The sequence below is a fragment of the Sorangiineae bacterium MSr11954 genome (assembly GCA_037157815.1).
Taxonomy (GTDB): domain Bacteria; phylum Myxococcota_A; class Polyangia; order Polyangiales; family Polyangiaceae; genus Pendulispora; species Pendulispora albinea.
The window spans coordinates 6,991,754-7,190,000 of record CP089984.1; the positions used below are offsets into that span (position 1 = coordinate 6,991,754).

At 65.8% G+C, this 198,247-nt stretch carries 155 protein-coding genes, 2 tRNA genes, 2 rRNA genes and 1 pseudogene (2 of these 160 cut by a window edge); 70 read left to right on the forward strand and 90 right to left on the reverse strand.

Annotated features, from left to right (window positions below):
- Together LZC94_27055 and LZC94_27060 are read left to right on the forward strand one after the other, a co-directional pair.
- Positions 1-780: the 3' portion of an MATE family efflux transporter gene (locus LZC94_27055; protein ID WXB11512.1), read on the forward strand. The gene continues 711 nt to the left of window position 1, outside the view; 780 of the gene's 1,491 nt are visible here — the last part of the coding sequence; its start codon lies beyond the left edge, outside the window; it ends in the stop codon at positions 778-780.
- A gap of 108 nt (positions 781-888) precedes the next feature.
- Positions 889-965: transfer RNA gene (locus tag LZC94_27060), tRNA-Pro, on the forward strand.
- A 203-nt stretch (positions 966-1,168) separates the two neighbouring features.
- On the opposite strand, the gene LZC94_27065 is transcribed toward LZC94_27060, so the two are convergent.
- Complete coding sequence (locus LZC94_27065; protein WXB11513.1) at positions 1,169-2,068, reverse strand: LysR family transcriptional regulator; 900 nt, start codon at positions 2,066-2,068, stop codon at positions 1,169-1,171.
- Between the two features lie 184 nt (positions 2,069-2,252).
- On the opposite strand from LZC94_27065, the gene LZC94_27070 reads away from it, so the two are divergent.
- From LZC94_27070 to LZC94_27110, 9 genes are all read left to right on the forward strand, one after another.
- Complete coding sequence (locus LZC94_27070) at positions 2,253-2,903, forward strand: NAD(P)H-dependent oxidoreductase (GenBank protein ID WXB11514.1); 651 nt, start codon at positions 2,253-2,255, stop codon at positions 2,901-2,903.
- Positions 2,904-3,388: 485 nt separating this feature from the next.
- Complete coding sequence (locus LZC94_27075) at positions 3,389-4,603, forward strand: ATP-binding protein (GenBank protein WXB11515.1); 1,215 nt, start codon at positions 3,389-3,391, stop codon at positions 4,601-4,603.
- Complete coding sequence (locus LZC94_27080) at positions 4,604-5,422, forward strand: RloB family protein (protein WXB11516.1); 819 nt, start codon at positions 4,604-4,606, stop codon at positions 5,420-5,422. It abuts the gene before it with no gap.
- Positions 5,423-5,591: 169 nt separating this feature from the next.
- Complete coding sequence (locus LZC94_27085) at positions 5,592-6,230, forward strand: urease accessory protein UreD (GenBank protein ID WXB11517.1); 639 nt, start codon at positions 5,592-5,594, stop codon at positions 6,228-6,230.
- A gap of 21 nt (positions 6,231-6,251) precedes the next feature.
- Positions 6,252-7,964, forward strand: coding sequence for an urease subunit alpha (gene ureC, locus LZC94_27090; protein ID WXB11518.1), 1,713 nt, complete (start codon positions 6,252-6,254; stop codon positions 7,962-7,964).
- Positions 7,965-8,021: 57 nt separating this feature from the next.
- Positions 8,022-8,678: an urease accessory protein UreF gene (locus tag LZC94_27095; protein WXB11519.1), complete on the forward strand. Its 657-nt coding sequence runs from the start codon at positions 8,022-8,024 to the stop codon at positions 8,676-8,678.
- 282 nt (positions 8,679-8,960) lie between these two features.
- A complete protein-coding gene (ureG, locus tag LZC94_27100) occupies positions 8,961-9,575 on the forward strand; it encodes an urease accessory protein UreG (GenBank protein WXB20254.1) in 615 nt (204 codons plus the stop codon).
- Between the two features lie 93 nt (positions 9,576-9,668).
- Positions 9,669-10,280, forward strand: a complete 612-nt coding sequence (locus LZC94_27105) for a response regulator (GenBank protein ID WXB11520.1) — start codon at positions 9,669-9,671, stop codon at positions 10,278-10,280.
- 45 nt (positions 10,281-10,325) lie between these two features.
- Positions 10,326-10,399 (forward strand) — tRNA-Met (locus tag LZC94_27110).
- On the opposite strand, the gene LZC94_27115 is transcribed toward LZC94_27110, so the two are convergent.
- A complete protein-coding gene (locus LZC94_27115; GenBank protein ID WXB11521.1) occupies positions 10,368-11,423 on the reverse strand; it encodes a hypothetical protein in 1,056 nt (351 codons plus the stop codon). The two genes, LZC94_27110 and LZC94_27115, sit on opposite strands and share 32 nt — an antisense overlap.
- Before the next feature lie 187 nt (positions 11,424-11,610).
- Complete coding sequence (locus LZC94_27120; protein WXB11522.1) at positions 11,611-12,582, reverse strand: LysR family transcriptional regulator; 972 nt, start codon at positions 12,580-12,582, stop codon at positions 11,611-11,613.
- A gap of 101 nt (positions 12,583-12,683) precedes the next feature.
- On the opposite strand from LZC94_27120, the gene LZC94_27125 reads away from it, so the two are divergent.
- Complete coding sequence (locus LZC94_27125) at positions 12,684-13,526, forward strand: oxidoreductase (protein ID WXB11523.1); 843 nt, start codon at positions 12,684-12,686, stop codon at positions 13,524-13,526.
- Here the strand turns inward: LZC94_27125 and LZC94_27130 are convergent.
- A complete protein-coding gene (locus LZC94_27130) occupies positions 13,523-13,798 on the reverse strand; it encodes a hypothetical protein (protein WXB11524.1) in 276 nt (91 codons plus the stop codon). The genes LZC94_27125 and LZC94_27130 overlap by 4 nt on opposite strands.
- Before the next feature lie 4 nt (positions 13,799-13,802).
- Here LZC94_27130 and LZC94_27135 point away from each other — a divergent pair, with 4 nt between their 5' ends.
- Positions 13,803-14,231: a hypothetical protein gene (locus tag LZC94_27135; protein ID WXB11525.1), complete on the forward strand. Its 429-nt coding sequence runs from the start codon at positions 13,803-13,805 to the stop codon at positions 14,229-14,231.
- Positions 14,232-14,335: 104 nt separating this feature from the next.
- On the opposite strand, the gene LZC94_27140 is transcribed toward LZC94_27135, so the two are convergent.
- Positions 14,336-14,803: a peroxiredoxin gene (locus LZC94_27140; GenBank protein WXB11526.1), complete on the reverse strand. Its 468-nt coding sequence runs from the start codon at positions 14,801-14,803 to the stop codon at positions 14,336-14,338.
- Positions 14,804-15,158: 355 nt separating this feature from the next.
- Here LZC94_27140 and LZC94_27145 point away from each other — a divergent pair.
- The 3 genes and pseudogenes from LZC94_27145 to LZC94_27155 all read left to right on the forward strand — a co-directional run bounded on the left by LZC94_27145 (position 15,159) and on the right by LZC94_27155 (position 16,196).
- Positions 15,159-15,194: pseudogene (locus tag LZC94_27145) on the forward strand (hypothetical protein).
- Positions 15,195-15,267: 73 nt separating this feature from the next.
- Positions 15,268-15,660 carry a cupin domain-containing protein gene (locus LZC94_27150; GenBank protein ID WXB11527.1) on the forward strand — a complete coding sequence of 131 codons (393 nt, stop codon included), beginning with the start codon at positions 15,268-15,270 and terminating at the stop codon, positions 15,658-15,660.
- Positions 15,661-15,821: 161 nt separating this feature from the next.
- On the forward strand, positions 15,822-16,196 hold the full coding sequence (locus tag LZC94_27155; protein WXB11528.1) for a hypothetical protein: 375 nt from the start codon (positions 15,822-15,824) through the stop codon (positions 16,194-16,196).
- Positions 16,197-16,290: 94 nt separating this feature from the next.
- On the opposite strand, the gene LZC94_27160 is transcribed toward LZC94_27155, so the two are convergent.
- The 15 genes from LZC94_27160 to LZC94_27230 all read right to left on the reverse strand — a co-directional run bounded on the left by LZC94_27160 (position 16,291) and on the right by LZC94_27230 (position 33,745).
- Positions 16,291-17,382: an AraC family transcriptional regulator gene (locus LZC94_27160; protein WXB11529.1), complete on the reverse strand. Its 1,092-nt coding sequence runs from the start codon at positions 17,380-17,382 to the stop codon at positions 16,291-16,293.
- Positions 17,383-17,462: 80 nt separating this feature from the next.
- A complete protein-coding gene (locus LZC94_27165; GenBank protein ID WXB11530.1) occupies positions 17,463-18,365 on the reverse strand; it encodes a sterol desaturase family protein in 903 nt (300 codons plus the stop codon).
- A 15-nt stretch (positions 18,366-18,380) separates the two neighbouring features.
- Positions 18,381-19,457, reverse strand: a complete 1,077-nt coding sequence (locus LZC94_27170; protein WXB11531.1) for an LLM class flavin-dependent oxidoreductase — start codon at positions 19,455-19,457, stop codon at positions 18,381-18,383.
- Between the two features lie 58 nt (positions 19,458-19,515).
- Positions 19,516-20,964, reverse strand: a complete 1,449-nt coding sequence (locus tag LZC94_27175; protein WXB11532.1) for a hypothetical protein — start codon at positions 20,962-20,964, stop codon at positions 19,516-19,518.
- Positions 20,965-20,967: 3 nt separating this feature from the next.
- Complete coding sequence (locus LZC94_27180; GenBank protein ID WXB11533.1) at positions 20,968-21,801, reverse strand: sterol desaturase family protein; 834 nt, start codon at positions 21,799-21,801, stop codon at positions 20,968-20,970.
- 15 nt (positions 21,802-21,816) lie between these two features.
- On the reverse strand, positions 21,817-23,442 hold the full coding sequence (locus LZC94_27185; GenBank protein ID WXB11534.1) for a B12-binding domain-containing radical SAM protein: 1,626 nt from the start codon (positions 23,440-23,442) through the stop codon (positions 21,817-21,819).
- A gap of 25 nt (positions 23,443-23,467) precedes the next feature.
- Positions 23,468-24,667, reverse strand: coding sequence for an aminotransferase class V-fold PLP-dependent enzyme (locus LZC94_27190; protein ID WXB11535.1), 1,200 nt, complete (start codon positions 24,665-24,667; stop codon positions 23,468-23,470).
- Positions 24,668-25,924, reverse strand: coding sequence for a hypothetical protein (locus LZC94_27195; GenBank protein WXB11536.1), 1,257 nt, complete (start codon positions 25,922-25,924; stop codon positions 24,668-24,670).
- A gap of 47 nt (positions 25,925-25,971) precedes the next feature.
- On the reverse strand, positions 25,972-26,919 hold the full coding sequence (locus LZC94_27200) for a radical SAM protein (GenBank protein WXB11537.1): 948 nt from the start codon (positions 26,917-26,919) through the stop codon (positions 25,972-25,974).
- Positions 26,904-27,899 (reverse strand): ATP-grasp domain-containing protein, encoded by a 996-nt coding sequence (locus LZC94_27205; protein WXB11538.1) that lies wholly within the window; start codon positions 27,897-27,899, stop codon positions 26,904-26,906. The genes LZC94_27200 and LZC94_27205 overlap by 16 nt, the downstream gene beginning before the upstream one ends.
- Entirely contained in the window at positions 27,896-28,336 is a 441-nt protein-coding gene (locus LZC94_27210; protein ID WXB11539.1) for a VOC family protein, read from the reverse strand. The genes LZC94_27205 and LZC94_27210 overlap by 4 nt, the downstream gene beginning before the upstream one ends.
- A 2-nt stretch (positions 28,337-28,338) precedes the next feature.
- Entirely contained in the window at positions 28,339-29,832 is a 1,494-nt protein-coding gene (locus LZC94_27215; GenBank protein WXB11540.1) for a coproporphyrinogen III oxidase family protein, read from the reverse strand.
- 211 nt (positions 29,833-30,043) lie between these two features.
- Positions 30,044-31,456 carry a hypothetical protein gene (locus LZC94_27220; protein ID WXB11541.1) on the reverse strand — a complete coding sequence of 471 codons (1,413 nt, stop codon included), beginning with the start codon at positions 31,454-31,456 and terminating at the stop codon, positions 30,044-30,046.
- A 41-nt stretch (positions 31,457-31,497) separates the two neighbouring features.
- Positions 31,498-32,445, reverse strand: coding sequence for a hypothetical protein (locus LZC94_27225; GenBank protein ID WXB11542.1), 948 nt, complete (start codon positions 32,443-32,445; stop codon positions 31,498-31,500).
- Positions 32,446-32,458: 13 nt separating this feature from the next.
- Positions 32,459-33,745 carry a hypothetical protein gene (locus tag LZC94_27230; protein ID WXB11543.1) on the reverse strand — a complete coding sequence of 429 codons (1,287 nt, stop codon included), beginning with the start codon at positions 33,743-33,745 and terminating at the stop codon, positions 32,459-32,461.
- A gap of 484 nt (positions 33,746-34,229) precedes the next feature.
- Here LZC94_27230 and LZC94_27235 point away from each other — a divergent pair, with 484 nt between their 5' ends.
- From LZC94_27235 to LZC94_27255, 5 genes are all read left to right on the forward strand, one after another.
- Positions 34,230-35,699: a DHA2 family efflux MFS transporter permease subunit gene (locus LZC94_27235; GenBank protein ID WXB11544.1), complete on the forward strand. Its 1,470-nt coding sequence runs from the start codon at positions 34,230-34,232 to the stop codon at positions 35,697-35,699.
- Between the two features lie 899 nt (positions 35,700-36,598).
- Positions 36,599-36,814, forward strand: coding sequence for a DUF2247 family protein (locus LZC94_27240; protein WXB20255.1), 216 nt, complete (start codon positions 36,599-36,601; stop codon positions 36,812-36,814).
- 447 nt (positions 36,815-37,261) lie between these two features.
- Complete coding sequence (locus tag LZC94_27245) at positions 37,262-39,292, forward strand: YgiQ family radical SAM protein (protein WXB11545.1); 2,031 nt, start codon at positions 37,262-37,264, stop codon at positions 39,290-39,292.
- Between the two features lie 200 nt (positions 39,293-39,492).
- The gene (locus tag LZC94_27250) at positions 39,493-43,593 is read left to right on the forward strand and encodes a PAS domain-containing protein (protein WXB11546.1); all 4,101 of its coding nucleotides are present in this window, start codon (positions 39,493-39,495) and stop codon (positions 43,591-43,593) included.
- A 74-nt stretch (positions 43,594-43,667) separates the two neighbouring features.
- A complete protein-coding gene (locus tag LZC94_27255; GenBank protein ID WXB11547.1) occupies positions 43,668-44,540 on the forward strand; it encodes a class I SAM-dependent methyltransferase in 873 nt (290 codons plus the stop codon).
- A gap of 10 nt (positions 44,541-44,550) precedes the next feature.
- Here the strand turns inward: LZC94_27255 and LZC94_27260 are convergent, their stop codons facing one another.
- The 5 genes from LZC94_27260 to LZC94_27280 all read right to left on the reverse strand — a co-directional run bounded on the left by LZC94_27260 (position 44,551) and on the right by LZC94_27280 (position 51,819).
- Positions 44,551-45,831: an energy transducer TonB gene (locus LZC94_27260; protein WXB11548.1), complete on the reverse strand. Its 1,281-nt coding sequence runs from the start codon at positions 45,829-45,831 to the stop codon at positions 44,551-44,553.
- A 69-nt stretch (positions 45,832-45,900) separates the two neighbouring features.
- Positions 45,901-46,719: a TatD family hydrolase gene (locus tag LZC94_27265; GenBank protein ID WXB11549.1), complete on the reverse strand. Its 819-nt coding sequence runs from the start codon at positions 46,717-46,719 to the stop codon at positions 45,901-45,903.
- A 4-nt stretch (positions 46,720-46,723) separates the two neighbouring features.
- Positions 46,724-48,085 (reverse strand): MATE family efflux transporter, encoded by a 1,362-nt coding sequence (locus LZC94_27270; GenBank protein ID WXB11550.1) that lies wholly within the window; start codon positions 48,083-48,085, stop codon positions 46,724-46,726.
- A gap of 72 nt (positions 48,086-48,157) precedes the next feature.
- Complete coding sequence (locus LZC94_27275; protein WXB11551.1) at positions 48,158-50,476, reverse strand: serine protein kinase PrkA; 2,319 nt, start codon at positions 50,474-50,476, stop codon at positions 48,158-48,160.
- 170 nt (positions 50,477-50,646) lie between these two features.
- Positions 50,647-51,819, reverse strand: a complete 1,173-nt coding sequence (locus LZC94_27280) for a pectinacetylesterase family protein (GenBank protein WXB11552.1) — start codon at positions 51,817-51,819, stop codon at positions 50,647-50,649.
- Positions 51,820-52,127: 308 nt separating this feature from the next.
- On the opposite strand from LZC94_27280, the gene LZC94_27285 reads away from it, so the two are divergent.
- Positions 52,128-52,295 carry a hypothetical protein gene (locus tag LZC94_27285; protein WXB11553.1) on the forward strand — a complete coding sequence of 56 codons (168 nt, stop codon included), beginning with the start codon at positions 52,128-52,130 and terminating at the stop codon, positions 52,293-52,295.
- A gap of 54 nt (positions 52,296-52,349) precedes the next feature.
- Here LZC94_27285 and LZC94_27290 read toward each other — a convergent pair whose 3' ends face one another.
- On the reverse strand, positions 52,350-53,603 hold the full coding sequence (locus LZC94_27290) for an MFS transporter (GenBank protein ID WXB11554.1): 1,254 nt from the start codon (positions 53,601-53,603) through the stop codon (positions 52,350-52,352).
- A gap of 169 nt (positions 53,604-53,772) precedes the next feature.
- Between LZC94_27290 and LZC94_27295 the strand changes: the two genes are divergently transcribed.
- From LZC94_27295 to LZC94_27305, 3 genes are read left to right on the forward strand one after another with little or no spacing between them, the layout of a single operon-like run.
- Complete coding sequence (locus LZC94_27295) at positions 53,773-54,582, forward strand: helix-turn-helix transcriptional regulator (protein ID WXB11555.1); 810 nt, start codon at positions 53,773-53,775, stop codon at positions 54,580-54,582.
- Positions 54,583-54,618: 36 nt separating this feature from the next.
- The gene (locus tag LZC94_27300) at positions 54,619-55,587 is read left to right on the forward strand and encodes a formylglycine-generating enzyme family protein (protein ID WXB11556.1); all 969 of its coding nucleotides are present in this window, start codon (positions 54,619-54,621) and stop codon (positions 55,585-55,587) included.
- A 26-nt stretch (positions 55,588-55,613) separates the two neighbouring features.
- Positions 55,614-56,828, forward strand: a complete 1,215-nt coding sequence (locus tag LZC94_27305) for an aminotransferase class V-fold PLP-dependent enzyme (protein ID WXB11557.1) — start codon at positions 55,614-55,616, stop codon at positions 56,826-56,828.
- A 179-nt stretch (positions 56,829-57,007) separates the two neighbouring features.
- On the opposite strand, the gene LZC94_27310 is transcribed toward LZC94_27305, so the two are convergent.
- The 3 genes from LZC94_27310 to LZC94_27320 form a co-directional block, all read right to left on the reverse strand.
- The gene (locus tag LZC94_27310) at positions 57,008-57,373 is read right to left on the reverse strand and encodes a hypothetical protein (protein WXB11558.1); all 366 of its coding nucleotides are present in this window, start codon (positions 57,371-57,373) and stop codon (positions 57,008-57,010) included.
- Between the two features lie 1,389 nt (positions 57,374-58,762).
- On the reverse strand, positions 58,763-59,347 hold the full coding sequence (locus LZC94_27315) for a hypothetical protein (GenBank protein ID WXB11559.1): 585 nt from the start codon (positions 59,345-59,347) through the stop codon (positions 58,763-58,765).
- Positions 59,348-59,479: 132 nt separating this feature from the next.
- Positions 59,480-60,151, reverse strand: coding sequence for a DNRLRE domain-containing protein (locus tag LZC94_27320; protein ID WXB11560.1), 672 nt, complete (start codon positions 60,149-60,151; stop codon positions 59,480-59,482).
- Between the two features lie 188 nt (positions 60,152-60,339).
- Here LZC94_27320 and LZC94_27325 point away from each other — a divergent pair, with 188 nt between their 5' ends.
- The 8 genes from LZC94_27325 to LZC94_27360 all read left to right on the forward strand — a co-directional run bounded on the left by LZC94_27325 (position 60,340) and on the right by LZC94_27360 (position 69,346).
- Positions 60,340-61,401: an ABC transporter ATP-binding protein gene (locus tag LZC94_27325; protein WXB11561.1), complete on the forward strand. Its 1,062-nt coding sequence runs from the start codon at positions 60,340-60,342 to the stop codon at positions 61,399-61,401.
- Between the two features lie 116 nt (positions 61,402-61,517).
- Positions 61,518-62,591, forward strand: a complete 1,074-nt coding sequence (locus LZC94_27330) for an ATP-binding cassette domain-containing protein (protein WXB20256.1) — start codon at positions 61,518-61,520, stop codon at positions 62,589-62,591.
- A 422-nt stretch (positions 62,592-63,013) separates the two neighbouring features.
- Entirely contained in the window at positions 63,014-63,739 is a 726-nt protein-coding gene (locus LZC94_27335) for a hypothetical protein (GenBank protein ID WXB11562.1), read from the forward strand.
- Between the two features lie 29 nt (positions 63,740-63,768).
- Positions 63,769-64,812 (forward strand): pyruvate dehydrogenase (acetyl-transferring) E1 component subunit alpha, encoded by a 1,044-nt coding sequence (gene pdhA, locus LZC94_27340; GenBank protein WXB11563.1) that lies wholly within the window; start codon positions 63,769-63,771, stop codon positions 64,810-64,812.
- A 56-nt stretch (positions 64,813-64,868) separates the two neighbouring features.
- A complete protein-coding gene (locus LZC94_27345; GenBank protein WXB11564.1) occupies positions 64,869-65,858 on the forward strand; it encodes a pyruvate dehydrogenase complex E1 component subunit beta in 990 nt (329 codons plus the stop codon).
- Positions 65,859-65,888: 30 nt separating this feature from the next.
- On the forward strand, positions 65,889-67,451 hold the full coding sequence (locus LZC94_27350) for a 2-oxo acid dehydrogenase subunit E2 (protein WXB11565.1): 1,563 nt from the start codon (positions 65,889-65,891) through the stop codon (positions 67,449-67,451).
- Between the two features lie 15 nt (positions 67,452-67,466).
- Positions 67,467-68,423, forward strand: coding sequence for a formylglycine-generating enzyme family protein (locus LZC94_27355; protein ID WXB11566.1), 957 nt, complete (start codon positions 67,467-67,469; stop codon positions 68,421-68,423).
- Positions 68,423-69,346: a metallophosphoesterase gene (locus tag LZC94_27360; GenBank protein WXB11567.1), complete on the forward strand. Its 924-nt coding sequence runs from the start codon at positions 68,423-68,425 to the stop codon at positions 69,344-69,346. The genes LZC94_27355 and LZC94_27360 overlap by 1 nt, the downstream gene beginning before the upstream one ends.
- Before the next feature lie 144 nt (positions 69,347-69,490).
- Here LZC94_27360 and LZC94_27365 read toward each other — a convergent pair whose 3' ends face one another.
- The 12 genes from LZC94_27365 to LZC94_27420 all read right to left on the reverse strand — a co-directional run bounded on the left by LZC94_27365 (position 69,491) and on the right by LZC94_27420 (position 84,134).
- Entirely contained in the window at positions 69,491-69,718 is a 228-nt protein-coding gene (locus LZC94_27365) for a cold shock domain-containing protein (GenBank protein ID WXB11568.1), read from the reverse strand.
- 70 nt (positions 69,719-69,788) lie between these two features.
- On the reverse strand, positions 69,789-71,051 hold the full coding sequence (locus tag LZC94_27370) for a tetratricopeptide repeat protein (protein WXB11569.1): 1,263 nt from the start codon (positions 71,049-71,051) through the stop codon (positions 69,789-69,791).
- A gap of 16 nt (positions 71,052-71,067) precedes the next feature.
- Positions 71,068-71,514: a hypothetical protein gene (locus LZC94_27375; protein WXB11570.1), complete on the reverse strand. Its 447-nt coding sequence runs from the start codon at positions 71,512-71,514 to the stop codon at positions 71,068-71,070.
- Between the two features lie 125 nt (positions 71,515-71,639).
- The gene (locus LZC94_27380) at positions 71,640-73,202 is read right to left on the reverse strand and encodes a SpoVR family protein (protein WXB11571.1); all 1,563 of its coding nucleotides are present in this window, start codon (positions 73,200-73,202) and stop codon (positions 71,640-71,642) included.
- Positions 73,203-73,236: 34 nt separating this feature from the next.
- On the reverse strand, positions 73,237-74,352 hold the full coding sequence (locus tag LZC94_27385; protein WXB11572.1) for a DUF444 family protein: 1,116 nt from the start codon (positions 74,350-74,352) through the stop codon (positions 73,237-73,239).
- A gap of 95 nt (positions 74,353-74,447) precedes the next feature.
- A complete protein-coding gene (locus tag LZC94_27390; protein ID WXB11573.1) occupies positions 74,448-76,181 on the reverse strand; it encodes a S8 family peptidase in 1,734 nt (577 codons plus the stop codon).
- Positions 76,182-76,289: 108 nt separating this feature from the next.
- Entirely contained in the window at positions 76,290-77,144 is an 855-nt protein-coding gene (locus LZC94_27395) for a hypothetical protein (GenBank protein WXB11574.1), read from the reverse strand.
- 10 nt (positions 77,145-77,154) lie between these two features.
- Positions 77,155-78,237 carry a lipoyl synthase gene (lipA, locus tag LZC94_27400; GenBank protein WXB11575.1) on the reverse strand — a complete coding sequence of 361 codons (1,083 nt, stop codon included), beginning with the start codon at positions 78,235-78,237 and terminating at the stop codon, positions 77,155-77,157.
- A gap of 131 nt (positions 78,238-78,368) precedes the next feature.
- Positions 78,369-78,674: a hypothetical protein gene (locus tag LZC94_27405; protein WXB11576.1), complete on the reverse strand. Its 306-nt coding sequence runs from the start codon at positions 78,672-78,674 to the stop codon at positions 78,369-78,371.
- Between the two features lie 20 nt (positions 78,675-78,694).
- Positions 78,695-79,600 (reverse strand): hypothetical protein, encoded by a 906-nt coding sequence (locus tag LZC94_27410; protein WXB11577.1) that lies wholly within the window; start codon positions 79,598-79,600, stop codon positions 78,695-78,697.
- Between the two features lie 110 nt (positions 79,601-79,710).
- On the reverse strand, positions 79,711-80,865 hold the full coding sequence (locus tag LZC94_27415; GenBank protein WXB11578.1) for an efflux RND transporter periplasmic adaptor subunit: 1,155 nt from the start codon (positions 80,863-80,865) through the stop codon (positions 79,711-79,713).
- On the reverse strand, positions 80,865-84,134 hold the full coding sequence (locus LZC94_27420; protein ID WXB11579.1) for an efflux RND transporter permease subunit: 3,270 nt from the start codon (positions 84,132-84,134) through the stop codon (positions 80,865-80,867). The genes LZC94_27415 and LZC94_27420 overlap by 1 nt, the downstream gene beginning before the upstream one ends.
- Positions 84,135-84,362: 228 nt before the next feature.
- Between LZC94_27420 and LZC94_27425 the strand changes: the two genes are divergently transcribed.
- Positions 84,363-84,830 (forward strand): MarR family transcriptional regulator, encoded by a 468-nt coding sequence (locus LZC94_27425; GenBank protein ID WXB11580.1) that lies wholly within the window; start codon positions 84,363-84,365, stop codon positions 84,828-84,830.
- A gap of 25 nt (positions 84,831-84,855) precedes the next feature.
- Here the strand turns inward: LZC94_27425 and mtnA are convergent, their stop codons facing one another.
- Positions 84,856-85,998 (reverse strand): S-methyl-5-thioribose-1-phosphate isomerase, encoded by a 1,143-nt coding sequence (gene mtnA / locus LZC94_27430; protein WXB11581.1) that lies wholly within the window; start codon positions 85,996-85,998, stop codon positions 84,856-84,858.
- Between the two features lie 78 nt (positions 85,999-86,076).
- On the opposite strand from mtnA, the gene LZC94_27435 reads away from it, so the two are divergent.
- Entirely contained in the window at positions 86,077-87,717 is a 1,641-nt protein-coding gene (locus LZC94_27435) for an ATP-binding protein (GenBank protein WXB11582.1), read from the forward strand.
- A 10-nt stretch (positions 87,718-87,727) separates the two neighbouring features.
- On the opposite strand, the gene LZC94_27440 is transcribed toward LZC94_27435, so the two are convergent.
- Complete coding sequence (locus tag LZC94_27440) at positions 87,728-88,675, reverse strand: tetratricopeptide repeat protein (GenBank protein ID WXB11583.1); 948 nt, start codon at positions 88,673-88,675, stop codon at positions 87,728-87,730.
- Here LZC94_27440 and LZC94_27445 point away from each other — a divergent pair.
- Positions 88,656-89,570, forward strand: a complete 915-nt coding sequence (locus LZC94_27445; protein ID WXB11584.1) for a 3-hydroxyacyl-CoA dehydrogenase NAD-binding domain-containing protein — start codon at positions 88,656-88,658, stop codon at positions 89,568-89,570. The genes LZC94_27440 and LZC94_27445 overlap by 20 nt on opposite strands.
- Positions 89,567-90,346 (forward strand): enoyl-CoA hydratase-related protein, encoded by a 780-nt coding sequence (locus tag LZC94_27450; protein ID WXB11585.1) that lies wholly within the window; start codon positions 89,567-89,569, stop codon positions 90,344-90,346. Before LZC94_27445 ends, LZC94_27450 begins: the two co-directional genes overlap by 4 nt.
- On the opposite strand, the gene LZC94_27455 is transcribed toward LZC94_27450, so the two are convergent.
- From LZC94_27455 to LZC94_27470, 4 genes are all read right to left on the reverse strand, one after another.
- Positions 90,333-91,358, reverse strand: coding sequence for an isocyanide synthase family protein (locus LZC94_27455; GenBank protein WXB11586.1), 1,026 nt, complete (start codon positions 91,356-91,358; stop codon positions 90,333-90,335). The genes LZC94_27450 and LZC94_27455 overlap by 14 nt on opposite strands.
- Before the next feature lie 159 nt (positions 91,359-91,517).
- Positions 91,518-92,411, reverse strand: a complete 894-nt coding sequence (locus LZC94_27460; GenBank protein WXB11587.1) for a LysR substrate-binding domain-containing protein — start codon at positions 92,409-92,411, stop codon at positions 91,518-91,520.
- 145 nt (positions 92,412-92,556) lie between these two features.
- A complete protein-coding gene (locus LZC94_27465) occupies positions 92,557-93,822 on the reverse strand; it encodes an MBL fold metallo-hydrolase (protein WXB11588.1) in 1,266 nt (421 codons plus the stop codon).
- 15 nt (positions 93,823-93,837) lie between these two features.
- Complete coding sequence (locus tag LZC94_27470; GenBank protein WXB11589.1) at positions 93,838-94,710, reverse strand: GAF domain-containing protein; 873 nt, start codon at positions 94,708-94,710, stop codon at positions 93,838-93,840.
- A 147-nt stretch (positions 94,711-94,857) separates the two neighbouring features.
- On the opposite strand from LZC94_27470, the gene LZC94_27475 reads away from it, so the two are divergent.
- Entirely contained in the window at positions 94,858-95,922 is a 1,065-nt protein-coding gene (locus LZC94_27475; GenBank protein WXB11590.1) for a DNA polymerase III subunit delta', read from the forward strand.
- A 61-nt stretch (positions 95,923-95,983) separates the two neighbouring features.
- Here the strand turns inward: LZC94_27475 and LZC94_27480 are convergent, their stop codons facing one another.
- Genes LZC94_27480 through LZC94_27495 form a run of 4 tightly spaced genes read right to left on the reverse strand, consistent with a single transcriptional unit; the run spans position 95,984 to position 99,339 of the window.
- Positions 95,984-96,745: an SDR family oxidoreductase gene (locus LZC94_27480; GenBank protein ID WXB11591.1), complete on the reverse strand. Its 762-nt coding sequence runs from the start codon at positions 96,743-96,745 to the stop codon at positions 95,984-95,986.
- 50 nt (positions 96,746-96,795) lie between these two features.
- A complete protein-coding gene (locus LZC94_27485; protein WXB11592.1) occupies positions 96,796-97,533 on the reverse strand; it encodes a hypothetical protein in 738 nt (245 codons plus the stop codon).
- Between the two features lie 7 nt (positions 97,534-97,540).
- Positions 97,541-98,176, reverse strand: a complete 636-nt coding sequence (locus LZC94_27490; protein ID WXB11593.1) for a thiamine phosphate synthase — start codon at positions 98,174-98,176, stop codon at positions 97,541-97,543.
- Entirely contained in the window at positions 98,173-99,339 is a 1,167-nt protein-coding gene (locus LZC94_27495; GenBank protein WXB11594.1) for a small ribosomal subunit Rsm22 family protein, read from the reverse strand. The genes LZC94_27490 and LZC94_27495 overlap by 4 nt, the downstream gene beginning before the upstream one ends.
- Positions 99,340-99,408: 69 nt before the next feature.
- Between LZC94_27495 and LZC94_27500 the strand changes: the two genes are divergently transcribed.
- Positions 99,409-100,338, forward strand: a complete 930-nt coding sequence (locus LZC94_27500; GenBank protein WXB11595.1) for a hypothetical protein — start codon at positions 99,409-99,411, stop codon at positions 100,336-100,338.
- Positions 100,339-100,408: 70 nt separating this feature from the next.
- Here LZC94_27500 and LZC94_27505 read toward each other — a convergent pair whose 3' ends face one another.
- The 5 genes from LZC94_27505 to efp all read right to left on the reverse strand — a co-directional run bounded on the left by LZC94_27505 (position 100,409) and on the right by efp (position 107,166).
- Positions 100,409-101,419 (reverse strand): hypothetical protein, encoded by a 1,011-nt coding sequence (locus LZC94_27505; GenBank protein WXB11596.1) that lies wholly within the window; start codon positions 101,417-101,419, stop codon positions 100,409-100,411.
- 60 nt (positions 101,420-101,479) lie between these two features.
- A complete protein-coding gene (gene hutU / locus LZC94_27510) occupies positions 101,480-103,144 on the reverse strand; it encodes a urocanate hydratase (protein WXB11597.1) in 1,665 nt (554 codons plus the stop codon).
- Between the two features lie 100 nt (positions 103,145-103,244).
- Positions 103,245-105,164 (reverse strand): GTPase HflX, encoded by a 1,920-nt coding sequence (gene hflX, locus LZC94_27515; GenBank protein ID WXB11598.1) that lies wholly within the window; start codon positions 105,162-105,164, stop codon positions 103,245-103,247.
- On the reverse strand, positions 105,161-106,525 hold the full coding sequence (locus LZC94_27520; protein ID WXB11599.1) for a peptidylglycine alpha-amidating monooxygenase: 1,365 nt from the start codon (positions 106,523-106,525) through the stop codon (positions 105,161-105,163). The genes hflX and LZC94_27520 overlap by 4 nt, the downstream gene beginning before the upstream one ends.
- Positions 106,526-106,602: 77 nt before the next feature.
- Positions 106,603-107,166 carry an elongation factor P gene (gene efp / locus LZC94_27525; protein WXB11600.1) on the reverse strand — a complete coding sequence of 188 codons (564 nt, stop codon included), beginning with the start codon at positions 107,164-107,166 and terminating at the stop codon, positions 106,603-106,605.
- Between the two features lie 158 nt (positions 107,167-107,324).
- Between efp and LZC94_27530 the strand changes: the two genes are divergently transcribed.
- Positions 107,325-108,185 carry a tetratricopeptide repeat protein gene (locus LZC94_27530; protein WXB11601.1) on the forward strand — a complete coding sequence of 287 codons (861 nt, stop codon included), beginning with the start codon at positions 107,325-107,327 and terminating at the stop codon, positions 108,183-108,185.
- A 112-nt stretch (positions 108,186-108,297) separates the two neighbouring features.
- Here LZC94_27530 and LZC94_27535 read toward each other — a convergent pair whose 3' ends face one another.
- A complete protein-coding gene (locus LZC94_27535) occupies positions 108,298-109,005 on the reverse strand; it encodes a DnaJ domain-containing protein (protein ID WXB11602.1) in 708 nt (235 codons plus the stop codon).
- Positions 109,006-109,025: 20 nt separating this feature from the next.
- On the opposite strand from LZC94_27535, the gene LZC94_27540 reads away from it, so the two are divergent.
- Complete coding sequence (locus tag LZC94_27540; GenBank protein ID WXB11603.1) at positions 109,026-109,472, forward strand: plastocyanin/azurin family copper-binding protein; 447 nt, start codon at positions 109,026-109,028, stop codon at positions 109,470-109,472.
- A 104-nt stretch (positions 109,473-109,576) separates the two neighbouring features.
- On the opposite strand, the gene LZC94_27545 is transcribed toward LZC94_27540, so the two are convergent.
- Positions 109,577-111,442 (reverse strand): hypothetical protein, encoded by a 1,866-nt coding sequence (locus LZC94_27545; protein WXB11604.1) that lies wholly within the window; start codon positions 111,440-111,442, stop codon positions 109,577-109,579.
- Between the two features lie 43 nt (positions 111,443-111,485).
- On the reverse strand, positions 111,486-112,574 hold the full coding sequence (locus tag LZC94_27550) for a UDP-N-acetylmuramate dehydrogenase (GenBank protein WXB11605.1): 1,089 nt from the start codon (positions 112,572-112,574) through the stop codon (positions 111,486-111,488).
- 35 nt (positions 112,575-112,609) lie between these two features.
- Here LZC94_27550 and hrpB point away from each other — a divergent pair, with 35 nt between their 5' ends.
- From hrpB to LZC94_27570, 4 genes are all read left to right on the forward strand, one after another.
- Complete coding sequence (gene hrpB, locus LZC94_27555) at positions 112,610-115,159, forward strand: ATP-dependent helicase HrpB (protein ID WXB11606.1); 2,550 nt, start codon at positions 112,610-112,612, stop codon at positions 115,157-115,159.
- Positions 115,160-115,239: 80 nt separating this feature from the next.
- Positions 115,240-117,261, forward strand: coding sequence for a protein kinase (locus LZC94_27560; protein ID WXB11607.1), 2,022 nt, complete (start codon positions 115,240-115,242; stop codon positions 117,259-117,261).
- Positions 117,262-117,271: 10 nt separating this feature from the next.
- Positions 117,272-118,129, forward strand: a complete 858-nt coding sequence (locus tag LZC94_27565) for an AraC family transcriptional regulator (protein ID WXB11608.1) — start codon at positions 117,272-117,274, stop codon at positions 118,127-118,129.
- A gap of 126 nt (positions 118,130-118,255) precedes the next feature.
- Positions 118,256-119,185 carry an NAD(P)H-binding protein gene (locus tag LZC94_27570; GenBank protein WXB11609.1) on the forward strand — a complete coding sequence of 310 codons (930 nt, stop codon included), beginning with the start codon at positions 118,256-118,258 and terminating at the stop codon, positions 119,183-119,185.
- 6 nt (positions 119,186-119,191) lie between these two features.
- On the opposite strand, the gene LZC94_27575 is transcribed toward LZC94_27570, so the two are convergent.
- Both LZC94_27575 and LZC94_27580 read right to left on the reverse strand, forming a co-directional pair.
- Positions 119,192-119,533, reverse strand: coding sequence for a hypothetical protein (locus LZC94_27575; protein WXB11610.1), 342 nt, complete (start codon positions 119,531-119,533; stop codon positions 119,192-119,194).
- 163 nt (positions 119,534-119,696) lie between these two features.
- A complete protein-coding gene (locus LZC94_27580) occupies positions 119,697-121,154 on the reverse strand; it encodes an amidohydrolase family protein (GenBank protein WXB11611.1) in 1,458 nt (485 codons plus the stop codon).
- A gap of 61 nt (positions 121,155-121,215) precedes the next feature.
- Between LZC94_27580 and hisN the strand changes: the two genes are divergently transcribed.
- Positions 121,216-122,016 (forward strand): histidinol-phosphatase, encoded by an 801-nt coding sequence (hisN, locus tag LZC94_27585; GenBank protein ID WXB11612.1) that lies wholly within the window; start codon positions 121,216-121,218, stop codon positions 122,014-122,016.
- A gap of 113 nt (positions 122,017-122,129) precedes the next feature.
- Here the strand turns inward: hisN and LZC94_27590 are convergent, their stop codons facing one another.
- Entirely contained in the window at positions 122,130-124,931 is a 2,802-nt protein-coding gene (locus tag LZC94_27590; protein WXB11613.1) for an insulinase family protein, read from the reverse strand.
- A 238-nt stretch (positions 124,932-125,169) separates the two neighbouring features.
- Between LZC94_27590 and LZC94_27595 the strand changes: the two genes are divergently transcribed.
- The 6 genes from LZC94_27595 to LZC94_27620 all read left to right on the forward strand — a co-directional run bounded on the left by LZC94_27595 (position 125,170) and on the right by LZC94_27620 (position 132,323).
- The gene (locus tag LZC94_27595) at positions 125,170-126,099 is read left to right on the forward strand and encodes a serine protease (GenBank protein ID WXB11614.1); all 930 of its coding nucleotides are present in this window, start codon (positions 125,170-125,172) and stop codon (positions 126,097-126,099) included.
- Between the two features lie 198 nt (positions 126,100-126,297).
- On the forward strand, positions 126,298-126,966 hold the full coding sequence (locus LZC94_27600; GenBank protein WXB11615.1) for a nitroreductase family protein: 669 nt from the start codon (positions 126,298-126,300) through the stop codon (positions 126,964-126,966).
- Positions 126,967-128,040: 1,074 nt separating this feature from the next.
- Entirely contained in the window at positions 128,041-129,435 is a 1,395-nt protein-coding gene (locus LZC94_27605; protein WXB11616.1) for an MFS transporter, read from the forward strand.
- 40 nt (positions 129,436-129,475) lie between these two features.
- On the forward strand, positions 129,476-131,482 hold the full coding sequence (locus LZC94_27610; protein WXB11617.1) for a hypothetical protein: 2,007 nt from the start codon (positions 129,476-129,478) through the stop codon (positions 131,480-131,482).
- Positions 131,483-131,726: 244 nt separating this feature from the next.
- Positions 131,727-131,921: a hypothetical protein gene (locus LZC94_27615; GenBank protein ID WXB11618.1), complete on the forward strand. Its 195-nt coding sequence runs from the start codon at positions 131,727-131,729 to the stop codon at positions 131,919-131,921.
- Between the two features lie 210 nt (positions 131,922-132,131).
- Positions 132,132-132,323, forward strand: a complete 192-nt coding sequence (locus LZC94_27620) for a hypothetical protein (GenBank protein ID WXB11619.1) — start codon at positions 132,132-132,134, stop codon at positions 132,321-132,323.
- Here LZC94_27620 and LZC94_27625 read toward each other — a convergent pair whose 3' ends face one another.
- Entirely contained in the window at positions 132,324-133,277 is a 954-nt protein-coding gene (locus LZC94_27625; GenBank protein ID WXB11620.1) for an alpha/beta fold hydrolase, read from the reverse strand.
- 155 nt (positions 133,278-133,432) lie between these two features.
- On the opposite strand from LZC94_27625, the gene LZC94_27630 reads away from it, so the two are divergent.
- Positions 133,433-134,077 (forward strand): glutathione S-transferase family protein, encoded by a 645-nt coding sequence (locus tag LZC94_27630; GenBank protein ID WXB11621.1) that lies wholly within the window; start codon positions 133,433-133,435, stop codon positions 134,075-134,077.
- A 15-nt stretch (positions 134,078-134,092) separates the two neighbouring features.
- Here LZC94_27630 and LZC94_27635 read toward each other — a convergent pair whose 3' ends face one another.
- The 4 genes from LZC94_27635 to LZC94_27650 form a co-directional block, all read right to left on the reverse strand.
- Complete coding sequence (locus tag LZC94_27635; GenBank protein WXB11622.1) at positions 134,093-135,334, reverse strand: NADH:flavin oxidoreductase/NADH oxidase family protein; 1,242 nt, start codon at positions 135,332-135,334, stop codon at positions 134,093-134,095.
- On the reverse strand, positions 135,315-135,698 hold the full coding sequence (locus LZC94_27640; GenBank protein WXB11623.1) for a hypothetical protein: 384 nt from the start codon (positions 135,696-135,698) through the stop codon (positions 135,315-135,317). The genes LZC94_27635 and LZC94_27640 overlap by 20 nt, the downstream gene beginning before the upstream one ends.
- A 165-nt stretch (positions 135,699-135,863) precedes the next feature.
- Positions 135,864-136,844, reverse strand: a complete 981-nt coding sequence (locus tag LZC94_27645; protein ID WXB11624.1) for an alpha/beta hydrolase — start codon at positions 136,842-136,844, stop codon at positions 135,864-135,866.
- A 183-nt stretch (positions 136,845-137,027) separates the two neighbouring features.
- Positions 137,028-137,897, reverse strand: coding sequence for an alpha/beta hydrolase (locus tag LZC94_27650; protein ID WXB11625.1), 870 nt, complete (start codon positions 137,895-137,897; stop codon positions 137,028-137,030).
- Positions 137,898-137,928: 31 nt separating this feature from the next.
- Between LZC94_27650 and LZC94_27655 the strand changes: the two genes are divergently transcribed.
- Both LZC94_27655 and LZC94_27660 read left to right on the forward strand, forming a co-directional pair.
- Entirely contained in the window at positions 137,929-138,135 is a 207-nt protein-coding gene (locus tag LZC94_27655) for a hypothetical protein (protein ID WXB11626.1), read from the forward strand.
- Between the two features lie 122 nt (positions 138,136-138,257).
- The gene (locus tag LZC94_27660) at positions 138,258-139,433 is read left to right on the forward strand and encodes an SGNH/GDSL hydrolase family protein (protein WXB11627.1); all 1,176 of its coding nucleotides are present in this window, start codon (positions 138,258-138,260) and stop codon (positions 139,431-139,433) included.
- A gap of 13 nt (positions 139,434-139,446) precedes the next feature.
- Here LZC94_27660 and LZC94_27665 read toward each other — a convergent pair whose 3' ends face one another.
- Complete coding sequence (locus LZC94_27665) at positions 139,447-140,472, reverse strand: AraC family transcriptional regulator (GenBank protein WXB11628.1); 1,026 nt, start codon at positions 140,470-140,472, stop codon at positions 139,447-139,449.
- A gap of 920 nt (positions 140,473-141,392) precedes the next feature.
- On the opposite strand from LZC94_27665, the gene LZC94_27670 reads away from it, so the two are divergent.
- Complete coding sequence (locus tag LZC94_27670) at positions 141,393-143,573, forward strand: hypothetical protein (GenBank protein ID WXB11629.1); 2,181 nt, start codon at positions 141,393-141,395, stop codon at positions 143,571-143,573.
- Positions 143,574-143,603: 30 nt separating this feature from the next.
- On the opposite strand, the gene LZC94_27675 is transcribed toward LZC94_27670, so the two are convergent.
- From LZC94_27675 to LZC94_27695, 5 genes are all read right to left on the reverse strand, one after another.
- Positions 143,604-144,131, reverse strand: coding sequence for an SRPBCC family protein (locus LZC94_27675; GenBank protein WXB11630.1), 528 nt, complete (start codon positions 144,129-144,131; stop codon positions 143,604-143,606).
- Between the two features lie 91 nt (positions 144,132-144,222).
- A complete protein-coding gene (locus tag LZC94_27680) occupies positions 144,223-144,702 on the reverse strand; it encodes a CHRD domain-containing protein (protein ID WXB11631.1) in 480 nt (159 codons plus the stop codon).
- 442 nt (positions 144,703-145,144) lie between these two features.
- A complete protein-coding gene (locus tag LZC94_27685) occupies positions 145,145-147,436 on the reverse strand; it encodes a glycosyl hydrolase family 18 protein (protein ID WXB11632.1) in 2,292 nt (763 codons plus the stop codon).
- A gap of 211 nt (positions 147,437-147,647) precedes the next feature.
- On the reverse strand, positions 147,648-148,025 hold the full coding sequence (locus LZC94_27690) for a DUF427 domain-containing protein (GenBank protein ID WXB11633.1): 378 nt from the start codon (positions 148,023-148,025) through the stop codon (positions 147,648-147,650).
- A 177-nt stretch (positions 148,026-148,202) separates the two neighbouring features.
- Entirely contained in the window at positions 148,203-149,024 is an 822-nt protein-coding gene (locus LZC94_27695) for a serine protease (GenBank protein ID WXB11634.1), read from the reverse strand.
- A 509-nt stretch (positions 149,025-149,533) separates the two neighbouring features.
- Here LZC94_27695 and LZC94_27700 point away from each other — a divergent pair.
- Positions 149,534-151,663 carry a glycoside hydrolase family 31 protein gene (locus LZC94_27700; GenBank protein ID WXB11635.1) on the forward strand — a complete coding sequence of 710 codons (2,130 nt, stop codon included), beginning with the start codon at positions 149,534-149,536 and terminating at the stop codon, positions 151,661-151,663.
- On the opposite strand, the gene LZC94_27705 is transcribed toward LZC94_27700, so the two are convergent.
- Both LZC94_27705 and LZC94_27710 read right to left on the reverse strand, forming a co-directional pair.
- Complete coding sequence (locus LZC94_27705) at positions 151,653-152,048, reverse strand: barstar family protein (GenBank protein ID WXB11636.1); 396 nt, start codon at positions 152,046-152,048, stop codon at positions 151,653-151,655. The genes LZC94_27700 and LZC94_27705 overlap by 11 nt on opposite strands.
- A gap of 9 nt (positions 152,049-152,057) precedes the next feature.
- The gene (locus tag LZC94_27710; protein ID WXB11637.1) at positions 152,058-153,533 is read right to left on the reverse strand and encodes a Hint domain-containing protein; all 1,476 of its coding nucleotides are present in this window, start codon (positions 153,531-153,533) and stop codon (positions 152,058-152,060) included.
- 327 nt (positions 153,534-153,860) lie between these two features.
- On the opposite strand from LZC94_27710, the gene LZC94_27715 reads away from it, so the two are divergent.
- From LZC94_27715 to meaB, 5 genes are all read left to right on the forward strand, one after another.
- Positions 153,861-154,286, forward strand: a complete 426-nt coding sequence (locus LZC94_27715) for a hypothetical protein (protein ID WXB11638.1) — start codon at positions 153,861-153,863, stop codon at positions 154,284-154,286.
- A 228-nt stretch (positions 154,287-154,514) separates the two neighbouring features.
- Complete coding sequence (locus tag LZC94_27720) at positions 154,515-158,123, forward strand: methylmalonyl-CoA mutase family protein (GenBank protein WXB11639.1); 3,609 nt, start codon at positions 154,515-154,517, stop codon at positions 158,121-158,123.
- A 12-nt stretch (positions 158,124-158,135) separates the two neighbouring features.
- Entirely contained in the window at positions 158,136-159,860 is a 1,725-nt protein-coding gene (locus tag LZC94_27725) for a methylmalonyl-CoA mutase family protein (protein ID WXB11640.1), read from the forward strand.
- Positions 159,857-162,025 (forward strand): methylmalonyl-CoA mutase, encoded by a 2,169-nt coding sequence (scpA, locus tag LZC94_27730; GenBank protein ID WXB11641.1) that lies wholly within the window; start codon positions 159,857-159,859, stop codon positions 162,023-162,025. The genes LZC94_27725 and scpA overlap by 4 nt, the downstream gene beginning before the upstream one ends.
- Positions 162,022-163,020 carry a methylmalonyl Co-A mutase-associated GTPase MeaB gene (gene meaB / locus LZC94_27735; GenBank protein ID WXB11642.1) on the forward strand — a complete coding sequence of 333 codons (999 nt, stop codon included), beginning with the start codon at positions 162,022-162,024 and terminating at the stop codon, positions 163,018-163,020. The genes scpA and meaB overlap by 4 nt, the downstream gene beginning before the upstream one ends.
- Here the strand turns inward: meaB and LZC94_27740 are convergent.
- The 6 genes from LZC94_27740 to LZC94_27765 all read right to left on the reverse strand — a co-directional run bounded on the left by LZC94_27740 (position 163,013) and on the right by LZC94_27765 (position 170,798).
- Positions 163,013-163,486: a hypothetical protein gene (locus LZC94_27740; GenBank protein ID WXB11643.1), complete on the reverse strand. Its 474-nt coding sequence runs from the start codon at positions 163,484-163,486 to the stop codon at positions 163,013-163,015. The two genes, meaB and LZC94_27740, sit on opposite strands and share 8 nt — an antisense overlap.
- A 195-nt stretch (positions 163,487-163,681) precedes the next feature.
- Positions 163,682-164,881: an FAD-dependent monooxygenase gene (locus tag LZC94_27745; GenBank protein ID WXB11644.1), complete on the reverse strand. Its 1,200-nt coding sequence runs from the start codon at positions 164,879-164,881 to the stop codon at positions 163,682-163,684.
- Positions 164,878-166,374, reverse strand: coding sequence for an FAD-dependent oxidoreductase (locus tag LZC94_27750; protein ID WXB11645.1), 1,497 nt, complete (start codon positions 166,372-166,374; stop codon positions 164,878-164,880). The genes LZC94_27745 and LZC94_27750 overlap by 4 nt, the downstream gene beginning before the upstream one ends.
- Positions 166,320-167,255 carry a hypothetical protein gene (locus LZC94_27755; protein ID WXB11646.1) on the reverse strand — a complete coding sequence of 312 codons (936 nt, stop codon included), beginning with the start codon at positions 167,253-167,255 and terminating at the stop codon, positions 166,320-166,322. The genes LZC94_27750 and LZC94_27755 overlap by 55 nt, the downstream gene beginning before the upstream one ends.
- A 104-nt stretch (positions 167,256-167,359) precedes the next feature.
- On the reverse strand, positions 167,360-168,784 hold the full coding sequence (locus tag LZC94_27760; protein WXB11647.1) for a cytochrome P450: 1,425 nt from the start codon (positions 168,782-168,784) through the stop codon (positions 167,360-167,362).
- 268 nt (positions 168,785-169,052) lie between these two features.
- Positions 169,053-170,798 carry a protein kinase gene (locus LZC94_27765; protein WXB11648.1) on the reverse strand — a complete coding sequence of 582 codons (1,746 nt, stop codon included), beginning with the start codon at positions 170,796-170,798 and terminating at the stop codon, positions 169,053-169,055.
- A 247-nt stretch (positions 170,799-171,045) separates the two neighbouring features.
- Between LZC94_27765 and LZC94_27770 the strand changes: the two genes are divergently transcribed.
- The 4 genes from LZC94_27770 (at position 171,046) to LZC94_27785 (ending at position 175,471) form a co-directional block, all read left to right on the forward strand.
- Positions 171,046-172,629 (forward strand): family 10 glycosylhydrolase, encoded by a 1,584-nt coding sequence (locus LZC94_27770; protein ID WXB11649.1) that lies wholly within the window; start codon positions 171,046-171,048, stop codon positions 172,627-172,629.
- A 10-nt stretch (positions 172,630-172,639) separates the two neighbouring features.
- Complete coding sequence (locus LZC94_27775; GenBank protein WXB11650.1) at positions 172,640-173,014, forward strand: DUF488 family protein; 375 nt, start codon at positions 172,640-172,642, stop codon at positions 173,012-173,014.
- Between the two features lie 164 nt (positions 173,015-173,178).
- Positions 173,179-174,735, forward strand: coding sequence for a cellulose binding domain-containing protein (locus LZC94_27780; protein ID WXB11651.1), 1,557 nt, complete (start codon positions 173,179-173,181; stop codon positions 174,733-174,735).
- Between the two features lie 31 nt (positions 174,736-174,766).
- Positions 174,767-175,471 (forward strand): hypothetical protein, encoded by a 705-nt coding sequence (locus LZC94_27785; GenBank protein WXB11652.1) that lies wholly within the window; start codon positions 174,767-174,769, stop codon positions 175,469-175,471.
- Here the strand turns inward: LZC94_27785 and LZC94_27790 are convergent.
- From LZC94_27790 to LZC94_27800, 3 genes are all read right to left on the reverse strand, one after another.
- Positions 175,459-178,695: a type 2 lantipeptide synthetase LanM family protein gene (locus LZC94_27790; protein ID WXB11653.1), complete on the reverse strand. Its 3,237-nt coding sequence runs from the start codon at positions 178,693-178,695 to the stop codon at positions 175,459-175,461. The two genes, LZC94_27785 and LZC94_27790, sit on opposite strands and share 13 nt — an antisense overlap.
- 170 nt (positions 178,696-178,865) lie before the next feature.
- A complete protein-coding gene (locus tag LZC94_27795) occupies positions 178,866-179,063 on the reverse strand; it encodes a hypothetical protein (GenBank protein ID WXB11654.1) in 198 nt (65 codons plus the stop codon).
- A gap of 342 nt (positions 179,064-179,405) precedes the next feature.
- Positions 179,406-181,652: a discoidin domain-containing protein gene (locus LZC94_27800; GenBank protein ID WXB11655.1), complete on the reverse strand. Its 2,247-nt coding sequence runs from the start codon at positions 181,650-181,652 to the stop codon at positions 179,406-179,408.
- 423 nt (positions 181,653-182,075) lie between these two features.
- On the opposite strand from LZC94_27800, the gene LZC94_27805 reads away from it, so the two are divergent.
- Positions 182,076-183,092, forward strand: coding sequence for a ParB/RepB/Spo0J family partition protein (locus LZC94_27805; GenBank protein ID WXB11656.1), 1,017 nt, complete (start codon positions 182,076-182,078; stop codon positions 183,090-183,092).
- A gap of 37 nt (positions 183,093-183,129) precedes the next feature.
- On the opposite strand, the gene LZC94_27810 is transcribed toward LZC94_27805, so the two are convergent.
- Complete coding sequence (locus LZC94_27810; GenBank protein ID WXB11657.1) at positions 183,130-186,096, reverse strand: carboxypeptidase-like regulatory domain-containing protein; 2,967 nt, start codon at positions 186,094-186,096, stop codon at positions 183,130-183,132.
- Positions 186,097-186,390: 294 nt separating this feature from the next.
- On the opposite strand from LZC94_27810, the gene LZC94_27815 reads away from it, so the two are divergent.
- The gene (locus LZC94_27815; protein ID WXB11658.1) at positions 186,391-188,007 is read left to right on the forward strand and encodes an FMN-binding glutamate synthase family protein; all 1,617 of its coding nucleotides are present in this window, start codon (positions 186,391-186,393) and stop codon (positions 188,005-188,007) included.
- A gap of 6 nt (positions 188,008-188,013) precedes the next feature.
- Here LZC94_27815 and LZC94_27820 read toward each other — a convergent pair whose 3' ends face one another.
- The 3 genes from LZC94_27820 to LZC94_27830 form a co-directional block, all read right to left on the reverse strand.
- Positions 188,014-190,521 (reverse strand): TonB-dependent receptor plug domain-containing protein, encoded by a 2,508-nt coding sequence (locus LZC94_27820; GenBank protein ID WXB11659.1) that lies wholly within the window; start codon positions 190,519-190,521, stop codon positions 188,014-188,016.
- Between the two features lie 107 nt (positions 190,522-190,628).
- Positions 190,629-191,171 carry a hypothetical protein gene (locus LZC94_27825; protein WXB11660.1) on the reverse strand — a complete coding sequence of 181 codons (543 nt, stop codon included), beginning with the start codon at positions 191,169-191,171 and terminating at the stop codon, positions 190,629-190,631.
- A gap of 1,389 nt (positions 191,172-192,560) precedes the next feature.
- On the reverse strand, positions 192,561-192,713 hold the full coding sequence (locus LZC94_27830; GenBank protein ID WXB11661.1) for a hypothetical protein: 153 nt from the start codon (positions 192,711-192,713) through the stop codon (positions 192,561-192,563).
- Between the two features lie 549 nt (positions 192,714-193,262).
- Between LZC94_27830 and LZC94_27835 the strand changes: the two genes are divergently transcribed.
- Together LZC94_27835 and LZC94_27840 are read left to right on the forward strand one after the other, a co-directional pair.
- The gene (locus tag LZC94_27835) at positions 193,263-194,219 is read left to right on the forward strand and encodes an NAD-dependent epimerase/dehydratase family protein (protein ID WXB11662.1); all 957 of its coding nucleotides are present in this window, start codon (positions 193,263-193,265) and stop codon (positions 194,217-194,219) included.
- A gap of 935 nt (positions 194,220-195,154) precedes the next feature.
- A complete protein-coding gene (locus LZC94_27840) occupies positions 195,155-196,588 on the forward strand; it encodes a right-handed parallel beta-helix repeat-containing protein (protein WXB11663.1) in 1,434 nt (477 codons plus the stop codon).
- A 545-nt stretch (positions 196,589-197,133) separates the two neighbouring features.
- On the opposite strand, the gene rrf is transcribed toward LZC94_27840, so the two are convergent.
- Both rrf and LZC94_27850 read right to left on the reverse strand, forming a co-directional pair.
- Positions 197,134-197,250 (reverse strand): 5S ribosomal RNA (gene rrf / locus LZC94_27845).
- A 170-nt stretch (positions 197,251-197,420) separates the two neighbouring features.
- Positions 197,421-198,247 (reverse strand): 23S ribosomal RNA (locus tag LZC94_27850) (it continues 2,134 nt past the right edge of the window).

Genomic DNA, 198,247 nt, shown 5'->3' on the forward strand with positions numbered 1-198,247 from the left:
CTGGGCGCGCTGCTCCTGCGCGACATGAAGCGCGGGCCCAAGAGCGCGCTCGGCCTGCGCCAAGCCTGTCGCGGGATCTGGGAGCTCGGGATGCCGACCGCCTTTCAATTCGGCGCCGAGACGCTCGCCTTCACGACATTCACCGCCGTGCTCGGCACCCTGGCGAGCCAAGAAATCGCGTCGCACCAGATCGCGATGGCCACCATCCGGACCTCGTTTCTACCGGGCATCGCCATCGCCGAGGCGGGGAGCATCCTGGTGGGCCGCGCCCTGGGCGAGCGCCGCCTCGACGAGGCGGACCGGGTGACCCGCGCGGCGTTGCAGCTTGGAATGGGCTTCATGGCCATCTGCGGGATCGTCTTCGCCGTCTTCGGCAGCAGCATCGCCCGGAGCTTCTCGGCCGATCCCGAGGTGCTGCGCATCACGCGAAACCTGCTCCTGGTGGCCGCCGTCTTCCAGCTGCTCGACGCCGTGAACATCGTCCTGCGCGGCGCCTTGCGCGGCGCGAAGGACGTGCGCGCCGCCGCGCTCATCGGCACCACGGTCGTTTGGACCTGCGTACCGACCGCGGCCTACCTGCTCGGCAAGTTGGCTGGTTTGGGCGCGCTGGGTGGCTGGCTCGGCTTCGTCGCCGAGACCACCTTCTCGGCGAGCTTCTACTGGCTCCGGTACTGGCGCGGCGCCTGGCGCCGTCCCTACCTACCGCGGCGCGACGACCCCAAGCCGTCGAACGAGGCGCCGAGCGAGGGCGCCCAGGCCCCAAATCTTCGGACGGCCTGATTCGAAAAAGCCGCGGGCTTTCGGGTCCGCGGCACTTTCCTGACCGTACGATGGATTTATCCCATTGACCTTTGGACGGCTCCCCGTCATAAGGCAAAGCGCTTCACACGGGGCGTAGCGCAGTCTGGTAGCGCACTCGGTTCGGGACCGAGGAGTCGGAGGTTCAAATCCTCTCGCCCCGACCATTATTCAGCCGGGCGTCAGCCGGTGGCTGAATGTTGGCTCGTTTCTTTGCCGTCCCTGTACTCGCGGCGTGCGTACAGGGGCGGTCAAATCCCGCCTTGCCGATGAGGGGCAGCGTCCGCTGCGGGATCCGGCGGCGACGATTCGCACGGGCCGCAGGTGCGGGCGGGCTCTGCATAGCGCTCGGCGCGAGGCGGTGAGCGCGTCACTTTGCGAGCCGTTTGCGCAGATCGTCCAGAAGCCAGCGGCCTCCCCGGCCGAGGTGCCGATCGCGAACGTGGGCCGCATAGACCGGCAGCGGCCGGGTGAGCGCCCTACTCTCGTCGGACACATCCAGCTCCACCAAGCGGCCATCCGCAAGGTACGGCGCGAGGATGTACGACGGCATCGTGCACCAGCCGAAGCCCGCGAGCAGAAAATCGAGCCGCCGTCCCAGATCGACGAAGCGCCAGACGCGCGTGCTGACGACGCCGTAGCTGGCGCCCTCCGCTCCCGCGCTGCTCGACAGCACCAACTGCACGTGGGCTTGGAGGTCCGCTCGATTCACCTTGCGCCCGAGACGCGCGAGCGTGTGGTCCGCGGCCGCGACGGGGGTGAGCCTCAGGTCCATGATGGGGTAAACGGTCAGGTCGTCCGGAACGGACGGCAGCAACAGGCAGAAGGCCAACGACGCGGAGCCATCGCGCAAGCGTCGTTCGGCCCCGCTCACGCCTTCGGTCGAGAAGGAGACGGGCAGATCCGGGAAGGTGGCTTGCAGCGCGCGCAAGCTATCGATCAGCGGCGCGGTTGGAACGAGCGGATCGATCGCCAAGGCCAGAGCCGGTTCGAGGCCCATCCGAGTTCCCGCCGCGATGGCCGCGAACCGATCCGCGCTCGCGAGGACCGTCCGTGCCTGTTCCACGAGCACCGCCCCCACGGCGGTCAGGGTCGGCTTGTGTTTTCGGCGATCGAAGAGCTCGACCCCCTGCGCCTCCTCCAGCGCTTTCACGGTTTGACTGATCGCCGATTGCACCCGGCCCAGCGCTCTCCCGGCAGCCGAGAAGCTCCCCGTGTCGCAAATCGTCACCAAAACGCGCAGTTGATCGAGGGTGAGGCTCGCCCCCACGGTGAAATCCATCTCCGATACTGATGGATTCTATCACAAATGCATCTCTTTTCGAGAAGGGTTGGCCTGCCTATATCGAGCGTGCCGTTGGGACTTTCCTCTCCATCACGGCGGCGGCGCGCGGTCGAAGCCCACGGCGATCCCCGCACCACGTCGAAGCCGCCGCTCATTCAGGAGCATTTCCATGCGTACGTTATTGGTCGTCGAAGCCAGCCCCCGGGGCGAGCACTCCATCTCGCGCGGTCTCACCCGGCGGTTCGTCGAGGAGTGGACGCGCAACCATCCTGGTGGCCGGGTTGTCGAGCGGGATCTCACGAAGACGGATCTCCCGTACGTAACGTTCCCGTGGCTGCGCGCCTACTTCACCCCCTCGGACCAACACACGCCGGAGATGAAGGACCTTCTACGTATGTCCGACGAGCTCGTGGCCGAAATACTGGCCGCGGACGACATCGCGATTGGCACCCCCGTCTACAACTACAACGTGCCGGCGATCCTCAAGGCGTACATCGATCACATCGTTCGCAAAGGCAAGACGCTCGGCTTCGCCGGAGAGGGCCTGGTCCACGGGAAAAAATGCACGATCCTGATGGCATCGGGCGGCGTCTACAAGGAGGGCTCCCCCATTCGCGATCGCGACATCGCGACCCTTTACCTGCGCATGATCCTCAAGATAATCGGCATCGACGACGTCACGGTCGTGGCGGGCGGAAACGCAAAATCCGTCGATCTGAGCGAGACGACGCGGCAAGAGTTCCTCCGAAAGCTCGATTCGGAGGTCGCGCAAGCGGCGAAAGCGTCCCATCTTCGGGTTGGTCACGACCAAGCTGTTTGAGCGAAGAAAGATGGTGCGAGCTCTCGAGTAAGACGGGCGCAGGTATGCAGCTCGTTGCGGGGAACACCGCGGAAACCCCTCCTGCGGCGGAGAGCCGGAGTGGAGGAGTCCACGGAGGAGCAAGGAGCCCGAACGGGCGGAGCGCGGCCGACGCTTGGGAGGGGTCGGCCGCACTCCGGCGCAGCTGGCGCCGAGCACGAGTCGGGGGTGGGAGCCGTTCTCGAAGAAAGCTCGTGCTCGCCGAGTCCCAGAAAAGGCCGCACGACCCCGACCGTCACTGGCGCGGATGCGGCACGGATGTAGGCGGTGCGCTCGCCCTTGGGACGAAATTGGATATAAAGGTGCTTTTGGGGGTGGCTGCGCAGGATTTATGCGAAAGTTAGGATCTAAATGGCCGGCGGGGTGATTTTAAGGAAAGTTGCCCGATGTTGATTGAGTTCCGAGTCAAGAACCATCGTTCTATGAGGGACGAGCAGGTCTTGAGCATGGAGGCGTCCGGTTCGGATGCGGAGCAGCGGGCCGGTCGGGTTCTTGCTGTAGCTGCGATTTATGGGGCGAATGCGAGCGGCAAGAGCAACGTGCTTGCGGCGCTTCGGTTCATGCGGGATGCGGTGCTGCAGTCGTATCGAATCTGGTCGCCGGACGGTGGCGTTCCGCGCGATCCGTTTGCGTGGGGAGCGCACGCGGGGGAGTCCTCGCTTTACGAGGTGTCGTTTCTCGCCGAGGGTGTTCGCTACGATTATGGGTTCGTCGTCGATGACGAACGCGTGCTCGAAGAGTGGCTCCATGCGTCACCCATGGGGCGCAAACAGACTTGGTTCGAGCGCGAAGGTAATGACTTTAAATTCGGGGAACACCTCAGAGGGGAGAACCGTGCGGTCGAGAGGCTGACCCGAACGAATGCGCTGTTTCTTTCGACGGCGGTTCAGGCGGGGCACGAGCAGCTCGAACGGATTTTTCGGTGGTTTCGGACGATGCACACGCACGCCGTTTTGGCCGCGCCGGGCACGTATTCGTTTCGCTTGGCGATGGACGAGGACGTGCCGTCTCTGACCATCGGTCAGCAGCGCCATCTGTTCGACACGCTGAACGACGCAGCGAGCTCCGAGCACATGGCTCGCTTTCGTGAGCTCTTACGCGCAGCGGATGTGGGCATCCTCGATTTCAAGCTGCAAAAGCCTGAGGACGAAGAGTTGGGTGCGCGAGGCCGCCGTCGAGCGCGATTCCGAATCCTCCTCCAACATCGCAGCAACGATCGCGATCGGTGGCTGTCCTTGGACGAGGAGTCCCACGGGACGCAGCAACTGTTTCGGCTTGCTCCGCTCATTCTACATGTCCTCCGCAAAGGTGGTGTTCTCGTCATCGACGAACTGGAGGCCAGTTTTCATCCCTTGTTGGCGCTCCACATCGTGCGGACGTTCAACGATCCCGCGAAGAATCCGAAGAACGCTCAGCTCATCTTCTCGACGCACGATACGAACCTTCTCGGCACCACCTTGGGCGAGCCGTCGCTGCGGCGCGAGCAGGTTTGGCTTACCGAGAGAGACGACGAAGGGGTGACGAAGTTGTATCCGCTCACGGACTTCAAGCCTCGCAAGGCCGAGAATCTGGAGCGGGGTTATCTCCAAGGGCGCTACGGTGCGATCCCCTTCCTCGGCGAGCTTGCGGACGTTGCCACCGCCGCGAAGAAGGAACCGTAGGTGTCCAAGCAACGCGACCGCGAGCGGCGCCCGGCGAGGAGCACGACGCCCGTCGAACCTCGCCGGCGGCTGCTCGTCGTTTGCGAAGGCAAAGTGACGGAGCCCGAGTACCTCGAGGGATTTCGTCGCTATTGCCGAAATCCGCGAATCGACATTCGTATCGTGGGCCCGGCGGGCGATCCGTTCACACTCGTCCGCAAAGCGAAAGCGCTCCAGCAGAATGCCGAAGCGGCCGCCCGAGGCGAGAACGACCACAATTTGCTTTACGACGAGGTCTGGTGCGTCTTTGACGTGGATGAGCACCTTCGGTTGCCTGACGCCGTGAAATTTGCTCGGGACAACGGCTTCCGTCTGGCCGTCTCCAACCCCTGTTTCGAGCTCTGGTTGCTGCTTCATTTGCGCGACCACCCGGGGCCGCAGCATCGTGATGATGTTCAGAAAATGCTGCGGGAGCTCATGCCCACCGCAGCCCCCAAGCACGTCGACTTCAACCATGTCGTTCTCGGGTACGAAGACGCCTTCCGGCGCGCCGAGCGCTTGGAGAAGGAAGCCACCCAGTGTGGCGATGCCGGGCGAAACCCCTCCACGGGAGTCTTTCGTCTCACAGATTCCATCGACGACGTAGGCCGAGAGAAGCGCGCGGCCGAGCGCCAAAAGCGGCGCGATCAAAGCAAGGAAAAGGCGATGGCAGCCGCAAACGCGGCGCTGGAGCAAGCCGCGCGTGAAGAGCGTGAGGAGCGCGAAGGACGCGAGCTCTCCGGCGAGGCCGTCGCTCTCGATGCAAAGGACAGCACGTCCTCGACCGACAGTGTCGAATGAGCCTCCGTCCAGGTCAAGGAGCCGTCGTGGCCGCGCTGCATGCGGGCCGGAGTGTCATCGAGGAGGCGCGCGCGGAGAGTCCGTTGCGGATGTTGTTGCCGAAGGTGGTGGGGGCGCGGGCGGCTTGGGTTTGTGTGACGAGCTTGGGTGGGGGGCTCGTAAGGGGGATGTGCTGGACCTCGATGTGGAGGTGAAGCAAGGGGCGACCTTGTTGATGACGACGCAGTCGGCGACGAAGGCGTTTCGGGGGGAGACGAGGCAGGTGGTGCGCGCGCGGGTGGAGGGGACCCTCGTGGCTTGGCCCGATCCGGTGGCGTGCTTCGGGGGGGCGACGTATGGGTCGGAGGTTCGGGTGACGCTCGGGGGTTCGGGGGCGCTGGTGCTCGTGGATGCGTTTACGTCGGGGAGGCCGGCGTATGGGGAGCGGTGGGCGTTCGAGAGGTTCTCCACGCGGGTGCGGGTGGAGCGGGTGCAGAAAGATGAACGGTGCGAGCCGGTCGCGATCGACGCGGCGTTGCTCGATGCGCAGCATGGGGCGATTGGGGAGAGGTTCGGTCGGGTGAATGCGTTTGCGACTGTGTTCGCGGTGGGCGCGGGGGTGCGGCCGGTGATCGAGGCGCTGCTCGAGGTGGGCCGGGAGGAGCGGGAGCAAGGTGTGCTCTATGCGCCTTCGCGGCTCGCGCGGGATGAGGGCGCGGTGGCACGGGTGGCGGGCGAGCGCACGGAGGATGTGCTTCGCACGGTGCATCGGCGGCTTCGAAACGTTGCGGAAATGTGTGGTGTGGATCCCTATCGCGCGAAGCCGTAGGCTCTCTTCCACGAGGGGTTCATGAGCCGGATCGATCGACGGGCGTATGCCGCGATGTATGGGCCAACCACCGGGGACAAGGTGGCGCTGGGGGACACGGGGTTGGTGGTCCAGGTCGAACGCGACTTTGCGACGTACGGGGATGAGTGCAAGTTCGGCGGCGGGAAGGTGCTGCGCGACGAGATGGGGCAGATGGCCGGCATCGGCGACGCGGAGGCGCTCGACGTGGTCATCACCAACGCGCTGGTGCTCGATGCGTCGGGGATCTTCAAGGCCGATATCGGGATCAAGCACGGGCGCATCGTGGGCATCGGCAAGGCGGGGAACCCCAGGGTGATGGCCGGGGTCACCCCGAACATGTTGGTGGGGGTGACGACCGAGGCCATCGCAGGCGAAGGGCTGGTGCTCACCGCCGGCGGCATCGATACGCACATTCATTTCATCTGCCCGCAGCAGGCCGATGAGGCGATCGCCAGCGGGGTCACCACCTTGGTGGGCGGCGGCACCGGTCCCACGACGGGGACCAAGGCGACCACGTGCTCGCCGGGGGTGCGCAACATCGAGATGATGCTGCGCGCGTGCGATGCGCTGCCCGTGAACATCGGGCTCACGGGAAAGGGAAACACCTCGCGGCCGGAAGGGCTGGTGGAGCAGGTGCGGGCGGGCGCGCTCGGGCTCAAGCTGCACGAGGACTGGGGAACGACGCCGGCGGCCATCGACTGTTGCCTGGAGGTGGCCGAGGACGAGGACGTGCAGGTCACGATCCACACCGACACGCTCAACGAGTCGGGCTACGTGGACGACTCGATCGCCGCCTTTCGCGGGCGGACGATCCACACGTACCACACGGAGGGCGCGGGGGGCGGTCACGCGCCCGACATTCTGCGCGTGGCCGGCGAGGCCAACGTCCTCCCGAGCTCCACGAACCCCACGCGCCCCTTCACCGTCAATACCTTGGATGAGCACCTCGATATGCTCATGGTCTGCCATCACCTCGATCGGCGCATCCCGGAGGACGTAGCCTTCGCCGAGAGCCGCATCCGCGGTGAGACCATCGCCGCCGAGGACGTGCTCCACGATCTGGGCGCGCTCAGCATGATGGCCAGCGACAGCCAGGCGATGGGGCGGGTCGGCGAGGTGATCTGCCGCACCTGGCAGACGGCGGCCAAGATGAAGGGCGAGCGGGGACGGCTCGACGGCGAGTCGGGGGAGAACGACAACCTGCGCGTGCGGCGCTACCTCGCGAAGTACACGATCAACCCGGCGATCGCGCATGGAATGGCGCGCGAGGTGGGGTCGGTCGACGTCGGCAAGTGGGCGGATCTGGTGCTGTGGCGGCCGGCGTTCTTCGGCATCCGGCCGGAGCTGGTGCTCAAGGGCGGGTTCGTCGCGTGGTCGCAGATGGGGGATCCCAACGCGTCGATCCCAACGCCCCAGCCGGCGTACATGCGCCCGATGTTCGGGGCGCTCGGGCGCGCGGTCGGGGCGTCGAGCTTGACCTTCGTGTCCAAGCGGGCGCTCGCGGAGGGCAGCGTGGCCAAGCTGGGCCTGACGAAGCGCACGGTGGCCGTGGAGCGATGCCGGGGGCTCGGCAAAAGGGACATGGTCCTGAACGACGCGCTGCCGGTGCTGCGCATCGATCCGGAGACGTATGAGGTCTTCGCCGATGGGGTGCGCCTCACGGCGAGCCCCGCGAAGAGCGTTCCCCTCGCCCGGCTTTACTCTTTGTTCTGACGTTCCGGGCGCGCCGCCGTTTGCCGCGCACGACGACGCTATCGAGGCCTGCACACCGTGACAACGCCCGACAAAACATGGCTCGTGTGGCAGCTGGCCGATAGCGCGTTCCCCGCGGGGGGATTTGCGCACTCGGGCGGGTTGGAGGCGAGCTTTCAGCTCGGCTTGGTGGAACGTTTCGAGGCGTACCTCGATCCGAGCCTCTGGCAAGTGGGGCATGTGGCCCTCCCCTTCGTGCGCGCAGCGGCGCGGCGCCCGAACCGGCTCGGGGAGCTCGACGCCCTCGCCGATGCGACCCTCACGAACCATATCGCCAACCGCGCCAGCCGAGCACAAGGTCGCGCGTTCTGGTCCACCGCGCGGCGCGTCTTCGATGCGGAGGCGCTCCGGCAGCTCGGCGCGCGGGCATCGGCGACCATGCACGTCGCGCCGATCTTCGGCGCCGCGCTGGCCGCGCTGGGCATGAACGAGGACGACGCCGTTTCCTTGTACATGCACACATCGATTCGGACCGTGCTGTCGGCCGCGGTGCGCCTTGGCATCGTGGGGCCGCTGGAGGCGCAGCGCCTGCAATCGAGCCGTGGCCCGCTGCTGGGACGCATCGTCGCGTCGTGCGCCGCCATCGCGCCAGACGAGATCGCCCAAACCTTTCCCCTATCCGACGCGTGCGCCGCGCTTCACGACGGCCTCTACGCGCGTCTTTTTCAGTCCTGAGAGGCCCCCATGCACGATTCCGCGCACCCGCATCGTCCGCACGACCCTTCGCATCCTCACGGGCACGAGCACCCGCACGGGCACGAGCCTCACGAGCACGAGCCTCACGAGCACGAGCCTCACGAGCACGGGCATGAGCACCCGCACGGACACGAACCACACGAGCCACACGAGCACGGCCATACGCACGAGCGCTGGGCGGGGCCCGGCTTCTTCCACGACCGGACGCATCACGCCACGGGGAGCGCGCACCGCCATTCGTTCGAGGAGCGCGCGTTTACGGTGGGCATCGGGGGTCCGGTCGGAAGTGGGAAGACGGCGCTGGTGCTTCAACTCTGCCGAAGGTTGCGGGAGCGGATGCGACTGGGCGTGGTGACCAACGATATTTTCACGCGCGAGGACGCGGAGTTTCTGGAGCGCAACCAAGCGCTACCACCGGGCCAGATTCGGGCGGTTGAAACCGGCGGTTGCCCGCATGCGGCGATCCGGGAGGATATCAGCCCCAACCTGGACGCCCTCGCACAGTTGATGCAGGAAATGGCGCCCGATGCGCCGGAGCTGCTCATCGTCGAGAGCGGCGGCGACAACCTGGCGGCGCAATACAGCCGGGAGCTGGTGGACTTCACGGTTTACGTGATCGACGTGGCCGGGGGCGACAAAGTCCCGCGCAAAGGTGGGCCGGGCATTACGCAAAGCGATCTCTTGATCATCAATAAGATCGATCTCGCGCCCCACGTGGGCGCCAGCCTCGAGGTGATGGCGCGCGACGCCAACCGCATGCGCCAAGGAGGGCCCGTGGTCTTCACGCGCTGCAACGAGGGCGAGGGCGTGGATTCGGTCATCGGCCATATCCTGACCGCCCGAACCGAGGCGCTTCGAAGGTGTGCGTCAAGATAGGTTGTATTGTTGCAATGTGGGGATACGGATTTGCGTTGGGAGCCAAATTTACGGCCTTCACATCGGCTTGTGTTTAGCCATACTGTAATGCCTATGGCACCCCCCGAGCTCCCCGCGGTACGTATCCTCATCGTCGATGACGACAAGGCCATCTGCGAGTACATGCAGACGCTCCTCGAGCGCGATGGTTTCCAAGTCAAAACCCTGAGCGACCCCTCCAGCGTCGAGGAAGAAGTTCGCCAGGGTGGTTACCACCTCATCGTGCTCGACCTCATGATGCCGAAGCTCGATGGCATCGAGGTCCTGCGTCGGATTCGCAAACTGGATAGCGACATTGCGGTCGTCATCTTCACGGGCTTCCCCAACCTCGAGACGGCGGTCGCCTCGATGAAGCTCGATGCGGTCGACTACCTGAAGAAGCCCTTCAACGTCGACGAATTCCGCGAGGTCCTCGCCCGCGTGATGCGCAAGAAGGGGCTTGCGCGCACCCCCGAGGAGCAGCTCCATCGGGTCATCGGTGACACCATCCGCAACCTGCGCAAGGAGAAGGACCTGACCTTGAAGCAGATGTCGCGCCGCACCGGGCTCAGCGTCTCGTTGCTCTCGCAAATCGAGCGCGCCGAGTCCTCCGCCTCCATCTCGTCGCTCTACAAAATCGCAATCGCCCTCGAATCCCGCATCCAAGATCTCTTCGGCGAATTCTGATCTTTACAGACGACTCGGCGGCGACGATACTTCGCCGCCACGTCGGCCGGAGTAGCTCAGTTGGTTAGAGCGGGCGTTTCATACGCGCTAGGTCAGGGGTTCGACTCCCTTCTCCGGCACTTGTTTTTCTCGGTAATTTTCAGTGGTTTGTAGATGCGCGCTAAGGTTCGCGCTAAGATATTTGCAGTCTGCACGCAAATCGGGCCCTGTTTGGGCCCATGATTTGGGCTCCCCGAGGGCCGGAGTTCCGCCGGGCCCTTGAAGGCCTCCAAGGGCCTGAAGGACGACATCGAGCTTCGCATGGAGGGCACGCTGCTGCGGGTCCTCCAGTTGCTCTAGAGCTGGCTTCCCGTTGCGCATCGGAAAGGCCATGACCGCCTTACACAGGGGCTCCCACTTCCAGAGCGTGTAGGCGTCGACGATGGTCCCCTTCTTGTTGTGGGTGACCTGCTCCAGCACGTCCTCCGGCGCGCCATTGTTTCGGCACTCGGAGATCATGGTGTGCCGGGCGGCATGCTCGGTGTGAGGGGTGACGTCGACGAGGAGACAGGTCGCGTTGAACGACTTGCCCGCCGTCGAGTTCGTGTGATTCGTGTAGGTGTCCTTCGTGCGCCGCCTGAGTCGGCGCGGGACGATGAAATTCTCACGCTTCGGCTTCCGACCGTAGATCGTCTCGAAGTGCTCGTTCCACCATGCATCGAGAATGCGCTCGAGCTCGGGATGCACGGGAACGTTGCGCACACGATCTTTCTGGTGGTTCGACGTCTTGAGCGGCCGATCGTCGAATTGGGTGTTGACGAGCAGGCTGCCAAGCGGCTTCGGCTTCCGATCCCAATGCAGGAAGCGTCGGCCGCATGCCTCGCCCTCCCGCAGGCCAGCGTAGAACCGGAGGGCGTTGAGCACCAATTGGTCCCACGGAACGGGCTCGCTCGTCAGCCGATGGACTTCCTCCAAGCTGTACGGGTAGCGCGGCGTCGTCACCTTCGTCGAGATCGTCCCCGGCGGCAGTACGCAAGGATTCGCGGAAAGGATGGCCTCGTAGACAGCCTGCTGAAAACAACCGTGCACGATCCCGAACAGGTTTGCGACGCTCTTCGGAGCATGCGCGCATGCACCTGGACATGGCGGGCGAAGCGATTGCAAGCTCCAGTCCTCGGGCCATCGCCATGCGCAGGACGTCGGTTCGCTTGAACTGCCAACCGGGACGCGACGTCTTCGCGGCCGCCTCTTCGGCGCGCCCCAACCATTCAGCCACCTTGTGACAAACGCTCTTGGGGCGCCGTGCGCTCGGCCAATCGTGGCGAGCTGCAAGGTCGCACTCCATCCAACGTCAGGCGCCTCGACGAGGGCCTTTCCCCGAAGTGTCGGTGCGAGTCGCTCGCCCCTTGCCGTTCGGGCCCCGTGTCGGGCTCCACGCCTCGCGGAGGAAGTCCACGAATGCCTTGACCGCCGGGGCGCCGCTGTTCTGTCTCGGATAATAGAGAAACCAACCCGGATGAGGGGCGCACCACCGCTCCAGCAAGGCCATGAGCCGCCCCTGTTCGATGAAGGGCTGCACGCGATAGTCGGCCCAAAAGGCGATCCCGACCCCTTGAAGTGCCGCTGTCAGAGCCAAATCCTTGTGTGATGTGATGAGTGGCCCCTCCACCGCCACCGAAAACCACTGCCCATTTTTGAAGAACTCCCACTTGTAGAGGCCTTCGGTCCCGGGCTGGCGCCAATTGATGCATCGATGGTCGCGGAGGTCGGCGGGAGACTTCGGCGCACCGTGGCGCTGGACGTACTCTGGAGAAGCGACGACCAACGTGCGAAATGGCTTCCCGAGACGGACAGCCACCATGTCGCGATCAATCGATTCGCCGAGGCGCATCCCGACGTCGAGTCCCTCTCTCACGATATCGAGCGACACCTCGCTCACCGAGATGTCGAGCACGACGTCGGGATGGCGTGCGTTGAACTCGCCCAACAGCGGCTCGACGAAGGTCTGGACTGCAAGCCTAGGCGCATGCAAGCGCACAGTCCCGGCCGCCTCCTGACGCCGGTCGAGAACATCCAAGACGGCAGCGTCCATCTCGATCATGGCAGCGCGAAAGCGCGCATGGAGGCGAGCACCGGCCTCTGTCGGCGCGACACTGCGCGTGGTGCGAGCGAGGAGCCGCACACCGAGGCGCGTCTCCAGCGAGCGAATCGTCTGGCTCAGGCTGGAGGGCGCGATGCCGAGAGATTCAGCCGCGCGCACGAAGCTTTGACGATCGACCACGGCGACGAACGCGCGCAATTCTGCAAATTCGGACCCACGCATTATATCCTCTCAGGCTCACAGCTCGTTCGGATTATACACGATAGTATAAACAGTTCTTCGAACCTAACGTTGCCAGCACCAACAACGAGAAAGGTAAGACGATGGCGATTTCCTCCCCGAAGAACTTCTTGATCACCGGTGCTAGCTCGGGTCTCGGACAAGCCCTGAGTCGGGCCACGCTCGCGAGCGGACATCGCGTCTTCGGAACCGTCCGCGATAGCGCGGCGCGATGCGCGTTCGAGGCGCTCGCGCCAGGGCGAGCGGTGGCCCCGATAGTCGACATCACACACGCGCACGACATCGACCAGGTTGTAGCCGAGCTCGAAAAAGACTTCGGTTCGATCGACGTGCTCGTGAACAACGCCGGCTATGGTCATGAGGGCATCATCGAAGAGTCGGACCTCGACGAGCTGCGACGCCAATTCGAGGTGAACGTCTTCGGCACGATTGCCGTCACCAAGAGCGTGCTGCCCTTCATGCGGCGCCGCCGGAGAGGACGGATCATCACGATCACATCGATGGGCGGCCTCGTTGCCTTTCCTGGCGTTGGCTACTACTGCGCGAGCAAGTTCGCGCTCGAAGGGTTCTCCGAAACACTGCGGCACGAGGTCGCCTCGTTCGGCATCGCCGTTACGGCAGTCGAGCCGGGCTCGTTCCGCACGGATTGGGCGGGCCGCTCGATGCGGCGCTCGCCTCGGAGCATCCCGGACTACGACACACTCTTCGAGCCCTTACGACACCGCAGGCAGGAGCACAGCGGTCGACAGCTCGGTGATCCCGCGAAAGCTGCCGACGCGATCCTAAAGCTCGTCGATAGCGCGGCGCCACCAGCGCACCTGATCTTGGGCCCCGACGCGCTCTCGTTCGTACAGAAGAAGCTCGACGAGCTACGCCGGGAAATGGCGGATTGGGAATCGACCACGACATCGACGAACGTCGACTAAAGCACGTCGCTCGAATCGTCGGGCCACCAGATTCGGAATTTGTCGGCGTCGATGAAACTCCGGACCCCAATCGAGCGCCAGTCTCCGCTGTCTGGCTTATCGGGTGACCATCCTAGTGGAAGATCGATGAACGCGGAATGAACAGCAATGCTGTTGGTGTGAAGATTGTGAACCGTGATGTCCCCGACCTTTCGGCGGCCGCCCTCGGACGGCATGGGGCCATCATCGAAGTCGCCCGTCCACCAATACGGGTGAACGTATTGGCACATCACGACGATGTCCCGTCCTGGAGCAAAGGCCGGCGGGCGAATCGTAGGCTCCCTCCAAAAAAAGGAATGGCGGCAGCTGCGTCATCGATCTCGGGTCAAAGATCACATAGCCCGACTCGGATTGGTCGAGAAAGGTTATCAGGCACTTCCCGCTGAGCGGATCAGCGATGATGCGCTCCGCCGATCCAGCCGGTACGCAGATGTCCGCCCGGCCCGTGATCTCGAGTCCGGGCAGGGAGCGCTTCGTGACGGCGTGCGGTACGCCGCGCCGATTACCGGGGAATCGATGTTGGAACGCATGCGCGCACGTCTGCTCCGTGCCCTCGACGCACAACAACGCATCACCGTGAAGGATGGCGTCGTGAACGCTGGGCGACGAGCAGAGAATCTTGCCATCGAGATTCCAAATCGCCGTGACTCCGGCGCGGCCCGCTAACTTCGCAATTTGTATTCCTTGTTCCGCGGCTCAAAGACGCGACCGTGCCCCGCGAGCCGGAGCCCACATCGACCATGGGCACCGACCCGCGCACGGGTTCGTTATCAGCCCAGGTCCTTGGCGACCTCGGTTGCGTGCTTGGATACGTCGACGGTGCGGTAGATTTTTTTGACGTTTCCATCCGCGCCGATGATGACGGTCTGCCGGTCGGCCATCCCGCCTTCGAAGGACACGCCAAATGACTTGGCGATGGCACCCTCGGGATCGCTCACCAGGAGGAAGGGCAACTTGTAGTGTTTTGCGAAGTCTTGGTGGGACTTTTCGCTATCGGCCGAGACGCCAATGAGGACCGTGTCTTTCTTCCGGAGCTCGTTCCAAGAGTCGCGGAACGAGCAAGCCTCCTTGGTGCAAGCGGGGCTCTCGTCCTTGGGGTAGAAGTAGATGACCACGGGCTTTCCCTTGAGGGACGCCAGGCTGAGGGTGCTGCCGTCGTGCGCTCTCGTCGTGAAGTCCGGCGGCGGGCTGCCGACAGAGATGGGGCGGGGCGCGTTGGGATTGACGCCTGGGGTCAAGCCGGGCGTTTTTTCTGCTGGCGGCGCGGTGGAGGCGACGTGCACATCCCCTGTGGTGGGAGCGGGAGAAGCGGGCGGGGGCGCTTCCTCATTGTGGCAACCAACGAGCATTGCGGAAACCAGCACGGCGGAAACGAGGACACGTGCAGTACGGAACGGCATGAGAGCCTCCTTGAGATAGGCTTTCTTACGCGAAAGAGCGGGCAAGAAAGCGGGAGGCAGATTAGCATCCGTGACAGTAACGCGATCGGAATACTCGAGGTGCCAATGTCCGTGACGAGCCGTGGTTCCGACCTTTCGTTCCGTTTGCAAGCTCGACCGCCTCCTGATCGAGGGCAATGCGACGCACGCGGCCGTGAAGCTCGGGCTCACCCAACCCGCGGTGTCGAATGCGCTGGCGCGACGGCGAAAGGTGTTCGAAGATCCGCTCGTCGTAAGAGCCGTCGGGGGCTGCTGCCGACACCGTGATTCAGCTCGATCGCATTCTCTCCGAAGACGCGCTCGCGAGCGGCGGCGTCGACCTGTACATCGGGATCCCCGGGGTGCCCATCCCCCCGATCGCCCATATCGGGCGCGATTCCACACATGCCACGATGCGCTGGTGCGTCGAGCGCATGATGACGGAGCTGCGCGATCCGCAACCGGGAGCCCTCCTCGTTGCGCAGCAAGTTGCATATACGATGCTCGTCCAAGTGCTCCGTCTTTATCTCGCGAATCACAGCGGAGGGGTCGGCTGGCTGGCGGGCCGGACGATTCGGGAACTCGCCGCGCAGGCAGGCATGTCGCGCTCACGCGGGCCTCGTCGAAGACGTCGAGTATCCTCCGGGCCATCGATCGCCTCGCCGCGCGCGCAGTAAAAGGCCGCGCGGCTCGTAACGTACCGGCCATCCAGCTCGAAGTCGGCTCCCGGAGTTGCATTCGATGGCCGAGGTGATGCGTTCCAACAAGCCCTCAGCCTCACGACGTCGAGCGAGCCCCGCGGGCACGGACCCAAGAGATTCTTGCTCGTCGGTCGTCCATGAAACCAAACACGCCAGGCCGCCTCTTCGCCGAGCTCACGTCGGTAGCAATGGCCGCCGAAAATCAAGGCGAGCCGTTCGCCGAATACCGCGCCGAGATTTACAAAGCCATCTCCGAATACACGACACAGACGGCCACGCCGTTTCTCGTGAATGCGCTGGAGCGCGAGCTCGAGGGCGGGCGAATTGCACTTTACGAGCTCCTCTCCCGCCGTGCCGACGAAGACGCGTACAAAGCGTCGGGCGATGACCGAGAACTCGTTGCACGCACCGTGCGGATGCTGCGCGAAGAGTGCATCAAGGTGGACCGCACATGGCTTCGAGGTGCATCGCCCGCGTTTTCGAAGTCGCTCGAAGCGCTCATCGCACGATGAAGAAGGTCACCCGCGCACGTTGATGGCGTGCTCGAGGAGCGCGATGACGCGGCGGCGTATCGCGTCATCGCGCCGGTGGAAATGGAACACCGCGCTAACCTCGCGACCGGCGAGCGACCCTGCCGTTCGTGGGGCGCTGTCCAGTATTTGCGAGCGCCCGGCGAAAGCTCTTCGGAGTAGCCCCATTCCACTTGACGAAGGCACGGTGAAAACTGCTCAAATCCGAATATCCGAGCGCCAGCGCAATCTCGTAGATGCTTCGTTCGGGGTCGCGCAAATAGTCGATGGCGAGCTCGCGCCGCACTTCATCGAGCACACATTGAAACGATGTTCCAGCCTCCGCGAGCTGACGCTGAAGTGTTCGTGCACTACATTGCAATCGGCGCGCCACTCGCTCGAGACGCGCCGATTGTTCGGCGCGCAACGAGTCTTCGATTTGCTGGTGGAGCCGCGACATCGTCTGCACCGTCTTCGTGCCCAATGGCTGGCGCGGCAGGATCCTCTCCGCACATTCATCGAGCCAAGGTAAGAGCGATGCGTCGCTCGATACGACGGGGAGTGACAGCACACCTTCTTGGAAGGCGATCACGTTTTGTCTCGACTCGAAATGGAGATCCGTCGTTCCGAAGTATCCTTGCAGGGGCGAAATGTCTTTCGGGGCGGTATGGGCGAATTTCACGTACATCGCGCGGATCGGTTCTCCCACCAGCTCTCGAATGACACGCAAGATCGAACCAAGTGCGAACTCGTTTCCTTGCCGGCCGACGCAGCGTTCGTCACCGGGAATGAAGTGGGCTACGAAAATTTCCCCGTCGGCTCTCTGCACGTCGAGATCCACCGGCCTGGCGACGATCAGACGCCGATACCGTTTGACGCGCTCGAGCGCGTCCGCCGCGTTGGGGGAGCTGCGCGCCGCGAGCTCCGCGATCCCGAAACAGCCGCGCCTACCTTCTCGGGCCACGCGGAGCCCGAGAAAGTCGTCGCCCATCTCCTTGGCCGCGACGTCGACTGCGGATCGATACGTTTCGAGCGGGACGGCGTCCTCCTGGAAGAGCCCCGTGCTCGGCGACGGAATCTCGAACTCTCGTTGAACGCGATCGATGAGCGCGCTCGCACCATTCGCGTGCATCCACGCCATGAGCAACGGAAGACAAGGCGTGGGCTGATGGGATACGCGATGCGACATGAGCTTCTCCATGAATGAGCAAGCAAACAACAATGCCAACGACACTATCGATGAAGAATGATATCGCCACTTCCATCACGTCAATCAGGGAGGCGGGCCGTAGTTCGACCGTTCTCGGCTTCGAACGGCTTCGTAGGTCGGTCCTCCTCGCGAACGCTCGCTTGCTCGTCGAAGGCGTCCTGTGCGTAGAATGCGCTCCCCAAGAGGCCGAGGAAGCTCTCGTTGATCGGATGAATCAGACCATAGACGCGCGGTGCGCGGTCCGGCATGTAGAACGTGCCGAAGAGGATATCCCAGATCGGAAACACCGAACATAGATTCTTGTCGAGCCCCTCCCTCTCGGCCGTATGGTGCCAGTGATGAAACATCGGGCTCGCGAGGATGTACTTCCACGGCGCCCGATTCCATGCACGCACATTGATGTTTGCATGCGTCAAGATGCCGACCAGCCCGAAGAAGGTGGCGTCGTAAACCGCCACGATCTCGAACGGAAATCCGAGCAGCACCAATATGCTGCCGCGAAATACGTGGTGCATGAGGCCCTCGATCGGATGGTTGCGGCAGAACACCAGCCAATCCATTTCGCGCGCACTGTGGTGGGCCACGTGAAATCGCCAGAACCATCGCGTATGGAGCGCGCGGTGAAGCCAATATTCGAGGAAGTCGTGGACCACGGTGAGCAGCGGCAGCAGGGCCCAGAGCGGCAGCGCGGCGACGATCCCGTAGCCGCGCATGATCTGCCCCGTATCCCAGCCCGGTATCAGAGGTCCGAGCACGAACGCCACGAACGCCGTTCGAATGGGCGGCGCCAGCGGGACCACGATAACCAGGCCCGCGAAAAAGAACAGGTAGTCGATGATCGCATCACGCCGGAGTATTCGCTTCCTCTCCTGAATGGGAAAGGCGCGCTCCAGAGGCACGAAGACGAGCGCGCAGAGCGGGATGACGACGAGAAAGCCGACCAATCTGGCGACCGGGCTCATGGTATGCCTGCGCGCTCAGCGCTTTCCTGGCTTGATACGTGGAATTACCTCTTCACGGAACCGCTGCATCGAGTCGCATATGGCGCTCATGTCCGGGCCCGCCGTCTCGAAGGCGCAGACGATGTGGCCAATTCCGGTCAACTCGACCGTTCGCTGGAGACGTTCGATGCAGTGGTCGACGGTGCCGATGGGGTTCAGTCGAAACACCCGCTCGACCCGCTGTTCGGGCTTCCAGTCGCCGCTCATCATGCCCTCTTCGTACCGGCGGTGCCAGACTTCGTAGTTTGGCAAACTCGACTTCATGGCCGAACCGAACAACATGCTCGCGCGGAGAAATTCTTCGCCATACCAAACGAGGTTGTCCCGCTGCCGCCGCATGTCCCCGTCCTCCGCCACGCCGCACAGCAACGACAAGACGTGATCGATCTTTGCCGTGTCGTGTCCCGCGCTCGAGGCCACGTCGTCGTAGAGCTCCAATTGGGACAGCTTCTTCTCGTCCTCCAGCGAGTACTCGAGCATCATGGGAAGGCCGAGCTTCGCCGCCCACTCGATGGTCGACGGCGAGCTACAAGCCACGTAGAGCGGGGGGTGCGGCTTGGTGAAAGGCTCGGGGTAGACGGGGACCTCTTCGAACCGAAGAAGATCGCTCGACGCGGAGCAGCGGCCTCGCGTCCACGCCGACATCATGACGTCCGTCCACTGGTACAACATTTCGTGATTTCGGGACATGTCGGTGTTGAAGACATGAAAGTCCTTCACGAAGGAGCCGCGCCCGATTCCAAAATAGAAACGGCCGTCGCTGAGCTGATCGAGGACCGCGACCTTCTCCGCGAGCCGCACCGGATGGTCTACCGGAATGATGCTGATCGCCGAGCCTACCTTCAACCGTTTGGTGCGACCCAGGATGTACCCCGCCATCGTAATGGCCGAGGGGCAGAGCCCGAACTTGGTAAAGTGATGCTCCAAGAGCCAGACAGCATCGAAGCCGAGCTGCTCGGCGCGCTCCGAGAAGGTGATCGCGTTTTTCATCACCTCGCGCTGTGCCAGCGCCCCGTATTGCGCCGTGGTCAATAGTGTTCCCCACTTCAGCATTTGTTTCTCCTGCGCCTATGCGCGCTGTCGCTCCAAGGATGCCTCGCTCGAACCGCTCTCACGGAATGAGGTCCGAGAACTTGTTCTGCTCCAATAATTCGGTTTGATCGACCCGCATGGTGACGCTCTTCGGGTGAACGGATCCGGGCAGCTCCACCGATCCAAAACGCACGAGGCGCTGCAGAGGATAGAAACCATCGTGTGCGCCCCCCTGCCGGAATAGATTGTTCATGCCGACGTCGACGATCCGGCTCGCGCCTGCCCCGATGTACGCGTCGCGAACCTCGGCGGCGCGCGCCCATGGGGCGAGCGCGACGGTTTGGACGGCCCCGTCGATGAATGGGGTCACGTCCTCGATCGAGGCAATCGGGTGAACGAACAGGGTCCTTCCCAGGGGATGGCCGGAGATCTTCGCCGGAGGGCATACGACGATGGACCAATCGTGGTCGTCCGCGGTGTAGACCTCGGCCCCGGAGAAATCCGCTTCCAGAACCGAAAGTGACGCGTGCGCGCGTTCGTCGAAGTCGTGATAGCCCCGGGGGAGCATACGCTGATACGTCCCGAAGGCCGCGCGCAAATGAGGAATGATGGCCGCCGTAGGTTCTTCGGTGAAAACCTGCTGCACGGAGAAACACGCGCGCTGATCGTACATACAGACGTCGTGCGCGAGCGCTCGGGCGGTCGCTTCGAGGTTCGTGCCGGCGCCGACGACGGCCACGCTCCGCCGCGGACCAAATCGCAAGATCTCCGCTTCCGGGCCGACATGGCGCAGCGCCCATTTCATCGTCTCGGGACCTCCCCACGCGCAAAGCGCGTCCGCGTCTGCCACGAGCGCGCGCTCGAGGGCGCCGTCGTGCCCACCCGGCCAGTGCACGACGCTCATGGCGCGCGCGACGGGATGAGCGGGGTCGACGTCGAGAAAGCTCAACGCGAGCGCGACGGGCGTAAACGGATCGGTGGACGACGACTTCACGACGCACACGTTCTTGGTAATCAGCGCCCGCAGGATCGATCCGATCCCCGCGAGCGGGACATTGCCCGCGAGCACGTGAAGGGTCCTGCCGCGTGGGAACGCGCGGACGTCGGCCTCCTCGCCGGCGACCCATCGATCGAGGATGTGGCGATCACCGAGCTCGGCTCGAATGAGGTCGTATAAATAGACATGAGACGACAACCACATCGCGATCCAGTCGGCTTCGTGGTTCGCCATTTCGTCGGAATAGCCGAGCCCCGCCACGAGCTGCCGGACGTAGACTCGGCGCCGCGCGTACTCGCGCGATTTCCAGTTGCGGCCCACGTTCTTCAGGAACGCGAAGATCTCGTACGAAGGGACGTCGCGCAGCAACATGCGATCTTGGGCGAGGATGGCCGCAGTGACGTCTTCCGTGATGATCGGCACGAGGACGGATTGGCCGGTGACCAGGCGGATCTCCTGCGACGCCTCCTCCGTCGGCGCGCGTCTCCGCCCGCACACGATGAAAGGCATACTCTGGCTTGCCTTGCTCATTCTCTACCTCGACATCGGCGGCGGCGGCGGAAGACGCGCTCGGACGAACGGGCTCGCCAGCAGTCCAAAGAACGTGCGATCCATCGGCTCTCGAACGCCATATTCGACGGGAGCGCGGTCCGGCAGGTAAAAGGTCCCGAAGAGAAGATCCCAAAATGGAAATACCAGCGCCATGTTCTTGTTCAGCCCCTGCTCCTCGCACGCGTGATGCCAGTGGTGATACATCGGGCCCACCAAGAGGTACTTGAGCGGGGCGCGGTTCCATATGCGGATGTTCACGTTCGCGTGGGCCAGGAGACCGACGAGAAAGAAAAAGCTCGCGTCGTAGATTACGATCTGCGGTGCCGAGAACCCCACGAGCAGCAGAGCGCCGCCGCGCATCGTGTGCATCACCACCGTTTCCATGGGATGCACGCGAAACAAAACGGCCCAATCGATCGCGTCCGCGCTGTGGTGCGGGCGGTGGAATCGCCAAAGCCACTTCGAGTGAAGGAGCCTGTGAATCCAATAGCTCATGAAATCTTGGCACAACGCGAGAAGCGGAATGACGGCCCATAGCGGCATCATCGCGATGGGGCCGTACCCTGTCATGATTTGGTCGGCGCTCCACCATGGCACGATCATTCCGAGCGCGAACCCCACCACCGCGGTGCGCAGCCCCATCACCAGGGGCCCCACGACCCCCGCGCAGCAAAAGAACAGATAGTCGAGCAATAGACTGCGAACCGGTCGCGTCGCGCGTCGATGAATGGGGAACGCGAGCTCGAGCGGCACGAAGACGAGCGCGCAGACCGGAATGATCGCGAGGAATACGAGGACTTTCAGCGCGAGGCTCATGGGACCCGACCAGCTTTACGCGACGCGCGCTTCGACGGCGCGCGACTCCGGAGCGAGGAACACACCCAGCCGATCGAGCTCCTCCACCGCGCGGAGGCTCCTCGAACGCACCTGCGAAGGCGATCCTGCGAAGTCTTTCGGAGCAAACGCGAGGCGCTCGAGCGACTTTTGGATTCGGTAATTTTCCAGCAGACCGACGTGAGGATTCAGTGTGGACTGAAACGGCATTTGCCATAGCACGGCCACGGCCCGATCGTTCTTCCATCGAACTTCCCGCAAGGTGCGCCGGTGGAGGTCACGCGCCGTCGCGATGTCCATTCCGTGATGCTTCCACGCCGAGTCGGGATCATCGATGTTCTCCACGACCAGCCCGAACCGGGCCGCATCGTTCCACACCGGCATGGTCTCGTCGATGAGATTGAAGGGATTCAACATGAAGTGCCGCGCGAACTCGTCCACGAGGAACCGGTGTGTCTCTTCGTATTCCTCCGGCGTCTCCCCGGGATAGCCGATCATGAACGAGCCCCGGTAGTCGACGGTGTCGCCCTCGGCGAGGAGGGCGTTCGCCCTTCGATTCTGCGCCGCGCTCACCTGCTTGTGCATTCGGTCGAGGGATGCGTCGCTCATCGACTCGAAGCCGATGGACAGCGACGCGCAATGGGCCTCACCCAACGCCGAGACCACCTCGCGATCTTTGATGACGTTCGCGCGCGTATACGCGTCCCATGCGACGCCGACGGCGGGCAGCTTCTCCAGCAGCTCGCGAAAGCGCGCCGGCGGGATCGTGAACGTCGAATCGAGCGACTTGATCAGGGATGCCCCGTTCTCCCGCGCGTATGCGGCCCAATCCGAGCAGATCTTGTCCGCCGATTTGTATCGCCACTTCGGCGACGCGGCGGGGAACGAGCAGAACTTGCAGGTGAAGGGGCAGCCGCGCATCGATTCGTAAGGGACGATCGTCCGGCTACCGGAAAAACGGGGCGATGGGTGCTTCTCCACGTCGATGTATGCGAACTCGTTGACGTGAATGGGTCGCATCAGGCGCCCGGGCTCGGACATGACGAGGTTCGGCACTTGGCCGAGGGCTGCCTTCCCCTCGAGCGCGTCGAGCAGCATGGGAAACGCCAGCTCGCCATCCCCCCGAACGATGTAATCGATCCGCGGCAGATCGCGCATCAAGCGCATGTATTTGAGGTTGCTGTATTGGCCGCCCACGACGAGCTTCGCCATCGGAAATCGCCGTTCGACCCACGCGACGGCCATGTTCATGGCGCGCCAATTGCAAATGAACGTGGTCGACAGGGCGACGACGTCGGGCGCCGTGGTCTCCGGCTCGCGCGCTTCGGACCAGACGTCCTCGAGGCGAAAGAGCTCGTGCTCCCGGCCCGCGCCATCGAGGATCGATGCCAAGGTTTGCGAGGTCAGATGCGGCTCGCTCTGAAAGCGAGGGCGGAGCAGCGGCTGGTCCGAAGACCCTTCGCGGTAGCGGAAATCGCTCGTCGTCACCACCCGGCCGAGGCCATCGTGCACCGCCGCCGTCGTCTGCTTGCGGTCGAAGAAGGTACCACCGAGGATGTCGCTATCCCAGAACGACGCCGCCGGCCAAATCGGCCCCAGACCCGACAATAAAATGATTTTCAATTTCTTCTCCACGTAGGTCCGACCATCACGCTCCTGCGAGGAGCGGGCGCATGTTTTCGAGTGCATCGAGGAGCCGATCGACGTCGTCCTCGTCGTTGTAACATTGCAAAGACACACGCAGCGCGTCACGCACTTTCGTGTACGTGAAAAGCGGTTGACAACAATGTACGCCGTCTCGAACGAAGACGCCATAGGTGTCCGAGAGGATGGACGCCAGCCGCGCGGCGCTCATATCGGGGTTCCTCGCCTTGAACGACAGAATGGGAATGGATGGCGCGTCGTAGTGGAATGGGAGTTCGATCACGTCCGAGAGCCGTTCCAGGCCGCTCCGGCATCGCGCGGCCAACCGCGCGACATGAGCGTTCATTTGCCCCTCCTCCGCGCGCTCCGCGTAGTCCAGAGCTGCTGCGAACCCGATGACGCCTTCGATGTTGGCGGTGCCGGCCTCGAACCGCCGCCCGTCCGGGAGATACGAGATCTCCTGGCCGACACGATCGACCATCCCGCCGCCCGTCGAATAGACAGCGAGTCGCTTCGAGGAGTCCTCTCGCCCCCACAGGACGCCCACGCCAGCGGGGCCGAACATCTTGTGGCTCGAGAGCGCCATGAAGTCGCATCCGAGCGCCTCCACGTCGATGCGCAGGTGCGACGCAGCTTGTGCACCGTCGACGACGGTGATGAGGCCATGCTTTTTTGCTAGCGCTACGACTTGCTCGATGGGCTGAATGACGCCGGTGACATTCGAAGCGTAGGTCAGCGCGATCACGGCGGTCTTGCGCGAGATCGCGTCCTCCATTCGATCGAGGTCCACCCTGCCATCCCGAGTCATGCCGATCTCGCGAACGCGCGCCACCCTGCGCCACGGAAGGTAGTTGGAATGATGCTCGAATACGGGGACCAGAACTTCGTCGTCCCGAGAGAGGGATAGACCGTGCGCGACGATATTGATGGCCTCCGTGCAGTTTTTGGTGAAGACGATCTCCTGTTTGAGCGCGTTCAGGCGCCGCGCCGTTCGCTCACGCGCGTGCTCGAACGCCGCCGTCGTCGACTCGGCCCACGCGTATTGACCACGGTGAACGCTGGCGGGGAAGCTGCGATAGGTGTTTGCTACCGCGTCGATCACGCAGTTTGGACGGAGCGTCATGGCGGCGCTGTCGAGGTACGCGCAGGTGCCGGTGGCCTGCGCGAGCGCTGGAAAGTCGGCTCTCCATGGTGACGTAGACATTTATTCGCACCTCAGGAGGGAGAACTTCCCGGACCGGCCGGGGCTTATTTGACGCGACCGTGCGAGCTCGATGCGCACATTGCCGAATAACCCGGTGAGCGCGCAGCGTAGGTCCTTCTCCTGGAGAGGCGAGAGCGGCCCGTGATCGCTGCCCACGTAATGAAACGTCAATCGACGGTCGCGGGTCATGGTCACTTGGTAGAGGAGAATGTCATTGGACAGCGCCGCGAGCGCTTCATCCAATTCACCGGGGGTTACGGGGTCGCCCGCGTCGTTCGCGACCGCTTCGCGAACGCGCCCGCAAAAGTAGCGCACCTCTTGGCCCCCGTCTTCGAGCTTGACCACGTCGCCCAGACGAAATCGGACGAACGGCATGAACGCGTTCTTCACGGACGACGCGAGAATTTCGTAGGTATTGCGCCGCTTGCAAAATGGCACCAGCTCGATCGCCGATCGCTCCGAGATGCGCGTGAACGGCTCGTCCGACTCTCGGTGATAGAGCCAGCCGAGCTCGGTGGTGCCGTGGAGCTCGGTGACCGGGGTGTGAATGAACTGCCCGATGTAGCGCTTCACGTAACCCGTAATCATCTCGTACGAGAGCTTCAAAATCTCCGGCTGGAATATGGGCGTCGAAATGCCCAGCAGCGCCGCCTTCTGCAGCAGCAGCGCGAGGAACGTGGGATCCGCGACCAGCATTTTGGGCTGGAACTCGGAGAGCTCGATCAAAATGCGCGTGACGTCATCGCGTGTCCAATGATTCGGATCGTGAGCGCTGTTCAGGTACAGCGTGGTCCCGATGACCCGATCCGCGAATCGTGGATTTTCCGCGAAGCACACGGCGGCCGAGCAATCCATGGTCGTGAGCACCGCGCTTCGATCCACGCCCACACGGAAGCCGCGCAGGCGCGGTACGGCGCGACAGGCGCGCTGGTGCTCACCGACCCACCAGTTGCTCGGCCTCACGATTTGCACGCGCTCGCCGGTGGTCCCCGAGGACGTTGCATATTCCACCTCCCCTCGCTGGCTGGCGGTCGACAATCGCTCCGTCATCCAGCCGCCGGGGAACTGCCCGATCAGCGAGGCCCGCTCGAGGATCGGAAAAGAATGTGCGTCCTCGAATCGAAACTCCGGGGCGCGAGCTCCGTAGAGTCCCCGGTACAGCGGCAGCCTCCGTACGAGGTCCGCGGCCTCTTCCCAGGGATCGCCTGTGTTCGAGCTGCTCGGATCGAGCGTGGTTTCGCGAAGGTCACTCAGCATCGGATGTTCCAGTGGTGTCGGGCGTCGGGTCGAGAGCAGCGATGGAGTCACTCGTCAATCATGGGGAGCCGGGAGCGCTCGGGGGGGTTCGGTTTCGACAATTGAAACAGCGTGACCTTGTGGGCGTCGCATCCTTGGCATATCGGCATGTTGCCGAGCTCTTTCGCGCGATTCTGGATATGTGTTTTGATGTCGTGCGTATCGACGTGCCCTACGACGGACGTGAGCCCGAAATCTTGAAAGCAGCCGCCGATGTCACCTTTGTAACTGATGGTGACGCTGCTCGCGCCGATCGGACAATAGCGCGGGTTCTTGAGCTTGTTGTAGGCGATCTCGCCGAGAAATCGGGCGCGCCCGTACTCCGACCACACTTCGTCCTCCGAAGCATCCAAGGCGAGCTCCGTGAGGAGCTCTTGCCGGCGCTCCCTCGATTGGTTGGTCTCGAAGTACCCTCCCCGGTTCCACAAGGTCAGCAACTTGAATCGACGAAACCCGAGCTTGCGAAGGTGCTCCACCGTTTGCGGTAAATGCTCGTAAATGGTCGGCCCGCCGGTCAGATGAATGACGGTCTTGTGCGCCGCGACCTCCGCGAGCGCCGCGATGTTTTTCCAAATTTGAGCGTGCTTGAGCCCGATGTGAATCTTGTCGAACGTCTCGCGGACGATCGAGCTCACGGACACGCGAATGATGTCCAGATGTTTTTCGAACGCGAGGATGTTCGCCGGGGTCATGGTCACGCCCGTGGTCACGATGCCCGTAGTAATCTTGGGACGGGCCATGATTTCGCACAATTCGACGAACTGCGGATGAATCGTGGGTTCTCCCCGCCCGGCCATGTCCACCTCCCAAACGAAAGAGGGATCCAACATCGAGACCACCTTTTCCATGGTCGCGAGGCTCATATTCCCCTCCGTCCCGATGAGGGAGCGCGGGCACATCGCACAAGAAGCCGGACACGAAGGCGTCGCCTCGATGTTGATTAGAACTTTTCGCATGAGGGTCGATCCCAGTTTCTATTGCCGCGCGGAGCCGTGACCGGCCCGGCGGCGCGGAGGTGAATGAAATTCGTGAGCATTTCCAGCTTGCGGTCGTCGTACGCAAATACAGGATGAATGTCGTCCATGGTTTGGATGGTGTTGACCCCCTTCTTCAAGCCGACACCCGTGAAGACGCCCAAAAAAGGGTTCACCTCGATGACGTAGAGCCTCCCCGTCTCGGCGTGAACGACCATATCGACGATCGTGCAGTCGATGCCGAGCGCGCGGGCGGCGCGCTTCGCGAGGGCGATGGCCTCTTCGGTCGGGGGCAGCGGGATCATCTCCGCGCCCGCGTGGACGTTGGTCTTGAAGCGATGATTCTTTCTGCGGCTGTAGCCTCCGACGACGACTCCGTCGAGCAGGTCGACCCGCGTATCGTGTTCGTGAAACGGTATGAATTCTTCCAGATAGAAATTGGAATAGACGTCGGCGACGCTCCCGATGAAGTCGGCCAGCGGCTCCGCCGCGTCGAACTTTTGAACGCCATGTCCACCGTGTCCGCGCCGTCTCTTTACGACGACCGAGCCCCACAGCGCGAACAGCTCGTCCAAGGCGCGACGGGACACGGCGGCGGGCACCAGCGCGGACCGCGGCACCGACAGCCCTGCACGGCGGAGGGTGCAGTTGGCGACGAACTTGTCCTGTGCCCGATTGAAAGCATCGAAGCCGTTGATCACGTGCACGCCAGAGGCTTCGAGCGCGCCGAGCACCTCCCTTTGATGGTCGCTCTGTTGATCGGCGTTCATGTGATAGAGCATGTCCAACCGAGAGAGATTGCGCCCGTCCGCCGTGAGGACCTCACCGTCGACGACGCGACACTGGCGCATGTCGAAATCACTGGTGACGGCGTGCCCGAAGGCCGCCAATCGTGCTTCGAGCTCGGCCAATATTTCGTCGCCGCCTTCGTTGCGGTAGAACCAAAGTCCGATGTGGCTCATCTCGTACGCTCGCCGGGCGAGGTGCGGCGGGGCGCGTCCTCGGCGTGGCAACAGATCTGGATCTTGTTGCCGTCCATATCGCGAAAATACGCACCGTAATAATGCTCGTGGTACTGCGGCCGGAGGCCGGGCCGGCCCTCGTCCCGGGCGCCGCTCTCCAGCGCAATCGAATATACCGCGTCGACGAGCGCGCGAGCCTCCGTGAGGAACGCGACGTGGGTGCCATTTCCAACCGTCGCCGCACGTCCATCGTACGGGAGGCATACCCAGAACATCGGCCGTCGCGGCCGCCCGTCGGGGGTCAGCCCACCCGTACAATACCCCACGTAACGCTCGTCCCGATGCACGAGCACGGCTCCAAGCGGCGACAAGACATGCGAGTAAAAAGCTTCTGCGCGCGCGAGATCGTTGGTGCCGATGGTGATGTGACTGAACATCTTCAGACCTTGCTGGTGACGAGGGGCGGCGCGACGGGCAAGTGTTTGCGGCTCTGCGCCTTCTCCCGAAGGTCTTTGGTGAAGTCGAGGACCCTGCGCCGGAGAGGGCTATAATCGTATCTCTCCATGAGGTCTTTGCGCGCGTGGCTCCCTTCGAGCAGAAGCTCGGCGTTCTTTTGCTCGAAGAGCTCGAGCACGTTCTTCCCCACGAAGCGCGTCCCGACACCGTCGGCGTGGAGCGCGCCGAGCCGCGTGAGCACGAGCGCGTCGCCCTGCTCCTCGACGAGCGCGAGCTCTTTCAGGATGGCGATGTCGTCGGCGAAGTACTCGAATGGATCGATGCCGAACCGCTCTTTCATCACCGGGCGGGAGATGCCGCTGGCCCGAATCGACATGATGGCGTTGCGCCGGATCTTGTCTTCCTCGGACAGAGCCCAGCCGACCCAGACCGGCGACTCTCTCGCCTCGCATTTTCTCACGTAATCCTCGATCTCACATACATTGTAATAGTGAGTCCCGCCGAGGTAGCCAAAAGCGCTCACGCCGATGCCGAGCAGGTTCAGGTTGTCGATGTTTTCGAACTTTCCTGCCTGCTGCTGGGAGGCTATTCCGTTCTTCTTCGAATAGTAAAATACTGGACCATACCGGTATCCCGCCTCGTCGAGGAGCACGTGATCGCAAATGAAGTGCATCAGGATACGATCCGACGCATCGGGGAAGATCTCTGGCTCCTTGAGATAGTGGTAGGTGATGGGGTCGCCCGACTTGAACATGAGCGGGAAAATGTTGAACTTCGGCGTGCCCGCGGCCACCAGCTTCGTGAGCGTCTGGTGCCACGATTCGAGCGTTTGATACGGGATCCCGAAGATCAGGTCGAGCGAGACGTTCTCCTGCCCGCGCTCTCTCAAGGCCGCCAGGAGATCGAGGACGTCTTGGTCCGTGTGTCCCCGGTTCAATTTCGCGAGCTCCCGATTGTCCATCGATTGAACGCCGAAGACCCACCGGTTCACGCCGTTGGCGAGCATGCTCTCGAGGCGCTCGTCGCAGTCCGGGCGGCGGACCAGGTTCGGGTGGAGCTCGTACGTTATCTCCGCGTCGGGCGCCACGTCGAAATGGCGGTGTATCCGTGCGAAGAGCTCTCGAACTTGAGCGGCCGTCAGGTAGGATGCGGTCCCTCCGCCGAAATAAATGGTTCGGACGCGCCTCGCGCCGCCGAGGCGCTGCGAGAGCATCTCGAGCTCGAGGTACATCGCGCGCAGGTAGCGCTCGACCCGATCCTCGGAAGGGTTGATCACCTTCGCGAAGTGGCAGAAGCTGCAATATTGATCGCAGAATGGGATGTGTACGTACAGGCTGAGATCGTCGGACGCGCCGGCATACATCTCGTCGGGCGCTATCGGTTGCATCGCCTTGAGCGGCGGATAGACGCTGCCCAATACGTAGTAGTCGAGAGGTTTGATGTAAACGTGAGCTTTCTCGATTTGCTCGAGATCCATCGACTCTGCTTGCCGCCTCGCATATGCGATTGCGTCATCGAACGCATGGGTGTTGGACATAAAATCTCCGCTCGTCCCCGCGACGCGAGTCGAGATCGGGAACGGTATTTTGATGGCGTATCGCGACGTTGCCTATTTAGTGATATATAATCGCGCGGTCGGGCTTGGCCAGTTAATTTCGATTCGAGCTACGCAATGAAGGTGGGGGCGTCTAAATTTTCAATAGCTTCGGCAGATCTTCGAGGAGCGCGGCGTCGGACGCCGCGCGGTCGCGTCCGAAAGCGATGACGTCCATTTTGCCCCAGCGGGCGAGCGGCTCGACGTTGTAGAAGACATAGCGGCCGCTCCGCGTGACAGGGTCGAACAGCTGACCGCCGATGGCCTCGAGGATCTCCGTGAACGGGACCCCGGTGAGTCGGGTGGCGGTGAAGTCTTGCGCGCGATAGGTAGCGCGGCGCGGTGCATGGGCGAAGAGCCGGTCGACGAGGTTCATGGGGGTCGACGTGCCGCCCCATCGACCATTGCAGTCGACGAAGAGGACGCGAGGCGAAGTCTCGAGATCCCCTACGACGACGTGATCGAACGAACAGCGGCCGACGTAACCTAGGTACTGGAGCGATCGGGCCACGGAGATGGCGGCATCGCGGATCATTCGATGGACACAGTGAGGCAGAGTCGATGGGCGGCTTCCGATGAAGACGCCATCATCGAGAATTTGTTCGAAGATACCATCCAATCGAGGGGCTCCGCTGCCGAGCGGGGGGATCCAGAGTTGGCTCGACGGGGAGACGCTGCTGGTCTCCCATGCCACGGCCAGTACGGGTTCGTCCTCGTGTTCCCCCGTGCGTCGAAGGAATGCTTCGACCCGCTCCAGGACCTCGAGGTGCGAAGCGAGGAGGAGCTCCGCCCCGTCGAACACCTCGTTTCCCATTCCGGAGACGCTGCGGCTTCGTTTGAGGCCGACCCGCGGGTGTCGCTTCGCCAATTCGACCAGCGCGGCGGCCAGGGCAGACGCCGATCGCGCGACGCGTGTCTCTGCGAGCGCCTCCGCACCGAGGGTACGCGAGACGATCTCCGAAAAGAGTCGTTTATCGTTCGCGAGCCACGTGATCGGCGGCGGCGGGCCGAGCACGGTCGTGGGGCGCGAGGCAGCGTCGCGCAAGCGGCCCGCGAGCTCCCACACCGCCTCGTGAGCCATGTAGGGGTGAACGACGACATGGCTCGCTCGCCGCGCCCGTTCGACGATACGCGACCACGCGCGGCTCGCGGTCGCCGCGCGTGCAACATGGATCGGATTGGCCGGTGCTTCCACGACGACGAGCTCGGGCCTCCCCAGACGCAGCTTCGTTCGACAATACTCCTCGTATCCTTCGCAGGCATCGGTGACGGTTACGAAGAGGTCACCGTCGCCGGACCGAACGCGGGCGCGATGCTGATAGAACTCGATCCCCGTGATGCCATCCAAGAGGGGCAGCGCCGAGAGATCGTCGATGTGGAGCGCGAGGCCCCCGCCCTTCGCGTCGTGAAGACCTCGATAGCGTAACGCGCCGAACGGCGTGAGCCGTGGTTCCAGGTCGAGCTCGCGCGAGAGCTCATCGAGGGCAATGCGAGTTTCGGGGCTCATATCGTCAGCGTGATTCATGGCGTCTGAGCACGCGCGTCCGGTCAGGTCGTCGAGGTGTGGTGTGTGCGGCGAACCATCTTCAGGGAGTCGAACGAGTCCGCAGGGACGTGCCGAATTGCGGTCGTTCGTTCGAGCCGTCGCTCCACGAGAGCCTGCTCGACGATCTGCTCGAAGGCGGGCTCGCGGATCGAGCCGGCGGCGAGCCCGGACAGCTCGAGAGCGGTCGCCGTGGTCCGCTGGAAGAATACCCGGGCGACGGCCGCGTTGCGCCCGAGATCGTGGCTGCTTCGTTCGAGGTGGATCAGCCGGCGCGAACCCGCGCGGGCGGAGGAGAAGACCCTCTCGAGCTCCGACGCGTCGACCCACTCGTCCTCGGGGCTGGCGAAGCAGGCCAGCGGCCGGTCGACGGCCTGGAGCGCGCGGACGGTTCCTTCGACCGACCACCAATCCTTCTCCTGCGCGTCGGTCCAGAATCCTCGACTGCGTATGTAATGGCCCTCGAACTCGACATACGTCGGAAGTGCCTCGACGGGCGTACCTGCGATATCGTGATTCCAGACCGCGTGCAATGTTCTTCGTACATTGACGACGCCGACCGCGAGCAACAAAAACGCAATACCGGGGTGACGCGACGCCAATTGATAAGCCACACGCGCCATCAGGCTCATGGCGATGACGCCCACCTCCGGCACCGCGTGTCGCGCGCGCACCCAGTCGACCACGGCGTCCATGCTCTCGAGACCTGCCGACATCGAGAAATCCAACATGGTTCCATCGCTCAGGCCGACGTGGTCGAGCGAGTCGTAGCGGTAGACGGTGAAGCCATTGTGCGCGAGATACACGGCGAGCGGCCCCAAATGGTCCATCCTCCGCGCGAACCCCGGAGCGAGCACGATGGGGCGAGGGGGAGTCGGTTGGGAGGTCGACTCCAGCGCCCAGACGGCGATATTTCTCCCGCGCGCGCTGCGGACGGTATGCTCAGTGAGCACGAGGGAAACCGCGTCACCGTGCATGAGAAACCTCCTGCAAGGTGCGGTCGATCGATAGAGCACAGCCCCGTTGCGCGGACGTACGGGTACGGCGGACGATCCTCACGGTGACGCCCTCTCGACCGCACTCGCACATGCCCTCGCGCGTCACACCTACATCGTCGGAGACGATGAAACATGGATAGCTCGTCGCGGACGCGTCCAAATACGACATCAGGCCCATCTCGCCTCGCGGTTGAACGTGCAATCGATGCGGGTCGCGGGTGGTTGCGTGCACCCAGGGAGGAACATGCTTCCACCCGGCGCGGCACTCCATCAATACGGCGTTGAGCTCCACTTGATTGAAGGCATCCCGCATACGCGTTCGGTCGGACATGCCGAACGCGGTGGCGAGGCGTTCTTCGAGCTGCGCGCGGTCGATGGCGGTCCCGGAGAAGCGCTTCCAACCCCCCGCGGTAATAGTCGTCAATCGATCTTTCGAGTCGATGCGAACGTTCTTCGAGGTCACCGCGTCGGCGAGCTCGAGCAGCAGGAAGGGCGGGCCGACGAGGATGACGTCCTGCCCTCGCTCCACCGACGAACGAAGTCGTTCGATGGCCTCGTCGACCAGGAGCGTCGCTTCACGGACCATGCAGGTCGTTGGATAGAGGAGCTCGATCAGGCTCATGACGTATCCAAACCAAATATCGCCCGCCTCGGCGCGGCTGGGCCCCAGGTTGATCACCGTAGCTTCGTGCTCGTACCAATCGTGAACGAGCGGCATGGCTGCTTTGACGGATCCCAGCAGCCTCTCGAGCGTGACACGGTCGCGCGGCACCTCGCTCCGAGTGCCGCGCGTACCGCTGCTGAGACACCACTTCTCGACGGCGCCATCCTCGACAGCAAAATTCCGCCAGCGCTTGAATGCGGCAGTCGGGTAGACCGGCACTGCATCGATATCGAGGTACACTCGCTCGAGTATGTCGGGTCCGCCGCGCCGCTCCGCAAATGCGCGATATGCGGTGCACCTCTCGAGATGGAACGCGAACGTCTCTGCGACGAACGCGCTGCGCAATTGGCGTTGAGCCCTCAGCGAAAGATCGAAACAGGTGCTTTCATCGAATATGACCGCGTCGAGGGTGCCCGAAGGCCGAATTTTTTCGAGCGTGAACGAAAATGACACGGGGTGTCTCTTTTGAATGGTATTAAAAATTCGAGGTTTGATCTGGTGGCAATTGTGCTGGGCCGCTGGGCCGCTGGGCCGCGCTGGGCCATCGTGAGCGGGGCCTCCTCGAGAGAGGAGCCAGGTTCGAGCGCACATGGCACGTCGAGAGGGCTCGAAGGCTAGGTAAATTTAATTCATCGAGTAAGAACGAAGAGGGTTCCAGAAACATGATTGGATGTGGTCGATAACACATCGAAATTTGCCGCACACTTCCGGGCGCGGGTGATTGTTTCTCGTGCACGCACGTCTGCATGCCACCTTTCGCGTTCGCGTTTCGCGCGAAGTGGGGAGCGCACCATCGCACCCCGTATTCATATGAATGGCTACCACATGCGGACAGTCGGCGCAAGCTCGTGAGGCGCGCAAATGACTATGACATGGGTCGATGACAACGAACATCAGACTCATTCACCGTGGCGTAAAATGCCAAATCGAATTGTCGCGATATGCTTGGCCACACGCGCCGCGGCTGTTCAAATTGCATAATTTGCCGAGGTTGCGACACATGACGATATCATCGAACGCCAACGGCGCCATGGCTGGCGGCGAATTCACAAACAGGTGGAAGGTTCTCTTTTCGTTGATTCCGGGGTCGTTTCTCATTTACCTCGATATGACGGTCGTCAATGTGGCCCTGCCGGCATTTCGCGAGCAGTTCGGGCTCGACCTCGGCGGCCTTCAATGGATTATCAGTATCTACGTTCTAGCCATGGGGGTGAGCACGCCGCTCTCTGGCTTTCTCGCGGACGTTTGGGGAGTCAGGACCACGCTCGTCGCCGGGCTCGGTGCTTTCGTGATTGGCTCGGTGCTCGCAGGGTTGGCGCCCGGGCTCGGCGTGCTCCTCGCCGGCCGCGCCTTTCAGGGCATCGGAGGCGGGCTGGCGTCGCCGCTGGCCAGCGCCCAACTGTTGCGGGCGTTCCCCCCGAGCGAGCGCGGGGTGGCGTTCGGCGTATTCGGTCTCGTGCTGATCGTCGCGCCGGCGACCGGGCCGCTCGTCGGAGGTTGGTTCGTCGATGCTGGGCAGTGGCGGTGGGCATTTTTGATCAACATCCCCGTCGGCGCGCTCGGGGTTTATCTTTCCTCGCGTCACCTCGTGGACGCGCGCGCGAAAAGGAGACCGGCGTTCGACGCTCTTGGAGCCCTCACATGCACGGTGGGTTGCGGGGCGCTCCTCTACGGGTCGTCGCTCGCAGGGTCACTCGGGTGGGGCGATCCAGCGACGGTGCTTTTTTTCGCGATCGGCGCCGCGTGCGTTGCAGTGTTCGTTCCGCACGAGCTCTGGAACACGAAGGCCCCACTCTTGGACTTACGGCTCTATCGATCGGGCACGTTCGCGAGCTCGAGCTCGCTCGGCCACATCAGCGTCGTTGCCCTATTCGGTGCGGAATTTTTGTATCCAATCTATTTGCAGATGCTCCGCGGATTATCGGGGGTCGCATCGGGTGCTATTCTTTTGCCGATCGCGCTCGGCGCGGGCCTGGCCATGCCGCTTGCAGGAAAGCTATACGACCGAGTCGGCCCTCGTTTCGTGGTGGCCCTCGGGTACGCGCTTCTCGTCTTCAATAGTTGGCAAATGTCGCAGCTGGACGCGGCCACGTCCACGCGCTGGTTGGTCGCGCTATCGGCCGTACGCGGCGTCGCCATCGGGCTCACCGCGCAGAGCACGTTCGCATCGGCGATGTCCGTCGTCGCGCCCGAGGCGGCCCCGCGCGCGACCGCGCTCATCACGTGCACGCGCTACGTCGTGCAAGCCATGGCCGTCCCGCTGCTCGCGACCGTGGCATCGACCCGTCTCTCCCATCCAATCCCGTGGGCGCACGTCCACGCGGCGGCGGGCGACACGGGTGTCCTCGGTCTCTGCGACGCGATGCGCGCCACCACCGCGACCATGGACGCCGCCTGCACGGAGAGCCTGCGCGGATTGTCGCGCGCCTATCGTGCGACATGCGGTTTCGCGATCGTGGGCTTGGCGGTCGCGGTGTTTCTGCCGGGCTGGCCGGGGGAGTGGCCTGTGCTCCAACCGATATCGCGACGCGTCGCTCGCCGTTGACCGGGCGCGTCCCGCGGCATCATCGAGGCGAGCGACGAGCTGCAGATTAAAGGCTGGTGGGCTGGTGGGTACGTGGGCGCTTCTCGTTGCAACGTGGTTGCGCGAGGGTCGAAGTTACCCCTTCCGTCACCGTCGATTCGCCCGAGCCGCCGCGCCGCACCGGGTGGTTTCGCATTGCAGTTTTGGCCATTTCGCGCGCGCCGAAAGAATCGCTTCATCTCCGGCTTCAACCAATGGATCAAAAGAGGAACCGCCGCCGGAAGACGACAGTGGCTCGTCATACCAATCACGATCAATATTGAATGATAGGTCCAGACCCCGGCCTCTTCGGCAAGAAGAATGCAACTCCATAAGAGAGCGCGAGAAGAGGTCCGATCACCAAGAAAGCCCAAGACCGGTACTGAGCTTCATCCCCGAGTGAAACACCTATCGCGCCTAAACAAGTCACGCCAATGTAGAGCAGCGCCATGCACGTGATGTATACAATGTACCCGCGCCATGCTCGCGGCGTAGACTCGACACAGGCACCGGGCGATTGAAAATCCGCGGAACCAGGGTGCAGGTCAACTTATTCACGGTTTACGAGCATCTTTACTTTATGGCTTTTGAAGGCGCCACGTCATTCTATTGTTCGACTGCGAGCGCGACGTAGCTTGCACGTCCATCGTACTGTTTGATGGCTGGAACGGGGGAGGTTCACATGAACATATCAATGATTACTTGCGATAGCAGTCCTCCATGCTCACCGTTTGCGCGGCAGGTACGTCGTTCTTAGCCATCGCGGGAGCTGCGACACATGAACATCGGCATCATCCGGACGGCCGTGCGGGAATCTTCGAGTATATCTTAGAACCTCGAGGCTTTGTCTCTCACCAGCGATTCATCCCTGGAGGACGTGGATATTCGAGCATAGGGCGGACTATGCGGATCCGCTCCAAACGGTCGAGGAGGTTTACACGGATTTCGGGTACCCGCCGCGCATCGCCGCCTTCGTCAGGTACATGCCTTCCGATGATCCCGACCTCGGAAGCCGCGAGTCGAACGAGCGGCGCTTGCACGAGAAGTGGAAACGCTATCTCGAGGAGGCGTCCGGCGAGTACACGCCATCGACGTAACCGCCCATTCATCGGCAGAAGCGCGGCGCGGGGTTGCCCCGCACCGCACAGCGCCGGGCGCCGAGCTGAATATTCGCTCCCCTTCCAAAAGCGGACGCGACAATGTGTCCCGGTCCGCATCATCCTTGCCCAAGGGCCCAGACGGGTTGTGGTCTCGCGCTGCGCGCGCCAAATGGACGGGCGCCAAGGTCAGCGACGGTCGTTGCGATTGTAGGAAACTTGGCGGCCCATCGTCGGGCGCCCGCTCCCCTGAGCTCCCTGGAATTCCGCCAAATCCGCGCCGAACCGGGGGCTCGGCTCCCTTCGGCGGCTCCCAGACGTCATGCTCCGCTCCGTCCAGTAACGGTCGACGACCCTTGCAGGCCGTCCGATCGTCTACACCCGCCCCCGCGCAGGGCGCCTGAGGCCGTGCGCAGAGGGGCGTCCTTCGCTACACTGCGCGCGCCCATGTCCCTCACCCAGCTCCGCGTGCCATCGCGCTCGCCCCGTTCGTCGCGCACGCGCGCGTTTCTTCCGACCACGAGGGAGGAAATGCAGGAGCGGGGCTGGGATGAGCTCGACATTCTCATCGTCAGCGGCGACGCGTACGTCGACCACCCGGCGTTCGGCCCGATTCTGATCGCGCGCTTCCTCGAGGGACGCGGCTACCGGGTGGGGATCGTGTCGCAGCCGAGCTGGAGCTCGCCCGAGGACATCGCCCGCATGGGCCGGCCGCGCCTCTTCGTGGGGATCAGCGCCGGAAATCTCGACTCGATGCTCAACAAGCTGACGGCGCAGAAGAAGGTGCGCTCCGTCGACCAATATTCGCCGGGCGGGCAAGCGGACAAGCGGCCGAATCGCGCCACCATCGTGTATTCGAATTTGTGCCGGCAGGCGTTCCCCGGGCTGCCGATCGTGCTCGGCGGCATCGAAGCGTCGCTCCGGCGCATTGCCCATTACGACTATTGGTCGAATCAGGTGCGGCGCTCCATTTTGCTCGACGCCAAGGCGGATCTTCTCGTCTTCGGGATGGGTGAGCGGCCCGCGTGGGAGATCGCCCGAAGACTGGACGCGGGCGAGCCGATTGCCAACTTGCGCGACGTGCGCGGTACGGCCTATGCGCTCTCCAACCGCCGGGCCTGGGAGCCACTGCTCGAGGACAAAAGCCGGTATGTGAGGGACGGCAAGCTGGTGGTGCTCCCCTCGTACGAGGAGGTTCGCGACGACAAGGAGGCCTTCGCCCGCATGTCGCGCGCGTTCCAATACGAGACCAACCCGCACAATGGCCGGCCGCTCCTGCAGCCGCACGGCGATCAGGCGGTGTATTTCAACTCGCCCGCCGAGCCGCTCTCCGAGAACGAGATGGATGGGCTCTACGATCTGCCTTTCACGCGCCTTCCGCACCCGAGCTACGCCGATCCGGTCCCCGCGTACGAAACGGTGAAGCACTCCATCGTCACCATGCGCGGGTGCTTCGGCGGGTGCACCTTCTGCAGCATCACCGAGCACGAAGGGCGCATCATCCAGAGCCGCTCGGCCGATAGCGTTCTGCGCGAGGTGCGCGCGCTCTCCCGCATGGATGGCTTTCGCGGCACCATCACCGATCTCGGCGGCCCCACCGCCAACATGTACAAAATGACCTGCAAGGACGACGAGACGGAGAGCGCCTGCCGCCGCCTCTCGTGCGTGCACCCGGGGATCTGCGAGAACCTGAAGACCGATCACGAGCCGCTCATCGACTTGATGAAGAAGGTCCGCACGGAGAGCGGAATCAAGAAGGTCTTCATCGCGAGCGGCGTTCGCTACGATCTGGCCGAGCGCAGCCCCGAGTTCGTGCGGCAGCTCGCGCAGCACCACACCGGCGGACAGCTCTCGGTCGCGCCCGAGCACCACGACGACAAGGTGCTCGACAAGATGAAGAAGCCGCCCATCGTGAGCTACGAGCGCTTCGCCGAGACGTTCTGCCGCGCCAGCGAGGAGGCGGGCAAAGAGCAATACCTCGTTCCGTATTTCATCAGCGGGCACCCGGGGTCCACCTTGGCCGACGCCATCGAGCTCGGAATTTATTTGAAAGAGCGCGGCATGCGCCCGCGGCAGGTGCAAGACTTCATCCCGACGCCCATGGCCGTGGCCACGACCATGTTTTGGACCGGGATCGATCCGCTGACGATGTCACCCGTCTATACCGCCACCGATCTGCGCGAAAAGAAGATGATGAAGGCGGTGCTCTTCTATTGGGATCCGACGCATTGGCCGCTGGCCCGTGAAGCCTTGCGGCGCGCGGGGCGCAAGGATCTCATCGGTCACGGACCGCGGGCGCTCGTGCCCCCCGACGACGGCCGCCCGCCCCATGCACCTCGCCCACCGGGTTTCGGCCATGCGCCCTCCCCTGGGCGCAAAGCGCACCCTTCGCAAAAGGCGCATTCATCACACCCCTCGCATAAGCCGTCCCCTTCGTCAAAAACACACGGCAAGGCAGGCCCCCGCTTCGCACGCTAAGCGCGCGCCCGCGCCGTGCTGCAGGCAGCGTGCTCAGCCGCTAATGCGAAGCGTCAGAGAATGGCTCAGTCTGATGAGGTAATCTGCCTCATGCTTGAAGCCCCGTGGCGAGTTGCCACGCAAATCCGGGATTTTCCTTTGCTCGTGGAAGCCTAACCGCACGAATCGTTCGGCACGGGCGCTGCTATGGCAGCCTCACCATGGATCGCTCATCTCCCATCGTCGTTGGCATCGGTGCCTCCGCCGGCGGACTCGAAGCGCTCGAGAGTTTCTTCGACAATCTGCCGAGCAATACCGGGATGGCGTTCGTCGTCGTCCAGCATCTGTCTCCCGACTTCAAGAGCTTGATGGATGAGCTCCTCGCGAGGCACACCGAGCTGCCCATTTGTTTGGTCGAAGATGGCATGGCCATCGAGCCCAATCACGTCTATTTGATCCCGCCAAAGAAGGAAATGATCGTCGCGGAGGGGAAGCTCCTCCTCAGCGAGCGGGATCGCCAGCAGGAGCTCACCCTCCCCATCGACGTCTTCTTTCGCTCCCTGGCGCAAGATTGCGGCAAGCGCGCGGTGGCCATCGTTTTGTCAGGCGGAGGCACGGATGGATCGCGCGGCATTCGCGATGTGCACGAGGCCGGAGGGCTCGTCATCGTGCAGGACGTGGAGAGCGCGCAGTTCGATGGAATGCCCAAGACGGCTCGGGACGCGGGCGTCGCGCATTGGGTGCTGGCGCCGAGCGAGATGCCGCGCGTCTTGATCGAGCACGCCGCGGGTCACACCCCGCTCCTCGCGCCCGTATCGCAAATACCCGCCGGCACGGAGGAGGGGCTCGCGGCCGTCTACGCGCTCCTCGAGAGCCAGTTTCAAATCGACTTCAAACATTACAAACCGAGCACCGTCACCCGCCGCATCGAGCGGCGGCTCCAGCTCGCGCGCGCCGAGCACCTCGACGAATACGTGGAGCGATTGAAGCGCGAGCGCTCCGAGCTCGACGTGCTGTACCGCGATCTCTTAATCGGCGTGACCCGCTTCTTTCGGAACGAAGAGGCGTTCGATCTGCTCGAGCAACGCGTCTTGCCCGAGCTCCTGCAGCGCGGCCCGCGCGACACCCCGCTGCGCGTGTGGGTGGCCGGCTGCGCGACCGGCGAGGAGGCCTATTCGCTCGCCATCGTGCTCCACGAGCTCTCGAATCGGTTCGGAAACCGAGCCGTCAAGATCTTCGCGACCGACGTGCACAACGGCTCGCTCGAGACCGCGGCCCGCGCGCTCTACGACGAAGAGGCGGTCGCGAACGTGCGCGCCGACCGGCTCGAGCGCTATTTTTTGCAGCGCGGCAAGAGCTTTCAAGTCGTGCCCGAGGTCCGGCAGATGATCGTCTTCGCGCAGCACAACGTCATCAAGGACGCGCCCTTCACCCGGGTCGACTTGATAAGTTGCCGCAATCTCCTCATCTATTTGCAGCCGCAGGTGCAGCAAAAGGTGCTCAGCCTCTTTCACTTCGGGCTGAATCGGGGCGGGGTCGTCTTCTTGGGCCCCAGCGAATCGCCCGGGCCCTTGGTGCACGATTTCCAACCCGTCGATCGGTATTGGCGCATTTTTCAAAAATACAGCGATGTACGGATTCCGGTCGAAGCGCGCCTCAAACCCTCGAAGCTCGCCGACCCGCCCCTGTCATCGGGCCCGCACCTCGCGGGGTTCGGGCGAAACTCGTTTTCGAATTTGCTCGGTACCTATGACGCTCTGCTGGACGAGTTCATGCCGCCCAGCTTGCTCGTCAGCGAACGGGGGGAGCTGCTCCATTCGTTCTCCGGGGCGAGTCGATTTCTGAAGATCCACGATGGCAGGCAGGGCCTCGACATCTTCGATCTGGTCGGCTCCGAGCTGAAGATGGTCCTGGTCGGAGGCTTGAAGCGCGCGGTGCACGAAGCCTCGCCCATCGTCTTCAAAGGCGTGCAGCTGGATGGCGGCAAAGAAGGTCCCTTCAAGGTCACCTTGCGGCAGATTCGAAATCGCACGGCCAGCCTCCCCAATGTCCTCATTTCGTTCGAGGCCATGGATGGCCCGCACGAGCCTCGCGTCGCGGATTCGCCCAAGGAGATCGACATGGGCCGAGCTTCCGAGGCGCGGATCGCCGCCATGGAAGCGGAGCTCTCGTACACGAAAGAGAACCTGCAGTCGGCCATCGAGGAGCTCGAGACCAGCAACGAGGAGCTGCAGGCCGCGAACGAGGAGCTCCTCGCGTCCAACGAAGAGCTGCAGAGCACCAACGAGGAGCTCCAGAGCGTCAACGAGGAGCTCTACACGGTCAACGCCGAGTATCAGCGCAAAATCGGGGAGCTGACCGAGCTCACGAACGACATGGATAACCTTCTGTCGAGCACGGACGTAGGCACCATCTTCCTCGACCGCGATTTGAAAGTCCGCAAATTCACCCCGCAGATCGCGGAGAAGTTCCACCTCTTGCCGCAGGACGCCGGGCGCTCGATCGAGACGTTCACGCACGACATCGATCACCCGGGCCTCATCGAGGATTTGAAGCACGTCTTGACCACCGGCGAGCGGGTCGAGCGCGATCTCACCGCCCACCGTGACAATGCTTTCTTCCTTCGCATCCTCCCTTATCGCGCGAAAGGCGCGGTGGACGGGGTGGTGCTCACCCTGATCGACGTGAGCGGGCTCAAAGCGGCGGAGGACGCGCTGTTCCACGAGCGCTACCTCCTCGAGAGCCTGCTCTCGAGCGTGCCCGACGCCATCTACTTCAAGGACTCCCGCGGACGGTTCATTCGCGCAAACAAGGCGCTGGCCGAGCGGCTCGGGCGGACGAACCCGCGCGAGGTGGTCGGCAAGACCCTGTTCGAGGTGAGCGGCCCCAAAGACGCCTTGGGCCCGCCCGAGCTCGACGAGAGCGTGCTCCGCACGGGCACCGCGCAGCACGAGCGGCTCGAGAAGCACCCGGGGACGAATGGCGTCGACATGTGGAACCTCGCGACCCGCCTCCCCCTCCGCGATCGCCAGCGCAGCATCGTCGGCGTCATCGGCATCTTCCGCGACGTCACCGAGCGGACCCACGCCGAGGAGAAGATTCAAGAGTCGGTGCGCCGGCGCGATCAATTCCTCGCCATGCTCTCGCACGAGCTCCGCAACCCGCTCAGCTCGATCGTCATCACCACCTCGCTCTTGAAGCAAGAGGACGTCGACGGCGAAGCTGGAGAGCGCGACAAGCTGATCGAGATTCTGGATCGGCAGTCGCAGCAGATGGCGCGGCTGCTCGATGATCTCCTGGACGCGAGCCGGGTGACGCAGAACAAGATCACGCTCCGCAAGCGCGTGGTGGATCTGGCCGCGGTGGCGAAAGACGCCGCAGACGCGGTCCGCAGCTTGATGGATGCGCGTGGCGTGCACTTCGAGGTGAAGATCGACCCCCGGCCCATGAACGTGGACGGCGATCCGGCGCGGCTGCAGCAGATCCAGGTGAACCTGCTCAGCAACGCCGCCAAGTACACACCGCACGGCGGTCATGTGACCTTCGAGGTGGCCCCCGGCTCGGGCGCGCAGGCGCAAAAGGCCATCATTCGGGTGCGCGACGATGGGGTGGGCATCCCGTGCGACATGCTGGAGACCGTCTTCGACTTGTTCGTACAATCGAGCCGCACGCTCGATCGATCCGACGGAGGTCTGGGGCTGGGGCTCACGGTCGTGCGCTCCTTGGTCGAAATGCACGGCGGCACCGTCACGGCGCACAGCGAGGGCGAGGGCAAAGGGTGCGAGTTCGTCGTGACCTTTTCCCTGGTCGCAGCGCCCGCCGACAAACCCCGTCGTTCGAGCTTCGCGGGCCGCTCGCGCGAGGATGGCTCGCGCCCGCGCGTGGTGATCATCGAGGACAACGCCGACAGCCGCGAGATGCTCTCGAGGGTCCTGGAGCTGGCGGGTTGCGAGTGCAAGAGCGCCGAGGATGGTCCGAGCGGCATCGCGCTCATCGACGCGGTCGGCCCCGACGTGGCCGTCGTGGATGTCGGCCTCCCCGGCATGGATGGCTTCGAGATCGCGCGCCGGCTCCGCGCCAACCCGAAGTACGCGCGCACGTACCTGGTGGCGCTCACCGGCTACGGTCAGGGCACCGACCGCGCCAAAGCGTTCGAGGCCGGCTTCGACGAGCACCTGGTGAAGCCCGTTCGCATCGACGAGCTGCTCGGGCTCATCTCCCGCCCGAACAACTCGAACAACTCGAACAAGAAAGGAAGCAACGGCAAGGTCGACGGCGTCCAGCGCCTGCCCGTATGGCGCCCCGAAGACCAAGACGGATGAGCGTCACTTGCACGCTCGTGGAAAAATGAAATTGATTTGCATTTTCATCGTGATGGGCCACCTTGAAACCCGCCATGAAGCCGCAATCCGTTCGCCTGGGCGCCGTGCAGGAAACCCTTCTCATTCCGCTCTACGGGCGCGCGCAGGAGACGCGAAAGAAGCGCGCCCTCCTGCGCGATCCCAAGGCGGTGGCCATGGTGGACGCCATCGACTACGACTTTCGCAAATTCGATAGCGCGCGAAGCCTCTATGGGTCCGTGCTTCGAACGGCCATGTTGGACGAATGGATTCGGGCGTTCATCGCTCGAAACCCGGAGGGGACGGTCATCGAAGTAGGGGCGGGGCTGAATACGCGCTTCGAGCGCCTCGACAATGGAACGATCCACTGGGTCGATCTCGATCTGCCGGACTCGATGGACCTGCGGAGAAAGTTCTTCCAAGAGACCGAACGACGCCGGCTGGTCGCCGCGTCGGTGCTCGACGAGGACTGGAAGGCCATCGTCCGAGACGCGCCAGGGCCCTACTTTTTCGTGGTCGAAGCGGTGTTCATGTACCTCACCGGCGCCGAGGTGCGCCATGCGCTGACGAACATCGCCCGCGCCTTCCCCGATTCGCGGATCGCCTTCGACACGGCGGGCCGCCACATCTTAGCCAACCAGCATCGCCACGACGTGATGAAAAAGATGGAAGCGCGCTTCACGTGGGCCTGCGACGAGCCGCGCGAGCTCGAGTCGCTCGGTCTTCGCCTCTTGGACTCGCGCACGCTCTTGAACCCGCAGCCCGATCTGGCGGCGCGGCTCCCGTTCGCGCACCGCTATTTGATGCCGCTCATGTATTCGTTCATTCGCAAAGCCATGCGCGCGTACACGATCAACCTGTTCGAGACCGCGCCCCACTCAACGGAGGCGGCGGCGCGCCCATCGCGTGAGGCGCCGACGGCGGCGTGATCGGGAGTCGTCATTTGACGATGGGATTTTGCGCCTCGAACGGCGCGCGGATGCGCAGGCGGGTGCGGCCGAGCTCTTTGGGAATGGGCTCGAAGGGAGACGCTTTGCGGATGGCGTCGGCGCAGTTGCGGTCGAACTCGTCGATGCCGCTCGGCCGCAGCGGCGGCCAGGAGACGCGGGCGGAGCCGTCGCGTTCGATGGTGAACTCCAGGATGACGAGGCCCTGTTTCAGCTCCAGCAGGGCGCTGCGTGGAAAGGCGTTGGCCCACAGCGGGTGAAGCTTCGCGTGCAGGCGCCGGAAGTAGGGCATGACCCGCGGATCCCTCGAGTTCAAATCGAAGTAATCGCCCTCGCCGGTGCCGAGGGGCATGGCGTGGGAGCCGATGCCGGTGGCCGCGCCCGCGCCGGGTGCGCCGCCGCCGCTGGTTCCGCCGTTCCCCTCGCCGGCCATGCCGCCCGCGGTGCTCGCGTGAACGATGGAGCGCACCGCGGCGGCGACGGATTGATCGCTGTCCACGTCGTCGCGCTCGCGCGAGTGCTCGGTGGCGGGGATGGTGACCGGACCCAAGGTCACGTCGGGCCGCCCGCGCGCGACATTCGCGGAGGCGCGGTGATCGGGCCCGACCCTGCCATCGTCGACGCCGATGCCGGGCGAGCTCGCGTGCGAGCCCTCGCGCGAGGCGCCGACGGGCATGCGCACCAGGTCCGGCCCCGGCTCGTGCTCGGCGGCGCCGAGGTGCGCGCCGGCCACCTCCGCCATGTGCGCCGCGCGCGCGCCCAGGCTTGGATCGCTCGGCGTGGGCGCTCGGCGCTCGGCGCGATCGCCGGTGCCCGACGCGAGGAAGGTCAGCTCCATGGGGTGCGTGGTGGCGCGGCGGTCCTCCCACGAGGCGCGATCGGACGCGGTGCGCAGGCGCTGCTGCTGATCGCGATCCAAATGGCTGATCAAATCCGGGGTGAGCGACAAGCGTTCGTCGCGATCGCTCAAGTGCGTGGCGGGCGAGGGCACGCGCCCCGTTCCACCGTGGCCAAGGCGGCCGTCGTCGATGCGGGGCACGGTGGCGCCGCCCGAGGGGTGCGGCACCGTGCCTTCTTTTTCGAGCACCTCATCGGCGGTCAATGTCCCCTCGGAGACGATGGGGAGCTCCACCGCCAGAGGCGCCAAGGCCGGCGTCTCCTCGGGATTTTCCGCCGGTCGCGCGCGCAGCGAGTGGTACGCGAGCCAGCCGATGCCCAAGACGATCCCGACATGGACGGTGATGGACGCACCCCAGCTCAGGGCCTGAGCCATTCCCGGGGTTCGGAGCAGGGGCGAGAGGAACGACGATCGAGCCAACGTGCTCGGAAAGTATGCGCGCCCTCAGCTACCCGCGCCACCCGCACGCGATGGGGCAGCGAAGGATCGGCGGAACGCTCGCGCCGCGTTGGCGCTGGTGGCCTCCGCGATACGCGCGATGTGCACGTTGCGCAGCTCGGCAAGGCGCTGCGCGGTGTGGATCACGTACGCGGGCTCGCACGATTTTCCGCGCAGCGGAACGGGCGCCAAGTACGGGCTGTCGGTCTCGACGAGGATGCGATCCTCCGGCGCCCACGCGGCCACATCGTGCACACTCTTGGCGCCTTTGAAGGTGAGGATGCCCGAGAACGACAAGTAGAACCCCATGTCGAGCGCGCGCGCGGCGAAGTTTCGATCTTCGCTGAAGCAATGGATCACGCCGCCCACGTCCCTCGCCCCCTCCGCCTCCAAGATGGCGAGCGTATCGTGCGCGGCCTCCCGCGTATGAATGACGATGGGCTTTTGGACCTCGCGCGCGAGACCGATGAGCCGCGCGAAAGCAGCGCGCTGCACCTCGCGGGGCGAGTGATCGTAGTGGTAGTCGAGGCCGATCTCGCCCACGGCCACCACCGATGGATCGCGCGACAGGCTGGAGAGCTCGTCGAAGGAAGCGGCGTTCAGGCTGGTGGCGTCGTGCGGGTGGATCCCCACCGCGGCCGCGACATACGCGGGGCGCGCGCGCGCGAGCTCGACGGCGTGCCGCGCCGGCGCGAGATCGGCGCCGACCCCGACGACGACGAAGCCGGCCACGCCAGCGGCCTGGGCGCGCGCGATGGCGGCCTGGCCGCTGTCGGGGAAATAACCGGGATCCAGGTGGCAGTGCGTGTCGACGAGGGAGGTCACCCCCTCAGTCTACGCCAGCGAGCTTCAATTTGCTGGCGCGCGAGCGGCCTACGAGCGCGAGCAAGGTGGCGCGCGCGCACCAATCGGCGGTCGATCCCATCACCACGCCCACCACCCCGAAGTTCAGGGTGATGGCGAAGAACCAGGTACAGGCGAGGCGGACGGCGAGCGAGCCGAGCGCGCTGATGAACAACACGTCGCGCGTGAACCCTGCCCCGCGCAGCGCCTGGCCGATAACGACCGCGCTCGCCATGAAGGGCTGCGCCAGCGCCAGCACCGGCAGCGCGCTCACCCCCACGGCGATGACCGCCGGATCGGAGGTGAAGACCGTGAGGACCGGCCCGCGACCGAGGGCGAACACCGCGCCGAAGAGGCTCAGGAGCACCACGCCATCGCGCACGGCGATGCGCGAGCTGGTCTCGGCGGCGGCCGGCTGCTGCGCGCCCAGCTTCTGCGCGGAGAGCGCGGCGGCGGCGATGCCGAAGCCGTCGGCCGAGAGCCAACAGATGGACTCGACCGCCATCAGCGCTTGGTACGCCGCCATCGACGCGTCGCCCAGCCGCGAGATGATGGCGACGAAGAGCATGAACCCCGTCTGATAGAGGATCCGCTCCATGAGCGAGGGCCCCGCCACCCGCGCCATGTCCTTCGCCTCGTCGAGGTAGTCCCCGAGGCGCGCCAGCGGGCCGCGCAAGGAGACGCGATCGCTCGCGCGCAGCAAGGCGGCGATGGTGAGCGCCGCCTCCAAGGCGAAGGTCAAGGCCGTGCTGATGGCCGCGCCGCGGGTGCCGAGCGCCGGCAGCCCCAGCCCGCCCAAGATGAGCAGCCGATTGAGTGCAATATGCACCAAATTGGAGAACACGCCGATGGCGAGCGGGGTGCGCGTATCGCCGCCCGACTGCAGGACGGCGATGCCCGCGGTGGCCACGAACACCACCGGCGACGCCGCCATCGCGACCTCCAGGTAATCGCGCCCGGCCTCCACCACCTCGGCCGACGAGTTGGGCGCCAGGACCTCGATGCGCCCCACGAACAAAGGCGCGATGACCGCGAGCAAGAGCCCCATGCCGAAGGCGGTGGACAGCGAGGAAATGGCGGCGCGGCGCGCGCGTTCGCGATCGCGCGCGCCCACGTGAAACCCCACGCGCGCGATGGTCCCCACCTCGAAGGCCGCGAACACGCTCCACACGGACCACTCCAGGGGCCCGGCGATCTGCATGGCCGCGAGCGAGGTGGAGGAGTGGTGCCCGAGCATGATCCGGTCGACGACGAACACCATCGTCTGCAGCAGCGAGTGCACGATGGCAGGCCCTGCGAGCGCTCGAACCTCGCGGGTGAGCGCCGCCTTTTCGACAACCGACGTCATGAGCTCCGATGAGTGTACTTGAGGTCAAGCTCGGCGGAAGCGCGCGCGACCTCGGCGGAAGCGCGCGCGAACTTACGAAACGTCGCCGAAACGTCTTCGTACGAGCACGCTCATCGCGTCGGCGGCGCACTCGCGACAATAGCCAAAGCGCGCGATCATCCGATCGATGGTGCTCTCCGTGTTGCGCCGGCGCGTGTCGTCGAGCCCGGCACCTTCGTCGCGCACCAGCCGCTCGATGTCGCGCGCACGCTGGGCCACGGCCGGGCGGCGCTCGCCGAAGATGCCATCGCGCATCCGCTTCAAATGGTGCGGGAAGATGATCGACGGCTCGATCTTTTGCCCGGGGTGGTCGATGGCCCAGGCCGCGATGGCGCTGATCATCTGCTTGCGCATCTCCTGCGGCTCGCCCTTGACGTCGAGCAGGCGTTCGACCTCCCGCATCATCTTCTCGTCCGGCTCCTCGTACTCGCCGGTGACCCGGTTGCGGATGCGCTCCTTCTTCACCCACACGCTCACGTGCTGGATGTAGCGCTCGAACAGCTCCGCATAGCGCTCGTCGTCGACCAAGCCGCTGGTCGAGTAGAGCTCGTGCTCCCAGCTGTCGAGCAAGCGCGCGTGCAGCGCCTCCTGGAAGGCGCGCACGTCGTGGTAGGCGCCGGCGATGGCCTCTTGCTGGAGCCACTCGAACTCGCCGCGCCGCTGGCAGAGGTTCTCGATCTCCTCGAGCACCGCGATGGGCGAGAGGCATTTGTACTTGGGCGACTGCGCCGCGTCGAGCAGCACCACCCGCATCTCGCGCGGGCTGGCGCCGATGCGCCCTTCGTAAATGGGGTACGGATCGCTCTCGTCGAACACGTCGGGCACATTGGCGCGCAGGATCTTCTGCGCGTCGGTGTCGAGGCGCTCGGGGATGCGCCCGGTGGCGTACAGATCGAGCTTCTCCACCGCGGTGAGGGTCGAGAGCGCGGCCCCCAAGGTGCGGCTGTAGCGATCGGGGTTCGGCTTGCGCATGCGCGTGAGCACCGCGAACATGGCGGCCATCATGGTGGCGTGCGGCGCCACGTGACGCTGCACCTGGGGCGCCACGTGCGCGTCGTAGATGGTCTGCTCCTGGATGTAGCTCCGGAGGTACGGCGTGCGAACGAGCTCCAGGCGGCCGCGGAAGCTGGCGAACTCCGGGTGCTCGCGGAAGGCATCGAGGTGCAGCTCGTTGGCGCTGCCCATCATCACGCAATTGAGCTGCACATTTTGCTGCGAGAGCGCGACCTCGCCGGTCTCCACCGAGAGCTGCAGGTACTTGAACGCGTCGAGCGGCCGCTTGAGCAGATCGCTGAACTCGAGGAGCCCGCCGGCCGCCTCGATCAGCTCCCCTTTGGCCTCGTAGAGGGTCACCGCTTGGAGCGACGCCGGCAGGGCCGCCAAGGAGCGATCGGCGGTGATCTGCCGCTCGCCGGCGTCGACGCTCATCTGCGGGCCGATGGTGACCGCGCCCGTGCGGTACCGCTGCGAGATGAAGTAGCGCTCCACCTGCACGTGCTTGAGGACCTCGGTGTACGAGCCGTCGTAGCTCGAGAGCAGCGCCTCGAACACCTGCTGGCTCTTGTGCGAGAGCTGCCCGCGCAAAATCCAGTCGCTCGGGGGCTCCTTGGTGGCGGCGAACAGCCGCTCGAGCAGCTGCTTGCGCTCCTCGAGCGGAAAGAGGAACAAAGGATGGTCGCGCACCTCGACCAGGAGCTTCGCGTCGATCTCGTCGTCGGCCAAATGGGCGTACGTGGACGAGCCGCCGCTCTCGGCCTTCTTTCCGAAGCCGAGCGAGCCGCGCACCGTCTTGTTCGAGGGGAAGACCCAGTTGAAGCGGTAGAGCGCCCCCACGTCGAGGGTCGAGTAGTGCTCGAGCGCGCGCATCAAGCACCCCACGATGGTGCTCTTCGCCGATCCGTTGGGCCCGTGGAGCAGCACCAAGCGGCTCGGCCGGCCCTCGCGCGCGAAGTTGGAGAGCGAGCGGTACATCTCCTCCTGCACGTGCTCCTGTCCGATGAGCGCGCCGCGCGGGAGCGGCTTGCCCGGCCCGCCGCCTTCCCACGGAAGATCGAAGAGGTTGTAGCGGGTGAACTTGCCCCACGGGTGCTCGATCTTGGTCGTGCCGTAGTGGTCGAACACGTCGCGCAGGTAGCGGCTCGCGTCGCGCGCGTAGCGCACGGGATCGGTCGCGAAGAGGTCGAGGTATTCGGCGAACGAGAGGACGCGGCGGCCCGTCTGGAACCGGCGCTCCACGTTCTCGGCGACGCGGCGGATCTCGGCCCCCAGCTCGCCGCCGCCCAAATTCATCTCGGGCTTTTCCGTTCCAGCTCCGGATTGATGCGCTTTCTTGTCGTCCAGGTCTTGGGTCATGGGGCTTCGAAAATACTAACCCAATGCGGTGGGAGCGGAACGTCCCCTTCGCAACCCGCTTGTTTCTTCGCGGTTCGTGCGGGCCTCGAGCGCGCTTCCCCTCCCTCGAAGCGCGCCCTTCGCACCTTCATTTCAGTACAGACGGATTTAAGTCTCCCCGAAGCCGCGCGTCAGGGTCCCACGTGCCCCGGCTTGTCGCCGCGGAGCAACCCCGCGACCCAATCGGGGAGCGCGACGTTCTGCACGGTGGTGGAGAAGAACGCGTCGGTGGTGAGGAACGTGTGCGTATCGCCGGAAACGAAATACGTGCCCGCGTTGCCCGCGGGCTTCAAGTACACGTCGCGAAGCTCGAGCAGGCCTTTGGAGAATTTGGCGCCGTCGTACCCGAGCGGGATGCCGTCGAGGGCCGCGCAGTTGTTCTCGCCGAACGACATGAATTGCCGAATCGACCAATCCTGATTCGACGAGATCAACCCGAATCGACCTTTCGGAAACTGGCGAATGACATACGGCACCGCGTTCACCATCCCGCCGCCGACCGACGCGTCGGCGCCCCCGCAGCTGCGGCAGCCCGACGGCAGGGTCGCGTCGAGGTTCCAAACACCGCGCAGCCGCTTCTGCAAACACGGCGCAAAGTAACTATCGGACAGGATCGGTCCTGCGTCGTCGATGAGCACCACGGGGCGCGGGCAGAGCGCGGTGGCGACCCGATCGTAGCTGACGGACGCGCCATAGCCGCCGGCGCTGCTGCCCGTCAACAGGACCTGATCGACGTCGGAGAACGTCCCGATGATGCGCTTCAAGTACGCGTTCATATTGGCCACCCCGGTGAACCGCTGATTCGGCGGGCCGGAGGGGACATTGGCGCTCTCGACGCTCCCGCCAAAAATGTCGCCCGAGCAATATGGGATGAAGACGGCGCTCCAATCCTTGACCGGGTTCTTGGGGTTTGCATCGTTCATGATGCCCCAGTGCCCGTACGTATCCTTCCACGAGTCGAAGCCTCCGCGATCGAAGCTCGAGGCGGTGAGCCCGCACGACGCGCCATTGAAACAGGCGCCTCCTCCTTGAAGGTAGATGAAGAGCTTCTTCGAGCCCGGCTTCAACCGCACGCCCATGCCGGTCGGTTTGCCGTCGCGGCATTTTGCCTCGGGGACGGGGATCCACGTCCACGTATTGGGCAACGTGATGATGGGAATACCGGGTTGCGACGGAGGGCACGTGGGCGCCTCGCCGAAGGCACCGCCCGCGTCGTCCCCGGAAATGTCGATCACGCCGCCGTCGCGATCGGCCCCGGGTTTTGCTTCGCTGCCGCTGCTGCACGCAGCAGCCCCGAGCAGCATGGCCAAACATGATAATAGCGCGACCGCGGAGTTCTTACCGCTTGCGCTATCGAGCTCGGATGATCCCCCCCGTGTTCGCACACATTGGAGAATAGGACATATCCCCTTTTCGTCCAATTCAAGCGGGCGAAGAAATCCCCATACGGATAAGGCTCACAATCGGGCGCGAGCATAAGCCGTTTTATGGCTCGAGGGCGCGTCCTGCCCTGCTCGAGCCGTTTCCCATGTTCGCGCCATGGCGCACGCCGCGCTCGATCACGTGGTGATTCACGTCTCGAACTGGGAGCGCTCCAACGCGTTCTACCGGCATGTCCTCGGCGCGGAGCCGCTCGCGCGCGGCGCGGGCCTATCGCGTGGCCGTGGAGCTCGGGCCGGTCGAGCGCTTCGGCGCCCGCGGCACGGGAACCAGCCTTACCTCCGTGACCCGGACGGTCGCCCCACCCGACGATGGCGGGTGGGGCATCCTCGAACCTTAAATCTCGCTCAACTCGAGATAAATCAGCTCGAGAGGTCTCATTTCGAGAGAGAGATCACTTGGAGGCGGTGGCGGGCTTCGACGGGTTGGTTTCGATGTTGGGGAGGAAGCCGGTGAGGAGGCCGATGAGGGGGAGGAAGGAGCAGACTTTGTAGACGAAGGTGATGCTGGTCGCGTCGGCCAGGCGGCCGAGGACAGCGGCGCCAATGCCGCCCATGCCAAAGGCAAAGCCGAAGAAAAGGCCGGCGACGGTGCCGGTTTTACCCGGCATGAGCTCTTGGGCGTAGACGATGATGGCGGGGAAGGCAGACGCCAGAATGATGCCGATGGGGACCGTGAGGACGCCGATCCAGAAGAGGTTGGCGTAGGGGAGGAAGAGGGAGAACGGGAGGACGCCGAGGATCGATACCCAGATGATGTACTTGCGACCGAAACGATCGCCCAGCGGGCCGCCGATGATGGTGCCCACGGCGACGGCGCCCAGGAAGAAGAAGAGGTGGATTTGGGCGCTGCGTACGGAGACGTGGAATTGGTCGATGAGGTAAAAGGTGTAATAGCTGGTGAGGCTCGCCATGTAGAAGAACTTGGAAAAGATGAGGGCGAGCAGGACGGAGATGGCCCCGAGGACGGCGGCGCGGGAGAGTTGGGGGCGGTCGTCGCCTTCGCCCGCACCCTCACCTGCGAGCGCGGCTTTGCGCGGATGGGCGGCGCGGCTCTTGTACCAGTGGCCCACCTGGGTGAGGACGAACATGCCGAGGAGGGCGGCGAGGCCGAACCAGGCGACGCTCGCGCGGCCCCGCGGGAAGATGATGATGGCCGCGAGCAGGGGGCCAATCGCGGAGCCGGCGTTGCCGCCCACTTGGAAGAGGGATTGTGCGAGCCCGTGGCGCCCGCCCGATGCCATACGCGCCACACGCGAGGACTCGGGGTGAAAGACCGAGGAGCCGGTGCCGATGAGGGATGCGGCAATCAGCAAAATGCCGAAGGAGCTGGCCACCGACAGAAGGACGAGCCCGACCAGGGTGAAGCCCATTCCAATGGCCAAGGAGTAGGGGCTCGGTTTGCGGTCGGTGTACAGGCCGATGAGGGGCTGGAGCAGCGACGCCGTGAGCTGGTATGTAAACGTAAGTAGTCCAATCTGACCGAAGCTGAGGTCGTAGGACTCTTTCAGCATCGGATAGATGGCCGGCAGCAACGACTGCATCATGTCGTTGAGCAAGTGGCAAAAGCTGATGGCAGACAGAACCGTGAAGGCCGTCTTGCTAGCTTGGCGCGTGGGGCTTTGCAAACCTGCGACCGTCTCGTTCAACGTGGTCTCCTCATGCCGTTCGCGTTTGTTCGCGATGCGCGCGGCAAAGCGCCGCCCGCGCGGGCAAAGCGCGGTTCGCTCTTGGCAAAGCGCGGGCTAGCACCACAATAGTCCGTGCGATGAGGCCTGCCGGCGTGGATGGGTCAAGTTGTTGCGAGAGTGGGCCATCATGAGAAATGCGTCCTATCGCGAGGACTACGATCGGCTCCCGCAAGCCATCATCGCCATCGGCAACGAGTACCCGGCGAACCATGTCGTACAGCCGCACTCGCACCGAAGGTCGCAGCTTCTGTACAGCGCCTCGGGGATGATGCGCGTCACCACCGAGCACGGTGCGTGGATGGTTCCCCCCGAGCGCGCGGTGTGGCTCCCGGCGGGCGAGCTGCACAGCGTGCAGTTGACCATGGGGCCGCTGACCACGAGCAGCGTCTACATTCTACCGGACGCCGCCCCGGGGCTGCCCACGACATGCCAGGTGGTGGGCATGTGGCCGTTGATGCGCTGCTTGCTCCTGGAGGCCATCGATGTCCCGCTCTCGTACGATCCCCCGAGCCGCGATGGGCTGGTCATGGCGCTGCTCCTCCAGGAGCTTCGCCGGCTCAAACCGGTGCTGCCGCCTTCCCTCCCCTTCCCGCGCGACGAGAAGCTCGGCGCGATTTGCAATCGCATGCTGGAGCAGCCCTCGGCCCACGACACGATCGATCATGTCCGCAGCGAGCTTGGAATGAGCCGGCGGGCGTTTACGCGTCTGTTTCGGGTGGAGACGGGAATGAGCTTCGCGGCGTGGCGCCAGCAGGCGTGCTTGTTCGCGGCGATGCCGCGGCTGGCCACCGGGGAAGCCGTGACGACGGTCGCGCTCGAGCTTGGCTACGAGAGCCCAGCGGCGTTCACCAGCATGTTCAAGCGGATGCTCGGCGCCCCGCCAAGTCGCTACTTTCAATCGATTGGAGCACCTTTGCGCGGCGGCTCCGAGGGGTAGCTGGATTCCTGGCGCGTTCTGATGCACCTTACGGGAATGCGCCCGAGCCGATCCACGAACCTGCGGATCGCGCTCTTGCCGGCGGCGGCGCTCCTTGCTCTCGGGGTTCGGGAGCTTCGCGCGGCCACACCGGAGGACGCGCCGCCCGCCTCGCGCGAGCAGGTTCGGGTGGCGCTGGCGGCCCTGGCGCCGGCTTTTTCGAAGCCGGCAAAGCCGCGTCGCTTGGGCGCGGGCGCGCCGGGGACCATCGAGAACGTCATCGGGCGGTTTGCCCCGGGCAGGTTTCACCCGGTCGACGACGGTGCGCTCTTGCCGAGCCGCCCATCGCTGCGGTGTCCGAACGAGATGGTGCCCATCGCAGGGCGCTTTTGCGTGGATCGGTACGAGGCCTCGGTCGAGGAGCGGGCGGCGGATGGATCGTGGCGGGAGCATGCCCACTACGAGCTGCTCGAGCCGGGACATATGTATATTGCACGCAGTCGCGCGGGGGTGATGCCGCAGGCGTACATCAGCGGGTTTCAGGCGGCGGCGGCGTGCGAGCAAGCCGGAAAGCGGCTGTGCAAGCCGGTGGAGTGGAGGGCCGCGTGCGGCGGGAGCGAGGGGTATGCGTTTCCCTACGGCCCCACCGTGAAGCCGCGCGCGTGCCACGACCGCGGGGCGGCGCCGATGCTCGTTTACCATGCGGCGGAGATGAAGCGCGGCTGGGGGCTTTTGGAGCTCAACGATCCGCGGCTCAATCAGCTCGAGGACACGGTGGCAAAGACGGGCGCGTATGCCTCGTGCATCAATGATTACGGTGTCTACGACATGGTGGGGAATCTGCACGAGTGGACGGCCGATCCCAACGGCACCTTCCAAGGTGGATATTGGCTGGATACCGAGCAGCACGGCACCGGCTGCGCCTATCGAACCATCGCGCATGGCTTCGATTATCACGATTATTCGATTGGCTTTCGCTGCTGCGCCGACGGCGGAGGTGCGCCGCTCGCGGTGGCCGGGCCTTGACGACGAGACGAAACGAAGGAGCCTCCATGTCCGAACGACCGTTGCTGATGATCCCGGGACCCATCGAAATTTCCGATGCCGTGCGGCAGGCGGCGAGCGGACCGCCCCCGGGGCACCTCGCGCCTTCGCTCATCGCGGCCTTCGGGCTCGCGCTGCGGCGGATGCGTCATGTGTGGCTGTCGGGGGCGTCCAGCCAGCCGCTGGTGGTCTCGGGCAGCGGGACCCTGGCGATGGAAATCGCCGTGCTCAATACGATGCAACCCGGCGATCGCGCGCTGGTGTTGCACACGGGTTATTTCTCGGCGCGCATGGCCGACATGCTGGCGCGGCGTTCCGTGAACGTGGACGTGGTGCGCGCGCCATTCGGCCAGGCGCCCGAGACGTCGGAGGTGGAGTCGGCCATCGCGCGCGCCAAAGAGGAGAAGCGCCCGTTCAAGGCGCTGTTCGTGACCCACGTCGACACGTCGACCGGGGTGCTGGCCGATGCTCGTGCGCTCTGCGGGGTCGCGCGCGCGAATGGATTGTTGTCCATCGTCGATGGCGTGTGCGCGACGGGCGCCGAGCGCTTCGAAATGGAAGCGTGGGGCGCCGACGTTTATTTGACCGCTTCGCAAAAGGCCATTGGTCTTCCGCCGGGGCTCGCGTTGTTGGTGTTCAGCGAGCGGGCGCTCCAAGCGCGCGCACGGCTCGAGGTGGCGCCGCCGCTGTCGGCCGACCTCGATGCGTGGCTGCCGATCATGCGCGCGTACGAGGCGGGGCAGCCGAGCTACTTCGCCACCCCGGCGACGCCGCTCATCGCGGCGCTGGCCGTGGGGCTGGGGGAGATCCTCGGCGCCGAGGGCGCGGCGGAGCCCGCGGGGGCCGAGGCGGCAGAGCGCGCGATGAACGCGCGCTTCGCGCTGCACGAGCGCGCGGCGAAGGCGATGCGAGCCGCGTGGGCGGCGCTGGGGCTCGCGTTGGTCCCGGCGCGGGAATCGATCACGGCCCACACCTTGAGCGCGATCCAATATCCGGCCGGCGTGGACGTCTCGGCGGTCGCGCGCATTACCGCGCAAGGCGTAATCGTCGCGGGCGGGCTCGATCCGGAGAACAAAGCCAAATACTTCCGAGTCGGCCATATGGGCTATTCCGCGACACAGCCCGCCCATTTGCTGCGCACCATCCGCGCCGTAACATTGGGCCTCGGCCGCTCCGAGGACGAAGCCCGCACCGCCCAGCGTGCGGCCGAATCGCTGCTTTAGCGAAGTAGCCCATGCTGCGACCACCATGGTCGGGACGGCGCCGCGGGCGGCGAGACCACCTCCGCGACGGCGACCATCCATCCACCCCGCGACAGCGAGAAAACCGTCCCTGTAAGAACGAGACGCCCGCGGCGTCGAGCTCCCTCCTCCCTAGGAGGAGGGCCGGGGTGGGGGCGCCGTCACTCCTGAACCTCCCCCTCCGGATCGAACCGTTCGAGCAACTCGTTCCGCCACTTGAGGATCTGCGCGACGTAGAGCCCGTACTTCGACGCCAATTGCTGAATCGCGTCAGGAGCCCGAATCGCGGCCACCGCCATTCGGTCCTTGAACGCGCGCTCGGCGCGCGCGGAGATGACGACATCCAGCCGATCTTTACCGACTACCGTGGGGACCGTGCGCATTGGAAAAATGACCCCAAGACAAATGGCACCGTCGGATTGGCGGACGATCTTCCGGCCTAGGAAGCCGTCCGTATCGACGACTTCGGCGTAGAGATATCCATTCGGCAAATGGTCGGTCGCCGTCAAAACGATATCGATGTTCATCGGCCCTCCTATTTGGGTTTCTTCGCTTCTCGTTCGACAATCTCCAAACCCTGGGCCAATGCCATCCGCAATACGTCGGCTCGTGTCATTTCCAGCCCTGGACGCGACAATTTGGCCGCGATTCCGTCCGCCCTTTGCAACCATTCGGGAGGTACTCGAATCGAGATTTGTGTCGCGTTCGGACTGGGCGGACGAGGCATACGCCTAACTCTAGCCCGTGGGGTTCGACGCACGCGACCTGTATGTATCGGGATTCAATATGAGTCAATGCATGGGCTGACGAATTTGTGACTTGCGGTAGAAAAGTCACTAATCTTGGTCGGCGCCGGCAAAGGATCGATTTCTAGTTTTGGTGCGCGACTTGGTCGTCTATGACCAATTCGACTTTTCGCCCGTGCGCGAAAAGTCGATAGGCGCGGGGCAGTGCCCGATCTCGACGAGGGCCCGACGCGGAACGCGTACCATCGGCACGTCGCGCGCGGCGCCATACGCGAGGCGCGCGACGATCGTCCCCACCCGAGGCACACGACCGCCGCGCCTGAACAAATCCACGCCGCCCGTCCACGGGACGCCCTCACGTCCGGTCGCGATCGACGACGACGGCGTCCGCGCAACAACGCAGCGCCCTTCAACGGACAAAACAGGCCCGATGCCGCAGCCGACTCCCCCCGCCGGGAGCCGACCACGCGTTCTCCCGCAACCATGCGCAGCCGACTCTCCCCGCCGGGAGCCGACCGCGCTTTCCCGGACGACGACGCAAACGCCGCGTCTATTTTGACGGCGACCGTCGCCCGAACCCCCCGCAACCATGCGCAGCCGACTCCCGCCGGGAGCCGACCACGCGGTCTCGGGCGACGACGCAAACGCCACGTCTATTTGACGGCGACGGTCGCCCGAATCTCTCGCAACGATGCCGCAGCCGATTTTCCCCGCGGGCGAGCCGACCACGCGGTCTCGAACACCGACCCAAACGCCGCGTCTATCTAACGGCGACCATCGCCCGAATCTCTCGCAGCGATGCCGCAGCCGATTTTCCCCGCGGGCGAGCCGACCACGCGGTCTCCGACACCGACCCAAACGCTGCGTCTATTTAACGGCGATCGTCGCCCGAACCTCCCGCAACCATGCGCAACCGACTCTCCACGCCGGGAGCCGACCACGCGGTCTCCAACACCGCCTCAAACGCCGCGTCTATCTAACGGCGATCATCGCCCGAACCCCCCCGCAACCATGCGCAGCCGACTCCCGCCGGGAGCCGACCACGCGGTCTCCAACACCGACGCAAACGCCGCGTCTATCTAACGGCGACCGTCACCCCCGCAACCATGCGCAGCCGACTCCCGCCGGGAGCCGACCACGCGGTCTCGGACGACGACGCAAACGCCGCGTCTATTTGACGGCGACCGTCGCCTGAATTTCCTGCGACTCGAGCTGACACTCCTTCGCGGAGCACACGCTCATCTTGTACGTCCCCGTGATGGTCACGTTGCCCTTGGCGGTCGGCTTGAACTTGACCCGCATGGTCGCGATCTTTTCGCCGTCGACCTTGAAGTCGCCTGCGCTCTTGGAGAACACGTTCTTGCCGGCGGCGTCGGTCCCCTGGAACTCGATGCCCGCGCCCTCGGCGGCCTTGAACTTGTACGGATATTCTTTGTTGATGTGGAAATCACCGGCCGCTTCCAGACGGAGAACCACCGAGCAGGGCGCGCCGGCCTTGCAGTCGCCTTCCGGCGTGGCGTCGAGCTTGAAGTTCTTTCCGTCGACGTGATTGCTTGCGGCAACCGGGATCACCTCGGCGGAGCCTGTGCCCGTGCCAGTACCAGGAGAAGCAACGACGGGGGCGGCGGTGGTCGTGGTGTTGCCCTTCGCGGGGGCGGCTTCGCTGTCGCGCGAGCAGCCGGTCGCGATGGCCAATACGGTGGCGGCGCCGAGGGCCAAGCTGCTCAGCGCGAATGAGAGGGAAGCGTGTTTCATGGTTCTTGCGCTCAGCATGTTAACGTCTCGTCGCATCGGACACACCCTTCTTCCTTGCTTTCCTTGCGAGAAGTACATTGCATCGCCTCGGTCGCGGCGTCGACCGACAAATCGGGACTTTCGACGAGGTCGCTATTTTCGGTCGGCGGCCTCCGGGGCCACGTAGAGCTCGAGACGGGGCGGCGATGACGAGGACGCCTGCGCCAGGGACGAGCCGTCCTCCAAGCTCGCTCCCACGGTGGAAGCCATAGCAAACGCCATTCCGACGTCGGTGGAGTTGTCGGCCATAATCACGATTCCCTGGTCCTGCGGGTCGCGCTGAGCCCAGCGCTGCACGATGGCCCGAACATCGATGCGTACGAGGTGACGCGGCGCGGGCATGACGCGCGTCGAGGGGGTTCGAGCTTCCTCGAAGCGGGGCTGGAAGGACCAGGAGATGGAGCGCGGCTCCCACGGATCGATGACCCGCGCCGCGTGCAGGACGATGGGCGTGGGGTCCGGTTGGGACGCGAACGACCGATCCAATAAGACGTAGGCCTCCAGGATGGACGTCTCTTTGGCCAGCGGGACCGCAAAGCGCAGATAGAGCCGGCCATCGCCGACGCCCGCGCGACCCAACGTGAAGACCGGCGCAGCCGCGCCATCGGTGGCCGGCTCGCCGCGCTGCACATAGGCCATCGCCACCGGCGCGATCAGATGGCGCCGCACCTCTTTCTTTTGAATGAGCGGGACCCCGTTCGGATCTTGGCAGCGCCCCACCACGCACGCCTGCGGCGATGCGCACTCGTTGGATGCAGCGCACATGTGAGGGCGTGCGACGCATGCTGTCAGGCCCGTGAGACACAATGCAGCTACGGTGGCCAAGGCGCCCGGTTTCATCGGTCGGACGAAAAGCTATCACGGCGCTCGCCGCGCGAAGAAACACGAAGAAACGCGGAAAAACCACAAACTGCGAAAAAACGGAGAAAAACCTGGATAAAGTCGGACCCATCATGGCCCCGGTATCCGCCCCGCCATCCCCGCCGCGCCCTGCTCCCGACGCCCAAGGACCGCTGCTTCGTGTGCGCGATCTCGTGACGACCTTTCGCGGTGACCATGGAACGGTCCGCGCCGTGGACGGCGTGTCGTTCGATGTGGCGGCGGGGCAGACCGTGGGGGTCGTCGGCGAGAGCGGGTGCGGCAAGAGCGTGACGGCGCTGTCGCTCTTGCGGCTCATTCCCTCGCCGCCCGGGTACATCGAGTCGGGGACCATCGAGCTGCGCGGCAAGAATTTGCTCGCCCTGCGCGAACGCGAGATGCGCGACGTGCGCGGCAACGAGATCTCGATGGTGTTCCAGGAGCCGATGACCAGCCTGAACCCCGTCTACACGGTGGGCGCGCAGATCGTGGAAGCCATTCTGCTGCACCAGAAAATGTCGCGGCGGGAAGCGTACGCGCAGGCGCGCGAGCTTTTGCGCCATGTGGGCATTTCGTCGCCCGAGACCAACGTGGACGCGTACCCGCATCAACTCTCGGGCGGGATGCGGCAGCGCGTCATGATCGCCATGGCGCTCGCCTGCCGCCCTGCCCTGCTCATCGCCGACGAACCGACCACCGCGCTCGACGTGACCATTCAAGCGCAGATCTTGGAGCTGATTCACAAGCTGCAAGGTGAGCTCGGCATGAGCATCCTCCTCATCACCCACGATCTGGGGGTGATTGCAGAATACACGGAACACGTGATCGTGATGTACGCCGGGCGCATCGTGGAGAGCGGGCCGGTGCGCGAGGTGTTCGCGCGGCCGCGGCACCCGTACACCCACGGGTTGATGGCGAGCGTGCCGCGCCTGGGGCAGTCGAGGAGGAGCAGAGTCGCGCGGCTGCCGACCATCGACGGCATGGTGCCCGATCTACGCCATCTGCCCGGGGGGTGCCGCTTCGCCGATCGCTGCAAGCTGGTGATCGACGCGTGCCGCGAGGAGGAGCCGGAGCTCCTGCGGGTGGATGCGGAGGTCGCGTCGGAGCACTTCGCCCGGTGCATCCGATGGCAGGATACGGGGCAGGAGACAGCATGAGCGCGGAATCGAAGAGCGCCGAGACGCGGAGTTTGGAGACGCAGGGCCCCGAGGCGCGGCCTGCCAATCCGCCGCGGACCTTGGTGGCCACGGAGAACCTCACCAAGTATTTCCCGGTGCGCACCGGGCTGTTCGCGCGCAAGACGGAGCTTTTGCGGGCGGTCGACGGGGTCTCGCTGCGCGTGCGGCGGGGCGAGACGATGGGGCTCGTGGGGGAGAGCGGCTGCGGCAAGAGCACGCTCGGGCGATTGATCCTGCGGCTGATCGAGCCTACGTACGGGAGGGTGGTCTACGACGGGCGCGAGATCGGTCGGTATTCGGCCTCCGAGATGCGTCCGCTGCGGCGCAAGATGCAAATCATCTTTCAAGATCCTTATTCGAGTTTGAATCCGCGCATGACGGTGCACGACATCGTGGCGGAGGCGATTCGTATTCACAAATTGGCGAGCTCGCGGGCCGACGAAACGAGCATGGTGGTGGACCTCCTGAAGAAGGTGGGCCTGCGCTCGGACGTGCTGCGGCGCTACCCGCACGAGTTCTCGGGCGGACAGAGGCAGCGCATCGGCATCGCGCGCGCGCTCGCGGTCCAGCCCGAGTTCATCGTGTGCGACGAGCCGATCAGCGCGCTCGACGTGTCCATCCAGGCGCAGATCATCAACCTGCTGGCGGAGCTGCAAGAGGAGCTCGGGCTCTCGTACCTGTTCATCTCGCACGATCTTCGGGTGGTCGAGCACGTGAGCCATCGCGTGTCGGTCATGTACCTCGGAAAGATCGTGGAGCAGGGCGCCTCGGAGGGGCTCTACGAAAACCCGTTGCACCCGTACACCAACGCGCTGCTCGCCGCCGTGCCCGATCCCGATCCGGCGAAGAAGCGCCTGCGCATCGTGCTCGAGGGCGACGTGCCCTCGCCCACCGCGCCGCCCGCCGGCTGCTCGTTCCACCCGCGCTGCCCGCGCATCCTTCGCGGCACGTGCGACAAAGAGGTGCCGCCGCTGGCGGAGATCGAGCCGGGGAGCGGACACCGGGTCGCGTGCTTCAATCCGCACGGGGTGTCGCCGGGCTCCTTGCGAGCACCGATGGAGGGGCGCGGCGAGCAAGACGCGACAGACGCGAGCGACGCGACGGACGCGACAGACTTGCGAGAGGCGACCGACGCGACGAACGGCGCGGACAGGGAGGCGACGGCGTGAGCGTGTCGTGACCGAGGCGATCGATCGCGCCTTCGGGATCACCCGCCATCGGGCGCCGAGACGAGATTGTGTCGATGGCGAAACATCCGCATTGCCATCTTTTGCGTGGAAACGATTTGGGCGACCGTCGCGCGGAGGGGTCGCTTCATTAAGGTCGGCGAGGCGCCGCGCATCGGGCCCGCGAACGAAGTCGCATCACGCGCTGCGTCACGAGCATGGGAGCGCCCGCTCGAAGAAGGGCTGCGCATCGAGGCCGAGCTAGGGCAGTATGCGATCCGCAGCCAGGATCCCGTCGAGGAGCGCTGGCGTTCGCAGACGCGAGGGCCCAACTTCGCGCAAGGCCACGGACTACGAGAATCCCACCCGAGCGAGGAAACGACTCGATGCATCACGAACGTGCCAATCGAACGAGGCGAGCTTCCGTGGCCGCGTTTTTCGCACTTTCGACCGGGCTCGTTGCCGCGGTGGGTCATGCGCAAACGCCCCCTTCGCAAGCGACTCCTTCGCCGCCGCCGCCAGCGGGCGTCGTTTGGTCCGGTCCGGCGGCGGGGCCCGACGTCGTCTATTTGAAGGATGGGCAGAACCTGCGCGGAACCTTGACCGAGCTGCGGATTGGTCAGAGCGCGACAATGCAGTTGCCGCAGGGGCAGAGCGCCACCATTCGATGGGATGGCATCGCGCGCATCGAGCGAAATGGCCAAGAGATCCCGCTGCAAGCGCCCATCGCGCAGCCGGCGCCACCGGTGCCCCAAACGGGCCCCGCGCCGGAGACGCTCGCGTACAACTCGGGCGAACCGATCCCAGCGGGATACCACGTGGAGACCAAGCCACGCCTCGGCTTGCTGATCAGCGGATCGATCCTGACGGGCATCGGCGCGCTCGGCATCGTGGCCATGGAAGCCGGCGGGAACAAACGCGAGGAGAAAACCGCCTTCGACGTGGTATGGGGACTACTCTTTTTCGGTCCTGGCTTGCCACTGCTGCTCGTCGGATTACTGTCGCCCTCGAGGACCTTGCGCCGCGACGCGAGTCAAGCGTTTTGGAATCCTCCGCCTTCGGATAAATCCCACCTGTTTGGTTCTTTTAAGATCGGTTTTGGCCCCACGAAACACGGGGGCGGACTACTCACCATCGGTCGGCAATTCTAGCCGCGCCCTCCTCTAACATACCCCCCGCTATGGCCATCGAAACGAACTCCCACATCACGCACCGCGATCCGAGCGCCACCGAGAACGGGCCGAGCAACGGTCTGCACTCCGAGCTCGATCACCTCGTTTCCATGTACCGGCAGATGTATCTCATTCGCCGGATCGAAGAAGAATCCGCGCGCGCCTATGCCCAGGGCAAGATCGGCGGCTTCCTTCACTTGTACATCGGACAAGAGGCGGTCGGCGTCGGCGCCATGGCGGCGCTCAAACCCGAAGATTACGTCGTGACCACCTACCGCGATCACGGCATTGCCCTCGCCAAAGGGATGAGCCCCAACGCGCTCATGGCCGAGCTGTGGGGCAAGAAGACCGGCTGCTCGCAAGGGCTCGGCGGGTCGATGCACATGTTCGACGAGCCCACCCACATGCTGGGCGGCTACGGCATCGTCGGCGGTCACATCCCGCTGGCCGCGGGGGTGGCGTTCGCCTCCAAGTATCGAGGGGACGGTCGGGTCACCCTGTGCTTCTTCGGCGAGGGCGCCGTGTCCATCGCCGGCTTCCACGAGGGCGTGTCCTTGGCCGCGCTGTGGAAGCTCCCCATCGTGTTCATCTGCGAGAACAACGAGTACTCGATGGGCACGCCGCTCTCGCGCACCATGAGCGTGGAGGACGTGACCACCAAGGCCATCGGCTATGGCATGGCCAGCGATCGCTTCTTCGCCGACGACGTGCAGGAGGTCGAGCGCCGCATCCGGCAAGCGGTCGATCGCGCCCGCGAAACCTCGCTTCCCACCTTGGTGGAGGTCCGTACCTACCGTTTCCGCGGCCACTCCATGAGCGATCCGGCCAAGTACCGCACGGCCGCCGAGCTCGAGGACCGCAAGAAGAAGGATCCGGTCATCCGCGCCCGGGCCAAGCTGCTGAGCGACGGCTACCCCGAGTCCAAGGTCACGGCGCTCGAACAAGAGGTGGAGGACGAGGTGACGGCGGCCGTGAAGTTCGCGGACGAGAGCCCCGATCCCGATCCGTCGATCCTCGAGGCCACCACCTACGACGGTCCGTTTGCCAGCTGACGGCAGGCGCTCTCTACAACGACGACAACGACTACCGTACGGACAACGAGAAGAGCATGGCCCGGAACATTCGATTTCGTGAAGCGCTGCGCGAGGCAATGATCGAGGAGATGGAGCGCGACGAGCGTGTCTTCCTCATGGGAGAAGAAGTGGGGCACTACCAGGGTGCCTACAAAGTCTCCGAAGGGATGCTGGACAAATTCGGGGAGAAGCGGGTCATCGACACGCCCATCGCCGAGGGCGGCTTCGCCGGCATCGGCATCGGCGCGGCCATGGTGGGCCTGCGGCCCATCATCGAGTTCATGACGTGGAACTTCTCCGCCGTCGCCTTCGATCAAATCCTCAACAACGCGGCCAAGCTGCGGCAGATGTCGGGCGGGCAATTCAACTGCCCGATCGTCTTCCGTGGCCCCAACGCGAGCGCCAAGCAGGTGGGCAGCCAGCACAGTCACGCGATGGAGCACTTCTACGCGACGGTGCCGGGGCTCAAGGTGGTGGCGCCCGCCTATCCTTCGGACGCGAAAGGCCTGATGAAGGCGGCCATCCGCGACGACAACCCGGTGCTGGTGATGGAGTCGGAGACGCTCTACTCCGTCAAAGGCGAGGTGGCCGACGATCTCGACGTGATCCCGCTCGGCCGCGCCAACGTGGTGCGCCAGGGCAAGGACGTGACCATCGTCGCGTACTCGCGCATGACCCACGTGGCGATGGATGCCGCCGCGCAGCTCGAGAAGGAGGGGATCTCGGCCGAGGTGGTGGACTTGCGCTCGCTCCGTCCGCTGGACGAGGACACGATCCTCGACTCGGTCGAGAAGACCCACCGGTGCGTGGTGGTGCACGAGGGTTGGCCGTACGGCGGGGTTGGCGCCGAGGTGGCCGATCGCGTTCAGCGCCTCGCCTTCGATGCGCTCGACGCTCCGATTTTGCGCGTGACCACGCTCGACGTGCCCATGCCGTACAACGCGAAGCTCGAACAACTCTGCATCCCCCAGCCCGACCGGGTCGTCGCGGCGGTCAAGCGCGTGGTTTATCGCGGGCAAGCGTAGCAATCTCTTCCACAGGGACTGACGAAGATCATGGCCAAAATTCTGGATATGCCGAAGCTCTCCCCGACCATGGAGGAAGGGATCCTCACGTCGTGGCACAAGAAAGAGGGCGACACCGTCAACGTCGACGATCTGCTCGCGGAAGTCGAAACCGATAAAGCCACCATGGAGTTCCGCGCCTTCGACAAAGGCGTGCTCCTGAAGCTGCTCGTCGCCGACGGCGCCGAGGTGAAGCTCGGGCAACCCGTCGCCATCCTCGGCAACGCGGGCGAAGACGTCTCGGCGCTGCTGGCGCAAGTCGGCGGCGGCGCGGCACCGGCGGCGAAGGCCGCGCCGGCGCAAGAGTCGGACGCGCAGGCGTCGGACGCGCAGGCGGAGAAGTCGGGCGAGACGGGGGCTTCCGGCGAGAAACCGGCAGCAGCGGCCGCCGCGCAAGCTTCGGCCCCGGCGCAAGCTTCGGCCCCTGCGCAGGACACGTCGGCACAAGCCGCAGCCGCAGCTCCGGCTCCGTCGGGAAAGAGCCAACCCCGCGAACGCGGCTCCCTGCTCGATCGCACCGAGCGTGAAGGCGCACCGCGCGCCCGCAGCGCGAGCAGCTCCAACGGCCCCCGCGCCTCCGAAGGCGGCCGCGTTTTCGCGTCCCCGTACGTGCGCCGCGCAGCCCGCGAGCGCGGCATCGATCTGCAAGGTGCGCAAGGCTCCGGCCCGGGCGGCCGCATCGTCGCGAAAGATCTGGAGACCATCGCCTCGGGGGCCGCCGCCCACCCCGGCGCTTCCCCTGCAGGGGAGGGCGCGCAAGCCAACGGCCACGCGGTCAAGCCGGCCAGCCCGGCAGGCCCCGCAAGCCCCGCGGCCCCCGCAACCCCCGGCCTCGCCCAGCCGGAGGCGCACCCGCTGTCGATGATGCGCAAGACCATCGCGCGGCGGCTCAGCGAGTCGAAGAAGAACGTCCCGCACTTCTATCTGACGATCGACGTCGAGGTCGAAAAGCTCGTCGCCTTCCGCGAGCAGATCAACCGCGATCTGGAGGCCTCGGCCGCCAAGGCCAAGACCGAGGAGAAGCCGCCGAAGATCAGCGTCAACGACTTGCTCGTCAAGGCGTGCGCCGTCGCGCTGGCGCGGGTGCCGGAGTGCAACGCGCAGTTCACCCCGGAGGCGATCCTCGTTCACAAGCGCATCGACATTTCGGTGGCGGTGGCCGTCTCGGAGGGCCTCGTCACCCCCGTGGTGCGCAACGCCGATCAGAAGAGCGTCACCGCCATCAGCAGCGAGATCCGCGAGCTGGCCGGGCGCGCCAAGGCCAAGAAGCTGAAGGCCGAAGAGATGCTCGACGGCACCTTCTCCATCTCCAACCTGGGCATGTTCGGCATCGACTCCTTCTCGGCGGTCATCAACCCGCCGGAGGGCGCCATCCTCGCCGTCGGCCAGGTGCGCGAGGAGCCCATCGTCCGCGATGGACAGATCGTCGCCGGCAAGAAGCTCGCGATGACGCTCTCGTGCGATCACCGCGTGATCGACGGGGCCATCGGCGCCAAGTTCCTGGCGGAGCTGCGAAGCTTGCTCGAGCACCCGATTCGCATCGTCACCGGCTGATCGCGGAACGTCGCAGTGCTGAAGCTCGGCGTCGCCGCCCTCGCGCCATTGGTCTTCCCCATGCTCTTCGGAGCCATGGCGCCGCGGCGACCCGATGCTCCGCTGCGCCCGGAGCGATGGTGGCGCGGGCTCGACGCGCGGGCCGCCGCACCGGCCACGGGCGTGCAAGCGCTTCGCACGCCCCCGGCCGAGCGGATCCGCCTGCCCGGTGGCACCTTCGTCATGGGCTCGCTCTGGTTCGATCTGACGCGCGCCCTGCAGATGTGCCGCAAGGAAATCTGGGGCGCCGAGTGCGATAGCGTGCAGCTGCAGCGCACGTTTCGCGCGGAATTTCAAGCGCACCAAGTCACCCTTTCCCCCTTCGAGATCGACCGCACCGAGGTCTCCGTCGGCGCCTATGCGCGCTGCGTGTCGGCCGGCGCATGTGCCCCCGCGGGGTTTCCGCCCGGCGATGCGCGCTTCGATCGCGCGGAGCTGCCGGTCACCTTCGTGCGCTGGGAGGACGCGAACATCTACTGCGAGTGGGCCGGCGGACGGCTGCCCACCGAGGCCGAGTGGGAGTTCGCCGCGCGCGGCACCAACGGGCGCCGGTTTCCATGGGGCTCGTTTTACAACGCGCATGTGTGCAACCACGGCGCCTTCGGCCCCGACGAGACCGACGCCACCGACGGCTATGTCGGGCTCGCACCCGTGGATGCGCTGCCCGATGGGCGAACGCCCGAGGGCGTCTTCAACATGGCGGGCAACGCGGCCGAGTGGGTCTCGGATCTGTTCGAGGACGACGAGAACGGCTTCGGCTACTCGGCCATGCCGCAGACGAACCCCAAGGGTTCCAAGAACGGCACCTACCACGTGGTTCGGGGCGGCTCGTACCAACATGGGGCCGCGTGGATGCGCGCCACATACCGTACGTACAGCTTTGCAGGTCGCGGGCCGCACATTGGCTTTCGGTGCGCTAAAGATCCCCGGTAATGCGCATCGCACATTTTTCGGACCTTCACATCTTGTCGCTGGCCGGCGTGCTCCCGCACCGCTTCTTGAACAAGCGGCTCTCGGGCTATGCGAACCTGAAGCTCAAACGCGGTCACATTCACCGCCCGGCCTATGTTCGCGCCATCGCGCGCGAGATCGCGCGAACGTCGATCGATCACGTGGCCATCACCGGCGATATCACCAACCTGGCGCTGGAGCCCGAGTTCGAGGCGGCGCGCGCCCTGCTGCAAGATGCGTTGGGTCTCGATCCGAAGAACGTGAGCGTCGTCCCCGGCAACCACGATCTCTACACGCGCGGCGCGCTGCGCACGCGGCGCTTCATGCGCTACTTCGGGCCCTTCGTGGAGAGCGACTTGCCCGAGCTCGCCGTCGACATCGGCCTCGGCCGCTTTCCGTTCGTGCGGCTGCGCGGGCCCCTCGCCATCGTGGGCTTGTCGAGCGCGGTCCCTCGCCTGCCCTTCGTGGCCGCGGGGCGCATCGGCGAGCGGCAGCTCGATGCGTTTGCCCGCGTCCTCGCGCACCCCGACGTTCGCTCGCGCACGCCGGTGGTACTTTTGCACCATCCGGTACAAAACCCGCCCTCGCGCCTGAAGACGCTCCTCGAGGGGCTGGAGGACGCCGACGCGCTCACCGCGCACGTGCAGGGCTTCGCGCACGGGCTCATTCTGCATGGCCACCTTCACCGCAGGCAGCAGCGCCACCTCGAGACGCGCGCGGGCAAGCTCCATGTCGTGGGCGCGACCAGCGCCTCGCTCCACCACGACACGCACGAGAAGATGGCGAGCTTCAACGTTTACGAGTTCGATGATACGGGGAAGCTGGTCGAGGTGGAGTCGCACATCCTCGAGCCGGAGACGGAGACATTCCGAGTCACCGAGGTCCCCCACGCCACATGGTCGTAGCGGACCCGCCACGGTCGTGCGCCGCGATTCCTAGCTATTCTTCTCGAGAGGGGCGCACGACCTTCCGAAGCAAAGCAGCGGGGAGCTCGGAGGCGGATCGAGCCGGAGCTCGAAACGAAACCCAACGACGAAAACAGAAGGGCTCTACGTTGCAGGTGCGCCGGGTAAAGCGGTGGGTCTTACGACATTGAGCGCCTGCAAGCCTTTGGGTCCCTCGCGGACCTCGAACTCTACGAGCTCATCCTCCAGAAGACGGCGGCGCCCGTCTCCCGTGATTTGGGAGTAGTGAACGAACACGTCGGGGCCACTGTCCTGCTTGATGAACCCCCAACCCTTTTCATCATTGAACCACTTCACTTTTCCAAGTGCCATGGGAACCCCTCCACCCTGCGCGTAACGTTATGAGTCACACGCGGCGCGCGTCAAGAAACGAAGAACGCATCTAGCGCTTCTTTTGATCCTTCTCCAGAGCATCGAGCTCTTCGAGATTCGCCTTTACACGCGGATCGGTAGAGTCGATGGCGCGCGCCTTCTCGAGCGCGGCTCGCGCCTCAGCGCGAGTTTTGGGATCGCGCGCAAGCGCTGTGGCCAAATTGATCCATGCGCTTGCGAGCTTATCGTCCAACTGGATGGCCTGCCGATATTCGGCAATTGCTTCGGCAACTTGGCCTTGTTGTTGGTACGCGTATCCAAGATTCGTGTGAAATGTCGCGCGCTGCGGATCGAGCGAAATCGCTTTTTTGAGCTCGGCCACTCCGCGCGTGAAATCGTTCTCGAAGAGCAGCGCCGAGCCGAGATCCGAATGCGCGCGCGCATCGCCATCGGCGAGCTTGACCTGCGCTTCGTATTGTTGAATGGCGTCCTTCACGCGCCCGGCCATGAGGAGAACCGTGCCGTAATTTCCACGGCGCGGGGCGCTCCCAGGATCGAGCTCCACCGCGCGCGCAAGCTCCGGCAGCGATTCGCTTCGATGTCCTGTCGCCAGCAGCGCAACGCCCAATGCCGAGTGCGACTCGGGCTCATTGGGAAGCAGCGCCACACCGCGACGGAGCGATTCGAGCGCGGCCGGCGCATCGCCCGCCATGAGCAGCGCGCGTCCGAGCTCCACTTGCGCCGCGCCGAGCCCCGGCTCGCTCTGCACCGCGCGCCGCAACTCTTTGGTGGCGGCCGCGATTTCCTTGTTGCCCTTGCCCGCGCCAAAGTCCGTCGGCAGGTTCGCGCGCGCGATGCGCACGCGCGCCAGGCCCACCAAGGCCGGCGCGGCGCGCTTGGGTGCCTTGGCCGCGGCGCGCGCAGCCTCGTACTGCTTCGCGGCCGCCGCGATGTCGCCGCGCTCGAACGCCAGGTCGCCCTCGAGGAGCAAACGGTCGACGGGATCGTCGCTGTTCGGTGGCGCGAGCGGCAAGGTGGTGGGGCGCGGCGGCGGAAACGATGGCGCGGCATCCGCGCTCGAGGCTGCGCCACCGCTGGCGCTCACGGGGTTTTTGCCCGCGCTCGGATCGCGCGGTCCGCTCGGTCCCATGGCGCCGGCCTCCGGCGTTGCGGGCGCCGCGATGCCGCTACCGTTGTTTTGCGCGGGCTGCGGTGACTCCGGCGCGGGGGCCGCGCCACCGCAAGCCGCGGCGGACAACGCGAGCGGCGCGACCAAGGCGAGCCGCGCGGCAAACGCGAACGGCGCGCGCGGCGCGAACGGCGCGCGCGGCAAACGCGACGGGCGCGGACTACTCGTGCTTGTCGTCGTCGTGATCGGCCGCATGTCGTTTGACCACCGCGTACGCGTGCGCCATCACGTCCCGCGCCGCCTCGAGCGCTCGTTCATCGGAGCGCGCGGTTCGGAGCGTGATGACTTGTCCTCCTGGCGCGCCGCGGGAGGGGTTCTCGAGGAGCACCTGGCACGCCGCGCGCACCGCCTCCGGCACGTCCCGCTCGCGCGAGAGCGCCGACAGATGATCGATGTAGCTGCGCCCCCACGCGGGGTTCGGCACCACGATGAGGGCCGCGTTCAGCGCCATGCCCGCCGCGCGCTTGGCCCCGGCGAGCCCGGCGCGCGCATTGTGTGCTTTGAACGCCGCCTCCGCCGCGCGGATCTCGTGCAGCGCCGCGGAAATCCATTGGTCCGGCGAGAACTTGTACAGCCAATGCGCGGGATCGCGGACGAAGGTGCCCACGTGAGGAGTTATAGAGCAACCTTCGTCCAGAAAGAATACGCCCGCGGGCTCGTCGCGCTGCATCGGCAATTCCCAGGTCTCTCCAGCTTTTTCCAGAGTTCTCGAGGTTTTCCGCGGGCGGAGCGCTACTCGCGCCGGAGGTGGCGGGTGGTGTGCTCGCGACCGTCGTAGCGCATCATGACGGGCTTGGCCTCGACGTGCGTGGTGAGGTTCACCGGGCGCTTCCAGATCCGCACCAGGCTGCGCAGCACCTCGCGCGCCCAGTCTGCGCGGAGGTCGAGCCCTTGGTGGTCGTGGCGCAGGAGCAGCTCGCCGCGGTTCTCGAAGTTGGCGTCCTCCACGTAGATGAAGGGGTTGCCGCCGTTGGTGAGCTGGAAGAGCAGCTTCTCCTTCACCGCCTTGAACTCGCGCGTCTCGATCTCGTAGCGCTCGTTGCGATTGGACCACTGATACGAAAACATTTTGTGGTCCCGCACGAAGTCGGGGGTCAAAAACTCGTCGATGAACGTAATGTCGTTGTAGAGCGCGCGCACCTCGAAGATCTTCTTCTTCCCGAGGCCGAGGCGGAGATTCCAATTCTTCTTGGCCGCCAGATCGTCGCAGTCTTCCCACTCTTTGCCGAACTGCCCGCGGTCCCACCGCTCTTCGATGTGGCGGAAAAGCTCGATACCCAATTTGTAAGGATTGAGCTGGCCGCGGCTGGTGGCCAGAACGCCGGCCGCGTGATCGGCATAATCGATGATCTCCGAGGCATCGAGGATCTTCTCGGTCATCAACTTGGAATGCCAATACGAGGCCCAGCCCTCGTTCATGATCTTGGTCTGTATTTGAGGCTGGAAGTAATAAGCCTCTTCGCGGACCACCTCGAGCACGTCGTGCTCCCAGCGATCGAGCGGCGCGTGGTCCAAGAGGAACTTCAAGACGTCTCGCTCGGGGCGCGCGGGGAACTTCTTCTCTTTCTCCTTCTCGGCCTCGATCTTCTGGCGCTGCTGCTCGAGGTACTCCTCGGGGTTGATGAACGACTCCATGTAATCTTTGGAGCGCAGGCGCGGTATTTCGGTGGCCTTCTCCTCCACGTCCGGATCCTTGGTCGCGCGCGTGCCCTTGAACGGGGCGTGCGGATCGATGAGGTTCTCGAGCGAGAGGCAATGGTCGATGAACTCTTCGACTTTGTTGATGCCCTGCCGCGCCACGTGCCGGCGGATGCGCGCGCCGTGGTTGGCCATCTTGTCGATCCAGCGGCGGTTGGGATCGTAGTCCTTGGGGCGGCTGGCGGGATCGGTGGTCTTGCCGCCGGTGTCGAGATCGGTGGAGCGGAAGGCGTAGTTGTTCTTGAAGAAATCGACGTGGCCGCACACGTGGGCCATGACCAGCTTCTGATCGACCAGCGAGTTACCCTCGAGCAGATAGGCGTACGAAGGGTTGTTGTTGATGACCATCTCGTAAATCTTCGAGAGGCCGTACTCGTAGCTCTTGGCGAGCCGCTCGTACTCCATGCCGAACCGCCAATGCGGGAAGCGGTTGGGGAACCCCATGTACGCCGCGATTTCGTTCATCTGGTCGTACGTGAGGATCTCGAAGACGATGGGGAAGAAATCCAAGCCCTGCGCGGCCGCCAGCTTTTGAATCTTCTCTTGCTCGACGCGCAAATACTGAGGAAGCGCTGTCCGAAGGGCAAACTCGCTCATGAATGTCGCTCTCGCCTTTCTCGCTCGTGACTCGTCACGCGCCCTTGCCCAAGAACTCCTTGATGCTCCCGACGATGGCGTCCTTGTCGCGGATCTCGCTGGTGATGACGCGCTCGTCCTTGGAGAAGTGGTCGCGCAGATCCTTGATGAACTGGCCCGAGCCATAGGGGCTCTCGACCTGGCCGTAGGCGAACATGTTCACGCGCGGCAGGACCTTCTGCTTCAGGAGCTCCACGCAGTGGAGCGTGTCGTCCATCGACCAGTTGTCGCCGTCCGAGAAGTGGAAGGGGTAGATGTTCCACTCCTCCGGCGGGTAGTGATCGTCGATGAGCTGCGCGCAGAGCTTGTAGGCGCTCGAGATCATGGTGCCGCCGCTCTCGCGCGTGTGGAAGAAGGTCTCGCGATCGACCTCGCGCGCCACGGCGTCGTGGATGATGTAGCGGCTCTCCAGGCCCTTGTACTGGCGCTGGAGCCACGTATCGATCCAGAAGCTCTCGATGCGGACGATCTCCTTTTGCTCGTCGCCCATGGAGCCGGAGACGTCCATCATGTAGATGATGACCGCGTTGGCGACGGGCTCGGCCTGCGTCTTCCAACTTCGGAATCGCTTGTCGTCCGGGATGGGCACCACGATGGGCCGATCGGCCGAGTAGGAGCCCATGGAAATCTGCCGTTTGAGCGCCTCGCGGTAGGTGCGGCGGAAGTGGCGCAGCGACTCGGGGCCCACGCGGCGGATGCCGGTGTAGCGGTCCTTCTCGTTGATGATCTTGGACTTGCCCTTGTCGCGAATGTCGGGGAGCTCGAGCTCCTCGCCCAGGATGGCGGCCAGCTCGTCGAGGGTGACGTCCACCTCGAGCACGTGCTCCCCGGCACCCTCGCCCGCCTTGCGTCCCCCCTCGCCCTGTTCGTCTCCTTGATCGCCGCCGACGGGATCGCCGGGATTGCCGTCGCCCTGACCGGCGCCGCCTTGCTGGCGATCGCTGTATCGAAAGCGAGGTATCTCGATCTGAGGGATGGGGATCGAGACGAGATCCTTTCCCTTTCGACCTATCAGCTCACCCTGCGAAATATACTTCCGGAGATTTTGCCGAATCCGCCCGCGCACGATGTTGCGAAAACGCGAGTGATCCTGGTCGATCTTGAGCGACATGTAGAACTAGAGCTTTTCACATGGCAGTGCCTGAATCAAACCCAACCCTGACGATCCCATCTTTCCCGTCTGCCATGCGACCGCGCGGGATCGTTTCAGGCCTTCTTATCCAGCGTGATGCGCGCAATCCACACACAAAGGAGCGCATTGAGCGCGGTCCACACCCGCAGGAGGGTCGCACCCAAGGGGAACGAGACCTCCGCAAAGAGCGCCAGGGTGGAGAGTAGCGCAGCCGAACCCACCGCGATGCCGCCGATGGTGGGCCGCAGGCGCTTGGCGCCGAAGAAAAATACGGTGAGGACCATGGTGGGCAGCGCCGAGGCGAGCGGTAGCCAGCGATGGACGTTGGTCCCGAGGATCAAATCCCACTCGCCCAGCGGGCGCATCCCGAGCTCGACCACCCAGCGGAACGGCCCCGCGAGCGCAGGGAGCCCGAGCAGCGGCGCAAACGGGACGAGGCCCACACCTGCGAGCAAGGCGCCGAAGAGGGTGCCAGGGCCCGCGGAGACCTCGCCGCCGCGCTTCTTGATGCGGCTCGCGACCAGCAAGAAGACGCCGAGCAGCGCGACCAGCCGCGCGATCACGTGGGTCCAGTGCACATGGGCCACCGCGGCGCCGGTGTCGAGCACGCCCGCGCCGTAGAGTTGGGGATCGTCCTTTGGCTTGGCGGTCTTGGCCAAGGCGCTGCGGATCGCTTCGGGCTCGGTCACGCCGAGGCCGACGAGCATGGCGGCCGATCCCGCCACGTGCGGCGACGCCATGCTGGTGCCGTTGAAGGTGCCAAAGATTTCGCACTTGTTTCGGCCGCCCTCGCAGATGGTCTGCTGGGTGACGGACACGCCGGGCGCGCCGATCGCCACCTGCGGGCCGCGCGAGGAGAACCAGGCGATCTTGTCGTCTTGGTCGGTGGCGCTCACGGCGATGACGCCGGGGTAGGCCGCGGGGTAGCCAACGGATTTTCCGCTGTTTCCGGCCGCGGCCACCACCACCACGCCCTTGGAGAGGGCATGGTTGACGGCGTCCTTCAAGATACCCGCCGGCGCGGGACCGCCGAGGCTCATGTTGATGACCTGCGCGCCGTTGTCGGCCGCGTAGCGAATGCCTTCGGCCACGTCGGCCAGGGTTCCCCAGCCGTGGCGGTTGAGGACTTTGACGGGCATGAGGCGCGCGCAATAGGCGAGGCCGGCCACGCCTTTTTCATTGTTCGTGGTCTGCGCGATCGTCCCGGCGACGTGGGTGCCGTGGCCTTGATCGTCGTACGCCTCGGGCGTGTCGTTGACGAAGTTGTAGCCGCCGCCGCAGCGGGTGCCGGTGAGATCGGAGCCGCGGGAGAACGGGCCTTTGTCGTAGCAGGCGACGCCGGTATCGATGACGGCGACCGTGACCCCTTCGCCGCACGCATAGTCCCACGCGCGCTCGGCGCCCACGCGCTGCAGGTGCCACTGCTTGGACGCGTAGAGCGGATCGTTGGGGACGAAGGACGCGCGGTAGACGGCCATCGGCTCGACGTGCTCGACCCGCGGATCGCGCGCGAGGCGCTCGATGATGCCCGCTTCGTCGGCGGGCGAGACCTTGGCGATTTCGATCTTTTCGCGGTCGCTGAAGATGCTGTTCGCGCGCAAGGACAGGCCATAGTTCCGCGCCAGGTCGGCGATGTCGGTCGCGGTGGCATCGTTGCGCAGGTCGACCGCGATCTCGCCGGCGAGGTTTTCGGCCGTCGGATCCAGCTCGGAGTCGTCCCGATCCGCGGCGCGCGCGATGCCGGGGGTGGCCAGCATGAGCGCGGACAATGCCGCCAGTGACGCCGTCGTCGTCCAAGTCTTGTTCATAGGAGCTCCTACGGGGGAAGTTTGCGTCGGATCTGGCCCGTACGCCAACGCGCCGGCCGAACGTTCGCAGTTTTTAACGATGTGCCGGAGCCGCCCGAGGGCGCAGGCTCAGTGTTTCGCGCCGTTTCGCGCGGGATTTGACGCAGGAGGTCGGGCCTTGGGCTCCTTGCGGTCGAGGTCGCGAAAGCGCTGCTCGGGGCCGCGCGGCCAGTAAAAAACGACGCCCGTGAAGTCGGAGCCGTCGTCGGGGCGAAAGGAGTGCTTGGCGTTGGGCGGGATCACGGCAATCTGGCGCGGGCCGAGTCGCTTCGGCTGACCGTCGACGGTGACGATGCCGCTGGCGTGAACGGCGCAGAAGACCTCCCAGCTGCCGTCGTGCACATGCTCCGCAACGGGGACCGAGCCCGAAAGGCGGCCCACGAAGGCGCCCGTCAGCTCGCGCTCCACGTCCAAGTGCGCATGCATTTTCCCGGCGGCCCAGGTGAGCTCGGGCGCGGCGCTGGCCCGCACGGTTCGGTGGGCGAGGAGCGGCGCTGGCTCTTTTGGCGGCCGCGGGGTGCATGGATCGGTGCGGACGGCGGCCACGAGCGCGAGGCCGGTGCCGGACACGGAGAGGGAGCCCTCGCCTTCGGTGACCAGAAAATCGCCGGGGGCTAGCTCATCGCCGCGGGCGCTCCCCTTCCCTCGCACCACGCTGACCACGATTTGCTCGCACGTTCGCACCGCCAGCGGGGTACCGTCGGTGCGAAGGTCGATGAAGGTGGCCGTCACCGGGGGGGTCGAAGCGCTGGGTGGAGCGGATGCGTCGACATCGGGAAAGGGCGACGAAGGTGATGGCGCCACGGTGAGCGGGGGTCCGACCACCACGCCCACCTCTTCTTTGTGTCCGCACTGGCTGCACCACATCAGCGCGGAGGCGAAGACCGCCGCGATCCTCGTTCCGAACGACGCGAGCGGCCCCATCGTGATTAACCTATACCTCGGGGGCGCGTCGTACCAAGCTCGAGGCTGGAATCAACGAGGCGGCGGCGCGGGATGCGAGCTCGCTCACGGTGCGCGGTACGCCACCGGCCTCGCCGTCGATGCGGGCGGCGGCGGCTTGCGCCTCGGCCAGGCGCTCGGACAAGAGGCTCTTGGCCGCCTCGGGATCGCCGGGGCGGAGCACGCTTTTGACGAACACCTCGGCCGCTTTGTAGGAGCTTCGAACCAGGGGCGCGCTGGCGGCGAAGGCAAAGCCGAGCTCCTTCGCCTTCTGCTCGTAGCGCGCGAACTGCTCCGGCGTGACATAGCGGTCGACGGGGGCGTGCTTGGGGGTGGGGCGCAGGTACTGTCCGATGGTCACCAGGTCGACGCCTGCCGTGCGAAGATCGGCCAGGGTCTCCTCGACCTCGTCGTCCTGCTCGCCGATGCCGACCATGATGCTCGACTTGGTGATGCGCTCCGGATCGCGCTCCTTGACGCGGCGAAGGACGGCCAACGACTGCTCGTAGCTGCAGCGAACGTCGCGGATGCGGCGCTGCAGGCGTTTGACCACCTCGATGTTGTGCGCCCAGACGTGGGGCTGGGCGTCCACCGTGGTGTCGACGTACGAGAGGTGCCCGCCGAAGTCGCCCAGCAAGGTCTCGATGAGAATATCGGGCCGCAGCTCGCGGAGCCGGGTGACCGTGCGCGCCACGTGGGAGGCGCCGCCGTCCAGCAAATCGTCGCGGTCGACCATGGTCATGACCACGTACTGGAGGCCCAGGCGGGCGATGGCGCGGGCCACGTGCTCGGGCTCCCGCACATCCACGGCGCCGCGCGGATCGCCGGTGGTCACCGCGCAGAAGCGGCAGCCGCGGGTGCACACGTCCCCGAGGAGCATGACGGTGGCCGTGCCCTCGGACCAGCACTCGCCCACGTTGGGGCAGCGAGCCTCTTCGCACACGGTGTGCAGGTCGAGCTCGCGAAAGGTTTCTTTCAGGCGGCCATACGACTCGCCGCCGGGGGCTCGGACTTTGAGCCACGGTGGCTTGGGGGCAAAACGCGGGGGTTTGTCGGCGCTGGTGGGGACGGACACGCTGCGAACGTAGTCCCGGGGCGCCATACCGTCAAATGCCCCGGCGCAGACAACGTTCGCAATCGCCGTTCAAAACGGGCGTTTGCTACCGGCGCGCGCAGCACGCGCGGCGAGCCGGCTCGCGAGCCGTGCTACGCGTCGCGAAAGAGCTCGTCGACGGAGGCGACGGTGACTGCGCGGCGGACCCACCGCTCGAGCACGGCGAGGTCCGAGCACGCGAGGATGCGATCCCGAGCATCGTCCGGGACGTGGATCTGGCGCGCTTCCAGGACCGCAACCACCGCCTTGGCTTGGCCGGTGGCTTGGCCCTTTTCCATGCCTTTTTCCATGCCCTTTTCGATGCCTTTTTCCATGCCCTTTTCCGTGGCTTCCGCAATGTCCTCGGCCATCAGGCGCTTGTACGTTTCGCTCTTGAATTTGTAGCCGGTGAGGTCCATCGCGATTTCCAGCGAACCTCTTACGCGTCGCGAAAGAGCTCGTCGACGGAGGCGACGGTGACTGCGCGGCGGACCCACCGCTCGAGCACGGCGAGGTCCGAGCACGCGAGGATGCGATCCCGAGCATCGTCCGGGACCTGGATCTGGCGCGCTTCCAGGACCGCAACCACCGCCTTGGCTTGGCCGGTGGCTTGGCCCTTTTCGATGCCTTTTTCTGTGGCTTCCGCAATGTCCTCGGCCATCAGGCGCTTGTACGTTTCGCTCTTGAATTTGTAGCCGGTGAGGTCCATCTCGAATTCCAGAATAGCACGGTCTCCGGCGTGGAGGGCCGAGAGGACCAGGTCCAAGTAGAGTGTACGACGCGGCTCCGGCAATGCGAGCGAGACGGTCGCTCGAGCGGCCGAGCGCCCCACCTCGAGCCCCCGCTGTGTCTTGCCGTGGACCAACGCCGAGAGAATGGCCAGCTCGAGCGTCGCGCGCGCCTGATCTTCGGATGTCACCACCGGGATATCCGAGGGGCCAATCACGAGGGGCGTGAACGGGGAGCCGACTTGCACCGTCTCAATCGGCTTGCGTGCCCATCGCGCGATCGCCTCGGTCTCGGCAAGAACGACGAGCACGATCTGACAACGGAGCTGCGCATGAAGCGCCGCGTTGTAGAGAGGCCATGACGCCCGCTTGTCCGGATCTTCGCCGCGCTGAATCTCTCCGACGATCCCCATCACCGGCCGGCCGCCTTGCCGGAGCGTCATCACCAGATCCGCGCGGAACGCAGCAGGAAAGACTTGGGTGAAGTCGGCCTGCTCGATGCGCGCTTCGGTGTGGGCCGGCACCGCGACGCCCAAGAGATCGCGCAGCAACTCGGCCACGAGCTCGGGATGTTCGCGCAAGAGTAAGAGCGGAGCTTCGTGCTCGCGGGTCGGCATGGATAGCGACGCTAGCAGCCTCGTCGTCGCTGGGCGAAATGACCGACCCCGGCGGGGCCTGGAGCCCAACCGGGGTCGCGAGGGTCGAGCTACGGCTCGTTCAACTTCGGTTACGGCTTGTTCAACGCGGTCATCTTCTCTTTCGCGGCGATCTGCACCTTGGCGCCGTCGATGACGGAGTCGCCGGGGTGCAGGATCACGCTGTCGCCGGGGTTGAGGCCCTCTCTGAGGTAGACGTTGATCCCGTCGGTGTCGCCCACGTCGACGGGCGCGAGCGCGGCCTTGCCGTCGCGGACCGCGAAGACCATGGTCTTGCCGCCGCGGAAGACCAAGGAGTCGGAGGGCACGGTGATCGCCGGGGGGGTGGCGAGCTGCAATTTGGCGCGCACGAACACGCCCGGGTAGAGCACGCCTTCTTTGTTGTCGACCTCGATTTCGGTGAGCATCGTGCGGGTCTTGGGATCGAGATCGCGCGAGAAGCGGGTCACGTTGGCTTGCAGCTTCTTCTCGGGGAACTGATCGGTCCACAGGGTGACGGGATCGTTCTCGTGCACGAACAGCGCTTCGCTCTGCGCCAGGAAGATGCGCACGCGCACCTTGTTCATGTCCGCGATTTCGACCAGGGGGAGCGCGGCTTGGGAGGAGGTGGCGGCTTGCAGGAGCGAGCCGGGATCGGCGTAGCGGGCGGTCACCACGCCGTCGAAGGGGGCGCGGATGACTTGGTAGCCTTGCAGCACCTCGATGCGTGCCTGCTGCGACTGGGCGATGGCCCGATCGGCGGTGGCCTTGTCGAGGGCCTGCTGGGTGACCAGGCCCTGCTTGGCGAGCGCCTGGTAGCGCTGCTCGACCAGCTGCTTGTTGTTCAAGTCGGCCTTGGTCTGCAGCAGATCCTGCTCGGTCTCGGGCGACTGCAGCACGCCCAGCACGTCGCCCGCGTGCACCCGCTGGCCTTTGTCGGTGCGCACCTCGCGCACATAGCCGCTCACCTTGGCGTAGAGGGTGGCGCGGCGAAGGGGGAAGACTTCGCCCATCAAGGTGATGCTCCGGCCGCCCGTGCTCTTGGCCACGGGCGCCGTTTGGACCAGCACGCCCTGGGCGATGTCGGCTTGGCGGGCGTCGCGCTCGGTGGCCTCGGCGGTGCGGCGACGGGAGGCGATGACGACGACCCCGATGACCGCCGCGACGACCAGGAGAATACCAACTACGTGAAACGATGCGCTGCGCTTCTCTTGCGGCGGCAGCGCGGCCTTCGAATCGGCTTCCATCAGGACGGACTCCCTTCCACATTCGGAGAGTGGCCGGCGACGGCCGGCTCGTAAATCGCACTGGCCTCGAGGTCGAACTTCGCGTCGAGCTTGTGCTTGGTCGGCGCCTTGCGGCGCAAGAGCGAATACATGAGCGGCACGATGAAGAGCGTGACGCCGGTGGCCACCAGAAGACCGCCGATGACGGCGCGGCCCAGCGGTGCGTTCTGCTCGCCGCCCTCACCGGTGCCGAGCGCCATCGGGATCATGCCGAGGATCATGGCCAGCGCGGTCATGAGGACCGGACGAAGGCGCGTTTTCCCGGCTTCGAGGGCGGCCGCGAGCGGCCCGATGTCGTTCTCCGCGCGCACCTCGTTGGCGAAGTTGACCACGAGGATGCTGTTCGACACCGCCACGCCGACGGCCATGATGGCGCCCATCATCGACTCGACGTTGAGCGTGGTGTGCGTGATGGCGAGCATCCACAGCACGCCCGAGAGCGCGCCCGGCACCGCGAACATGATGATGAACGGGTCCAGCCACGACTGGTAGAGGACCACCATGAGCACATAGACGAGCACCGCGGCGAGGATCAGGCCCGTTCCCAGGCTCAAGAACGAGGAGTTCATGCTCTCGCTCTGCCCGCGCAAGTTCAACTTGGTGTTGGGCGGCAGCTCCTTGAGCTCGGCCATCGCGCGCTTGATGTCGGTCGCCACGCTGCCGAGATCGCGCCCCTCGACGCTGGCCTGCACCTCGACCACGCGCTGCACCAAGGAGTGCGAAACGAGCGACTTGGTCTGAATGGGCCGGATCTGCGAGACGCCGCCGAGGTACGGGGTGACCCCGGGCGAGAGGCTCCCGCCGCCGGGTCCCGAGCCCGTCTCGGTGATGGCGTGGTTGCCGGTGGTGAGCGGCAGACCTTTCAGCTCCGCGACGGAGCCCATACGGTCGATGGGCGTCTGCACCACCACCGAGTAGTTGACGCCGTTCTGCGGGCTGACCCAGAACGACGGCGACACCAGGGAGCTGGAGCTGAGCGACGTGAGCAAGTTGCTCGAGATGTCGCGCTGCTGCAGGCCCACTTGCGCGGCGCGCTCGCGGTCCACATCGACTTGCAGCGCCGGGTGATCGAAGACCTGCGGGATGCGCACGTCGACCACGCCGGGGATGGCCTTGAGCTTTTGCTGGAGGACCTTGGCGACCTCCATGGACTTGTCCATGTCGCGCCCCTCGATCTCGATGTCGAGCGGCGCCGAGAGGCCGAAGTTGAGCACCTGGCTGATGATGTCCGCCGGCTGGAAGTACAGGTGCACGCCGGGGAAGCGCTGGGCGAACTCCTGCCGAAGCTTCTTCTGGTACACGGCGGTCGGCGCGTGGCCGTGGTGCAGCGAGACCAACACGTCGGCGTCTTGCCCGCCCACGCTGTCGGTCTGCACGAAGGCCAGGTTGTAAAAGATGGGCAGGCCGATGTTGTCGTTGATGTTGTCGAGATCCTTGGGCGGGATCACCTCGCGGATGGTCTGCTCCACTTGGGCGAGCAGCTGCTCGGTCTCCTCGATGCGCGTACCGGAAGGAGCGCGCACGTGCAGGCGCATCTGGCCCGCGTCGACCTGCGGGAAGAAGTCCATGCCGACCAGCTTCCCGAGCGGCAGGGTCACCACCACCACCGCCACGCCGATGCCGATGGTGAAGGCGCGGTGCTTCAGCACCAAGGAGAGCACCCGCGTGTAGCCGGCTTGCAGGCGATCGAAGCCGCGATCGCGGGCGCGGTTGAAGCGATCCCAGAGGCCGGGGCCGTCCGCGTGGAGCTTCTCCTTCTCCATGAGCATGCGCGAGAGGGTCGGCACCAGGGTTCGCGAGAGGACGTACGAGGCCATCATGGACATGACCACGGACAGGGCCAGCGGCACGAAGAGGAACTTGGCCGGCCCCGTGAGCATGACCACCGGGAAGAACACGATGCAGATGGTGAGGGTCGCCGCCAGCGCGGGGGTGGCGATCTCCTCGGCGCCATCGAGGATGGCCACCGTGAGCGGCTTTCCGAGGTGGCGGTTTCGGTGGATGTTCTCCACGGCCACCGTGGCGTCGTCGACCAACATGCCGATGGCGAGCGCCAGACCCCCGAGGGTCATGATGTTCAAGGTGTTGCCGGTCAAGAACAGACCGATGAGGGCCGAGAAGATGGCCAGCGGGATCGACGTCGACACGATGATGACGCTGCGCCAGCTGCCGAGGAACAGGAGGATCATCAAGGAGACCAGCAGCGAGGAGACCACCGCCTCGTGCAAGACGCCCTTGATGGCCGCGCGCACGAAGGTCGACTGGTCGAAGTCGATCTTGATCTCCATGCCCTCCGGCGCCGCCGCCTTGATGGAGGGGACCAGCTCCTTCGCCGAGTCGACGACGGCCAGGGTCGATGCGCTGGCCTTCTTCAAGATGGCCAAGTACGTGGCCCGCTGCCCGTTCACGCGGACGATGTTGTTCTGCACGGCAAAGCCGTCGTGCACCTTGGCCACGTCGCCGAGGAAGACCATGGCGCCGCCCACCGTCTTGATGGGCATCTTGTTGAAGTCGGCCACCACGTCGGGGCTGTTGTTGAGCGCGACGTCGTACTCGGTGTTGCCCATGCGCGCGGCGCCGGCCGGCTGCGTGAGGTTCGACTGCAGGAGCGCGGTCACCACGTCCTGCGCCGACAAGCCGTGCGACTGGACGGCGCCCGGATCGACGTCGACCATGATCTGCCGCTGCTTGCCGCCGTACGGTGCGGGGGTGGCGAGGCCGGGCACGGTAAAGAGGCGCAGGCGGATGAAGTTGATGCCGTAGTCGTAGAGCTGCTGCTCGGTGAGGGTCGAGCTCGAGACCGTCATCTGCGCGACCGGTACGTTGGACGCGTTGTAGCGGACGATGGTGGGTGGCTGCATGCCGGGCGGCATCAAGCGGAGGGCCGTCGAGGACACCGAGCCAACCTGCGCGATGGCGCCGCCGATGTCGGCGCCCGGCTCGAAGTAGAGCTTGACGATGGCCGTGCCGCTGATGGTCTGGGACTCGATGCGGGAGATGCCGTCGACCGTGCTCGAGTAGGCGCGCTCACTCAAAAACGTGACGCGCTTCTCCATGTCGTCGGCCGACATGCCCGGGTAGTTCCACACGACGAGCACGACCGGGATGTCGATCGTCGGGAAAATGTCCGCCCGCATGCGGGTGATCGAGAGCGACCCGAGGAGCAGGATGACGAACGAAAAAACGGCGATCGTGTACGGACGCCGTAGCGCGAGGCGAACTATCCACATGGTAGGGGCATTGCCGGTCGGGGCGCCGGGCGCTCCGAGAGCCTTCGAAAAAAGGGGTTGCGAGGTGGATAGTGTCGGGTAGTTGTTTCCGCAACGGTTGCGAAAGCAATTATTGAGTCCCACCTTCTGGGCAGGCTTACTTTCCGGTTAGAATCGACTGCTCGTGTTGACAACCTCGTTGGGCAAAACGCCCCAACGCCAGCCGCCCCGAGGCCCCCCGGCTCCACCATGGTCGAAGTGAAGGATTCCCCGCAGGTACAAACGAGCTCGGTGCTTTTGGCCGAAGAGATCAGCCGCCTCATCCTTCGCACCCGAAAGCGACTGTGGCACATGATGGCCGCCACCTTGGAAGAGCGCGGGGAGTCCAGCTTCGACTGGCCGGTGCTCTGTTACTTGGCGCGAAACGGGCCGAGCTCGCAGCGCGATCTCGCGTACGGCGTTGCGCAGCACCCCGCAGGTCTTTCGCGGCTGATCGAGGAGCTCGAAGGGAGAAAGTTGGTGCGACGCCGGGTGGATAAGAACGACCGCCGGCGGCAGCTGGTGGAGGCCACCGCCAAAGGCAAAGCGTGGGTCGATGATTTGACGCCCCACGTGTTCGCGGCGTTCGACCAGGCGCTGGGCGGTCTCGAGGACGACGAGCGCCACGTGCTTCGCAGCTTGCTCATCAAGTTGTTGGCGGCGCCCACGCCCGAGTGAGTCGTGGTTCGAGCTTGCTCGAGCTCTAGGGGAGCGAAGGCGCGAGGCGGGCCAGTGTTTCGGCGGTCAGCGGGGAGGCGGTGCCGCGTTCTGTGTAGAGTGCACGAATGAGGCGGAAGGGGGTGACGTCGAAGGACGGGTTGTGGGCGCGCACGCCGTCGGGCATGATTTGGACTTCGCTCTCGCCGATGGAGACGTGGGAGACTTCGCGCTCGCCGCGTTGCTCGATGGGGATATCGGCGCCGCTGGGGCACGCCAGGTCGACGGTGCTCCAGGGGGCGGCGACGTCGAAGGGGATGCCGTGCAGCTGGGCGAGGCAGGCCACGCCGTAGGTGCCGATCTTGTTCGCCACGTCGCCGTTGCGGGCGACGCGATCGGCGCCCACGATGACCTGGTCGATGAGGCCGCGCGCCATGAACGATGCGACCATGGAGTCGGTGATGGTCTCCACTTGGATGCCGTCTTTGTGCAGCTCCCAGGCGGTGAGGCGCGCGCCTTGGAGGAGCGGGCGCGTCTCCGCGGACAGGACGCGGATCTTCTTGCCGGCATCGCGCGCCGCGCGGATGACGCCCAAGGCGGTGCCGTAGCCGCCGGTGGCCAGCGCGCCCGCGTTGCAGTGCGTGAGGACGGTGGCGCCGTCGCGCACGTTGGCGGCGCCGAGCGCGCCCATGGCGCGGCACGCGGCGACGTCCTCCGAGTGAATGGCGCGCGCCTCGGCGCCGAGCGCGAGCACGCGTTGAATGGGTGCTTCGCCGGCGATGCGGGCGACGGTGCGGGCCATGCGATCGAGCGCCCACGCCAAGTTCACGGCGGTGGGGCGCGTGCGGCGGAGCAGCTTGTCGGCCGTCTGCATGGACTCGAGGAAGCGCTCGCGGGAGCCTTCGATGAAGCCGGCGGCGAGCACCAAGCCATAGGCGGCGGCGATGCCGATGGCGGGCGCGCCGCGGACCTTCATGGTGGAGATGGCGTCAGCGACTTGTTCGACCCGCGAGAAGATCTCGTAGCGCTCGATCCGCGGAAGGAGCCTTTGATCGAGCATCACCACGTGGCGATCGCCGGGCATCAGCTCCGCGGCGGAGAAGAGGCTTCCGCTCAGGGGCTCCGGGTGCGGGTGGGCGCGACCGGTCTTCAGTGTGGGGATGGGGGTTCCGCCGCCAATGCTGCTCACGAGAACGTTCTTACACGATTCTCGGTGCGCCAGATAGACTGGACCACCCTCACCCGAGATGCCAAATTTGCGTGAAGCATGCGCGTGGGGAGAGAGCCGGACGACGAGGTTCACGGAGCGCTTCGTCAGGTGGAAGAACGGTACCGCGTCCTGTTCGAGAAGGTCCCGGTCGGTGCATTTCTGTACGATCGTCACCTCCGCGTCACCGAAGCGAACCCTCGTGCGCTCCAATTGTGGCGCCATCGGCCGGAGCTCCCCTTTGCGGGGTTGGACCTGACGACCGCCCGGGATTTGCGCTGGCTCCCCGCGCTTCGATCGGTCTTCGAGGGAGAAACCGGGCGCTACGAAGGCCCCTACCGTCCTTTCGAGGACATGCCCGGCGGCGAGCTCGCGATCGCGCTGCACGCGTGGCCCGTTCGCGATGGCGACGGTGCGATCGGGCACGGCATGGCGTTCGTGGAGGATGTCACCGAGAAGCAGCAGCTGGCGCGCAAACTCAGCGAGCGCACCTTGATTCAAGCGCGCCTTTTGCAGTCGGACCGTATGGCGTCGGTGGGAACGCTGGCGGCCGGCGTGGCCCACGAGATCAACAACCCGCTCGCCTATGTGAAGGCCAACCTCGACGTGCTCGCTTCACGGCGCATTCCGCAGCTGGCCGTGCTCGTACGGGCGCTCGAAGAAGAGCGCATCGAGACATTCGACGGCGACCAGGCGCAAAACGTCTATGAGCTCTCGGAGCGGATCGCGCAAATCGGATCCATGGTCGATCTGGCGCGCGAGGGCTCCGAGCGGGTGCGCACCATCGTGCGCGATCTCAAGACGTTCTCGCGCGCGGACGAGGAGTCGATGACCCCCATCGACGTGGCGCGCGTGCTCGATGCCTCGGTGAACATGGCGTGGAACGAGATCCGGCACCGCGCCCGGCTCGTGAAAGACTACGGCGACGTGCCGCCGGTGGAGGCCAACGAGTCGCGCCTCGGGCAAGTGTTCCTGAACCTGCTGGTGAACGCGGCGCAGGCCATCCCCGAGGGGCGCGCGAGCGAGCACGAGATCCGGCTGCGCACGTTCCTCGATGGGTCGGAGCGGGTGGTGGTGGCCGTATCGGACACGGGCTCCGGGATCCCGCGCGACACCTTGGGCCGCATCTTCGATCCGTTCTTCACCACCAAGCCGATGGGCGTGGGAACGGGGCTCGGGCTCTGGATCTGCCAGGGCATCTTGACCGCGCTGGGCGGCGAAATCGCGGTGGACAGCGAGCCGGGGCGCGGTACCACCGTCACGTGTACACTTCCCCAACGCTACGTGATGACCCATCAGCCCCTTGAAAAGAGCGATCCACCGCCGAGCACGCGCCGCGGGCGCATCCTGATCGTCGACGACGAGCCGGCCCTCGGTCCATCGCTCGCCATCGCGCTCTCCGACGAGCACGACGTGCTCTTCACCCGCAGCGGGCGCGAGGCGCTCGAGCTCCTGGCCAAGGACGACGGGTTCGACGTGATCCTGTGCGACTTGATGATGCCCGATCTCACCGGCATGGACGTCTACGAGAAGCTCGAGGAGACGCGCAAAGACCTCGCCGATCGCATGATCTTCGTCACCGGCGGCAGCTTCACCGCCCGCAGCGCCGACTTCGTCGCGTCCATCGCGCCGCGCATCCTCGAAAAGCCGTTCGACGTGCAACGGCTGCGCGAGATCGTGCGGGCGCGGCTCGGCCGCTGACTGCGCCCGCTCATGGTCCTTCCCCTGCAGGCGGAGGCGCGGGAGAGAGCGCCGGATCGGCCGCGGGGGCGGGCTTCTCCATCCAAGCACGCAGCTTTGCGACTTGCGCCGCGGAGGCGCCAAGCTCGGCGGCGTGGTCCAAGGCGCGGCGCGCTTCGTCTTTGCGCCCCAGCTTCGTGAGGGACCACGCGCGCCCCAGCTCGGCGGGGCTGTAGCGCGGGTTGCGGGCGAGCACGGTGTCGTAGGCCGCGAGGGCGGATTTGGGATCGTTTTTCATGACGGCGACGGTGGCGAGACCGAGCGCGTTGGCCGCAAAGGTGGGATCGACCGCGAGGCCCTCGCGGTAGGCGCGCTCCGCGGACGGAAGATCGCGCAGGTGGACGCAGACGAGGCCGAGCGCGTGCCAGATTTCGGCGTCGCGCGCGCCGCGGCGGATGGCTTGCTCGAGGCGAGGGCGCGCCTGTTCCACCTCGCCCCAGCGGGCCGCGCGCATGCCGCCCTCGCGCGGTCCGGCGGGGGACTCGGGCGCGACGGTGGCGGCTTCGTCGTAGGCGGCGAGCGCCTCTTCGAAGCGGTGCGCCAGCTCGTAGGCGTGGCCGAGCTCGATGAGCGGGGTAGGATCGCCGCGGGGAGAGCGGCGCTGGAGCTCGTCGACCTCGGCGCGCGCGCGACCGAGATCGCCTTGCGCCGCGAGGATGCGAATGAGCAGCCCGCGCGCCGCGCGGTCTTCGGGGGCCTCCTCGAGCCGCTGGGTGAGCACCCGCACGGCATCGGCGTCCTTGTGCTCGCGCGTGAGCGAGCGCGCGCGCTCGATGGCCGTGGGACGGCTGCACCCCGAGACGAACGACGCGAAAGACGCCGCGAGGAGCGCGGTGCAAGCTGCCGTCGCAAGCGCGCGGCGAAAGTGGTACATCCGATGCGCAAAAAGGAGCAGGACCATGTCGGAGATTCGGGTCATCGGCGTCCTCGGTGCAGGACAGATGGGAAGCGGCATCGCGCAAGTGGCAGCGGACGCGGGGTTCGATGTCAAACTGGCAGACGTTTCACTCGATGTCGCCCAAAAGGGGAAGGGCAAGATCGAGAAGATCCTCGCCAAGCAGGTCGAAAAAGGGAAGATACCCGCCGAGCAAAAAGACGCGCTCGTGGCGCGCATCACGCCCATCGCCGGCCCGGAGAACTTCACGGGGTGCGATCTGGTGATCGAGGCGGCCACCGAGAACGTCGATCTCAAGCTCGCGCTCTTCCGCCGCTGCGACGAGGCCCTGGCCAAGGGCGCCTACCTGGCGAGCAACACGTCGTCCATTTCGCTGACCAAGCTGGCGGGCATCACCTCGCGGCCCGATCGGGTCATCGGCATGCACTTCATGAACCCCCCTCCCCTGATGAAGCTCGTCGAGATCGTGCGCGCCGTGCAGACCTCGGAGGAGACGTACGCCACCATCTTCGCGCTGGCCGAGAAGATGGGGAAGACGGTCATCACCAGCAAAGACTCGCCCGGCTTCCTCGTGAACCGCATGCTCATCCCCATGCTGAACGAAGCATGTTTCGCGCTGCAAGAAGGCATCGGCTCGCCGGCCGACATCGACACCGGCGCCAAGCTGGGCCTCAATCATCCCATGGGACCGCTGGAGCTGGCGGATCTCATCGGGCTCGATACGGTGCTCTTCATCGCCGACGTGCTCCACCGCGATCTGGGCGACGACAAGTACCGCGCGCCCACCCTGCTGCGCAACCTGGTCGCCGCCGGCTGGCTCGGACGCAAGACGGGCCGCGGCTTCCACGATTACAGCGTGGTGCCCAACCCGGCGGCCGCGGGCGGCGCCAACGTGAACGCGAAAGGCGGCAAGCCGTGAGCTCCGTCGTCCTCGTCGAGCGGGCGGGTTCGGTGGCCATCGTCACCTTGAACCGTCCCGACAAGCTCAACGCGCTCAACCAGGAGCTGCTCGCCGCTTTGTACGGCACCTGGAGCGAGCTCGATCACGATCCCACGGTCTTGGCCGCCGTGCTCACCGGCGCGGGCGAGAAGGCCTTCGCCGCCGGCGGCGACATCGCCGCCATGTCGAAGATGTCGACCAACGAAGCCAAGAGCTTCTCCGATCTGGGCCACACCGTGCTCCATCGCATGGAGAGCGCGCACTTCCCCATCATCGGCGCGGTCAACGGCTTCGCCCTCGGCGGCGGCTGCGAGCTGGCGCTCGCGTGCGACTTCATCTACGCCGCCGATCGCGCGCGCTTCGCCCAGCCCGAGGTGAGCTTGGGCGTCATCCCCGGCTTCGGCGGCACCCAGCGCCTCGCCCGCCGGGTCGGCATCGGCCGCGCGCGCGAGCTATGCCTCACGGGCGACACCATCGGCGCCGACGATGCGCTCCGCATCGGCCTGGTGAACGCGGTGGTCCCTCATGCGGAGCTCCTGCCCACGGTGCGCGTGCTGGCCGAGAAGATCGCCTCCAAGGGCCCCGTGGCCATCGCCCAGTGCAAGCGGGTCATGCAGCGCGGCGAGGACGTGCCGCTCCCCGTGGCCGCCGAGCTCGAGGCGCAGGCGTTCGCCAGCTTGTTCGGGACCGAGGATCAAAAGGAAGGCATGCTCGCCTTCCTCGAGAAGCGCGCGGCATCGTTCAAGGGGCGCTAGCGCGCTCGGTCGCGTCGGCGGCGCCGGCAGCCGCAGCGGCAACAGAAGAGATCGCGGCCACCTGGGACGAGACGTAATGACTCGGGCGGCCGCCGCGCCGGACCAAGGTGGCGCCCGATCGTTCGGCGTCCGCCCGCTTCATCAGGGTCATGCGCCCGTCGATGGCGACGGCCACACCGTGCCAGGGGGTGAGCCAATCATCGGGCGTCTCCATCAACCGGATCCCGAGCTTGCCCGTCCCGCAGCGCTGCGGGTGAATCGAGAGGCGCACCGCATCGGGGAACCTCTCGGCCACCAATTCGCCCCATGCGCGGCTGCGCTGAATCACACCGTAAGCCCGCGCGCGCGCCTCGCGTTGGGCGCTGGTGCGCGTGCCTTGGTAATGCGGCCCGAGTCGGTCCTCGAGCAAAAAGCGCGTCATCCCCCGGTACAAGTCGACGGCCTCCCCACCGCGGAGCACCTCTTCGCGCAGCCCCGCCAGGGTCGGTCCGTACGTGCCGATCAAGCTCGCGCGCATCGCATCGTGATCGCAAGCCGGGTAGGCATCGTCCAGGTCGAACATTTCCAGCCGATCGGCGCCGAGCCGCTCGATCATGCGCTTCAACTCGACGTGGTAGTCGGTGATATCGCCGTCCGAAACGTCGATCAAATCCCCGAAGACGCGCCCGTCCGAGCAAATGACGAATCGCGCCCCCGGAGGATAAATCCGCTCGATGCGGTCGCAGAGCGATTGGAGGAATTCCAGCGCACACCGCTCGGCCATGTCGGGCAATGGACCGAGCGTCTTGGCACGATTGGGTGACTTGGTGGGAAATGCGGGCAACACGAAGACCAATTCGCGATTGGCCACCACGCTCGCATCGATCCGCGAAAGGTGGGGCTCCGCGCAAGGATCGCAGAGCCCTGCCGGCGCCGCGGTGCAGTCCGACCCCGCGAGAGCCGTCCGTCGGTAGGCGGCGAGCAGACGCAAGACGTCCGTGGCCACCGTGAAGCTGAGAGGTACCCCGAGCACGAGCTCATCTTCGGTTTTGCTGGCGATATTGTAAATTCGCCAAATCTTTATAAGATTATATAGATCATCATTATAGTGAATCCCGCGCCAAAAATCGCCGCGTCCGTGCGCGAGGCGCGCCCCGTGGATTGGCCGGCGGACACCCAACGACACGCTCCTCTATTGAAGCGGCGCCTCGTGGAGCACGCGGGCGAGTGATTCGAACACCGAGCGGCGCGGATCGTCCATGCGGAAGACCAGGCGAAAGTAATCGTGCAGCGGGGTGACCGATTTGAAGATCTCCTGAAATGTGCCGCTCGCGAGCTCGCGCCGGATCAAATAGCGCGGGAGCACGGCCACCCCTGCCCCATCGGCCACCCGATCGCGGATGGCGTTGATGCTCCCCAGGCACGCGATCCGCTGAAAGCGCAGTCGATCGCCCCCGCCGGAGGCGTCCCTCCAATAGCGAAACAGCGGGAGCTCGGGGCCGTGATCGATCAAGACGTGCGACAGCGCGTGCTCCACGCGCGTCAGCGGCTGGCGCCGCAGGAGGGTGCGCGCGCCGCAAAAGGCATAGTCCTCGCGGTGCAGACGGAGCGAATCGAGCTTGGGGTCCTCGAGGCGCGTGGAGGTGACGGCGCAATCCACCTCCATGGTGCGAACACGCAAGAGCAGGTCGGAGCCGGAGCCGAAATAGAGGTGCAGCTGCATCCACGGCATGGCCTTGGAGAGGCCCTCCAGCTGCGGCATGATCCAGCTCATACCGAGCTCCCAGCGGGTGCCCAGGGTGAGCTCCACGGTGGCCGGCCCCATCTCGCCGTGCACGGCGCGCACGCAATCGCTCGCGGCCGCGATGCACTTCTCGGCGTGCGGCACCAGCGCCATCCCCGCGTCGGTGAGCGTGACCGAGCGCGTGGTGCGGCGAAAGAGCGGGGCGCCGAGCTCCATCTCCAGCTGCCGAATGCGCTGTCCAAAGGCCGCGGGCGTAATGCCCAATGGCCGCGCCGCCTTGCTGAAATTGAGCAAGCGCGCGGCGGACAAAAAGCACCGCAAGTTCTCCAAAGATGGGAGCACGCCGAAAGAACTAATGGATTCGGACTACTCGCAAAAGCGGATTCCGCCAGCTGAAGGGGAGAAGCCGCCCGCGCGCCCGCGGCCGTCCAGCTCCCGCGCCGCTCGCGCACCCCCCGCGGGACGGCGCCTCCCACGACGGAAAGCGTCATTTGCGAACGACGTATTCGATCACCGGATCGCGCGAGGTGGCCACCTCGTCCAGATTGGCGATTCGCAGCTTGCCGAGGTTATGCAAGTACTCCACGTGGGCGCCGGCCTCCTCGATGGCGAGGAGAAACCCGTAGCCCTCCTGCGGTCCGAACAGCGCATCGGCTACACCGAGCACGGTGCGCGGCACGTCGCAGACCTCCAAGACGCGACCGAGGCGTTGCCGGTGGAAGTTGGCAATGCCATCGATGCGGGCGCGCAAGTCCCAAATGGGCTCTTCGTGGCCGCCCAGCGCATAGTTGATCCCCTCGACCTTTCGGATCTTGGCCAGGCTATGGAAGAAGTGCTCGAGGCCCGCGAAGGGGGTGATGGCCTGCGGAAATTGGTGCGGCGTGATGCGCGCGAGCACGTGATCGCTCGTGAGCAGCACGTCGTGCACCTGCAAGCAAATGAGGCCAGGGCAGTGTCCCGGCACGTGGTGCACCCGGTAGCCGGGGCCGATCTGGTCACCGTCGCGCAGGACCCGGTCGACTTTGACCGCGGCGAACATCGTTTTATGCGCGGTGTACAGGGCCAAAAGCTCGGCGCGCTTTTCATCGTCGATGCCGGCGCGGCGCAAGTACACGTCGATGTCCTTCGAGACGACCACCAGGCGCTCGTCGAACCCGGAGAGGACGCGCGCGTCGAGCTCGTGGACCGCGAGGTGCGCGCGCGTCTCGCGCTTGATGGCGTTCGCGCCGCCGAAGTGGTCGTAGTGGGCGTGCGAAATGACGCACCAGTCGAGCGCTTCGTAGCGGACGTCCTCGTGGAAGAGCGCACGGACGACGGCGAAGCCAAGCGCCAGATCGCGGCGCGAGGTGGGCAGATCGGAGCCGCAGTCGAGCATCAGCGCGGAGCCGGGTTCGAGGACGACGTAAACGTTGTTGATGTGGCGCGGAAAGGTCTCCACCGAGAGGCAATAGATGCGGGTCTCGGTCCCCGCGCGAAAGCGCTGCACGCCCACCGCGCCATATTGCTCGAGGTAGGTGCGCCGTCGCTCCGCGTCCCCGTCGAGGGCGCGTTCGAGGTGCTCGAGGCGCCCGAGCCACTCCAGCGCGCGAAGCGCCTCTTCGTTCTCTTTGCCCTCGCGCAGGCGCGCTCGTGCCTCCAGAGGCTCGAGGTGGGCACCTTCCGCGGTGAGAACGGCGTCGTCGAGGAAGGCGCCCTCCGCGCGAAGAAAGAGCCACTCGAGTTTCCTTCGAACCTTGGACGGTACGGGCGCCATACCGTAGAGCGTAGCTCAGCGCGATGCGACGCGGCACATGTCCATCGGCCGAGCAGCCGGGTAATCGCCGGACTCCAGGGACGGCGCCACGATATGGCCAATCGTGGTGCCGCGGCTCGCGAGGTGTTCGCCGAGCCGGCCGGCCACGTACGAGAGTGTGTTCTCGGCGCGCGCGTCGAAAAAGGAGCCATCGAGCGGATCGATGAGCTCGATCACCCCAAGCGGGCGCTTCCTATGGGCGACCGGGGCCACCAGAACGCTGCGCACCGGGCCAAAAAAGGCGTGGCGGTTGCGGGGGCGGGCGTCGGTGGTGTGCTCGTCGTAGTGCCAGGAGCGGGGTGCGTCATCGCGCAGGGTCGACTGAATGAGCGGATCGTCCTCGTGGGTGCGCATCATGAGGGCATCGTCGGTGTCCGGTCCTTGCGCATACACGACCACGAACTGCCGCGTCTCGGCGTCGTAGACGTGCACGAGGCCGATGCGCGCGGGCGAAAATCGCAGCACCGCCGCCAGGCAGAAGCTCGCGGCCTCCGCCGTGGTCTCGCAAAAGGGCAAATCGCGAACCGTCTGAAAAAGGTCGTCGATGTCGTCGAACGAGGACGAGGCGGTCTCCGCATCGCGCGCAAACGCAAAGGGCTCGGGGCCGTCGTGGGTGAGCGCAAAGGGGTTCGGGTCGACATGGGTGACCCAGTCCTCGGGGTGAATGTCCACGTCCGGATCGAGCTCGATGACGGGCGCCGACACCAAGGTCGGGCGCGGTGCGCGCGGCGCCGTTCGCGCGCTCGCAGGGACCGCCGTGGTTACCGCGACCGGCGAATCGGGGCGCGGGACCGCGGACGGCGTGCTCGTCTTCTTTTTGGTGCGCGGCAGCAGCAATCTTTTCCCCATCGTGGCCATTCAGCAAAGCAACGCGCGTTCCTACGCTCGAGCGCGCCTCTTTCGCGCCGCCGCGGCTTTTTTCGTCGGGGTTTCGTCGATCGCCGCGGATCGCCATGGATGCGTGTGGATCCGAATCGATCCGGTGAGCTAGGGTCCATGGCGATCATGCCCAGCACCGCCCCCGATCCCGCTCACCGCGCTGGCCCGTCTCGCACGATCCTCGGGCAGGTCCGGTCGCAGCCCACCGCGGTGGCCACCTTGGAGCGCGCGCTCGCCACGGGTCGCGTGCACCACGCGTATCTGTTCGATGGGCCCGACGGTGTCGGCAAGGAGCTGGCGGCGTTCGGGCTCGCGCAGGCGCTGGTGTGCGAGGTGCGCGGGAGCTCGCCCGCGGCGGGTGCGGCGCCCGAGGCGTGCGGCGAGTGCTCGGCGTGCAAGCGCACCTCGCCGCGCGAGGGGCACGCGCGCCCGCTGCACCCCGACGTGGTGGTGTTGGAGCGGGGCCTCTACGAGCCGGCCCAAATCGGCCGGCGCACCCCGGAGGCGCAGGAGCTATCCATCGACCAAGTGCGTACGTTGGTGCTGGCGCGGGCCGCCTTTCCGCCGCACGAGGGCCGCGCCAAGGTGTTCATCGTGCGCCGGGCCGATGAGCTGAGCATTTCGGCGACCAACGCGCTCCTCAAGACGTTGGAGGAGCCCGGAAAGGGGACGCACTTCATCCTTCTTTGCTCCCGCCCCGACACCTTGCTCCCCACGATCCGGTCGCGAACCTTGCGGGTGCGCTTTGCGCCGCTCCCCGATACCGTGGTGACCGAGCTCCTCGTCGCCCGTGGAACCGCGCAGGAGACCGCGGGCACCTTGGCGGCGTTGTCCGGTGGAAGCATGGCCACGGCGCTCGCCTTGGCGGATCCCGAGGAGAGCTCCAAGCGGCAGCAGTTCGTCGAAAAAGCCTTGGCGGCCGTGGAGTCGCCCGATCTGGGCACGGGGTTGGAGCTCGCCGAGGAGGCCAAGAAGAACAAAGACGTGCTGGAGATCTCCCTGCAAGCGCTGGCCATCCGCCTCGCAGAAGAAGCGCGCCGGACCGCCGCCAACGGCGATCGCCACGCCGACGTGGCCGCGGCGCGCTACCGTTTGGCGCTATCGGCGGCGCAGGAGCTCGATGCCAATGCGTCGCCTCAGCTCACCGTCGAATCGATGATCGTGCGCATGCGCAGCGTGTGAGACGCGCAGCGCGGCGCCGGAGAACCGTGCACCGCGCGTTCGCCATCGGCGCGGCGGGGGATCACCGCAAATAGGAGGCGCCGTTGAGATCGAGGATGGTGCCGCTGGCCCACTCCGCGGCAGGCGACGCGAGCCAGGCCACGGCGGCCGCCACCTCCTCCGGCTCCCCGGCGCGGTTGAAGGGGCTCTGCGCCCGAATGGCGACCCCGGCCGGGCCCTCGAGCAAGGAGCGGGTCAAGTCGGTGCGAACGAAGCCCGGCGCCACACCTGCGACCGAGATGCCATAGCGCGCGAGCGCCACCGCGAGCGACTGCGTGAACGCATGCTCGCCGGCCTTCGACGCGCCATAGGCCGGCGCATCGGGCTCACCGCGGTACGCTCCGCGCGAGCCCACCGTGATGATGCGCGCCCCACGGGGTCCCTCGGCGCGTTTGCGCACATGGTCGACGAAACACCATGTGACATTGGCGGTGCCCACCAGGTTCACCCCAATCATCCGCGCCCACGCGGCCTGCCACTCGGCGTAGGTCGTCTCATCGATGCGGTGATCGTCGTAAATGGCCGCGTTGTTGATTAAGACATCGAGCCCGCCGAGGGCCGACACCGCGGCGGAGACCATGGCCTCGACGGATCCGGGATCGGCGATGTCCGCGCTGACCACGGCGTGCCCGGTGCCGGAGAGATCGGCGACGACCCTCTTGGCCGCGGTGACATCGCTCCGGCAGTGCACCACCACGCGGTACCCTTCCCGCGCGAGCGTGGCGGCAACTGCAGCACCGATGCCCCTCGAACCACCTGTAACGAGTGCGCGACGTGCGCTCATGACGTTCGACCCCTTTCGGAAAAGTTAGGGGTACACCATCGCGCGGCCGCTCAGTCCCGTCCACCCGGAAGAACTTCGTACATGCCGAGACCGAGCACGCGCCCTTCCCACGCGAGCACCTTGCCCCCGGCGCCACCTGCACGACTGCCGCCGGCGCTCGCACTCGCATCACCGCGAAGAAGCACCACCAGTCGTCGATCGGTCGCAGACTTGTATTCTGCAAATAATACGTTCCCGCCCCCAGCCGGGGGCGAAGGCCCGAGCGGCTCGCCGGCGAGCGGCAACCTTCGGATCCGCTCGTAGCGTTCGCCCCGATGAAGCAGCGACGAGGGCGGCTCCTCGCTCGGCCCCCACTCCAGCGCACCGGACGCGCCGAGCCAGAGCAGCTCGCCGCTCGGCGCGCGGCGCGCGAGGATCACGCGATCCTCGCCGGCGTTGGGTGCCGCGAAGAGGATCAACGCCGGGGCCTCTTCGGAGAGGACGAGCGCGCTCTCGAGCCACGCCTCCTCGCCATCGTGCACCAGCACCACGTCCCCCAGACGGCATGGAAAGGCGGCGAAGGGATCGCTCGTGCGGTTCGCGTCCGTCACCTTCGCAGGATCGCGCGCGCCGCCCGTGCGCGACGAGGCGTGGGGCACATGGGGATCGGGCTCCGAATCGGGCTCGCCGTCCGCGTCGGAGGGCCTCTTCGCGGTGCGCGCGCGCGCCAACCACCCGCCGATGACCGCGCCGACGAGGAGCGCAGCCGCGACGATCCCGACATCGGCGACGCGCGGCATCCCGAACATGGCGCGCTCATCCCCGCGCGCCCAGGGCCGCGTGAAGCGCCGAGGCCTGCTCGAACAGCGTGCGGCCCTCGGCGAAGACGCCCGCGATGACGGCGGCGCAATCGGCCCATTGAGCTACCTCGGGGGCGCGCTCGAGGGTGATGCCGCCGATGGCCACCAGCGGAATGGAGGCTCTGCGCGCGAGCTCGGACGCGGCGCGAAGCCCATCGAGGCCGACCACGCGATCGGGGTTTTGCTTGCTGCTCGTGGGAAAGATGGGACCGTACGCCACATACGCCGGGCGCGCCTCGATGGCGCGCGCGAGCTGGTTCAAATCGTGGGTCGAAACGCCGATGGGCACGTGGGGGGCGATGCGGCGCGCGGCCTCGATGGGCGCATCTTCCTGACCGACGTGGACCATGTCGCAGCCGGCGAGCACCGCCAGGTCCGGGCGATCGTTGCACACCAGCGGAACCGCGGCCCGCTGGCACAAGGGCGCGAGCTCGCGAAGGAGCGCGAGCACGTCGCCGTCGGAGTCCTCCTTGGCGCGAAGCTGCAGCGCACATGGGCGCGCGCGCAGAACCTCCGCCGCGAAGTCGAGCGGCGCCATATGCCGCGCGCGCAAGGTCGTCGTATCCAAAATGGGGTAGAGGCCGCGCATCATGACCATCTCTTGATTGTAGTTTCGCGTTCGATCCGGCGCCCCTCGAACGACTCGATGGCGACGATGTCGCCGCGCACGAGGGAGCCCCAGCTGGCGTTGCCGTCGGAGAGCGCGCGATCGAGCCGGGCAGGCCGCGACAGCGTGCCCGTTTCGCTGCACAGAAAGATCTCCGACTTCCCCTTGGTGACGATGAGATCCGAGACCACCCGCAGGCGCGTGCCGCCAAAGCCCCGCGGCTCGAGCGCGCGCGCCAAGGTGGCGCCATCGTTTCGCAGAATGAGGTAGCTGTACGTCAGCCCCTCCCAGCGCAGCCCCGCGCCGCGGGCGACCTCCACCAGCCAAGCCGGAAGGTTCACGGGCAAATCCTCGTGGCACCAGTCGCCCGGGTTGGTCAGCATCGGGCACGCGCTCGTGTGCAAACACGGCGCAAACAACGTTGCCCCCGACCCCGGCGCCGAAATCAACGCGTCGCGCACGGCGTGCAGGTGCCGCGTGCGCGCGCGCAGCGCCGGCTCGACCACGACCAGCGAGCCGTCCGGCCGCACGCGTTTCAAGAGCGAGGCGATGAGATCCTTGTGCCGCACCACGCGCTCCGTGTCGGGCACGTCGCGATCCAGCTCGCTCAGGACCTGCCCCAAGATCACGAGATCGTGGCCGGTTCCCACATTGGCATCGACACCGCCGCGCACGCACCGCGCCGTGATGCGCACCTCCCCTTCCCCGGTGCGACGCTTGAAGATACGCGCCGCCAAGTCGAGGGCGGCGGGATCCTCGTCGACCAAGGTCGCCTCGAGTTGGCCCGATTGGCCGGCCCCCGCGAGGGCGCGCGCGACGCCCCAGGTCATGGCCCCCACCCCGGCGCCCACATCGAGCACGCGCAAGGGGCGGTCTTCGGGGATGCGAAGGAGGCCCGTCGCAAGCAGCTCCCGGACCGAGGCGGCCCCCTTTGGAATGTCCCGCGGAAACGAGAACAAAAGCCGCGCCCCCAGCGCCTCGGCGCTCCGGGCCCTGGCGGCGGGTGCTTCGCGGCCATCGTTGTAGGCGGAGGAGAGCGCGCGCACGCTCGCGGCGAGCTTCTTCACCTCGGACGAGGTGGGCCATTTTCGCTCGCGCGCGACGTCGTCGAGCAGAGAGCGCCACGTTTCGTCGAGCGGCGAGATCATCGTTCTGGCTCTCTTTACCACTCTGGCTGCTCCTCACGCAGCTCCTCATGCGATACGGTGCGCACACTCATGAGCCTGCGTCCGTTCGCCCAAAGCATTTCGTGCGCCCTTCTTTCGCTCGCCGTCGCCGGCACAACCGGGTGTGCGAGCGCCCCTCCGCCGGCCTCGCAGTTTCCCAGCGTGGAGGCCGCCGTAGAGCGCATGCACGCCACGACCTCGTCGTGCGTGGCCGTGCAGGCAAAGGCCAAGATCGATCACTTCGGCAAACAAGGCCGCCTCCGCGGCGATCTCCTCATGATGGTCGCCGTCCCTGCGCGCATCCGCATGGACATCGTGAGCCCCTTCGGCGTCACCGTCGCCACCTTGACCAGCGACGGCCGAAACTTCAGCCTGGCCGATCTCCGCGACAAGCGCTTCTACACCGGCCCTGCCAAGGCCTGCAACATCGCGCGCCTCACCACCGTGCCCGTCCCGGGCCCTGTCCTGGTCGATCTCTTGCGCGGCGAAGCGCCCATCCTCAAACACGGGCTCGCCGCAGGTCTTTCCGGCCCCAACACAGGCAGCCGCATCGCCTGGAGCGGCGACGGCTACTACGTGATCACCCTCACCGGCGCCAACGCCACCACCGAGGAAATCCACCTCGCACCGCGCCCCGACGATCTCGCCAAGCCCTGGACCGAGCAGCGCCTTCGCGTCCTCGAGGTCACCGTGCGTCAGCAGGGCCTCGTCCTTTACCGCGCGGAGCTCGAAGACCACGCGTCGACCCCCATGTCGACCGCCCGCGTCGACGAACAAGGCATCGATCCGCCCATTCCGCCGAGCGGCCCCGTATGCACCGCCGAGCTCCCGCGCCGCATCCACGTCGTGGTCCCGGGCCTCAAAGAAGACGTCATCTTCCGCTATGACGACGTGCTCTGGAACCCGCCGCTTCCTCGAGACATTTTTACGCAACCGCAGCCCGCGGGGCTCCAGCCGTTTCCGGTGAATTGCGAGGAGTGAGCTGTCACCCGATCGAAGATCGTCCTGAGAGAAGATCTCCTCTTCCATCCAATATTGCGATCGCGACGAGCTATTCCTTCTCCAACTCCGACTCCGGCGTTTGAAGCTCCGTCACAATCTCACGCGCCAGCTCGCGCGCGCGGGGGGATTGGTCGGCGGTGAGGGAGATGGCGCCCACGACGGGGTGGCCGCCGCCGCCGTGGCGCTCGCAGATGGCGGCGATGTTGTGGTCGCGGGGGAGCTTGGACCACGGGTTGTAGCCGATGGAGAGCTTGCACTTCGTTTTGCCTCGGGTGACGAGGACGGAGTATCGGCTCTCGGGGTACAGCGCGTAGGTGACGAACTTGCCGGCGACGTCGATGACTTGGTCGGTGAGGTCGACGAGGACGACGCCGCCCAGGGGTTGGGCGCGCGCGCGGACGAGCTCGACGAAGGATTCGTGCGCGACGCGGAGGGGTTCGTAGGCGGCGATGACGTCGGGGGCGCGGGCGACGTCGTCGAGGGGGTGCTCGAGGAGACGGGGGACCATCGCTTGGAGGAAGGCGTCGTTGCCTTTGTTTTCGACGACGGTCATGAGCTGGAGCACCGGCTCGTGACGGGAGACCGCCATTTCGGCGCTGGGGAAGGCCGCGGAGTCGATCATGTCGGCCCAGGCCACGAGGTTGCGCGTGGGCTCGGGATCGAGGCCGAAGACTTGGGCGCCGATGTCGGCAATGAGCTTGGTGCACGAGGTGTACGTTCCGTCGTGGAACATGCGGCGTGCGGCGGGGGGCTGGTCTTGGACGCGCGCGACGTGGAGATCGTAGGTGGCGCGATCGCCTTCGCTGGGGAAGGCGCTCACGTGGTGGTCGAAGTACCAGGTGAGCGACGGGTGCGCGCTGAAGCGGAAGTCGAGGATGGCGTTGATGTCGGCCGCGAGGAGCTTGGGGTCGACGCCGTTCTGTCCGGGTCCGTAGCCGGAGGAGTGGTACGTGAAGGCCAGCTCGCGGCCCGGATGAAGGTGCTTCATCAACCGGGTGAAGAGCACGGCCGAGCAGAGGCCGTCGAAACAATGGCCGTGCGTCGCCACGGAGATGGACATGGGCCCCGTGGCGGACGCGGACGGAGAGCGGGAAGTCGGGTCGGAGCTCACCCTATGGGATTACCACGAGCGGTGCGGTACGTGTACGCCATGTGCGCGTGCGCACGCGGTCGCCTCGTCGTAGCCGGAGTCCACGTGGCGGATGACGCCCATGCCGGGATCGCTGGTGAGGACGCGCTCGAGGCGGGCGGCGGCTTCTTTGGTGCCGTCGGCGACGACCACCATGCCGGCGTGCAGGGAGTTGCCGATTCCCACGCCGCCGCCATGATGGAAGCTGACCCAGCTAGCGCCCGCGGCGGTGTTGACCAGGGCGTTGAGGATGGCCCAGTCGGCGATGGCGTCGGAGCCGTCTTTCATGCCCTCGGTCTCGCGGTTGGGCGAGGCCACCGATCCGCAGTCGAGGTGATCGCGCCCGATGACGATGGGCGCCTTCACCTTGCCGGTGCGAACCAGCTCGTTGAAGATCAGGCCGACCTTGGCGCGGGCGCCGTATCCGAGCCAACAGATGCGCGAGGGCAAACCTTGGAATTGGACGCGCTCTTGCGCCATGAGGATCCAGCGGCGGAGGTCTTCGTCGTCGGGGACCGCGGCGAGGACGGCTTCGTCGGTGGCCGCGATGTCGGCGGGATCGCCGGAGAGGGCCACCCAACGGAAGGGGCCTTTGCCTTCGCAGAAGAGCGGGCGCACATAGAGGGGGACGAAGCCTTTGATGTCGAAGGCGCGTTCGAGGCCCGCGTCTTTGGCGCCGGCGCGGATGTTGTTGCCGTAGTCGAAGACCTCGGCGCCGGCTCTTTGGAAGGCGAGCATGGCCTCCAGCTCTTCGTACATGCCGGCCTTGGCGCGCTCGACATAGCCGTCGGGATCGTCCTTGCGCAAGGCGGCGGCTTCGTCGAGGGAGAAGCCGGCGGGGATGTAGCCGTGGAGGGGATCGTGCGCGCTGGTTTGCTCGGTGACGAGGGGCGGGACGATGCCGCGGCGGGCGAGCTCGGGGTAGACTTCGGCGGCGTTGCCGCAAAGGCCGATGCTGATGGGCTTTCCGCTCTTGGTGGCCTCGTCGATGCGCGCGAGCGCCGCATCGAGATCGTCGATGCGAACATCGACATAGCGGGTCTCGAGGCGCTTGGTGATGCGCGTGGGGTCGACCTCCACCGCGAGACAGGATATGCCGGCCATGGTGGCGGCGAGGGGCTGCGCGCCGCCCATGCCGCCGAGGCCCGCGGTGAGGACCCACGGGGTGACGGAGGAGCCGGTGCGGCGCTGGTAGGCTTTGCGGGCGGCGACGAACGTCTCGTAGGTGCCCTGCAGGATGCCTTGCGAGCCGATGTAGATCCACGAGCCGGCGGTCATCTGGCCGAACATGGTGAGGCCCAGGCCTTCGAGGCGGCGAAACTCGTCCCACGTGGCCCACTTGGGCACCAGGTTGGAGTTGGCGATCAGCACGCGCGGGGCGTCGGGGTGGGTGCGGAAGCGGCCCACGGCCTTGCCCGACTGCACGAGCAGGGTCTCGTCGGAGGGCAGATCGCGCAGCTCGCGCAGGAGCACGTCGAACGCCTCCCACGAGCGCGCGGCCTTGCCGGTGCCTCCGTAGACGACCAAATCACCGGGACGCTCGGCCACCTCGGGATCGAGGTTGTTCTGCAGCATCCGGAAGGCGGCCTCTTGGACCCAGCCCTTGCACGAGATTTCGGGGCCTTTGGGAGCCCGAACGACGCGGGGATCACTCATGCTGCGTTTCGTAGCGCATTCTGACCCGCGGTGGCTACGAATCTGGTGCTACGAATCGATGAAAGCGTGTTACCGGGCGCTCGAACGAGGGCCTACGATTTTAGGAAACGACGCTGACGCGGCGCGACCTTCGGCCGGCGGCGGTCAGCATTTCGTGCAAGGTCGTGGCCTCGAGGAAATCGCCGGCCGATTTTTGTGACGCATCGGACGCATCGGACGCATCCGACGCATCCGCTTCCGACGAATCGGACAGATCGGAAGAATCCGGCGAATCCGAAGCATCGGAGGTTTGCGACCAGACGCCTTTGGCGCTCGCGTCCCAGCGACCCTGGAGCTTGCGGGCGATGGCCTCGACCAACGGTAAGGTCGTTTCGCGCTGCGTCGCGCTCACCACCACGACATCGGTGCCCATGCGCTCGGCCGAGCGCTGCAACGCTTTGGCGGTGAGCGGCTCGATGACGTCGGCTTTGTTGTAGACGAGGATGCGCGGGATGCCGTCGAGCTCGAGCTCGGCCAGGAGATTTTCGGTGGTCTGAATGTGCGCCTCGCGGGCGGGATCGCTGGCGTCGACCACATGCACGAGCACATCGGCGTCGGCCGCCTCTTCGAAGGTGGCTCGAAAGGCGGCGAAGAGATCCTTGGGGAGATCGCGGATGAAGCCGACGGTGTCGGTCAGCACGATCTCGCGATCGCCGTAACCGGCCCAGCCGACCTTGAGGACGCGCGAGCGCGTGTCGAGGGTGGCAAAGAGCTTGTCCTCGGCCAGCACCTCGGCGCCCGTGAGGGTGTTGAGCAAGGTGCTCTTGCCCGCGTTGGTGTAGCCGACGATGGCCACCGTGGGGATGCCCTCGCGGGTGCGCTTTCGCCGGCGCTGCTCGCGCTGTTTGGCGAGCTGCTTCAATTGGTGCTCGAGGTGCGTGACCCGCTCTTTGGCGCGGCGACGGCCGATTTCGAGCTTCGTTTCACCGGGGCCGCGGCCTCCGATGCCGCCGGTGAGGCGCGAGAGCGAGTCGTCTTTTTGGCCGAGGCGCGGCAGGCTGTACTTCAATTGCGCCAGCTCCACTTGCAGCTTGCCGTCGCGGCCCTCGGCGCGCTGAGCGAAGATGTCCAAAATGAGCTGCGTGCGGTCGATCACCTTGAGATCGCTCACCTTGGCGATGGCGGCGGCTTGCGCGGGGGTAAGGTTACGGTCGAAGACCAACACGCTCGCGTCGAGCTCCACCGCCCGCAAAATGACGTCGTCGAGCTTTCCGCGGCCGATGACGAACTTGGGATCGATGTGCTCGCGTCCTTGGACGATGGTGTCGGCCACTTCGACGCCGGCGGTGCGCGCGAGCTCGCGCAGCTCGCGCACGGAAATTTGCGAGGCGTCGCGGCCTGCCGGACCTGCATGACCGGTGTGACCCGTATGCGATGCGCGCGACCCTTCGGCGTTCTTGCCTACGACGTGCACGAGGATGGCGCGGCCGTCCTTGGCTTTGACCTCGCGCGGCTGCGAGACGCTGGCGAACTCGCGCTCCAGATTGGCCATCAGCTGGCCGACGTGCAGATCGACGCGGGCGAGCGGCATGGGGCCGATCGCGCGGTACGGCGGGTTGCCCGGCACGTTGTGCGCGTACATGATCGAGCGCGGATCGCCGCCGGGGGCCATTTGGATGGCGGCCACCAGATCGAGGCGCAGACGCACGAGGTCGACCAGATCGTCGCGGGTGAGGGCCTCGCCGCGCACGTGGGTGTGAATCAACCGCAGGCCGCGAAAACGGCCCTCGGCGGCGCGCAGGCGGCCGATGTCCGGCAACATCAACTTTCCGGCGTCGCCCACGATGACGTAGTCGACTTGCCCGGAGCGATGCACGAGCGCGCCCACCTGGCGACCCGTTTCGACCGAAGCATCGACCAGCGAGCGAACCAGCTCGGGGGTCGTGAGGTGTTCGATGGGGACCCGCCGCCGATAGATGCGCTCCAGGGTGCGCACTGCCGCCGGCGAGAGACCTGTTTTGTTACCGTAGATCTCCGTCACTTCGTTCCTTCCACACGAGAGACACCACCGCCCGTCGGCTTGCACTCGGACGCGCTCGCGGGCTGAGACCAGCTCCAGACGGAGGTCTCGATCCGCGGGTAGTACATGGTGAAGGCGTAGCACATCTCGTTTGCGGTATTTTCTCCGAAGGTGACCTCATCTTGTGTCGGATTCGTCCAGGCGCAACGGGTCTTGATCCGATCGCCGGGACGAAGCGTCGCGTCGATGCGCATCCACACCTGGTTGTTGAAATCCCAGCTGGACTGGGTGCCCAAATCGACCGGACGCGCCGGATCGCGCGCTGGATACAACGTGTTGATCATGCCTGTACCGAGCTTGTGCATGTGCGGCATGGCCGAAAAAACGTGCACCTCGGGGAATGAGTCCGGCACCGTCAGGCTGCAGGTGATGTCCAATTGGCTTTGACGGGGAATGCGGAAACGCTGCGAGCCAAAGGCCATGACGTCGGCGTCGTTCGGGCGGAGCTGGCTGGTGCTGCACATATCGAATCCGGTCGCATCGCTCTCGCCCTCGAGCCGGGTCACATTGTTGTAGTGAATCTGCGCGACGTAGTGCGTCGTGCCCTCGAGGGGAAAGCCAGCCTCGGGCGGTAGGTTCAAGTTCTGGCCGCCGGGCGCCCACGCAAAAATCATCCGCCAAAAGATGGAGCCGCCGCCGCTGCACGCGTGCGGGGTGGGATCCTCCGCGCGGTCCGATTGGAAGAGGACCACATGGTGGACGAGCTTCTTGTTGTCGATCTTGGGGGCGAAGGCGGTGATGTGGCGCTTGGCCGGCTGAGGGATCTCGAAGCCGTAGCAAACGTACTGGTCCTCGGTGTTCTTGGGCATGGTCCAGCGGCCGCCGGGGACCATATGAAGGTCTGGCTCGCAGTCGAGCGGAACGGGGGCGCCGCTGGCGTCCTGCGCGCTGCACCGGGTGCCCGAGCGGGGCGCGCCGGCGCCTGCGAAGTCGTCGAGGACCTTGGTGTCGGCGAGGCCAAGGCGCGGGTTGGGGGCCTTGGGCATGGGGTTCGCGCGGTCGTGGATGCGCGCGATCACCCGCTCGTAGACCTTCTTCGAACGGTCGTCGGGCGCGGGGGCGTGCAGATCGTCCCAGGTGACCAGCGGCATGGGCGCGCCGAACACGGGCGGGTTCGAGTGGCAGCTTCGGCAGTTGCGCGCCAGCACCTCGTCGACGGCGCACGGCAGACCGCGCACATCGTCATGGCTACCCGTACCGACGGGCGGCGGGCCGCCGTCTCCCGCGGATGGAGTGGCGGCGTTTTCGCTGCATGCCGCGATCAAGGCGAACGCGCACACGCGCGCCAACGAACGGAACGAGCTCCCCCCAAGCTTTTGCATCCGTCAGTATAGCGCCCGGCGCGCCACCGAGCTGCGCTTGGCCGGCAAAAAACCGGCGAAGCGAAGAGAAGAACGAGCTACTTGTTGACGCGCTCGAGGTACTGACCGTTGCTCGTGTCGACCTTGATCCACTCGCCTTCTTTGATGAAGAGCGGGACGTTGACGGTGGCGCCGGTGACGAGCTTGGCGGGCTTGGTGGCGCCGCTGGCGGTGTCGCCCTTGATGCCCGGCTCGCTTTCGACCACCTGCATGATGACGTTGGCAGGAAGGTCGATGCCGATGGCGCTCCCGTTGAAGAGCGTGACCTCCACGTCCAGGCCCTCGGCCAGGAAGCGGGACGAGTCACCGACCTTGTCCTTTTCGACGTGGATCTGATCGCCGGTGGTGGTGTCCATGAAGACGAAGGTGTCGGCCTCCGCCCAGGAGTAGGTCATTTTGCGCTCTTCGACGTCGGCGAGCTCGACCGATTCACCTGATTTCCAGGTGCGTTCGATGACGCTGCCGTTGACCAAGTTCTTCACGCGACAGCGGGTAAAAGACTGGCCTTTGCCCGGCTTGACGAACTGGTGCTCGACGATGTGGTACGGGATACCGTCGATCTGGATACGAAGGCCTTTTCGGATGTCTGTGGTCGAGCTCATAGAAGACCGGCGAGGGGTAGCACGCCCACCTGCCCCGCCGCAAGACGCGCGATGTTAATGTTCGCGCGAAAAGCGTGCTAAACGACGGGCCGGGCTCCTCCTCCCAGGACGTTGCACATTCGTGCACCCTGATTTAGAAGCCGGCGAGCGGTTGGTACATGCACGAGGTCGACGAAGAGTTACGAGAGATCAAGCGCGAGATCATCGAGTCGCGCGGGCTCGTCATCAAGACGAACAACCTGACCAACGCGCTCAGCGCCGATATCAAGTCGATCGCCAAGCGGCAGCAGACGTACGAGCGGCGGCTCACGTTGAACAGCGCCACGGCCTATGTGGTGTTCGTCTTGGTGGTGCTCGGCGCGCTCAAGTTCGCGTGGGACGCGCGCATCGACGCCATCAAGGCGGAGGTGGAGCAGAAGGCCACCGACAACGAGCGGCTGCGCAAGGAGGCGCGTGAGATCCTGAAGCGCGACGAGGATCGCGCCCGCGCCGAGATGAAGGCCGCGCGCTTCTACGAGCTGATTCGGCAGGGAAAGCGGGTGGAGCTCGTGGAGGAGTGGGACGCCATCCGCAAGGAGCCGCTGTCCAAAGCCGAATCGGCGGCCTTCACCGACGCGGTGGAGAAGGCGAAGAACGAGCTGGCGCTGCTGCAGTTCCAGCAAGCGGTGGACAAGGCGCGCGTGCAGCGGTGGCAGGAGGCGGCCACGCTCTACGAGGAGTCGCTGAAGTACAAAGAGGACTCGTCGATTTCACCCAGCGTGCAGCTGGGGCTGGCCGACGCCTACCGGCACCTGAATCGGCAGCGGGACGCGATCCCCATTCTGACCCACCTCTCCGAGAACGCGCCCGACAAGGAGATCCAAGACGACGCCCTGCACCAACTGGCGTTTTGCCAAATGGATATCCAAGCGTGGAACGATGCCAAAAATACATGGCGCGCCCTGCTCCGCCGGTTTCCCGATTCGCACTTCGCGCCCGAGGGGCGGCTTCAATTGGCTCAGTTGAACCTGATGCATTGACCTGTCGCCGGGCGAATGCGGCGGAGGCGCGTCGCGTGCGGTCGGGCGACGAGACGTTGGTAGGCGCGTCGCGCGCAGTCAGGCGAATGCGGCGTAGGCGCGTCGCGCGCGGTCAGGCGACGAGACGTTGGTAGGCGCGCGTGATGGCGGTGAAGCGCTCGGCGAGCTTGATGCGCTCGAGGTCGGTGGCGCCGGGGTGAAGGTCGGGGTGGTAGGCGCGGACGAGGCGGCGGTAGGTCTGCTTGATGGTCGCCGGATCGGCGTTTTGCGGGAGGCCCAGGAGGTGGAGCGCAGCGTGGCGCTCGGCGTGGAACGCGGGGCGCGCGCTGCGGGCCTCGGGCGATGGGGGGCGCACTTGACGGGTGGAAGCCGGCGGCGGTGTTTTGGAGGCATCACGCGCGCGGCGGCGGCCGTGGAGAAAGGCTGCGGGCTCCAGCGGCTCGTGCAGTCGGGCGGCGGGGGCGCGGACGGCGACGCGGAAGCGGACCTGCGCGTCGGCCATGGCGTCGAGTTGATTGAGACGGGACAGGATGTGCCGGCGAAGCGCGGTGGGCATGTTCCCGAGCGCGACGGTGAGGCCCTCGACTTCGACGGCGACGACCTTGCCCTCGGTCATGTGGACGCGGTGGCTGCGCCCACGATCTTCCGTCAGCTCCAGGGTGCCGCTCGCGCGGGCGCGGTGGAGGGTGCCGAGAAGATCGCCGAGCGTCGTGCTGCGCAGTCGGCCGGGCAGGAGCATCGCATTGCGGCATATCAGGCCCGTGTGCAGCGGGGCAAATTCTTGGCACAACTGGAGAAGGGGCTTGACCCAGGCGCGCACCGGGTTCCACTGATGGCTTCATGAAACCACTCTTCCGCGCAGCAAGCATTGCAGGCATCGCCTTCGCTTTGACCGCCACCGCGTGCGGTAAGGGGACGCATGAGCAAAACATTGCGTCGGTCGGTGACACCATGGCGTTCGACGTCACCGGCTTCTCCGTCAAGACCGGAACGCAAGTGCACCTGGTCCTCAAGAACAACGGCACCACGCCCGCGATGACCCACAACTGGGTGCTCGTCAAACCAGGAACGGAGGCGGCCGTCGCCACCGCCGGAATGAACGCCGGGCAAGGCGCCGGCTATGTGCAGGCCGGCGATGGAAACATCATCGCGCACACCCCGCTTTCGGCGCCGGGATCCACGGTCGAGATCACCTTTACCGCGCCGGCGCCCGGGATGTACCCGTACATCTGTACGTATCCCGGGCACTACCAAACGATGAAGGGGACCATGCAGGTCACCCCCTGAGCGTCTCGACGCAGCTCCAACAAGTTCAAGGCACGTTCAAGAACAAGCTCGAAAGCAAAATCCGAAAGAGCACGTCCGAAAGCAATCCAAGCACTCCGCCGCGCTCAGTGCGCGGCGGCGGGATCGGCGAGGTCCCATACCCCGACAAAGGCGCGGCCGCCGCGAATGCACGCGACGCGCGCGCCGTCGTCGCTCACCGAGCAGTCGCGAAGCTCGCCGTAGCCTCCGTCGAGCTCCTTGGCGCGCAAGAGGCGCGTCTTTGCCCCGCGCACCACGATGCCCGACCCGGTGGGGACCGCCATGGTCTTGCCGTTGGGCGAACGCGGTGAGCCGGGCGGGCCCGGCTGATCGAGCGGCACGGAGAGGGCGCTGGCGCGCGCGAAGTTTGCGGCGATCAGGATCGGTTCGCCGGCGACGATGGCCTCGAGCCCCGCTGTGCCCCAGGCGATGGGGATCACGGGCGCAGGCTCCCCTTTTCCGCTGGCGCAGCGCGCGCTGAAGGGCGGTGCGACCGGGAGCGCGACGTCGTGCGGCTCGCCGTCGCCGGTGGGGGCCAAGGTCGCGCGCAGGGCAAAGCCGTCGCACGCGCTGTAGGCCTCGATGAAGCGATGGGCCCCATCGGGCGAAACCACGCGCGAGCTCCAGGTGCGAACGTCGCCGGCCTCCGCTTCGTCGCCCGTGACGGGGTCGACCCGAACGACCCCGGCCAGGGTGCGAACCAGGAGCTTGCCGCTGGGCTCGAAGGCCAAGGCGCCCCAGGCGGGCGCGCGGGTTCGCTCGATTTGGGGGACGGCCGCCACCACGCGCAGGTTGGCGCTCGCGCCCACGGGCGCTGCCTGCGCGATCCACGCTTGCGCGTCGCTCGTGCGCTGCGGGGTGCGGATGGCCGGCGGGCGCTGGGCGCGTTCGAGCGCGGAGATGGCCCGCAAGGCGTCGCCCATCGTGGTGTAGGCGCGCACCTCGGCCAGGCCGCCCTCTTCGAGCGCGCGGCTGGAGCCGCAGGAGATGTCGCTCATGCGCGGCGCGCCGCCCTCGCTGCAGATGGCCCCGTAGAGCGCGCGCAGCTGGCGCGCGAAGATGGGAACGGCCGGCGCGTCCTTGGCGCGCGCGGCGCGGGTGGCGGCGCCGGAGGCCAGCACGCGCAACGAGGCGTCGGGCTCGGCCGGATCGCGGCTCATGCCCGCGGGGCGATCGAACCAGCGGAGCATGGCGCTCAGCTTGGGCCCTGGCTCGAAGGGCGGCGCGCCGCCCTCCAACGTGACGCGCAGGGTGACGTCGTCCACGCCGTCGTGATCGCGATCGGCGCCGTCGGCCTCCACGGTGAGCAGCGGCGCGCCGGGCGGATCGGTGATGGTCGTCGAAAAGAGGATGCGCACGGGCGAGGCCACCGAGACGATGCCGAACCAGCGCGGCGAGCATCGGTTCGAGAGCTCGACCACCGCGGAGTGCGCGCCGATCAAGGCGAGCCGCTGGCGGCTGCCCGCGCCCGCATCTCCCCTGGCCGCCGACGCCGCCTCTTCCCCGGCCGCGCAGGGCGCGTTGCCGAGCGCGATCGGCCCGCCCACCGGCGAGGCGACCAGCGGCTTGCCCGCGACCCCCTTGTACGAAAGAACCTGCGCGCGCTCGGGCGCCGACGCGCCGCGCACCACCGCCAGCGCGTCCTTGGCGCCGTCGCCGTCGAAGTCGCGCACCAGGGCCGCGACGAAGATCATCTCGGCCGGCGCGGTGAGCACCAGGCCCTCGACGTCCCACTGCGACGTGTTGGGCGGCGCGAAGGTGCCAGGCTGCTCGGTGAAGGTAACCCCCGCGTCCGCCGCCTCGATGGCTGCGGTGGCGGCGCCGCCATCGTCGCCGGCGGAGCCGGTCACCCCGGCCTCGTCGATCGAATACGGCACATAGGGTCGATCGCGGCTGCATTTGCAGCCGGTGGCCGCGCAGGAAAAGGCCAAAGCAAGCACCCATCGACGCATGGTGAGGCTGTCTAACACGCTGGCACGAATTTCGTCACCCGAGTCACAACGCGCAGCCGACCATGATCGGTTCCGCTGAAAGCTCGACCCCGAAGCGGGTGTGCACAGCGTTGCGCACATCGCGGGCGAGCGCTAGGAGATCGCGGGTGGTGCCACCGCCGCGGTGGACCAAGGCGAGGGCGTGCTTCGTGGAGATCCCCACGGGGCCTCGCCGGTGGCCTTTGGTGAAGCCGGCGTGCTCGATGAGCCATGCGGCTGGAACTTTGAAGCGGCCGTCGGCCGTGGAAAAGCGCGGGACGGTACCCGCGGCGCCCGCAGAGTCTCCCGTGCCCGTCGAAACCACGGTGCCCGCGTGGAGCCGCTCGATCGCGGCGAGGGTCGATGCATCCACCACCGGGTTGACGAAGAACGAGCCGGCGCTCACGCTCTCCGGATCGCTGGAATCGATGACCATCCCCTTGGCGCGGCGCAAACGAAGCACCGTTTCGCGGACGTCGCGCAGCGGGGCGCGCTCGCCGTCGCGGATGCCGAGGGCGCGCGCGAGCTCCGCGTAGCGAATGGGCGCGCTGTCGGTCGCGCGGGTCAAGGCAAAGACGACCTGGACGATGATGTAGCGGGTTTGTCCGCGAAATCGGCTGCTGCGGTAGGCGAAGGCGCAGTCCGCCCGGTCGATCCACGCGAGCGCACCGGTGGCGCGATCGAGCACGCGAAGGCGCGCGATCGTCTCGCTCACCTCTTGCCCGTAGGCGCCCACGTTCTGCATGGGCGTGGCGCCCACCGAGCCCGGAATGCCCGACAGGCACTCCACACCGCGGTACCCCTCGCCCACCGCGCGTGCGACGAAGGCATCCCAATCGGCGCCACCGTCGACCGACGCGACGAGCTGCTCGCCCCGCTCGTCGACCGTGATGGCATCAAAGGCGAGCTTGAGCACGGTGCCGGAGAAGCCCTCGTCGGCGACCACCAGGTTGCTCCCGCCTCCCACCACCAGGAGCGGCTCACCGCGTCCGTCGAGGTCGCGCACGGTGGCGACGAGCTCGTCCAAATTTTCCACTTCCACCAGACGCGCCGCGGGCCCTCCGAGGCGCAAGGTCGTCAGCCTCGCCAACGGGACATTCTGCTCTTGTCGCATCCGTAGGCACACTATACACGGACGGGCGAAGGCCCGTGCACCCGCTCCCCATCGATCCGCTGCTTCCCGAGATCGTCCGCCGGCTCGAGAGGGCGCCCAACCTCGTCCTGGAGGCGCCGCCCGGGGCGGGCAAGACCACGCGCGTGCCGCGTGCGCTGCTCGAGCATGGTGCGGCCAAGGAGGCCAACGGCGAGGGCGCACGCGGCGAGATCATCGTCCTCGAGCCCCGCCGGTTGGCCGCGCGCCTCTCCGCGCGGCGGGTGGCGGAGGAGATCGGCGAGGCGCCCGGCGAGACGGTGGGCTACCAAGTTCGGTTCGAGGACGTGACCGGGCCCAAGACGCGCCTTCGCTTCGTCACCGAGGCGATCCTCACGCGGCGCCTGCTCGGCGATCCGCAGTTGAAGGGCGTGCACGCGGTGGTGCTCGACGAGTTCCACGAGCGGCATATCCACGGCGACGTCGCCCTCGCGTGCCTCCGCCACTTGCAGCGCACATCGCGCCCGGATCTGCGCATCGTCGTGATGTCGGCGACCCTCGACGCGGAGCCCGCGGCGCGCTTCCTCGGCTGCGACTCGCTGCGCTCGGAGGGGCGGCGCTTCGATGTTCGCATCGAGCATGCAACCAAGGAGGACGAGCGGCCATTGGAGCTGCAGGTGGCCTCCGCGGTGCGTACCGTCATGTCCCTCCCCGAGCCGGGCGACGTGCTCGTGTTCTTGCCGGGCGCGCGGGAGATCCGGCGCGCGCAGGAGGCCCTCGAAAAATTGGCGGCGGAGCGGGATCTGCTGGTCCTGCCGCTGCACGGCGATCTCTCGCCCGCCGAGCAGGATCGGGCGATCCGCCCGGCGGAGCGGCACAAGGTGATCCTCGCCACCAATGTGGCCGAGTCGTCGGTCACCATCGATGGCGTGGTCGCCGTCGTCGACAGCGGCCTTGCGCGCGTGATGGGGCACGATCCCTGGTCCGGCCTCCCGCGCCTCCGGGTCGAAAAGGTGAGCCGCGCTTCGGCCACGCAACGCGCGGGGCGCGCGGGAAGAACGCGTCCGGGGGTGTGCGTTCGCCTTTATACGAAGATGGACTTCGAACGGCGCCCCGAGCATCAGCCGCCCGAAATCGCGCGGCTCGATCTGACGGAGCTCTTGCTCGAGCTGCGGGCGCAAAAGATCGACCGCGCGCTCGAGTGGCTCGATCCGCCCCCGCCCGTGTCGCTCGCGGCGGCCGAGGAGCTGCTCGTCCGCCTGGGCGCCCTCGAGACCGAGGCTTCGAGCGCAGGCGAGGTGACCGCCATCGGTCGCCGCATGCTGCGCTACCCCTTGCACCCGCGCATCGGGCGCCTCTTGGTGGAGGCCGAAGACCGCGGCGTCTTCGACGACGCCACCGTGCTCGCCGCGCTGTTGGCCGAGCGCGACATCCGCGCCAGCGCACGGGCGCAATTCGGCGGCGGGCGCGGCGGCCGCCCGGGCGATGTGGCCACCGAGGACTCGGATCTCCTGCAGATGCGCGATCTCTTTCGCGAGGCGCAGGATGCGCGGTTTACGCCCCATGTGCTCCGCGCCATCGGGCTCGATGCGGGCCCCACCTTCGCCGTCGATCGCGCCCACAAGCAGCTGCGCCGCATCGGCCGCCTGCGCGATCGCGATCGGGGCGACGATACCGAATTACGGAAGTGCTTGCTGACGGGGTATCCCGACCGGGTGGCGCGGAGGGTGCGCGGCCGAACGCTCGCCATGGCCGGCGGCGGGCGCGCGGAGCTCGCCGAGAGCAGCGCGGTGCGCGATGCACCGTGGCTCCTGGCGCTCGACGGCGATGAATCGCGCCGCGATGTCGGCACCATTCGGATAGCCAGCGCGATCGAGCCCGAGTGGCTCATCGAGTTTTACGCGGACCGCATCGTGGAGAGCACGCGCACGACCTTCGTGCGCACATCGCAGCGCGTCGAGTCCATCAGCTCGATGACCTACGATGGGCTGGTGCTCGATGAGTCCCCGGCGGCCGGCACCGCGCGCGCCGATGATGCCGAGGCCGCGGCGCTTTTGGCCGAGGCGGTTCTGGCGGACGGGATCGCGGGGCTCGCGGCGTTTGCACCGGAGGGCGCCCTGGAAGAGTGGGTTTTGCGCGCGCGCTTCGCCCGCACGGTAGACCCCTCGATACCGCTCGTGGACGACGCGTTTTTGCGCGCGGTGTTCCTCGAGCACTGCATGGGTCGCCGGAGCTTTGCCGAGCTTCGCGAAGCCTCGTTTCTCGATGCGGTCCAAGCGCGCCTCGGTTCCGTTTTCACTGCACGCATCTTCGCGCTGGCACCGGAGCGCATCACGCTCGCGCGCGGACGCAGCGTAAAAATTCGTTACGAGGCGGAAAAGACCCCACATATCGCGTCTCGTCTGCAGGACTTCTTCGGCATGAAGGAAACGCCAAAGGTAGGTGGCGGCAAGGTGCCGCTCGTGGTTCATCTTCTCGCTCCCAACCAACGCGCGGTTCAGGTTACAAGCGATCTCGAGGGTTTCTGGGAGCGACACTATCCTGCACTTCGCAAGCAGCTTTCTCGGAGGTACCCGAAGCACGCTTGGCCCGAAAGGCCCGAGAGCTGATACATAAGGAAAGATTAAAGGGGAACGGACCCCTTCCTGGGCGCGCGGGCGCGGGGGGAGGTCACACTGGAAGCAGGCGGATGACCGATAATTTCGAATATCCCAGCGGGATTCTCATTCCAGGCACCAAGTACAAGGTGATCCGACGGCTCGGGGCCGGCGGGATGGGAACCGTTTACGAGGTGGAGGACACCAACATCGAGAAGCGGTACGTCCTCAAGACCTTGCATGCTTCGCTGTCGTCCCGCGCCGATCTGGCGGAGCGAATGCGCCGCGAGGCCCGCGCGCTGGCGCGCCTCGAGCACCGCAACATCGTGCAAGTCATCACCGCCGACGTGACCGCGGACTCCCTCCGACTCACCTACCTGGTGATGGAGAAGCTCAACGGCCATACCCTGCGCACGGTCCTCGACAACAAAACGCGCTTGAACGTCGACACGGCGTGTCGTCTTTCCATCGATTTGCTCAATGCGCTCTACCACGCGCACGAAAACCGAATCATCCACCGCGACGTGAAGCCGGAGAACATTTTTCTCCACCGCGACGCCGACGGCACCACGGTCACCAAGCTGCTCGACTTCGGCATCATGACCGAGGCCGACCCCGAGACCCACACGCAGACCGGGCACAATCGCTTCATCGGGACCTTGCGCTACGCGGCCCCGGAGCAGCTCACCGGCCGCCCCATCACCGCCCAAACGGATATTTATGCGGCCGGTCTTTGCCTTTACGAGATCATCACCGGCTACGGCCCATTCGACGATTTGACGTCGACGGCGGAAATTGCCAATGCGCATATCGCCACCCTCGCGCCGCCGATTTCCAAACACGTGCGCGTTCCGCGCCAGCTCGAGGACATCGTGCGCCGCGCGCTGGCCAAAGATCCGGCCGATCGCCAGCACGACGCCTTTACGTTTGCCGCGGAGCTGAATCGCTTTCGCAAATCGCAACAAGGCGCGCTCGACCTCGCGCCGCTGTCGCAGGTGGAGACGGTGGCCGATCCTTTCCACCTATCGACCGATCCCGGGCTGCAGCAGCGCGTGGCCATCAGCGGCGGCGGGCGGCCGATGATGGCCATGGGCAACGGGCAAGCGGCGGTGCAAGCGGCCACGCCGCAGCCGGTTCGAAGCGCGGAGGGCGGCAGCGGGGTGCGCTCGTCCAGCGCTGGGCATCCCGCGCGCTCGGGCTCGCATTCCTCCTCCGATCCGGGACACTACCGCGGGAGCGCGCTGGCCGACGCCGCCACCGAGTTCGACGAGGGCGATGCGCCGGGCGCGCCGTATGCCTCGGGAATGCCGTCGCACTTGATCCGCGGCGTCGAAACCCACGAGAACGCGTCGGCGCCGCCCATGACCGCCAATGGTCCCACGCCGGTCCCCGCAGCCGCGCTCCGTGCGGGCCTGGCGCAGCCCCCCGTGGATCGCAGCGCGCCCACGGGCACCTATGCGCCGCCGGGAGCGGGCCATGTGCAGCGAAGCGGCACGGCCCTCATGAGCGCCGTGGACGCGCCGTATCCGTCCGATCTGGACGGCGCCACGCAGTTGGATGGTCATCCTCCGACGCAGACCTTGCAGCGCCAGCCCAGCGTGCCCGATGCGCGTCTCCACGCCGAGGCGCAGCGCACCAGCGCGATGCCCGCCGCGGGTCCGCACGCGCCCACGGTGGCCGCCTCGCCCGCCGCCAAGCGCGGGATGCGGCCGGAGCTTTGGATCGTCATCGCCGGCTCCGCGATCGGCGCCATCCTGGCCATTGGCTTGATTTACTACCACCTGTCCACGCGCGGCGCGAAGGTGTCGAGCGAGTCGGGCAGCTCGGCCACGCCGGCGGCAGCCGCGCCCACGCCGGTGGCGGCCAACACCACGGAGGCGGCCCCCGTGCAAGCCAAGGCCTCGCCGAGCGTCGAGAGCGCGGCGGCCACCGTCGATGCCGGCGCGGCGGCGGCCACCAAGGCGGCGGAGCCCAAAGCGGAGACGAAGCAGGCCGATTCGACGGACCACGCGCGCACGCACCGCGCCCCGCGGGAAGCTCCGCGCACGCCCACCCCTGCGACCGCGACCCAGACCACGCCGCCGGCGAAGAAGCTCCCCGGTTCGGGGCTGTAAGGGCGAGCGAATGGGCGCGCCCGCGGGACTCGAGCACCTGAGGCTGCGCGCCCGCCGCATCTGGGGTGGACTGGATGTCGCGCTCGTCGATACCCCGATGGGTGCCACGCGCGTTCCGGCCTCCAGCAACCACCGCTTCACCGTGCACGTGGGGACGCCGGTGCGGGCGATCTGCCAATGCGATGGTCGCACCCACAGCCGCTTGCAGAGCCGGGGGGACATCGATCTCGTGCCCGCCGGGTTGCCGGGCGTCTGGGAGGACGATCGGGCGACGAGCCTCCTTCGCGTCAGCGTTTCCCCCGCGTTGCTGGGGGCCGCGGCCGCGGGGTTGGGGCTCGATCCGGATCGGATTGCGCTCACGCCGCGCTTTCAGCTCCGCGATCCGCAGCTCGAGCACCTCGCGTGGGCGCTGGAGGCGGAGCTCGAGGCTCCGGCCGCGAGCGACGCGCTCTACGGCGAGACGCTCGCGATGGGGCTCGCCGTGCACTTGGTCCGCCGCTACCGCTTGGAGACGGGGGCGCGGCTCGAGCGCGAGGACGCGCGCGGGCTGTCACGGCCGCAACGCGAGCGCGTGGTCGATTACATCGAGGCGCACCTCGCGCGAAGCTTGACCCTCGCGGAGCTGGCCGCGGTGGCCGGCGTGAGCGTGTCGCACTTCAAGGGGCTCTTCAAGCGCTCCACCGGGCTCTCGGTGCACCAATACGTGGTTCGCCGGCGGGTGGAGCGCGCCAGGGTGCTGCTTGGTCGGGAGCGGGCGACCATCGCGCGTGTGGCGCTCGAGACCGGCTTCGCCGATCCGAGCCACATGGCGCGCTGGATGCGGCGCTTGCTCGGCGTCACGCCCGCCGGCGTCCTGCGCGGCGATTGAGGCGGCTGCCGCGCCGGCACCGCGCGAGGGCGATGGCGCACCGGGCGCGTCGATCGCCGTCCGAACGTGCTCGCGCGTGTCCGGACGTCCGCGACGGGCGATCCCGCGCGACCTACGCTCCTCGGCATGAACGACACGAGGACGATGGCGGTGTTTGGTGCGACCGGCAAGGTCGGTGGAAGGGCCGTGGCGAAGCTGCGCGCGCGCGGCCTTCGCGTGCGCGCCGTGCTGCGCGACGCAAGCAAGGGCGATGCGTTCTGGCAGGGCGGCTGCGAGGTGGCGCTCGCGGATCTCTACGACGCCGGCGCGGTGGCGCGCGCGCTGGCGGGGGCGGACGGGGCGTTGTTCGTCTGCCCGCTGCGGCTGGATGCGCCCGACGTCGCGGCCGACGCGCAGCGCATCATCGAAGCCACGGCGCAGGCCATCGAGGCCGCGAGGCCGCGCCATGTGGTGGCCATATCCGATTATGGCGCCCACGTGCCCGAGGGCACCGGCATCACCATGATCTTCCGCAGGCTCGAGGCGCGCCTCGGTCCCCTCCCCGTGGCCACCACCTTCGTGCGCTCCGCGGAGCATATGCAAAATTGGAAACGCCATTTGCACGCGGCGCGCGCGCGCGGGGTGCTGCCGAGCCTCCACCACCCGCTCACGAAGCTCTATCCGACGGTCTCGGCGTTCGACGTGGGCGACGTGGCCGCCGATCTCCTCGCCGCCGGCGCGCGCGAGGGCGCCGCGGGCGAAGGCGAGGGCGCCGCCCCCGGCAATCCGCGCGTGGTGCACGTGGAGGGTCCGCAGCGTTACTCGAGCCTCGACCTGGAGCGAGCGATGGAAGCGGTGCTCGGACGCCCCGTGCGCGCGCAGGCCATCCCGCGCGAGGGCTGGGCTTCGGCGCTCGCCGCGGGCGGCTTGGCCGAGAGCTATGCGGGGCTGGTGATGCAGCTGTTCGACGCCCACAACGCCGGTCGCATCGACGCGGAGCCCGGCGCCGCCGACGTGCGCCGCGGAACGACGGAGCTGTCGAAGGCGCTCGGCGACTTGCTGCGCGCCGATGCGTAGACGCGCCTACTGCGTGCAGGTGACATACGCCTGGCACTGCGTGCGGCAGGTCGAGCACGCCGCGCCGCGGTTGCAGGCGATGAGGTTGCGGTAGTCGTTTTGCCCGCTGGGCGCGGACGGAAAACAAAAGGACTGCACGCACGCATCGTCGCTGGGGGCGCAGTTGAAGTCGGCGCACGACCGAATCTGCACGCACGCCGCGTTCCGATTGCACGCGTCCACCTGCGAGGAACAGCGCGAGCCGATGCACGCGCTGCAGTCATCGGTGGGGCCGCCGTCGCCTCCGCCATCGGTGCCCCCGTCGCCCACGATGGTGCCGCCGTTTCCCTGGTACGGGCGGGGGTTCATGAACTCATCGCAGCTCGCGAACGCGAGCAGCGAGACGGCGAAGACGCCAAGCGCCCCCTTGCGCCATCGTCCTTCGCTTGGGCTTACGCTCCTGGAAACCGTACCGTGCATGCGCTCACATGGTGCAAAGGGACGCCCGCGCGGTCAACCGTGGAGGCGGTCTTCACATTCCACGAGCGATCTCGGGCCGCTTGGAAATACGGCCAGCGCGCATCACGAAATGGACGTGCTCGGTCTGCTTGATGTCCTTGAGCGGGTTGCCCGGCACGGCCACGATATCGGCCAGCTTGCCCTTGTCGAGCGTCCCCGTCTGCGCCTGAATGCCCAGCAACGTGGCGTTGACGGAGGTGGCCGCGCGCAAGGCGGCCGCGGGGGCCATGCCGTCGGCGGTCATCAACGCGAACTCCTGCGCGTTGATGCCATGACGGGACACGGCGGAGTCGGTTCCGAATCCAATGATCACCCCGGAGCGGAGGGCGGCCTTGAACATGTTCGCGTGCGCTTCGTTGGCGGCGCGCGCTTTCACCTGAATGGCGGGGGGAAACTTGTCGATTTTGGCCCCCGTGGACGCACCCGCCAAGAACGTCGGAATGAGCACGGTCCCTTTGGACTTCATGAACGCCAAGGTGTCGGGCTTCAGGAACGAGCCATGCTCGATGGAGTCGACCCCCGCCTGGACCGCGAGCTTGGCCGCCGTATCGCCGTGGCAGTGCGCGGCGACCTTCTTTCCGAGGTGGTGCGCTTCCTCCACGATGGCGCTCAACTCGTCGGGGGTCAGCTGGGGCGTGTCCACGGCATCGGCGAGGGAGAGAACGCCGCCGGAGGCCATCACCTTGATGATGTCGGCGCCGTATTTGACCTGCTCGCGCACCGCCATACGGCACATGTCCGCGCCGTTGCAGATCCCCTCGAACGGCCCCGGCTCCTTGGTGAACGCGGGAGGATACGGATCGTCGTCCGCGTGTCCGCCCGTGGCGCCGATGGCATGCACGGCCACCAGCATGCGCGGCCCCGTCACCTGCTCGTCCTGGATGGCGTTGCGGAGCCCCACGTCGAGGAGGTGCGCGGAGCCGAGATCGCGCACGGTGGTGAACCCGGCGTCCAAGATCTTGCGGGCCGACGCGGCCGCGTAGTGCGCTTGCTCGGCCGGGAACCGATGCAGAAACTGATACGTATCGCGGTAAAAGTCGTCGCTCGACTCGAAGCTCACGTGCGTGTGCGCGTCGATGAACCCGGGCAGGAGCGTGCTATCGCCCAAATCGATCACCGTGGCATCCGCCGGCGCGGCGACGCTCGACGCTCTTCCCACGTTCGCGATGAGCCCATTTTCGACCACCACCGCGACGCCCCCTTCGACCACATTGTCACCCTTGCCGTCGAAGAGCCGCGCCGCGCGCAGCACGATGGCGCGCTGCTTGGGCATGGTCGACGGATCGATGGGCGCGGCGGCGGCCACCGCGGGCGCATGCTTCGCGGGCGGACGCGCCTCGGTCGACGCCGTGCGGGCCGGGGCCGCCGAGGCGGGCGCGGCGCACCCCGTTATACCGCCAACCACGGACACCAGGGCTAGCGCACCGAAACGACCGAGCGAAATGGACGGCAATCGAAGGGGGTCTCGCATGCTAGAGCTATTAGCATCGGCTTTTCCATACCCGACAGAAAAAGCATGCGACCATGCGCGCATGACGACCTATGGGACGGATCTCGCCCTCGCCTTGCAGCTCGCCGATGCCGCCGATTCGGTCACCCGGGCGCGCTTTCGCGCCACCGATCTTCGCGTGGAGCGCAAACCCGACCGCACGCCCGTCACCGACGCCGATCTGGCGGTGGAGGACGCGGTGCGCGCGATCCTCGGCCGCGAGCGCCCCGGCGATGACATCGCCGGCGAGGAGCGCGGCGGAAAGGTAGGGAGCGGGCGCACATGGGTGCTCGATCCCATCGACGGGACGAAAAATTTCCTCCGCGGTGTGCCGGCGTGGGGCACCTTGATCGCGCTGGTCGATGGGGGTCGCCCGGTGGTCGGCGTCGTCAGCGCCCCTGCGCTCGGCCAGCGCTGGTGGGCTTCGCGCGGCGAGGGCGCCTGGACGCGCAAGGAGCTGGCCGCCCCCGAGAGCGCGCGCGAGCCTCGGCGCCTGCAGGTCTCGGCGGTGGGCGATCTCGGCGATGCCTACCTCTCCACGACGCACCTCAATTCGTGGCGGGAGCATCACTCGCGCGAGAAGTACCTGGCGCTGGTCGACGCCGTCTGGGAGACGCGCGCCTTCGGCGACTTTTGGCACTACTGCCTGGTCGCGGAGGGCGCGCTCGACATCGCCACCGAGGCCATCGTCAACCCGTGGGACGTCGCCGCCGTCAAGGTGCTCATCGAGGAGGCCGGCGGCACCTTCACGGATTTGTCGGGCCGCGATCGTTTCGACGGCGGCTCCGCCATCGGCACCAATGGACGCTTGCATCGAGCGGCGCTGGCGATTTTGGCGCGCTGACGACTGCGAATGGCGCCTTACGACGGCGAACGCCACCGAACGGCCGCGCATTGCAGCTGACGGCGGCGAACGACGGCCAACGTCGCCGAACGACGGCCAATCGCGCCCAACGCCTAACGGAGCCCCGCTTCCTTGAGGGCGAAGCGGATCGTCGGCTCGTCGCCCACGAGCGAGAGGGTCACCGTTCCGGCCGCGCACGCGTGGAGATCCTCGTGAACGTCTTTGGCCGACACCGACGCGATGTAGCTGGCGGTAAAATCGAGGTTCTCCACGCTGAAGCCCTGGTTGATCGTGTTCAGGAGGATGTTCGCCGTACCGTGATTCATCACGTGGGCCGTGGTTCGGGCGCGCGCGACGCGGAGCTTGGCCCACCCGAGGGCATCCTGGGAGACGGGCGCTTCGCCGAGCGCCCAGAGCGCCCCCTGAACGGTCTTGAGCGCCGTCGTCAACCGATCGCGCTCGACGGCGCTGGAGGTCTCGAGAAACGAAGTCCCGCCGCGGAGCACGCGGGCGTGCGACCGGATGCCGTACGTCACCCCCAGCCGCTCCCGCAGGGTCCCGCCGAGGCGGTCCTCCACCAGCTGCGCGGCGACCTCGCGCTGCAACCCCTCGGACAGGGTCTTCGCAGGCGGAAACACGCATCCAAGATGCATTTGAACTTGCGTTGCGCTCGGTCGATCCGTCACCAGAACTTTGAAGCCTCGATCCGTTTTGGGCGGGTACGGCGCCGGCACCGAAGGCGGCTTGTCGTCCGCGCTCGCCTTCCAATCCCCGAGCTCGGCCTTCACGATCTTGGTGACCTCCATGGGGTCGATTTCGCCCACCACCACCAGGGCGGTGTTCTCGGGCATGTGCGTTTCCGCGATCCAGTCGACGGCGCGCTCGGGCCTGGCCTTCTCGACGTCGCTCGCCGTGGGCCAGCGGCCGTAGGGGCTCCCGGCGAGGAGCGTCGATTGAAACTGGCGAACCGCCTCGTGCTCGGGCTTGCGCTCCGCGAGCCGGAGCTCCGCTACCAGCGCGTCCAGATGGCCCCAGTGGGCGGGGGTGACGACCATGTAGCGCGCGTGCTCGGCCACGATGCCGATCATCGTGCCGACATTTCCCGAGGCCCCTTCCAGGGTGTACTGCGCCATGTCCGGACGGATGGACCTCCGCAGGGTGGCCCCGAAGTGCTCGGGAAAGCTATGATTGTCCTCGCGCTGCGAGACCGCTGCGAGCGACAGGGCCGCGCGCATCGCCCCCGGATCGCTCGCAGCGCCCACACCGCCCTGGATCAAGAGCCCCACCGTCGCCGTCGGCGACCCTTCTCTCCGGCCCACCACCACCCGAAGCCCATTGGGCAAGGTGAATCGGCTGTATTCTCCGAGCCCCGGTGAGGGCGCGATCGCGCGCAATCGCTCCTCGTCCACCCGAATGGGCGACGGCTCCTCTTCACCGACCGGATGCGCGCCAATCGGAACGGCGTTGACCCGATCGCCCCCCGGCGCGGGCAAGAAGAGCACCGCGCGCGCCCGCTCGGGCGACACGTACTTCAAGGCGAACTTCGCGAAGGGCTCGGGCTCGAGGTCGAGCACCTTGGCGAGGCTGCGCGTATACGTCAGTGGATTCTGCGTGAAGTGCGTGGTGAGCGCGCGCGTTTCACCGTGCTTTACGAGGTCCTCCATCTCGAGCACCATGTCCACCACCGCCACCCGTTGTTGGCTCCCGAGCAGCACCTCGCCGAAGAACCTCGGTCCGAGCCCGTCCTCGACGAGGTGCAGGTGGTCGAGCACGTACGCGAGGCTCTTCTTGGGGTGCGCACCGCGATCGAGCACGACCCGGCACAGCAGCATCGACGCGTCCTTCCCGCGCACCAGCCGCGTTTGGACGTCGATGATGTCGCGATCCTCGTGCTCGACCCCGTAGGACGCCCGTACGAGCTGCGAGCCCACCCGGGCGGCGAGCATCTCGGCCAGGTGACTATCGGCGTCGAATGCGCGCGGCAGCGACCATCCAATCCAGATTTCGGGCGTCGCCACCGAGGCCTCGCTCTGCGAGAACGGTACGGACGGAGGCGGCGGCGGCTCCGGCGCGCCCCCGGGGATGGGCGGGCGGCGCGGTGATGCTTGGGCGCGCAGCAGATCGGGCGGGAGCGCGTTCTCCACGATCCCGCCAATCGTCGCCAGATCGATGTCGCCGACGATGGCCAACGTCATATTGCCTGGCTGATAATGCGATTTCAAAAAAGCTTTGATGTCGTCCTCCCCAATCGACGTCAAGCTCGCGTGCGTCCCGATCACCGGCCGCGCATACGGATGCCCGGCCGGAAACACGGCCTTCTGGAGCGCGCCCAGCACCTCGCCGGTAAACCCCGTTTCATTGCGCTCGCGCAGCTCGCTGCGCACCACGTCGAGCTCCACGGCCAACGTCTCGGGCGCGAGCCGCGCGACGGGGGCCAACATCCGCGCGCCTTCTAGCCGCAGAAGCTCGCTCAGCTCCGAGGCCGGCCCCACCTCGTGGTACACGGTGGCATCCAGCGATGTGGATGCGTTCCACTCCCCTGCCCCGGCGCGCTCCAGCAAATGCCGGAAGCTCGATTTGCCAAAGGGCCGCGAACGGAACGCCAGGTGCTCGATGTAGTGCGCCAGCCCTTCTTTACCCGGCGGATCGCTGGACGACCCCGCCCCCACCACCAGAAACAGCCCCACGATGGGATTGCGCGCGTCCCGCTCGGCGACCACGCGCAGCCCCGACGGAAACACCAGCTGCCGCACGGGCAGCTCGATGTTGCGCATGACCAGCCCCTGGCGGGCCGGGACCAGGCTCGGACTGCAGCTCGGCAGCGCCGTCGCCAGCACGATGAGCGCAATCCCGATCGCCCAAAGACCTGCGCTGCCGAAACGAAGCCCCCGTTTGACCTGCTTGGATCGATGCATTTCGGACGCTTATCGGCTCCGGCCGTGGATTCGTTGCGTCAAAAACGCGCGAGGCTCTTCCGGACGGAAACGGGCAGCGCCCCGACGAGCAAACGGGCGGTCGAGCAATGGGTTCGATGATGACGAAACGCATACGACCGACGACGTGGGTAAAGCCGTGCACTGGTCGCATATTTATTGGCAATTGGATCATTAAAAGCTCCCCATCCGACTCGATAATGGGCATAGAGGACCCACCATGCCGACCACTCATAAGATATCCACATTTGCATTGGCATTTCTCGCGACGGCCGCCGTCGCATCACCCGCTCTGGCGTTTCCGCTCGGAAACGGAACGGACAATCAACGCGTCGCGCCAAGTCCCAGCGATTTCGATTCGGCAGTGGCCGATGTCGATTTCACTGCGATCGTTGCATTGTCGAACTGCTCGGGATCGCTCGTTCGATTTACCACTTCACGCTCTACCGATTTCGCGCTGGTGCTCACCAATGGTCATTGCATCGGCAACTTTCCGCCTGCCGGAACGGCGGTCGTGAACCAAGCGTCCAGTCGGACATTCACCCTGCTCAATTCCAGCGGAGGGAGCCTCGGCACCTTGCGCGCCTCGCGGCTGGTGTATGCCACCATGACAGGGACGGATGTTGGCCTTTATCGACTTACGTCGACGTACGCACAGATTCAGCAGAGCTTCGGGGTCACTGCGCTCACCGTATCGAGCGCGCACCCCACCGCGGGCACGCCCATTCGAGTGGTATCGGGTTATTGGAAGCGAATTTATTCGTGCTCGATCGATAAATTCATCTACCGGCTGCGTGAAGATCAATGGACCAGCGTCGACTCGATCAAATACAGCGAGCCGGGTTGCGAGGTCATTGGAGGCACTTCGGGCTCGCCCATCATCAACGCGCAAACGCGCGAGGTCCTCGGCGTCAACAACACGACCAACGAGGACGGGGGGCGCTGCACCTTGAACAATCCCTGCGAGGTGGACCAGCAGGGCCGGGTCACCGTGGATCGCGGCGGCTCGTACGGGCAAGAGACGTATCAAATCTACACGTGCCTCGATAGCAACAATAACCTCGACCTCAACAAGGCCGGGTGCCAGCTGCAGAAGGCGAGCGCGGGCGCTTCGGACACCATCGAGGAGTTCACGGACGCCGCCGAATAGCAAGTAAGCGGCCACCTACCACGCCATGACGCCACGACCTGGAGACCCCGCGGGGATCGGGAGCCCACCCCGAGCCCGCCCGGTGATGACCATGTCGTGCAAAGCACTGCGGAGGCGCTCGCTGGAGCCATAAAATCACGATCGGTAGCGTTTACGGACGTTTGCGGAAGAATGGGAGGCAGAGCACAATGTGCCCCCATGACCACCCCGACTTTCCTTCCCCTGTCGACCTATCGGGAATACCCGGTCGACGAGATGCGCGCCCGCGCGGTGCGATTCAATGAAGAGATGCAGCGACGGCGGACCGTGCGCGAATTTTCGAGCCGTCCCGTGCCGCGCGAGATCATCGAAGATTGCATCCGCGTCGGCGGCACCGCCCCCAGCGGCGCCAATTTGCAGCCGTGGCACTTCGTCGCCGTGTCCGATCCCAAGGTGAAGTCGGCCATTCGGGTGGACGCCGAGAAGGAGGAGCAGGCTTTCTATCAAGGAAAAGCGCCGCAAGCTTGGCTGGACGCGCTCGCTCCGCTGGGCACCGACGAGCACAAGCCGTTCCTCGAGGTCGCGCCGTGGCTGATTGCCATCTTCGCGCGCAGCTACGATCTGAAAGAAGACGGCACGAAGACGAAGCACTATTACGTGCAAGAGTCGGTCGGCATCGCCACCGGTTTGCTCATCGCCGCCGTGCACAACGCGGGGCTCGTCAGCCTGACGCACACGCCCAGCCCCATGAACTTCCTCAACGCGCTGTGCGGCCGCCCTTCGCACGAGCGCCCCTATTTGCTGCTCGTGGTGGGCTATCCCGCCCACGAGGTCAGCGTGCCGGACATCCACCGCAAACCGCTGGACTCGATCTGCAGCTTCATTTAATGATGCTCGAGGCTCGCGCTTCGTAGGCCCTCGACGTTCGCGCCGCAACGCGAACGTCGACCCCTGCGCATACTCCGTCGGCCGTGCGCCGTGCGCCCATGCGCCATCCGGTCGAGTGCCGAGTGCCAAGCCGAGCGCCACGTGCCGAGTGCCAGCCGAGCGGCCGAGCGCCATGTGCCGAGTGCCAAGCCGAGCGCCACGTGCCGAGTGCCAGCCGAGCGGCCGAGCGCCATGTGCCGAGTGCCAAGCCGAGCGCCATGCGCCGAGCACCGAAAGCCCGATGCACGTCCGGACTGGCCTCCTTTTCGCGAGATGTCGCAGACCACCCGCCAAACAACCGCTCGTCTCCTTAGATCTCCAGTCCCCTTCTCGTTGCGCCCCTTGCGCCCTTGCGGTTGCATTCAACGTTCGCCCGCGCACACCTGCGCAAACGGTTGCATTCAACGTTCGCCCGCGTACACCTGCGCAAACGGTTGCATTCAACGTTCGCCCGCGTACACCTGCGCAAACGGTTGCATTCAGCATTCGCCCGCGCACACCTGCGCAAACGGTTGCATTCAGCATTCGCCCGCGCACACCTGCGCAAACGGTTGCATTCAACGTTCGCCCGCGCACACCTGCGCAAACGGTTGCATTCAACGTTCGCCCGCGCACACCTGCGCAAACGGTTGCATTCAGCGTTCGACCGCGCACACCTGCGCAAGCGCGACGTCCTTTTCTCGGCCGGTTGCCCACAGGTCGCCCGAGCGAAACCTTCGCCCCTTCCAAAGCAGCCCCCGAGACCGCGCGACCCGCCGCCACCCTGCGAAGAACAGAGCATTTGGCGCCATCGACCCGATGGAGGTCAATAGGCTTCGTCGCCAATGCCGTGTTGCGTCAATTTCGCGTCATGCCGTTCTGGGTTGCGTGGCGGCGGAAGCTTCGTTACGGCTAGAAGGATGGTCAGGCTGTCAAGTGGCCTTACCACTCGCCGGCAACGGGGGTCGGTAACGGTTCCTCCCTCTCGTGCCGGCGCATCGGACGTGTGATTCGCCGCCGCGCCAAATCAGATAGGCGCAAGGAGGTAAACGACCCATGGCACAAGACATCGATGTCCGGGACGCCGGCGCGCGAGGAGAACCTCGAGCGCAGCCGGCGCGCACGGGGATCGCGGAGCTCCAGCAGAAAGCGGGTGCCTTTGCGTTCGCCGTCGGAAAGTACCGATGGTCGATCTGTTTCATCTTGTTTCTGGCCGCCACCATCAACTACGTGGACCGCCAGATCATCGGCGTGCTGAAGCCCGATCTCTCCAAGCTCTATGGCTGGACGGAGAAGGACTACGGCAACATCGTCTTTTGGTTCCAGGTCGCCTACGCCATCGGCATGGTGTCCATGGGCTGGCTGCTCGATAAGATCGGCACCAAGCGCGGGTTCGCCGTCGCCGCCAGCGTGTGGGGCCTCGCCGCCACCGGTCATGTGCTGGCCACCTCGGCCCTCGGGTTCAAGCTCGCGCGTTTTGGCTTGGGGCTCGGCGAGGCCGGCATGTTCCCGGCCGCCGTCAAGGTCATCGCCCAATGGTTCCCCAAACGGGAGCGCGCCTTTGCGATGGGCCTCTTCAACTCGGGGACGAACGTGGGGGCCATCGTCACCCCGTTGATGCTCCCGATCGTCGTGCCCGTCTTCGGCATGGGCACCGCGTTCGTGTTCAGCGGCGTGCTCGCGCTGCTCTGGGTCGGCCTCTGGCTCGCGAAGTTCCACCCGCCCGACGAGCACCCGTCGGTGACCCAACGGGAGAAAGATTGGATCGCCAGCGACCCCGCCCCCGTCTACCCGAAGATCCCGTGGCTGCGCCTCTTGCCGTGGCGGCAGACGTGGGCTTATGCCATCGGCAAGTTCCTCATCGATCCCATTTGGTGGCTTTATCTCTTTTGGGTGCCCGGGTTCTTGAACCAGAAACACGGCCTCACCCTGACCAAGATCGGCCTCCCGCTGGTCACCATCTATTTGATCTCCGACGTCGGCAGCATCTTCGGCGGCTGGCTCTCGTCGACCTTCATCCGCCATGGATGGAGCATCAACCGCGCGCGCAAGACCACCATGCTCATCTGCGCCGGCTTGGTCGCCCCCATCGTGTTCGCCTCCGAGGCGAAGTCGACGTGGACCGCGGTGGTGCTGATCGGACTGGCAACGGCCGGCCACCAAGGCTTTTCGGCCAACCTGTTTACCCTCACCTCCGACCTCTTTCCCACCAAGGCCGTCGGCTCCGTGGTCGGGTTCGGTGGAATGGGGGGTGCCATCGGCGGCATCTTCATCGCGCAAGCGGCAGGTAGTATCCTTCAGGCCATGGGACCGAGCGGCTATTATGTCTTGCTGCTTCTACCGCCGGCGGCGTATGTCCTCGCCATCTCCATCATCCACGTGCTCTCGCCGCGGCTGGAACCCATCCGCCCGCAAGACCTGCCCGAGGGGCCCCCGCAGCCCGCCCGCTGATCCCGTTTTCATTTTCGCGCTTCGAATGAGGAGTTTTTCCATGTCGACGACGAGCAAACGACTTCGATCCATCGGCGCATCGCTGGCCGTCACCGCCGCCTTCGCGTTCGTGGCCTGCGACGACGATGCCCCCGGCGCGCCGCGCCCGACGCAAGACGCATCCACCCCGGATACGTCCGCACCCGACGCAGGCCCCTTCGACGCGGGAGGAAATGACACCGGTGTCAAATTCACGGAGCCCGCGCTGGCGCGGATCCCGATGAACACCATCGTCGCCACGAAGCTCCTGCCGCAGCTCGAGTTCCTCTTCGAGAAGCTGGCGGCCGAGAAGAAGGACTTCACCTTGGACGGCCAAAAGGCCTTCAACGGCGGCGACGAGTTCTTGACCGGCAAAATCGCCATTGGCTTCTCGTACCTGCTCACGCAAACGCCGGAGTCGGATCCCAAGTTCGCCGTGTACCTGGCCCGCTACCGCGAGATCGCCGATTTGACGGTCGAGGACGTGAACAAGACGTGGGGTATTTATTATTACATGGCGGCCCTCGACAAATTGCGCACCGCGGGCCTGCTCGACCGCGCGATCAGCGCCGAGACCTTGGCCAAGCTGAAGACGAAGCTCGATTGGCGCACCTTCGTGAACCCGGCCGACTATACGCTCATCGGGCTGCCCACCAACTATTACGGGGTGGCCTTCAGCATCGCCAAGCTGCGGGCCATCCTCGGCTGGGAGGACCAGACGGCCAGCGAAAAGCTGCTGGCCAAGGTCATCGACCATTACCAAACGTACTCCGGCGAGTACGGCTTCTCCGACGAGACCGACGGCCAGGGACGCTTCGACCGCTACAGCGTGCTGCTCATCGGCGAGATCTGCCAGCGCCTGATCGAGACGAACATGGTGGTGTCCGATCAGCTCAAAGGGTGGCTGCGCAAATCGGTGGACGTGCTCCTGCTCCGATTGAACCCCGCCGGAAACGGCTTCGACTACGGACGGAGCTTGGGCCCATACGCCGACACCGCGTTCCTCGAAGTTCTCTCGGCCGCCGCGCACCTGGACGTGCTCACGGCGGAGGAGAAGACCGTCGCCTATGCGTTCGCCACCCGCGTGGTCGCCAAGTACGTGGAGTTCTGGCAAGACGACGGCATGCGCTCCGTCAACCTCTGGGAGAAGGGGCGCCGCACCGACGGCTACCGCGGCAAGCACCGCATCCTCGGCGAGAACCTGAGCCTCCCGCACCAGATCCTGTACACGAACAAGCTCTGGAACCGCGATGGCTACGAGAACAAAGTGCCCATGCCCACCGCCGACTTCGTGGCCTACCTCGGCAAGCTGCCGCGCGCCGCGCTCACGTGGTTCGCGCGCGGCGACTACGACCGCGCCTTGGTGACCTACCGCGACGATCTGCGCATCATCAGCCTCCCGCTGGTGAACGGCGGGGGGAAGTACCACCGAAAGAACGCGTACTTCGCGGTGCCCCACTCGTACAACCTGCTCTCCGGCGCCGCCGACTCCGAGTATCCGCAGCTGCAGCCCAAGTTCACCCTCGGCGATGGCAAGTCGCTGATCCCCGCCTCGTACATCAAGAACGTGAAGACCCGGGCCGAGGGCGATGCCTACGTGGTCACCTACGATCAGGCGGAGCTCGACGACGTGGGCGACGACGCGCCCATCAAGGACGCGCGCATCACGGCCACGACCGAGTACAGGCTGGAGCCGGGGCAAATCACGCGCACGGCCACGTACACCCCGGCGGCCTCGGTGGCCGTCGACCGCATCGCGATGGAGCTCGGATCGTTCTCCCGCGACGCGGTCGCCAACGGCAACCACGTCACCTTTGCGACGGGCGACGTCACCGACTTCGAGGTTCGCGGCTTGGACGCCTGTACGGTGAAGTCCGTGGAGACCGACTCCGTTTACCAGACCCCGACGGGCGCCTCGCAGACCAAGGTGGTGTGTGAGACGGGCGCCAAGGTGCTCGATCGGCCGCTCACCATCACCTGGGTTCTGACGTACCGCCGGCGGCTGGCGGCCGGGCTCGGACCGCGCTGAAGCTCGGATCGCGCTGAAGCTCGGGCCGCGCGGAAGCTCGGATCGCGCGGCTCGGAGCGGCTCGGGTCGCGCGGAAGCTCGGGCGCAAAAAAAATCGACGGCCATGTCGATCGCGCCGCTCCTGGAGCGACGAGTGCACAGAGGCAGGGCTCACGACGGATCATGAGGATCCGGCGGGCCCTGCTCGAAGTCGGACGCGGGCAAGCCGCGCTCTCCGGCGCATTCGAACCAAGGGAGAAGGACGATGCTCGTCACCAAGACGGCAGCCTCGTGGCTGCACACCTCTGCGCCCAAAGCCGCGACCAACATCACCCGCGATGCCCGCGCGAGCCGCTCACACCATGTCGAGATCCCGCAGGGCGAGGTCGAAGATCTGCAGGGCAGCTTCGGAAGCCGCCCGGTCTACGTCCTGTCCGGCCTCGGCTGGCGCTACGGATGAGTTTGGCACAGGTCCACCAGCAAAAATATTTGCTGTAATTTCAGCAGCTTAGAGAAATCTTAAAAATAAGACGCGGCCCATGTCGAATCGGCCGCACCACGAACGACGTCTGGATAGAGGCGCATCACGGAGCGGCGCAAGGCGCCCCACCCGGGATACCGAATCGAGAAGCTCGGCGGGCCTCGCAACCTCGAACGAAGGAGAAGGACGATGTTCGTCACCAAGACGGCGACCGCGTGGTCGCACAGCTCTGCACCGAAGGCCGCACCCAGCATCCTGCGCGACGCGCACGCGAACCGCGCGCACAACGTCGAGATCCCGCAAGGCGATCTGGAAGACTTGAGCGGCTCCTCCGCCCGCCCCGTTTACGTTCTGTCCGGCCTCGGGTGGCGTTACGGTTGATCAGGGCGTGACCATCGGAGGCAAGGGCCCGATGTTCACATCCTTGGGATCGATGGATTGCCCCGTAAGCGCGCGTTTGACGACCTCGATGGCCACTGGATGGTTGGTGATACCCAGGTGCTCGGTCAAGTCGAACTCGAAGCCGCGGAAGTCTTGAAGGGCCACATTGGTCACCTCGGAGCCGAAGCCTCCTTTCAAGTAGCTCTGTCGCCATGGCGTGAGCACTTCGTCGAGCGCGGTCGCGAGGACCACATAGGTGATGCCGGGCTCCGTATCCCCGTCCCGATCGAGCTCCGGGTTGATGTTCTCGGGTGACTCCTTCGATTGCTGAATGGCGGCCTTGCCCGACGTCAAGTTGATCCCCTGCGTCGAGAGGCTCTGAAGCCCGAGGAAGGTCGTCATCATGTTGGCGAGCGTGCCCATGCTGACGGTGGTGGTGCCGTGGTTGCTCGGGGCGAGCCCGATCAGCTTACCGACCCGATCTTTTCCACCGAGATACTTGATGTACCAGCGCGGCATCACGCCCCCACCCTGCGCGTGCCCCACCAAGTCGACCTTGCTCGCGCCGGTCTTGCGCAACACTTCATCGACGAAACGCGCCAGCTCCTTGGCGGACCGTCGAATGTCGCCGTAGCCTTTGACGAACTTGGGCAGCTGGCCGCCGTCGCCATAATTGATGGCCGAGACGGAGAAGCCCGCGTTGCTCAGCTCGAGGGACAGCGCCTTCCACGTGTTGTAGCGATTGGCCCACGTGCCGTGGAGCAGGATCACGGGGTTGGTCCCGCGCGGAGGCTTTCGCAAGGTGACGGGTTCGGCAAAGGGATCGTGCGCGCCAGGCGGGAGCGCGTCGGGTGCAAGGAACGACTCGAGGCACGCTTGCTGAAACCGGGCGAGCGGCGAAAAGCCCTTGCCCATCGTTTCGAGAGGATTGAGCTGCAGAATGGGATTCTTCATTTCACCCCCTTGGCGAGCCTTGCGTGGCCGCGCCGCTCGAAGCGAGACGGCGCAACCATGGGGATCCTTTGCCGTCACCTTCGAAGACCGCAAGCGCAGAACCTCATGGGCCCGTCTTGATCGCCGTTGGCCGCGTTTGGTACGATCCAATCGATATGCCCATCGTTCTTTATTGCCACCACGAGTCCGGCCATAGCTACAAGGTTGCCCTCGCACTGCGCTGGATGGGCGTTCCCTTCGAGCAGCGCCCGGTGAACCTCAATGTGGCGCGCCCCGAACGGACGGCGGATTTCCGCGACGCGGCCGCGTTTGGCGAGGTCCCCGTGTTGGTGCTCGAAGACGGTCTCACCATCTGTCAATCGAACGCCATCCTCGATACGCTGGCGCGCCGCCACGAAAAGCTCGATGGCGCCGATGCCGCGACGCAAATCAAGGTGCGCGAGTGGCTCGCGTGGGAGGGATGCCGCATCGGTGTAAGCCTCCCCAATCTGCGCTTTTCGCGCCACTTCACCCCGTACGGCCAAGCGATCGAGGAGTGGCTGGAGGCGCGCGTGCGGCGCGATCTGGATCGGCTCGAGGCTGCCGTGATCGAACGTCCGTTCTTGACCGGGGATCGGCCGACCATCGCCGACGTGTCGTGCTCCGGCTATTTGCATTGGCTCGATCACGCGCGGCTGAATGTGGCCGAGTGGCCGTCGGTGGCCAGGTGGCTCGAGCGGCTACGGAGTGAGCCGGGCTGGCTCGGGCCTTACGATTTGCTGATGCACGCGTATCCCCTTCGGCCTGGGACCCTCGCGTAGCTCGAGCCTCATGAATCAGACGCGCCGCTGGGCCAAGGCGTGCAAGCCCATATCGAAGAACGAGGTCATCACGCTACGCCATGCGCTGAGGTGGTGCGACGGCGGCTGATCGTGCGCGATGCGCGCCAGCTGGTGCTCGTACCAGGTGGTGTCGAGCAAGGCCAAGCGATCGAGCGCCTTGATGCCGGTGGACCGTTCGCGAAAATCGATGCGGTGCTCGGGGTGGGCGAGCACATTGCGCGGGAACGACGGCTCCACCACCATGGGGCGCGAGAGCCCGACCAGATCGGCGGCGCCGCGGCGCAGGGCGCGGGCGATGCCGGCGCCCGAACGAAAGCCGCCCGTGACCATCAGCGCCGTGTCCACACGCGGCCGGACGGACTCGGCGTAGCCGAGGAAATAGCCTTCGCGGCGCCGCGCCCCTTTGTCGGCGTACAGTCCTGCCATGGCGGGGCTCTCGAAGGTGCCGCCGGAGACTTCGATCGCATCGATACCGGCCTTGGCCAGCGCAAAGGCGATATCCATCGAGTCCATTTCGGTCAAGCCGCCCGCCGTGAAGTCGGAGGAGTTGAGCTTGATGGCCACGGGGAAGTCGTTGCCCACCGCCGCGCGAACGGCGTGGTAAACCTCCAGCACGAAGCGCATGCGGTTGCCGAGCGATCCGCCCCAGCGATCGCCGCGCTGGTTGTGCGCCGGCGAAAGGAACTGGCTCACCAGAAACCCGTGGGCGCCTTGGATCTGCACACCGGTAAAACCGACTTGGCGGGCGAGCTTCGCGCTGTGGGCGAATTTGTCGATGATGTCCAAGACCTCCCCGTTGGAGAGGGCGCGCGGGCGATTGAAACCGAGCCGCAGACCGTTCTTGAGCGCGATGGACGAGGGCGCGACCGGCTCCCAGGTCAAGGTGCTCGGCGTCTGCTTTCCAGGGTGGTTCAACTGCGCCCACAAATGCGTGCCGTGCCGGGTGCCCGCGCGGGTCCAGCGATCGAAGGCCGCGGTGTCGCTCGCCGCGTCGAGCACCACGTTTCGGCGCTCCACCAGGTGGTCGCGATCCACCATGACATTGCCGGTGATCGAGAGGCTCGCGCCGCCCTCGGCCCACCGCCGGTACAATCGCGCGAGGCCCTCGCTCGGATCGTGCGCGTCGCCTGCAAGCTGCTCGCTCATGGCCGACTTGGCGATGCGGTTCTTCAACGTGGCGCCGCACTTCAATACCAGCGGCGCGCCCGGGGTGATTTCAGCTTCGAGGTTCTGCATGATGGCTCCGTATCAATCGCGCACCTCCCAGCGGAAGTCCTCGGGCAGAAAGCGCATACTGCCCGGTATCCGCTGCGCACCGCCGCCCGCCTTGCGTAAATGCGGCTCTTCGCGAACCACGTGATTTCGCCGGCATGATGCCGTAGTGCGTGCAGCCATAGCGGCTCGAGCCGGCGTGCGGCGGAAAGACCACCGGCGCGGGCAGGCCGTAGGAGTCGTCGGCCTCCACCAGGCCCAAGGCTCGCTGCGCGATACCGCCCAGCAAACGGCTGCGCAATTCATGGAGCCCGCGCGGGCGCGCGGCGCTGTCGAGCATGGGTTCGTCGGGCGAGACCCGCGCGTGGCTTGGACGAGACAAGAACATGATGCTGCGTCTCCAATCTCGATGAGGATTGGGACCATGGTAGCTCAGCTCTTGCCCTCCATGGAGGGACGCGCGGGCCGATTATTCGTCCAACGAGGACAATCGCCGCGTCGGGAGGCGATGGGCGAACGCCGTATTAATCAAATTCAAACGCCGGATCGGTCGTTAGCCCACACGCCAGAGGCCGCGTGCTTCCTCGGCGATGATGTCGGGAAACTCCTCGGGGAAGAAGAGCTTTGCCCCCTCGATGCGCCGCACACCGCGCGAGTTGGGGAGGGTGCACGATAGATAATCGGCGCTCACGGGGGAGAAGATGGTGTCGCCCGTTCCCCACACGATGCGGGTTGGTACGGTGCAGCGCTGGAGCGCGGACTCGATCCCTTTCAGCGGGTTGGGGTCGAGGCCGATGGCGTAGGCGTTGGTGAGGGCTTTGCGCGCGGGGGAGCTCACGAGGGGTGAGAAGTAGACCTCGATGGCCTCGTCGGTGGGATTGGTGGGGTACGTAAAGCACTGTCCGCCGATGCCCTTCGCCGAACGCGAGAACGTTTTGTCCGCCAGCTGCGGGAGGAACGTCTCGTCGGCAAATTTGCCGGCGTGCGCGGCGGCGATGACGGGCACCACGGCCGCGGGCGGGCTGTCGTTCTCCACGTCGCACGTGGTGAGGAGCATGGTGCGCACGCGATCGCGGTGCCGGGTGGCAAAGAGCTGCGCCACCGCGCCGCCGCTGTCGTTGGCGATGAGATCGACGGTGCGAATGGAGAGCTTGTCGAGCAGCGCGACGAGCATGGCGACCTGCGCGGCCGGCGCGACGCTCTGCCCTTTCGCGACCTCCGTGTATCCAAGGCCCATGAAATCCGGCGCGATGCACCGGCGAAGGGACGACAGCCGATCGATCGCCCCTCGCCATTGAAAGCTATTCAACGGGAAACCGTGCAGAAACAAAGCGGCGTCCCCCGTCCCGCGATCCATGTACGCAATTTTTCCAAAGCGGGTATCGGCGAACCTTCGCGCGGCGTGGAAGGCAGCCGCATCCATCGGCTTGGTCGATCCGGCCGCGCCGCCGGGCCCCACCGCCGGCGTGGCCGCGTGCGCCGCCCGGGGCAGCGCTCCGGCGAGCGCTCCTGCCGCGAGGGTGCTGGCGGCCATTTCGATGAAGTATCTACGGGGCAATTTCGTCTGCTCGGGGCGCATTCTCGTCTCCTTGATGGCCGAGAACGTAGAGCGCGGCCGGGACGAAAACTTGGCGAATCTTGCCCTCCGATCGGGGTTTTTACCTCCGTCGAGGCGCTCGAACGCGCAAAACCCGTCGCCGATCGCGGCGGGGACGGATCATCGGCGGGCTCGCCCGAGAAAGTCCCGCACGAGGGGCACGATCTCGTCGAGGTTCGTCTCGAGGGCCCAGTGGCCGGCCTCGAGCAAATGGAGCTCGGCCTCGGGCACGTCGCGGAGGTAGGCGCGCGCGGCGCCTTCGGGCATGTAGCCGTCTTGGGGGCCCCAGACGATGAGGGTCTTGGGGCGGTGCTCGCGCAAGTAGGCTTGGTAGCGGGGGAACCACGTGAGGTTCTCGCGCAGGCCCTCCATCAAGCCGACCATGATTTCACGGCGCCTTGGCGTCTGGAGCAAAGACCAAGCGAGCTTCCAGAGATCGGGGCTGATTCGCTCCGCGATCGCCTCCGATACCTCGCCGATGAACTCGCCGCGAAAGCCCTCTTCGCTCACCGCCTCCACGAGCTTCTCGCGGACCTCCGGGGTGGGATTCGCCCAATATCGCTCGAGGGTCTCGTACTTTGGTCCGAGCTGGTCCTCGTAGATGTCTCCATTTTGGATGATGAGGGCGGTGACCCGCTCCGGCGCCGCGATGGCGAGGCGCAATCCAATCTGCGACCCGTAATCGTGCAGCCAAAGGGCATAACGGGTCAGCTTCTTCGCCGCCGCGAATCGCGCCAAGAAGGTGGCATAACCGTCGAACGTGTACGAGAACGAGTCGGGGGTGTCGCTGTAGCCGAAGCCTGGATAATCCGGCGCGATCAGGTGCCAGCGATCGGCGAGCGCCGGCATCAAGTTGCGATATTGATAGGACGAGCACGGATATCCATGCGGCAGGAGGATGGCGGGCGCATCTTCGGGACCGGCCTCGCGATAGAACGTACGGACCCCGTCGATGTCGATGGTTCGATGTGTCACTCGATGGCGGTTCATGATGAACGGTTCTTCCACGTAGGGTCCCTCGATGCCCGCCGAAAAAGGCTTGGCTCATGCGGGTTTACGGCACGGCCATCGACGCCACGGGATCGAGCCGCCCTGCCCCATCGAAGTAGATCAATCGACGGCGGAAATGAATGAAGAGGGAGGAAAAGCCACTAAGCGCCCGGCAGCGGAAAACGTGCCGGCCGCCACCGGCGACGCCGTGCGCGCGAAGGAACCATGGTTTCCGTAAAGGAACGCTCGTTTCCGAAGTTGGCGGCGACGCGATTCGCGATCACCCGCGATTGCGCGCGAATGACCGCAGATTCGATCTCGGGCGCGCGTGTTGCACTTTCCACGACACGGAGGTGATTCATGCGATTGCGGTGTGCAGGGAGCATGGGGGTGCTCGTACTTTCACAATGCTTTCTCGCGTGCTCGTCGTCGTCCTCGGACACCCCGGGGACGCCCATCGAGCTTCGAGGTGATTACGGATCGAGCGGCGGCGGCCCCATTCGGGAGATCAACTTCGTCGACGACACGCACTATCTCTTGTGGCGCAGCCCGTGCGCCGAGGGCGAGCAACCCGAGCCCGGCTCGGATCGATGCCGCGAGAGCGGCGCGTATGCGTTGAACGAGGCTCGCACCGAGCTCTCCCTGACGAACGCGGAGACGGGCGAGACGAAGAAGATGCCGTTCCGCTCCTTGGGCGCGAAGACGTCGATGGTGGATGGATCCCATACGGGCAGCGCGCTGCACCCCCAAAGCGGCGGGCTCACGAACGACGGCGGCGTCTCCTTGGTTCAAAAGCCCGTATCCCTCGCCTCCTCCTTCGAGGCCGGGGCGCAACAATTTCAGCGAGGGGTCTATGTGGCCCTGGGCGACTCCTATGCATCGGGCTTGGGCACGCGCCAATACACGGACGATGGCTGCAAACGTTCGGACTTCGCCTATGCCAAGTTGATCGCCGATGCGCGAGGGTACGAGCTCAAACACGTGGCGTGCCAGGGTGACAAGATCCCCCAGGTGGAAGGTCAGTTGAGCGCCCTCTCGAGCGATACCACCTTGGTGACGCTCTCCGTCGGAGGCAACGATACCGGATTTTCCGATGTCATCACGCAATGCGCGAAGCCCGCGCCCTGGGACTGCTGGGACGATATCAACGGGGCCACCCGGTTCATCAACAACGAGCTCGAGGGGAAGCTGGACGGTCTTTACAAGAACATCCGGTCGAAGGCGCCCAATGCGCGGGTCTTCATCATTGGTTACCCGAAGTTGCTCAGCGGTCGCGAATGCAATTTCATCGCGCACATCAGCAACGGCGAGCAGACGCAGCTCAACAACGTCGCCAATCGGCTTTCGGCCAAGATCGAGAGCGTCGCCCGCTCGAATGGATTCGAATACATCGACGCCCGCGAGGCGTTCAAGGACCACGCGGTGTGCGCCGACCAAGAGTGGATCAATGGCACGGCGTTTACCGTGGACGAATCGTTCCATCCGAACCGCGACGGCCACAGAGGCTACAAGGAGCTGATCGTTCCGAAGCTGTAGCCACCGCCCGACGTCATTGCGTCATCGTCAGGCGCTCGCGCCGCAGCTTGCGGGCGGTGGTTCCGTACCATCGCAGGATTGCGCGCTCGAATCCGCGCCGGCCGGCATATCCGAGGAGGGACGCGATGGCGTCGATGTTGAGCTCGGGCTCGCGCAAATACGATTCGACGAGCTCGCGGCGCACTTCGTCGACCTCGCTCGCGAACGATCGCTGGGTGGCGGCGAGCCGCCGCTGCAAGGTGCGGGGGCTCATTCGCAGCTGCCACGCGACCCCTGGCAACGAGGGGGCTTTGTGTTCGTGCAAGCAGCGCCGGATCTTTTCGCGCACGTGCGGGACGGGATCCTCGTCGTCGTCGGAACGCGACGGCAGAAGGGTCTCGGCGCAGCGGTCGAGCCAAGGGAGCAAGGTTTCATCGTGCGTCACGATGGGAAGCGTGAGGATTTGCTCGTCGAGCACGAGCTGGTTGCGCTTCATTCCAAAATGGATGTTCGTCGTTCCGAAGTGGGCTTCGAGCTCCGAAATGTCGGGTGGGGCCTCGTGCGCGAGCTCGACCCGCGTCGCGCAGACCGGGCTCTCCGTGAGCTCGCGCACGAAGCGATGGAAGATGGCCATCGTAAACTCGTTCCCGTGCCGTCCGACGCACGAGGGCTCGCCCGGCACGTGGTGCGCGATGATGAACTCGCCTGCGACGGTCCGCGCTTCCAGTCGCACGGTCTCCGACAACAATCCCAAATACTGCACCGTACGCGCAAAGCCTTCGGCGACGTTTGGCGCGTTTCGGACGGCGTACTCCAAGATGCCATAGCTCCCGCGGGGGGTCCCCTGGGCTACGTGGAGCCCGAGAAAAGGGTCCCCCAGGCGCTCGGCGGCCAAATCGCTGACGGCGCGGTAGCTCACGAGAGGGACCGAAATCTCCTCGATCATCCCGCCGTTCGGCTCGGGCAGATACAGCTCGTGCCAGATGTCGGTGGCTATCTTCCCCGCCCCGTTTGCGCGCATCCATCCAAAGAGCAATGCGAGAAACTGCGAACGGATCATAAGGGGCATTTGTAAGTCGGGCATAAGGATCCTCCCCAGTGAATTGGGGCATGAGGCGCCATTCCGCCACGGCCCAGGCGAAAAAGGCGCGAATTGTCGATGGCGGCGAAACATCGCGCCTTCACCGAGACGCGATGCGGCGGCATGAAAAGACGGATTCTGGCGTGACAAGACCTATTTCGAAACGAGACAGCGCGCTCATACAATCTTCCTCAACGAATGCTCGATTGTCAATGTGAGTACATTCCGAGCATGACCAGCCCGGCTGGTGCGTTTGGAAACCATCGCACGCAGGGCGGGTCGCCCCCATGCGCGGGCCTACGAGCATGCGGCGCTAACGCGCTTTGCGCTTTCGAAAACGTGCACGAGGGCATCGCCCCCGGCGGTGATGGTGAGCCATTGCCGATGACGGCGGCCATGACGGGGTCGAGCCCGCCCAGCGCGCCCGCCACGGCAAGCAAGCGCCCGAGTCCGCCTTCGGGCAGCCCACGTCCCCGAGGGTCCCCCCCTGGATTCGTGAACGACGCTCCGCCCGAGTCCCCTGCCTCGACGGCGAGCGCCATGTACGAGCCGGTGCCGGCCGGTGAGCAGCAGCCCCGGGATGGCCAAGCCACCGGTCACGATCGCCCATACGCCCTTGGCGATCGGCCCTTGCGTGTTCTTGGTGATGGCGGCCGTGACCTCCCCGCCCCTTGAAGACCAACCACGTGTCCCCGCCTCGGCGGCCTGCGGCGCGTCGCCCGACGGCCCTCCCCCTCGTAAAGAATGTACACCGCGCCAATGGAATTCGAACATGTGGAGTTCGCGCCTTGTGCACATCGAATCGCGAGCGTTCGAAACGGACGCAATCCCGTCCCTCGAAGACGCCCGCGCGCGGATTCGGGCCCAACCAAGCCGCCGCTCGGGTACAATCGGCGCACATGTTCGAACGCGCTCGCCTCTCGCTCGGCCTCGGCCTTCTGCTTGCCATTGTCGCCGCACCGCACTGTTCCCGCTCGGATGTAGCGTATCCCAACGATCCCAAAGCCGACGCGGGGACCGATGGCGCTTCCACGCCGCCCGATCCCCACGCGGTGCCCAGCGTTCGCACTGGACAAAACGAGGTATTTTACTTCGTCCTCCCGGACCGTTTTGCCAATGGCGCGGCGGCCAACGATACGGGCGGTAGCTCGGGCCAACCCATCGAGCACGGATTTTTGCCGGCCGATAAAGGCTACTACCACGGCGGCGATCTGGCGGGGCTGGTGGCGAAGCTCGATTACATCAAGGGCTTGGGGACCACCGCCATTTGGACGGGGCCCATCTTCAAGAACCGCCCCGTGCAAGGCAATGGCACCCTCGAGGGCTCCTCCGCCGGGTACCATGGCTATTGGACGACCGACTACACGCAAATCGATCCCCACTTTGGCACCAACGCCGATCTCACCCGCCTGGTCGAGGCGGCGCATGCGCGCGGCATCAAAATTTTCTTCGATATCATCGTCAACCATACGGCCGATGTCATCTCGTACCGCGAGGGGACGTACTCCTACCGCGCCAAGCTGGCCTACCCCTACCGGGACGCGAGCGGACGAACCTTCGACGATCGCGATCACGCGGGCCGCCCCACCTTTCCGGCGCTCGATGCGCAGAAGAGCTTCCCGTACACGCCGGTGTTTCGCTCGGCCGCCGATGCGACCGTCAAGGTGCCATCGTGGTTGAACGATCCCACCATGTATCACAATCGCGGTGACACCACCTTTACGGGCGAGGACTCGCTCTATGGCGATTTCTTCGGCCTGGACGATCTGTTCACCGAGCGCGCGGAGGTCGTGCGCGGCATGATCGACATTCACCAGAAATGGATTCACGACTTCGGGATCGACGGCTTCCGCGTCGATACGGCCAGGCATGTCAACGATGAGTTCTGGCAGCAGTTCGTCCCCGAGATCCTGGCGTACGCGCGCGCCCAGGGTAAGCCGGACTTTTTCGTCTTTGGCGAGGTGTCGGAGCCCCCTACCCCCGATTACCTGTCGCATTTCACGGGGGTCGCGCGCTTTCCGGCGGTGCTGGACTTCGCGTTTCAAAAGGCCGCGCGCGCCTTTGCATCCGGCGGGGGCAACACCGATGCCTTGCGCGATTTCTTCCGGGGCGATGACTATTACATCGACGCGGACTCCAACGCCTATGCGCTGCCGACATTCCTCGGAAACCACGATATGGGGCGCTTCGGCTATTTTCTGCGGACCGACAACCCCGGCGCCGCCGACGACGAGCTCTTGGCGCGCGATCTCTTGGGGCACGCCCTCATGTATTTCACCCGGGGAATGCCCGTCGTCTACTACGGCGACGAGCAAGGTTTCACCGGCGATGGCAACGACAAAGACGCCCGGGAGGACATGTTCGCCAGCCAAGTCGCGACCTACAACGACAACGATTTGATCGGCACCGACGCCTCCACCAAGACCGACAACTACGAGCCCCAGCACAAGATTTACCGCGCCTTGCGCGAGCTCGGGGCGTTGCGGAGCGCGCACCCCGCGCTGCGGAGCGGCGCTCAAATTCAGCGCCTATCGAGCGCCGAGTCGGGCGTCTTTGCGTTCTCGCGCATCGATCGAAACGAGCCCGTCGAATACGTGGTGGCGCTCAACAACGCCAAGCAGCCCAAGACGGTCACGGTGCCGACTTACATGAAGAATACACGTTTCCAAGGGCTCTATCCGGCAGGCACCGCGGCGCAGACCTCGGGCGAGGACCAGGGGCTCGCCATCACGGTCCCTGCGCTCGGCGCCGTCGTGTACCGCGCCGAGGCCAAGGTGGCCTCGCGCGCGTCGGCCCCGAACATCGCCTTCGTCACGCCGGCTCAGGACTCCATCATCCGCGGCAGGAAGGAGCTTCGCGCCGAGCTGGACGCGGACGTGCCCGCGGAGGTGTCCTTTGCCATCCAGCGCGACAGCGAGTCGGGCTGGACGCACATCGGCACGGACGATAACCCGCCGTACCGTGTCTTTTACGATACGACGGGCATCGCGGCCGGGACGCGGGTGAGGCTCAAGGCCATCGTGCGCGATCACGCGGGCAACGAGCGCTCCGCCGAGACGGGCGCCGTCGTGGGAAATTGACGGCGGCCGCAGCGCGCGGGGTGGATGGGCCTAGGCAGCGTCCATCGTCGCGCGCCGGAGGGAATCGATGAGGACGAGCGCGACGCCGGGGAAGATCCCAAACTGAATCTCCGGGTGGTGCTTCAAGAAGTACTTCACGAGCCACCCGAGCGACGAAGCATCGAACTCACCGTTTCCCTCCACCAGGCACGCCTTGCCGTCATCGATCGACTTCAGATCGAAGCGAAGACGGATGTCGCGAGGTTCCCCCGACGTCCACCGCAGCTCGAGCCATTGCTCCGGCTCGTAGGTGGCGTGGGCGCTGAATTCGAATCCGACCGAGAAGAAGCCAACTTTGAACTTCAACTCGAAGCTCACATGGTCGCCTTGCCGCCGGACCCGATGCACCATCGGCAGATAACGCGCGTACCGCTCGACATCTTGAACCGCAGCCCAAACCGTGCCGACAGGTCGGTCGATACGGGCCACGGCCGCCGCGCCCCGCGGGCGCCCATCGCTGCCGAGACGAACTTTTATGATGGGATCCGAGTTATTTGCAGTGTCGATGTCGATGGCCATACCGTCCTCGCTCCGTGGACGCTGAGCATCGCATCAGAACGAACGTAGACCAACAGGATCGCTAAAAACGGGACACCCGCCCCACCGGACGCTAGAACGCGTTGAAGTCGTCCCGCTCGTCGTCGCCCCGGCGCCCCTCGAAGATCTGTCCGCGAATTTCACCGGCGGGATACTTGGCGGAGTGGATGTTCGAATAGGTGACCCCGCGTCGAATGGCGCGAAGGACCTCGGGCAGCGCGCCGGGATCGATCCCCTGCCCCACCGGGCCGAGGACGTCGGCCGCTTGCACCGTGCCGGAGATGGTTCCGCTGGTGCCCGTGGGGCACGCGGGTTTGCCGCCGCCCCCGCAGAAGAAGAACGTCACGCCGCCGTTGGTGGCCCTGGCCCCGAAGTGCACATGGGCGACGGTGGGCGGCCCCGAGAGATCGGAATACTCGATCGCGAAGTTGATGGTGGCGTCGTCGCGGCCCACGGTCAGGGTCGTGCGCCCCCTCGCCTGGCTCGCGTTCGCCGGCACCTCGTTGTAACCGCGCATGATCGCATGAAAGCGCGTCTCTTCGCGGCCTCCCATGGCTGACCCACTTTGAATCAAGCAACACGCCGATACGACCGTGACAATCCATGCTTTTCGCATCGCATCCTCCGAGCTCGGAGCGAGGGTAGGCCCGTGCGCCATGCGCGGGTCCATCCTCGCGTGTCCGTGTTCTTTGCCGCAATCGGGCTCGCAGCACGAACGGCCTTATTCACTCCGCGCGCGGGCGGCAATGCAGAAAAGCAGCTGCGATCGGTATTTCGCGATCGAGCACAATCGTATGTCCACTCGTATGCCGGATAGTGCTCGTTTTATGGATCATAAAAGTCGAATTTTCGAGCTTCTACCCATGCAACGCGGACATCTTCATGCAGTTTGCACATCGAAATGACGAAGCGGCGCTCCCGAGAACGGGGCGCCGCTTCCTGACTGCGTGAACGATGTTCGGACCGCGGGCGATGCGCCGCGATCCGGATGCGATTTACTTCAGACCGTTGTCGACGGCGGTCATGAGCGTACCGGGATCGCCGGACATCTCCCACGCCATCGCGCCGAGCAGCCCCCGGCTCTTGATCCAAGCCGTCTTCTTCTGGATGGACCAAGGATCGTCGAAGGACCACCACTGCCCGCCGGCGCCGGTGTAGCAATAGGCGGCCACCGACTGCTCGTCGTGCCGGATGGTGCAATTGGGCACGCTGGAGAGCAGGTTGGCGTAGCCGCGTGTGCCGGCCTCCTCTTGGAACTGACCGGGCGCCGCGCCGTTGGCCGCCTGCCACTCACCGAACTTGCCGCCGTCGGTGACCTGCTTCCACCCGCGGCCGTAGAAGGCCAGGCCCACCGTGATCTTGCGCGGGTTCACGCCCGCGTTGGTGTAGACGTTGACCGCGTCCTCCACGCTGAAGTGGAAGTTGTACGGATCGTCGGCGTCGCGGTAAAGGTTGCCCTGGTGGCCGGTCTGCTTCGGCTCCCACGAGTCATCGCTGCCGGAGCCGTGGAAGTCGTAGCCTTGCACGTTGAAGATATCGAGCGAGGCCGCGTCGCGGGGCAGATCCCAGCCCGCCTCGATCTTCGCGGGATCGGCCGGGGTGAAGGCGGTGAGCTGGTAACGCTTGCCGGTCTGCGTGCTGAGCGCGTCGAGCTGCTTGCGGAACTCCGCCAGCAACAGCGCCAGGTTCGCCTTGTCGTTCGGGCTCACGTGGTTGCCCGCGTGCCCTTCGGCGCCCGGCCACTCCCAGTCCACGTCGATGCCGTCGAAGATGCCGGCGGCGCTGCCCGGGCCGCCCGCGCCCGCGTACACGGGCAGGTTGCCCTTGATGTACATGTCGACGCACGAGCTCACGAACTTCTTGCGGGAGGCGTCGGTGGCCGCCGCGTCGGAGAAGAATTTGGAGTACGTCCAGCCGCCGAGCGAGATCAGCACCTTGAGGTTCGGGAACTTCGCCTTCAACTTGCGCAGCTGGTTGTAGTTGCCGCGCAGCTTCTCCGAGCCGGTGTCGCCCACGTTGTCGACGGACTGACCCGCCGGGAAGATGCGCGCGTAGTCGGCCTCGGCGTCGCCGGCGCCGTCACCCTGGTTGGGATCTTGCGGGCCGGGCGTGGTGGCCTTGGTCACGCCGTGGAGGCACGTGAAGTTCACGGGGTCCAAGTTGCCGAACGCGTAGTTGATGTGCGTCAGCTTGGCCGCCCCGCCGTTGGTGGCCAGGTTGCGCAGGAAGAACTGGCGGCCGTAGATGCCCCACTGCACGAAGTAGCCGACGCGCGCGTAGCCGCTCACGACGTCGGGCGTGGTCACTTCCACCGGCGCGCTGGCCGTCGACTCGTTGTCGTAGCCGTCGCGGGCCTTCACGGTGAACGCGTACTTGGTGGACGGCGCGAGCCCGGACACCTTGGCGGTGGTGCCCGTCACGGTCGCGGAGAGCGTGCCTCCCGTGTACACATCGTAGGCGACCACGCCGGTGTTGTCGGTCGACGCGTTCCAAGCCAAGGTGGCGCTGCCCGAGTCCACCGCGGTGCTGCGCAGATTGCCCGGCACGGTCGGCGGTTGGGTATCGTCGCTGGGGTTGTTCGTGCGGACCGTGAGCGGCGCGCTCGCCGGCGATGCGTTGCCCTTGGTGTCCTTGGTGATGACCGTGAACGTGTACTCGGTGTTCGGCGTCAGGCCGGTCACATTGGTGGTGGTGTCGGTCACGTTGGTGAGGACGGTGCCGCCGCGGAGCACGTCGTAGCCCGCGATGGGACGCGAGCCCGCCTGCGCCGCGTTCCACGCCAGGGTGAGCGTCTTGGTCGTCTTGACGGTCGCCCGCAGGTTGGTCGGCGCCTGCGGCGGGGTGTCCGGCGTGCCATCGCACGCGGCGTCGTCGATGATGCAACTCGACGGCGTGGCCGAGGAGCTGAGTCGGAACGTCGGGCTATAGGGATAGGTGGAGCGCCCCGCTTGGAGCGTATTGATGTAGAACGCCGGGGTCAGGGTGACGTGCGTACCGCTCTGGCTGATGGTGGCGTGCTCGCCGGCGCTGGCGGTCACTCCAGCCGGCAGATCGAAGGTGATGGCCCACCCCGTCACCGACGCGGTGCTCTTGTTGGTTACGGTGTATTCGCCGACATTGCCCGTCAGCTTGAAGACGGCGCCGAGCCGGCCCCCCGCCAGCTCCGCAGAAGACCTCGTCGCGGCCGATTTCTCGACGGCAACGGGATCGTCGCTGGCGGCGCACCCGGCGGCCGCCACGGCCACCGCCACGATGGACGAAGAAACATAAAGTAGAATTTTGGACACGGATTTCCTCCCTGGGCTCCTGGCTCACGGCAGGCTTCGATTGCCTTCTCGTTGGCGCCATGTGCTGTTGGGCTGCAACGCAAAGCGTCGCGCGCTCCAACGCAAGGAGTATTCCGTCGATGTTCGTGCGCATTCCTTCACGAACGATCGGATTGATCATGCTGCACGCGATCCGGAGAGCCTGATCGCGCCGATCACGGTTGTCGGAGGTCTACGCCGGTTCGACGGTGATGGTGACCTTGTCCGGATAGAAAGCCAATCGTTCTTTGATATCCATCACCTCATCGAACGGTGTCTCGTAGCTCCAAACGGCATTGACAACCGGCCGCGTACCTGCCAGCGAAAAATAGGAGGCATCCCCCTTGAATGGGCAGTGGGTGCGATGGTCCGTACGAACCAACCGTTCCATTTTCACATCCTGACGCGGCACGTAATACACCGGAGGGTAATTCGCCTCGCGCAACCGGACGGCGCGCACGGTGTCGGCGAGGATCTCTCCGTCGAAGGCGACCTTGACGCGGTCCTTCACGGGCTCGACGGTGATGCGGTGCTCGGGGTGGGTCTTGTAACCAGGTCCGCTGTTCGACATGGCTACCACCTAGGGTTCCACCCCCGAATTCGCAATCCGCCGAGCCCGTGAACGCGGCTCCTGCAGCTTGACCGCGCGGCGCGCTTTGACCGCGCTGCCTGCGCTTTGCCGGCTCGGGCTCGCGCCTCCTACGTCGCTCTTACGTCGTGGCGGGGCTCGCGCTCGAGCCGTTCGGCGTCAGGGAAGGGTCGACGCGGCCTTGGCGATCGCCGCAGCAAAGGTGCTCACTTGCGCGTAGACGCCGGGCTTCCTCGCCCGCGCGCAGCCCTCACCCCAGCTCACGATGCCGACCTGAACCCACTGGTTGTTCTCGTCGCGACGGACCATCGGCCCGCCCGAGTCGCCTTGGCAGGTGTCGATGCCGCCGCGATCCCAGATGCCCGCGCAGATTTCTGCGTTGGCGATCAAGCTGCTGTACGAGCCGCCGGCCGACTTGCACTGCGCGTCGGTGATGAACGGGACCTCGGCCTTGAGCAGGTAGCGCTGCTGCGCCCCGCCCTCGCGCGCCGCGCCCCAACCAACGACCCCGAAGTTTCCGTTGTCGTATTGGGTGGTGGTCGCGATGGGCAAGGTCACGGCGCCGGGCACCGCGCGCTCGAGCTTGATGAGCGCCCAGTCGCCGCCGGTGCTGGTGTTGTAGGTCGGCGAGCGGTACACGTAGGTCGACCGGGTCTTCACGGCCGCCGGATCTTGGAGATCGATGGCGCCCGAGGTGACCGTGATGCTGGTGTTCGCGCCCGTGCGGCTTACGCAGTGGGCCGCGGTCAAGATGACCTGCGGCGTGTAGAACGCGCCGCCGCAACCCATCGACAGCCGCACCACCCACGGGAACTCACCCTTGGCGGCTGGGGTTCCGCCCACGACCGGCATCTCGGCGATTCCGACCCCGTCCTCTTGCGGATCGGCCCCTTCGACCTCGGTCCCGCACGCGGCGGTGGCCATGCCGAACAAAGAAACGACGAACGAAATGTAGCGGACAAAATTGGTTCGCTTATCCATTTGGAATATTCCTCTCCTCGCAGATTCGCTCTACGGGGGTTTATGTAGATTCCCTACATGATTGAACGACCTGTCGCGCTGCTGATGTATGTGTGTCGACAGACCTCTCGTGTGTGTGTGAGGACGATTACCGAATTGCTCGCGGCTCCATTTCAAGAATGAACAAGTGAGAAATCCGGCTTTCGACGTCGACGCTTCGTTTCGTGGGCGGGCCCGCGTCGGCCGACTACGACGATTTGGGCGGCGGGCATACTACGGATCATTTTCGAAAAAGAACATTGCAGACACACCTAATCAGAACGAAATGTTCGTCGCATTTCCTTGCACCCACACCCTCGGCATCCGCACGTCGCCCGGCGCGCCACCGAGCCCCATGTGCTCGGAACCACCGGGCGCGCGCCCTCGCTCGAGATTTTCCTGGGCTTCACAAACGATCGGAGGTAAACGAAAAGAATCGCAAGTTACACCCCATCCGTCGAATCATCGCCAAAACGCCAGGAGAAACCGTGATGGAACGCCGAACCGAGCCCGCACCGACTTCGATTTCGCGTCGCAGAAGGGGCGCCGCGCTCGCGGGTGCGACCTTGCTCACGGGCGCCACGTCGTGTGCAAGCTCGCTCGATGCGCCGGCGACGGCCAGCATCACGAGGACGGGGACGAGCACCGTGTTGAGCGTGGGCTCGGCGCGGATCGCTCCTCCTTACGAGGTGGAGATTCGCCGCTCCCCGTTTCAAATCATCACGCGGCGGGGCGGGCAGACGGTGCTCCAAACCACGTCGGTCGGTCCGGCGGCCATCGATCTGGATACCGCTTCGGGTGTCGTGGGCACCACGGATGTGCGCAATGTGATTTGGCACGGTGGGACGTTGGCCATCGACGTCGCCACCACCGATCCAACCCGAAGCGTTCGTGTCGTGCTCACACCCGAGGCGCGCGGCTACCGACTGACCGCGCGTGTCAGCGGAGAGCGCCCGAGCGCGATGGCGTTGCACTACGACATGCCCATATCGGGACACTGGTACGGCCACGGCGAGACCAAGACCGACAAGGGTGGTCCTTACAAGGAACAAGTGTGGCCGCTCGACGGGGTGGGCGCGCTCGGCGGGCGTCCCTTGGACAAGGCGTTCGGGCCCGCGTCGTACAATATGGTGGAGCCATTCTGGTTTACGCAAACGGCGGCCGGATTCACGGTGAACACGGCGCGTTTGATGACGGTGTCCATGGGCGCGGCGCGCGAGAAGGTGGCCGACTTCGCGGTCCACGACAGCGAGAGCATCGAGTCGAGCGTCTTCGTCGGGCGCACGCCGCGCGACGTGTTCGGCGGCTACCTGGAGATCGCGGGCAAACCCGCGTCGAGCGACGCCACCGATCTGCAATACGAGAAGGTGGTGTGGAACTCGTGGGCGCAGTTCTACGCGTCCGTCACGCAGAAGGACTTCCTCGACTGGGCGCAGAAGATCCACGAGGCCAAGATCCCGAGCCACACCTTCAGCCTCGACGATGGTTGGATGAGCCACTATGGCGACTTCACCTGGAACGAGAAGTTCCCCGATCCCAAAGCGATGGTCGATCGCATCCACGCCATGGGGTACCGATTCGGCATTTGGGTCACGCTCTGGATCAACCTCGACGCGGACAATTACCGATTTGCGGCCGACCGCGGTTATCTGCTGAAATCGAAAGACGATCCGCGCACGCCCTGCACGGTGACCTGGTGGAACGGCAAGGCGGGCATCGTCGACCTGGCCAATCCGCAGGCGCGCGAGTGGTATTTGGGGCAGCTCCAGGGGCTGCGCACCAACTTGGGCGTCGACGGCTTCAAGTTCGATACGCGCTTCTTCGACGAGCGCTGCGCGCCCTACACCCCCGAGCTCACCATGTTCGATTACCAGCGGCTCGGCGCCGACATGGCGCAGCAGTTCGATCTGCAGGGCATGGGCATCCGCACGCACTGGACGGGGGCGCAACGCGATGGGTTCGTGATCCGCCAGATCGACAAGGGCACGGGGTGGGACGCGCTGCAATCGGCGGTCACGCAGAACCTCGCGCTCGCGACCGTGGGCTATCCGTTCCTGACCACCGATATGATCGGCGGCTCGCTCGATCAACCGGCGCCGAGCAAGCAGGTGCTGGTGCGCTGGGCGCAAGTGGCCGCGGCCATGCCGCTGATGTACGCGTCGACCTCGCCGCGGGGGGTGCGCGATCCCGTCTCGGGGCGCTGGGTGCCTTACGACGAGGAGACGGTGCGGCTCTATCGCCAGGCGGTGCGCCTGCACGGCTTGCTCACGCCGTACATCTTGAAGCAGCGGGACCGCGCCATCGAGGCGGGGGAGCCCATCGTCAAGCCGCTGTTCTTCGACTTTCCGAGCGATGCGGCCAGCTACGATCTCACCGACGAGTGGCTGCTCGGCGACTCCGTGCTCGCAGCACCGGTGGTGACCGACTCGCTGCAGCGCGACGTGCACCTGCCCGAGGGCAAGTGGTTCGACGTGGCGCGCGGGCGCGAGGTGCGCGGCCCTACGGATCTGCGCGCGTACCCGGCGGATCTGGGGACGTTGCCGCTCTTCGTCCGGCTCGGCACCGCGGAGGGCGCCGAGCTCGCGCGTGCGCTGAAGGGCGTACGCGATTCTACGATGTGACGATGCTGATCTCCGTCGGGCGCCCTCGGGTGTACTCCGGCATGGCGAGGGTCTGTGCGATGGAGACCAAGACGTCGAGCGCCGTCTCGCGATCGGCGGCCGGCTCCATCGCATCGATCCCCGGCCATACGATGACCACGCGGCGCGCGTCCGCCACGTGCAGGCCGCCCCGCAGCGAGTCGAGGAGCGCGTCCCAGCTTCGGTTGCTGACCAGCGGCGGATCCAAGGGGAGCCCTGCCCGGATGGCGTTGAAGAAACCGTCTCGATCGGTGACGTTCGAGAGCACGTAGGCGGCCATACCCGACCTCTTGGCGAGGTCGAGCACGGCGCTCACGTCGAGGTTTTCGAGCCGCACGACGCCCTTCTCGAATTTCTCGAACGTCATCGCAGGACCTCAGAGTGTGCCGGGGAGCTTGACGAACGCCGGCGGACCGTGATCGCCGTAGTGCGTATTCGAATAGTAGATATCTCCCGTGGCCGTGTCGACGACGATGCGCCGGCTGCCCGCGGATTTGTCCCCGTACTCAGCCGGAACGCGGTACTCGCGGTAGGGCGGGTCGCCGGGGTTCTTGAGGGGCAAATCGCCGGCCTTGTTCTGGAACGGAACGCCCCACTGGTCGCCTTGAACACCCGACGGCTGCTTGCCGTTGCGGATCTGATCGAGCGTATCTTGAATGCGCTGCGGCTCGGAGTCCTGCGGGTTCTTCTTGGCTTCCGCCTCTTTCTTGTTGGCCTCGTTCCTCGCGTCGTCCGCTTCCTTGCGCGCCTTGTCGGCTTGATCCTTCATGCGGTCTTCCGACGCCTGCGGGATCTTCGGGTTGGTCTTCCGCTTCTCTTTGAGGTCCTCGTACTTCTTGTCCGCGAGGTTGGCGAGGTCCTCTTTTCGCTTGGCCTCGGCCGCGGCCGCGGCGGCCTCCTGCTCCTTCTTGTACGCATCTTGGACCGCGGGACTGGTCGTGGACGGCGGCGTATACGACGGGGGCGGCGTCTTGCCAGGGGCCACCGAGCCCGGGGTGCCCCCTGCCGGGAGCGGCGGGTTCTGATACCCCGGCGGAAGCGGCGGTGGCGAGTACCCCGGCGGCGGAGTCCACGGGGTCACTGGCCCGGTCGGCGTTCCTCCCGTACCACCCGTTCCTCCGGTGCCGCCCGTACCGCCGGTGCCGCCCGTACCACCGGTGCCCCCCGTACCGCACCCGGTCTGATTGTGCACCCACACGGCCGAGTGGCCGACGAAGTACGTGTGGTCGACATCGACCTCGAAGTTGTAAACGGGCGCCTCTTGCTCGATGGGCACCACCTTGCGCACGCGGACCTCGCGCCCGGCGCGATCGATCAGCGTTTCGCCGGCAGGGAGCTCGCCGGCAGGGACCCAGCCGCCGATGCTGGCCGCGAAGAACAGGTGGTCCGGCGTGGAGCGGATCGTCTCGCGCTCGGCCTCGACCGTTTCGATCTGAACGTCGACCAGCGAGGGCGCCGGCCGCACGAAGGTGGTCACGATGCGATGCACGCTGGCCGCGCTGTCCGACGCATTGCGCGCGAACACCATATCGCCGGCCTTCAGGCTCTCGATGGGCCTCTCGCCGGAGGGCGTGGCGACCATCGTGCCCGCGACGAAGCACGCTCCCGGAGCTTCACACACCCCGCCCGCGCAGCTCCCAGGCGTGCCGCCGCCGGTACCCGGCGTCCCCCCACCCGTCCCGGAACCGGGCGCGCCCGAGCCACCGAGGAGGGTCGCGGTCGCCGATTGCGTGGTGAGGCCGGTGTTTCGCCCCAGCAGGCGGAACCCCATGCCGACGAGGAGAAGAATCGCCCCCAGAAGAAGCGCGTACTCGACCGCCGAGACGCCCCGTCGATCGCGAAGGAGGTGCACGAACGAAGCGAAGGGTGAAGGAGCGCGCAGAGAAGACTGAGAAGGAGCAGTACCCAGGCGCGTGCCATCTCGTCGGGGTGCCGCCTTACATTGCTGTGAGGCCATTATTTCTCTCTATGCGGTGTCCCGCGCCAGAGAGCAATTGCTTTCGGGGGAGACATATGCACTCGTCCACGAACACGAACGGGTTCACCGCGTCATTTTCCCTGTTTTGCGGGGCGAATGCCGGGCTCGGCGGATGGCCTTCGGCGGGCTTGGCGGGGCCCCCGCGCGCGCCTCGGGTGGCCCTCGTCGAACGCGACGTGGTACACGTCACCGCCACGTTGCATGATCAGCCGTGTCCGTGAGGTAGGTCGCCTCATCGAGCTACGATACGTCCTTCCGATTCAATTGGCCGATCTCGACGAGAGGGCCCTCGCGAGCTGGATCCAGCTCCTCGAATCGGTGCCTCGCCCTGTCGTATGCATCGACGTACGCGACGCAAGCGTCCTCTCCCCGGAGCTCGCCGACCGCCTCGCGGTGCTGATGGATCGCACCCGCGGTCTCTTCGCGCGCGCCGCCGAGATCGTGTCTCCGTCCACCAGCCGCACCTTCCTCCTACAGCTCGATCGCATCGCCCGACAGACCGCCGATCCCGCGCGCCGCATCTTCACCGATCCGCGCGACGCCATCGCCTGGCTCGACGAAGTGCTCGAGCCCGACGAGCGCGCCCGCCTTCGCGCCTTTCTCGCCCGCCGCAACCGCCGCGCATAAGGCCCAGCGGTCGCTCGCACAGCAAAGATGCACCTCAGCGCGGGCAGAGCTCGCGACGAACGACTGTGACGCGGACACCGCGGCCGGATCATCGCGCGGCTCGTCTTGTCGAAGCCGAAGAATTCTGCGATTCCATCGTGCTAGGGCTATCTTGTTGCTGCCCCTAACGTCTCGCCTGGTGCGCCCTTGGCGCTCTGATGTCAACGATGCTCTGACCCCGTGAAAACCATGACGAACCCTGCCCACGCCGAAGGTCCTCGAGGAGTCCAACCGCTGCCGGCGATGCGCGCAAATCGTGCGCGCGAGCACGGCGAAGACCAAGGCGGGCAGGCCAAGGAGCGACCGCCTCAAGCGAAGGTGGCTCCCGCCACACCTGCCACCTTGGCGTCACAAACGCCTTACAAGCCGCGTCATCATGTGCGCTTGGTGAGCGCGGCGTCGCTCTTCGATGGCCATGACGCGGCCATCAATGTGATGCGAAGGTTGATGCAGGCGTCGGGCGCCGAGGTCATCCACTTGGGGCACAACCGTTCGGTGGCGGAGATCGTGAATTGCGCCATTCAGGAGGATGTGCAGGGCATTGCCATCACCTCGTACCAAGGCGGTCACGTCGAATACTTCAAGTACATGATCGACCTGCTCCGAAAGGCCGGCGCCAACACCAAGGTGTTCGGCGGCGGCGGCGGGACCATCCTCCCGAGCGAGATCGAGGAGCTCCACGCGTATGGCGTCGCCCGCATTTACTCGCCCGACGATGGGCGGGCGATGGGGCTCATCGGGATGATCAACGACGTGTTGGAGCGGTGCGACTTCGAGAAGCGCGAGCCAGACTTTGCGCCCCTTCTCGAGCGCCTCTCGCAGCGAGAGCCCGCCACCATCGCGGGGCTCATCACCATCGCCGAGAATTTCCCGGAGGCCGGCGACAAGCTGCGCGCGGCCCTCGCCTCGCGGCCGGGCGCCGAGGCGGCCAAGAAGGTGCCGGTGCTCGGCATCACCGGCACCGGCGGCGCCGGAAAATCGAGCCTCGTCGACGAGCTGGTGCGCCGGTTTTTGGCCGATAGCGAGGACAAGACCATCGCCGTGCTCTCGGTCGACCCCTCCAAGCGCAAATCGGGCGGCGCGCTCTTGGGCGATCGCATCCGCATGAACGCCATCGACGACCCCCGCGTGTACATGCGCTCGCTCGCCACCCGCCAGTCGAACCTGGCGCTGTCGAAGCACGTGGGCGAGTCCATCGAGGCGTGCCGGGCGGCCGGATTCGACCTCATCGTGGTCGAGACCTCGGGCATCGGGCAGTCCGACACCGAGATCACCGAGCACGCGGATGTCTCGCTCTACTTGATGACCGCCGAATACGGCGCGGCGACGCAGCTCGAGAAGATCGACATGCTCGACTTCGCCGATGTCATCGCCATCAACAAATTCGATAAGCGAGGCTCGCTCGACGCGCTGCGTGACGTCAAAAAGCAGTGGCGCCGCAACCACAACGCCTTTTCCATCCCCGACGAGGAGGTGCCGGTCTACGGGACCATCGCCTCGCAGTTCAACGATCCGGGGATGAACCAGCTCTACGGCAAGATCATGCAGGCCGTCGCGCAAAAGACGGGGGCCCCGCTCGCGTCGCGCCTGGAGATCACCCCGGGCATGAGCGAAAAGCGCTGGATCATCCCGCCCGAGCGCACCCGCTACCTGGCCGAGATCGTGGAGACGTGCGAGAGCTACGACGCCTTCGTGCGCGCGCAGGCGGCCATCGCGCGCAAGCTCTACCAGCTGCACGGCAGCATCGAGGCGCTGCGGGCCAAGGTCGGCAAGAAGCACCTCGAGATCGTGGAGCCCACCGGCCCGGCGGACATCGTCAAGGTCACCGAGGTGGTCGAGGGCGAGCCGGCCGCGGTGCGCGAGCTGGTCGAGCTCTATCGTGATCTGGAGGGGCGCCTGCACCCCGAATGCAAAAAGCTCCTCGACGAGTGGCCGGCCACCCAGCGGCGTTATGCGGCCGCCAAATATCAATTCAAGGTTCGCGACAAGGTCATCGATTTGGACCTGGTCTCCGAGACGCTCTCCCATTTGCGGGTCCCCAAGGTCGCGCTCCCCAAATACGAAGATTGGGGCGATCTGCTCGTATGGCTTCTGCGCGAGAGCCCGCCCGGCCAATTCCCGTTTACGGCCGGCGTCTTTCCGCTCAAGCGCGAGGGCGAGGATCCGGCGCGCATGTTCGCCGGCGAGGGCGGGCCGGAGCGCACGAACAAGCGCTTCCACTACGTGTCGCGCGGCTTGCCGGCCAAGCGCCTGTCGACGGCGTTCGACTCCGTCACGCTCTACGGCGAAGATCCCGATCACCGCCCCGACATCTACGGCAAGGTCGGAAACTCCGGGGTGTCGATCGCCAATGTCGACGACGCCAAGAAGCTCTACTCCGGATTCGACCTGGCCGACCCGTCGACCTCGGTCTCCATGACCATCAATGGCCCGGCCCCGATGCTGCTGGGGTTCTTCCTCAACGCGGCCATCGATCAGCAATGCGAAAAGTGGATTCGCGCGCAAGGAAAGGTCGCGGAGGTCGATAAGAAGATCTCCGAAATCTACGCCCGTCGCGGCGCGCCGCGGCCTGCGTACCAGGGCACCTTGCCCGAAGGGAACGACGGGCTCGGGCTGCTCCTCCTCGGCGTCTCGGGCGACGAGGTGCTGCCGCCGGAGGTGTACGCCAAGATCAAGGCGCAGACCCTCTCGCAGGTGCGCGGCACCGTGCAGGCCGACATTCTCAAAGAAGACCAAGCGCAGAACACGTGCATCTTCTCCACCGAGTTCGCGCTGCGCGTGATGGGCGACATTCAGCAGTACTTCATCGACCAGAACGTGCGGAACTTCTACTCGGTCTCCATCTCCGGCTACCACATCGCCGAGGCGGGGGCGAACCCGGTGTCCCAGCTGGCGTTCACCTTGGCCAATGGGTTTACGTTCGTCGAGTATTACCTGTCGCGCGGGATGCACATCGACGACTTCGCGCCCAACCTGTCGTTCTTCTTCTCCAATGGAATGGACCCCGAGTACACGGTGCTCGGGCGGGTGGCCCGGCGCATCTGGGCCAAGGCGATCCGCGACAAATACAACGGGAACGACCGCTCGCAGAAGCTGAAGTACCATATCCAAACGTCGGGTCGCTCCTTGCACGCGCAGGAAATTGCGTTCAACGACATTCGGACCACCTTGCAAGCGCTCCTGGCGCTGCAAGACAATTGCAACTCGCTCCACACCAACGCGTACGACGAGGCCATCACCACGCCGACCGAGGAGAGCGTGCGGCGCGCGCTGGCGATTCAGCTCATCATCAACAAGGAGTTCGGCCTGGCCAAGAACGAGAACCCCACGCAAGGCTCGTTCATCGTGGAGGAGCTGACCGACCTGGTCGAGGCGGCGGTGCTCAACGAGTTTCGCTCGATCTCCGAGCGCGGCGGGGTGCTCGGCGCGATGGAGCGCATGTACCAGCGCTCGAAGATCCAGGAAGAGTCGCTGTATTACGAGACGCTCAAGCACAATGGGACCTTGCCCATCGTCGGCGTCAACACGTACCTCGATCCCAAGGGCTCCCCCACCGTGCAGCCCCCGGAGGTCATCCGGGCCACCAAAGAGGAGAAGGACTACGCCATCGACGCGCGCAACGCCTTCTGGAAGCGCAACGCGGGCGAGGGCGAGGTCGCGCTCGAGGGCGTACGGCGCGCGGCGCTCGATGGGGGGAACGTGTTCGCCGCCCTCATGGAGGCGTGCAAGGTCTGCACGTTGGGGCAGCTCTCGGGCGCGCTTTACCAGGTCGGTGGTCAATACCGGCGCAACATGTAAATGAAGCCGGACATGGAGTTCCAACAAGTCGCGCTCGCCGACTGGCGGGCGCAGGTCGAAAAAGAGCTCGCCGGAAGACCGTTCGACAAGACGCTCGTCCACGAGGCGCTGAGCGGCGTGGACATCGCGCCGCTCTACACGGAGGCTCCCCAGGGCGTCGGGCGATGGCAGCGGGCGGAGCCCTTTCGCATCTGCATGCGCCATGAGCCCGGGGCTTCGCGCGATGCGCTGGTGGCAGATCGCGCGGGCGGGGCCGATGCGTTCTGGCTCGGGTTGGGTGAGCTCGACGCGCTGCTCCGGACGGGCGGCGGCGCGGGGATCGCGGACGGCGCGTTTTTCGTGCTCGATGCGGAGGACGCTCCGCCGGAGGGGTTCGCGGCAAAGGCGTTTGCGCTGAACGTCGATCCGCTGGCGCGGCGGGCGCGGGGTGGTTCGCCGTCGGGGGACGCGGCGCAGGCGCTTTCGGCGCTGGGGCGAACGGCGCGGAAGGTGGAGGAGCGATTTCCGGGGGCGAGCGCGGTGATGATCTCGACCCTCCCGTACCATGATGCGGGGGCGGATGCCGCCGACGAGCTGGCCTTTGCGCTCTCCACCGGCGTGAGCTACCTCGAGGCGCTGCGGGACGCGGGGCTCTCGGCGGACGCCGCCGCGCGGCAGATTGCCTTGCAGGTCGCGGTGGGGCGCGACACGTTTCTGGAGCTTTGCAAGGTGCGGGCGCTTCGCATCTGTTGGGCAAAGTTGCTGGTGGCGGCGGGCGGGAGAGACGTCGCGGAGGCGACGGGCGCAAACGACGCGAAGGGCGCGGCGCGGACCAACGTGCACGCGGTCTGTTCGTCGCGGACGCTCACCGTGCGCGATCCGTGGGTGAATTTGCTGCGCATCACCACGCAGGTGTTCGCGGCGGTGCTCGGCGGCGCCGATTGGGTGACGCCGCAGGCGTTCGATCGGGCGCTGGGCGCGCCTTCGGCGCAGGCGCATCGCATCGCGCGCAATACGGGGCTCGTGCTTCGGGAGGAGAGCTTCCTCGGCAAGGTGATGGATCCGGCGGGCGGCTCGTATTACCTCGATACGCTCACCGATGCCCTGGCGCGCGAAGGCTGGAAGCGCTTTCGGGCGCTCGAGCAAGAAGGCGGCATCGTGAGCGCGCTGGAGAGCGGTCGCCTCGCGGCGCGGCTCGAGGCGGCGTGGCGTTCGCGGCTCTCGGCGATCGCGAGCCGCAAGACGCCCATTCTCGGCGTATCCGAGTTTGCCAACCTCGATGAAGAGCTGCCCCGCTCTGCGCCGGCGGCGGCGACCGCATCGGCAAAGGCCGGAGGCGCGCTGCCCGCGCACCGCGACGCGGAGCCATTCGAGACGCTGCGGGCGCATGCCGAAGCGCAAACCTCCGCGCCAGAGGCGCTCCTCGCGACCTTGGGCCCGCTCCCCGAATCGCGCGCGCGGGTCGGGTTCGCGGCGGGGTTCTTTGCGGCGGGCGGGATCCGCACGCGCGAGAGCACGGCGGACGAAGAGGCCGTCGTGGCCTGCATCTGCGGCAGCGACGAACGCTACGCCACCGAGGCCGCGGCCCGGGCGCGCGCGCTCAAAGCCGCGGGCTGCCAGCGGGTGCTGCTCGCCGGGCGGCCCGGCGCGCTGGAGGCGACCTTGCGCGAGGCGGGGGTCGATGGATTCATCTTCGTGGGCTGCGACGTCATCGCAACCTTGTCCGAGCTTTTTCAGGTTTTTCCGGGGACACCATGAGCCGTCATCTTCCGGATTTCGCCTCCATCGACTTCGACGCGATCCCGCTCGGCGCCTTTTCCGCCGACGGCGACGCCCGCGCAGTGAGCGCAGCCGCCGCGGCCACCTGGGACACGCCGGAACAAATCCCACACCGCGCGCTCTACACGCCGGACGACACGGCAAATCTCCCGCACCTCGGCACCCTCCCCGGCTTTGCGCCGTTTGTACGCGGTCCCTACCCGACCATGTACGTGCAAAAGCCGTGGACCGTGCGCCAATATGCGGGGTTCTCCACGGCGGAGGACTCCAACGCGTTTTACCGCCGCAACCTGGCCGCCGGCCAAATGGGCCTCTCGATCGCGTTCGATCTGGCCACCCACCGCGGCTACGACAGCGACCACCCGCGCGTGGTCGGCGACGTGGGCATGGCCGGCGTGGCCATCGACTCCATCCTCGATATGCGACTTCTCTTCGACGGCATTCCGCTCGACAAGATGAGCGTATCGATGACCATGAACGGCGCGGTCCTGCCGATCCTGGCGCTCTACATCGTCGCGGCCGAGGAGCAGGGCGTCCCGCTCGAGAAGCTCACGGGCACCATTCAGAACGATATCCTCAAAGAGTTCATGGTGCGCAATACGTATATTTATCCCCCCGCGCCATCGATGAAGATCATCGCGGACATTTTCGCGTTTACCTCGCAGAAGATGCCCAAGTTCAACTCGATATCCATCTCCGGCTACCATATGCAAGAAGCCGGGGCGACCGCCGATCTGGAGCTCGGATACACCCTCGCCGACGGCCTGGAATACGTGCGCACGGGCATCGCCTCCGGGATGAGCGTGGACGCCTTCGCGCCGCGGCTCTCGTTCTTCTTCGCCATCGGCATGAACTTCTTCATGGAGGTGGCGAAGCTCCGCGCGGCGCGCCTCCTGTGGGCGCGCCTCATGTCGCGCTTCTCGCCCAAGAGCTCCAAGAGCCTGATGCTGCGGGCGCACTGCCAGACGTCGGGCTGGTCGCTCACCGCGCAGGACGTCTACAACAACGTCATCCGCACGTGCATCGAGGCCATGGCCGCCACGCAGGGCCACACGCAGAGCCTGCACACCAACTCGCTCGACGAAGCCCTGGCCCTCCCCACCGATTTCTCCGCCCGCATCGCGCGCAACACCCAGCTCCAACTGCAGCTCGAGTCGGGCACCTGCCGCCCCGTCGATCCGTGGGGCGGCAGCCATTACGTGGAGCGGCTCACCCACGATCTAGCGGCGCGCGCGCAGGCGCACATCGACGAGGTCGAGTCCTTGGGCGGCATGGTCAAGGCCATCGAGGCCGGCGTACCCAAGCTCCGCATCGAAGAAGCCGCGGCGCGCACCCAGGCGCGCATCGACTCCGGGCGCCAAGCCATCATCGGCGTCAACCGCTTTCGCCCGACCACGCCCGAGTCGGTGCCCGTGCTCAAGGTCGATAACGGGGCGGTGCGGCGCACGCAAATCGAGCGGCTCGAGCAGCTGCGGCGCGAGCGCGACGGCGCGGCCTGCCAGCGCGCGCTCGACGCGCTCACCGCGTGCGCCGAGGGGCGCGGCGGCAATTTGCTCGAGCTCGCGACGGCGGCGGCGAGGGCGCGCGCCTCGGTGGGCGAGATCTCCATGGCGCTCGAGAAGGCGTGGGGGCGCCACCAAGCGGTGGTCCGCGCCATCACGGGTGTGTACGCTGGCGAAGTGGGAGAACAGTCGACCATGGTGGCGGCCGTACGCGCGCGCACGAAGGCATTTCTCGATCGCGAGGGGCGCAGGCCGCGCATCCTCGTCGCCAAGATGGGGCAAGACGGCCACGATCGCGGGCAAAAGGTGATCGCCACGGCCTTCGCCGATCTCGGCTTCGACGTGGACATCGGCCCGCTGTTCCAGACCCCCGAGGAGACGGCGCAAGCCGCGGTCGAAAACGACGTGCACATCATCGGCGCGAGCTCGTTGGCCGCGGGTCACCTGACCCTCGTCCCTGCCCTGCGCGCCGCGCTGGCTGCGCGCGGCCGGCCCGACATCCTGGTCGTGGTGGGCGGCGTCATTCCCCCCGACGACTACCAAGCGCTGCGCGACGCGGGCGCGGCCGAGATCTTCGGCCCGGGCACGGTCATCGCGGAGGCGGCCGGCTCCTTGCTCGATCGTCTGGAACCCGGCACATGACGGTCAAGCGCCCGCGCCTTTCGCTCGACGACTACGAGCGCGGAGTGCGCGGACGCAACCGCGCCGTGCTCGCCCAGGCCATCACCCTCGTCGAGAGCCGCAACGAGAGCGACGCCAAGCTCGCCCAGGAGCTGCTCACGCGCCTCTTGCCCGCGACGGGCGGCGCGCGGCGGGTGGGGGTGACCGGGGTGCCGGGGGTGGGCAAGAGCACCTTCGTCGACGAGCTTGGGATGCGCCTCCTCGGGCGGGGAAAAAAGGTGGCGGTCCTCGCCATCGATCCCTCGAGCACCATCTCCGGAGGCTCCATCCTGGGCGACAAAACGCGCATGGCGCGGCTCTCGTTGGAGCCCGACGCGTTCATCCGCCCCTCGCCCAGCGGCCTCACGCCCGGCGGCATCGCGCGGCGCACGCGCGAGACCATGCTCCTCTGCGAGGCCGCGGGGTTCGACGTCATCCTGGTCGAAACCGTGGGCGTCGGGCAAGGCGAGACCGCGGTGGCCGACATGGTCGACTTCTTCTTGGTCCTCGCCCTGGCCGGCGCCGGCGACGAGCTCCAGGGCATCAAGAAAGGCGTCCTCGAGCTCGCGGACGCGATCGGCGTCAACAAATGCGACGGCGATGGCGCGGCGCGGGCCCGCACGGCGCTCGCCGATCTGCGCGCGGCCTTGCGCTACCTGCCGCGCCGGCGCCCGAGCTGGGAGGTGCGCGCGCTCGCCATCTCCGGGCAGACCGGCGACGGCCTCGATGCGCTCTGGGACGTCATCGAAGAGCACCGGCGCGCCCTCGAAGCCTCCGGCGAGCTGGGTGCGATGCGCGCGGAGCAGCAGCGCTCGTGGATGTGGTCCCTCATCGCCGATCGCCTCGAGCGCACCTTCCGCGCGCACCCCGCCGTCGCCGCCCGCCTCGCGCGCATCGAGGCCGACGTCCTGCATGGCCGCACCACCCCACCGGCGGCGACGGACGAGCTCTTCGAGGTCTTCGGGACCGCTACGTAGTGGTGCAGTTCAAGACGGGGACCGTTCCCTCGACCCCGCCGCTGCGATCGGTGTTCGCGCGAATCCCGACCGACTTACCGTCCGCCGAGACCTCCAGACGGCCGGCCACCGAAATGGCGTTCAAGCCTTTGCTCTTCACGAACAAAGTGGCATTCCGCGTGAAATCGAAATTGTACGAGAGGCTTGGAGCCCAGCCCTTTACCGTGATCAGCACCCGAAGCTCGGTATCGGGCGGCGCGGCGCAGGTGCCCTCCTGATCGTAAATGGTGAGGCGCGAGTCGTCTCCCCGTTTGGTGACCATGGCGATCTTGCCCTGGAAAGCTTTGCCGTCGATCGTCCCCTTGAGCGGCTCGTTCTTGACGGGCCCCCCGGGATCCTGGTTCGTGGCTTTGACGTCGTCGTCGCTGCACCCCATCAGAGCGGCAGCAGCGAAGGGGATCACGGCAATAAGGAATCGAAGCTTCATCGAGTTATCCTCCCTTTGACTGGGCGATGCATGCGCCGCGGCGCGCGGCCGCGCTGCACCATTCAGCACCGGAGGTCCGACGGGATCCGAATCCACGGCATTCATCGCCGTTCGGAGGAAATCGAATTAGCGTCACACTTTGGCGTGAATCGCTGCGCGCGCACACGCCGGCACATGAGCCATCCCACTTCGCGGTCACGGATTGGCGGAGATCAGCGCATCGAGCACCCGCTCCTGCCATGTCGCATAGGGCCCTATGAACGAGGCGGGATCGCGCATGACCCCCTGGAGCGACCGCACGCCCAGCGGGATGTGCTTGGCGCGGAGCATGGCTATCCCCTTCATGCGCGCGTTGAACTGAACGGGCCACACCCGGCGCACGCGGCGGCGAACGTAGCGCGGGAAGGCGCGGCGCACGGGGTGCTGGCGAAGCTCCTCGGAGAGAACGAGCGCGTCCTCCATGGCCATCGAGGCGCCCATGCCGCCGAAGGGGAGCATCGCGTGGGCGGCGTCGCCGAGGAGGCCCACCCGGTTCGCGTGCCACGTGGCGCGCCACACCTCCTCGAGCGGCGCGTGAAAGATCGACGCCGCGTCGGGCGCGTGCGCCAAGAGCTGCTCCACCAGGGGGCCAAAATCGGCGAACGAGGCGAGCAAGGCGTCCCGACGCTCCGGTCCACGGAGCGCGCGCTCGCCGGGGCGGAGGGCGCGGGCGCAGTAGACGCCGAAGAGGCCGCCCGGCAGCGGATAGATTCCGAAGTAACGATCCGCCCCCCAAAATTCGAGGATGCCATCTTCGATCTGCGCCGCGGTGAGCCGCTCCTCGGCACGAAGGAGCGACACCGCGGGGACCTTGGCGATGTACGCCCACCCGATGGCCCCGAACGGGCGCGGGCCGGGGGCGCGCTCGAAGGCGAGCTGGCGAACCCGGGAGCGGATGCCGTCGGCCCCGACCACGGCGTCGTACCACTCGACCTCGCCGTTCTCGAACCGCACTTCGACGTCGCTCCGCGATTGCGCGATGGCTCGGATGCCCACCCCCAACCGAAGATCGGCGTTCTCCGGGATGCCGCGGAGCACGTCGTGCAGGGCGCCGCGCTGGAGCTGAATCAAGCTCCCATGCCGCTCGTTGAGCAGCGACATATCCATCGAGCGAACGGGGGCGCCGCTCGCGTCGGTAATGGTATAATGCACGATTTCGTGCGCGCGGCTCCTCACGGCGCCGAGCACCCCTAGGGCGGCGAGGATGCGCTGGCCATTGCCGAAGAGGCAGAGCGCATGGCCGGGCCGGTTCCACGAGGTGGCGTGATCGATCAGATCGGTATCGATTCCGCCACGCCGGAGGAGCGCGTTGAGGGACAAGCCCCCGATCCCGGCGCCGGCGATGAGGACCCTCACGGCCGGACCGCGGCGGCTCGTTTGCGAACGCGCCGGAGGCGCTCGGTCACCCACGGCTCGGCGATCCGGCGCACGATGGTGGCGGGCTTCCCTTTTGCCGCGAGCACGCGCTCGGCCGCGCGACGGCCGGAGAACGCGGCGCCCTCCATCGAGGCGTTCAAATCGTGCTTGGTGAAATCGCCCGCCAAAAAGAAGTTGCCAATGGCCGTTTCGGCGGCTGGCCTCTTCGCATGGGCCCCCGGAACGGCCGCGAACATGGCCGCGCCAATGTGCTCGATGGCCCAATCGATCAGGGTCACGTCCCGCGCCGCCGGCCATACACGCTTCAAGTCCGTGAAGAGGCGCTCGGCGATCTCCCCGTCCGAGCCTTCTTGCCCACGCGTGACCACGAATTGGTAGACCGAGCCGGGCGCGCCGCCCTGGCGCCCGAGGGTGGCCAGATCCACGAAGTCGCGCATCGCGCACCCGGTGACGAGCGGCGCGCCCGGCGGGGCGGGAAATATCTTCCTATCGAACCAAAGAATCGCCGAGATGGCCGGCGTGGTCGTCAGCCCGAGCGCATCGGTCAACCCCGCCGCCGCGCCCAGCTCCGCCCCCAAGATGCGCTGCAGCATCTGCACGGGCAGCGCCGAAACGACATAATCCGCGCGGAGCACCTCCGCCTCCGGCGCCCCCTGCCCCGCCGGCTCGACATATCCATCCGCCCGCGTACATGGCCCCCGCGCACCCGAGCGCCCCACGCGAACCCCGGTGATGCGGGTTCCATCGAACACCAGCTCACGCGCGGCCGTTCCCAGGCGAACCTCACCGCCGTGCGCCTCGATGAACCTTCGAAGCGGCTCGACCATGCACTCCTCCATGGTGCCCTCGAAGAGCCCCACGTCGCCCGCGCGCTTGTTCCGCATCAAATATTTGAGCCACGAGAGAACGGGCCGCGCGGCCGCCTCGCGGATGGTGAGAAACGACGCGGCGTCGGCCGCGGCCTCCGCCAATTCGCGAATGAAACCCGCGCCGAGCTTTCGCCTTTGGTGCCACTCGAAGTACGTCACGTGGTCGAGCTCGGCCAAATCTTCCTGCCCATAGCCGGCGACCTCCAGGCTGGCGCGCAAAAGGGGCGCGCGCTCGAGCAGCGAAATGGGCATTTCGAGCATGGGCCGGACCAGGTGCAAAGGCGGTTTGTGATCGCTGAAATACCACTCCAGCGACCCCCGGCCTTCACGCAGGTACGTATGCTTGCCGATCCATCGAATCTTCTTCGACATCCCGAGCTCGGCCAACACCTCGGTGAGGTTGACGTAATGATCGGCCAACACATGGAGCCCGGTGTCCACCGTTCGGCCGCGCGCATCCACATAGGTCGAGGTCCTGCCCCCGGCAAAAGGCGCGGCCTCGACCACGGTGACGGTGCATCCTCGTTTGGTCAGCTCGTAGGCCGCCGTCAGGCCAGCGACCCCGGCGCCAAGGACGATGGCGTCGGTCTTCCGTTCTCCCATCCACTCCTCCCATGGCTCGCGCCGATATCCTCACGGTGCTCGATATGTTTCTCATGCTCCCGACGGCCCCGCTGGCGCATACGGCCCCACGCATAGACGGCGCTCGCGCTGCCCGGCGGCGTGGGAAGGTACATGCCAAGTTGAATGAGCCGCGCCATGTCCGGATAATCATCGAGCATCGCCATGAAGCGTCCTGCCGCCTGCCACAAGGGCGAGCGGCGCTGCTCTTCGTCGAAGACGCGGTCGATCAGCTCGAAGAGGAACCGCAATGTCGAGCCGAGGAGCACGCCGAAGTCGAGCCCCAAATCGTCGAACAGGTCCAGGTGCTCGCGAATGGCTTTGCGCGCGTTCAAGCCGTAGCCGTATACGTGCACCAAGAAATCGGCCATGAAGCGCGGATCTTCGACTTGCGCGCGGCGGAGCACCGAGACGGAGAGGCGGACATGGGCCTCCTCGTCCCGCACGTTGCTCTGGAGCATGGCGCGGATTTCGGGATCCGACGTGGCCTCCGCCAAGAGGTAGAGAAACCCATAGCCGAGCCCCTCTGAAAAAAGGCAGAACATGGACGCGACGGCCGGCTTGAACGGCAGCGCAAACATTCTACCCGAGCGCCACCCCGTCCAGAATGCACGCGTGTGCTCCGGGGGGTCGACGATGCCTCCCGCGCCGAGCTTTCGGACGATGCACTCCATGTCCTCGAGGTGCTTCTGCTCGTCCTCCACCAGCTTCTTGCTCGCCTTCGCGAAGATCTCGCTCGACTCCACGTAGCGCGGATCGTTCAAGAGGCGAAAGCCTTCGAGGGCGGCGGCCTCCGCATGGTACAAATTGCTGATGAGCGCGACGTAAGACCTCCGGTGCCGATAAGGATCGATGGGAGGCAAGGGACGCGTCGCCCTCGGAATTGGAATATCGAAACGCGACATCAATAGGCGTTAGCACGCGCCGCCCGAGCCTTCAAACGGTCCATTCGAAATTTCGGGAGCGGTCATCGAAATTCGCGCTTCGAGCATATTTCTTCGAATACGTTTGGAACGAATCCACTCCCCGCAGCGCGCGTCGTTTGGCGCGAATGGACGATCATCGGTAGTCCATCGCGCGGCCTCACGGTGACCCGCGGCTCGGGCGCTGCGCGATGACCTGGCACGGATCGCAGCACGAAACGCTGCGCCAAGGTGGCCAATGCAAGGATGATTTCGACGAGGGCGAACGAGCTGCCGATGCAGGCGCGTGGCCCGCCACCGAATGGAAAATATGCAAATTTCGACCGTCCCATTTCGCGCTCGCGGGTAAATCGATTCGGGTCGTGGTGCTCGGGACGCTCCCAGTAATGCGGGTGTCGATGCGTCGCGTAAGGGCTCGCGAGGACAATGGTGCCCGCGCGCACGCGATATCCACAAACGATGTCGTCGCGACACGCAAGGCGGGGCAGGATCCAGACCGGTGGATAGAGGCGCATGGATTCGAGGACGACCATGCGCGTCCTCTGCAATCGAGGCACGTCCTCCATCGTGGGGGGGCGCCCGCCGAGCACGTGGTCGAGCTCCTGCTCCAGGAGCTCTCGCGAACGAGGATTTTCGGCGAGGCAATGAAATGTCCACGCGAGCGCATTGGCGGTGGTCTCGTGGCCGGCGAGGAGGAGCGTCATCACCTCGTCTCGAATTTGCTCGTCGCTCATGCGCGCGCCGCCGTTCGATGCGCCCTCGCCCTCGCCGTCGCGGGCCGCGAGGAGCGTTCCGAGCAAATCGTCTTTGGGAGCGCCCCGGCGGCGCTCGGCGATCGTGCGCCGCACGATTCCATCGAGCGTGCCGATGGCGCGCGAGAGGCGAAGATTGTTGGGGGTGGGCACCGCGAGGGGAAAGTCGAAGAGCGTAAAGACCCTCCGGCGCGCCTCGACGAGGACGACGGCCACGGCCTCCGAAATGGCGTCGGCGTGCCGCGATACATCGGTGCCAAACAAGGTTTCACCCGTAACGCGCAAGGTCAAACGCATCATCTCATCGGCCACGTCGATGATCCGTCCGGCGAGCCCTTGCCAGCGCTCCCCGAGCTCGTGCGCGGCCCGCGTCATCGCGGGCGCGAACGCCGCGATCTTCTCGCGATGAAAGGCGGGCTGCATCATCCGCCGCTGGCGAAGCCATAGCTCGCCGTAGCTGGTCAGAAGGCCGCGCCCCAAGAGCAGCCGCACCTTGTGAAATCCGGGCGTCTCCTTGCTGTAATTCTTTTGATTGTCGCGGAGGACGCGGGCAACCCCTTCGGGGTGCGAGACCAAAACCGCCCGAAGATGACCGACCCGCATTTGCACGAGGTCCGGGTGGTCGCGCACGAGCTCCTCGAAGAGCTCGAGCGGACCGCTCCGCAAACGCCGCGCATGGCCAAAGAGGAAATCACCCCGAACGAACGGCGGCTCCACCCATCGATTGTAATCCGATATACCGCTCCGCGCATCCGGCCGAATGACATTTTCGTTTTACGAAGCAGGATCTTTACGCTCGAATTCGAACTCCGCCGCGTCGAACGAAGGGCGATACCCGATGCGCCGATAAATCGAATTGGATATGGGATTTGCCAGATCCGTGAACAGCACCACGTCCTGGGCGCAGGCGTCCAGCGCCCACTGGGAAGCCGCAGAGCACACCGCAGCCCGGGCGCGCGCGCACGCCCTCGTCTTCCGTGGCCAATCACTCTCCGAGCAGCAATTTGCAGTGCTGAACGCAGGGAAGATCGCCCTGGTCCCGGCAGATGGTCTTGAGCAGGAAAATTTCTTCGTTGGTCCCCCGCCCGCTCCGAACCCGCGGCTCGAGCAGATGCCTCGCCTTGGCCGAATCCTTGAGCATCACGCCGCGGGCTTGATCGGCGATGCTGAGGGCCGGCACCGCGGAGCGCGGGGCGCTCTTGGGTGCGACGCTCGCGTCGGGGGGCGCGACATTGGCGTCCGGAGGCTCGCCGCGCTCGGCGCCCGCAGGTTCGTCGCCGTCCGCGATGGAGAGCGTCAACGACGGCGTGGATGACGGAGACGGAGACGGCTCGGCCGTCGGCGGACCGGTGGTCGAAACGAGCTCGCTCGAGGACGCCGGGGGCGCGGGCGCGTCCGTTTCGATCGGGGGGCGCGGTGGCTCCTGGATTAGCTGATTTGCGAGCCGATGCTCGATCGCAACCATGGAAAGGACGACGAGCGCGAGAGCGCCGGCGATGAACCCGAGCGCACGACCGCGCAGCCGCGCGGGCGACGGCCCTGGCACCGCTTGCACCGGCGATACGGCCGGGGGCACCACGCCTCGAGACAAGGTCGGCATCGGCATGGTCGCAGGCGGCGGAGGTATCGGAATCGTCGCGCGCTCCTCCGGGGTCGCCGGCGCCGCAGGTGCTGCCGCAGGCGGCGCTGCAGTCCGTGACAAGGTCGGCATCGGCACGGTCGCACGCTCCGGCCCCTCGGGCTCCATCCGCGCCTCGATATCGGCCGACGTCATACGCACGGTCGTGTCGACGGAAGCGGGCGCCGGTTCGGCCTTTTCGGGGGGCGCCCCGTGAAAGCGCTCCACCTCGGCGACGAGCGCCCGCCGCTCCAGGAGCACAGGCCCCACCGTGGCCTCGACCCATTGGGCGACCTTCATCGACGACGCCACGTCGATGCATCCGTCGATGGCGGCGGCCATCTCGTGCGCGGTCGCGTAGCGTTGCTTCATGTCGCGCGAAATCGCTCTTTGGACGATGCGGTCCACCTCGGGCGGCACGTTGGGGTTCTTGGCGCTCGGGGGCGGGACGTTGGCCGACAGCACCGCCTGAAAGAGGAGCATCTCGTTCGAGTTCTTGAAGAGACGCTCGCCCGTCAGCATTTCCCAGAGAACGACGCCGGCGGCGTACACGTCGGATTGCCGTGTCGCCGAGCCGAAGATTTGCTCGGGTGCCATATAGGGGATCTTGCCCTTGAGCCGGCCCCGCTGCGTGGTCTCATGCAACCGCCTCGCCGCCTTTGCCACACCGAAGTCGAGCACCCGCGCGACGCCGTCGGCGCCGACGAGGATGTTTTGAGGCGAGATATCGCGGTGCACGATGTCGAGCGGCTGCCCCGACTCGTCCCGCGCTTCGTGCGCGGCGTGCAGGCCGTTGAGGATCCCGAACAGAATCGACAATCCCATCGAAACCGGGATCGCCTCGCCTCTTCGCCGGCACGCGCGAACGAGACCGCCCATCGACTCGCCGTGCACGTACTCCATGACGAGGAAGTTTTCGCGCCCTTTGGCGAAGACGTCCAACGTTTGAACCACGTTGGGGTGATGAATGCGCGCCGCCAAACGCGCTTCGTCCACGAAGCTCGAAATCAATGTCGGATCGGCCGCCGCCAAATGCGGGTGCAGCCGTTTGATGGCCACCGTGCGCTCGAACCCCGCGGCCCCCGTCATCCGGCCCAAGTAAACGGTGGCCATGCCGCCGGATGCCAACTCGACAACAAGGGAATAGCGTCCGAATTGGAGCGGTCCCCGCATGTGCTAAAGGCGAGAATAGCAAATACGCATGCTGCGGCGAGAGACGTTTTACGCTCGAGCTGCGATCCGCGCGCCGCCTCCGTTCACGGCGCTCGCACGAGGCCGTCCCCGCTCGAAACGCGCGCAAATCCCGCCGGTGAGGTGCGCGGCCCACGACCGCCGCAGGCGGCAGTGTTACCCTCGCGCCATGCTCGTGCGCACGCGTTTCTTTCCCTCGACGGCCCTCGCGCTTGGCGCGGTCCTCGCCCTGACCATCCCCGCCAACGCCGCAGACGGCCCGGCCACCTGTCCGACCAACCCCGCCCACCCCAAACGGCAATTGCGCGCCGAGTGGATTGCGAGCGTGGTGAACATCGATTGGCCGAGCCGCCAAGGGCTCTCGGTGCAAGAGCAACAGGCCGAGTACGTTCGCTTGTTGGACGACGCCAAATCGCGAAAGCTCAACGCGGTGGTGGTTCAAATTCGGCCCACCGCCGATGCGTTCTGGCCATCGCCCTACGAGCCATGGTCCGAGTGGCTGACGGGCGAGCAAGGGCGCCATCCCGGCTACGATCCCCTCGCCTTCTTGATCCGCGAGGCGCACGCGCGGGATCTCGCGTTTCACGCGTGGTTCAACCCTTATCGGGTCAGCATGCAAAACGATCCGAGCAAGCTCGTGCCGAGCCACCCCGCCCGCCAGCATCCGGATTGGGTCTTTGCTTACGGCCCCAAACTTTACTACGACCCGGGGGTCCCCGCCGCGCGCGCGTTCGTCGAAAATGCCATTTTGCACGCGGTCGAGAACTACGACGTCGATGGCGTGCACTTCGACGACTATTTTTATCCCTACCCCATCGCGGGCCAAGCCCTCCCCGATCAGCGCACGTACGAGCAATACGGAGGCGGGTTCGCCAACATCGACGATTGGCGGCGCCACAACGTCGATCGCCTGGTGGAGGAGACGAACGCGCGCATCCACGCCAAAAAGCCATGGGTCGCATTTGGGATTAGCCCATTCGGCATCTGGCGCAACCGCGCCTCCGATCCGCGCGGCTCGGACACGGCGGGCTTCGAGTCCTACAGCGGTATTTATGCCGACTCGCTCAAATGGGTCGACCAAGGCTGGGTCGATTACATCAACCCGCAAGTGTATTGGAACATCGGCCTCGCCGTCGCCGATTATGCCAAGCTGGTGCCCTGGTGGGCCGAGCGGGTGCGCGGCACCGGGGTTCATCTCTATGTCGGGCAGGCGGCTTACAAGGTTGGCACCTCGGGCGCCTGGCTCGATCCGGCGGAGTTGAGCCGCCACTTGAGCTTCAACCGCAGTTACCCCGAGGTCCAAGGCGACGTTTACTTCAGCGCCAAAGACGTCGCCGCCGATCGCCTCGGCTCCATCACCCAGGTCGTCGCCGAGCATTACGCGCGGCCCGCCCTGCTCCCCGCCGAGACCCGCCGCGGCGGGCACGCGCCCCAGGCTCCCCATGCGCCGCTCATCCTCCGCGTCTCCCGCGCCGGCGAGGGCGCGGAGCTCACCGTGCGCGCGTTCGGCGGCGGCGCCACCTCGTTTGCCGTGTATCGATTCGACGGCGTCACCTTCCCGGGCGAGTGCGCGTTTGCCGACGCCGCGCACTTGCTGGGAACGGTGCGGGCGCAAGGGATCACCACCGCGGGCGCCAGCGCGACGTTCGTGGACCCGAGCGCACGGCCGGACGCCACGTACACGTATTATGCGACCGCCTTGGATCGGCTGCAGCACGAGAGCGCGCGCAGCCTCCCGCGCGTCCTTCGATGAAAGGCTCCCCATGCTCGCGCGCTATTCGATGATCCGCGGCGCCCCCAAGTCGGCCCTCCCGAAGGGGATCCGGCAAGATACCCGCAAGCACACACGCCATGTGCTCCGCCCTACCGCCGAAATGGTCGAACGGGTGCTCGCCCGCGCGGACGACGACGCCGCCTGGAGCGCGTTCGCCAAAAGCTACCGCGCCTTGCTCGACGAGCGCTTCGAAAAGAACCGCGCCGAGTTCGACGAGCTGGCCGAGCTCGCGCGCACCGAGGACGTCTATCTCGGGTGCAACTGCCCGACCGCCAAGAACCCCGACGTGCGCCGCTGCCATACCGCCCTCGCCCTCGCGTACATGAAGTCTCACTATCCCGATCTCGACGTCCGCAAACCGTGATACGCCATCCTGCGCGACCGTGATCGATGCGATCAGCGCACCGATCACCTTCGCCATGATCGAACCGATCATTCTTTCGAAAAGTCGCTCGCTTGGCGGGCGGAATACTCTTTGCGTAAGGGACCCGGGACTTTTGCGTCTTCAAATGCCCAACGAGGAGAGCCATGAGTAAAATCCGAATATACCTATTGGCGGCCATCGTGGCGGTGGCCATGCTGACGGCCTCGCGCCCCGTTCCTGCCGAGGTGACGGCTGCGGGGGTCACCGCGACCTTCGCCAAAGGCCAAGATTGGGGAACCGGCTATGGGGCCACGTACACCATCTCCAACAAGAGCACGGCCGCGATCACGTCGTGGACGGTGGAGTTCGATCTACCGTCCGGACATCGTATCAGCTCCCTGTGGGATGGTTCGTATACCGCCAGCGGGCAGCATGTGACGGTCAAGAATACGTGGAACGGCAACGTGGGCCCGGGAGGCACCGCCGCCTTTGGCTTCAATGTCGCGTACTCGGGCGGCTTCTCGGCCCCGACCAATTGCAAGATCAACGGCGACTCGTGTGACGGCGGCCCCTCGAACCCCGGCGCTCCGGGCACCCCAGGCGCCCCGAGCGTCACCGGGACCAGCGCCTCCTCCATTTCGCTCTCCTGGGGCGCATCGAGCGGCACGGTCACCGGCTACCGCGTATACGAAGGCACCACCGTGCGCGCCACGGTGACCGGCACCTCGGCCACCATCTCCGGCCTGGGCGCCTGCGAGTCGCACACCTATGTGGTGGCGGCCTACAACAATGTGGGCGAGTCGACCAAGAGCAGCGAAGTGTTCGCCAACACCACCGGCTGCCCCACGGGCGGCGGCCGCGGGGCGCCCTATCTGTACTTGGGTTGGGGCGAGCCGCCCAATGTGAACACCGTCATGAACGCCAGCGGCGTCAAATGGTTCACCATGGCCTTCGTGCTCTCGTCGGGCGGATGCAACGCCGCGTGGGACGGCCAGCGCCCGCTCCAAGGCGGCGTCGACGCCAATGTGATCGCGCAGATTCGCGCGGCCGGCGGCGATATCGTCCCCTCGTTCGGTGGCTGGAGCGGCAACAAGCTGGGTCCGAACTGCTCGACCCCGCAGGCTTTGGCCGGAGCTTACCAATCGGTCATCACCGCCTACCAGCTCAAGGCCATCGACATCGATATCGAGAACACCGACGAGTTCGAGAACACCACGGTGCAAGACCGCATCCTCAACGCCTTGAAGATCGTCAAGCAGAACAACCCTGGCATTCAGACCATCGTCACCATCCCCACCACCACCTCCGGTCCCAGCTACTACGGCAACCGGCTCATCGATCAGGCCAAGGCGCTGGCGGCCAACATCGACATCTTCACCATCATGCCGTTCGACTTCGGCAGCGCGAACATCGCCTCGGACACCATCAAGGCGGCCGACGGCCTGCGCGACAAGCTCAAGTCGACCTTTGGCTGGTCGGACTCCGTAGCCTATGCGCACGTCGGCATCTCCGGCATGAACGGGCTCTCGGATCAGCGCGAGCTCACCACCGTCCAAGCGTGGACCCAGATCCGCGATTGGGCCAAGGCGCGCGGCCTCGGCCGTCTGGCGTTCTGGTCGGTCAACCGCGATCGCGGCTGCGATGGCGGCGGCGTCGTATCCCACTGCAGCGGCATCGCCCAGCCCGACTGGGAGTTCACCAAGATCACGGCAGGCTTTTAGCCGTTGACCTTCGTATGGTAGCAACCTCCATGTGATTCCCTTCGTGGTCCTCGAGCGCGTGAACCTTCCGGGCGACACGTCCGGCAGTTTGGTGCTGTCCCAAAGGGGCGAACACTTCTCCATCCGCGCCGGCGGCGTGGAGCTGATGAACAGCCAAAATCACGTATCGGAGGACGAGCTCGGTCGCCTGACCTGCGCCCGTCTCGCTCCCCGCGCCACGAAGAAACCGACCTTGCTCGTGGGCGGCTTGGGCATGGGCTACACCTTGCGTGCAGCCCTCGATGCCCTGCCGCCCCACGCGCAGGTCGATGTCGCCGAGCTGGTGCCCGATGTGGTGCGCTGGAACCGCACGGTGCTCGGCGCGCTCGCCCAGCGTCCGCTCGACGATCCGCGCGTGCGGATCATCGAGGGGGACGTGGGGAACGTGATCCGAAAAAACAAAGCGCGCTACGACGCGATCCTCCTCGACGTGGACAACGGGCCGGATCGCATCTTCGAGGGGAACGCCACGCTTTACGGCGCCTCCGGGCTTTCGGCGGCGCGGGGTGCGCTCACCGAAGGCGGCGTGCTCGCCGTCTGGTCGTCGTTCGAGTCGCCGGCATTTACGAAGGCCCTGCGCAAGGCGGGGTTCGAGGTGGAGATCGAGACCCTCCGAACCACGCGCCGGGGCGGCGCCCGGCACTGCATTTGGTTCGGGCGCCGGCGCCGCGGGGCGCTCGAAGGTCAGGGCGTTTGAAACGTGAGCACGGAAGGCACGCGGCTCGGAGCGTGCGCCCGCAACATTCCTAGTCCAATCCCCGCCAGACCGGTCATCATTCCCGGTACCTCGATCTCACTGAGGGTGCCGCACACCCAGGCGCCCTGGTTGATGCGGGCCGATGCATGCGCCCAGGCAATACCTTCCGCGTGCAGATCTGGACGATCCAGCACGGCGGCCGCGTTCAGAAGAAGCTCGATATTTCCATAATCGCCGTGACATTGACATTGCGAGCTTCCAAAGCCATGATCGCGGACGAGGTCGATCGCTGCATCGATTTCGTGCATGGATCGCGCGTCGGTATGATGCCGGTGCATGAGTACCCTCGAGAGGCCGATGCCGCACCCACCGTAGCACCACGCGACCAGCGGCGGAGCGTTCTCGAGCACCGCGTACGGCTCGAGCTCGCGCAGCTCGCGCCACGCGTGGCGATCGGGGTCGAACGTATGTTGCTCGTAGCGCAGCGCTTCGAGGGCCGTCCGCCGAAACCGCGGCTCATCGAGGATGGCCGCGGCTTCGAACAACGTCCAGGCGATCCCCCCCACCCCGTGGGAGAAACCCGAAATCGGCACCCGCGCCTGCCTGTGCATGCCCTTGCCCAGCCAGCCGACGCCGTGAGGCGTCTCCGTCGTGTGCCACACCAGGTGCTCGGCGGCGCGAGCGATGGCGTGCCGGACGCGATCGGACGGCCTCAGAGCGTACAAGCTTCGCAACCCAGCAATCGCCCCCGAGGCTCCCGTGATGATATCGTATTCGTCGTCATCGGCGATGCGTCCGATCACCCGTTCCGCCAATCGCTCCGCCGTGGTCAGGAGATCGTCGCGATCCCAGAGCCGGGCGAGATGGCACAAGGCGAAGATGACACCACCATAGCCCGACATACCGAGATCGGTGCGGAGCGCGTCATACTCGATTTGCGAAAGCGCCGTATTCTGCGCGCTGCGCGCGAGCTCCGTATGCCGCTCGTCGCCCGTCAACGCGCCGAGATGGGCGAGAAAGAACGAAACCCCTAGAAGACCGCTGAAGAGATCCGGACGAAGGCGCCCGAGCGACCATTCGCGGTCTTGTGTGGCATTGACGCCCAGCCATTGGGCGGTGTCCCCCACACGAAACGCGAGCTGCCGGAGGCGGTGGCCCACCCGATCCGCGGCCGCGAGCAAATCGACCGGCTCGCCGCGGTCGCGCTCCTCCGGAGAATGACGAGGGCGCTGCACGATCCGGTGTTGCTGCGCCATGACGGTTCCCAACGCACCGTGCAAAAACCAAGTCTGCTGGGCCAAACCGTCTTCGCTCAGGCGATCGAGCTGGCTCCACACCCCATCGAGAGCGGACTCCATCGGAAAGCCGGGGATCTGCTGCTCGCGCGAGTCCATCAGGCAGGTGGAGTTCGTTCGGGCGGTGAAATAGGGAATGTCGCTGTTCCAAAGATCGTAGCGCTCCGATTCAATCACATGGCTCAAGGTGGGGATACGGGGCACTTCGCGCCACAAGCTATCGAAGTGCTGCTCCCGCTCGAGCCCGTCGCGAAGCACGTCGGGGTGAAAGGCCGTGCCGAGCACCGCGCCATAGAGCATGGTCGGCCTCACGATCACGCGAACGCGATCACCGCTGAAGGCGGCAATCGGCCCCGACGGATCCTTCAGCTCTTCGCGATGCGCCAGCAGCAATCGGTAGGATTCGGCAAAACCCGCCAAAATATCATCACGATAGAGACGCAAATCCAAAGCTTGATCGGCTTCGACCGGCCGGTGCTGAACGCCGCCGACGGATTTGTATTCGAGCGCGATGCGCATCGTCGGCTGCCCGATATCGATCAACCGCGGCACCGGAACGGGGCTGCTCACGTCCGGCGACTGACCGAGCCCGCTCACGTCGATCGCCTCTCCCTCGACGGTGAGCCACGAGGGTTGCGGTAAGAGCCCCGTCGCCAGGACCGAGCCTCGCGCTGCACGCTCCGCGAATTTTTCGGCGCCCGAAATGCGCGGATCGTCCAGCGGCATTTCGGGCATGAGGACCGATTCGAGATCGATCAAGAGGGGTTGATCGCCGGCCGCGATGATGTTCTCGGCGTGAAAATCCTGAGCGCGCAGGAGATGGAGCACCCCCAAGAGAAAGCCGTGCCTTCGGTAGAAATGATGCAAAGCCGCTGGCTCGGTACACGGAATGCGCGGTGCAAACTCCATCCAACCGTAGCTGCCCCGCTCGAGCACGGCCAGGGTTCGCAGCGGAAGGGACACACCACGCCGATTGATCCACGCCAAGAGATCTTGGAAGTGCGCCTCGACCGCCAATGAGCGCGGCTTGTAGACGACGCGCACGCCGGATGAAAAGCGCAAACACGCCACGGTCAGACCTCGGCAATGCCGATCGCCGAGGCCGGTCTCGACGGCCACCAGACTCCCGAGCGGGAGCTCGCCCCCGAAAGCGGCGGCGATCGCATTCCAATCGGAGAGGATTCGATCGATGAGCAACCGCCCCGCGTCTATCCATTGAAGGACGGCCGTCGCAATCTGACGAAAGAGGATGGGGTACTCCGAAAGCAAGCTACGGCGCGTCGCCTGCGTGGCGAGGCTCGCCAAAAATGCCTCCCACCCACGATCCTCGGGGATCTCGGGGCGTGCCCGGGCGAGCGAAAGGGCCATCGTCCTCGCGAGCATTCGATGTGTCAAACCGGTAAGGGGCTCGAAGAGTTGGTCGACCACCGCGGCCGAGTCGAACCGCGAGCCCCCCTCCTCGCGCGAGCGGGCTCGAACGTACGCCAGGAGCGCGTCGCGGCCTGTCTCGAGCAGCGGGATGGCCGCCACCGAAAGAAAGTTCTCGGGTGCTTGACCCTGGCCTGCATCATCGATTCGCAGCCATGGCGGCAGCGGAGCGGGGTTTTCGGCGAGAAAGCCACTTCGGACGACGAGCTCGGCCCACGGCGGTATCGGCACCGCAAGGGGCGGATCTCCAGTCCTCGGCGGCGACGCCATTGCGAGCAGCTCGGCCTCGGTCAATTGGGCGCTGCGGAGCCGGCTCGTCCAGAGCTCGTCGCTCGTGAAGGGCTCGCGGCGTCGCCACGCGGCAAGTCTAAGTCGCGCCGTGTCGTCGGGATGGGGTTCCGCCGATGGCCTGCGAGCGCGCCGTTCCCCCAATGTTTCCGCACGCCGGACGGCGTCCATCAGCCACTCGCGATCCGCATCGGTCATGCTTCGCTCTGCCATGCTTCGTTTCCTCTCGTCTTTCGATCGAACGCATATCCCATTTCGCCCATACGGCAGAACGCGCCGGCGCGAAATCGAACGCGCCGGCGCGTTTGCATTGTGCGTGTCAGCCCGAATTTCTGCTCGGCGCGCGCGCAAACCGGCAATTCATCGGACTAACACGGGCGCGCTCAGATGCAGCAGGCCCCACCCGAACAAACGCGGGTACCGACGCAGCTCGGGGCGGTGTTGGCCGCGTTGAGGCTCGCTGCAACGCTGAATGCGCGAGCGAGCTCCTGATCGATATTTCCCGAGGGATGCTCCTCGAGTCCTTCGGCAATACGCGCCTCGATGCTGCTCGACGAATGAGCCTTCTTCGAAAAAACCATGGCGGTTCTCCTTTTCCGGATTTGAGTGAAGCAAACGAATCTACTCCGCACCCGTCCGCCGCCCATGCGCGCGCCGTCGCGAATGACGCATGATTCTTGGGGTCGTTGAAGCTGAATCGCCGAACCTTCGAATGGTTCGACGCATCGGAGGCTCTGGGAGGATCGATTCGCAGGGCAAGTGATAGCGCTACCTGAGCCGAATATGAAGCCCAATTTGAAACACAATTTGAAGCCGTCAAATCATGCCATTAATCCGGTATAAAGGAACAATGTTTCGTCACGCGTAGTGCCAACATTCTCGCGCGATAACGCAAGACGGCATCGCGCCATCGAGCCACTCCTTCACGGGGAATAGACTTCGAGCTCCGACACCTGCCCAGCCGGCCACCCCGTATTGGCGGTGAACTGGAGCCGCACGTAGCGCTGTGAGGTCGCGCCGAACCCGATGGTCGCCACATTGCCGGTGGCGGGATCGAAGGTGACACCGCGCGAGGGCACGACGGTGGTGAAATTCGAACCATCGTTGCTGCCGAGGACGGACAAGGTCTGCGTTCGCGCGCCCCAATTGGGGTTCGGGAGCTTGAGCACGATCCTGGCGATGTTCTTGGACGCCCCGAGGTCCACGGTCAGGCTCTGCGGAAACGCGTTGTTGGCGCTCTCCCAGTAGCTGTTTGGGTTTCCATCGACCGCGTTGGTCGCCACATACACTTGGGTGTAGCTGCTGGCGCTGATCGGCCTATTCAACGCCAGATTCCCGCCACCACCGCCGCCGCTGTCGGGCGAGCCGCTGTCGGGTACCCCCGCGTCGGTGCCACCGCCCCCGCCAACCTCCCAACCGGGATTGTTACCCACCCGGTTGAAGAACGAGGCCGGCGCCCCACCCTGCCGCAGCGGCGCCGTTCCCGAGCCGGAGACCGACACCGAGTCGAAGGTCACCATGCCGCGCGTGGCCCCGTCGAGGATCTCGATGCCATACGTCCCCGCGTTGGTAATCTTGATGTTCCGCAACGTAACGTTCGTATACTTGGCATTGTCCGCGGCCGTGAGATACTCATCGGAAATGCGCTCGCCCGGCGGGGCGTACGCGTGCCCGAACCCCCGAAACTCGATGCCCGAGTAGAGCGGCTCCAGGATCTCGACATTCTCCACCAGGACGTCGTTCACGTCGCCTTCGCGCATGTAGAGCTTGAGGGCGCCGTGCTGCCAGGGGTTGGACGTACCCTCGAAGAACATCGGGCCGCCGGCTCGGTTGAGGGTGATGTTCTTGAAGACGGTGACGGGCGCGCTAAAAGGATAGCTGGAAAATTCGTTGTCGATCAGGATTCCGGGGTAGGTCAGCACGTCCTCGCAGATGTTGTCCTCGAAGTGGTTGTCGTAGCCGCCGTACGCGGCAAAACAATTGGCGCGCCAGGGCATCTGCACCGTGAGGTGGCGCAAGGTGTTCCCATGGCCAATACCCTGGTCCGGTGCATTTCGCGCCTCCGGCTTGATGAAGTCCGGACCGAACCGGTAGGTCATCTCCTTCACCCACTTGGTCCACTTGATGGACCAAACCACGGCCGCGTCGTCCCCGGTGTTTCGAAAATGAACGTTCTCGACCAGGGAGTTCGACGTGCCATTGTCGAGGTTGATCCCGTCGGCATAGGTGTCGCGAATGCGGCAGTTGCGAATGGTGAGGTTCTGCGTGGGCGCATCTTGGTACGGCGGATCGTTTCCGACCCAGATGGCGCCGACCTCGTGCTCGATCCAGAGGTTCTCGAGCAGCGAGCCATTCCCGAGCGGCCCGGCGAACGCCTTCTGCGGCCCGGCCAGCTCCTCGTTGCGCGCCTTGGCCTCGCCGAACACGGAAAAATCGCCATAAACGCACTTGGTGTTGGCCCCGACGCAGAAGAACATGGCCTTCGGCCCTTTGAGGGTCGTGTGCCACATGCCGGCGCCGCGGACTTCGGTGCCCGGGTTGTCCAAACCGACATTGCCGCCGGAGATGGTCTGCGCCAAGTAGGTCCCGGGCGGAAACCAGAGCTTCGAGGTCTGGCGAAGCGCGTTCAAAATATCGTTGCCATGGTCTTTTCCGTCGTTCGGCTGAATGCCGAACTCGGTGACCGAGCGAAAGCCCGCCGGCATGGCGAGCGGGGGCGCCACGTTCTCGAAGTCGACCAGGTCGATGATGTAGAACGCGGCGGAGTCCTGCCCGTCGCGCTGCAGCTTCACCTCGGCGCCCACCGGGATGTCGCCGGTGAGCAGCCGCACTTCGTCGAAGAAGGTATGGGGCTGGGGGCCGGGGATATCCACGTTCGGATCGCCGATGGCGCCTCCTTTGTACGACCAGGCGTAGCGCGAGGTGAGCTGCAGCGATTGAACGCGCGTCCCGTTCACGTACAGGCCGAGGGTCGCGTCGATGCCGCCGCCGTTGGGCGAATCGGGGATCGAGTAACGGACGACAATCGAGTTGGCGGCCGCCGTCGTGCGAAATGCCACGTAGTGGCCGGTCTGGGACAGGCGAACGGCTTTGCGCCCGATGGCCTCTGCCTCGATGTGGTTCGCATCCCACTTAATGCGACTTGGTCCGAGGATGGTGGCGTTGGTCACGCCATCCTCCGCTTGATGCTCGAGCCACGGCACCGCAGCCCCGCGCCCCGGAGGGTACGCCGCCTGCGAAGATGCGAATGGCGCGCCTCGATTCGAATCGGCATTTGCCGAAGAACCGGGGCTCGCGCCCTCCGAGCTGCATGCACCGCCTTCGAAGCCGAGTGCGACGACGCCGAGCACCATGAGCGCGCGGCAACCGATACGCCGGAGATCCGACCGTGTTTCGTGTCTCATCTGCGCCTCCCTGCGTGCGTTGTGAAACGGCTCACCGCGCCAAACGGCGGCGCCGGGACTCACTGTCTATTTTTTGCACGCAACAAGTCGTGATTTTGCATTAAATGATACGACTGTCATCCATAAAGGAGCGCAACCGCAGATTGCCACGCCGCGTCATCGGTGGGTCGTCTGCTAAAAAGGGCGGCCATGGCCACCAAAAAGTCGAGCGCCGCCGCCAAGAAGCCCGCCGCCACCGCGAAGCGCGCGCCCGCGCGAAGGAAAACGCCGCGCAAGCAGAAGGCGCAATCCGCTGGGCTGGAGCCGTTGGGGTGCGCGCTCGACGCAGGCGATCCCGCGGTGCAGGAGCTCGAGGCGGTCATCGCGCGCGAGGGAGGCCTCGTAGTGGGGCGCTACAAGGATCCGCTGGGCGGCTTTCCCATGGTGTTCGCGGTGGTGCCCATCGACACGATCGAGCCCACACCATTTCAGCGCGACTTGAGCGATACGCATCACAAGCGCCTCGCGGAGGTGATTCAAAAGACGGGTCGCTTTCTCGATCCCGTCATCACCATCACCGCGCCGCCCGAGCAAGGCGGATTCTGGACGCCCAACGGCCGCCATCGCCTCGAGGCCATGCGGCGCCTCGGCGCAAAAGCCATTACGGTGCTGGTGGTGCCCACCCGCGAGGTCGCGTGGCAGATCCTGGCGCTCAACACGGAGAAGGCGCACAACCTCAAAGAGCGCTCGCTCGAGGTCATTCGCATCTACCGCGGATTGCTCGACGAAGACGACGCGCGCGCCGAATCGGGGTTTGCCTTCTACCTCGAAGACCCCGCGCTGGTGACCTTGGGCGTGTGCTACGAGCGCAGCCCGCGCTTCGCCGGCGGCGCCTACTACCCCGTGCTACGAAGGGTTCAGCAGTTCTCGGACGAACCGATCCGCGAGGCCATCGACGTGCACGAGCACCTCGCCACCTTGACCTTGGAGGTCGAATCCAACGTGGCCGCCGCCATCGCCAAGCTGCGCGAAAAGGGGCTCGTCAGCCCCTACCTGCGCTCGTTCGTGGTCGCGCGCATCAACCCTCTGCGATGGATTCAAGGGGAGCTGCCGCCCGCCGAAAAGGTGCTCACCACCATGCGCGACCGCGCCGCCAAGTTCAACACCGAGAAGGTCCGGCAAGAGGATCTCGCGCGCGTGAGCGGCGGCGTCCCCGACGAGGAGTGACGCCGCCGCATTTCTTTCCGCCGATTCTTCCCTGCGATCAGGGCCCCGTGCAGGTGCCCCCGCCCACACCGAGGCTGGTCATATAGCTCGCCACGGTGGCGGGCTGGCTCGGGGTGGTGCTGTGCCAGAAATTGCGCCAGGTGACGAAGGCCTGGGGCATGTATCCGCCCGAGCAGACAGCGTTGTTCACGCCGGTCGCGCGATTGGCGATCGCCGCCGGCGAGCCCCAGTCGAGATCGAAATCCGGAATTCGGGAGTTGTGGCAAGACCGGCACGAGGGGCGGACGACATCGTAGTAGAAGCTCTTGTCGGCCGCCGTGGTCCCCGAGTTCCAAAGGAAGGGAATGTTCGCGATGCCATCGTGCTGCACCTCCCCGGGCGAGCTCACGCCGCCGGGCGCATACCAGGCTTCGATGAGCGCCTTTTGCGAGTCGGTGGCGTTGGTGTGGAGGTACACCCCCTCGTTCAACTTCCGGAAGTTCTGCTCTTGCGCCGGGCGCGCGAGCATGGCGGGGTACGCGAACGACTTGAGATCGAAGGGGATGAACCGCGCGGCCACGTCACCCGGCGTGGGCCCCGCGGTGATATCGGCGGGGAACGTACCGCCATGGCAAACCATGCACAGACCCGGCACGTATTTGTCGCCGCGGTTGTCGAGCTCCGCCTTGTTGACCCGCGCGTCCGTTTTGTCGAAGACATAGAACTTCGTGAACTTTGGTGCGCCCGGCAATACCGATGGATACGCCGAGTACTCCATGGCCACGGTGGCAATCACATCGGTCGACAAGCCGCCCAAGGCCAAGTCCGCGTTCTTGAAGTTGGTCACGTAGTAGGCAATGCTGCCGTCCGCGCGCCGCCGCATGTGCATGCTGCGCCCGAACTCCAGATCACCGGCGTTGAAGTAGAACGCGCTGGCGTCGTCGCCGGCGCCAAAGTCGTTGCGGTTCTTCCACGCGGTGAGGTCCGCGTCGGCGCCGATGGCCGTGTAGTACGTGCTCGCATAGGCGTCCTTCGCCGCGTCGTTGGCGCCGGGATTGCTCAAGTACGACAAGTACGTGGGATTGGGATCCTGCGGCAGATCCAGGCCGAGGGTCACCGGCGGCGAGGGCGGGGTGATGCAATCGTTGTACGGGGCGGCCAGCGAAAGGTTCGTCCCGGCCGCAACGGCGTTCCCCGTGCTGAATACCCGGTGCGAGTTGGGGATGGGGTTGTTCGAGCCGTCGAGCACATCGATGGTCGTGCCGGCCACGTTGGGCGGCAGACGCACGATGGCCGTCACATTTTCCGTCACCGCGCGGTCGCGCACGGCGGGAGGGCTGCCGGGGACGGTCAGACGAATGTTGAAGGGAACGGACAGCGTGGTCTGGTCGACCACCAGCTTGAGGCACGTGGCATTGGTCTTGGCGATATCCACGTTGATGGCCGAAAAGTGCTTTGCCTGTGTTTTGTAACGCGTGCCGACCAGGGTAGCTTTTCCGTCCTCCTCCCAGAGCCCTTTGTCTTCGTTGTAATACCAAAGCGGCATGCTCGCCGGCGCGCTCCCTATCTGGGAGGCGTGAACCTCGTACTCGAGATCCGCCGGCTTGCCGGGCATGATGTTGTACTTTTCGCCGGCGGGCCCGCGCAAATTCACCTCGATGGCGCCGTAGCTGGTGAGGGTCACGTCCTGGCCCGAGCTGTCGATGGCGCCATAGTCGCCGGGCATTCGGTCGAACTTGTCGAAGAGGTGATCGAAGCGCGAGGTGAACGCAAATGCCGGGGTCACCACGGGATGGCCCGATTCGTCCACGATCGAGCCGGCCTTGATGAGCAAGCTCACCGCCTTGAAGCCGCTCTGGCCGCCCGTTTCGTCGCGCGGGGGCATCACGGTGATCAGGTTGTCCTTGGTCGGGTCGAGGGGCGTCTTGTCGGCCTTGAGCAGCTTGTAGACGGCCCCCGTGCGCTCCTCGAGGAACACCTTGGAGATGAGCTGATAGCCGTCTTTGCGGATGGTCAGCACATAACGGTCCTTCTCGGGCACGGTCACGGCGAAGGCGCCATTGGCGTCGCTGACGACGCTCACCCCATTGACCTTGACCTCCGCCCCCGGAACTTTGGCCGCGCCATCGACCAATGTGCCGCTGAAGAGCGAAATGGCGGGTCCGACCGCCACCCGCACCCGGCCCACCGCATATTCGCCAATGCCATCGGACACCTGCACGAAGATCGATTGCGTGCCGAGCGACGCGGGCATCGTGCACTCCACCGAGGGCGCATCGGTGGGCGGACAGCTCCCGCCCGGCGCGATCCAGCGGTAATGCAGCGCGCCGCCATCGGGATCGCCGGCCTGCGCGGTGACCGTCACCTTCGACCCCGCCTCGACGTGGCGTACCCCCTTCCCTCCCTGCAGCGCGTTCACCTCGGAGACCTGCGGCCGCCGATTGCCGAACGACATGTCGTTCTTCAGCGGCGACGTCGCCAGGGCCACCGTTTTTTCCACGTTGCTCGATTCGCTGGTGGCCAGGATGCGGTAATTGGCCCCAGGCGGGAGCCCGCCGATGACGTATTCTCCGCGCGCATTGGCGCGGACCGGTCCCGCCACCAAGGCGCCCCCGGGTGTCGAGGCGCGCACGAACGTGTCGACCTCGGTCGCAAAGAGTTGATTCTCGTAGCGGACGTCGCTCTTGTCGCTCAGTGAAACGCGGCCGTACACGGGCACCCGATTGGGCGAGAACACCGCGTGCGGCGGATTCGAGATTTTACCGCTCTTGACCAAGAATTGGGCGTTGGAGCACCCGCTGGTGAACCCCGCTGCGGTGATGCACGTGGTGTACGTCCCCGAGGGAACGCCGGGCGCGATGAAGAAGCCTTTGACGTCCGTTCTGACGGGCGCCGTCATCAACGCATCGCTCACCCTTCGCAGTCGGACCGTCGCGTCGGGAAGCGCGATGGTCCCCTTTTCTCCTATCTGTGCATCGATGTAACCGTGCACCGCGCCTTGTCCCGGCGCGAAGTTGCTTTGCACTTCCCCCGTTTGGGGATCGTTCGACGAATGGTCGAGCCCGCACGCCACGACGCAAGCCGTCGCGAGCGCAACGATCGCCCACCGCGAACCGTTTCTTCTCGAGAACAAGATCGGTTTCATGCGCATCGACCTCCACCCGCGGACGGACCAGTAGCCGCCGTATGGGGCGCAACGTGGGTCGCGAACGAAGAGGACGCCTGTCACTTACTCGGACGACGAGGACGCTTGTCCGGCACACGGACGACACGACAATCCGTGTAAAATACTCGCCCACCTGGAGCCCGACATCGCCCGATGATTTCTCTTCCTCGCATTTCCCCGCGCAAAACCTTCTTCCTCCTCGCCTTTTGGGCATTCGCGCTGACCGCGGCCATCGCCTGGTACGTCCCGTGGATCGTGGTGGTGTTCGTCCCGGTGGGCGCCGTCTTTCTCCTGGGCGTCTACGATCTGCTGCAGAGCAAACACGCCGTGCGCCGGAATTTCCCGGTCATCGGGCACTTTCGATATCTGTTCGAGTCCATACGGCCCGAGCTCCAACAGTACTTCGTGGAGTCCAACTCCTCGGGCCGCCCTTTCAGCCGCGATCTGCGCTCGCTCGTCTACCAGCGCGCCAAGAACGTGACGGACACCGTCCCCTTCGGCACCGAAAAAGACGTTTATGCGATTGGCTACGAGTGGATCAACCACTCGCTCCTGGCCAAGCACCCCGCCGAGGAGCCGCCGCGCGTCCGAATCGGCGGCCCGGATTGCACCCGACCTTACGACGCATCGCTCCTGAACGTATCGGCCATGAGCTATGGCTCGCTCAGCAGCAACGCGGTGCGCGCGCTCAATCGCGGGGCCAAAGCGGGAGGCTTCGCGCACAATACCGGAGAAGGTGGCCTGACACCGCATCATTTGGCCGAGGGCGCCGACGTGATCTGGCAAATCGGCACCGGCTATTTCGGCTGCCGGGACGCCGCCGGCAAGTTCGATGGGGCGCGCTTCGCCGAGAAAGCGGCCATCGATGTGGTGAAGATGATTGAAATCAAATTGAGCCAGGGCGCCAAACCCGGTCACGGAGGCATCCTCCCCGCCCGAAAGCTCACCCCGGAGATCGCCGAAATTCGCGGGCTGCCCATGGGGCGCGACGTGATCTCGCCCCCCACGCACTCGAGCTTTCGAACGCCCATCGAGATGTGCCTCTTCATCGCCAAGCTGCGCGAGCTGGCGAAGGGAAAGCCGATCGGCTTCAAGCTCTGCGTGGGCAAGCGGCGCGAGTTCCTCGCCATCTGCAAGGCCATGCTGGAGACGGGCATCACCCCCGACTTCATCACCGTCGATGGCGGCGAAGGCGGCACCGGCGCAGCGCCGCTCGAGTTCTCCAATGTGGTGGGCACGCCTCTGGTCGAGGGCCTGGTGTTCGTGCACAATGCGCTCAACGGCGTGGGGTTGCGCGATCGCATTCGCGTCATCGCCAGCGGCCGTATCGTCACCGGGTTCGATATCGCGCACAAAATTGCCATTGGCGCCGACCTTTGCAACTCCGCGCGCGCCATGATGTTCGCCCTCGGGTGCATCCAGGCGCAGCAGTGCAACGCGAACACGTGCCCCACGGGCGTGGCCACGCAGGATCCCGAGCTCGTGCGCGGCTTGGTCGTGGCCGACAAAGCGGCGCGCGTCGCAAACTTTCAGCGCAACACCGTGCGCGCGTTCACCGAGATCCTGGGCGCCGCGGGCCTCGAGCGCCCCGAGGATCTGCGCCCGTGGCACGTGCTGCGTCGGATCAGCCCCACCGAATCGAAGCACTACGGCGAAATGTACGAATACTTGGCGCCGCGCGCGCTGCTCTCCGCCGATCTCCCCAAGTCGTATGCGCGCCCTTGGCACGCCGCGCAGGCGTCGAGCTTCGAATCCGCCGTGCGCGACTGACTCGGGTCAAAAGCTGCCCTCGAGGCCGATGCTCGGAAAGGCCACGGGGCCGATGCGATCCGGTTGGCAGACTCGTGATTTGCCGTCCGGGGTGGCGACGCACGAAACGCCGATATCTTCTCTGTTCAGCGTGACATTGAGCCCTTCGAGCACGAAGGAGATGCGCCCGGTTCTTCCGATCCGCCACGCCTTCTCGAGCCGGACGTCGAATCGATAGTAGCCCGGCAGGCGCCCGGTGGGTGCGTCCTCGGCGGGATCACCCTCCTTGTCGAAGCGGGGGGTGGGGCGGCCCGAATACAGCGTGAGGCGAAGCCCCGCGCGCCAATTCCTTCCGAGATCGTAGGCGCCCACGAGGTTGAGGACGTGCGTACGGTCGAACTCCGCCAGGGTGCTCTGCGGAATATCGATGGGGGTGTGCCCTGCGCTTCCAATGGCGAACCCCTCGCGGGTGGAGCGCGAGAGCGTATACGAGAGCCAGCCCGTCAGCTTGCGGGTGAGCGCGCGGCGAACGAGCAGCTCGAAGCCGAAGGCGCGGCCGCGAACGCGCCGGGAGACGCATGGATCCTCCCACGCATCGTAGGGGATCCGGCCGCACGAGGCGGTGGCGTCGCTCAAATTGCGGTACTCGTGCAAAAAGAAAGTGCCGGTAGCCGTAAAATCCCATGGCAAGGCGACTTCGAACCCTTGGCTCCCCTGAATGGATGTTTGCAATACGTCGCGGCGTTCGCTCAAGGAGAGGCCGGCCATGGGGACCAAGGTGCTCGGCGGTTGATGCGTCAGCCCGAAGGTCGTGATCGAGGTGATGCCCTGGGCGATGCCGATCCGGGCCGCGAGGCGCGGATCGATGGCCACCACCGCGCTCGCCGGCGCCCCGATGGGGTGCACGCGATCCAAGATTTGGACGACGGGTTGATCGGGCCGGCGCGAGGTAAAAACATCGGCGCGCACCCCCGGGACGATCTCCACGCGGCGCCATGGCCTCCAGGTGACGTCGGCGTACGCTCCGAGGGTGACATCGTTTCGCGGCGCATAGCGAAAGGTCGACGAGCTTCTCCCGGGCACCAGCGGATTGCCGGACACGTCGAGCAGATCGGTGTGGTCCCAGGCGACGTCGGCGCCGGCGCGCACGCGGGCATTCTCCGCGACGTTACCCTCGATCTCGGTGCGAAGCGCGACGGACCGGATCCGTCCATTGCCGACCTGCACGTATTCTTTGATCTCGTTGCCCTGAAGATCCGTGCCCGATTGATCGGCCCCCAGGGTCAAGGCCACGCGCACATTCCCGGCGCGGCCGAGGCGGTGGTCGTAGCGAAGGTCGAGCCGATGAAAGGTCGATTTGAAGACCTGCTCTTCTTTTTTTTCTCGGCTGGGGGGGCCCTGCCCTACGGAATACACTCCTCGGTCCTGCTCTCGAAGCATACCGAGGTAGTCCGAGCTCCCGAACACGAAGGCGCTGACGGTATCCACGTCCGTGAGCTTGTACGCGATACGAGCTTGGTAATCCCAATACGCGATCCGCGCATCCGATGCGAGCGAGGCGATGAGCCCGGGATAGCCGTATCGCCCGGCGACGAGCACGCTCCCGCGCCCTTCGGCAAAGGGCGCTTCGACGAGGGCGCCGCTGTCGAGCAGGCGCACGTTCCACTCGCCGTGAAACGCGGTGGCCGGAGCTCGGGTGCGCCCTGCGAGAACTCCGCCCGTGAAGCGGCCATAGGGAGCGGGAGGGGCCCCGGAGAAGAAATCGACGTGATCGATCAGCCCGGGATGGACCACCCCGGGGCCCAAGGCTACGTGGTAAAGCAGCGGGAGACGTACGCCGTCGAGGTAGTAGCCGGTATTGCCGGGCGGGGCACCGCGCACATAAAAGAAGGGGAGGCCGCTCACCACGGGCGTGACGCCGGGGAATGCCTCCAACATGCGGAAGCTATCGCCGAACGCACCTGGCATTTGCCGGACTTCGTCTCGGGTCACCGTGACCTTTCCCGGCTCGGGGAGCTCGCCGCGAACGTAAACCTCCGCTTCGCGCTCGATGACGGCGTTCGCGCGCGAAGGCGCTTTGGCGGCGCGCGGGTCGATGTCGGGCGTTCCGCGCGCGGGGTCGTGCGAATCCGGCGGCGGGTGAAACTCGATGCGCATGCGGGTGCGGGCCGCGACGTCGACATCGCCGCGCCGCGCGGGAGCGAACTTCCAGCCCTGCGCGTGGGTGAGCACGATCGTGGCGAAGGGCTCCTCGCCCGAGGCGAGGATCGCATTTTCGACGGTGCCGGATGAATCGATGGTCAGCTCGATGACGACCACCGACTCTCCGTGTGCGCCCTCGGGATAAGGCAGAGGCTCGGCGTGCAGGAGCTGCGGCGGAACGATGGGCGCGGAGGGCGGCGCTGGCCTCGGGGGCGGTGCTGCGCGCGTTTGAGCCATGGCGGGCGCGACGCTGCCGAGCACGACGAAGAGCGTAAGCAGGCGCGCAAAGAGCGGGCGACGACGCAGGCGCGCAAAGAACGGGGTACGACGCATTCGATGGAATCGATTCACGCAAGTCAACTTTCGTTAAACGTCTTTGATTTTCTAAGCTCTCTTCGTTCTTCTTCGCGCTCCGGTGCGCGGCGCCCGGCGCTCGGCATTCAACGTTCGAGCAGGATTTCCCGCTCTGGAAGCGCTGGGTCGTTCGGCCGGAGGCGAATTTCGAACCGCGCGCGGACTTGGGGTCCATCGAGCCGAACGTACGGGTCCCCGCCATTCTGCTTTACCGTCTCGCGAATTTCTTCGCGGGTGGGTAAGTTGCGGAACGCGATACGTCCGATGGCGGTCGCTTCCAGCTCGGGGCTGTCGCTCGGCGGAAGAAACGCGGGCTCGCCGACCCGAAGTTGGGCGCCGGGCGCGCGAACGTAGAGGCTCCGAATGGCAGGATCGTTCAGCGCATACGTGCGGGACTCCGGGGCATCGTCGAAATTGAGCTCCACGTAACCCGCGCGATCGGAGTCGAGCTCCTTGAAGTCGAAGTGGACGACGGAGACGGGCCGGCTCGGCCCCCCGTCACCGGCGTCCTTCGTCGGGCCAACTTCGAAGATCGTCCTGTCGAGCCGATACGAATAATACTGGGTACAAGAGACGGGGTGATGCTCGTCGCCCGAAAAGGAATTGCCGACGCACGGCGGGTCGATCATCGCCGGGTGGCCGGTGCAGGAAGCGAGGGAAGCGAAGCAGAAAATCACGCCACCCGATGCGACCGAGAGCGCCAAGAGCCGATGCCATACAGGATAACGAGCTTGCGGTACGAGCGACGTAAGTCGAAGCATGATCCGAGGGACACCCGAGCGAGCGTTTTCGATCAAAAAAACGACGGCGCGCGCATCGAATATTTCTGGGACGGCGGTGCATCGCCGGCTCGCCCGACCGTGACCCGAAACGGCGCGGCTCGCGCACGGTCGTGCCAGCCGTACACGGTGAACACATCCCCTGGTCGCCGCGAGCATGCGCGCTCCCGGAGCCACCCGAGACCGCCAAGAGTGCACGTTTTCGCGAGCGGGTTGCCACCTCTCCTACACGGGATGGTTCGTGGGGTGTCCATATACATTCTGCGCAGCGCCGGCGCGCGAACGCGGGGAGCGGAAATCGATTGCACTTCAAACCATTGCAATCCACTCCATCGTGTCGTGCACGATGCATCGAGCGGCACCGTGCCGAGCGCATCTCGTTCGAGCTTCCATGGCATGGTTTCGCATTCGAATGGCGAGCTTAAATAGATTTGGACGAGCGAAGACGATGGCGGTATCCCATATCCAATCGCGCCCCCGCAGTCGTCGATTGCTGGGCTTCACGGATCACCCGCGAGCCCGCCGGGCTCCGCTGGCCACGGTGCTCGATTGCTGGGCTGCGCGCGCTCGTGAGGTGGAAATGCGAGTTACATTGAAAACGGACGGAGGGATGCCCCCTGCCCCCGATGTTTTGGCCTCGATTGCGCTCGATACGGAGAGGATCGCCCCCCATCTGTCGGTGCGGCTCCAAGAGCTGGTCCGCGCGGCGGCTTTCTTTCACCTCCCTGGAGTGCTGGGGAGACGGAAAAAACGTGCCCGTACGCTTCCATCGCGAACCCATACCATTACAGTGGAGAAGGACGGGCACGCACACCAGGTCGTTACCATGGAAACCAAAGTACCGACCGCGCTTCAAGCGCTCGTCGCGTTCATCGAAGCTCATGGCACGCGTGGTTGACGTGGAAAGTTCGTCGAAGAAGCTCGCGATAGGCCGCGATGTCCGGCGCCTCGCCGTCATCCAAGTCGAAGCTCGAAGTCGGGCCATTCCCGCCTCCCAGCCTTCCCAATCGCCGCGGACGCCATCGATGCAGGCGGCGCCTTTGGCGACCATGTGCTCGGGGATCGCCTCGCGCGACGAGATCGGGGGGCATCATCGAGCGCATCGCCATGGAGTGCTTGCGCAGCTCGAGGAGGACCGACGAGGATGTCCGCATATCGGTGAGCATTCCGCCGGGGAGGCACACTGTGAGGGTTACGCCCGCGCGCGGGCCGCCGCGCTCTACCCCCAGAGGTCGCGGGTCAGCGCAAGGAGCTGCTGTCGAGCGATGGCATCGGAGAGGGAAAGGTGCCGCCAATGCTGGAGACGATGAGCGCGCCGCCGCCGCCGCGCGGATCGTGGTAGGCGAGAAATCGCCGGAGGAGCTCGACGGGGTAAACACGTTGAGCCACCACATCGCGGCCACCGTGGGCTCGTCCATGTCGGTGGAGGGGCCGAACCAATAGCGGCTGGCATTGCAAATGAACGCATAAGTGCCTCGGCCCCTGGGCGGCCTTGGCGAAGAGGTGCTCGGCCGCGCCGTCCGACGCGAGATCGAGCGGGATACGCGCCGTTCGAACACCATATTGCGCATCGAGCGCGGCGCCCAGGCGCTCGAGACGATCCGCGGCGGGCGGCGAGGATCACGTGGGCGCCGCGCTTGACCAATGGCGTGGGGATTACATATCGGATGATGCCTTCTCCAAGTTCGAGCCGGCGCCCGAGCAACCAATTTACGCACCAGTTTACAATGGTCGACGAGCTCGGCGAAATCAAGATTAACGGAGCGGCGGAGGGTGTACCAAGAATGGTACATGCACCGTACCGTGGTACACGGCCGAGAGCCTATTTGGTACACTTCGGGCCATGCTGGCCCGCGCCGCGCATCGCGAGCAAAATGAGCAACGAGAAAACACCATTGCCGCACAAATCCAACTTGCATGATTGAACGATTCGCAACACCTATGGTCTTGCTTTTCGTATGCGGTGGAACGGGATTCATTGGTACGTCACTCGTCCGCCACGCGGTCGCACGTGGTATGCAGGTGCACGTTTTGGTTCGCTCGGAGCGCTCGGCCCGCAAGGTCATCGCCAATGGCGCCGTGCCTGTATGGGGCGATCTCGCGCGGCCGGACTCTTGGAGAGACATCGCAGGTTACGCGCGTTGGATTGTGCATCTTGCGCAGCCCGAAACGTTCTTGGGGCGCGTCACGCGGGCGCGCGCCGAGGTCTATCGCGAGGAAAGGCTGGCGCTCGACAGTCATTTGCTCGAGGCCGCGCGCGGCGTAGAGCGCATGATCTACGTGGCGGGTACGAGCTATTACGGCGACCTCGGTGGGAGCTCCGAACGAGGACTGCACGACGAGGACGCGCGCCCCACACCAAGAGGCTCCGGCCCCTACTTCGCGCCGGCCGTCGATCGCGTCACGGACGAAATATCCGGTGGACTGCGCGCCATCGTGGCATTTCCTGGATATGTCTATGGAGACGGCTCTTGGTTTCGTGAGTACGTGACGGCGCCGCTCGAGCAAGGAAAGCCCATTCACATGGTCAGCGGCCCGCCGCGCTATGCGTCGGTGGTGCACGTCGACGATTGCGCACGTGCGCTGCTGCATCTTCTGGCGCGCGGCGAGGTGGGCCAGCGCTATTTCGTCGTCGACGACGAACCCCTCCCCTGGCTCGCCTTTTATGGGCGCGCGGCCGAAGCCTTCGAGCGCCGTCTGCAGGTGTGCCGGGTGCCCGCCGCCCTGATGCGCGTGCTCATTGGAGACGTGCTCACCGAATCGCTCTTGGTGAACGCTGCGCTCTCGAATGGGCGCCTGCGCGCTACCGGCTTCGTCCCACGCTATCCTTCGTCGCGCGAAGGGCTGCTCGAGGTGGCCCGCGCGACGCGCGTCGGGCGCCAAGAGGCATCTTCATGATGCCGAGTCTTGGGAGCGTATGCCCGCGGGCAGCCCTTCGACACCACGCCGAAATGACGCAGCTCACCCTCCGGATGCGGGGCGCGCCCTCTTTGGCGCCGACGTCGCCTACCAGGGCGAGTCCTTCGGCGACGCGGTCACCGAGGTGAACGACTTCGTCAACGAGTTTGCCGCCTCGGTTCTTCGCCCGCCGGCGTGGATCCCCACCCCGCGCAATGTCCGCTTTCGCCGCTCGATGCGCATCCTCGACGGCCTCGTTCAGCGGATCATCGACGAGCGCCGCACGAGCGGCATCTTGGGGGACGACCATCCGCGTCCGCGCGAGGCGGCCACCATCGGCGAGCGCCCCGCGATCGAGGACCTACCCCGCCTCACGTACACCAAGCAGGTCCTCGAGGAGACCTTGAGGCTCTACCCGCCCGCCTGGCCCTTCGAGCGCGAGGCCATCGCCCCCGACACCATCGCCGGCTATCCCATCGAGGCGGGGGTGATCACCGAGATCTCCCCCTATGTCATGCACCGCCACCCGGCGTACTGGTCATCCCCCGAGACGTTCGATCCCGAGCGATTCTCCCGACCAGGCCGGAAGCCGCCCTTGTTTCGCCTATCTCCGCTTCGGCGGGGGCCCGCGCCAGTGCATCGGCGGCCACTTCGCCATGATGGAGGCCCAGCTCGTCACCGCCATGATCGTGCGCCAGCATCGGCTCGCGCCCTCCCCGGCTCACACCATCGAACGGGATCCCAAGGTCTCGCTGCGCCCCCAAACATGGCATTTGGATGGCCCGATTCTGCGTCGATAAATGACGCAGCTCCGACAATCCAATCCATTCCGCTGACAATCCAATTCCGCCCTGACGACAATCGAATCCATCGTCCGCCAATCTTCGTATTGGATGCTCTTTCTTTTTGTGCGCACCAGCCGATAGTCTGGCCGGATGCGATATGGGCTAGCATTGGGCGCGCTGGTGGGTGGAACATTGGTGGTGCATGCCGCGCATGCGGGCTCGTTCCCCGTGACCAGCACGAACGACTCCGGCGCCGGCACGTTGCGCGACGCCATCACGCGCGCGAACGCCTCGCCGGGGCCGCATACGATCCCGATAGCCGTCACGGGGACCATCAGCCTGGCATCGGAGCTGCCCAACATTGCGCAGGCGATGACGATCACCGGGCCAGGGGCGGCCAAGTTGACGGTGCAACGAGGCTCCGGCACCCGATACGCCCTCTTGACCATCGCCAACGCCGCCGTCGAAATCCAGGGGCTGACGATCGCCCGAGGCGAGGGTGGAACGATTGGCGGCGTGGGCGGCATCGACGTTCGAGGCGGCTCCCTGAGCCTCTCCGACTGCGTCCTCCTGGAGAACTCGGGGGACACCGCCTCCGCCATCTATGCGAGCGGCGAGCTATCCATCACGCGCAGCGTCATTCGGAACAATGCAGGCAGGTACAGCGCGGTCTACGCGACGGGGACCACCACCATCACCGACACGACCATCGCGGACAACACCGTCACGGCCATCGTGTTCCCGCCCGACGGGCGCGTGCTCACCATCGAGCGCAGTACGATTTCGGGGAACCGCAGTGACCGCGGCGTGGGCGGATTGCAGCTCCAGGGGGGTACCGCGGTCATCCGCAACTCGACCTTCTCGGGCAACACGGGCCGACAGGCCGGCGACTTCTGGACATACAGCGACGGCGTGACCTTTCGGCTCCTCAATGTCACCGCCATCGGCAGCTCGTCGCCCTCGATCTGGACCAGCAACGCGGGGACGGTCTATCTGCGCAACACGCTCCTCGGCGGCACCGGCGCGCGCTGCTCGCTCGGCCGCGGGGGCATCGTCACCGAAGGAAACAACCTCTCCAGCGACGCAACATGCGCGCTGAACGCCCCCAGCGACAAGCCGAACACCGCACCCCAGGCGGCCCCGCTCGCCGACAACGGCGGTTTCACGAAGACGCACGCGCTCCTCGCCGGCAGCCCCGCCATCAACTCCGGAAACAACACAGCGCTGCTCACCACCGACCAACGCGGAAAACCACGCATCGCCGCCGGCACCATCGACATCGGCGCCTACGAGGTGGAGGACGAGATCGACGCCGGCGCAGATGGGGGCGATGCCGGCACCGACGCAGATGCGGGCGACGCAAGTCCGCCCGATTCGGGTCTCCCTCGCGACGCAGGCAGCCGTCCACGCGATGCCGGCACCAACGCAGGCGGAGATGCCGGCGATGATCCCCATCCCGCTAGCCCCAGCTCCGACGGGTGCGACTGCGTTGCAGCCGGCACAAGCTACGGCACGGGCCCCGCAACTGCCGCTTCGAGCCTGGCATTTGCGCTCCTCTTCGCACGCCGCCGCCGCCGCTCCTAATCCGGAAACGTCGACCACCGCCCCACGTCCCCTCGACGCGACTTGTACCGCTACGCCGTAGGCGCCCAGAGTCGTCCACGCGATGCGCAGCGACAAACCCGCACCGCACGTCCCTCGGCGCGGCCTGTGCGTATACGCCGTAGGCACCCAGCCGCACACGCGATGCGCAGCGACGACCCATGCCGCACGTCCTCTCGGCGTGGCTCGTACCGCTACGCCGCAGGCGCCAGGGTCGCACACGCGATGCGCAGCGACAAACCTGTGCTGCCCGTTCCCCCGGCGCGGCTTGTACCGCTACGCCGCAGGCGCCCAGCCGCACACGCGATGCGCAGCGACGACCCCCACGCCGCACGTCCCTCGGCGCGGCCTGTGCAGATACGCCGTAGGCGCTGGGTCGTACACGCGATGTGCAGCGACAACCCCGCGTCGAACGTTCCCGCAGCGCAGCTTGTACCGCTACGCCGCAGGCGCCCAGCCGCACACGCGATGCGCAGCGACAAAAAAGAAAAGGCTCGAATCTGAAAGATTCGAGCCCTCATAAGAAATCCCGGCGGCGTCCTACTCTCCCACACGGCTTCCCGTGCAGTACCATCGGCTCCGAGGAGCTTAACTTCCGAGTTCGGGATGGGATCGGGTGTGGCCTCCTCGAGATCACCACCGGAAACTGTGGGTTTCCACGTTTCCGACCGTGTCTTGTTGGTCAGTGAAAAGATCGTCTTTTCGAAACGGTTGCTAAAGCGCGAGCTTCGCAAACCCAATCCTGGGTGCGAGCTTCACGCGACCGGCTCGCGCATGCGCGGCGGTCGGTGCAAACGATGTTTGCCTTAGAGACATGGTTAAGCCTCACGACCTATTAGTACTGGTCAACTCCGCCCTTTACAGGACTTCCATCCCCAGCCTATCGACCTCGTGGTCTACGAGGGGTCTTTAGAGGCCTTGCGGCCTGGGATACCTTGTCTTGAGGCCGGCTTCCCGCTTAGATGCTTTCAGCGGTTATCCGTTCCGCACATAGCTACCCAGCTATGCCACTGGCGTGACAACTGGCTCACTAGAGGTGCGTCCAACCAGGTCCTCTCGTACTATGGTCAGCTCCTCTCAAGTATCCTTCGCCCACGGCAGATAGGGACCAAACTGTCTCACGACGTTTTAAACCCAGCTCGCGTACCGCTTTAATCGGCGAACAGCCGAACCCTTGGGACCTGCTCCAGCCCCAGGATGCGATGGGCCGACATCGAGGTGCCAAACCACTCCGCCGATGTGAACTCTCAGGAGTGATCAGCCTGTTATCCCCAGAGTACCTTTTATCCGATAAGCGATGGCCCTTCCATTCGGGACCACCGGATCACTAACGCCTGCTTTCGCACCTGCTCGACCTGTCGGTCTCGCAGTTAAGCTCCCTTGTGCGTTTGCACTCTACGCCTGGTTTCCAATCAGGCTGAGGGAACCTTCGCACGCCTCCGTTACGATTTAGGAGGCGACCGCCCCAGTCAAACTGCCCACCAGGCAGTGTCCCCCGCCCAGGTCATGGGCGCAGGTTAGAATCCCAGAACATCCAGGGTGGTATTTCAACGGTGACTCCATCGAACCCAGAGGCCCGACTTCAAAGTCTCCCACCTATCCTACGCAGAATGTCCCGAAACTCACTGCCAAGTTGCAGTA

Coding starts and splice junctions, on each gene's coding strand:
- LZC94_27070 (WXB11514.1), top strand. CDS start 2,253: ATGCGTACGTTATTGGTCGTCGAAGCCAGCCCCCGGGGCGAGCACTCC.
- LZC94_27075 (WXB11515.1), top strand. CDS start 3,389: ATGGAGGCGTCCGGTTCGGATGCGGAGCAGCGGGCCGGTCGGGTTCTT.
- ureC (WXB11518.1), top strand. CDS start 6,252: ATGAGCCGGATCGATCGACGGGCGTATGCCGCGATGTATGGGCCAACC.
- LZC94_27105 (WXB11520.1), top strand. CDS start 9,669: ATGGCACCCCCCGAGCTCCCCGCGGTACGTATCCTCATCGTCGATGAC.
- LZC94_27120 (WXB11522.1), bottom strand. CDS start 12,582: ATGCGTGGGTCCGAATTTGCAGAATTGCGCGCGTTCGTCGCCGTGGTC.
- LZC94_27125 (WXB11523.1), top strand. CDS start 12,684: ATGGCGATTTCCTCCCCGAAGAACTTCTTGATCACCGGTGCTAGCTCG.
- LZC94_27135 (WXB11525.1), top strand. CDS start 13,803: ATGTCCCGTCCTGGAGCAAAGGCCGGCGGGCGAATCGTAGGCTCCCTC.
- LZC94_27155 (WXB11528.1), top strand. CDS start 15,822: ATGAAACCAAACACGCCAGGCCGCCTCTTCGCCGAGCTCACGTCGGTA.
- LZC94_27160 (WXB11529.1), bottom strand. CDS start 17,382: ATGTCGCATCGCGTATCCCATCAGCCCACGCCTTGTCTTCCGTTGCTC.
- LZC94_27165 (WXB11530.1), bottom strand. CDS start 18,365: ATGAGCCCGGTCGCCAGATTGGTCGGCTTTCTCGTCGTCATCCCGCTC.
- LZC94_27170 (WXB11531.1), bottom strand. CDS start 19,457: ATGCTGAAGTGGGGAACACTATTGACCACGGCGCAATACGGGGCGCTG.
- LZC94_27175 (WXB11532.1), bottom strand. CDS start 20,964: ATGAGCAAGGCAAGCCAGAGTATGCCTTTCATCGTGTGCGGGCGGAGA.
- LZC94_27180 (WXB11533.1), bottom strand. CDS start 21,801: ATGAGCCTCGCGCTGAAAGTCCTCGTATTCCTCGCGATCATTCCGGTC.
- LZC94_27190 (WXB11535.1), bottom strand. CDS start 24,667: ATGTCTACGTCACCATGGAGAGCCGACTTTCCAGCGCTCGCGCAGGCC.
- LZC94_27195 (WXB11536.1), bottom strand. CDS start 25,924: ATGCTGAGTGACCTTCGCGAAACCACGCTCGATCCGAGCAGCTCGAAC.
- LZC94_27200 (WXB11537.1), bottom strand. CDS start 26,919: ATGCGAAAAGTTCTAATCAACATCGAGGCGACGCCTTCGTGTCCGGCT.
- LZC94_27205 (WXB11538.1), bottom strand. CDS start 27,899: ATGAGCCACATCGGACTTTGGTTCTACCGCAACGAAGGCGGCGACGAA.
- LZC94_27210 (WXB11539.1), bottom strand. CDS start 28,336: ATGTTCAGTCACATCACCATCGGCACCAACGATCTCGCGCGCGCAGAA.
- LZC94_27215 (WXB11540.1), bottom strand. CDS start 29,832: ATGGATCTCGAGCAAATCGAGAAAGCTCACGTTTACATCAAACCTCTC.
- LZC94_27220 (WXB11541.1), bottom strand. CDS start 31,456: ATGAGCCCCGAAACTCGCATTGCCCTCGATGAGCTCTCGCGCGAGCTC.
- LZC94_27230 (WXB11543.1), bottom strand. CDS start 33,745: ATGTGCGCTCGAACCTGGCTCCTCTCTCGAGGAGGCCCCGCTCACGAT.
- LZC94_27245 (WXB11545.1), top strand. CDS start 37,262: ATGTCCCTCACCCAGCTCCGCGTGCCATCGCGCTCGCCCCGTTCGTCG.
- LZC94_27250 (WXB11546.1), top strand. CDS start 39,493: ATGGATCGCTCATCTCCCATCGTCGTTGGCATCGGTGCCTCCGCCGGC.
- LZC94_27255 (WXB11547.1), top strand. CDS start 43,668: ATGAAGCCGCAATCCGTTCGCCTGGGCGCCGTGCAGGAAACCCTTCTC.
- LZC94_27260 (WXB11548.1), bottom strand. CDS start 45,831: ATGGCTCAGGCCCTGAGCTGGGGTGCGTCCATCACCGTCCATGTCGGG.
- LZC94_27270 (WXB11550.1), bottom strand. CDS start 48,085: ATGACGTCGGTTGTCGAAAAGGCGGCGCTCACCCGCGAGGTTCGAGCG.
- LZC94_27275 (WXB11551.1), bottom strand. CDS start 50,476: ATGACCCAAGACCTGGACGACAAGAAAGCGCATCAATCCGGAGCTGGA.
- LZC94_27280 (WXB11552.1), bottom strand. CDS start 51,819: ATGCTGCTCGGGGCTGCTGCGTGCAGCAGCGGCAGCGAAGCAAAACCC.
- LZC94_27285 (WXB11553.1), top strand. CDS start 52,128: ATGTCCTCGGCGCGGAGCCGCTCGCGCGCGGCGCGGGCCTATCGCGTG.
- LZC94_27295 (WXB11555.1), top strand. CDS start 53,773: ATGAGAAATGCGTCCTATCGCGAGGACTACGATCGGCTCCCGCAAGCC.
- LZC94_27300 (WXB11556.1), top strand. CDS start 54,619: ATGCGCCCGAGCCGATCCACGAACCTGCGGATCGCGCTCTTGCCGGCG.
- LZC94_27305 (WXB11557.1), top strand. CDS start 55,614: ATGTCCGAACGACCGTTGCTGATGATCCCGGGACCCATCGAAATTTCC.
- LZC94_27310 (WXB11558.1), bottom strand. CDS start 57,373: ATGAACATCGATATCGTTTTGACGGCGACCGACCATTTGCCGAATGGA.
- LZC94_27315 (WXB11559.1), bottom strand. CDS start 59,347: ATGAAACACGCTTCCCTCTCATTCGCGCTGAGCAGCTTGGCCCTCGGC.
- LZC94_27320 (WXB11560.1), bottom strand. CDS start 60,151: ATGTGCGCTGCATCCAACGAGTGCGCATCGCCGCAGGCGTGCGTGGTG.
- LZC94_27325 (WXB11561.1), top strand. CDS start 60,340: ATGGCCCCGGTATCCGCCCCGCCATCCCCGCCGCGCCCTGCTCCCGAC.
- pdhA (WXB11563.1), top strand. CDS start 63,769: ATGGCCATCGAAACGAACTCCCACATCACGCACCGCGATCCGAGCGCC.
- LZC94_27345 (WXB11564.1), top strand. CDS start 64,869: ATGGCCCGGAACATTCGATTTCGTGAAGCGCTGCGCGAGGCAATGATC.
- LZC94_27350 (WXB11565.1), top strand. CDS start 65,889: ATGGCCAAAATTCTGGATATGCCGAAGCTCTCCCCGACCATGGAGGAA.
- LZC94_27360 (WXB11567.1), top strand. CDS start 68,423: ATGCGCATCGCACATTTTTCGGACCTTCACATCTTGTCGCTGGCCGGC.
- LZC94_27365 (WXB11568.1), bottom strand. CDS start 69,718: ATGGCACTTGGAAAAGTGAAGTGGTTCAATGATGAAAAGGGTTGGGGG.
- LZC94_27380 (WXB11571.1), bottom strand. CDS start 73,202: ATGAGCGAGTTTGCCCTTCGGACAGCGCTTCCTCAGTATTTGCGCGTC.
- LZC94_27385 (WXB11572.1), bottom strand. CDS start 74,352: ATGTCGCTCAAGATCGACCAGGATCACTCGCGTTTTCGCAACATCGTG.
- LZC94_27390 (WXB11573.1), bottom strand. CDS start 76,181: ATGAACAAGACTTGGACGACGACGGCGTCACTGGCGGCATTGTCCGCG.
- LZC94_27395 (WXB11574.1), bottom strand. CDS start 77,144: ATGGGGCCGCTCGCGTCGTTCGGAACGAGGATCGCGGCGGTCTTCGCC.
- LZC94_27405 (WXB11576.1), bottom strand. CDS start 78,674: ATGGACCTCACCGGCTACAAATTCAAGAGCGAAACGTACAAGCGCCTG.
- LZC94_27410 (WXB11577.1), bottom strand. CDS start 79,600: ATGCCGACCCGCGAGCACGAAGCTCCGCTCTTACTCTTGCGCGAACAT.
- LZC94_27415 (WXB11578.1), bottom strand. CDS start 80,865: ATGGAAGCCGATTCGAAGGCCGCGCTGCCGCCGCAAGAGAAGCGCAGC.
- LZC94_27420 (WXB11579.1), bottom strand. CDS start 84,134: ATGTGGATAGTTCGCCTCGCGCTACGGCGTCCGTACACGATCGCCGTT.
- LZC94_27425 (WXB11580.1), top strand. CDS start 84,363: ATGGTCGAAGTGAAGGATTCCCCGCAGGTACAAACGAGCTCGGTGCTT.
- LZC94_27435 (WXB11582.1), top strand. CDS start 86,077: ATGCGCGTGGGGAGAGAGCCGGACGACGAGGTTCACGGAGCGCTTCGT.
- LZC94_27445 (WXB11584.1), top strand. CDS start 88,656: ATGTCGGAGATTCGGGTCATCGGCGTCCTCGGTGCAGGACAGATGGGA.
- LZC94_27440 (WXB11583.1), bottom strand. CDS start 88,675: ATGACCCGAATCTCCGACATGGTCCTGCTCCTTTTTGCGCATCGGATG.
- LZC94_27465 (WXB11588.1), bottom strand. CDS start 93,822: ATGGCGCCCGTACCGTCCAAGGTTCGAAGGAAACTCGAGTGGCTCTTT.
- LZC94_27470 (WXB11589.1), bottom strand. CDS start 94,710: ATGGGGAAAAGATTGCTGCTGCCGCGCACCAAAAAGAAGACGAGCACG.
- LZC94_27475 (WXB11590.1), top strand. CDS start 94,858: ATGGCGATCATGCCCAGCACCGCCCCCGATCCCGCTCACCGCGCTGGC.
- LZC94_27480 (WXB11591.1), bottom strand. CDS start 96,745: ATGAGCGCACGTCGCGCACTCGTTACAGGTGGTTCGAGGGGCATCGGT.
- LZC94_27485 (WXB11592.1), bottom strand. CDS start 97,533: ATGTTCGGGATGCCGCGCGTCGCCGATGTCGGGATCGTCGCGGCTGCG.
- LZC94_27490 (WXB11593.1), bottom strand. CDS start 98,176: ATGATGCGCGGCCTCTACCCCATTTTGGATACGACGACCTTGCGCGCG.
- LZC94_27495 (WXB11594.1), bottom strand. CDS start 99,339: ATGATCTCGCCGCTCGACGAAACGTGGCGCTCTCTGCTCGACGACGTC.
- LZC94_27500 (WXB11595.1), top strand. CDS start 99,409: ATGAGCCTGCGTCCGTTCGCCCAAAGCATTTCGTGCGCCCTTCTTTCG.
- LZC94_27505 (WXB11596.1), bottom strand. CDS start 101,419: ATGTCCATCTCCGTGGCGACGCACGGCCATTGTTTCGACGGCCTCTGC.
- hutU (WXB11597.1), bottom strand. CDS start 103,144: ATGAGTGATCCCCGCGTCGTTCGGGCTCCCAAAGGCCCCGAAATCTCG.
- LZC94_27520 (WXB11599.1), bottom strand. CDS start 106,525: ATGCAAAAGCTTGGGGGGAGCTCGTTCCGTTCGTTGGCGCGCGTGTGC.
- efp (WXB11600.1), bottom strand. CDS start 107,166: ATGAGCTCGACCACAGACATCCGAAAAGGCCTTCGTATCCAGATCGAC.
- LZC94_27530 (WXB11601.1), top strand. CDS start 107,325: ATGCACGAGGTCGACGAAGAGTTACGAGAGATCAAGCGCGAGATCATC.
- LZC94_27540 (WXB11603.1), top strand. CDS start 109,026: ATGAAACCACTCTTCCGCGCAGCAAGCATTGCAGGCATCGCCTTCGCT.
- LZC94_27545 (WXB11604.1), bottom strand. CDS start 111,442: ATGCGTCGATGGGTGCTTGCTTTGGCCTTTTCCTGCGCGGCCACCGGC.
- LZC94_27550 (WXB11605.1), bottom strand. CDS start 112,574: ATGCGACAAGAGCAGAATGTCCCGTTGGCGAGGCTGACGACCTTGCGC.
- LZC94_27560 (WXB11607.1), top strand. CDS start 115,240: ATGACCGATAATTTCGAATATCCCAGCGGGATTCTCATTCCAGGCACC.
- LZC94_27565 (WXB11608.1), top strand. CDS start 117,272: ATGGGCGCGCCCGCGGGACTCGAGCACCTGAGGCTGCGCGCCCGCCGC.
- LZC94_27570 (WXB11609.1), top strand. CDS start 118,256: ATGAACGACACGAGGACGATGGCGGTGTTTGGTGCGACCGGCAAGGTC.
- LZC94_27575 (WXB11610.1), bottom strand. CDS start 119,533: ATGAACCCCCGCCCGTACCAGGGAAACGGCGGCACCATCGTGGGCGAC.
- LZC94_27580 (WXB11611.1), bottom strand. CDS start 121,154: ATGCGAGACCCCCTTCGATTGCCGTCCATTTCGCTCGGTCGTTTCGGT.
- hisN (WXB11612.1), top strand. CDS start 121,216: ATGACGACCTATGGGACGGATCTCGCCCTCGCCTTGCAGCTCGCCGAT.
- LZC94_27590 (WXB11613.1), bottom strand. CDS start 124,931: ATGCATCGATCCAAGCAGGTCAAACGGGGGCTTCGTTTCGGCAGCGCA.
- LZC94_27595 (WXB11614.1), top strand. CDS start 125,170: ATGCCGACCACTCATAAGATATCCACATTTGCATTGGCATTTCTCGCG.
- LZC94_27600 (WXB11615.1), top strand. CDS start 126,298: ATGACCACCCCGACTTTCCTTCCCCTGTCGACCTATCGGGAATACCCG.
- LZC94_27605 (WXB11616.1), top strand. CDS start 128,041: ATGGCACAAGACATCGATGTCCGGGACGCCGGCGCGCGAGGAGAACCT.
- LZC94_27610 (WXB11617.1), top strand. CDS start 129,476: ATGTCGACGACGAGCAAACGACTTCGATCCATCGGCGCATCGCTGGCC.
- LZC94_27615 (WXB11618.1), top strand. CDS start 131,727: ATGCTCGTCACCAAGACGGCAGCCTCGTGGCTGCACACCTCTGCGCCC.
- LZC94_27620 (WXB11619.1), top strand. CDS start 132,132: ATGTTCGTCACCAAGACGGCGACCGCGTGGTCGCACAGCTCTGCACCG.
- LZC94_27625 (WXB11620.1), bottom strand. CDS start 133,277: ATGAAGAATCCCATTCTGCAGCTCAATCCTCTCGAAACGATGGGCAAG.
- LZC94_27630 (WXB11621.1), top strand. CDS start 133,433: ATGCCCATCGTTCTTTATTGCCACCACGAGTCCGGCCATAGCTACAAG.
- LZC94_27635 (WXB11622.1), bottom strand. CDS start 135,334: ATGCAGAACCTCGAAGCTGAAATCACCCCGGGCGCGCCGCTGGTATTG.
- LZC94_27640 (WXB11623.1), bottom strand. CDS start 135,698: ATGTTCTTGTCTCGTCCAAGCCACGCGCGGGTCTCGCCCGACGAACCC.
- LZC94_27645 (WXB11624.1), bottom strand. CDS start 136,844: ATGGCCGCCAGCACCCTCGCGGCAGGAGCGCTCGCCGGAGCGCTGCCC.
- LZC94_27650 (WXB11625.1), bottom strand. CDS start 137,897: ATGAACCGCCATCGAGTGACACATCGAACCATCGACATCGACGGGGTC.
- LZC94_27655 (WXB11626.1), top strand. CDS start 137,929: ATGCCCGCCGAAAAAGGCTTGGCTCATGCGGGTTTACGGCACGGCCAT.
- LZC94_27660 (WXB11627.1), top strand. CDS start 138,258: ATGCGATTGCGGTGTGCAGGGAGCATGGGGGTGCTCGTACTTTCACAA.
- LZC94_27665 (WXB11628.1), bottom strand. CDS start 140,472: ATGATCCGTTCGCAGTTTCTCGCATTGCTCTTTGGATGGATGCGCGCA.
- LZC94_27670 (WXB11629.1), top strand. CDS start 141,393: ATGTTCGAACGCGCTCGCCTCTCGCTCGGCCTCGGCCTTCTGCTTGCC.
- LZC94_27675 (WXB11630.1), bottom strand. CDS start 144,131: ATGGCCATCGACATCGACACTGCAAATAACTCGGATCCCATCATAAAA.
- LZC94_27680 (WXB11631.1), bottom strand. CDS start 144,702: ATGGGAGGCCGCGAAGAGACGCGCTTTCATGCGATCATGCGCGGTTAC.
- LZC94_27690 (WXB11633.1), bottom strand. CDS start 148,025: ATGTCGAACAGCGGACCTGGTTACAAGACCCACCCCGAGCACCGCATC.
- LZC94_27695 (WXB11634.1), bottom strand. CDS start 149,024: ATGGATAAGCGAACCAATTTTGTCCGCTACATTTCGTTCGTCGTTTCT.
- LZC94_27700 (WXB11635.1), top strand. CDS start 149,534: ATGGAACGCCGAACCGAGCCCGCACCGACTTCGATTTCGCGTCGCAGA.
- LZC94_27705 (WXB11636.1), bottom strand. CDS start 152,048: ATGACGTTCGAGAAATTCGAGAAGGGCGTCGTGCGGCTCGAAAACCTC.
- LZC94_27715 (WXB11638.1), top strand. CDS start 153,861: ATGATCAGCCGTGTCCGTGAGGTAGGTCGCCTCATCGAGCTACGATAC.
- LZC94_27720 (WXB11639.1), top strand. CDS start 154,515: ATGACGAACCCTGCCCACGCCGAAGGTCCTCGAGGAGTCCAACCGCTG.
- LZC94_27725 (WXB11640.1), top strand. CDS start 158,136: ATGGAGTTCCAACAAGTCGCGCTCGCCGACTGGCGGGCGCAGGTCGAA.
- scpA (WXB11641.1), top strand. CDS start 159,857: ATGAGCCGTCATCTTCCGGATTTCGCCTCCATCGACTTCGACGCGATC.
- meaB (WXB11642.1), top strand. CDS start 162,022: ATGACGGTCAAGCGCCCGCGCCTTTCGCTCGACGACTACGAGCGCGGA.
- LZC94_27740 (WXB11643.1), bottom strand. CDS start 163,486: ATGAAGCTTCGATTCCTTATTGCCGTGATCCCCTTCGCTGCTGCCGCT.
- LZC94_27750 (WXB11645.1), bottom strand. CDS start 166,374: ATGGGAGAACGGAAGACCGACGCCATCGTCCTTGGCGCCGGGGTCGCT.
- LZC94_27765 (WXB11648.1), bottom strand. CDS start 170,798: ATGGCCACCGTTTACTTGGGCCGGATGACGGGGGCCGCGGGGTTCGAG.
- LZC94_27770 (WXB11649.1), top strand. CDS start 171,046: ATGCTCGTGCGCACGCGTTTCTTTCCCTCGACGGCCCTCGCGCTTGGC.
- LZC94_27775 (WXB11650.1), top strand. CDS start 172,640: ATGCTCGCGCGCTATTCGATGATCCGCGGCGCCCCCAAGTCGGCCCTC.
- LZC94_27780 (WXB11651.1), top strand. CDS start 173,179: ATGAGTAAAATCCGAATATACCTATTGGCGGCCATCGTGGCGGTGGCC.
- LZC94_27790 (WXB11653.1), bottom strand. CDS start 178,695: ATGGCAGAGCGAAGCATGACCGATGCGGATCGCGAGTGGCTGATGGAC.
- LZC94_27795 (WXB11654.1), bottom strand. CDS start 179,063: ATGGTTTTTTCGAAGAAGGCTCATTCGTCGAGCAGCATCGAGGCGCGT.
- LZC94_27805 (WXB11656.1), top strand. CDS start 182,076: ATGGCCACCAAAAAGTCGAGCGCCGCCGCCAAGAAGCCCGCCGCCACC.
- LZC94_27815 (WXB11658.1), top strand. CDS start 186,391: ATGATTTCTCTTCCTCGCATTTCCCCGCGCAAAACCTTCTTCCTCCTC.
- LZC94_27820 (WXB11659.1), bottom strand. CDS start 190,521: ATGCGTCGTACCCCGTTCTTTGCGCGCCTGCGTCGTCGCCCGCTCTTT.
- LZC94_27825 (WXB11660.1), bottom strand. CDS start 191,171: ATGATCGACCCGCCGTGCGTCGGCAATTCCTTTTCGGGCGACGAGCAT.
- LZC94_27835 (WXB11662.1), top strand. CDS start 193,263: ATGGTCTTGCTTTTCGTATGCGGTGGAACGGGATTCATTGGTACGTCA.
- LZC94_27840 (WXB11663.1), top strand. CDS start 195,155: ATGCGATATGGGCTAGCATTGGGCGCGCTGGTGGGTGGAACATTGGTG.